Origin of the sequence: Escherichia sp. E4385 (genome assembly GCF_963883145.1) — a bacterium.
In the GTDB taxonomy this organism is placed as follows: Bacteria; Pseudomonadota; Gammaproteobacteria; order Enterobacterales; family Enterobacteriaceae; genus Escherichia.
The window spans coordinates 172,002-341,691 of the sequence record NZ_CAWOOJ010000019.1 but is presented as its reverse complement, the minus strand read 5'-3'; the positions used below and the strand labels follow the sequence as shown (position 1 = coordinate 341,691).

General features: G+C 49.4%; 163 protein-coding genes, 1 tRNA gene, 1 other RNA gene and 3 pseudogenes. 108 read left to right on the top strand and 60 right to left on the bottom strand.

From position 1 onward, the window contains the following. The 14 genes from AACS80_RS20540 to AACS80_RS20475 form a co-directional block, all read left to right on the top strand. A partial coding sequence (locus AACS80_RS20540; protein ID WP_171021450.1) for a YadA C-terminal domain-containing protein occupies positions 1 to 513 on the top strand: 513 nt, incomplete at its 5' end. A 130-nt stretch (positions 514 to 643) separates the two neighbouring features. Next, entirely contained in the window at positions 644 to 1,396 is a 753-nt protein-coding gene (locus AACS80_RS20535) for a PFL_4669 family integrating conjugative element protein (RefSeq protein ID WP_135490052.1), read from the top strand. After that, positions 1,383 to 1,946, top strand: a complete 564-nt coding sequence (locus tag AACS80_RS20530) for a hypothetical protein (RefSeq protein WP_135410426.1) — start codon at positions 1,383 to 1,385, stop codon at positions 1,944 to 1,946. Before AACS80_RS20535 ends, AACS80_RS20530 begins: the two co-directional genes overlap by 14 nt. Beyond that, positions 1,943 to 3,952, top strand: coding sequence for a DNA topoisomerase III (locus AACS80_RS20525; protein WP_138183968.1), 2,010 nt, complete (start codon positions 1,943 to 1,945; stop codon positions 3,950 to 3,952). Before AACS80_RS20530 ends, AACS80_RS20525 begins: the two co-directional genes overlap by 4 nt. 315 nt (positions 3,953 to 4,267) lie before the next feature. After that, positions 4,268 to 5,338: a PIN domain-containing protein gene (locus AACS80_RS20520; protein WP_138183966.1), complete on the top strand. Its 1,071-nt coding sequence runs from the start codon at positions 4,268 to 4,270 to the stop codon at positions 5,336 to 5,338. A gap of 513 nt (positions 5,339 to 5,851) precedes the next feature. Beyond that, entirely contained in the window at positions 5,852 to 6,235 is a 384-nt protein-coding gene (locus tag AACS80_RS20515) for an STY4534 family ICE replication protein (protein ID WP_135410422.1), read from the top strand. A gap of 161 nt (positions 6,236 to 6,396) precedes the next feature. Then, positions 6,397 to 6,993 (top strand): PFGI-1 class ICE element type IV pilus protein PilL2, encoded by a 597-nt coding sequence (gene pilL2 / locus AACS80_RS20510; RefSeq protein ID WP_135410421.1) that lies wholly within the window; start codon positions 6,397 to 6,399, stop codon positions 6,991 to 6,993. Continuing rightward, on the top strand, positions 6,990 to 7,706 hold the full coding sequence (locus AACS80_RS20505; protein ID WP_135410420.1) for a hypothetical protein: 717 nt from the start codon (positions 6,990 to 6,992) through the stop codon (positions 7,704 to 7,706). The genes pilL2 and AACS80_RS20505 overlap by 4 nt, the downstream gene beginning before the upstream one ends. 10 nt (positions 7,707 to 7,716) lie before the next feature. Next, entirely contained in the window at positions 7,717 to 8,481 is a 765-nt protein-coding gene (locus tag AACS80_RS20500) for a TIGR03759 family integrating conjugative element protein (protein ID WP_135410419.1), read from the top strand. Between the two features lie 11 nt (positions 8,482 to 8,492). Next, positions 8,493 to 9,029 carry a transglycosylase SLT domain-containing protein gene (locus AACS80_RS20495; protein ID WP_445236450.1) on the top strand — a complete coding sequence of 179 codons (537 nt, stop codon included), beginning with the start codon at positions 8,493 to 8,495 and terminating at the stop codon, positions 9,027 to 9,029. Beyond that, positions 9,026 to 9,526, top strand: a complete 501-nt coding sequence (locus AACS80_RS20490; protein WP_138183965.1) for an integrating conjugative element protein — start codon at positions 9,026 to 9,028, stop codon at positions 9,524 to 9,526. Before AACS80_RS20495 ends, AACS80_RS20490 begins: the two co-directional genes overlap by 4 nt. Positions 9,527 to 9,629: 103 nt before the next feature. Further along, entirely contained in the window at positions 9,630 to 11,714 is a 2,085-nt protein-coding gene (traD, locus tag AACS80_RS20485) for a type IV conjugative transfer system coupling protein TraD (RefSeq protein ID WP_135410415.1), read from the top strand. A 10-nt stretch (positions 11,715 to 11,724) separates the two neighbouring features. Then, complete coding sequence (locus AACS80_RS20480; protein WP_240730961.1) at positions 11,725 to 11,997, top strand: hypothetical protein; 273 nt, start codon at positions 11,725 to 11,727, stop codon at positions 11,995 to 11,997. Between the two features lie 9 nt (positions 11,998 to 12,006). Next, positions 12,007 to 12,771, top strand: a complete 765-nt coding sequence (locus AACS80_RS20475; protein ID WP_135410414.1) for a TIGR03747 family integrating conjugative element membrane protein — start codon at positions 12,007 to 12,009, stop codon at positions 12,769 to 12,771. A 143-nt stretch (positions 12,772 to 12,914) separates the two neighbouring features. On the opposite strand, the gene AACS80_RS20470 is transcribed toward AACS80_RS20475, so the two are convergent. Beyond that, complete coding sequence (locus AACS80_RS20470; protein WP_138183963.1) at positions 12,915 to 13,463, bottom strand: hypothetical protein; 549 nt, start codon at positions 13,461 to 13,463, stop codon at positions 12,915 to 12,917. Between the two features lie 287 nt (positions 13,464 to 13,750). Between AACS80_RS20470 and AACS80_RS20465 the strand changes: the two genes are divergently transcribed. The 10 genes from AACS80_RS20465 to AACS80_RS20420 are packed head-to-tail and all read left to right on the top strand — an operon-like array spanning position 13,751 to position 21,642. Next, positions 13,751 to 14,062: an integrative conjugative element protein, RAQPRD family gene (locus tag AACS80_RS20465; RefSeq protein ID WP_135410412.1), complete on the top strand. Its 312-nt coding sequence runs from the start codon at positions 13,751 to 13,753 to the stop codon at positions 14,060 to 14,062. Then, positions 14,059 to 14,295: a TIGR03758 family integrating conjugative element protein gene (locus AACS80_RS20460; RefSeq protein ID WP_135410411.1), complete on the top strand. Its 237-nt coding sequence runs from the start codon at positions 14,059 to 14,061 to the stop codon at positions 14,293 to 14,295. Before AACS80_RS20465 ends, AACS80_RS20460 begins: the two co-directional genes overlap by 4 nt. Before the next feature lie 28 nt (positions 14,296 to 14,323). Next, positions 14,324 to 14,695, top strand: a complete 372-nt coding sequence (locus AACS80_RS20455) for a TIGR03745 family integrating conjugative element membrane protein (protein WP_135410410.1) — start codon at positions 14,324 to 14,326, stop codon at positions 14,693 to 14,695. A gap of 9 nt (positions 14,696 to 14,704) precedes the next feature. Then, positions 14,705 to 15,085 carry a TIGR03750 family conjugal transfer protein gene (locus tag AACS80_RS20450; RefSeq protein WP_135410409.1) on the top strand — a complete coding sequence of 127 codons (381 nt, stop codon included), beginning with the start codon at positions 14,705 to 14,707 and terminating at the stop codon, positions 15,083 to 15,085. Next, complete coding sequence (locus AACS80_RS20445; protein ID WP_135410408.1) at positions 15,078 to 15,734, top strand: PFL_4703 family integrating conjugative element protein; 657 nt, start codon at positions 15,078 to 15,080, stop codon at positions 15,732 to 15,734. Before AACS80_RS20450 ends, AACS80_RS20445 begins: the two co-directional genes overlap by 8 nt. Continuing rightward, positions 15,734 to 16,609, top strand: a complete 876-nt coding sequence (locus AACS80_RS20440) for a TIGR03749 family integrating conjugative element protein (protein ID WP_135410407.1) — start codon at positions 15,734 to 15,736, stop codon at positions 16,607 to 16,609. Before AACS80_RS20445 ends, AACS80_RS20440 begins: the two co-directional genes overlap by 1 nt. After that, positions 16,599 to 18,065 (top strand): TIGR03752 family integrating conjugative element protein, encoded by a 1,467-nt coding sequence (locus AACS80_RS20435; RefSeq protein ID WP_135410406.1) that lies wholly within the window; start codon positions 16,599 to 16,601, stop codon positions 18,063 to 18,065. Before AACS80_RS20440 ends, AACS80_RS20435 begins: the two co-directional genes overlap by 11 nt. Positions 18,066 to 18,074: 9 nt before the next feature. Then, the gene (locus AACS80_RS20430; RefSeq protein ID WP_135410405.1) at positions 18,075 to 18,473 is read left to right on the top strand and encodes a TIGR03751 family conjugal transfer lipoprotein; all 399 of its coding nucleotides are present in this window, start codon (positions 18,075 to 18,077) and stop codon (positions 18,471 to 18,473) included. After that, entirely contained in the window at positions 18,470 to 21,244 is a 2,775-nt protein-coding gene (locus tag AACS80_RS20425) for a conjugative transfer ATPase (RefSeq protein ID WP_171021449.1), read from the top strand. The genes AACS80_RS20430 and AACS80_RS20425 overlap by 4 nt, the downstream gene beginning before the upstream one ends. Next, positions 21,241 to 21,642: a hypothetical protein gene (locus tag AACS80_RS20420; RefSeq protein WP_135410404.1), complete on the top strand. Its 402-nt coding sequence runs from the start codon at positions 21,241 to 21,243 to the stop codon at positions 21,640 to 21,642. The genes AACS80_RS20425 and AACS80_RS20420 overlap by 4 nt, the downstream gene beginning before the upstream one ends. A gap of 44 nt (positions 21,643 to 21,686) precedes the next feature. On the opposite strand, the gene AACS80_RS20415 is transcribed toward AACS80_RS20420, so the two are convergent. Continuing rightward, complete coding sequence (locus AACS80_RS20415) at positions 21,687 to 22,715, bottom strand: DUF262 domain-containing protein (RefSeq protein WP_087901625.1); 1,029 nt, start codon at positions 22,713 to 22,715, stop codon at positions 21,687 to 21,689. Further along, complete coding sequence (locus tag AACS80_RS20410) at positions 22,715 to 23,764, bottom strand: hypothetical protein (RefSeq protein WP_240730960.1); 1,050 nt, start codon at positions 23,762 to 23,764, stop codon at positions 22,715 to 22,717. The genes AACS80_RS20415 and AACS80_RS20410 overlap by 1 nt, the downstream gene beginning before the upstream one ends. 143 nt (positions 23,765 to 23,907) lie before the next feature. Here AACS80_RS20410 and AACS80_RS20405 point away from each other — a divergent pair, with 143 nt between their 5' ends. Genes AACS80_RS20405 through AACS80_RS20385 form a run of 5 tightly spaced genes read left to right on the top strand, consistent with a single transcriptional unit; the run spans position 23,908 to position 28,582 of the window. Further along, positions 23,908 to 24,306, top strand: coding sequence for a TIGR03757 family integrating conjugative element protein (locus AACS80_RS20405; protein ID WP_135410403.1), 399 nt, complete (start codon positions 23,908 to 23,910; stop codon positions 24,304 to 24,306). Further along, positions 24,303 to 25,289: a TIGR03756 family integrating conjugative element protein gene (locus AACS80_RS20400; protein WP_135410402.1), complete on the top strand. Its 987-nt coding sequence runs from the start codon at positions 24,303 to 24,305 to the stop codon at positions 25,287 to 25,289. Before AACS80_RS20405 ends, AACS80_RS20400 begins: the two co-directional genes overlap by 4 nt. A gap of 17 nt (positions 25,290 to 25,306) precedes the next feature. Continuing rightward, the gene (locus tag AACS80_RS20395; protein ID WP_138183959.1) at positions 25,307 to 26,719 is read left to right on the top strand and encodes an integrating conjugative element protein; all 1,413 of its coding nucleotides are present in this window, start codon (positions 25,307 to 25,309) and stop codon (positions 26,717 to 26,719) included. Between the two features lies 1 nt (position 26,720). Beyond that, positions 26,721 to 27,053 (top strand): hypothetical protein, encoded by a 333-nt coding sequence (locus tag AACS80_RS20390; protein ID WP_135410401.1) that lies wholly within the window; start codon positions 26,721 to 26,723, stop codon positions 27,051 to 27,053. Beyond that, complete coding sequence (locus tag AACS80_RS20385) at positions 27,053 to 28,582, top strand: conjugal transfer protein TraG N-terminal domain-containing protein (RefSeq protein WP_135410400.1); 1,530 nt, start codon at positions 27,053 to 27,055, stop codon at positions 28,580 to 28,582. The genes AACS80_RS20390 and AACS80_RS20385 overlap by 1 nt, the downstream gene beginning before the upstream one ends. Before the next feature lie 43 nt (positions 28,583 to 28,625). On the opposite strand, the gene AACS80_RS20380 is transcribed toward AACS80_RS20385, so the two are convergent. Both AACS80_RS20380 and AACS80_RS20375 read right to left on the bottom strand, forming a co-directional pair. Next, positions 28,626 to 28,871 (bottom strand): hypothetical protein, encoded by a 246-nt coding sequence (locus tag AACS80_RS20380; RefSeq protein ID WP_135410399.1) that lies wholly within the window; start codon positions 28,869 to 28,871, stop codon positions 28,626 to 28,628. Beyond that, a complete protein-coding gene (locus tag AACS80_RS20375; RefSeq protein ID WP_138183958.1) occupies positions 28,871 to 29,323 on the bottom strand; it encodes a cold shock domain-containing protein in 453 nt (150 codons plus the stop codon). Before AACS80_RS20375 ends, AACS80_RS20380 begins: the two co-directional genes overlap by 1 nt. Before the next feature lie 1,029 nt (positions 29,324 to 30,352). Between AACS80_RS20375 and AACS80_RS20370 the strand changes: the two genes are divergently transcribed. The 14 genes from AACS80_RS20370 to AACS80_RS20305 all read left to right on the top strand — a co-directional run bounded on the left by AACS80_RS20370 (position 30,353) and on the right by AACS80_RS20305 (position 42,582). Continuing rightward, positions 30,353 to 31,243 (top strand): integrase domain-containing protein, encoded by an 891-nt coding sequence (locus AACS80_RS20370; RefSeq protein WP_135410397.1) that lies wholly within the window; start codon positions 30,353 to 30,355, stop codon positions 31,241 to 31,243. A gap of 317 nt (positions 31,244 to 31,560) precedes the next feature. Beyond that, positions 31,561 to 31,842, top strand: coding sequence for a hypothetical protein (locus AACS80_RS20365; protein ID WP_079497156.1), 282 nt, complete (start codon positions 31,561 to 31,563; stop codon positions 31,840 to 31,842). Positions 31,843 to 31,845: 3 nt separating this feature from the next. After that, positions 31,846 to 32,040, top strand: coding sequence for a DUF7706 family protein (locus tag AACS80_RS20360; RefSeq protein ID WP_135410396.1), 195 nt, complete (start codon positions 31,846 to 31,848; stop codon positions 32,038 to 32,040). 75 nt (positions 32,041 to 32,115) lie between these two features. Further along, a complete protein-coding gene (locus tag AACS80_RS20355; RefSeq protein ID WP_240730959.1) occupies positions 32,116 to 32,856 on the top strand; it encodes an antirestriction protein in 741 nt (246 codons plus the stop codon). An 81-nt stretch (positions 32,857 to 32,937) separates the two neighbouring features. Then, positions 32,938 to 33,873 carry an ArdC family protein gene (locus AACS80_RS20350; RefSeq protein WP_135410393.1) on the top strand — a complete coding sequence of 312 codons (936 nt, stop codon included), beginning with the start codon at positions 32,938 to 32,940 and terminating at the stop codon, positions 33,871 to 33,873. Between the two features lie 606 nt (positions 33,874 to 34,479). Further along, positions 34,480 to 34,797, top strand: a complete 318-nt coding sequence (locus AACS80_RS20345) for a PapB/FocB family fimbrial expression transcriptional regulator (RefSeq protein WP_135487875.1) — start codon at positions 34,480 to 34,482, stop codon at positions 34,795 to 34,797. Positions 34,798 to 34,909: 112 nt separating this feature from the next. Beyond that, positions 34,910 to 35,428, top strand: coding sequence for a fimbrial protein (locus AACS80_RS20340; RefSeq protein ID WP_135410391.1), 519 nt, complete (start codon positions 34,910 to 34,912; stop codon positions 35,426 to 35,428). Positions 35,429 to 35,512: 84 nt separating this feature from the next. Continuing rightward, positions 35,513 to 37,918, top strand: coding sequence for a PefC/AfrB family outer membrane usher protein (pefC, locus tag AACS80_RS20335; protein WP_138183957.1), 2,406 nt, complete (start codon positions 35,513 to 35,515; stop codon positions 37,916 to 37,918). Then, positions 37,911 to 38,603 (top strand): fimbrial chaperone, encoded by a 693-nt coding sequence (locus AACS80_RS20330; protein ID WP_138183955.1) that lies wholly within the window; start codon positions 37,911 to 37,913, stop codon positions 38,601 to 38,603. Before pefC ends, AACS80_RS20330 begins: the two co-directional genes overlap by 8 nt. Next, positions 38,590 to 39,120 (top strand): fimbrial protein, encoded by a 531-nt coding sequence (locus AACS80_RS20325; RefSeq protein ID WP_138183954.1) that lies wholly within the window; start codon positions 38,590 to 38,592, stop codon positions 39,118 to 39,120. Before AACS80_RS20330 ends, AACS80_RS20325 begins: the two co-directional genes overlap by 14 nt. 7 nt (positions 39,121 to 39,127) lie before the next feature. Next, entirely contained in the window at positions 39,128 to 39,697 is a 570-nt protein-coding gene (locus AACS80_RS20320; RefSeq protein WP_135410524.1) for a hypothetical protein, read from the top strand. 136 nt (positions 39,698 to 39,833) lie between these two features. Beyond that, the gene (locus AACS80_RS20315) at positions 39,834 to 40,793 is read left to right on the top strand and encodes a hypothetical protein (RefSeq protein ID WP_138183953.1); all 960 of its coding nucleotides are present in this window, start codon (positions 39,834 to 39,836) and stop codon (positions 40,791 to 40,793) included. Between the two features lie 163 nt (positions 40,794 to 40,956). Next, positions 40,957 to 41,766 (top strand): EAL domain-containing protein, encoded by an 810-nt coding sequence (locus AACS80_RS20310; RefSeq protein ID WP_138183952.1) that lies wholly within the window; start codon positions 40,957 to 40,959, stop codon positions 41,764 to 41,766. A 222-nt stretch (positions 41,767 to 41,988) separates the two neighbouring features. Next, positions 41,989 to 42,582 carry a lipopolysaccharide core heptose(II)-phosphate phosphatase gene (locus tag AACS80_RS20305; protein WP_138183951.1) on the top strand — a complete coding sequence of 198 codons (594 nt, stop codon included), beginning with the start codon at positions 41,989 to 41,991 and terminating at the stop codon, positions 42,580 to 42,582. Between the two features lie 63 nt (positions 42,583 to 42,645). Here AACS80_RS20305 and AACS80_RS20300 read toward each other — a convergent pair. After that, positions 42,646 to 42,975 (bottom strand): annotated as a pseudogene (locus tag AACS80_RS20300) (hypothetical protein); the annotation flags it as partial. Positions 42,976 to 43,416: 441 nt separating this feature from the next. Between AACS80_RS20300 and asrA the strand changes: the two are divergent. The 3 genes from asrA to asrC are packed head-to-tail and all read left to right on the top strand — an operon-like array spanning position 43,417 to position 46,306. Then, positions 43,417 to 44,460, top strand: coding sequence for an anaerobic sulfite reductase subunit AsrA (gene asrA, locus AACS80_RS20295; RefSeq protein ID WP_138183949.1), 1,044 nt, complete (start codon positions 43,417 to 43,419; stop codon positions 44,458 to 44,460). A 3-nt stretch (positions 44,461 to 44,463) separates the two neighbouring features. After that, positions 44,464 to 45,282, top strand: coding sequence for an anaerobic sulfite reductase subunit AsrB (gene asrB, locus AACS80_RS20290; protein ID WP_135410390.1), 819 nt, complete (start codon positions 44,464 to 44,466; stop codon positions 45,280 to 45,282). A 10-nt stretch (positions 45,283 to 45,292) separates the two neighbouring features. Next, positions 45,293 to 46,306: a sulfite reductase subunit C gene (gene asrC / locus AACS80_RS20285; RefSeq protein WP_138183971.1), complete on the top strand. Its 1,014-nt coding sequence runs from the start codon at positions 45,293 to 45,295 to the stop codon at positions 46,304 to 46,306. Between the two features lie 159 nt (positions 46,307 to 46,465). Here asrC and AACS80_RS20280 read toward each other — a convergent pair whose 3' ends face one another. Beyond that, complete coding sequence (locus AACS80_RS20280) at positions 46,466 to 50,878, bottom strand: AIDA repeat-containing protein (protein ID WP_135410389.1); 4,413 nt, start codon at positions 50,876 to 50,878, stop codon at positions 46,466 to 46,468. After that, positions 50,862 to 52,091 carry an autotransporter strand-loop-strand O-heptosyltransferase gene (locus tag AACS80_RS20275; protein WP_138183947.1) on the bottom strand — a complete coding sequence of 410 codons (1,230 nt, stop codon included), beginning with the start codon at positions 52,089 to 52,091 and terminating at the stop codon, positions 50,862 to 50,864. The genes AACS80_RS20280 and AACS80_RS20275 overlap by 17 nt, the downstream gene beginning before the upstream one ends. Positions 52,092 to 52,652: 561 nt before the next feature. On the opposite strand from AACS80_RS20275, the gene AACS80_RS20270 reads away from it, so the two are divergent. Together AACS80_RS20270 and AACS80_RS20265 are read left to right on the top strand one after the other, a co-directional pair. Beyond that, positions 52,653 to 53,516, top strand: a complete 864-nt coding sequence (locus AACS80_RS20270) for a helix-turn-helix domain-containing protein (RefSeq protein ID WP_135410387.1) — start codon at positions 52,653 to 52,655, stop codon at positions 53,514 to 53,516. Between the two features lie 296 nt (positions 53,517 to 53,812). Further along, complete coding sequence (locus tag AACS80_RS20265; RefSeq protein WP_240727156.1) at positions 53,813 to 54,211, top strand: adhesin biosynthesis transcription regulatory family protein; 399 nt, start codon at positions 53,813 to 53,815, stop codon at positions 54,209 to 54,211. Between the two features lie 432 nt (positions 54,212 to 54,643). Here the strand turns inward: AACS80_RS20265 and AACS80_RS20260 are convergent, their stop codons facing one another. From AACS80_RS20260 to AACS80_RS20250, 3 genes are all read right to left on the bottom strand, one after another. Beyond that, positions 54,644 to 54,898 (bottom strand): PerC family transcriptional regulator, encoded by a 255-nt coding sequence (locus tag AACS80_RS20260; RefSeq protein WP_135410523.1) that lies wholly within the window; start codon positions 54,896 to 54,898, stop codon positions 54,644 to 54,646. Positions 54,899 to 54,967: 69 nt separating this feature from the next. Continuing rightward, the gene (locus AACS80_RS20255) at positions 54,968 to 55,606 is read right to left on the bottom strand and encodes an IbrB-like domain-containing protein (protein ID WP_135410386.1); all 639 of its coding nucleotides are present in this window, start codon (positions 55,604 to 55,606) and stop codon (positions 54,968 to 54,970) included. Next, on the bottom strand, positions 55,591 to 56,784 hold the full coding sequence (locus AACS80_RS20250; protein WP_135410385.1) for a phosphoadenosine phosphosulfate reductase: 1,194 nt from the start codon (positions 56,782 to 56,784) through the stop codon (positions 55,591 to 55,593). Before AACS80_RS20250 ends, AACS80_RS20255 begins: the two co-directional genes overlap by 16 nt. A gap of 400 nt (positions 56,785 to 57,184) precedes the next feature. Here AACS80_RS20250 and AACS80_RS20245 point away from each other — a divergent pair, with 400 nt between their 5' ends. The 3 genes from AACS80_RS20245 to AACS80_RS20235 all read left to right on the top strand — a co-directional run bounded on the left by AACS80_RS20245 (position 57,185) and on the right by AACS80_RS20235 (position 61,342). Then, entirely contained in the window at positions 57,185 to 58,480 is a 1,296-nt protein-coding gene (locus AACS80_RS20245) for an MASE4 domain-containing protein (RefSeq protein ID WP_138183946.1), read from the top strand. Between the two features lie 497 nt (positions 58,481 to 58,977). Beyond that, complete coding sequence (locus AACS80_RS20240) at positions 58,978 to 60,369, top strand: TraI domain-containing protein (protein WP_138183944.1); 1,392 nt, start codon at positions 58,978 to 58,980, stop codon at positions 60,367 to 60,369. Positions 60,370 to 60,379: 10 nt separating this feature from the next. After that, positions 60,380 to 61,342, top strand: coding sequence for a tyrosine-type recombinase/integrase (locus AACS80_RS20235; protein WP_135410382.1), 963 nt, complete (start codon positions 60,380 to 60,382; stop codon positions 61,340 to 61,342). A 211-nt stretch (positions 61,343 to 61,553) separates the two neighbouring features. On the opposite strand, the gene AACS80_RS20230 is transcribed toward AACS80_RS20235, so the two are convergent. After that, a tRNA-Phe gene (locus AACS80_RS20230) sits at positions 61,554 to 61,629 on the bottom strand. A 105-nt stretch (positions 61,630 to 61,734) separates the two neighbouring features. Beyond that, positions 61,735 to 62,442, bottom strand: coding sequence for a DUF554 domain-containing protein (locus tag AACS80_RS20225; RefSeq protein ID WP_130207927.1), 708 nt, complete (start codon positions 62,440 to 62,442; stop codon positions 61,735 to 61,737). 152 nt (positions 62,443 to 62,594) lie between these two features. On the opposite strand from AACS80_RS20225, the gene AACS80_RS24020 reads away from it, so the two are divergent. Next, a complete protein-coding gene (locus AACS80_RS24020; protein WP_420899808.1) occupies positions 62,595 to 62,681 on the top strand; it encodes a hypothetical protein in 87 nt (28 codons plus the stop codon). 161 nt (positions 62,682 to 62,842) lie between these two features. Beyond that, positions 62,843 to 64,978: an ornithine decarboxylase gene (speC, locus tag AACS80_RS20220; protein ID WP_135410381.1), complete on the top strand. Its 2,136-nt coding sequence runs from the start codon at positions 62,843 to 62,845 to the stop codon at positions 64,976 to 64,978. 47 nt (positions 64,979 to 65,025) lie between these two features. Here speC and nupG read toward each other — a convergent pair whose 3' ends face one another. The 4 genes from nupG to mutY all read right to left on the bottom strand — a co-directional run bounded on the left by nupG (position 65,026) and on the right by mutY (position 68,981). Then, entirely contained in the window at positions 65,026 to 66,282 is a 1,257-nt protein-coding gene (gene nupG, locus AACS80_RS20215; protein ID WP_130207923.1) for a nucleoside permease NupG, read from the bottom strand. Positions 66,283 to 66,481: 199 nt separating this feature from the next. Beyond that, positions 66,482 to 67,561 carry a membrane-bound lytic murein transglycosylase MltC gene (gene mltC / locus AACS80_RS20210; protein ID WP_130208053.1) on the bottom strand — a complete coding sequence of 360 codons (1,080 nt, stop codon included), beginning with the start codon at positions 67,559 to 67,561 and terminating at the stop codon, positions 66,482 to 66,484. Between the two features lie 64 nt (positions 67,562 to 67,625). After that, the gene (locus tag AACS80_RS20205; protein WP_000091700.1) at positions 67,626 to 67,901 is read right to left on the bottom strand and encodes an oxidative damage protection protein; all 276 of its coding nucleotides are present in this window, start codon (positions 67,899 to 67,901) and stop codon (positions 67,626 to 67,628) included. Positions 67,902 to 67,928: 27 nt separating this feature from the next. Further along, positions 67,929 to 68,981 (bottom strand): A/G-specific adenine glycosylase, encoded by a 1,053-nt coding sequence (gene mutY, locus AACS80_RS20200; protein ID WP_135410380.1) that lies wholly within the window; start codon positions 68,979 to 68,981, stop codon positions 67,929 to 67,931. Between the two features lie 160 nt (positions 68,982 to 69,141). Between mutY and trmB the strand changes: the two genes are divergently transcribed. From trmB to AACS80_RS20175, 5 genes are all read left to right on the top strand, one after another. After that, the gene (trmB, locus tag AACS80_RS20195; protein WP_000786911.1) at positions 69,142 to 69,861 is read left to right on the top strand and encodes a tRNA (guanosine(46)-N7)-methyltransferase TrmB; all 720 of its coding nucleotides are present in this window, start codon (positions 69,142 to 69,144) and stop codon (positions 69,859 to 69,861) included. Continuing rightward, entirely contained in the window at positions 69,861 to 70,187 is a 327-nt protein-coding gene (locus AACS80_RS20190; RefSeq protein WP_001107564.1) for a YggL family protein, read from the top strand. Before trmB ends, AACS80_RS20190 begins: the two co-directional genes overlap by 1 nt. A gap of 183 nt (positions 70,188 to 70,370) precedes the next feature. Then, complete coding sequence (locus tag AACS80_RS20185; protein ID WP_000984799.1) at positions 70,371 to 71,090, top strand: YggN family protein; 720 nt, start codon at positions 70,371 to 70,373, stop codon at positions 71,088 to 71,090. Between the two features lie 175 nt (positions 71,091 to 71,265). Further along, entirely contained in the window at positions 71,266 to 72,312 is a 1,047-nt protein-coding gene (gene ansB, locus AACS80_RS20180; RefSeq protein ID WP_000394125.1) for an L-asparaginase 2, read from the top strand. Between the two features lie 116 nt (positions 72,313 to 72,428). Further along, positions 72,429 to 73,436, top strand: a complete 1,008-nt coding sequence (locus AACS80_RS20175) for a DUF1202 family protein (RefSeq protein ID WP_138183942.1) — start codon at positions 72,429 to 72,431, stop codon at positions 73,434 to 73,436. Between the two features lie 64 nt (positions 73,437 to 73,500). Here AACS80_RS20175 and hemW read toward each other — a convergent pair whose 3' ends face one another. From hemW to yggS, 5 genes are read right to left on the bottom strand one after another with little or no spacing between them, the layout of a single operon-like run. Then, complete coding sequence (gene hemW, locus AACS80_RS20170) at positions 73,501 to 74,637, bottom strand: radical SAM family heme chaperone HemW (protein WP_135410379.1); 1,137 nt, start codon at positions 74,635 to 74,637, stop codon at positions 73,501 to 73,503. Next, the gene (locus tag AACS80_RS20165) at positions 74,630 to 75,223 is read right to left on the bottom strand and encodes an XTP/dITP diphosphatase (protein ID WP_130207915.1); all 594 of its coding nucleotides are present in this window, start codon (positions 75,221 to 75,223) and stop codon (positions 74,630 to 74,632) included. Before AACS80_RS20165 ends, hemW begins: the two co-directional genes overlap by 8 nt. 7 nt (positions 75,224 to 75,230) lie before the next feature. Next, positions 75,231 to 75,521: a DUF167 family protein YggU gene (yggU, locus tag AACS80_RS20160; protein WP_135410378.1), complete on the bottom strand. Its 291-nt coding sequence runs from the start codon at positions 75,519 to 75,521 to the stop codon at positions 75,231 to 75,233. Further along, positions 75,518 to 76,084, bottom strand: coding sequence for an osmotic shock tolerance protein YggT (yggT, locus tag AACS80_RS20155; protein WP_001094831.1), 567 nt, complete (start codon positions 76,082 to 76,084; stop codon positions 75,518 to 75,520). The genes yggU and yggT overlap by 4 nt, the downstream gene beginning before the upstream one ends. Positions 76,085 to 76,101: 17 nt before the next feature. Then, on the bottom strand, positions 76,102 to 76,806 hold the full coding sequence (yggS, locus tag AACS80_RS20150) for a pyridoxal phosphate homeostasis protein (protein ID WP_000997795.1): 705 nt from the start codon (positions 76,804 to 76,806) through the stop codon (positions 76,102 to 76,104). A 17-nt stretch (positions 76,807 to 76,823) separates the two neighbouring features. Here yggS and AACS80_RS20145 point away from each other — a divergent pair, with 17 nt between their 5' ends. Further along, a complete protein-coding gene (locus AACS80_RS20145) occupies positions 76,824 to 77,804 on the top strand; it encodes a PilT/PilU family type 4a pilus ATPase (protein ID WP_135410377.1) in 981 nt (326 codons plus the stop codon). 227 nt (positions 77,805 to 78,031) lie between these two features. On the opposite strand, the gene ruvX is transcribed toward AACS80_RS20145, so the two are convergent. The 8 genes from ruvX to metK form a co-directional block, all read right to left on the bottom strand. Next, positions 78,032 to 78,448 (bottom strand): Holliday junction resolvase RuvX, encoded by a 417-nt coding sequence (ruvX, locus tag AACS80_RS20140; protein WP_130221432.1) that lies wholly within the window; start codon positions 78,446 to 78,448, stop codon positions 78,032 to 78,034. After that, a complete protein-coding gene (locus AACS80_RS20135) occupies positions 78,448 to 79,011 on the bottom strand; it encodes a YqgE/AlgH family protein (RefSeq protein ID WP_135410376.1) in 564 nt (187 codons plus the stop codon). The genes ruvX and AACS80_RS20135 overlap by 1 nt, the downstream gene beginning before the upstream one ends. Before the next feature lie 108 nt (positions 79,012 to 79,119). Further along, complete coding sequence (gene gshB, locus AACS80_RS20130) at positions 79,120 to 80,070, bottom strand: glutathione synthase (RefSeq protein ID WP_130207907.1); 951 nt, start codon at positions 80,068 to 80,070, stop codon at positions 79,120 to 79,122. Between the two features lie 12 nt (positions 80,071 to 80,082). Continuing rightward, a complete protein-coding gene (gene rsmE / locus AACS80_RS20125; RefSeq protein ID WP_130207905.1) occupies positions 80,083 to 80,814 on the bottom strand; it encodes a 16S rRNA (uracil(1498)-N(3))-methyltransferase in 732 nt (243 codons plus the stop codon). Between the two features lie 78 nt (positions 80,815 to 80,892). After that, a complete protein-coding gene (gene endA, locus AACS80_RS20120; RefSeq protein ID WP_130207903.1) occupies positions 80,893 to 81,600 on the bottom strand; it encodes a deoxyribonuclease I in 708 nt (235 codons plus the stop codon). 94 nt (positions 81,601 to 81,694) lie between these two features. Then, positions 81,695 to 82,192: a SprT family zinc-dependent metalloprotease gene (locus AACS80_RS20115; RefSeq protein ID WP_130207901.1), complete on the bottom strand. Its 498-nt coding sequence runs from the start codon at positions 82,190 to 82,192 to the stop codon at positions 81,695 to 81,697. A 76-nt stretch (positions 82,193 to 82,268) separates the two neighbouring features. Further along, positions 82,269 to 83,663, bottom strand: coding sequence for a galactose/proton symporter (gene galP, locus AACS80_RS20110; RefSeq protein ID WP_135410375.1), 1,395 nt, complete (start codon positions 83,661 to 83,663; stop codon positions 82,269 to 82,271). A 616-nt stretch (positions 83,664 to 84,279) separates the two neighbouring features. Further along, positions 84,280 to 85,434 (bottom strand): methionine adenosyltransferase, encoded by a 1,155-nt coding sequence (gene metK / locus AACS80_RS20105; RefSeq protein ID WP_130207895.1) that lies wholly within the window; start codon positions 85,432 to 85,434, stop codon positions 84,280 to 84,282. 55 nt (positions 85,435 to 85,489) lie between these two features. Here metK and AACS80_RS20100 point away from each other — a divergent pair, with 55 nt between their 5' ends. The 4 genes from AACS80_RS20100 to speA all read left to right on the top strand — a co-directional run bounded on the left by AACS80_RS20100 (position 85,490) and on the right by speA (position 88,205). Next, on the top strand, positions 85,490 to 85,741 hold the full coding sequence (locus AACS80_RS20100) for a hypothetical protein (protein ID WP_130207893.1): 252 nt from the start codon (positions 85,490 to 85,492) through the stop codon (positions 85,739 to 85,741). Between the two features lie 110 nt (positions 85,742 to 85,851). Beyond that, positions 85,852 to 85,995 (top strand): protein YqgG, encoded by a 144-nt coding sequence (gene yqgG / locus AACS80_RS20095; RefSeq protein ID WP_001297404.1) that lies wholly within the window; start codon positions 85,852 to 85,854, stop codon positions 85,993 to 85,995. Positions 85,996 to 86,088: 93 nt separating this feature from the next. After that, the gene (yqgB, locus tag AACS80_RS20090) at positions 86,089 to 86,220 is read left to right on the top strand and encodes an acid stress response protein YqgB (RefSeq protein ID WP_001338822.1); all 132 of its coding nucleotides are present in this window, start codon (positions 86,089 to 86,091) and stop codon (positions 86,218 to 86,220) included. 8 nt (positions 86,221 to 86,228) lie between these two features. Continuing rightward, a complete protein-coding gene (speA, locus tag AACS80_RS20085) occupies positions 86,229 to 88,205 on the top strand; it encodes a biosynthetic arginine decarboxylase (RefSeq protein ID WP_135410374.1) in 1,977 nt (658 codons plus the stop codon). Positions 88,206 to 88,249: 44 nt separating this feature from the next. On the opposite strand, the gene AACS80_RS20080 is transcribed toward speA, so the two are convergent. The 4 genes from AACS80_RS20080 to AACS80_RS20065 form a co-directional block, all read right to left on the bottom strand. After that, complete coding sequence (locus tag AACS80_RS20080) at positions 88,250 to 89,527, bottom strand: TRAP transporter large permease subunit (RefSeq protein ID WP_135410373.1); 1,278 nt, start codon at positions 89,525 to 89,527, stop codon at positions 88,250 to 88,252. Beyond that, positions 89,527 to 90,051, bottom strand: coding sequence for a TRAP transporter small permease (locus AACS80_RS20075; protein ID WP_135492981.1), 525 nt, complete (start codon positions 90,049 to 90,051; stop codon positions 89,527 to 89,529). The genes AACS80_RS20080 and AACS80_RS20075 overlap by 1 nt, the downstream gene beginning before the upstream one ends. A gap of 58 nt (positions 90,052 to 90,109) precedes the next feature. After that, a complete protein-coding gene (locus AACS80_RS20070; RefSeq protein ID WP_130259422.1) occupies positions 90,110 to 91,132 on the bottom strand; it encodes a DctP family TRAP transporter solute-binding subunit in 1,023 nt (340 codons plus the stop codon). An 82-nt stretch (positions 91,133 to 91,214) separates the two neighbouring features. Beyond that, positions 91,215 to 91,982 carry an SDR family oxidoreductase gene (locus AACS80_RS20065; RefSeq protein WP_130259421.1) on the bottom strand — a complete coding sequence of 256 codons (768 nt, stop codon included), beginning with the start codon at positions 91,980 to 91,982 and terminating at the stop codon, positions 91,215 to 91,217. A gap of 189 nt (positions 91,983 to 92,171) precedes the next feature. Between AACS80_RS20065 and AACS80_RS20060 the strand changes: the two genes are divergently transcribed. The 6 genes and pseudogenes from AACS80_RS20060 (at position 92,172) to speB (ending at position 96,773) form a co-directional block, all read left to right on the top strand. Continuing rightward, complete coding sequence (locus AACS80_RS20060) at positions 92,172 to 92,882, top strand: FadR/GntR family transcriptional regulator (protein ID WP_130259420.1); 711 nt, start codon at positions 92,172 to 92,174, stop codon at positions 92,880 to 92,882. A gap of 94 nt (positions 92,883 to 92,976) precedes the next feature. Continuing rightward, positions 92,977 to 94,230: an enolase C-terminal domain-like protein gene (locus tag AACS80_RS20055; RefSeq protein ID WP_138183940.1), complete on the top strand. Its 1,254-nt coding sequence runs from the start codon at positions 92,977 to 92,979 to the stop codon at positions 94,228 to 94,230. Positions 94,231 to 94,575: 345 nt separating this feature from the next. Beyond that, positions 94,576 to 94,737: pseudogene (locus tag AACS80_RS24015) on the top strand (agmatinase); the annotation flags it as partial. 28 nt (positions 94,738 to 94,765) lie between these two features. Continuing rightward, positions 94,766 to 94,840: pseudogene (locus tag AACS80_RS24010) on the top strand (hypothetical protein); the annotation flags it as partial. 145 nt (positions 94,841 to 94,985) lie between these two features. After that, positions 94,986 to 95,717: a hypothetical protein gene (locus tag AACS80_RS20050; protein ID WP_000758912.1), complete on the top strand. Its 732-nt coding sequence runs from the start codon at positions 94,986 to 94,988 to the stop codon at positions 95,715 to 95,717. 135 nt (positions 95,718 to 95,852) lie between these two features. Continuing rightward, positions 95,853 to 96,773, top strand: a complete 921-nt coding sequence (gene speB, locus AACS80_RS20045) for an agmatinase (protein ID WP_000105566.1) — start codon at positions 95,853 to 95,855, stop codon at positions 96,771 to 96,773. Between the two features lie 194 nt (positions 96,774 to 96,967). Here the strand turns inward: speB and loiP are convergent, their stop codons facing one another. Continuing rightward, positions 96,968 to 97,726, bottom strand: a complete 759-nt coding sequence (gene loiP, locus AACS80_RS20040) for a metalloprotease LoiP (RefSeq protein ID WP_135410372.1) — start codon at positions 97,724 to 97,726, stop codon at positions 96,968 to 96,970. A gap of 277 nt (positions 97,727 to 98,003) precedes the next feature. Between loiP and tkt the strand changes: the two genes are divergently transcribed. Next, on the top strand, positions 98,004 to 99,995 hold the full coding sequence (gene tkt / locus AACS80_RS20035) for a transketolase (protein WP_135410371.1): 1,992 nt from the start codon (positions 98,004 to 98,006) through the stop codon (positions 99,993 to 99,995). Positions 99,996 to 100,040: 45 nt separating this feature from the next. On the opposite strand, the gene AACS80_RS20030 is transcribed toward tkt, so the two are convergent. Beyond that, positions 100,041 to 100,949, bottom strand: a complete 909-nt coding sequence (locus tag AACS80_RS20030) for a prohibitin family protein (RefSeq protein WP_000646923.1) — start codon at positions 100,947 to 100,949, stop codon at positions 100,041 to 100,043. 377 nt (positions 100,950 to 101,326) lie between these two features. Here AACS80_RS20030 and cmtB point away from each other — a divergent pair, with 377 nt between their 5' ends. The 10 genes from cmtB (at position 101,327) to mscS (ending at position 111,836) form a co-directional block, all read left to right on the top strand. Next, entirely contained in the window at positions 101,327 to 101,770 is a 444-nt protein-coding gene (gene cmtB, locus AACS80_RS20025; RefSeq protein WP_135410370.1) for a PTS mannitol transporter subunit IIA, read from the top strand. 27 nt (positions 101,771 to 101,797) lie between these two features. Next, entirely contained in the window at positions 101,798 to 103,186 is a 1,389-nt protein-coding gene (cmtA, locus tag AACS80_RS20020; protein WP_135410369.1) for a PTS mannitol transporter subunit IICB, read from the top strand. A 14-nt stretch (positions 103,187 to 103,200) separates the two neighbouring features. After that, positions 103,201 to 104,478, top strand: coding sequence for a zinc-binding dehydrogenase (locus AACS80_RS20015; RefSeq protein ID WP_138183939.1), 1,278 nt, complete (start codon positions 103,201 to 103,203; stop codon positions 104,476 to 104,478). Continuing rightward, on the top strand, positions 104,475 to 105,440 hold the full coding sequence (gene glpX / locus AACS80_RS20010; RefSeq protein WP_130259413.1) for a class II fructose-bisphosphatase: 966 nt from the start codon (positions 104,475 to 104,477) through the stop codon (positions 105,438 to 105,440). The genes AACS80_RS20015 and glpX overlap by 4 nt, the downstream gene beginning before the upstream one ends. Before the next feature lie 21 nt (positions 105,441 to 105,461). After that, positions 105,462 to 105,971, top strand: coding sequence for a fumarase E (gene fumE, locus AACS80_RS20005; RefSeq protein ID WP_130207875.1), 510 nt, complete (start codon positions 105,462 to 105,464; stop codon positions 105,969 to 105,971). After that, entirely contained in the window at positions 105,968 to 106,696 is a 729-nt protein-coding gene (locus AACS80_RS20000; RefSeq protein ID WP_135407784.1) for a nucleoside/nucleotide kinase family protein, read from the top strand. The genes fumE and AACS80_RS20000 overlap by 4 nt, the downstream gene beginning before the upstream one ends. A gap of 303 nt (positions 106,697 to 106,999) precedes the next feature. Continuing rightward, the gene (epd, locus tag AACS80_RS19995; RefSeq protein ID WP_135410368.1) at positions 107,000 to 108,019 is read left to right on the top strand and encodes an erythrose-4-phosphate dehydrogenase; all 1,020 of its coding nucleotides are present in this window, start codon (positions 107,000 to 107,002) and stop codon (positions 108,017 to 108,019) included. 49 nt (positions 108,020 to 108,068) lie between these two features. Then, the gene (gene pgk / locus AACS80_RS19990; RefSeq protein ID WP_130258045.1) at positions 108,069 to 109,232 is read left to right on the top strand and encodes a phosphoglycerate kinase; all 1,164 of its coding nucleotides are present in this window, start codon (positions 108,069 to 108,071) and stop codon (positions 109,230 to 109,232) included. Between the two features lie 141 nt (positions 109,233 to 109,373). After that, positions 109,374 to 110,453 (top strand): class II fructose-bisphosphate aldolase, encoded by a 1,080-nt coding sequence (fbaA, locus tag AACS80_RS19985; RefSeq protein ID WP_000034372.1) that lies wholly within the window; start codon positions 109,374 to 109,376, stop codon positions 110,451 to 110,453. A 525-nt stretch (positions 110,454 to 110,978) separates the two neighbouring features. Next, positions 110,979 to 111,836 carry a small-conductance mechanosensitive channel MscS gene (gene mscS, locus AACS80_RS19980; protein WP_135490316.1) on the top strand — a complete coding sequence of 286 codons (858 nt, stop codon included), beginning with the start codon at positions 110,979 to 110,981 and terminating at the stop codon, positions 111,834 to 111,836. 39 nt (positions 111,837 to 111,875) lie between these two features. On the opposite strand, the gene AACS80_RS19975 is transcribed toward mscS, so the two are convergent. Continuing rightward, on the bottom strand, positions 111,876 to 112,805 hold the full coding sequence (locus tag AACS80_RS19975) for a hypothetical protein (protein WP_135410367.1): 930 nt from the start codon (positions 112,803 to 112,805) through the stop codon (positions 111,876 to 111,878). A gap of 215 nt (positions 112,806 to 113,020) precedes the next feature. Here AACS80_RS19975 and argO point away from each other — a divergent pair, with 215 nt between their 5' ends. From argO to srsR, 3 genes are all read left to right on the top strand, one after another. Further along, positions 113,021 to 113,656, top strand: a complete 636-nt coding sequence (gene argO / locus AACS80_RS19970) for an arginine exporter ArgO (protein ID WP_135410366.1) — start codon at positions 113,021 to 113,023, stop codon at positions 113,654 to 113,656. A gap of 92 nt (positions 113,657 to 113,748) precedes the next feature. Next, on the top strand, positions 113,749 to 114,489 hold the full coding sequence (locus AACS80_RS19965; protein WP_135410365.1) for an oxidative stress defense protein: 741 nt from the start codon (positions 113,749 to 113,751) through the stop codon (positions 114,487 to 114,489). Between the two features lie 170 nt (positions 114,490 to 114,659). Beyond that, a complete protein-coding gene (srsR, locus tag AACS80_RS19960) occupies positions 114,660 to 115,556 on the top strand; it encodes a LysR family transcriptional regulator SrsR (RefSeq protein ID WP_130207863.1) in 897 nt (298 codons plus the stop codon). Here the strand turns inward: srsR and scpC are convergent. The 5 genes from scpC to argP form a co-directional block, all read right to left on the bottom strand. After that, positions 115,553 to 117,031: a propionyl-CoA:succinate CoA transferase gene (gene scpC, locus AACS80_RS19955; RefSeq protein WP_135490314.1), complete on the bottom strand. Its 1,479-nt coding sequence runs from the start codon at positions 117,029 to 117,031 to the stop codon at positions 115,553 to 115,555. The two genes, srsR and scpC, sit on opposite strands and share 4 nt — an antisense overlap. Positions 117,032 to 117,056: 25 nt before the next feature. Continuing rightward, the gene (gene scpB, locus AACS80_RS19950; protein ID WP_130258048.1) at positions 117,057 to 117,842 is read right to left on the bottom strand and encodes a methylmalonyl-CoA decarboxylase; all 786 of its coding nucleotides are present in this window, start codon (positions 117,840 to 117,842) and stop codon (positions 117,057 to 117,059) included. Positions 117,843 to 117,852: 10 nt separating this feature from the next. Next, entirely contained in the window at positions 117,853 to 118,848 is a 996-nt protein-coding gene (gene meaB / locus AACS80_RS19945) for a methylmalonyl Co-A mutase-associated GTPase MeaB (RefSeq protein ID WP_138183937.1), read from the bottom strand. Next, on the bottom strand, positions 118,841 to 120,985 hold the full coding sequence (gene scpA, locus AACS80_RS19940) for a methylmalonyl-CoA mutase (protein ID WP_130207855.1): 2,145 nt from the start codon (positions 120,983 to 120,985) through the stop codon (positions 118,841 to 118,843). The genes meaB and scpA overlap by 8 nt, the downstream gene beginning before the upstream one ends. Before the next feature lie 203 nt (positions 120,986 to 121,188). After that, a complete protein-coding gene (argP, locus tag AACS80_RS19935) occupies positions 121,189 to 122,082 on the bottom strand; it encodes a DNA-binding transcriptional regulator ArgP (protein ID WP_000828349.1) in 894 nt (297 codons plus the stop codon). A gap of 329 nt (positions 122,083 to 122,411) precedes the next feature. Here argP and rpiA point away from each other — a divergent pair, with 329 nt between their 5' ends. From rpiA to ibsC, 3 genes are all read left to right on the top strand, one after another. Continuing rightward, positions 122,412 to 123,071: a ribose-5-phosphate isomerase RpiA gene (rpiA, locus tag AACS80_RS19930; protein ID WP_130207853.1), complete on the top strand. Its 660-nt coding sequence runs from the start codon at positions 122,412 to 122,414 to the stop codon at positions 123,069 to 123,071. Positions 123,072 to 123,325: 254 nt separating this feature from the next. Then, positions 123,326 to 124,558, top strand: a complete 1,233-nt coding sequence (serA, locus tag AACS80_RS19925) for a phosphoglycerate dehydrogenase (RefSeq protein ID WP_130217979.1) — start codon at positions 123,326 to 123,328, stop codon at positions 124,556 to 124,558. A 239-nt stretch (positions 124,559 to 124,797) separates the two neighbouring features. Continuing rightward, positions 124,798 to 124,857 carry a type I toxin-antitoxin system toxin IbsC gene (ibsC, locus tag AACS80_RS19920; RefSeq protein WP_071525914.1) on the top strand — a complete coding sequence of 20 codons (60 nt, stop codon included), beginning with the start codon at positions 124,798 to 124,800 and terminating at the stop codon, positions 124,855 to 124,857. Between the two features lie 100 nt (positions 124,858 to 124,957). Here ibsC and AACS80_RS19915 read toward each other — a convergent pair whose 3' ends face one another. The 3 genes from AACS80_RS19915 to zapA form a co-directional block, all read right to left on the bottom strand. Next, positions 124,958 to 125,560 (bottom strand): 5-formyltetrahydrofolate cyclo-ligase, encoded by a 603-nt coding sequence (locus tag AACS80_RS19915; protein WP_130207850.1) that lies wholly within the window; start codon positions 125,558 to 125,560, stop codon positions 124,958 to 124,960. Positions 125,561 to 125,580: 20 nt separating this feature from the next. Beyond that, positions 125,581 to 125,764: non-coding RNA, 6S RNA (gene ssrS, locus AACS80_RS19910), on the bottom strand. Positions 125,765 to 125,805: 41 nt separating this feature from the next. Continuing rightward, positions 125,806 to 126,135: a cell division protein ZapA gene (gene zapA / locus AACS80_RS19905; RefSeq protein WP_001276008.1), complete on the bottom strand. Its 330-nt coding sequence runs from the start codon at positions 126,133 to 126,135 to the stop codon at positions 125,806 to 125,808. A gap of 167 nt (positions 126,136 to 126,302) precedes the next feature. On the opposite strand from zapA, the gene ygfB reads away from it, so the two are divergent. From ygfB to ubiI, 4 genes are read left to right on the top strand one after another with little or no spacing between them, the layout of a single operon-like run. Next, on the top strand, positions 126,303 to 126,881 hold the full coding sequence (gene ygfB, locus AACS80_RS19900) for a UPF0149 family protein YgfB (RefSeq protein ID WP_135383206.1): 579 nt from the start codon (positions 126,303 to 126,305) through the stop codon (positions 126,879 to 126,881). 25 nt (positions 126,882 to 126,906) lie between these two features. Beyond that, the gene (pepP, locus tag AACS80_RS19895; protein ID WP_135410363.1) at positions 126,907 to 128,232 is read left to right on the top strand and encodes a Xaa-Pro aminopeptidase; all 1,326 of its coding nucleotides are present in this window, start codon (positions 126,907 to 126,909) and stop codon (positions 128,230 to 128,232) included. Further along, positions 128,229 to 129,407 carry a 2-octaprenyl-6-methoxyphenyl hydroxylase gene (gene ubiH / locus AACS80_RS19890; RefSeq protein WP_130207844.1) on the top strand — a complete coding sequence of 393 codons (1,179 nt, stop codon included), beginning with the start codon at positions 128,229 to 128,231 and terminating at the stop codon, positions 129,405 to 129,407. Before pepP ends, ubiH begins: the two co-directional genes overlap by 4 nt. 22 nt (positions 129,408 to 129,429) lie before the next feature. Next, a complete protein-coding gene (gene ubiI, locus AACS80_RS19885) occupies positions 129,430 to 130,632 on the top strand; it encodes an FAD-dependent 2-octaprenylphenol hydroxylase (RefSeq protein ID WP_135410362.1) in 1,203 nt (400 codons plus the stop codon). Between the two features lie 72 nt (positions 130,633 to 130,704). Here ubiI and AACS80_RS24005 read toward each other — a convergent pair whose 3' ends face one another. Further along, complete coding sequence (locus AACS80_RS24005; protein ID WP_131162011.1) at positions 130,705 to 130,788, bottom strand: hypothetical protein; 84 nt, start codon at positions 130,786 to 130,788, stop codon at positions 130,705 to 130,707. 288 nt (positions 130,789 to 131,076) lie between these two features. Here AACS80_RS24005 and gcvT point away from each other — a divergent pair, with 288 nt between their 5' ends. The 4 genes from gcvT (at position 131,077) to AACS80_RS19865 (ending at position 136,928) form a co-directional block, all read left to right on the top strand. Further along, positions 131,077 to 132,171 (top strand): glycine cleavage system aminomethyltransferase GcvT, encoded by a 1,095-nt coding sequence (gcvT, locus tag AACS80_RS19880; RefSeq protein WP_130259402.1) that lies wholly within the window; start codon positions 131,077 to 131,079, stop codon positions 132,169 to 132,171. Positions 132,172 to 132,194: 23 nt separating this feature from the next. Continuing rightward, positions 132,195 to 132,584 carry a glycine cleavage system protein GcvH gene (gene gcvH, locus AACS80_RS19875; RefSeq protein ID WP_135410361.1) on the top strand — a complete coding sequence of 130 codons (390 nt, stop codon included), beginning with the start codon at positions 132,195 to 132,197 and terminating at the stop codon, positions 132,582 to 132,584. Positions 132,585 to 132,702: 118 nt separating this feature from the next. Continuing rightward, positions 132,703 to 135,576 (top strand): aminomethyl-transferring glycine dehydrogenase, encoded by a 2,874-nt coding sequence (gene gcvP, locus AACS80_RS19870; RefSeq protein ID WP_135410360.1) that lies wholly within the window; start codon positions 132,703 to 132,705, stop codon positions 135,574 to 135,576. A 458-nt stretch (positions 135,577 to 136,034) separates the two neighbouring features. Then, positions 136,035 to 136,928: a transporter gene (locus tag AACS80_RS19865; protein ID WP_135405620.1), complete on the top strand. Its 894-nt coding sequence runs from the start codon at positions 136,035 to 136,037 to the stop codon at positions 136,926 to 136,928. Positions 136,929 to 136,975: 47 nt separating this feature from the next. Here the strand turns inward: AACS80_RS19865 and bglA are convergent, their stop codons facing one another. Then, positions 136,976 to 138,409, bottom strand: coding sequence for a 6-phospho-beta-glucosidase BglA (gene bglA, locus AACS80_RS19860; RefSeq protein WP_138183936.1), 1,434 nt, complete (start codon positions 138,407 to 138,409; stop codon positions 136,976 to 136,978). A 44-nt stretch (positions 138,410 to 138,453) separates the two neighbouring features. Here bglA and yqfB point away from each other — a divergent pair, with 44 nt between their 5' ends. Together yqfB and trhA are read left to right on the top strand one after the other, a co-directional pair. After that, the gene (gene yqfB, locus AACS80_RS19855; RefSeq protein ID WP_135490304.1) at positions 138,454 to 138,765 is read left to right on the top strand and encodes a N(4)-acetylcytidine aminohydrolase; all 312 of its coding nucleotides are present in this window, start codon (positions 138,454 to 138,456) and stop codon (positions 138,763 to 138,765) included. A gap of 163 nt (positions 138,766 to 138,928) precedes the next feature. Continuing rightward, positions 138,929 to 139,588: a PAQR family membrane homeostasis protein TrhA gene (gene trhA, locus AACS80_RS19850; RefSeq protein WP_135410357.1), complete on the top strand. Its 660-nt coding sequence runs from the start codon at positions 138,929 to 138,931 to the stop codon at positions 139,586 to 139,588. Positions 139,589 to 139,902: 314 nt separating this feature from the next. Here the strand turns inward: trhA and ygfZ are convergent, their stop codons facing one another. After that, entirely contained in the window at positions 139,903 to 140,883 is a 981-nt protein-coding gene (gene ygfZ / locus AACS80_RS19845) for a tRNA-modifying protein YgfZ (RefSeq protein WP_130207830.1), read from the bottom strand. A gap of 251 nt (positions 140,884 to 141,134) precedes the next feature. Between ygfZ and sdhE the strand changes: the two genes are divergently transcribed. Continuing rightward, a complete protein-coding gene (gene sdhE, locus AACS80_RS19840) occupies positions 141,135 to 141,401 on the top strand; it encodes an FAD assembly factor SdhE (protein WP_000354046.1) in 267 nt (88 codons plus the stop codon). After that, a complete protein-coding gene (locus AACS80_RS19835) occupies positions 141,382 to 141,789 on the top strand; it encodes a protein YgfX (RefSeq protein WP_000244781.1) in 408 nt (135 codons plus the stop codon). The genes sdhE and AACS80_RS19835 overlap by 20 nt, the downstream gene beginning before the upstream one ends. A gap of 39 nt (positions 141,790 to 141,828) precedes the next feature. Here AACS80_RS19835 and fldB read toward each other — a convergent pair whose 3' ends face one another. After that, entirely contained in the window at positions 141,829 to 142,350 is a 522-nt protein-coding gene (gene fldB / locus AACS80_RS19830; protein ID WP_130207828.1) for a flavodoxin FldB, read from the bottom strand. 111 nt (positions 142,351 to 142,461) lie between these two features. Between fldB and xerD the strand changes: the two genes are divergently transcribed. The 5 genes from xerD (at position 142,462) to lysS (ending at position 148,549) form a co-directional block, all read left to right on the top strand. Continuing rightward, complete coding sequence (gene xerD, locus AACS80_RS19825; protein WP_064529792.1) at positions 142,462 to 143,358, top strand: site-specific tyrosine recombinase XerD; 897 nt, start codon at positions 142,462 to 142,464, stop codon at positions 143,356 to 143,358. A gap of 24 nt (positions 143,359 to 143,382) precedes the next feature. Then, the gene (gene dsbC / locus AACS80_RS19820; RefSeq protein ID WP_130207826.1) at positions 143,383 to 144,093 is read left to right on the top strand and encodes a bifunctional protein-disulfide isomerase/oxidoreductase DsbC; all 711 of its coding nucleotides are present in this window, start codon (positions 143,383 to 143,385) and stop codon (positions 144,091 to 144,093) included. 5 nt (positions 144,094 to 144,098) lie between these two features. Beyond that, a complete protein-coding gene (gene recJ, locus AACS80_RS19815) occupies positions 144,099 to 145,832 on the top strand; it encodes a single-stranded-DNA-specific exonuclease RecJ (protein ID WP_138183935.1) in 1,734 nt (577 codons plus the stop codon). 91 nt (positions 145,833 to 145,923) lie between these two features. Beyond that, positions 145,924 to 147,022, top strand: a protein-coding gene (prfB, locus tag AACS80_RS19810; protein ID WP_096179399.1) for a peptide chain release factor 2 whose coding sequence is annotated in 2 segments (ribosomal slippage) — positions 145,924 to 145,998 and positions 146,000 to 147,022 — 1,098 coding nt in all. Because the reading frame shifts where the segments join, the coding sequence is not laid out codon by codon here. Between the two features lie 9 nt (positions 147,023 to 147,031). After that, positions 147,032 to 148,549 carry a lysine--tRNA ligase gene (gene lysS, locus AACS80_RS19805; protein ID WP_021529652.1) on the top strand — a complete coding sequence of 506 codons (1,518 nt, stop codon included), beginning with the start codon at positions 147,032 to 147,034 and terminating at the stop codon, positions 148,547 to 148,549. A gap of 43 nt (positions 148,550 to 148,592) precedes the next feature. Here lysS and idi read toward each other — a convergent pair whose 3' ends face one another. Then, entirely contained in the window at positions 148,593 to 149,141 is a 549-nt protein-coding gene (idi, locus tag AACS80_RS19800; protein WP_135410356.1) for an isopentenyl-diphosphate Delta-isomerase, read from the bottom strand. A gap of 54 nt (positions 149,142 to 149,195) precedes the next feature. On the opposite strand from idi, the gene AACS80_RS19795 reads away from it, so the two are divergent. After that, on the top strand, positions 149,196 to 149,249 hold the full coding sequence (locus tag AACS80_RS19795) for a hypothetical protein (RefSeq protein WP_123057966.1): 54 nt from the start codon (positions 149,196 to 149,198) through the stop codon (positions 149,247 to 149,249). Between the two features lie 14 nt (positions 149,250 to 149,263). Here the strand turns inward: AACS80_RS19795 and AACS80_RS19790 are convergent, their stop codons facing one another. Together AACS80_RS19790 and uacT are read right to left on the bottom strand one after the other, a co-directional pair. Beyond that, positions 149,264 to 149,389 carry a hypothetical protein gene (locus AACS80_RS19790; protein WP_130207818.1) on the bottom strand — a complete coding sequence of 42 codons (126 nt, stop codon included), beginning with the start codon at positions 149,387 to 149,389 and terminating at the stop codon, positions 149,264 to 149,266. 1 nt (position 149,390) lies between these two features. Beyond that, positions 149,391 to 150,839 (bottom strand): urate/proton symporter UacT, encoded by a 1,449-nt coding sequence (gene uacT, locus AACS80_RS19785; protein ID WP_130207816.1) that lies wholly within the window; start codon positions 150,837 to 150,839, stop codon positions 149,391 to 149,393. Between the two features lie 436 nt (positions 150,840 to 151,275). Here uacT and ygfT point away from each other — a divergent pair, with 436 nt between their 5' ends. Both ygfT and AACS80_RS19775 read left to right on the top strand, forming a co-directional pair. After that, positions 151,276 to 153,195, top strand: a complete 1,920-nt coding sequence (ygfT, locus tag AACS80_RS19780; protein WP_135410355.1) for a formate-dependent uric acid utilization protein YgfT — start codon at positions 151,276 to 151,278, stop codon at positions 153,193 to 153,195. After that, positions 153,195 to 153,683 (top strand): 4Fe-4S dicluster domain-containing protein, encoded by a 489-nt coding sequence (locus tag AACS80_RS19775; protein WP_130221466.1) that lies wholly within the window; start codon positions 153,195 to 153,197, stop codon positions 153,681 to 153,683. Before ygfT ends, AACS80_RS19775 begins: the two co-directional genes overlap by 1 nt. Before the next feature lie 33 nt (positions 153,684 to 153,716). On the opposite strand, the gene ghxQ is transcribed toward AACS80_RS19775, so the two are convergent. The 8 genes from ghxQ to mocA form a co-directional block, all read right to left on the bottom strand. Continuing rightward, positions 153,717 to 155,084, bottom strand: a complete 1,368-nt coding sequence (gene ghxQ / locus AACS80_RS19770; RefSeq protein ID WP_135410354.1) for a guanine/hypoxanthine transporter GhxQ — start codon at positions 155,082 to 155,084, stop codon at positions 153,717 to 153,719. 35 nt (positions 155,085 to 155,119) lie between these two features. Continuing rightward, positions 155,120 to 156,436 (bottom strand): guanine deaminase, encoded by a 1,317-nt coding sequence (guaD, locus tag AACS80_RS19765; protein WP_131162014.1) that lies wholly within the window; start codon positions 156,434 to 156,436, stop codon positions 155,120 to 155,122. 17 nt (positions 156,437 to 156,453) lie between these two features. Further along, the gene (xanQ, locus tag AACS80_RS19760; protein ID WP_131161985.1) at positions 156,454 to 157,854 is read right to left on the bottom strand and encodes a xanthine/proton symporter XanQ; all 1,401 of its coding nucleotides are present in this window, start codon (positions 157,852 to 157,854) and stop codon (positions 156,454 to 156,456) included. 166 nt (positions 157,855 to 158,020) lie between these two features. Beyond that, positions 158,021 to 160,891, bottom strand: coding sequence for a molybdopterin-dependent oxidoreductase Mo/Fe-S-binding subunit (locus AACS80_RS19755; RefSeq protein WP_135410353.1), 2,871 nt, complete (start codon positions 160,889 to 160,891; stop codon positions 158,021 to 158,023). Next, positions 160,888 to 161,667 (bottom strand): molybdopterin-dependent oxidoreductase FAD-binding subunit, encoded by a 780-nt coding sequence (gene ygfM, locus AACS80_RS19750; RefSeq protein ID WP_130259390.1) that lies wholly within the window; start codon positions 161,665 to 161,667, stop codon positions 160,888 to 160,890. The genes AACS80_RS19755 and ygfM overlap by 4 nt, the downstream gene beginning before the upstream one ends. A gap of 50 nt (positions 161,668 to 161,717) precedes the next feature. Then, entirely contained in the window at positions 161,718 to 163,046 is a 1,329-nt protein-coding gene (gene ssnA, locus AACS80_RS19745; protein ID WP_135410352.1) for a putative aminohydrolase SsnA, read from the bottom strand. A 2-nt stretch (positions 163,047 to 163,048) separates the two neighbouring features. After that, complete coding sequence (ygfK, locus tag AACS80_RS19740) at positions 163,049 to 166,147, bottom strand: putative selenate reductase subunit YgfK (protein ID WP_138183934.1); 3,099 nt, start codon at positions 166,145 to 166,147, stop codon at positions 163,049 to 163,051. Between the two features lie 322 nt (positions 166,148 to 166,469). Further along, entirely contained in the window at positions 166,470 to 167,048 is a 579-nt protein-coding gene (mocA, locus tag AACS80_RS19735; RefSeq protein ID WP_135410351.1) for a molybdenum cofactor cytidylyltransferase, read from the bottom strand. A gap of 92 nt (positions 167,049 to 167,140) precedes the next feature. Between mocA and yqeC the strand changes: the two genes are divergently transcribed. Then, entirely contained in the window at positions 167,141 to 167,911 is a 771-nt protein-coding gene (gene yqeC / locus AACS80_RS19730) for a selenium cofactor biosynthesis protein YqeC (RefSeq protein ID WP_135410350.1), read from the top strand. Positions 167,912 to 167,958: 47 nt separating this feature from the next. Further along, positions 167,959 to 169,584: a selenium-dependent molybdenum cofactor biosynthesis protein YqeB gene (gene yqeB, locus AACS80_RS19725; protein WP_135410349.1), complete on the top strand. Its 1,626-nt coding sequence runs from the start codon at positions 167,959 to 167,961 to the stop codon at positions 169,582 to 169,584. The last annotated feature ends 106 nt before the right edge of the window (positions 169,585 to 169,690 follow it).

Here is a 169,690-nt window from a genome sequence, read left to right as displayed (position 1 = left end):
TCATCGGCGCAGACGCTTGTTGATGCCAATACATACACCGATAATTCGTCAAAGAATACATATGACAAAGCAATTGAATATACTGATTCGAGAGTTAATCAGGGTAATAGTTATGCAATTGATATCTCGAAAAGTTACACAGACACATCCACAAGAAATACGTTAAATCAAGCAACAACGTATACCGATAACCGATTCAATCAATCTATCGATTATACGAACTCGCAAATAAATAAAGTGAACGGACGAATTGAACAATTAGATAGCAAAGTTGATAAAAATCGTCAGAAAGCTGCTGCCGGGATTGCTGGTGCAATGGCAATGAGTAGTATCCCTCAGAATTTTAGCTACGATTTTCAGTTTGGTATGGGATTAGCTAATTTTGATTCTGAGCAGGCGATTTCAGCTGGCGGTTATTACCGTGTCAACGATAGAACTATTGTTTCATTAAAATCGTCCTTTGATACACAAAACAATCTTGGTGTTGCGGCGGGAGTATCTTACGGTTGGTAATTATTAAGAGGGTGGATTTTTCTACCCTCTTAGAATAAATTTTATTTTTGTACAATGATTTTATTATTGTGCTTCGTATCACCAATACACAACTATTTCCATCTTGTTGAACTTTTATAGATGGAAAATCATGTCAGACAAGACAGAAAAGAAAGCCGGTGCGCTGCATTCTGAGTTGCGCATCGAGCTGCATACCCAGTACGCCATTAACACTTGGAGCGGGCGACCAGCCTCAGATGGCAAGCCGTCGCTCATCGGAATGCCGCTGTTCTTCAAACTCATTTCCCGGATTAACCGCGATTCACTGGCGGATAATCCGTGGGCGGATGCTGCTCTGATGGAAGTTGAAACATTACTGGGGACAGCCAGCGAGCAGCTCCAGAAATGGCTCAGTGATATCGATGCTCTGATGGCGATGCTGCCAGCTAACGCTTCTGTATCCGGGGTCACCTCTACCGCACCGCTGAATATTGGCGTTCACAGCCATACTCCGCTGGGATACCGCTGCGTTTACCTCCTGGTTGGATTTGATCAGCTTATTCTGCGTGTCTTCCAGTCGCATCATTACGGTCTGATGTCGCTGAAAGAGCGCAAAGCTTGGTTGCATCGTGGTAGCCATCAAATTCGCCAAATCTTCTCGGTTGCTTTGCGTTATCGTTCTCATCCCGTTACCCGCCAGGATATAGCTTCAAATAATGATGTTGCCCGGCAGGCTATCGAACAATTTGGGGAACTGGACAGGGCGATCCTGCTGGGAACCCGCCGCTCCCGCTTTTCTCCGCCAGTAAGCGCCGAAAGTATTAAGGCGCTGAAAGCCGCTTTCAAACGCCAGTCACGCAAAGATAAAGCGACAAAGCTGGAGGTGCAGGATGATCAGCAATAAGACTGTTTTTACCGGATTGCTCATCTTGAGTACCTGCCTGAGTGGATGTGCGAGTGTTGACAGTGTCAACAGTGCGATAAACCAGATTAGCGGTGGGATCTTCTCAGTCGGTTCTGTACCGGCAGACAGTGGTCCGGTGGTGTTGTCGAAAGGCGTACCACAGGCGAACCACAAAATCGCGCAGGAATACCGTGTTCCCGTTGATGTTGATACGGCAGCTGCGCGGGTAAAACGCTACTACCGCTTTATCTCGGCGGAAGAAGTAGCGCAGCTACGTAACAACGGTACGCAAAGTGGAGGGTGGACTGCCGCTTCAGTAGCCGATGGGGCATGGGTATGGGATGGGCAACCCGGTAGCTACTACAAAATGGGGCGCGACTGGGGAAGCGAAAATACTGGTGACAGCATTCAGGTTGAGCTGGAGAGAAATGGTTCAGGTAGTCGGCTTTATATCACCTTTCGTTCCGGTCTGGCCTCTCATGTCACAGCGGCTTATACCAGCAAGCTGTTTGAGAATGTGAAGAACGTGGCGGAAGGGACGATCCGATGAAGCTCTTTCTCTGTGAAAAGCCCAGTCAGGGGCGGGATATTGCCGCTGTGCTGGGCGCAACAAAGAAAATGCCGGGTCATCAGACCGGAAACGGTGTGTGCGTCACCTGGGGTTTTGGTCACCTGCTGGAGCAGGCCAGCCCGGATGCCTACGGTGAACAGTTCGGTGTTCCCTGGCGTACCGATGTGCTACCGGTATTGCCGACAACGTGGCAAATGCAGGTTAAACCGGATGCGGCGGCTCAGTTTTCCGTCATCCAGAAACTGCTGAAACAGGCTGATACGGTAGTGATTGCCACCGATGCGGATCGGGAAGGAGAGGTGATTGCCCGTGAAATCCTTGATTATTGCCATTATCAGGGAAAAGTTGAGCGGTTGTGGCTCTCGGCACTTGATGAGGCCAGCGTCCGCGCCGCGCTGGCGGCGATAAAGCCCGGAAGTGCGACCTTACCCTACTATTTAGCCGGTCTGGGCCGTGCCCGGGCTGACTGGCAGATCGGCATGAATATGACGCGGCTATATTCGGTCAAGGCCCGGGAGAATGGTTATGGTAGCGTTTTATCCGTGGGGCGGGTGCAGACGCCAACGCTTAACCTGATTGTGGAACGCGATCGCGATATTGCGCAGTTTGTCCCGAAGCCCTACTGGAATGTTGTGGTGCAGCTGGCAGCGGGAGGGATCACATTTCAGGCGCAGTGGGTGCCAGCAGCGGCGTATTGTGATGAGGAAAAACGCTGTATTAATCCGACTGCGGCGCAGCAGGTGGTTCAGCTTTGCAAGAAAACCGGGCAGTCGATAGTGGCAGAGGTTGAGACCAAAAGGGAGACTGAATCAGCTCCGTTGGCATTTGATCTCGGTACGTTACAACAAGCCTGTTCCCGTCGTTTTGGCTATGGCGCTCAACAGGTGCTGGATATTGCGCAGGCTTTGTATGAAACACACAAAGCAACCACGTACCCTCGTACTGATTGCGGCTACCTGCCAACATCCATGCGTGGCGAGATCGGACAGGTGATGGCTTCGATACAGCAAAGCGATCCCGCTTTATCTGCGACCATCTCGCGGCTTGAGCTTGATATGCAGCATGTTTCCCGTATCTGGAATGACAAAAAGATCACTGCACACCACGGCATCATCCCTACAAAGCAGCCTTGTGATCTGGCAAAAATGAGTGAGCAGGAGCGCAACGTTTACCAACTTATCCGGTTGCATTATATGGCCCAGTTCCTGCCGAATCATGAAGTTGATGCCACGCGAGTTTCGCTGCATTGTGGTGGGCAGTTATTTAAGACCAGCGGTAAGGTTGTAGTCGTTGCTGGCTGGAAGAGCTTGTTTGGTAAGGACGTTGAAGAAGATACAGAAAGTACCGGTGACAAAACCCGGTTACCTGCAATAGCTAAAGGGAGCGTATGCCCGATCACTGGGGCAGAAGCGAAACAGCAGCAAACAAAACCACCGGAGCACTATACGGAAGGTACATTGATTGCCGCGATGAAGAACGCGGCGCAGTTTGTCACCGATCCGCGCCTTAAAAAGATCCTCAAAGAGAATGCCGGGCTGGGTACGGAAGCGACCCGGGCTAGCGTGATTGAAACACTCCTGAAGCGTGGTTTTGTCGTGAAGAAAGGCAAACATCTGCTGGCGACACTGATAGCGGGTGACCTGATGGATGTATTACCGGCGCAGCTTAAAGATCCGGGTATGACGGCGCTCTGGGAACAGTCGCTGGATGATATCGCCGAAGGTCGGATGTTGCTGGATGACTTTATGGCGAAACAGTCAGCCTGGACCAGGCAACTGGTGGAAAAGGGGCGACAGCAGACCGTCAGGATTTCGTTACCGCCATCTCCGCCGTGCCCGGTTTGTGGCGGTGCAACGCGACAGCGCACGGGGAAGTCTGGCTCATTCTGGGGATGTAGTAACTATCCGGACTGCAACGGGATTGTGAATATCGGAGCAAAGAAACCGGCTCGGCGGCGGAAAAGTCCTGCAAAGAACAATGGCTGATTAGCTTTATGTTTTTGATTGGAAGCGTAGCGTGAATTTGCTATTTTGCTCATGGCTTTGAAGTACCCCGTGACTGCGGTAATCCGATTTTTCGCTCCTGGAGACGGATGATTGGACAGTATAGCGACCCATTTTGTTACCTGGATGAGGTCGTAAGGCGTGACCCTCCGTGAAATTACACGTCGGCCAAAAAAGGCTCTGGCCCGGAGAAGTGACATTGACGATGAACCCGTGGTACAGGTTCAGAGGCTCGATACTAGGATGGGATCGGGCCTTTTTGTTAGGGATGATGTAATTTTATAGTGAGTAAATATTATGCCCCTTCAAACAAGAAATGTTTTTATTGATACAGAGTTCTTTGTTAAGGCTGGACTTGAGTTTTCATCTCGTACATTAGAATCATTCAAAAATATATGCGCAGATGGTCACTTGAGGCACATTACAACATCGATAGTTGTGAGGGAGGTCAAAGGGAAGATTAGCGATAGTATCCAAGAGTCGATAAAAAGTGTAACTAATTTTCGACGAAAAGCCAAAATACTTACAAGCTCAAATAAGCCTGAAATTAAATCTTTATTTGTGGCTTTGGATGCTGAAGAGATTGAACAACATGCGATTGAATTATATGAAAAATTTTTATCAGACTCTGATTCTACTATTCTTGAACTTGAAAGTGTATCTGTTGATAAAATAATGAATATGTATTTCAATTGCTTGCCTCCGTTTCAAGAAGGAAAGAAAAAGCATGAATTCCCTGATGCCTTCACGCTTTTGGCTATCGAGAACCATTTGCCTGAGGGAGAGTGTATTTATGTTGTTTCTGAAGATTCCGATTTAATTGAATTTTGCAAAGTTACTCCACAATTTATTGCTGTTGATAGTCTAAGTAAAATTCTTGATATTTATAACTCTCATGATCAGGAGAGAGCTAGTTTCATTAAGCAGTATGTTGCAGAACATATTGAAGAAATTAAGGATTCTATCCGAGAGGATATCGAAGACGCTGACGTGTATAACGCTTCCAGCTGGGAAGATGCGGAAGTTGATGAACTGAAAGTAGATCATATTCATGATTTTGAACCATCAATAATTCAAATTGATGATGAAAGTTGTCTGTTATCTTTCAATGTAGATGTTGATTATACAGTTTCTGTAACTGGGCCAGATTTTAATAATGGAATCTATGATAAAGAGGATGGCCGTACATATACTTTCGGGAGTACAAGCCGCGAAGATACAGGTACTATCAATGTCTTTGTGGAAGTAGAACTACAAATGGAGATTGTTGATACTCAATTTGTTGTACAGGATAGATATGTCAGTGTGAGTGGTCTTACTGGCGGCATTGAAGTGTGCGTGGAAGAGAATGGATATGAGGATTATTAATTTAACTCTTAATTAATAATCAAGGCATAACTGTAATCTTCAGTTATGCCGTTTTATATTGACGTCATTTTGCTATTGTTAAACAATCCTTACGAGCCCCCGTTGTCTCCGACAACAGCCAATGTCCTAGTAATCTGAGAGGGACGCCTTCGGGTGATTGCCAGCCAAAATCGTCATGGCCTGAGAGACGATGCCTTCGGGCGGTAACTTTGCTTAACCTTTGAAAGCAGGGATCGCATCAGCGATAAAGGTATACTTCAACCACAGACCGTCAGCGTCACTTTGATGTCTGACACCCCAGCGGGAAAACTCCCGACTGGGATGTTTCTCCGTTTATCGAATTTTCCCAGGAGAAACAACATGTCTACTATATCTAAAACCACCACCGCTAAACCTAAAAAAAGCAGTGCCAGCAAGAAAGCCCCGGCTCCAGTTCCTGTTGAATCAGCAACTCCAGCTCAATCAGTAGCTCCGGCGCCGGTACAACCAAAACCACAATCCAGCTACTTTAATTTGCATATCGATGGGCTGGGTTATCTGAGCAATATTCGCGAAATTAACACCGCTACGGGGGCATTCCTGAGCTGCACGATTAACGCGTTACATGGCTCAACCGAAAAACCTGAGTACACGCGTTTTGATGTTACGGTATCGGGTAAACAGGCTAGTTCTTTAATCAGACGCTGCCAGAATGCAGTGAATGAAGAGAAGAAGGTCCTTATCGGTTTTAAACTCAGTAACCTGACTGCCGATGTGTTTACACTGACCAAAGGCGATCATGCAGGTGAATCAAGAGCAGCACTGCGAGCGAGACTGATTAAAATCAGTTTTATCAAAGTGGGGCAAAACATGGTTTATAAAGCTGAAAAAGCTGAGTCTACCGACTCCGCATATTGATAATAGAAAGAGTGCAAATCTCCACGTCGTACACTTCTTGTTTGTTGTATTAACGCCAGATTTTTCTGGCGTTTTTTTTGCATAGCAAAAACAGTTGTTCGTTGAGGAGATGCCTCTGGTTTCGCAAAGTTGGGCCTCTTTTGTCTGACTAAGGAACCTGCATGAATCCTCATATCCCAATGATTGTCTGCCTGGCGGCCAGCATCCTTGCTGGTTGTACGCAAAAGCTCCAGCAACCTGATACTCAATCCCATCCAACGGTGCTGAATGGCAATATCCAGCCAGCCCGACCAGATGTCTATGCCGCCTCTCCCGAAGTTGTTCGTTATGACCGTTACCTGTTGGTTGATACTTCCCCGAGTGCTGCGCAACGTGCTCCGCTGGAGCAAACAATAGATATCCGTATCCCCGCGTCATTATCGCCGACCGTGGCTGATTCCATGCGCTATGCTCTGCGCCAGTCCGGGTACTCGTTGTGCAGTACGACACCAGCGAACCGGGTGCTGTACAACCAGAGGTTGCCCGCGGTGCATTATCAACTGGGGCCAATGCGCCTGAGTCAGGCATTACAAATCCTGGCCGGGGAGTCCTGGCAGCTTGAGATTGATTCTGTTCAACGGATCGTCTGCCATTCATTACGTGATGGCTATCGTTTGCCGCCGGAAGCGGTGAGAACGTCGGTCACTTCGGTCTCTGTGCCACTATCCGCTCACCCCGTCAATATCACCGCTCCGGCTCCGCAGAGGATGCTGAAATGAACGAATCCATTAGTGTCATGGAGATTCCTGAAATGAAAGAATCCACCAGACCTGTACGAAACAATTTCTGGACGATAGTCCGCTATGGTTTGGGGGGGCTGGTTTTGTTTACGTTGGGTGGAACTACATTTATTAGTCTGAAGCAGGTTCAGCTTCTTTCTGGGGAGGTTAGCCAGCTTAAAACTGCGTTGCAGGGTAGCCCGGATATCGAGCCACTCCAGGAACAGATGACAACGCTGCAACAGCAGTTTGATGTGTCACGAATGCAACTGGGGAGTAAGGCTGACAAACCGGCGCTTGCGGCTTTGCAGCAGAAGATTGATGTGCTCGATAAACAACAGCGTGAGCAGTCTGCCTCGTTTACGGCCTTTAACACAGAGTTATCCTCCCTTCAGGAACAGGTTCGAACGTTGAAACAACGTCCAGCCAATACAGCCGTTGTTCCTGCCGTAATGCCTGATGTTGTGACGGTAAAGAAGAAACTAACGCCGAAAGCGCGGCGGCCAGTTACCACCCCCTTCATCCTCACTGGTATCGAACGGCGGGGAGGAATTGCCTTTGCTGCGATAGCGCCACAATCGGCAACACAACTGACAGAAATAGCGTTAATAGAACCGGGAGAAACCCGTCAGGGCTGGACTTTGCTGGCGATTACCGGGCAGCAGGCGCAGTTTCGTGTCGCAGGGCAAACCCGGACGCTGACGGTGCGATAAGGAGGTCAGGATGAAAAAATTCAATGCCGTGCTTCTGTCAGGAGTGTTGACATTGTCAACAGTCACGTTTGCTGCTGTGAGCCCGGAAAGCGATCAGATCACTACACAACAGTCTCAAAAATCCGTAGTGACTGTATCTGATGCATTAGCTTCTGCTATCCAGATGGCGGATTCCCGTCTTCAGGAACTGGAACCTATACAAATAAAAAGAAACGCACTGGAGTGGGGACTGACAACGGAAGAATGGCAGCGTTATGAGACGCTGAAAAAAGGACGACGCGGTGTGTTGTCTCCTGGATTAGATCCACTGACGATGCTGGGTATCGAGGCGCAAAGTGATGAAGAACGCCGTCATTTTGCTGAGCTGGCGGTGAAACAGGAGTTTCAGCGGGTTGAAGCGGAGCTGGCGTTTCAGCGAGAAGTGAATAGCGCGTGGATGCGTGTCTATCCCGGCGTTCTGCCCGTTCAGGATCTACGGAGTGAAACCAGCAACGCCCGTCAGGCGCTGTTTGTGAAAGATAATTGCCCTGCTTGCGACCGTAAACTGTCGCAACTGATGAAATCGAACCAGCCGCTGGATATCTATCTGGTTGATAGCGGTGGTAAAGATGAGGCGGTTCGAAGCTGGGCGAAGAAACATAATATCCCTGCTGAAAAGGTGAAATCCCGCCAGGTAACGCTAAATCACGATAGCGGGATGTGGCTGAAATACGGCAACGGGCTGATGCCAGTGGTGTTACAGCAGGGGGCGCAGGGATGGCAGCGAGTAAACTGATCTGGCTGGTAATGTTCATTGTGCTACCAGAGTGTCTGGCTGCGCAGTCTGTTCCTGAAGGATACCATCGGGTCGCGCAGGCGGAGAATGTTCCTGCTGAGGCGTTGTATAGTCTGGCATTAACGGAATCATCCCGCAAACTGGCGCATGGTGTTCGCCCGTGGCCCTGGACAATTAATGTTGCCGGGAAGGGATATCGCTACGCCTCACGGAACGAAGCTTATCAGGCACTGCTGGACTTTATGCGGCGCTATCCGCTCAAACGTATCGATGTTGGTATCGCGCAGGTCAATCTGGGCTGGAATGGACATCATTTCGTATCTACCTGGGAAGCATTTGATCCCTATATAAATCTTCACGCTGCGGCCCGTATTTTGCGAGCCTGTTACGAACGTAGCCCCGGGAGCTGGATATCGGCTGCGGGGTGCTATCACCATCCTGCGGGCGGCAAACCTGCTCAAACCTACAAGGCCATCGTGTCGCGTCATTTGGGCACATTGCAGCCGTCTGCACAGACGCTGGCATTCAATCAGGGAGGAACACAATGATGAGACATTTTCCGCTGGTTCTCGCACTGCTGTTTTCGGGTATAAGTCAGGCAGAGCTGACCGTTGTCGCTGATCTGGGTGGTCAGTCAACGGCTGAATACTTTGCTGGTATTAACAATCAGGGAGAGGAATCATCCGCTCCACAAGTGTTGACACTGTCAACACCTGATAAAGCATCGGTATTACCCATTCGTACTCCTGAGCTTTCGCCTGGCGGGCTGGAAGCGCGTTCTCTCTCTATGCCCGGAATGCGATCAATTTTTCTGATTGGTGACGACGAGCTTTCCCGACGCTGGCTGGCATTGCGACGTGACCAACTTATCCAGCTTAATGCCGTGGGCTATGTGGTGAATGTCGCCAGTGAATCTGCCTGGAATGATTTACAGTCTCAGGCTAACGGGCTTGAGTTGCTACCGGTTTCTGGGAGCGATCTGGCCGTTCGGCTGGGTATTTCTCACTATCCGGTACTGATTAGCGAGAAGGGAGTGGAACAATGAGGGCGGGATTACCACTGGATGAAATCAGTCTTTTGATTGGCCTGGCCGCAATGAATTTTCTCATCTGGTTAATTTTTCTTGCCGGACATGACGGGAGGAAAAAATGAGTGACCGCTATGTTATTGAAGCCATGCTACGACCTGCGGTGGAGCTGAACACCGCAGTTGTTGCCGCCTGCGCCAGCTATATATGCGTGACGGCTCCGTGGGCAGTAGCACTGGCACCGTCTGTCAGCTACGTTACGGCGGCAGGATTTGCAGTGTTATCGATAAAACGCATTCAGCAGGGGGTTAAGGTTTTACGTTACCGGCGCAATATCCGCCGTCTGCCGCGTTATATTGTTACCAGCGCAGAGGTGCCAGTGAGTAACCAACGGCTATTTCTGGGTAAAGGGTTTATGTGGGAGCAAAAGCATACCCAGAGGTTGCAGGATACCCTGCGTCCGGAGGTGGCGGGTTACGTCAATCCCCCGGCGTTATACCAGGCAGCGCGTCGTTTTGAACAGCACTACGAACATCGCTTACCTGCACTGTGCAAACTGCTGGCGCGTGATTCGGCGCTGAATCCCGTTCGACCATTGCCCCCAGTTGGCGGTCATCCGGCATTGCACGGCATCGAACCAGATGAGGTCAACGTCTCTATGAGTCTTGGCGAGCGTGTCGGGCATATGCTGGTTCTGGGTACCACGCGCGTCGGCAAAACTCGCCTCGCCGAGCTGCTGATCACCCAGGATATTCGTCGCGGTAATGTCACCATTGTTTTCGACCCGAAAGGCGATGCCGATTTACTTAAGCGCATGTATGCAGAAGCGCACCGGGCAGGACGCGCCAGTGAGTTCCATGTATTTCATCTGGGATGGCCGGATATCAGTGCCCGTTATAACGCGGTGGGGCGCTTTGGTCGTATCTCTGAAGTGGCTTCGCGTGTCGCCGGACAGCTCAGTAGTGAAGGCAACAGCGCCGCATTTAAAGAGTTCGCCTGGCGCTTCGTCAATATTATTGCCCGGGCGCTGGTTGCGCTGGGGCAGCGCCCGGACTTTGGCCTCATCCAGCGTTACGTGAACAATATCGGCGATCTGTTTGAGACCTACGCGGAAACCTGGATGGTGAAGCACACTCCGACACTGTGGCAACAGATAGAGAATCTTGCGCAAATTCTGGATGAGCGCGATATCCCCCGGCACATGGAAGGTCGCTCGCTGCGTGTGGTGGCGATTGAACAGGTTCTGAACAGCGATGAAGGAAAGAAGATTTACGATCCTGTGCTAGATGGCTTGCGTTCGTCGGTACGCTACGACCAGAAGTATTACGACAAGATTGTCGCCAGCCTGTTGCCGTTGCTGGAGAAACTGACTTCCGGTAAGACGGCGCAACTGATCTCACCGAACTACACCGATATGTCCGATCCCCGTCCTATCTTTGACTGGCAGCAGGTGATCCGTAAAAAGGGCGTGGTGTATATCGGCCTTGATGCGTTGTCCGATCCGGAAGTCGCTGCAGCAGTGGGCAATTCGATGTTTGCCGATTTGGTCTCCGTGGCGGGGCATATCTACAAATTTGGCGTAAATGATGGCCTACCTAGTCACGAGGGCAACAAGACGCCAATCAGCCTGCACTGTGACGAGTTTAACGAGCTGATGGGGGATGAATTTATCCCGCTCATCAACAAAGGCGGTGGGGCGGGCATCGAGGTGACGGCCTATACCCAGACGCTGCCGGATATCGAAGCGCGGCTGGGTAATGCGGCGAAAGCGGCGCAGGTAGTGGGGAACTTCAACAGCTTGGTGATGCTGCGGGTGCGGCATACGGAAACGGCAGAACTGATGACGAAGCAACTGCCGGAAGTGGAGGTCTATACCAAAACGCTGGTTTCCGGTGTCACCGATATCTCGAATCCGGAAATGGGTAGCGATTTTACTTCGAACACCCAGGACAGGGTCAGTACGGTACGTACGCCATTGATCACTGCCGCGAACGTGATCAATCTGCCGAAAGGACAGGCATTTGCCTTGCTCGAAGGAGGGCGATTGTGGAAGATCCGGATGCCGTTACCTTCAGCCGGTGCGGATGCTCTGATGCCGGACAGTATCGGGCAGATCGCAGACTATATGCAGCGAAATTACCGGACCAGCGATGCCTGGTGGTCGGGCAGTGCGTTACCGGGAGATTACGATGCAGCCACTTTTTGAAAAGGAAATCATGATGAAACAACGTTATCGGGTTGAAGCGGTTATGGCGTCTTCAAAGCAAAATAAGCTGGAAGTCCCGCGTGATGTGATGGATGTCTTGTGCGAGCAGGATTGCTCGTCACTTCAGATCCCGGAAATTATTGAGCGTCTGACTTCTCTGGGCTATCGCCCGAGATATGAAGCCACAACTGATACGCTCACTGACATTGTCACACTGTGGATTTGGGTGGGGCAGGAAGAGATGTTACTGAACTGCCAGATGGAGTCGCTGGCTGTGCATTAAGGGGATGTTATGTCGCAGATGAACACCTCTTCTGCCCCGACACAACCATCCACGCCACCAAAGCCGCATGGTTTTTTTACCGTGCTGCTGTGGGATATGCCGTGGCGTATTATCGGGATGCTGATGGTTTCGTTGTTGTTCAGCCTGATTGTGGAGTACATAGGTATCGCGCTCTTCTGGCCGGATCAGGGAGCGGAACATAGCCGCGCTGTGATGCAGACAGAAAGTGGTTATTTTGCGGAAGGATTTACGCAAAGTTTGCTGCTGTCAGCGCCGGTGGTGACAGTACAGGGATGGATCGCACTGGGCTATCAGTGGCTGTTTGTGAATAGTGGCTTTATGGGATGGTTACAGTCCATTCAGTCACCTGCTGTGGGAAGTGGTAATGGCGTTACGGATGAACTTAATGCCTGGATAGCCTGGGCGGTACGGAATGCGTATGAATATCTGATAGCAACGATGTATGTGTCGTTGGTTTTTCTGATGCGGGTCACCATTCTGGTGCTGTCGATACCGTTGTTTGTGCTGGTCGCTATTGTTGGAATTGCTGATGGGATGGTTCGACGTGATCTACGCCGCTACGGTGCAGCGTATGAGTCGAGTTTCCTCTACCACCATGCCAAGCGCGTGGTGAAACCAGCGGCGTATATTCCATGTGTGCTGTACCTGTCTGCGCCATTTGCTGTCTATCCCAATTTGTTGCTGTTACCGGCAGCATTGTTGATGGGATTAGCGATTTCGGTGACGATGGGGAGTTTTAAGAAGTATTTATAGCGGCTCAAAAATGTTAAAAGGCAGAGAGTGGTTGGCTCCCTGCCTTTAATTACGAGTGGAAAAGTAAAAAAGCCGATGTTAAGTCGGTTTTTTTACGTCTGGTAGGTTATGTGATTTTTATCTATCAGTTACTTTGTAAATGGCTAACCCATTGTTATATATAGGGAGATGAATGAAGAAATAGCACCTGTTATAGCAAGGAAAAGACTGATACGGGCAATTCGTTTTTCTGAACGAAAACTTTTTTCTTTTGAAAGATATAATTCACTCAATGAATTTGAAAGCTGCAAAACGATCTCTTTATTTCCATCAGAAATATTTTGTAGCGTTGTAAGCTGTAGCTTTATATTTTCTGGCAATTCTGAAAAAGGATCCTGCTTTTTATGCCAGTCAATAATTTCTCTAATTTTTACTAGATTAAGGGTGTCTTGGTCTGGGGTATTGAGATAATAATCAAAAACCCGGTTAAGAGAGTGTTGTATATTTATTTTCCCAATAGGCCACCGCTCAGCGAGTATATAGATATCATTATTTTGGATTTTATTTTTCTCTATCCCATTTTTGATGCCTGTCTCAAAACGTTTTTTCCACAAATCTGTGATGACATCATTTAATATATAAGTAAAAAAAATAATAGCGACTATTGCTATTATCGCTGTTGATAGTATCAGTGCTAATGTGGTTTGTGCCATATTGTGACTCTCTTAATAATTTAAGACCGTTATCATTTTATGCATTTTATCAAGCTCTCCCCCACACTAGAATAGCAAGTTAGCGCGTCTTTCTGGTGTGGGGGAGAGCCTTGCCGGGAGCGCAAGCTTGCTTGCGCCGGGGTGGCAAAGAACCCCGATGGCGCATTATGCGCCACGCCTTACCCCTTCCGTAATTTTCAAAATTCCACTTCTGTTTTCTTACTGCCTGATATAGCGCTTTTCGCCACTCTCCCTTCGTACATGCAACCGCATTGAAGGAGGTTTACATGCGCATGACACAACCCCGGGCATGGTGCCTTTTGGGGATTCTGCTGGCATCGGGCGCTCAGGCCACTGAGTCTGACGAGCTGGCGCTGGTAATGAAACAGCTGGACCAGGTGCAGGCTGCTCTGGAACGCGCCCGTGTTGTCGCCGTTCAGGATGGGCAGAACGGACGCTTTTATTTCGATTATCTGCGAGCAACTCAGGACATCAAGTCCATTCGTCAGGGGATTAGCGTTTACCTGGAGCCTTCCCGCGCACAACCAGTGCCTTCGGCATCTCTCACTGGTCAGTACCGGATGGAGCGCCGTCCGTGAACGATGCCCAGCGCAACGCATTTAAAGTTGCCAGCGGTAACGCTGACCCCGCGATTCTGAGCAAATTGTTTATCGGTGCTCTGCTTGCGCTGTTGATTTTGTGGGTGGGGTGGGGATTTGTGCATGTTTACCGTGGTTATGCCGCTCGTCACGTCACTGAGCAAGCAATGATGCGTTTTGCCATTCGCGCAGTCCTTCTCATCATCATCAGTATTTATCTCTTCGCCAGCTAAGCCTGGCTTTTCTTATAAGGAAATAACTATGTATTGCTTTGCATTATCTTCTCTGCGTTTTTCTTTTCGCCTCTGGTGTGCGCGGGTTCTGACAGTCTCCCTGACAGGAATTTCTGTTGCCCGTGCGGCTTTACCCCCCGTTGAAGGTCCCAAAACTAGCACTGACAGCTCTTTCTACGGTCAGATTATGGGATATATCAATGATGGTGTCGTGCTGGCGGGGTTAGTTCTTGCAGCTTGTTCCATGCTGGCCGTGGGGAATGCAATTATCTCAACCTTTTCTGAAGTTCGTGATGGCAAAGCAACATGGGGCAAGTTTGGGATGCTGGTTGTTGTCGGGGTGATCCTGATTGTCATGGTTATCTGGCTGGCATCCAAAGCCGCGACAATCCTGCTTTGAGGATAGTGTATGGCGACTATCGAATTTATGCCTGACCGGCTTAATGCTGAGCCGGTGGTATTTCGTGGATTCACCACGCCGGAACTGGGATTTACTGCGCTGTTCAGCGTCTTGGGCGGCCTCGTGGTCGCCATACCGGTTCTACCCTTTCTCGGCTGGATAGCCTTTCCGACAGTGGCACTGCTGATGCCGTTGGTCACGGTTATTTTTGGTGGCCGATTAATGGCGCGCTTCAAACGGGGCAAACCGGAAAACTATCTCTATCGCAGGCTGGATCTGCTGTTTACTCAGTTTGGTCTGGGAACAAAAGGGCTGATTCTAAACAGTCAGGTACTGGCGTTACGCCGCCTGAGTCCTGTAGTTCGCCGTCAGGAGGCTACACATGAGTAAGTTTAAAAATGCCCTGAATGCTCGCGATAACCATATCCGGACGCTCCGTGCAGCATGTGGGGTTATGCTGGTACTGTTAGTGTTGTCCATGCTTGGCTGGATGATGTCTCCGCGCAATCTGACCATTCATAATCCTCCCGATCTCCGTTCCGGCAGCTCCCGTCCGTGGTGGGAAATCCCGCCCTCAACGGTGTATGCCTTCAGCTTTTATATTTTCCAGCAACTGAACAGCTGGCCGAAGGATGGTGATACCGATTATCCGTACCGCATCACCACATTATCGGCCTACCTGACACCCACCTGTGAAGAACTGCTGCGTAAGGATGCTAAGCAGCGTAAGGACCTGGGTGAATCGCGGGATCGCGTGCGCGGCGTGTCGGAGATCCCTGAACGAGGCTACCGGGATGACAGTGTCACCATTATTGACCGCGATAACTGGCAGGTTCGTCTGGATTTAGTCACCGATGAATATGTTAACTCCGAGCCGGTTAAACGCTCGCTGGTGCGCTATCCGCTGAAGGTGGTGCGCTGGGATAAAAATCCGGAAGCCAACCCGTTTGGTCTGGCGCTGGATTGTCTCTCGGAAGCGCCGCAGCGTCTGGAAGCGGCCCCAGTGGTTAAGGAAGAGAAAAAGGGAGTGTTTAACTGATGAGATTACGACGATTTTTGCTGTCACTGGTTTGCCTTGCCACATTACCAGTACAGGCGGTTGAATTGGTGAAGTGGGAACGTATTCCGCTGCCAGTGGCCCTGCATGTTGGTCAGGAGCGTATTGTGTTTGTGAACCGCAATGTGCGCGTGGGATTTCCACCTGAGCTGAAAGGAAAATTGCGCGTTCAAAGTACAGGTGGCGCGGTATACCTGCAACCGGGTGCGCACTTTGCCCGTACGCGTCTGGTGCTTCAGGATGTGGAAAACGGTGAGATGATCCTGCTGGATATCAGTGCCGAAGACGGGAAAAGCGTACTGGAGCCGGTAAGCCTGGTCTATCAGGGGGACGTCTCCAGTTCGACAGGAAACGGTGATGTTGCAGTGGCAGACAATAAAACCGCTACCACCGACGAACGACAGTCCGCATCGAAACCGAAAGAGAAAAAATCCACCACGCCGCTGCCGGTGGCCTTAACCCGCTATGCCGCGCAAAGTCTCTACGCACCATCACGGACGATTGAGCCGCTGCCCGGTGTGCATTCCATTTCGCTGGCGCTACCGGAGAAGCTGACGTCATTACTTCCATCAGAGTCCGTTGAGGTAAAACCGCTGGCTGCATGGGCATTGCAGGGCTACAGCGTGGTGGCATTGACCCTGCGTAATCAACGCCAGGAGAAAGTTGTTCTCGATCCACGTCGTCTTCAGGGAAATTTCTACAGCGCCACGTTCCAGCATCGCTGGCTGGGCGCAAGCGGAACGCCGGAAGATACCACAACGGTGTATCTGGTGACTAAAGGGCGTCCTGATGCCGCGTTTCTTCCTGAGCCAGTGAAGGCGAAAGCAGGTAAAGGAGGGAAGGGCGATGCAGATTAAATCGAATACCCTGCTGAAGGTCATCGTGCCGGTGGTGTTGCTGTCGGCAGTCATGATCGGCGTGAAGTCCTGCGGTGGTTCAAAACACTCTCAGGATTCAGCAGATAACGCCACCGTAGCCGACCTGACTCAGGAAGAGTTGCGTATCCTCGGCATCGAGGGCGATACGCCGCAGGATACGCTACGTACGCTGGTTGGACGTATTAAAACAATTCAGACGAATCAGGAAAATCTGGAGAAACAGAATGCGGCACTGGCAGAAGAAAATGCCCGATTGCAAAACAAGGGCAACAACGTGGACGGACGCATCAATGACGCAGTGAATGCCGCCAAACAGGAGAGTACCCAGGCGCAGCAAAAACTTCAGGCTGAACAGCAGCGGCTGGCTGGCCTGCTGGAATCACTGAAAAATACCGTTCCCGGCCCGGGAACGGGCAGCAACATTTCCGCAGGCAGTGACTTACCTGTCGGGCTGGGGCTGGAAGATGCAGGGCAGGCCGAAATGGTGGCGCAGGGCACGGTCTGGATTGAACCGCAGGATGGTGTACAACTGGATCGTAACGGTAAACCGATCACCGGCGCGGCTGCTGCAACCAATGGTACTGGCACATTCCAGTTTCCTACGGCGTTCGGTGGACTAAATGACAACGAGATCACTCGCCAGAAAGCCGAACTGGATCGCGTTGCTAAAAACCAGCAGGCCATTGAGGAAACCGAACAGCCGGTGTATACCCTGCCGGAAAATTCCACGCTGGTCGGCAGTCAGGCGATGACTGCCCTGCTGGGGCGAGTGCCGATTGATGGTAAAGTCACTGATCCCTATCCCTTCAAAGTACTTATCGGTAAAGAGAACCTGACCGCTAACGGCATTGAGCTGCCGGACGTAGAAGGCGCGATTGCGTCCGGTACGGCCACTGGCGACTGGGTGTTGTCCTGTGTACGTGGTGAAGTCCACTCCATAACCTTTGTCTTCACTGACGGCACGGTACGCACGGTGCCGCAGTCGGCAAAATCCAGCGACGGCAGTAACGGCAAATCGAATGGTGGCAGTATCGGCTGGCTGTCCGATGAACACGGCATTCCCTGTCTGTCCGGCGACCGTAAAAGCAACGCCTCAACCTATCTTCCCACGTTATTTGCCCTTTCGGCTGCCAGTGCCGCTTCTGATGCGATGTCGGAAAGCCAGACCACGACTACCACTGATGGGGCGTCCATCACAAGTACCCTTACCGGCAGTGCGGGACAGGCTGCGCTGGGTAAGGCGTTATCAGGTGGTACGAACGAGCTGGCGGAATGGGTGAAAGCGCGATATGGCCAGATGTTTGATGCGATTTACGTGCCTCCTGGCGCACAGGTTGCCGTGCATATCACCCGTCAGATCCCGATTGATTACGAAGATAAGGGCCGCAAGGTCAAATACGATTTTGATGTCAGCCGGTCGCACGAGCTGGATTAAGGAGACACCATGAAAGGATACTTGCTTGTGTTGGCCGCGTTATTACTGGTCGGTTGCAGCACCTCTAAAGATGAAATATTGCCACCTGGTGATGGCACGATGCTGGATTTGTGGCAGAACAAAGCCAGCAGCGCCCGGACCACGACGGAGGCCCGAAGTATATTACGTCGGGGGCTGACCGATGCGGAAATGGCGAACCGTCAGACACTGGAAGATAGCTATACCCGCGATGCGCAAAATGAAATTCAGCAACTTTTCCCGCGACTGCCCAACCCGGATATGGTGATTTATATCTACCCGCATATGGCAGGCAATGAGCCTGCGCCGGTGCCGGGCTATAGCTCGGTCTTCTCTTTCTACAGCCGGGTGCAGTATGCACTGCCGGGTGAACGGCTGGAGGCGCTTTGATGTTCAGTTTGTTTACGAAAAAAAAGCAGCCGCAGCCAGCTACTGGTGAACCATCCGGTCCGGAGCTAAAAAAGAGTGGCAGACTGACGCAGGATTGTGTGCGTTCGCTGTATCCCAATAACGCCTCGTTTATCGATTTCCTGCCGTGGGTGGAATACCTGCCGGAAACCCAGAGTGTGCTGCTCGATGACGGAGTTTCGGTGGGCGCCGTATTTGAAGTGGTACCGGTGGGAACCGAAGGGCGCACCGGCGAACGCCTGGAAGAGATCCGCGATATCGTTGAAGATGCGCTTCAGGACAGCTTTGACGAGCGGGACAGCCATCCGTGGGTCATCCAGTTCTTCTGTCAGGATGAAACCGATGTGACGGAGTACATCGATAAACTACGCGGCTATGTCAAACCGTGGGCGCAGGGAACGGCATTCACCGCCGCGTACCTGCATGAAATGGAACGCCATATGTGCGGTATCGCCGTGCCGAAAGGTTTGTTCATCGACAAAGCCGTCACTGGCGCACCGTGGCGTGGTCAGCAGCGCCGTACCCGGATGGTGATTTATCGCTATGTAAATCCAGGTGTGGCTGAGCCATATTCCCCGCAAGAGCAACTGAATCAGGTCTGCGAGCGGTTATCTTCGGCGCTGGCCGGGGCGGGGATAGTGACAGCCAGGCAGAATGGTGAACAGATCCACGCCTGGCTGTTGCGCTGGTTTAACCCCGAACCTGACTGGGTGGATAAGGAGACGCTGTACAGCACAGCAGCGCATGTTGACACCCGCAACGGCGAGTTGCCGGTGCTTAATGATTTCAGTGAAACCCTGATGTTTACGCCGCCTCGTTCTGACGTTGAGAATGGTGTGTGGTGGTTTGATGAGCGACCGCATAAAGCGGTGACAATTGACCGCATCCGCCGTGCGCCCTCGGTCGGCCACCTTACCGGCGAAACCCGCAAAGGGGAGAACATCAACGCGCTGATGGACTTGCTGCCGGAAGGAACGGTGATTTCCCTGACGCTGGTCGTTCAACCGCAGGATGTGCTGGAAGAACGCTTCAACCATCTGGCGAAAAACGCGATTGGTGAAAACACTGAGTCCGAGCGCGTCCGGGCCGATGCTGATACGGCAAAAAGTTATCTGGGTGAACGGCATAAACTGTATCGCGCCAGTATGACGTTCTTTCTCTCCGGGGAATCTCTGAAAACACTGAACAGCCGCCAGCGCGACCTGACGGCCATCCTCCTTAACGCCGGTTTGCAGCCGGTGAAACCAGAATATGACGTTGCGCCGCTGAATGGCTATCTCCGGGCGCTGCCGATGTGCTTTAACCCGACGCTAGACAAGAAGAATTGGTACACTCGCCTGACGTTTGTTCAGCATATGGCAAATATGCTGCCGGTGTTTGGTCGTGACACCGGCACCGGTCATCCGGGCTTCACCTTCTTTAACCGGGGCGGAGCGCCGCTGACCTTCGATCCGCTTAACAGTTCCGACCGTTCCAAAAATGCGCATCTGGTCTTGTTTGGCCCGACAGGTTCCGGTAAGTCCGCGACGCTTAACAGCCTCTTTGCTCAACTGATGGCGATTCACCGGCCCCGTCTGTTTATTGCTGAAGCCGGTAACTCGTTTGGTCTGTTTGCCGACTACTGCGCGGAGCTGGAGTTATCGGTGAATAAGATCAGCATCAAACCGGGCTGCGGTATCTCTCTGGCCCCGTTCGCCGATGCGTACAAGCTAATTGAAGCGCCGGTGAAAAACGTTGACGAGAGCGAGCTGAGTGAACGCATTGAGGTGGAGGAAACGGATGACGGCGATGCGGAAGAAGAGCGCGATATTCTGGGCGAGCTGGAGATTGTGGCCCGTCTGATGGTCACAGGTGGGGAGGCGAAAGAAGAGGCGCGACTGGAACGCGCCGACCGGGGCATGATGCGAGAGGCGATTCTGGCCGGTGCGCGCAAAGCCTGGAATGAAGACAGGCAGATGATCACCGCCGACCTTCAGGATGCGTTTTACGCCTTCGCGAAGGATGAATCACGTCCTGAAGTTCGCCGTGCCCGGGCGCAGAATATGGGCGAATCATTGGGTGTATTTATGCAGGGCTTCCTGGGCGAGCTATTTAACCGACCGGGACAGAACTGGCCGGAAGCGGATGTTACGTTGATTGACCTGGGTACGCTGGCGCGTGAAGGCTATGAAGCACCACTGGCGGTGGCTTATACATCCCTGGTTAACACCATCAATAACATCGCCGAACGTGACCAGTTTCTGGACAGGGAAATCGTCTTCCCTACCGATGAGGCGCATATGATCACCACGAACCCGCTGCTGGCCCCGTATGTGGTTAAGGTGGTGAAGATGTGGCGTAAGCTCGGCGCGTGGTTATGGCTGGCAACGCAGAACCTGGAAGACTTCCCGGCCACGGCCAAGAAGATGCTCAATATGATTGAGTGGTGGCTGTGTCTGGTGATGCCCCCGGAAGAGGTGGAAGAGATCGCTCGTTTTAAAAAGCTCACCGCAGAGCAAAAAGCGATGCTGCTTTCTGCAACTAAAACGCCGCGCTGCTACACTGAAGGCGTGGTACTGGCAAGCCGTATCGAGGCGCTGTTCCGGGCTGTACCGCCAAGCCTGTATCTGGCTCTGGGGATGACAGAGAAAGATGAGAAGGCGGCACGTAGGGCGCTGATGGTTGAATACGGTATCAGCGAGCTGGATGCGGCGAAGCGTATTGCACAGCAACTGGATATCGCCCGTGGTATTACCACGAAGGAGGCAGCATGATGCGATTCAGATCCACAGTGCTGGACGTGGTGGACGGTAATATTTCCACTACCAGCGTGTTGTTTGATGCGCCACCGCAGGGGAATCCGCGAATCAGCCAGTGTCATCATACGCAACTGATGGAGTTATGTGGTCAGATCCGCCTACGAGTAGGAGAGGAGGCGACATTTACTTATTTACCTCATCGCGTGGCTGGGCATAACTGCTTGGCCGTTCAGGTAGAGGGTAAAAAAGGAATGATTAACCTACTGCTGACTGTTACTGGCTGTTTGCGCTGGCCTGCAATAGACGATTATGAGCACGGGGTGCGTTGGTATATCAATGTGCCTGATGCGGTGGATGCGGTTTATCTAGTACAAACATTATTGTATATTTCAAAAAACACAAATGAAAGATAATGTGAGAAAAGCAGGAGTAACATTCACTCCTGCTTTTAATAATTTTAATCGCGAAGTAGATTCAAAAGGACTTCAATTCTACGTGAGCGCTGAGTTTTGCTTTTGGTACTCGAACTCATAGTTTTTCTATATTCTTTTCTTAACTCTTCATTTTGTTGTATATCCTTTTCCCAAAGACTTTCCAAGAAGGCAGATAATTTATTAGATGCTTCTTTTATTGGAATGTTATTGGTATTGCAATAAAGAGCATAACTGAAGAAGCCATATAAATGGCTAACACCACTTGCTTTATGGTTTTTGAAATCAATATCCATAGCAACTAGATAATCAGTAGTCCTCTCAAATAGATTAAATGCCTCATTTGTTTCACTTCCGTCTTTTGTACAATACTTCTCATAAAGACCATCAATTATATCTTGAGTTGCGCCAAATACTTCATTTTCAAGGATTGTGAATATCAACTCAGATACAAACTCTTTGTCTTCCATTCTCTTTTTATCAACATGTTCAAGCAGTTTTTGCCAGTATGTAAGCTGTGAGTATTCAACGATTTTCTTGTAAAAATCAGTGTCGTGGTATTTCGCATTCCTTAACTCTTGTCCGTTAAGTCGCTCACCATTTCTATTCAGTCTGTCAAAGATGCTATCAATTACTCTTTCGTCTTCAGTATCGATGTACTCTATTGGCATCTGATATCGCCAGAATAATTTTTTAACTTCTGCGTATTTAGATGTTGATAAGTCGGAAAAAAATACTCCTGTCAACTCATCATCTTCTTCTTCACTTGCCGATGTTATTCGGCCATTGATAAAATTGACAATAGCTGTAAGCCGTTGTTTCCCATCAACAACTTCAAACGTGATTTTTCCTGTGTCATCATCAATTTTTTGGTGAAGAAATATAGGTGGAATTGGATAATTACGTAAAATGCTATCTATAAAGAAAGATTGTTTTTCTTCATCCCACACGCTATCCCTTTGATAAGGAGGGTCGAAATTAAATTTACCTAATGAAAAACCCTCCCAAAAGGAGGCAATATTAATGCTGTTTGAATCACGCTTTAAAATTTCCATTAGGCAAGCTCCTTTAGAACTTCAGATGATGAATGATGAACATAACTATTAAATACCATTCCAAGTATAGCACTTAAGCCATCAACGTTTCCTGGGTTGATCATCCTAACATTAACATCACTATTGATTTTACGGATTATTGCATCAATCTCTGCCCGATCAACATGCCAGTATGAGATGCCACAAATAAAGAAATCATCGTTTGGGTTATATGACTCCATTGTTGATTCTATAGACTCTTTGATAGAATTTGCCCAGTTTTGGGCATATCGATGCGCTTCTCCTGCTGGCGGTATTATAGGAATGAGGGGCATGTATAAGCTCAAATCTTTATGCCGACATTCGAATTTCGATATGTCTCCATTATTTAAAGACAACTCTTTTTGAATATTGTAGTTGTCCTTTGACATATAGCCGTCATATAAAAAGCTTATGGAGCCATGTGGTTTGTATATTTTAAACTTGGCATTTCCATCTGATATATTAGGGATGTCAAACTTGATGTTAAGTAAGTCAAGCAAACGCTCGAGATAGATATCATAATTATAGGTTATGATATCTACCCTCTCTATATTGTCATTTTTATCCAATTTCATTAGGTAATCTCTCCAACCGCTTTCGAGATTACGTAGATCAGTATCAGAAACCTTTTCATTGTAATCAATGAAAAGTTCCCTCAAATATGAAACTAATTCTTGATAGGCATAAATGTAGATATTTGAAAGCGGTGTGTGACTAGCTTGGTTTTTCTTCTTTATAGTTTCAGGTGGTAGTGTTGCGTATAAATTTATTACTGTAATTAACTCTTCTATGATTTGATATGATGCAGTTCGGTTTAATCCCGGTCTTGCCCCTAGTCGCCACAAATTTGGGCAATACCGAGCTGAAAGAAAACCAGGTTCGCCAGTTGCTGGCCACTTAACCATATCCCCATATTTGAATAGATCTGATGGATCAATTGTATCAAGCTTGCCCATTTTACTAAGCAGATCAATTGTGAATCCGTTCCCAAGCATTAATCCAACTTTCTTTTTTTGTTCGCCGCTCAAAAAATTGTCCTTACAAAGTGTTAACTATCAACAAAAATAATGACTTACATAGAATAAAACTTTTTGTTTTTTATTTCTAGTTGTTTGCTGTGCTCAATATCAATTCTATACATCCTGTGACTTTCCCCTCACAGGAGTGCACCATGAGACCTTACAATTTACTGATCTTGATGCTGGCCGTTGCTGCTCAGGCATCGGCAGCAACCGTTGTCTACACCGACAGCCATCATCCCCCATCGAACGCAACCAGCGACCAGGTGGTTTACCTGGATGCGCCGGATACCGTTCAGCGCCAGGTGTTTGGTGAGTTGCTTGCTGATCCAGTGCAGGCAGAACAGATTGCAAAAACCATCATCCATTCACCAGACTGGCAGCAAAAACAACAGCAAATAACACAGGCATATCAGGGTGTTTTACAGGGGTACAGTCTGAAACTGGAGAAATACCCTGCCGTGGTATTTGACAACAGCTATGTAGTTTATGGAACGGCAGATGTGGCGGTAGCTCAGGCAAGCCTTACTAAATTCAGGGAGGCACAATGAGTTTAACTCGAATTCGTCAAAACCGGCTGGCTCTTGCACTGATTGTCGGATGGGCAACACAACCTTTTACTGTTGGAGCTGTGACTTCTGCAATCACCTCTGCGCAAATCATCGCCAGTGCACTATCACCTCAATGTATGGAGTATAAAGTCGTTGGCATTTGCTATTGGTTATTCTGTACTCCCGTAGGCTGTACGGTAAAAACATCGGTAAAAGTGCATCACTTTATTCCTAATGCGGTAGTTTCCAGCTACAACGAGGCCGGTGGAAATCCCTGGGTAGAAGTTGCATTTATGGGACCAGTGCTTCCTGGCATTGCCGACGGCGGTGGTGCGAATGAACAAAAACGCTCCAGACGCAAAGACAACTTGCATTTCAAGAATGCCGATGCGATCGGCCATCCTGCGTTAGCATCTCCAGCATTTAATAACTTCACGGGGCAAATGGGGTACACCTGCGCAAGTTCTGCCACACCGATGATGCCGTACCTCCTGAGTACTCTGGATGCTGTGGTATGGCGGTCCGGGCTTCCAGAATCATTTTTCCCGGAAGCTATTACACCGGGATTGCGTGAAATAGGCTCAACCGTTGCCGGGAGCATGTGGGGGAATGTTTATCCGCGTAGTGGGTTTGTGACACAGACAAATGACTATAAAGCTGCTGCGGTCGTAGCACAGCGGGCGGCAGATATTATTACCCGTGTTGGTCAGTTGCATGTATATCAACCAATGGTGGATATGCCTAAACCGGGTTACTGGCCTCCATTTCCGGTCCTGGAGAATACGGGGATGCGTAACCACAAATGGCAGCGTTTGACTCCGATGCCATCTATGACCTGCGCCGTATTTCCTGACATCACAGAGATTACCAATATAAATCCACTTTCACTGGACGGTAATTATGCTTGGGCGCTATGGCAACCCTACAGCTGTTGTAAGCAAATGGGGCAAACCTTTCTCTACAGCACCGGCGCAGCTATTTAATTACAAGGAAAGTTATTATGAACAAACATTTTATTTTGAGCGGTATTTTATTGGCAAATATTACCCTGAGTACTCCAGTACAGGCTGTATTTGATCTGGACAATGAATTTATTAATCAAGATAACAGTAAGGGAATAAAAGGAGCAGTTAATGATAATTTATTTTATACAATTGGTGGCGGGACGGTAATATCGCAGCCGCCCAGCAATAACAATATGGAAAAAATCAGTATGGGCATCAACTGGGACAGCGACTTTATGTGCGGTAATTTTGATGTAACGACCACAGTTAAAAATCAGCTGAATGGTGTGACGAATGGCTTCAAAGATATGATGGGAACGGTAATTACAGGTGCTACCGGAGCTGTTGCTAGTTTGCCCGCAATGGTTTTACAAAGAGCGAATCCAGGTTTATATGAATTACTGTCCAATGGTATTTTACAGGCAACCGTTGCTTTCGATAAAGCACAGTTGAATTGCCAAAACATGGCAACAAAAATGACTGACTTTGCTTACTCAAGCAAATGGACACAGGCGTCTATTGGTGAAGAATTCAAAAAAATAGTCTCTATAACTCCGGACGCGGTAGCGGCTGATAATCAATTAAAAACCACTACTGGTAAAGAAGGTGTGAAATGGATCGGGGGGCAGAAACGTGGTGGCAGTGGGCAAAAAGCGATAAGGCCGACGCATGACATGGCAAAAGCTGGATTCAATATTCTAAATAAGCAACCAGTAACCAATAGTGGGGGGGTAAGTGGATCTGCTTGTAATGGATCTCTGTGCAAAAAATATAAAACCAGTGAGGAGGCGGCAGAAGCAGTCGTGAAAGTGCTGGGTGACCGGGCTATTCGAACATGTACAGAAGCCAGTGAGTGCAGTAGTGGTGGTGTAGAAAACGAAGCGGGAGCATCAACTGCTGGCGTTGGTTTTTCTCCGATGCTGGAGGAAACCACAAAAGAAAATACGGAAACGCTAGCGAAGCTGGTAAACGGGAACTTGGCTCCAAATACCTCCAACCTGGCAAAACTTAAATCAGGCGATTTAACAGTTACCCGAGGTGTGATTCAGGCACTGAAAGATGACCCGGATAACGCTGCATTAGTACAACGACTTGCCAGCGAACTGGCTATGGCCGATACGATTTCTACTGCTCTGGGAATGCGCCGTATGTTGATGGCAGGCCAGGCTGAACCAAACGCGGCGGATCAAACAATGGCACTCACCGAGTCTGATCGTCGCCTTGAGTTTCTGGATCGCGAAGTTCAGGCGCTGAAGAATGAGATGGAGATACGAAAAGCCATCAGCAATAACACATTGCTTGTTGCCCTAAGCCGCCAGGAAAGTCGCGAGGCGGACAATGGGTTACGCCAGTCGACACATCAGAATGATGATGCAATGCAGAACCTTAATGAAAAGGTGGAGGAATGATATGGACATCATTCGTAAACCACTCTGGCTGCGAATCGTGCGGATTATGCTGCTCTGCGTTACTGCCATTCTGGCACTGAGAGGCTTAAGTTTCATCATTCTGCATTTTGTCGGCAGTGAGGCAGAACTCCGCGCGTGGCTACGCCAGATAAAAACGCCGCTCCTGCTCTGGAGGCTGGCGCTGTATACGGTTATCGCGTTTTTCTGGCTGCACCGTGTCCGGAGCTATCTGCTGAGTCACTGTACCCGGCGCTTTCAGGTATACCGGCTCGAAATCATGACAATGTGCCTGTTTGTGATGATTGAAATCACCTGCTCGCGTTGGGGGATGTAATGACAGCTGATAGCTACCTTGAAATGGTGCTGGTTCTGATGGGCTGGCTGATCAACAACGCGTTGTGGACGATTATTACCACCACAGGGATTTTTGCCATCCCGCTGGCATTCAAAATAGCGGGCGTCTGGCTGAAGGTTAGGGAAGAGGGGGACGACGAAGGTAACAAAGGGGCGCTGGCATTACCGCGTATGGAGCATGTCATTTATGTCGCCTTTGTGGTGATCATGTTTTGTGCGATGCCGATACAGGACGTTGATATCTCGACGATGAAGTTTGATCGCACCCGTTCTTCACAGTGCGGCGTGAACGTGCCTAAACCGGATGAGTCCGGCTATGGGCCATTAATTGCTGAGCTTAACGGCCAGACTGCGAAAATCCCGGCATGGTGGTATCTGGTACATTCGCTATCGAAAGGGATTACACACGCCGCGATAGCCTCTATTCCCTGTGGCAATGACTTCCGGACACTGCGTTTTGAAGTGCAGCATACGAAATTAATTGATCCTGTAATCAGGCAGGAAGTTCAGGATTTTGCCAGACAGTGTTATGCAAAAGCATATTACAAACTCAAAAACAGTAATCCAAAACTGACAGCGGTAACAGTTGATTCGGTTGGTTGGATTGGATCGAGTTATTTTCTTAATACTGGAGGATATTACGACTATTACACGTCAACAGTACCATTATCTGAATGGCCTTATAATGAAGGGCGTGACAGTGGTTACCCTGATGTTGGCCGAGGGGGGTATCCGACGTGCAAAGACTGGTGGAGCGCATCAGGGAAGGGGCTGAAAAGTCGTTTATTGGACAGTTTTGATAAACGTACAGTCAATATGATGAAGGCGAAATCTCCGAATAATTGGGAGGAAAGCCTTCTTCGCTGGTTGGTAAGTCCACAGAATACACATATGTCCGGAAGTGGTGATACTTATATGATAGGGAATCAACAAGGACATGGAACGGGTATTGACACCGGTATTAAAGAATTCCTAAGCGGCCTGGGTGCTTTTAGTGCGCAAGCGACGCAGTTACCGGCGTTTGATGCACTTCGACAGGCGTTGCCGATGGTTCATGCTATTTTACTGATGGCTATAGTGATATGCATTCCGCTGGTAATGTTGTTTGGCGCGTATGATCCAAAGGTAGTAGTCACTATTACTTTTGCGATGTTTGCGATAATTTTTGTTCCGTTCTGGTGGGAACTGGGTGGCTGGTTGGACGATAAGCTTATCCAGTTGCTGTACGCTAGCTATAAGGGGTATACCAACAACTTCAATAACTGGATTGCCAGCATCGGCTCGGATGGGTGGATTATGAATCTGGTGCTGGGAGCTATGTATGTGGTACTACCGATGTTCTGGTTTGGTGCTGTGAGTTGGAGTGGTGTGAATATAGGACAGGCGTTGTCTTCAGCAGTCGATAAAGCTAGTCAAGGATCGCAGCAAGCGGGAGCTAAGGGACCCGGTGTGGCTGGTGAGGTCGTTAAAACTGTAGCTACAAAAGGGGCTTCCAAAGCGAAAAAATAACCCCAAAAAGCAGGCAACGGAAAAGAAATCTTGTTGCCTGCTTCTATAAATCGTCATCAGAATAGATTCGTTGGTTGTTTTCACCATAGTTACCGTAGCCACTATGTCCATTTCTGTAACCTGCATGCAGTTCTTCGTCATCGGTTGAAGTAACAGCTTTGCTTCCGGCGACAGCAACAATAATCGAAAGGACCATCTTTATGGCTTCGGTTAGCCCATTGAAAAGTACAGACCAGGTATCTGATTGGTGTGATGTTTTATTATTGTATTTCATTCGTTTATTATCCATTATTTTTTCTTGTCTATAAATAAATTGAAAATCCATGCAATGACTTCAAATAACATAGCAATAGTAGAAAGGATAAAATCGAACAACTCTATGAATAAATCAAAGATGCTGCTTTTTTTAAAAACTTTTATTGTTCCCGCACAATATGGATATACTGTTTTTTGTGGTTCCCCCTGGTAAGTAATCATCCGTGGGAAAACTTTTTTATTACAACAGCGACAAAAATCTAATCTATCATCAGATGATGTATTCTTAGCCTTTTGGGTAATGATTACCTTCCTTGCTCGCTCGCCTTTTAGTGATATTTCAATATCAAAGCTAACATTATTTCCTTTTTCAGGAAGCAAGGCGCCGTTTATATCACTGACATGAAAGTAATAGTCTTTGTTATTCTTGTCAGTGATGAATCCGTACCCTTTCTCTTCACTGAACCATTTTATTACACCCTCCATTAATATGTCCCTATCAATGTCGCTATAAATCGAGATTAATAGATGCTGAAAATTAAAGCAATATATTGAAAGATCTCATCGAAAGATTTATTCTCCGGGTGTTACACCGTTGTCTCCGACAACAGCCAATGCTTCAACGCAATCGGAACTGCGCCAGCGATTTGAGAGAAGCGCCTTCGGGTGATCGCAAGCCAATATCATAGGGAGAGAAGCGCGGCCTGAGACTGATGCCTCCGGGTGGTCGCAGCCAAAATCGTCGTAATCTGAGAGACGAAGCCTTCGGGCGATAACGCCGTTTAACCTTTGAAAACGGCGATCGCAAACGTGATAAAGGTACACTTCAACGCAGGGCAACAACGTCTGCCCGACATCCTTAAAGCTGTTTTCTATGGATTTACGTCCAGCTTATCCCGGTAACATTTGCGGCACGTTGCTATGCCAATTGGAACATTTGGCATCTGCAAGGGCAGCATTTGGCGGCGGGATATGTGCAGCGTCACTTGTGTAAGAGCGGTAGCGATACCAAGTGACGCTGCGCGAAAGGGCACCGTCTTAGCAGACGGAATGCCGCCTTCCAACAATCGGTACCGTCTGACGCACACGTAGTCACGGTGTTCAGACTGGGGAAATAGCATCTTTAAGCACACTTTTTAACCATAACGCCTTATCACGGAACACATCCATTCACGGAGAAACCATGAGAGCAGGCGTATCAACTTCAGGAGAAAATTCGACTCGGTATCGATGGCAATGTCAGTGAAAGCTGACGTATGGAGGTAGTCTGACTAACGTCAGGACGGCATACGCCGCGAACAGCTCAGCGAGCTGGGGAACCTCGTAAAAACTCAACATATTGTCACCCCGATGCACAGATACCCGTCGAGATGCAGGAAGCGCAAAACCTAACCGTGCCGTCGGGGCCAGATGTATCACTCATGTTCTGTATGAAAATTCAGAATATAGATCGCGCTCGTTTCCATATTTCTGGAGAAGAGCTTGATCTGTATTTCTTTGTGAAAGGGGACAGGTATGTCGAAATTAAGTAAGCAGCTGGTTACGCTGGCAAGGCAGGGAGGTGGTGGGTTCAAGACTATCGCGGATCGTTCAAAGATCGCCTCCCGTGTAGCGGAGAGAATAGCTAAATTAAATATTCAGATCCGGGATGTGAAGCATATAAAAACCAATCATATTGAGCTGTATGTGAAGAGTCGCCAAGCCGAAGGGATATCCAAAAGAACAATGCAGAATGAGATTGCCGCAATCAGAAATATTCTGGCCGTTGCTGGCCGGACAAAACTTGCCGATCCTGGTCACGAGAAATTAAGTAATTCAGCTCTCGGATTATCTGATGCCAGTCGTGACGGTACTAAAGTCGCAATTAGTAGCGAACGCTTTCTCGCAGCGTTCGCTTATTCAGATAAGCAAGACGTTGGCGTAGCAGCTGCGATGCAGGTTGCTCGTTGTTTTGGTCTGAGGACAGAAGAAGCGGTGCAATCTGTTAAATCATTAAAAACCTGGCAACGTGCAATATTGCGTGGTGATGATCGTATCAGGATTGTATTTGGTACAAAAGGAGGGCGACCAAGAGATACGACGATTATCGATCGCGATAAAATGCTAAGCGCGGTCAATTATGCTCTGAAAGTTGCTACTGAAAATAATGGTAAGCTGGTTGATAAACCGGATCTGAAATCAGCGATTGACCGCTATCGAAATATTGTCAGAGATGCGGGATTAGTAGGGAAATATGCGCCTCATAGTTTGCGATATGCCTGGGCAGGTGAAGCGATGGAATATCATAAAAGCAAGGGGATGAGTGACGATGAGGCGAAAGCAATGGTGTCTATGGATCTGGGGCACGGTGATGGTCGGGGGCGTTATATTGAACGTGTCTATAATAAACCAGATATCGAGGATTAATTAAACCAGCTTGCCTCTGTGGAATATAAGCGATAGCATTTAAACGCTAACTCGTTGTCTCCGACAACAGCCAATGTCCCGTCCGGTAATCTGAGAGGGACGCCTTCGGGTGATTACCAGCCAAAATCGTCGTGACCTGAGAGACGATGCCTTCGGGCGGTAACGCTGTTTAGCCTTTGAAAACAGCGGTCGCTTTCGCGATGAAGGTACACTTCTGACCACAGCGGATTTTCCGCTATCAATATTTTCACTCGCCCTAAGGGAACACGCTTCCCACAGGGGATCGGTGTTCCCTTTTTTACGTAAGGAATACACCGATGACTAATCGCTTATCTCTGGCATTTACGCCTGTTTCTATCACGCTCCCGGCCTGGGAACACGCTATTGAAGTGTTTGATTTTTCCCAGTGGGAACGTCGGCAGTTTGCGCTGATTAAAGCCGCACAGGATGCCTGGAACCATCGTCCAGATCCCGACACTCAGCAGGTGACATTTTCGCTGACACTATTTGTCCGTCTGGGAGGTGAGACTGCTGAACGGACGCAAAACTTTGTCGCCAGATATGTTGACGATGTGCTGGTTGTAACCCTGGGAGAATGAGAGATGACACTTCAGCTTGAACTGACTGACGACGAAGCGCTGGCATTATCGCATCTGACTCAATGTCTGACATGGAACACGATGCGTGACTTTGCCATGACTAACAGCGAATGCGATGAAATGCTTGATGCGGTCCGGAAATTAGAAAGAACATTGACGGAACATGGCTTCAGGCACCAGTACGGCTGTCTTGCTTAAATCTTAACTTGACCCTTACGGGGATTGATTTCCCGAAAGGGAGCAATCCCCGCCCTTAACCTGCGAGGATTTTTTATGGCAACGAAACAAAACATCCGGGTAACAGAACACTGTGATTTTGATTCTGTGTTCCATGAATTTATAAAATCTCGTCAACGCGAATCATTCTTTTATGATTGGGCTGATGAACTTAGTGTTGATTACTGTAATGCCGCTCCGGTTCGCTGGGAAGGTCGCGGATTGTCAAACAATAGCTTTTATACCGTGCCTATAGGGGCTTTGACGTATCGTGTCAGCGTGCCAGGAAATGGCTATGAAGGTGCAATGACTGCAGAGGCTTTTGGTATCACGTTGTCTTTATTGGCACTGGGAGAACTTTCCATCCTTAATGAAGATGACGAAGACATTCGTCTTTGCTTCGCTCTACGCGATTATGCACTAAAGCACGCTGAATCGGTCGAAATTATGGCTGCCTTATCCGGAGCTAGTTCCTTTTTAATGCTAGAGAAACTCTTTTCTATAGACGCTTTATGTGAGCTGGCAAATCTTGAGGGGGAATTGTTGACCGTTGCCGCATACGAGCGTCTGGGTCTTAAAATGGAACCAGATGAGAGCAATATCACTGATAATCAGTGGCAGATTTCCAGGCTGGCCCGAACTTTTATAGAGGGATGTAATGGCGATTTATCACGCTATAAACATCCTTCATGTAAGGCTTTTTACGATGAAGTTATTAAACTGGCCAGGACAGTATGCCCAGGCGTTTGGGATTTTTCTTTTCAGGATGAACTGAATGAATGGTTAATAACTGATTAATTGGTTGATTTTTACTTTAACCCAACGGGGATTGTTCCCCGTCTGGGAGCCATTCCCGTTTTTTATTGACGGGAATAGCATATGACGAAGAAAACAACTCACCGTAATTCTGCCCCACGACAGGATTTGTTCCAGACCGTAACCGACAAGATTATTATGGCGTTGGAAAACGGGACGTCCCCCTGGCGTAAAGCGTGGCAAACCGGAAAGGAAGGTTTGCCTGCTAACGCTATAACTGGCCGGAACTACAGCGGTATTAACGTAATGCTGTTATGGATCGATGCTGCCGATAAGGGGTTTCATTCCAATCGCTGGCTGACGTTCAAGCAGGCGCTGGATACCGGTGGTAATGTCCGGAAAGGTGAAAAATCGACGCTGGTGACGCTGTTTAAACCGTTCCAGAAGGAGGCAACGGATAACAGTGGCCAGCCGGTGTTTGATGAGGATGGCGAGGCGGTCATACGGGATCGCTGTTTTATGACCAGCTTCCACCTCTTCAATGTTGAACAGTGTGAAAACCTGCCCGATAAGCATTATCCGAACATTCCAGTTTTACCCAAAGTGGATCGTATCGCTCGCGCTGAACAGATAGCGGCCTGTAGCGGTGTGCCAGTAATGCATAGCTATCAGGATCGCGCATATTACCGCCCGAGTGTGGACCACATTATGATGCCAGAAGCGGCCCAATTTAATTCGGTGGGCGACTACTACAGCACGTTGCTGCATGAACTGGTGCATTCTACCGGCCACGCTTCGCGACTGGCGCGTGAGGGCATTGTCTCTGGCTCGGGTAAGTTTGGTGATCCGGTTTATGGATTTGAAGAGCTGATTGCGGAGATGGGATCGGCCTTTTTGTGTGCAGAACTTGGCATTCAGGGCGATTTGCAACATGACAGCTATATCGCGTCGTGGCTGCAAACGCTAAAGGAAGATAACCGCGCTGTGTTTCGTGCCGCTCGGTTTGCCCGGGAAGCGTTTGAATACCTGGTGCTGCGGGAGCAGGCGCTGGTGGCGTAGCCCACTTTACCAACGTTGATTTAATCAACCAGTCACTTCTCAGGGGAAACATTCCCCTGAGGGATGTTTCCCCTTTATTTACGGAAACATCCTTATGGAGATACGAAGCCTTAATGCATCATAGAGGAAGGAAGATTTCTTTAATTATTAGTCTACGACTTGTATCAGATGTTTAAAGTGAAAGACTGATCTAGTAGTTATCTAACCTGATAATAATTCTTATACTTACTAATCGACTACCTAATAATAGGTAGTTTAGTGTGGAGGAGATAATTTCCCACCAAGGTTAATCGGAATTTTAGATAAGCTTTATATAAAATTTAGGTTATGTAAATGATAAAAATAGACAATTTATTGCCATATAAAAGACATTGTCAACTAATAAAACGAATAATGGTGCTATAAAATTTGAAAAAAATAGATTTTTAATCTATTTTTTTTGTTTTTTTTGGTTTTTTATTCTGTTTTGTTTTATGTCTTTGGTCTTAGTAACCAAAGTTGATTGTTTTTTCAGCCGCTTTGGTTTGTTATTATTTAAAAAGAGGTCGGGTGGTACTTATTTTTTTGTTGCTTCTTTTTTTAATGAAAAGAAAGAAAGGAGGGAGGGTGGAAGATCTTTCAGGTGGTTATTGTCGACATCGCTTCAGTTCAATTTTATCAAAGAAAAACACAGTCATACCAACAACAGAAATAAGTGAAGATAAATTCTGGTGTATTGTTGAGTTGTGTTCTATTCGTAGCGATAAAGTTATAAAGGCTTTGTATGATTATCTGGTTTTAAAACATCCAAGGAGCGTTAGTTGCAATAATAATGGAGTCAGCAATGGATATTTCGGAAGTTGTCTGGCAAGAGTGGAACATGTTATTCAGGTAGTTAATGAGTTATTCTCTCTCTGCAAAACGCCTGAAAATGAAGTAAATTAAGTGGTTTTATAAAATAAAGAAAACATACTTTCACAAATGTTTTATATATGCGTGTTTTTGTAACACACATATAAAATCACCCAAGTAATGTCAACAATGGTAGTTTTAAGTTATGAATAAATTATATCTTGGTTCTCTTATCGCTCTGGTATTCGCTACTGCTACTGTTAACGCAGCACAGCAAAGCGAAGTTCATTTTTTTGGTAACGTTACATCCGTAACCTGCGATGTTGCTGTAAATAATGGCGGTAGCATGACGGATGTTATTCAGCTGGGCACTGTGGCTCCAAATGCAGAAAGCCAGACACCGACGGAATTCTCATTTAAACCCGTTAATCCAACACAGTGTGGTAACCTGGCAGGTAAGACTGCAACCATAACATGGTATGGCAACTTTGATGCCGAAGGCTTGAAAAATAGTACCGGTAAGGCTACCGACGCTGTCGTAAAACTGACAGCAATGAATGCACAAAACACAGCAAACACTCAGGTAACATCTTCTAATACCAGTATTGAATTTGATGCAAATAATGCTAATACGGATGGTTTTAAATTCCAGGCAAAATTGAAAGGTGGAACTACCCCTGGCGATTATCAGGGCGTTGCTGCCTACGCAATAACTTATAACTAATCTCACCGATACCGCTGATGCTATTCATTAGCGGTATTAAGAATACCTTAAACAGATAACAAATATAAGCCGATGGAGGATGATATGAGCTTATCGCGACTACCAAAGATTTCTTTGTTAGCGATGAGTATTTATACGCATCTCGGATATGCTACGGACTTAAATCTGGATTTTATCCAGGGGACCAGCATAATTCCTTCGATTCTAAAATCTGATTATGCTTATCCTCAGGGACAATACAGTGTGGATGTATTTGTTAACAATGAAAAAACCGGTACGGCTGAGTTAAGCATTACACCGGCAGATGAAAAAAACAATATGCTCTGTTTCTCTCCGGAATGGATAAACAGTGCAGGTGTAATGCTGGATGCCAGTAAATATGATGATGTTTATAACAGAGAAAAAAACTGTTATGAGCTGGCTAAAAAAAATCATACACAGGTAGTTTTTGATTACAGTGCGCAGAAACTGCTGCTTGATATTCCCCAGGCTTATCTGCTCAGTAAAAGTGACCCGTCACGATGGGATTATGGTGTTACCGGAGGACGGCTGAAGTATTATGCTAACTTCAATAAAACAACAAATGACAAATTAAATGCCTTCGGAAATTTTGACCTTGGTTTCAATGTCGGGCGATGGGTATTATCCAGTAATATTAACGTATCCCGCTCAGGAGGAGAAACAGAATTCACCTCCAGTGATATGACATTGTCCACGGCAATCAGTCAAATCCAGGGAGATTTATTACTGGGAAAATCGCAAACTCAGACAGAGTTATTTTCTGATTTTAATTTTTATGGCGTATCAGTTCGCTCTAACAGTAACATGCGCCCGTGGGAGGCACGCGGATATGCACCGGATATTTCGGGGATCGCTTCAGGCCCGTCACGGGTTACCGTGACCCAGAACGGCTATACGATTTATTCCCGTATGGTTCCGGCAGGCCCTTATCGTCTTGATGACTTGCGGCCAACCGGAAATGGCGATCTGGTTGTAACGTTAGAGGATGATAACGGGCATAAGACGGTTCAGGTTTATCCGGTCACTACTCTGCCGACGTTGTTAAGGCCAGGTGATTTCCAGTACGACTTTGCCATGGGTAAGAAAAATCAAAGTAATGAACTGAATAAGGCGTTCTCGTCGGATACCGGACTCTTCTGGCTGGGCAGTGTTGACTATGGTTTTTCCAGCGCAACGCTGAATTCGGCAATACTGTTAAACAATCGCTATCAGTCGGCAGGGATTGGCGTAACGAAACCGTTTGGTGAGCTGGGGGCGTTATCCCTGAGTGCCCAGACAGCTAAAGCCCGCTATAACAATGGGGATGAAAAGAAAGGCCAGAACGTCAGTGTCAAGTATGCCAAAAACTTTACAGACAGAACAGACCTGCAGCTTCTGACATATCGTTATCAGGACAAAGGGTATGTGGATTATGCAGAATTTGATCCCCATCGCACTTTTATTCACGGTAATCAGAAATCACGGTATGAGGCGCGCCTGTCTCATCGGTTTGATACGACTTATCTGAGTGGAGCGTGGTGGCACCAGAATTACTGGGACAGAGACGGGAGTGATACCGGGGCGACCTTGTCGCTGAGCACTTCAGCTTTTGATTCGGTATCTGTGTTCCTGAACGGTTCATATAACCGTTACGCAAATACTGATAAAGCGGATTATTCAGCGTCGGTGAGTGTCAGCATACCTTTTGACTTCAGAGGGATACAGCATTACGCCAGTAACAGTGTGGGATATAACCGGAGCAATGGTTCAACGTTCAATACAAGCATTTCAGCTTCAGTGAATGATCGCGTTAACTATAACCTCAATGCGGATATCAGTTCCCGTGGTCAGCGGGGCGCATCGGCATCGGCCAGCTATGCGTTTGACGCTGTTCAGACAAATATTGGAGTATCGCAGACACATTCGCGCCAGGGTGAGGGACAGACCAGCTTCTCCGGGGGCATCTCCGGCTCTGTGTTAGGGACCCGCGAAACCGGACCTCTCTTTACAAAAGAGTCTTCCGATACTGTCGCTATTGTCAGCGTACCGGGTGTCAGTGGAATCAAGTTCAACAACTCCATGCCCACTGACCGAAATGGTAACACTGTAGTGTGGTTGTCCGGGTATGCAGAAAACAGCATTAACATTAACATGGAAAACGTCCCTGACGACATGGATTTCAGCACGACATCCTACAAAGTGGTTCCGACTGAAAAGGCGATGGTTTACCGAAAATTTGGTTTTGAGAACGTACTTCGTTACATCCTGCGTGTGAAGGATAAGCAGGGTAAATACCTTACAGGTGGTGAAGCCACCACAGAACAGGGACTGAATGCCGGGTTTATATCCACAAACGGTGTTCTGCTAATGAATATGCTGACTGAACCAGAAAAGATCCGCATTGATATGGGAAATGGAATGCAGTGTCATTTTTCCATGAAAGGTTTACAGGCTAACACCAATAAAGTTCAGGAGATTCGTTGTGAATAAAGTAGCTAAAACGGCGATTGCAGCTGTGCTCTCATTCGCATTCTGTAGCCAGGCTATGGCTGCGTTTGTACTGAATGGGACGCGCTTCATTTATGATGAAAATAAAAAAAATATTACCTTTGAAGTCACCAATAATGCCGGTCAGATGTATGGGGGGCAGGTATGGGTGGATAATACCAGTGAGGGAAACGGTATCTACATGGTTCCTCAGCCTCCTTTTTTTAAAGTCGGCGCAAAACAAAAACAGATTATCCGAATCATGAAAACAGATTCCTCATTACCCACAGACCGTGAATCGTTATTCTGGTTGAATGTACAGGAAGTACCGCCAAAACCAGATGTTAAAGAAAGCCATGGCAGTGTTCTGGCGATAGCGATGAACTCCAGAGTGAAGCTGATTTATCGTCCATCCGGTCTTAAGAACGGGAGGGAAAATGCTGAGAAGAAACTGACCATGGAGCAAAGGGGGGATATAACCTGGATTAAAAACCCCACCCCCTACTATATGGCAGTTGTCGGTGTGCAAACCAATGGCAGGGAGTTGAAACTCAGCGATAAGGTTACAAAAGAATTAACGCTACTGGCACCCTTTAGCAGTGTATCTCTGGGGGTTAGTGTCCGTGGGAGCCTTAACATTGCCGCGATAAATGACTGGGGGGGAGTACAGAATTATGAAATTCATTAATCCTGTGCTGATAGCGGCATTATCTGTGAGTGTTGTCGGCTTTTCTGCGAATGTCCGGAGTGCAGATACCAAAACGGCCACATTTACCATTAATGCAACATTCACTGCCCCCAGTTGTGATATATCCATCCCAACGCAATTTTATAGCCTGGGAACATTAACACCGGGAGCAGCGAAAAAACACTCACCGCTTGAAATAAAGTGGACATGTGCAGGGAATATACCAGTAAAGACGGCAATTAAAGGTTCTGTTTCACTGGGGCAACTGGAATCGTCAAATGATAAGCTGCAAATGTTGCTAACAAAGGATAGTCAGCCTAATGGAACATATTTATGGCTGGAGAACAATAATACGCCTGTAAAACTGACAGGGCAGGATCCTGATGCATTCTGCAGTGACAGTACTGCCACAACCGGTGAGCGCCAGTGTGTCATTACACCGGTAACGGAAGTCCATAACACAGATCAGTTTGGTCCGGTTAAGGCTGCAGTGACATTTGAAGTTATATATCCATAATGTATTTATGATACAACAACGAATCATTATAGATGGTTTCTGTGAGTATGAGATGCTGGGGTTAAGCGCACTGCTGAAAGCAGAAAATTATGATGTCAGACTCAGGAAAGAAACCGAACCGACCAAAGGAGATATTCTGATAATAGCGCTGAGTGCAGTGCCACTTTTGAACTGGTTGTCTTTATTCTCAATGTTCAGAGCATCTGATGATGTGCGCTACTGCAGGACAATATTTCTGGTTCCCGGACAGGTGAAAGAGATGCAACGATTATTTTCAACAATAAATATTGTCGACGGTTCCCTGCCGCTGGCAGTGTTGAAAGACAGTATTATAAAAACAGCAGGAGGGGGGCGGGATGAAGCGCCCACGCCCTTTTACATATATAAGAAAGAGTGTATGGACAGAATAAGTTTTCTTCAGAAACTATCCCGAAAACCATCAGCAAACAAAGACCGGAAGCATTATTACTGGCGCTCTCGCCTGTGTTCTCTTATGGGAGTTCCGAATGTTCATATATTATCCGTCATAGCACCGACCTGCACGACGTCATTTTTGATGAATATTCATGAAATGTGAGAGTTTCCGTCATGAATGATAAAAATGCATATCAGAGATATCCATGAATACGCAAGATTCGTGACTGTTGCTTTGATACAGAATAGTCAGGCATTACACCAGTCGATTGGATTGCTATTCAGAACGGGAGATTTTAATGAAACTCATTTCAGCAAAAGAGTCCATTATAATGTTAAAAAGATGCTTTGTTAATTTTGCGCAAATCGCGGTAAAAGTGCGGAACTTTAACTTTACGTTTAAGCCCTGTTTTTTGAATGTATTCACTTTCCTTTTTTTATGTGTGGGGATCATCTCTTCATCACCGGTTTTTGCGACTGTTATATACGAAAAAAATCTTATAACACAATCGTCTTACAGAAAAACCAGTAAAATATATAAGCTACAGTTTAATAACCAGGATAACAATTATGAAGTCAGTAGTGTTACTGGTGACTGTGCATTCAGCAGTGGTGTTATTACTTCAGCACAAAATAATGTCGACTGGAATGTGCAAATGGGGTTAACATCTCATTTTAATGGAAATCAGACATACCTCGAAAACGTGCCTGTGACAGATTTTAATGGGATTGCATCACAGGTTGGTAGGAAGAGTGACTGGGGGGGGAAATTTGGTCAATGGCTTCCCTCAGGACAGAGCTGGCGTAAAACAGGAATTGGGACGGGATGGTATGGTTCACAAGCCGTGAGCTTTCCTACTCCGGTGACCGTGGATGGGGGACCTGAAAGATTTGATATAACTATTCGTATGTGTCGTGGTGATGATGGTTCTTATATTAATGCAACGGGACATTACGTAACCAGTGCTGTCAATTCGATGTCAGTAACACCGACATCTGCAACGCTACAATCCCCGATGGGAACTATCGCTGTCGATCATGCCGAGCTCACACTCAATGGGTTTATGCCATCGAAAATAGAGTTCACATCAAATGTTGCGAATACCACAACGGACTATACCCTCACATTACCGGAACCTGTGAATCCGAACTATGCAGGGCAAAGTTACGATGCGACATTTCAGTTTGAATACCGAGTAAATGCGACTAAACCCGGGAATTTTGTTATACCAGTGAATATTTCTGCCACATATCCGTAATAAAATGAGCAGAGTGCCAATCAGATACAACAGGGACTCTGCCATAAAGAGATTACTGAACACAGGTCCTGAATGAGAAAAAGTAATCTCTTTATTTATGCACCGAATAACAATATGGTATACAACTACTTTAGTCTGCAGCTATCCTTTAGCAGGGGTGGACATGTACAGTAACTCTGACTGTTATAATATATTTTCCAGTAAGCTACATATGGCTGAGGAATGTTTGCCATTTTTTCAGCCCGTAGTGGATGCTGACTCTAATTTATGTGGTGTTGAAGTTCTGGCACGCTGGAATATGCCAGATGGCAGGGTGTTATCTCCCGACCTGTTTATTTCTCAGGTGGTTCATGCCGGACTATCCGGATTTATGACAAATATACTATTAAGAAAGACCGCCGATATTTTACTGTCTTTAAAACCATTTTTGCCGGTTGGTATGTTAATCACTTTTAATGCGGGGGCGCCAGACAATAATTCAGCGGAAATGATTTGTGCATGTAAACTGCTCCAGAAGCGTCTTATTCAACTCTGCCCTGTGCTGGTTTGTGAATTGACGGAGCACAGAGAATGGGGGAACTCTTCAGAAGATAATATATTTCTTGATAATCTGGATAGGGAAAATATATCTGTGGCACTGGACGATTTTGGAACAAAATATTCAAATCTTGATATGTTATCCAGGGTTAATGCAGAATTTATGAAAATAGGGAACTCATTCATTTATCGTGTGGATGAAGAACCATCTTCACACCGTCTGGCTGAATGTGTTATGTTTGCTGCAAACAAATTTTCTTTGCGAGTGATTGCAGAAGGTGTTGAAAATAAATGGCAGTATGACTGGTTAAAAAAACAGGGGGTAAAATTATTTCAGGGATACTATTTCTCCCCCCCATTATCAGCTGGTCAATTCGCTTCATTTGTAAAGGGTAGGAAATTAAGAGATGATAAATCTGGTTTGTGTTTTGAATAATTAAAATTGTATAATGTTTTCCATGAAATCTTATGGTTTTTTTTGATGTGATATTGATTTTTATAATTGTGCAGGGGGTTATTTAACGGCTTCCCTTAGGTGGACGAAGATATTTATTCCTGGTAGACAGTCTCTCCGTAATTCGGAAGAGACGCAACTTCTGCCCTGTAAAGATAACTTCGTCTATCAACTTCTATTCTGTTATTACAAAGGTTAATATAGATGTTTTCATTTGAGAGATTATCATCAGTTAAACTAAAGACAGTATTTGCAATATTGGTAACATTTTTAGTGCTTGCGTTAGTTGTTGTCTCAGTGTTAAAAAGACCAAGATATTTGGATATAAAGCAGGCATGTGAAATTAGTAAGAGATACCCTACCATTATTATAATAAGACACGGAGAAAGGTGTGATCGTTCAAAAAATCAATGTTTTTCTGAACCAGATGGAATAACTGTCAATGGCACGCAAAAAGCAATTCGGCTGGGTAAGGATTTGAGTGATATAACCGGGAGCTATAATCTCTATTCAACAAACACAACCCGAATCAGACAAACAGCTTGTTTTTTCTCAAATGGAGTCAGCCCCACCATAGTAAGTTTATCAAATAATGGTGAATCACCTGTGAGGAAAATTTTAGATTTATCGTATCAGAGTAAAAACGCTGTTGTGTTTACTCATAATCATTGCCTCTCTCGCATTGCAAAAGATATGAGATGGTGGAAGTTAAAACCAGGATATCTCGAGACATTAGTTTTGCATCGGGAGGCGAACAATCTTATTTTAGATGGTGTATTAAAGTATCAACAAAAGTAAAAATTGTGTATTTGCACCTCTCATCCATTCTGACAACCTGGAACTTAGTATCTAACCATTTTTTTAGCTTTCCCTGTCAGGGGATTTGTCCTCATTGACGTCCTCTGAATATTGGCAGTCCGTTTCTTTGCGACTGCAGGCAGCATAACAAATGTGGAAATTCGTAGTCACCACCGGCACTCCGGCTCTTCTCAACTCCGGGATATCAGCCGCAATACACTGATTGCCAAATCAGAATAGGCTGTCTGGCGCGGTCACCCGTAAACCTGCCTCCGGCATATACTTCAGCCGTTCACGGGGCGTTTTCACTTCCCGGGCAATCTGCTGATATGGCAATGATGTATTTTTTATTCCCCCCCCCCGGCGAAGACGGTGCGATTCATCTGTTCTGTAAAACAGTTTTTATCCGTCAGACAGTCAATTCGTGTACCCATACTGAAGTAAAATTCGTATAAAAAATCAGTAGGCGAAACTTTATCAATCGCTGATAAATAGGGAAAGCATAAATCGCCCGGTCAGATACTCTCGTCGGCTTCTCCACTACAATATATCTTCGTTAATCACTCACTGTTGTCATCTTGTTTTCGGCATATTTCATGCAGTCAGATCTTTCCGCCGCCGTACAGTATACGTGAACGGAAACAGCATTTGTTGTTCCGGTGGACATCGTCCCGCAGCGTTATCCAGTATGGGTAATTAAAGTGCCACTTATTCATTATAGTGATAACAAAAATCTGTTTTTTCCGTTGTTACTGTTAACGCTTTAGCGTTAGCGTAAAAAAACATCGTTATTTTCTCAAATATAACCTTCACTGACAGGTAATGGAGTATGTGATGGCTGTTAAAATCACGCCTGAAGAGTTCAGTCTGTTAATCCGGCGATTGAGCACGCAATGGCGCGTCATGGCGCCTTCTGCCGAGTTTCGCGGCGGGCGTTTTGCTGATACGGATAACATTATTTATCAGCAAATCCGGGGATGGGATGACCTGGTCTGGCAGGAGAAATCCCACATGTCACCCAATACGGTTATTTCACCGATAACAGAAACGCTCTTTTATTTTAATAAAGACACTATCCAGATTGCGGAGACAGATACCACGCCAGTACTGATATTTGCCCGCGCCTGTGACATTAATGCCATGTCGCGGCTGGATTATATGTATTTATCAAACGGAAATAATTCTGATTACAGTTATCAGCGACTGCGCGACCATATTCGTTTTGTTCTGATTGAGTGCCCGCAAAGTTTTGAAAACTGTTTCTGTGTCTCCATGGGGAGCAATAAAACCGATCATTACAGCGCGGCAATGCGATTCAGTGACGACGGCGCCAGTGTTTTTATTAAGGATGCTTTTTTTGAAGAAGCCTTACAGGGAATGGGACAGAGCACGAAATATGAGCCTGTCTTCGTCAGCGAAAACCCGGAACAGGTAACCCTCCCTGAAAAACTCTGTCAGTCCCCCCAAAGAGTTCGCGACATTATTATCAACCATCCGCTCTGGGATGAATACAACAGCCGCTGTATTGGATGCGGGCGCTGCACAACCGGGTGTCCGACCTGTACCTGCTACAGCGTTTTTGATGTGGCTTATGACGAAAATCCTCAGCGCGGTGAACGCCGTCGCCAGTGGGCCAGCTGTATGGTGCCGGGCTTCAGCGATATGGCCGGCGGACACAGTTTTCGCCAGTCTGCGGGAGAACGTTTACGTTACCGTGCACTTCATAAAATCAATGATTACAAAGCCCGCAATGGTGCTGAGCATATGTGCGTGGGCTGCGGACGCTGCGATGACCGTTGTCCTCAGTACATTAAATTCTCACGTATTATCAATAAAATGACTGCCGCTGTCCGGCAGGCACTCTCCGGGGAGGTATAACCTGTGTCAACGTGTTCCTGTCACGATAAAGAAAAGCACAGCCTGTTGCCTGCTGCATACCGCATTATTTCCATCACCCGTCATACGCCACAGGAGTGGAATTTCCGTGTGGAAGTCGATTTCCCGGCCCGCTGGGGACAGTTTGTCCAAGTCTCCCTGCCATGTGTCGGAGAGGCGCCCATTTCTGTTTCTGACTGCGGAGAGGGCTGGATAGACCTGCTTATCCGCAATGTCGGCCAAGTGACCGGCGCGCTTTTTACCCTCCGTGAAGGCGACAGGGTATGGCTGCGTGGCTGCTATGGTAACGGCTACCCTGTCGATGCCTTCCGTCACAAATCTCTGGTGGTCATTGCCGGCGGTACCGGCGTTGCGCCGGTCAAGGGACTGATGCGCTATTTCGTCGAAAATCCGCAGGAAATCAACCGGCTTGACATGATTTTCGGTTACAGAAACCGGGACTGTGTGCTGTATAAACAAGAGATGGCGAACTGGCATCGGCACCACAATCTCATTCTTACCCTGGATGAAGGCAAAGCGGATGAACGTTACCGTACCGGGCGGGTCACTGACCATCTGGCAGCGCTGACATTTGAAGATATCAGCACCATGCAGGCGATTGTTGTTGGTCCTCCCGTGATGATTAAATTCACCGTACAGATGTTGCTGGAAAAAGGGCTCCAGCCGGAACAAATCTGGGTGGATTATGAACGCCGGATGGCCTGTGCAGTGGGGAAATGCGGTCACTGCCGCATGGGGGATGTCTACGTCTGCGTCGATGGTCCGGTTTTCAACTATGCCGTGGCCCGTCACTTTACAGACTGAGGAAAAAATGATGAGTGTGGATATTGATATCATTAAGACCCGGGCAAACAATGAATATCGCCTGTCCAAAGTCCGTGGCGAAGCCATGATAAGTGTTCGTATACCAGGCGGCATTCTGCCCGCTCACCTGCTGACGGTGGCACGCGAGATTGCGGAAACATGGGGAAATGGTCAGATCCATCTGACTACCCGCCAGAAACTGGCCATGCCCGGTATTCGTTATGAAGATATCGACAAAGTGAATGCCGCACTGGAACCTTTCATTCGGGAAATTGAAATGGAGCTGTGTGATGTTCAGGTTGATGATCCGAAAGCCGGATACCTGGCGATTGGTGGACGCAACATTGTCGCCTGCCAGGGTAACCGGATTTGCCAGAAAGCCAATACCGACACCACAGGTTTATCCCGGCGACTGGAAAAGCTGATTTATCCCAGCGCCTATCATCTGAAAACCGTCATTGCCGGGTGTCCGAATGACTGTGCCAAAGCGTCTATGTCAGACTTTGGCATTATTGGTGTGGCCAGAATGCGTTTTACTGCGGAACGTTGCATTGGATGCGGCGCCTGTGTGAAAGCCTGTGCTCACCATGCCGTGGGGTGTCTGTCATTCAAGAACGGCAAAGCCACAAAGGAAGAATCGCCCTGTATCGGGTGCGGAGAATGTGTTCTGGCGTGTCCCACTCTCGCCTGGCAGCGTCAGCCACAGGAGTTCTGGCAGATCCGTCTGGGCGGAAGAACCGGTAAAAAAACGCCCCGCATGGGTAAGTTATTCCTTAACTGGGTCACTGAGGATGTCATCAAACAGGTCATCACCAATCTGTTTGAGTTTGAAAAAGAAATGCTGGGGGGTAAACCGGTTTACCTCCATATGGGCCATCTTATCGATAAAGGCGGTTATCTGCGCTTCAAAGAGCGTGTACTACGCGACGTACAGCTAAACCCCGAAGCCATGGTCGCTGAACGGATTTACTGGGCGGAAGATGAATCAGTGGCCCGTATTCATCTCAGAAGCGCCGGATATTAATTTCTGTCTGGCCACAGCACTGAGGATGTTGTGGCCCTGTTCATTTAAAATAACAAGTGTAAAGATGGTGAATGCGGGCGTTTTTCAGCGTGTTGTTTCCTTTTGCCGACAGGGGCAGTAACAAGTATAAGAGCGCCCGTTACTGCCCCTTTTTCCGTATCAGAAATTAATCCGGAAACCAACGCTACCTGTTACTGGCGATTCTGTATTCTCGCCATTCTGGTAACTCGCTTCTGCCCACACCCCGGCATTCGCTGTCAGCTGAGCACTCACCCCGGCACCGTATTTCCCTGTGGTGCCTGAGATATCGTTAGTAAAGTTATAGCTGTCATTTATCCGGACTCTGTTGTTATCCGAAAACTCATGGCTCACTGCCGTCGTCAGATACGGTCTGACAACAGTTCCGGCAACATCAAGATTCATCCCGAGGTTCACACCCACTTCACCCTGAAGTGATTTGGTTGTCCCTGCTTTCGCCTTCATACCATTATCCAGACTGATATCCTTTGATTCTGCCCGGAATGCCGTACTACGGAGATAAGGCTGAATCCAGGTGTTTTCATTCAGACTGAAGGTTCTGCCTGCTTCCAGGCTGCCACCAAAGCCATTCTGATGATAATCGCCTTTCACTGCCGTGCCGTCACTCATCCAGGTGCGCAGTTCGTTCCTGAAACGGTTAACTTTGATAACGCCATCCACATAGTAACCATCATTGTTAAACCAGGTTGCATACAGACCACCGCCGGTACTTCCGACAGTACTGCTGCCACCACGGTTATGGCTGATGCTGTTATCGGTATAGGATACAAAAGCCCCCACAGCCAGTCTGCTGTCCTTCAGTTCAAAAACGGTGTCGCCGCCGGTTTCCATTCCGCTCTGGGTCAGTGAATAACCTGAGCCGGCACCACCGCTGATACGGGTATCTGACCCGGTGTACCGTCCCCAGACACCACCCGGCGAACGGGTATTCTGCATGACATCGCCGTGACGAAAACGCAGACTCTGAAGCTCGCTGTTGAACACATAGACCGGTGCCGTTGCCATATCCAGCACAGCATCAGCCGATTTTGTTGTATGGCGTACCGGAGGTACCGGATTATCTGTTCCTGGATTATCTGTTCCTGGATTATCTGTTCCCGGGTTATCTGTTCCTGGCTGACTACTGTCAGCTTTCAGGTACCAGTCAGTATTTTCCTTGTTCAGATAGTATTCCCAGGTACCGGCATCCACTTTCCCGCCGTTCAGGCTGAACGCAGCATCGCCACTGCCGGTATGAACGACCTGAAGTGGTGTGCCTGCGGAAACAGGTTCAAGACCGGTATTTCTGATGTCCAGCACAAAATTGCCACTGGCATTCCCCGTCACATTCAGCATGTCTCCGGTATGAGATGCGATATCCGTGTTCATCCGGAATGTCCCGTTACCTGAAAGACTTTCAGACACCAGTGAAACCGGCCGGAAAGCCTGCGTCAGGCGCGTGGTGGCTGACGGACGGAAATCGACAGTCCCGTTATCCAGCGTTAATGCACCGACAGTGGAGTCACCATCGAGATGCCAGACAGAGGCTCCCTTAACCGTCATGTCACCTGCACCAGAGTTGTCTCCCGTAACGCTCCCCGTCAGGATGCTTCCGTTATCCAGCGTCAGGGTGGTGCCTGGCTGTGTCGTCACATTAGCGTTCGCCTGAAGGGTAACCATCGTCATTGCAGCGCCACTCTGAAGAGCAATCCCGCCATCCTGAGACAACAGTCCGCTGAAGCGGGTATTTCCGCCTTCCTGGGTCAGGGTACCGCTCCCCGTCAGGGTACCCGCAAAGGTCGCCGCACTGTTGTTGAGGAAATACAGGTTTCCTTCATTTGTCACCACATCACCGACGAGCGTCCCTTTATCTGTCAGGGTGGTGGTGCCACGAAGTACACCGCCGCTCTGGACATTCAGCATACCGCCACTGCCAACAGTTGTGTCGCTGGCGTCATGACCACTATTAACACTCAGGTATCCACCATTCTCCAGCAGCATATTGACGGCACTGCCACCGGCAATACTGAAGCTGCCGTTAATGTTGGTACCACTCAGAGTGACAGAGGTGTCTGTAGAAATAGCCCCGCCACTGTTCTGAGTAATGTCAACTGCACTGCCGTAGACATCCAGTCTTCCCCCGCTGTTAATAGTGGTGTTCGTTGCACTACCGTCGGGGCCGACAGCCATGCTGCCGCTATTGTTAATAATGGTGTTCGTGGCCTGATGACCACTATTAACACTCAGGTATCCACCATTCTCCAGCAGCATATTGACGGCACTGCCACCGGCAATGCTAAAGCTGCCGTTAGAGTTGGTGCCACTCAGGGTGGCAGAGGTATCTGTATAAATAGCCCCGCCGCTGTTCTGAGTAATGTCAACTGCACTGCCACCGTTGTAGACATCCAGTCTTCCCCCGCTGTTAATAGTGGTGTTCGTTGCACTACCGTCGGGGCCGACAGCCATGCTGCCGCTATTGTTAATAGTGGTGCTCGTGGCACTACCGCCCCCGACATCCAGTCTTCCTCCGCTGTTAATAGTGGTGCTCGTGGCACTACCGCCCGCGACATCCAGTCTTCCTCCACTGTTAATGGTGGTGTTCGTTGCACTACCGTCGAGTCCAACATCCATGCTGCCTCTATTGTTAATAACGGTGTTTGTGGCCTGATGGCCACTATTAACATACAGATCTCCGCCATTCTCCAGCAGCATATTGACGGCACTGCCACCGGCAATACTGAAGCTGCCGTTAATGTTGGTACCACTCAGAGTGGCAGAAGTGTTTGTAGAAATAGCCCCGCCGCTGTTCTGAGTAATGTCAACTGCACTGCCACCGTTGTAGACATTCAGTTTTCCCCCACTGTTAATAGTGGTGCTCGTGGCACTACCGCCCTGGATCTCCATCCAGCCGTTGTTAATAATGGTGTTCGTGGCCAGGTGACCACTATAAACTCTCAGAGAACCACCGTTCTCCAGCAGCATATTACTGGCACTGCCACCGGCAATACTGAAGTTACCGTTAGTGTTAGTACCACTCAGGGTGGCAGTGGTGTCTGTAGAAATAGCCCCGCCGCTGTTCTGAGTAACGTCAACTGCACTGGCGCCCCCGGAGACGGACAGGTAACCACCACTGTTAATGGTGGTACTTATAGCACTGGCACCATAGAGAAGCGCCATATTGCCGCTATTGTTAATAACGGTGTTCGTGGCCTGATGACCACTATTAACACTCAGGTATCCACCATTCTCCAGCAGCATATTGACGGCACTGCCACCGGCAATGCTAAAGCTGCCGTTAGTGTTGATGCCACTCAGGGTGGCATCTGTGTCTGTAGAAATAGCCCCACCGCTGTTCTGAGTAATGTCAACAGCACTGGCGCCCCCGTCGACAGACAGCCCACCACCACTGTTAATAGTGGTACTCGTAGTATTGCCGCCACTGGAGACATACTGGTTACCACCACTGTTAATGGTGGTGTTCGTTGCACTACCATCGGGGCCGACAGCCATGCTGCCGCTATTGTTAATAATGGTGTTCGTGGCCTGATGACCACTATTAACACTCAGGTATCCACCATTCTCCAGCAGCATATTGACGGCACTGCCACCGGCAATGCTAAAGCTGCCGTTAGTGTTGGTGCCACTCAGGGTGGCAGAAGTGTTTGTAGAAATAGACCCGCCGCTGTTCTGAGTAATGTCAACAGCACTGGCGCCCCCGTCGACAGACAGCCCACCGCCACTGTTAATGGTGGTGCTTGTGGCCTGATGACCACTATTAACCCTCAGGTATCCACCATTCTCCAGCAGCATATTACTGGCACTGCCACCGGTAATACTGAAGCTACCGTTAGTGTTAGTACCACTCAGGGTGGCAGTGGTGTCTGTAGAAATAGCCCCGCCGCTGTTCTGAGTAACGTCAACTGCACTGGCGCCTCCGAGGACAGACAGGAAACCACCACTGTTAATGGTGGTGTTCGTGGCACTACCGCCGACTTCGACAGCCATACTGCCTCTATTGTTAATAATAGTGTTTGTGGCACTAACGCCGTCCCTGACACTCATGCTGCCGTTATTGTTAATAATGGTGTTCGTAGCAGTGGCTCCGTCGTCGAGCCACTGCCTCCCGCCATCGTTAATGGTGGTATCCGTGACACTACCACCAGTGACACTCTGAATTCCGCCATTGTTAATGGTTGTATTTGTGGCGCTGCCGCCGCTGTATACCGTCTGGTACCCACTGGGGTTGATAATGGTACCCGTGGCGCTGCCGCCACTGTTTACATTCTGGATCCCATCACTGTTAATGGTGGTATCTGTCGCCGTATCACCGGCATTCAGCGACATGGTGAAGGGCGTTCCTTCGTTCCCCAGAATATTATTGTTATAATCCACCGCCAGAGCAGGAGCTGATGGCAGAAGCAGGCCAGCAATCAGCCCCGCCAGTGCGGTACGCCTGATTTGCCGGGGACGACGACCGCCTTTACGGGTCAGTTCTGAGGTAACGACCCACATCCCGGTGGATTCATTCCATACAGTGTTATAAACCTTGTTCATTATTCGTTCCTTTTGTAAGACAGGCTTTATCTCCCTGCTTCATCAGGGAGGCATGGAGTCTGCTGATAACGCCATTAACCTGTGTGCCTGTTATCAGTCGGGTGCATTCAAATTGCCGGTCCGTGTTTTTATGTCTCGGGCACCACAGAAAATCCTTATGGTCAAAATTCAGTGATGTATCGTCCCAGCATCCGTTACAACCATGGGAGTTGAACACCCGCCACGGGGTATAAAACTCACTGTTCGGCAGGCTGAAGCCACTTATCAGCACCACAGGAATACCGGTTGCCCATGCCAGCCATGACAGTCCGCTGGCCAGGCCAATGAAGAAACTGGCATGACGCAGCAGATTTACCCGCTCCTGTAGCGAAAACCTGCCGGTAAAGTCTTCAGCTCCCCAGGGAATGTGATTCCAGACAAATCCCTGACCGTAATGAGCATCCCGGTCAATACACAGCACCCGGTAGCCCAGCGATTTCAGGTGAGCAACGACCTCACTCCAGCCGGTGCCGTTATTCCAGTATTTTGCCTGGCAGGTGGATTGTGTGGCGATGCACACATAAGGCTCCCGGACAGTCCGGGAGGCGGACAGGTCAAGCCGGACCGGTGCTTCCCGTGGGTCAACACCCAGAATGTAACCGGCTGAACGATGAAAACCGACCTGACGAAAATCCACCGGCTGGTTATTTGTGTCACCACCAAAATAGAGCCCCACCCGGTATGTTGCATAAGGTTCAGTTGTGCGTGGTTTCTCCGGCGTGGAGAAACATATCTGCGGATATTGTGGTGCCAGCAGGTCAATGATGTCCTGCGCCATTGTGCACTCCAGCCGGCACTGATGCAGGGACTGAAAACGTTCGGCATAAGGGAACCAGCCCAGCAGGTCACCCAGAGTACCGGTGGGGAATGAAATCAGAACATCACGGTCCGTCAGGTTCAGCGTTTCATCCAGCAGGGGAGTCTCTTCGCCCTGACGGAATACCTGAATACGGAAGCGCACAAAATATTTCTTGCTGCTGGTCACCCAGCCATTATTGATGTCACAGCAGAAAAGAATATTTCCGGAATCTGCATCCAGCAGGCGCACATGCCATTTACCTTCAGGAAGGAGCACCCGTGCTCCATCATTAAAGTCATACAGGATGTTGTCGGGGCCGTGCTGAGTGGGTATTTCCGGAGGGGAAATAAAAAATGTTTTTAACGGTGCCTGCATGCTTTTATCACCAGAATTAATATTCACAACGAGTATAGGATAATAGTTCAGCTATGCATCATTTAATATTACATGCCACCGGGAACATAACAAAAACCGTAATAACCTGGTCTTTGTGGTAAACAGCCTGATACTGACAGAACCGGAAATAGTTGAGTGCTGTTATATTATCGCTCGGAAACATGTCTTTATCCTGTCCATATCACTTTGAGTGTCGGACAGGGAGAACAGTGAATTTATGACGCCACAACGTAACAACACATCGCCAGTATGTACCGGTGCCCGCTAACACTCCGGTCACCGTGCAGGAACCGGACAACAGTAAGACCAGAACTGTTTTATCATGAGTCTGTGTCAGTGGTTGCTGCAGGCCTGTTCAGTTACCTCCCGGAATATATAGTTATATTACTATATGAATCAGGGGGTATATATCCAGAGAAAAATCACGGCATTCATGTAATTCCAGGAATAAGTTATTTCCGGCAAACATGATTATCATGTAAAACAGAGCATACAGGATAGCAAAATTCTGTATCACACTCCCCTGACAGGAGAAAGGAAATGGCAAATCAGTTCCACAGAATGACGGCAGAAAAAATTCTTGAATATGTTGATGCAGAAGTGGAGAGTGGACGTCGTACAGATATCGCTACGCTTGCTGCTTATTCGGGGTACAGTCGACGACATCTGCAGCGCCTGTTTCATTCCGTGACGGGGATGGGGCTGGGGGAATATATCCGACGCAGACGACTGAATCGTGCTGCGTTGCTGCTGCGCTTTTCTCAACGGGGATATCAGGATATTGCGCTCAGTGTGGGGTTTGACTCCCAGCAGTCGTTTAACCGGGAATTCAGGAAAAGTACCGGAATGACCCCGACACAGTATCGTGAAAAACCAGAGTGGGTGTTTTTTCCCCTGTCAGGTTCGATACGTAAAAAGTATGAGATTTCCCGACCGGAGGAAGTATTCCTGTCGGGCGGAACGGTCGTGGGAGAGGAAGTGGTCTTTTATGGAACAGTGGATAATTATCTGGACAATGCAACAGTACGTGCGTATCTGGAGCGAATATTTGGTGAAAAATCACAACGTCAGGGAGAGCTGTGGGTTGTGACCCGGGCAACGCCTGTATCGGATAAAAAGTATCACTATCGGGTTGTTAATGGTATTGGCATTCCCGGAGGGCAGGAAGGTAAGGTGTTTCCGTACAGTGAAGGAAAATATCTGAAGGTTCGGTTTGTGACTGAACGGGAGACACATATTGAACAGATGTACTATCTGTATCTGAATATATTGCCGGAAATGCGGGCTGTCAGAAGGGCGGATCCTGAAGTGATGGTGCTTGAATATGAACAGGGTAAGGTTATGTGCACACTGTATATCCCTGTGGTTGTCGAAGAACAACAGGCTGATGGCATCCCTGCCTGAAAGGTTGGGCGACACTCGCTGAAAAAAGGTTTGTATTTTCATCTGTACCGTCATTTTCACCCAAACTCGGGTGATGACTGCGACTACTGGAGCAAAGTTGTTTATACCGCACGGCGCAGACCATGGAATAAGCGCAAACAGTACAGTGTAAAACATATGCAATGTCACAATTAGCAAATACACGAAATGCTGTATACATATACTAAAACAGTGCATGTAAGAGAATTCCGCATATTTATCTCTTAATAACCATCCTTCTGTTGTGTTTTTAAATGAGATCAGGAGCACCATTAAAAATGAATACATTATTCAGAGGCGAATCAGACAGAGGATTAACGGAGGAAAATTCAGACAGTCGCTTCCGACACAACATATATTCGGTTTTATCGAAGAAAAATACAGTTATATCAATGGAAGAAGTAAGTGAGGATGAGTTCTGGTGTATTATTGAACTAAGTTCAATACGCAGTAATAAAATCATAAAGGCCCTGTATGAATATATGGTGTTAAAACATTCAAGAGCCGTCAGTTGTAGTAATAACGGGGTCAATAATGGTTATTTTGGTAGTTGCCTGGCAAGAATTGAATACGTCATCCAGGTGGTGAGTGAGTTATTTTTTTATTATAACAATGCAACCAATAAAAAACATCAGGTAACAACACGTTCTGAACAAGAAGACAATATGGCTGTGTAAGACTAACGCTGATTAAACCTTCCCTGTATCCGGTGATGATTATATTCAGTTTCTGCAACGCCATTCCTGAGGGGGCAGTTTAAGTTGTATATCCCGTACGAAAGGTTTTCTGATGATTCAGGACATTGAAAACTGTCACTTACCACATCAACAATCATATCTCTCTGACTAAAGCAATAAACAGAGTGATTGAGTTAATTAATTCTTTCTGTGGATCATTCGCCGTGCACAGAGCAAAAATATACACATCATATAAAACAGCCAGAATATTCGGCTGCTTGGCTGTTTTTCATCAGGAATTATGCATAAAAGCAAATGCTTGCCTGAAACGTAAACATCACTAACAAAAACCGGGGTTACAGGAATATACGTATTCACTCGTCCCCGCATTTTTCTTTAATAAAACCACGGCAACAATGCAAATGTATCCACTCAGAATACGGCTCCGGGCGGGGTAATAACTCCCATTCGTTTTAGCGTTGCATCCGCAGCTTTTGATACTTCACTGATGTCCAGCTTATCTGGTGGCGGTGGGGGAAGCTGTGCCAGACAATGCTCCCGGCGCAACAACAACCACTCCCGTTGTGCTTCTGTACATTCAACATTGCCCATAACGAAAAGCCAGCGGGCAGAAGCTCTGCGCCAGCAACCAGCAGCCTCCAGTTTCTGCGCAACCGTGTCTTCCACAACTTCCGGGGTACTCTTTTTCCTGCTCAAAACATTAACTCACTGAAATAATATACATATATGACGGTCTCAGCGAACCGTCCATGCCGGACTGAAATCCTCTTCCTGAAACAGCTCCGTCAGCCCGCTAATCTGTTTCAACCTGAGAACTTCATCCTGGTCCATACCCAGCTCCGTACCAATACGTTCATCCGTCCAGCCCAGCCGCGACAGGTCCCTGACAATATCAGACATTGAAGTTATCTGGTGCTTCCCCCTGGCCCGGTTATGTCTAATGGTTGCAGCAATACGTGAGGCCTGTCCCTTTCTTTCCGGATTAATACAGGTCACTGGCAACCAGCCCTTCAGGCGTTTTCCCGTACCTGCTTCCCTGCCCAGTAATTGACGATGAAAACCATCCACGACCAGATAATGCTCCTTCTCTTCCGAGACAACCACAGGCTGCGTGAACCCATCCTGCTCCAGTGAATGTTTCAGCAGTTTCTTCTCACCCGGCGCCATGACATTGGGGTTATAATCGTTGGCCACCACCTCATCTGCTTTCACCCACAGCACACAGTCCACAGGCTCCTGTGCAAATGGACTGACCTCATGAAGCACCCTGCGCAGATGATTCAGGGCCTGTATGGCCTCTTCTTCTGGTCGTTCTTGGCTGAAGTACTGACGAATCATGTTGCTCAGTATCTCCGGTGTCACAGAATCCCCCATTCCTTCCTCCTTTCTTTCATACGCTGCAGATAACGTTCATAGTGCCGGGGTTTGTTCGGACTGAAGGAGAGGGTACGGCACCAGAAATCATTCTTTATGAGAGTCTTACAGATACGTCGCCAGGACGGAATATCCCGGCTCCCCAGGTCATTCTCCTGTTCATCCGGGATGTCATCCGGGAAGCCCCGCGTCTGATACCAGCGGAGATAAACAGCTATCTTGTTGCGGTAATGTTCTGCCGTTCTTTCCGGCATCACATCCAGCAGAAACATCGCATAGCTGCGCCAGGTATGATGGGCTGGTTTTGATATGCGCTTACGCAGGGCAAAATAAGCCCCGCTTTCATTGGCATAAAGTGCCCCGCTGGCAGCCCCTGACACCCGCTCACACATCCTGGCCCAGGTTTCCGGCTCCAGAACATGATAAAGCCACAGCCCCTTACGCTGTTCAGGACCAAAAGGCTCACAGACACGCATGTTGCGTAACGGCACACCGGCACGGTGCATCAGGTCATACAGGGGATTGTAGATAGCCCGGGTTCTGGTGTGATATATCCAGATATCACGAGTTTTCCAGTCATACAGCGGATACATGGTGTAGTAAAACCCTTCAGGCGATGCCGTTGTCCAGGGCTTATCATCGGCATATCTCAGTTTGCGCTGGGACACCAGTCCCATAAAGCGGTTGAGGGATTCATCCGCCCGGACACCGGTCAGCACTGCCACTCCACACCGGTTGCCAGCAAACCAGGAAGAAAATGCCGGAACAAATTCTTCAAACGTCATGGCATACCGGTAAAAGGGAAAATACGCCATATCCGTAATGGCCTCTTCCGGTGGCTGGCGAACCCAGGTCACACGAGGCTCCCAGCATATCCATTCCGGTTGAAACTGCGAGACACCGTTTACCGTGGTCAGGGGAAGTGCCACCCAGTAAAAGGTTTCCGTCACATCATGGTACATTTCCCGCATCTTCTGAATATGTTCAATAGTGCACTGATACTGAGCCTCCCAGTCAATGAACAATACAGAGAAACGACGTTTTTTCCTGCGGGCCACATCGGCGACAAGATGGAAGAGTACCGTGGAATCCTTTCCACCTGAAAAAGACAGGCACACCGATGGGAATGTTGAGAAAACCCATTCAATACGAGCTGTCGCTGCGCGCAGAACATCCATTCCGAGTAATATTTTATTTATTATAATAATACCTCTTTTTATTTATTACATGATGCGAGGTTAACTGTTTATCGCATATCAGAGGTATTTTCCGTTAGCGAAAAAAACAAGGCAAATCATTTATTAATATAATTTATTGATATCGGTTACCAGATTTGTTGTTCTGTGTGACATCTCATGTCTGGTCTGGCACAACCTGTTACTTATAGCGTGAATATGATTTCAAATATCATAAACAACATCAGGTGGTTGCTATTCAATCGGTTTGTGTGTCGTTTTTCTGAGGTGTCTTACCCATATTCTCAACCCTTCCTAAAAATCTGCTATACAGATTATTTATACCACTTAAAGCTATAAAGCTATTTGTTTTTATCTACTATGATAACGGCAGGTTCAGTCTGTGTATAAAAAATACACACATGGCAAAGTGACTTTGAAAAATATACTAATGACTCTGGTAAAATTAAAAAATCATAAAATAATACCCGTGATTTTTATTGTTGTAAGCATGATAATAATTTGTGAATACGTGCTTGAATATAGTTACACAGGACATTACTTCTCCGTGTCAATGATTAAATGGTTGTTATTTGCAATACCAGAAATTACTCTTGATGTTATTCTCTGTTTTATTTTGTGTTTCGCATACAAATTAGAGGAAGGGATAACCGTTATCCTCATTCTTTCTGTTGCTTTTGGAATTGATGCCTTGTTTTTATCCTCTAATATTATTAGTGTGCTTTCGTCTATACAAATAAAGGAGAATGAAGCAATAATAAAGAATGCTTGCAATATATCGTTCATATACTTTTTAAGACATTTTTCGTTTATTGTTTTGATTTATATTGCAGGTTTGAATTACACGCCAAAAATAAACAAGAAAAACAACCTTTCATTGTTTGTGATGGTGGCCGCTTTTACTTTGATTATATGTATTCTGGCATCTCATAGTGATAACGTTAATGAGTACAGGGATATTCTTTTATCTTCCCGCTCATTATTTTTCTTGTCCGCGCTTTGGTTATCTTTGTTATATATATATATTCCCAAAAATCATTCTGATGAAAAATATAGTGAAATAATTAATTTTTTTATAATTTCAAACATTACATGTAATTTTCTTCTTATCGCGACAGAGGATGCTGGCATCATCACCTGGTATATAGGCAGGGGTGTTGAGAATCTCTGCAAGTTAGTAACGCTGGTAATTATATGTATCCGCACTCAGCTGGCGCTGCACAACGTTATTGAATGTTCACGCCGGGATTATCTAACTGGTTTTTTTCAATACTCACTTTTTTCAAAAAATATGCCGCGCAGTTTTTCAGTTTATGAAAAAAGAAACACGAATATTACAATGATTAGTTGTAAAATATGTAATCTAGATGCGCTTTATGTAAATAAAGGGGTTGCAGCAGGGGATAATGCTGTAAAAAATATAGCAAATGTTTTGATCAGCAATGCAAGCCAGATGGATACTATTATTCGCATAAGGGAAAATATCTTTGTTATGTTAATGCCATTCTCATCAACAACAGCATTACAGATACAACACCGCCAGATAAAAAGCAGTATTGTTCATACCATAAAAGCGATGGATATGATTCTGGATGTTGATGTCAGTTATCAGGTCATTAATCTGTCAAAAATTACGCTGGAGCAGGCGATTTCTAATTTAATATCTAAATACCATTAATAATGCTAGTCCTCATGTCGACATAGTCTGATTTGTCTCCATGAACCGCAGTTTTCTGCATCAGTCGTCGTTCGCTGCGAGGATTGGGGCCATGATCGGCATTGCTCAGTCTGACTAGTGATATGTTTCTTTTTGGCGATTGATCAGATCGCTCAATACGGACTAAGTTTCCTATAGTGATCTACTATTCCGCGCGGATGTTTAGGTTGGCAAAGTTGATTTTATTGGTATTTGTTTTAAGTTTAGATATAACTTTTCTGGATGAGAGAAAATTATTTTTCTTATTGTTAGGTATTGATGTATGTAAGTGCTACTGAATAATTATTCAGTAGGCTATTAGGTAATGTGTCACTGGGAGTGGCGTGATGCACATTATTTTTTCTTTTGGTATGTATGGATTTTATGCTGAAATTATATGGTTTGATAAATAATTATTTATTGCATGTTTCCTATAGATATTCAATATTGCGATATTTTTTCTATCTTGGTTTCCATTTATGCTAAATCTGAATTTTTTTTCTCGCCCGGGGAGTGCTCGTTCAAATGCTCTATCAACTGTTGAGGCAATAAAACCCTCTTTACCTCCAGGTTACTTCCGGCCTGTGACCGTTAACGAGCTGCTGGAGACGACCTGCCGTCAAAAATGGTTGCAATCACTCTGGGATTATTCCTCTGTGCCAAAGGACATGTATCGCCAGTATTACCTTGCCCCGCTGAAGCATTGTGTTGCGCTCATGCAGGAATTTCCGCTAACGGAGAGTGGTCCATTTGCCCGTCTTGGGGGAATGGTTGACTACATGCTAGAAACAGTATCGTATGCAACACGATTGTCGAAAAGTTACATGTTGCCGGTTGGCGCTTCGCCTGAAGAACAGGCTGCGCAAAACGCGGCCTGGAATGCAGTGGTGGTTTATGCAGCAATGCTACCTACACTTAAATACCTTTGTCATCTCCACGTCGAGCTGGAGAGTGGCAAACGCTGGTTTCCGTTACTGGACGCACCTCCAGAACCTTATCGCTTTCGTTTTGCGTCGGAGCAGTCTCCGGAAAGGTTGCAGAGCTTTGGCGCCATGCTTGCGTGGAAGATTATCCCTCCAGAAGCGATTAACTGGTTGAGTAGTTGGCCGGAAGCCATCAAAACTCTGTCAACGTACCTGACCGGTTTTCGGGCGCAGTCGGGCGTGATCGATGCCATTGTGTCTGAGGCTATTAGCCTCACTGCCGGAGAACAGGAAAGTAAGACATTGGTTACACCGGCGGCAATGGTTCCTGTTCCGACAGAATCATTGCAGGGTGACACGTTGCTGTCTGGATTAGCTGGTGATCTGCCGGAACTGGTTGCGTCGTGTTCCGAAGACGAAATCCTTCTGGCTGCGGCCCCCTCTCCCGGGCCGGATACAGAACTGTTATTACCGGATGGGCAAGAGGAACCGGATGATACTGATACGTTGCTGGCGATGATGGGATTTGTCAGTGCTGATACCAAGGAAATCTGTGAAATCGCGCCGTCCGTTGAGCTGAACGAACTCGGAGAGGCATTCTGGCAATGGCTGGTTACTGGATGCCGTTTAGGAAGTCTGATTCCGAACAAATCCGACGGGCGGATTCATCTGGTTGCCGGTTACGTGTTTCTTCGTGCGCCAGGTATTTTTCACCAGTATATGACAGAGAAGAATGCGCCGGTGGAGGATAAGGCCCGGCTTCAGAAAGCCTTTGAACGACTCGGCCATCACCGGCAGGACAATGGCGCGATGTACACTTGTCACCTGTATCAGAACGAGCAAAGGGAAGGGCGTTTTCAGAAGCTGAGTGGCTATCTGGTGCTTGCCAGTAAAGTTTACGGCAGCGATAACAATCCTGGGGATAACCCGTTATTGATTGTTATATAAGGATATTCTTATGAATGCTTGTACGTTTGGGACGTTAACTGAACACTATTTTTACAGCAAATCATTACGTCCGGCGACTGAGTGGAGTTACCAGAAAGTGGTTCGCTCGTTTGAAGGCTTTACACCGCATAACCCTGCAAATATCGATCATCTTACGGTGCTGAAATGGCGGCATCGGGTACTGAATGACCAGAATTGTGCCACCCGGACGTGGAATAACAAAGTTGCACACATGAGGGCGCTGTTCAATTTTGGAATTAAGCAGGGATTATTACCGCAGGCCGAAAATCCATTTAATGGTGCGGTTGTGCGTCCCGGAACGAAAAAGAAGAAGACCCTGACTCAGACGCAAATGGATGCGATGTACCGTCTGATGGAGCGGCATCTGGAAACTGAGGGAATGAAAGGGAACAGCAGCATGTTCAATGGTCGCAGAAATGCACTCCGCCCGGTGTGGTTCTGGCTGACGGTAATGAATGTTTTTCGCTATACCGCAATACGGCAGAACCAGCTTCTGCATATCCGGTTGGGTGACGTCAATCTTGAGGAACGATGGATTGACCTGAACGTTGAGGGGGCAAAAAATCACCGTGAACATCGCGTTCCGATTGTTTCGGCGCTGTATCCGTCGCTGGAGCTACTGGTTCTTAGGGCAGGCGAAGTAGGCATGGAACTGGATGACCAGCTATTTAACGTGGGATGGTTTGACCTGGTCAGAAAGAAAAAATACCCTGATATGATGAACGAATATCCTCTACGCGCATTCTTTAAGCGTTTGTCCCGGGAATGCAAATTCACGATATCCCCGCATCGGTTCCGTCATACGGTGGCAACGCACATGATGAAATCCCCGGAGCGTAATTTGTACGTGGTAAAGAAATTGCTGGGTCACGTCAGCATTACATCAACGCTGGAATACATTGACGAAAGTGTTGATAGCTTGCGGGATATACTGGAAACGGAATTGATGTAGCAGCCTGATGAATATGGCGCTGACACAATTTGACATTAACAACGAAGATCTGTAAAGATCACGCACGAAAAAACAGACTTGCAGGAACAAGTCTGTTTCTCAAGAGCCTTTTCTCAACCACAAGTAACAGCGTTACATCGTGTTTTTACTGGCTCGCCTTCGTGTCCGTCAGAACTGCATCTTGCAAAACTGACCAACCGGCTTTGAATAGTGGTGCCCGGACTCGGAATCGAACCAAGGACACGGGGATTTTCAATCCCCTGCTCTACCGACTGAGCTATCCGGGCAACGGGGCGCATTAAACCTGATTCGCCTCGTCTCGTCAATCAAATTTCTTCAATTTACGGCAGACTGCACAATCTATCATCAGTTTGCCGTTATCGCTCGTAATGTCAGGCAAACCAGGTGGTCCAGGCGGCGGAAAGCGGCATTGCCAGAAGGAGGGCAGGAAGCATATTGACCACCGGGAACATTTTTATGCCGCAGATGCGTAAGCCGGTTGCCAGCAGCAATAAACCACCTACGGCGCTGAAGTCCGCCATCATCGACGGTGTGGTCAGCGGTAATATCAGCGCAGCAGCCCACGCCAGCGTTAACTGGATGATGAGCAATGGAATACTAATCACCGATACCGCAATGCCAAGTGAACAGGCGAAGATCATCGCTGTAAAGAAATCAAGAAATGACTTGGCGATTAAAATACTCGGATCGCCTGTCATCCCTTCATTCATCGCGCCGAAGATCCCGGTGCCGCTGGCACAAAACAGGACAATAATTGCGACAAAATTCTGAATAAAAGATTCATGCGCAGATTTCTTGCTCGAGTGACGAAACAGATTCTGCGCTTTAGCGACCGCAGTGTTGACGCCTTTTTCCAGCAGACAAATTTCGCCGATTAATGCCCCGAGTAGCGTAGCTAAAACCATCGCCGGAAGGTTGGCACATTTCACGACCAGTAAAATACCAATTCCCAGCGACGCCAGGCCAAAAATGGACGTCATAGAGACGCGGATGTGTTCCGGTAAGCGTTGGCTAAGCAGTGCGCCGAGGGCGCCACCCAGTAATACTGCACTTGCGTTGATAAAAGGGCCGATGACCACAAGAGTTCCTGTTAATTGTGTTGTTTGATGTTTTTATTATGAACTTTTTGCCCCGTCGATTGCTTGTCTGGTCGCAAAGTCCTGGCTTGCACGCGTTAGCGAAAAGTGCCATGATTGCGCGAATTTTCTCCTTCCTGTACGGAGCTTGCTTGATGCACGCCGCCTCCTTACATTCTTTCGCTTATCGCCGTTTCGCGCGAAATGTCTCCTGTTCTGTGACGCTGCTTTTTATGCGGTGACGTTAACGTATGCTCACTGCAGGGCAACAGTAAAATCAGAGCGTTTCTGCTTTTACTGATGTCTGGCGGTCGGAGTGGTGACCAGTTTGACCCACATCTCATGGGGCAGGGGGTTCCACCTTGCCCGGTATTTTTACTTCCCCGAAACGGGTTTTGCGCTTATGAAATCAATGAGTATTGCCGCCAGTGGTGAACTGGTTTCCCGACTTTCTACCCATCGCCGCGTGGTGGCGCTGGAAGATACTGATTTTACGGACGTCGCGGCAGTCGTCATTACCGCTGCGGATAGTCGTAGCGGCATCCTTGCGTTACTTAAGCGCACCGGTTTTCATCTGCCGGTGTTTTTGTATTCTGAAGATGCGGTTGAATTGTCCGCGGGCGTTACGGCTATCATCAACGGCAATGAGCAGCAGTGGCTGGAGCTGGAATCCGCAGCCTGTCAGTATGAAGAGAATTTGCTGCCGCCATTTTATGACACGCTGACCCAGTACGTTGAGATGGGCAATAGCACCTTTGCTTGTCCTGGGCATCAACATGGTGCGTTCTTTAAAAAGCATCCTGCCGGACGCCATTTTTACGATTTCTTTGGCGAGAACGTCTTTCGTGCCGATATGTGTAACGCTGACGTAAAACTGGGCGATTTGCTTATTCATGAAGGTTCCGCAAAGGATGCGCAGAAATTCGCTGCCAAAGTCTTTCATGCCGATAAAACCTATTTTGTGCTGAACGGCACATCGGCGGCGAATAAGGTTGTGACGAATGCACTGTTAACGCGTGGTGATCTGGTGCTCTTCGACCGTAACAACCATAAGTCGAATCATCACGGTGCGCTGATTCAGGCGGGGGCGACGCCGGTGTATCTGGAAGCCTCACGCAACCCATTCGGGTTTATCGGCGGGATTGATGCGCACTGTTTTAATGAAGAGTATCTGCGCCAGCAAATTCGCGACGTTGCGCCAGAAAAAGCCGAACTGCCGCGCCCGTTCCGCCTGGCGATTATTCAGCTGGGAACCTATGACGGCACTATCTACAACGCCCGCCAGGTGATCGATACCATTGGGCATCTGTGTGATTACATTCTGTTTGATTCCGCGTGGGTCGGGTACGAACAGTTTATCCCGATGATGGCGGATTGCTCACCGTTGCTGTTAGAGCTTAACGAAAGCGAGCCTGGGATCTTTGTGACCCAGTCGGTGCACAAACAGCAGGCGGGATTCTCGCAGACGTCGCAGATCCATAAAAAAGATAACCATATCCGCGGACAGGCGCGTTTTTGCCCGCATAAACGGTTGAACAATGCTTTTATGCTGCACGCCTCTACCAGCCCGTTTTACCCGCTGTTTGCTGCGTTGGACATTAACGCCAAAATTCATGAAGGGGAGAGTGGGCGTCGGCTGTGGGCTGAGTGTATTGAGATAGGGATTGAAGCCCGGAAAGCGATTCTTGCGCGCTGTAAGCTGTTCCGCCCGTTTATACCGCCAGTTGTTGATGGCAAATTGTGGCAGGATTATCCGACGTCAGTGTTAGCCAGCGACCGCCGTTTTTTCAGTTTTGAGCCGGGGGCGAAGTGGCACGGCTTTGAAGGATATGCTGCGGATCAGTATTTTGTTGATCCCTGCAAGCTGTTACTCACTACGCCGGGTATCGATGCTGAAACCGGCGAATATAGCGATTTTGGCGTTCCAGCGACGATTCTGGCGCACTATCTGCGTGAGAACGGCATTGTGCCGGAGAAGTGCGATCTCAACTCCATTCTGTTCTTATTAACTCCGGCGGAAAGCCACGAGAAGCTGGCACAGCTGGTGGCGATGCTGGTGCAGTTTGAACAGCATATTGAAGATGACTCGCCGCTGTCTGAAGTCTTGCCGAGCGTTTATAACAAATACCCGGTGCGCTATCGCGACTATACCCTGCGCCAGTTGTGTCAGGAGATGCACGATCTGTATGTCAGTTTCGACGTCAAAGACCTGCAAAAAGCGATGTTCCGCCAGCAGAGCTTCCCGCCAGTGGTGATGAATCCCCAGGACGCGCATAGCGCTTATATTCGTGGTGAAGTGGAGTTGGTGCGCATTCGTGATGCCGAAGGGCGAATTGCGGCGGAAGGCGCGCTGCCGTATCCACCTGGCGTGCTTTGCGTGGTGCCTGGAGAAATGTGGCGCGGAGCGGTCCAGCGTTATTTCCTTGCGCTGGAAGAAGGCGTGAATTTGCTGCCGGGATTTTCGCCGGAGCTACAAGGTGTCTATAGCGAAACCGATGCGGATGGAATGAAACGGTTATACGGTTATGTGTTGAAGTAAGAATAAAAAACGGGGCACCTTCTGGCGCCCCGTTTTTCTTTGCGTAATTAGTGGTTAACAGTTTGTGTACCGGCAGGGACACGAACGTGTTTGTATTTAAACATCGCCATGAATGCGAAGGCCAGAATCACGGAGTAACCTGCGAAAATCAGCCATACGGTCTGCCAGTCGGTAATGCCGTTTTGGGTGTACATCTCAACCACTTTACCGCTCACGATGCCACCGAGGATACAGCCGAAGCCGTTGGTCATCATCAGGAACATCCCTTGCGCACTGGCGCGAATCGCCGGGCTAACTTCTTTTTCGACAAACACCGAACCAGAGATGTTGAAGAAGTCGAACGCACAGCCGTAAACAATCATCGACAGAACCAGCAGTACGGTGCCGAACGGAGTCGGGTCGCCGTAAGCAAACAGCGCAAAACGCAGGATCCACGCCACGATACTGATCATCATTACGTTCTTAATGCCGTAGCGGCTTAAGAAGAACGGGATGGTCAGAATGAACAGGGTTTCAGAGATTTGCGAAATCGACATGATGATTGACGCATGCTGCACGATGAAGCTGCTGGCGAACATCGGATCTTTGTCGAAGCTGTGCAGGAAGGTATTACCGAACATGTTGGTAATCTGCAGTTCCGCGCCCAGCAGCATCGAGAAGATGAAGAAAATCGCCATACGCTTGTTTTTAAACAGCGCGAATGCATCGAGGCCGAGCAGCGTCGTCCAGCTCTGATTAGCTTGCTGTTTAGCAACCGGAATATACGGCAGCGTAAAGGTGAACAGCACCAGAACGGCGGAGAGTGCTGCGCCAATATATAGCTGCATGTGGCTCAATTCAAAGCCAGACAGGCTCACAACCCACATCGCCATGATAAAGCCGATAGTGCCCCAGATACGGATTGGCGGGAAATCAGTCACGATATCCATTCCGGCATTTTGCAGGCGATAGTAGGAGATGGTGTTGATTAACCCAAGCGTTGGCATATAAGCAAACGAGTTAATCAATATCACGAGGAACATCGCCTCCGGAGTGGTAACTTGTGCCGCCATGAAGAGGGTGATTGCGCCGATGGTGTGACAAATAGCATACACCCATTTCGCACTTAACCATTTGTCGGCCACAATGCCCAGCAAAGCAGGCATAAAGACCGCAGCGATACCCAGTGAGCTATAAACAGCGCCAATGGAAGCACCGTCGAACTTCAGGGTAACGAACATATATGAGCCGAGGGTCGTCAGCCAACTTCCCCACAGACAGAACTGCAGAAAAGAGAGGATTTTCAGCTGCAGCTTAAGATTCATGTTAATTTCCTCACATCGTGATGCGGATGAGTGTTTTAAAAAGCACATTTGACCGTGCAAGATGATGCGATTCTATCAACTTCACTGACTGTTTTTTTGTTATCCGTAGCAAATAATTGCAAATAAACTCAATTTGCAAGGCAAAATTGTGATGCGTATAACACTTTGTCTCGGAGTATTGTCAGAGGCAAAGATGAAATTATCGGCGGCGGTAAGATTTCTGGGCCATGTTCACTTTATAAAGATAGCGACGAGATTCCGCAGACGGATGGCGGGTTGTCAGCGTCTGATAAACATCGCCCGGCGTCATAGTATTTATAATAGCGGCAGCCTGAATTTTATCGTTCGAGAAGACGCGTAATACGCTGCCTGCACCACCGTTATAGGCGGTGATGACGGCATAACGCCGCGACGTTGGGTTATCAATTCCGCCGAGATAAACATTATTCAGCATCGCCAGATACGCGGTGCCGGTATCAATATTGCTGGCAGGATCAAACAAGAAACTGCGGCTCGGCGTGCCGGATTTCCCCTGTGAGCGGAACACATCTTTCCCGGCAGTATGTTGTACCACCTGCATTAATCCCAGCGCATCGGAACGGCTGACCGCATACGGGTTAAAGGAAGATTCGGTCTGCATAATCGCCAGAATCAGCGACTCATCAACGCCATATTTCCGTGATGCCTGGCGGACCATGCCGAGATATTTGTGCGCACGTTTATCAAGGTGGTTCGGCACCATGTTAATGGTGACGCTGTAGATGATTCGCAGCCCGTTGCTGCGGCTTTTGAGGCGGTTTTTCAGCAGATAATCCGCGAAGTTACTCGCACGGCCTTCCCAGCGAATCGGCTGCCCGGTGTTATCCACCACCTGACCGTAAAGGAAAGGTTCTTTCGAAATCGTAATATCATCAACGTCGGAATAGAGATCGACCGAACTCGGATCGTCGCCCATCAATAATGTTTTGATTATTGCCCGGCGCAAATGCGCGGCAGGTTCTGTCCCGGCGATGGTTTCGATAGTAATCGTGCCGTCATCAAAGTTGATGTGGCTGCGGGTCTGATATTGATCGGTGTATTTCACGTAGTCCTTAGGACCGGCGATCACCACCTCTTTGAATCCCCAAATGTTCTCAATATTGTGGGCAAATTGCCCCATCAGAATATCAAAACCGTTGGTATCTTTGACCCAGGCTTCATTATAGGTATCGCCTTTTTTGGTCGTCGAACAGGAGATGAGCAACGGCGCAATCAAAGCCAGCGCGAGATATTTTTTCATCATTCCGGGTGCGTGTTGTGTTTGTTTTTATGCAAGTTGCCGGAGGCGTGCTCCGGCACTGTTTTTATTTTTTATCTTCCGGCGTATAGCCCTCGATATGCACCTCTTTACCTTCGAACAGGAAGTTAACCATCTCCTGCTCCAGCAGCTTGCGGTGCTCGGCATTCATCATGTTGAGTTTCTTTTCATTAATCAGCATGGTTTGTTTGTGCTGCCACTGCGCCCAGGCTTCTTTGGAGATCTCGTTATAGATGCGTTTTCCCAGTTCGCCGGGGTACAGCTGAAAATCCTGACCTTCTGCTTCACGCTGCAGGAAAGTACAAAAAATCGTTCTGCTCATAAATCATCCTCTTTATCGACTCACGCGCTAAACCGGCGCGCCAGTGCGTAACTGCTGTAACAAACGCTCCACGGGAACCGCCAGGCCAACTGACGGCGGTTGCGCTAAGTTATACCAGAGCGCATTGCCTTCATCCATGCAGTCGGTGAATGACGACACGGGAAGCCACATAGGCACAATATCTAAGTGGAAATGGCTGAAGGTATGCCGAAACGCGGTCAGTTGCGTCAGGTTATCGGCAGCAATCTGCCGTTGTGCCAGCCATTGCCGCAAACTTTCTTCGTCGGCAAACTGTGGGAAACAGTATAAACCGCCCCACAATCCACTCGGCGGACGCTGCGCCAGCAATACTTCATCTTCGTGCTGTAACAGCAGAAAGTAGCCGGTGCGCTCCGGCAGCGTCTGTTTCGGCTTTTTGCCCGGATAAAGCGAGCAGCTATTATTGGCGGCGGCAATACAACCGTTTTGCAGCGGGCAGAGCGAGCATTTCGGCTTCGAACGCGTACAAATCATCGCACCTAAATCCATCATCGCCTGATTAAACCGCTCCACGCCGACGGCAGGCGTCACCTGCTCGCTCAAACTCCATAGTTTATTCTCGACCTCTTTTTTCCCTGGCCAGCCGCTTACAGCATAGCAGCGCGCCAGCACGCGTTTGACGTTACCGTCGAGAATCGGAAAGTGCTTACCCAGAGAAAGCGAGAGAATCGCGCCTGCGGTGGAACGCCCGACGCCCGGTAACGCCGCGACTTCTTCAAAGGTTTCCGGGAAATTACCGCCGTGTAAGGTGGCAACTTGTTGTGCCGCTTTATGCAGATTGCGCGCGCGGGCGTAATAGCCAAGCCCGGTCCACAAGTGGAGAACTTCGTCGAGCGGCGCATTGGCGAGATCGGTCACCGTCGGGAAGCGCGCCATAAAGCGTTCAAAATAGGGGATAACGGTCGCAACCTGAGTTTGTTGCAACATCACTTCTGAGAGCCATACTTTGTAGGGCGTCTTGTCAATTTGCCAGGGCAGCGTTTTCCGCCCGTATTTATCGTACCAGTCCAGAACCTGGGCTGAAAATTGCGACGCTTGCATGGTCACCGAATTCACTGTTATTGGGGGCAAGATTGCAGCACAGCCGCGGCGGGGTGTAAACCGGAACTTTCCGCAGCTACGGCCTTATCATGCTTGCATCCGGCAACTAACTTTGGATAATGCCCGTTTTCAGAACACTTTCACAAGCGACTAAATCTTTATGAAAAACGACGTCATCTCACCGGAATTTGATGAAAACGGCCGCCCACTGCGCCGTATCCGTAGTTTTGTGCGCCGCCAGGGGCGACTGACCAAAGGCCAGGAACATGCGCTGGAAAACTACTGGCCGGTGATGGGCGTTGAGTTCAGCGAAGATATGCTGGATTTCCCTGCGCTTTTTGGCCGTGAAGCGCCAGTGACGCTTGAGATTGGTTTTGGCATGGGCGCGTCGCTGGTGGCAATGGCCAAAGATCGCCCGGAGCAGGACTTCCTCGGCATTGAAGTGCATTCACCGGGCGTTGGGGCTTGCCTGGCTTCTGCGCATGAAGAGGGCTTAAGCAACCTGCGCGTGATGTGCCATGACGCAGTTGAAGTACTGCATAAAATGATTCCTGACAATTCATTGCGCATGGTGCAGCTCTTTTTCCCTGACCCGTGGCACAAAGCGCGCCATAATAAACGCCGTATCGTTCAGGTGCCGTTTGCCGAACTGGTAAAAAGCAAACTGCAGCTGGGTGGCGTATTCCATATGGCGACCGACTGGGAACCTTATGCGGAACATATGCTCGAAGTGATGTCTTCCATTGACGGTTATAAAAACCTGTCAGAGAGCAATGATTACGTACCGCGTCCGGCATCACGTCCGGTGACGAAATTTGAACAACGTGGTCATCGTCTTGGTCACGGAGTATGGGACTTAATGTTCGAGAGGGTGAAATAATGGCAAAGAACCGTAGCCGTCGTCTGCGTAAAAAAATGCACATCGACGAATTCCAGGAATTAGGATTTTCGGTGGCATGGCGATTCCCGGAAGGTACATCGGAAGAGCAGATTGATAAAACCGTTGATGACTTTATTAACGAGGTTATCGAACCGAACAAACTGGCCTTTGACGGCAGCGGTTATCTGGCCTGGGAAGGTCTGATCTGCATGCAGGAAATCGGCAAATGCACCGAAGAACATCAGGCGATTGTGCGTAAGTGGCTGGAAGAGCGCAAACTGGATGAGGTACGCACCAGCGAACTTTTCGACGTTTGGTGGGACTAATAAAGCATACGGGCGATGACAAATGCAAAACAGCCTGATGCGCTACGCTTATCAGGCCTACAAAGATGCACGATCGAGTAGGCCGGATAAAGCATTTACGCCGCATCCGGCATGGACAACGTGTACTTTGTTATCAATCTGGGGCCAGCAAATGCTGGCCTGATTTGTTCTTGAGGGAAGACTATGATGCGCAAAATGCTGCTGGCGGCAGCACTTTCAGTGACGGCAATGACCGCTCACGCCGACTACCAGTGCAGCGTCACGCCGCGTGACGATGTGATTGTCAGCCCGCAAACCGTGCAGGTGAAGGGCGAAAACGGCAATCTGGTGATCACGCCAGACGGCAATGTGATGTACAACGGCAAGCAATATTCACTGAACGCCGCCCAGCGCGAGCAGGCGAAGGATTATCAGGCCGAACTGCGCAGCACGCTGCCGTGGATTGATGAAGGTGCGAAAAGCCGCGTAGAGAAAGCACGCGTTGCGCTGGATAAAATTATCGTTCAGGAGATGGGCGAAAGCAGCAAAATGCGCAGCCGTCTGACCAAACTTGATGCGCAGCTGAAAGAGCAGATGAATCGCATTATCGAAACGCGCAGCGATGGCCTGACGTTTCACTATAAAGCCATTGATCAGGTTCGCGCCGAAGGTCAGCAGTTAGTGAATCAGGCGATGGGCGGAATTTTGCAGGACAGCATTAACGAAATGGGCGCGAAAGCGGTGCTGAAAAGCGGCGGCAACCCGTTACAGAATGTGCTGGGAAGCCTGGGGGGACTGCAATCCTCAATCCAGACCGAGTGGAAAAAACAGGAAAAAGATTTCCAGCAATTTGGCAAAGATGTTTGTAGCCGTGTTGTGACTCTGGAAGACAGCCGTAAAGCCCTGGTCGGAAATTTGAAATAATCCTCTAGTTTAAGACGGCATAATGCTTTTTTATGCCGTTTAATTCTTCATTTTGTTACCTGCCTCTAACTTTATAGATCTCCAAAATCTATTCACAAAGTAAATTGTTTAACGTCAAATTTCCTATACAAAGCTAAGGGATAATACGTAGCGTTCACGTAACTGGAGGAATGAAATGGAGTTTTTCAAAAAGACGGCACTTGCCGCACTGGTTATGGGTTTTAGTGGTGCAGCATTGGCATTACCCAATATCACCATTTTAGCGACTGGCGGGACGATTGCCGGTGGTGGTGACTCCGCAACCAAATCTAACTACACAGCGGGTAAAGTTGGCGTAGAAAATCTGGTCAATGCGGTGCCGCAACTGAAGGACATTGCGAACGTTAAAGGCGAGCAGGTCGTTAATATCGGCTCCCAGGACATGAACGATAATGTCTGGCTGACACTGGCGAAAAAAATTAACACTGACTGCGATAAGACTGACGGCTTCGTTATTACCCACGGTACCGACACGATGGAAGAGACTGCTTACTTCCTCGATCTGACGGTGAAATGCGACAAACCGGTGGTGATGGTCGGCGCAATGCGCCCATCCACCTCCATGAGCGCAGACGGTCCATTCAACCTGTATAACGCGGTAGTGACCGCCGCTGATAAAGCCTCCGCCAATCGTGGCGTGCTGGTAGTGATGAACGACACCGTACTGGACGGTCGCGATGTCACCAAAACCAACACCACCGACGTAGCGACCTTTAAGTCTGTTAACTACGGTCCGCTGGGATACATTCATAACGGTAAGATTGACTATCAGCGTACCCCGGCACGTAAGCACACCAGCGACACGCCGTTCGATGTCTCTAAGCTGAATGAACTGCCGAAAGTCGGCATTGTTTATAACTACGCTAACGCATCCGATCTTCCGGCTAAAGCCCTGGTAGATGCGGGCTATGATGGCATCGTGAGCGCTGGTGTGGGTAACGGCAACCTGTATAAATCCGTGTTTGACACTCTGGCAACCGCCGCGAAAAACGGCACTGCGGTAGTGCGTTCTTCCCGCGTACCGACGGGCGCTACCACTCAGGATGCCGAAGTGGATGATGCGAAATATGGTTTCGTTGCCTCCGGCACGCTGAACCCGCAAAAAGCACGCGTTCTGCTACAACTGGCTCTGACGCAAACCAAAGATCCGCAGCAAATCCAGCAGATTTTCAATCAGTACTAATCACTTCGCCCCGGTATCGCGCCGGGGCTTATTCACTTCAGACTCACGTCCATTGCTAATTATTATTACCCTGATGATAATCACTGAAATAAATTATTCCGCGCGAGGGTGTTCCGGTGAAAAAGCAATGGATTGTAGGCACGGCATTGTTCGTGTTGACGTCAGGTTACAGCTGGGCCGATGGCGAACCGCCAACTGAAAATATCTTAAAAGATCAATTCAAAAAGCAGTATCACGGCATTCTCAAGCTTGATGCCATCAGCTTAAAAAATCTTGATGCTAAGGGTAATCAGGCCACCTGGTCAGCGGAAGGCGATGTCTCTTCCAATGACGATCTCTATACCTGGGTCGGTCAGTTGACCGATTATGAACTGCTGGAACAGACCTGGACGAAAGATAAACCAGTAAAATTCTCGGCGATGTTAACCAGTAAAGGAACGCCCGCGTCTGGCTGGACGGTGAACTTTTACTCTTTTCAGGCGGCAGCCAGCGATAGTGGGCGGGTGGTCGACGATATTAAAACGAATAATAAATATCTGATCGTAAATAGCGAAGATTTCAATTATCGCTTTAGTCAGCTTGAATCAGCGTTGAATACCCAGAAGAACTCGATTCCTGCGCTGGAAAAGGATGCAAAAGAGCTTGATAAGCAAATGGTGGCGGCGCAGAAAGCAGCAGATGCCTATTGGGGAAAAGATGCAAACGGCAAGCAAATGACCCGCGAAGATGCCTTTAAAAAAATTCACCAACAGCGTGATGAGTTTAATAAACAGAATGATAGCGAGGCGTTCGCGGTTAAATATGACAAAGAGGTTTATCAACCGGCGATTGCGGCATGTCATAAACAGAGTGAAGAGTGTTATGAAGTGCCGATTCAGCAGAAACGAGATTTCGATATCAACGAACAACGGCGACAGACTTTTCTGCAATCACAAAAACTTAGCCGTAAATTGCAGGATGACTGGATAACGCTCGAAAAAGGGCAATATCCGTTAACGATGAAAATTTCAGAAATAAACAGTAAAAAAGTCGCGATTTTGATGAAAATTGACGATATCAACCAGGCTAATGAACGCTGGAAAAAAGATACCGAACAATTGCGGCGCAATGGGGTGATTAAGTAATTGTTGCGATGACGCATGAGTTGTAGCCGGATGTTGCGTACACGCCGCATCCGGCAATACAAATTTACTCAGCCAGAAAAAGCTCCAGCAGCGAATTTAAAAACAACTTCCCATGTTCCGTTATCTGCCAGTAATCCGCACATTCTGTGAGATAGCCCTGAGCGATAGCCTCGTCTAACTGAGGGCGAATAACCTCTTCTGAAAGGCCAGTATACTGGCTAAACTCCACGCGCGGCGCGGCCTCCAGCAGACGGAAGCGATTCATAAAGAACTCAAACGGCTTATCTGCGGCTTCGACATCACGCTGGCTTTCCAGATACCGCCCCTGCATAAAACCGCGCGGATGCCGCGTTTTGGTGGTACGCAGAATGCGCCCATCCGGGAAGGTCACTTTGCCGTGCGCGCCGCAGCCAATACCGATGTAGTCGCCAAATCGCCAGTAGTTGAGATTGTGCTGGCACTGATAACCGGGCTTAGCGTAAGCGGAAGTTTCATATTGCTGATAACCTGCCGCGGTTAACAACTGATGCCCCTGTTCGAAAATATCCCATAACGCATCATCGTCCGGCAGTACGGGAGGGCGCGAGCCAAACAGCGTATTGGGTTCAATGGTCAGTTGATACCAGGAAAGATGCGGCGGATTCAGTTCAATGGCCTGGTGCAGATCGCCTAGCGCCTCTTCCAGTGATTGATCCGGCAGCCCGTGCATCAAATCGAGGTTAAAACTACGCAGACCCAGTCCGCTTGCCAGTTTTGCTGCACGTTTCGCTTCTTGTGGGCCATGAATGCGTCCAAGTCGTTTCAGCTTTTCTTCGCTAAAACTCTGTACGCCAATAGAGATGCGGTTCACGCCAGCACGCTGATAATCGACGAAGCGATCGGCTTCAACCGTACCAGGGTTCGCTTCCATAGTAATTTCTGCATCCGCTGCCAGCGGCAAACGCGCACGTACGCCGTCCAGCAGCGTTTGCATCGCCGGGCCGGAAAGCAGGCTCGGCGTACCACCGCCAATAAAGATTGTCTTTACTTCACGGTCCTGTGCGTAAGCCACATCATTGTCCAGATCGCAAAGCAGATGCTGAACGTAATCGTCGTGCGGCACTTCCCCTTTCAACGCGTGAGAGTTGAAATCGCAGTACGGGCATTTCTGCACGCACCACGGGATGTGAATGTAGAGACTCAGCGGTGGTAATTTAACCATTACGTAAAGCGTCCAGCAGCAGTTTCAATGCCCGACCACGGTGAGAAATTGCGCTCTTTTCTTCGCGGGTCAGTTCGGCAGCGGTTTTACCTTCGGAAGGCACGAAGAAGATTGGATCATAACCAAAGCCGCCAGTACCCGCTGGTTCACGAGTAATCACGCCCGGCCAGCTGCCGTGGCACACCAGCGGAGTGGGATCTTCCGCGTGACGCAGATATACCAGCACGCAGTGGAAACGCGCCTGACGTTGGTCGTCCGGTACGTCTTTCAGTGTTTCCAGCAGTTTTTGCAGATTCTTTTGATCGGTCGCGTCTTCACCGGAATAACGCGCGGAGTAAATACCCGGCGCGCCACCCAGCGCATCTACCGCCAGACCGGAGTCGTCGGCAATTGCCGGTAAACCGGTCACTTTTGCCGCATGGCGCGCTTTCAGAATCGCGTTTTCGATAAATGTCAGGCCGGTTTCTTCAGCGGAATCTACGCCGAGGTCTGTTTGGGCCACGATATCAAGACCGAAGTCGCTAAGCAGCGACGCCAGCTCACGCACTTTACCGGCATTGCCGGTAGCGAGGACAACTTTTTGCATAGGATACCTAATTAATTAACGCCGCGATTTCTGGCGGGATTTGTTGCGGATTAATGATTTTAATTTGTTTGTGGCGGCCAAGTTCGCCTTTCTCAATCACCACCTGGCTTTTGGCAACCCGGAATTGCTTACCGAAAAACTTCACCAGATGGCTGTTGGCCTGACCGTCAACTGGCGGCGCGGTAATGGCGACTTTTACCTCGTCGCCATGTAAACCGACAATAGAATCACGGCTGGCTTTCGGCTGAATATAGAGCCGTAAAACCAGACCGTCATCATTAACTGTTACGGCACTCATAACGCCATCCACAGCCCCGGCAGCAGCATGTTTCCGGTCGCCTGCAGCACTTCTGCGACACCCATATTAATGACATACAGTAGCAGAACGAGGATCATCGGCGAGAAATCAATCCCACCCATTGCCGGTAGCAGGCGGCGAATCGGACGCAGCAGCGGATCGGCAAGCTGAATCAGCACGTATTCAATTGGGCTACGACCCTGGCTTACCCAGCTCATAATCGCCATCACCAGCAGGACCCAGAAAATCAGCAGGCCGATGGTTTTCAGCAGAATCAATAAACCGGCAATCCAGATGATCGGCAGGAAGGTCACCACTTTAAACAGCACGATGGCTTTGATGAAACTGAGAATATAGGCAACCAGCAGCGAGGCGCTATCAATTGGCCCCATTGCCGGAATAACGCGGCGCAGTGGCCCGATAATCGGTTGTGTCACCTTCACCACAAACTGTGAGAAAGGGTTATAAAAATCACAATGAGCCCACTGCATCCAGATGCGTAATAACAGCACCATGGTATACAGCTCAATGACCGTTGAAAGCAGGAAAGTCAACGTATTCATGGCGTTCTTAAGATTCCTTATTTTTTAGAGTAATCACGTGCACCAAAGATGGCAGTGCCGATACGAACCATCGTGCTACCTGCCGCAATGGCGGCTTCCATATCGTCCGACATTCCCAGAGAGAGCGTGTCGATATGCGGGTAGCGCGTTTTCAGTCCGGCAAATGCTACAGCCATTTGGCGTGCAACTTCAAACTGCCTTACATATTCTGACTCAGGCGCCGGGATTGCCATCAGCCCGCGTAGACGTAAACGCGGTAGTTCAGCGACCGCAGCTGCCAACTCGTCCAGTTCCGCCAGTTGAATCCCTGACTTGCTGTTTTCATCACTAATATTAATTTGAATCAGTACGTTAAGAGGGGGAAGTTCTGCCGGTCGCTGGTCGTTCAGGCGTGTGGCGATACGCAAACGGTCGATGGTATGACACCAGTCGAAATGCTCTGCCACCAGGCGGCTTTTATTAGACTGCAACGGGCCAATAAAATGCCATTCTAATCCTGTTACGCCCAGCTCCTGAAAGTGGCGAATTTTATCTACCCCTTCCTGAACGTAGTTTTCACCAAATTGACGCTGCCCGGCATCAATGGCTTCTGCGATGGCGCTCGCAGGTTTTGTTTTACTGACTGCAAGCAGCGTAATTTCTTCTGGAGAACGGCCGCAACGCGTTGCAGCCGCTGAGATTTTGTCCCGGACCTGTGCCAGGTTATGCGCAATATCGTTCATTTTCCGAGGATCTTAGTATGAATATGGAAGAAATTGTGGCCCTTAGTGTAAAGCATAACGTCTCTGATCTACACCTGTGCAGCGCCTGGCCCGCACGATGGCGCATTCGCGGCAGAATGGAAGCTGCGCCGTTTGATGCGCCGGACGTCGAAGAGCTACTGCGGGAGTGGCTGGATGACGATCAGCGGGCAATATTGCTGGAGAATGGTCAGCTGGGTTTTGCCGTGTCGCTGGCGGAAAACCAGCGATTGCGCGGCAGTGCGTTCGCGCAGCGGCAAGGCATATCTCTGGCGTTACGGTTGTTACCTTCGCACTGCCCGCAGCTCGAACAGCTTGGCGCACCACCGGTATTGCCGGAATTACTCAAGAGCGAGAATGGACTGATTCTGGTGACGGGGGCGACGGGGAGTGGTAAATCCACCACGCTGGCGGCAATGGTTGGCTATCTCAATCAACATGCCGATGCGCATATTCTGACGCTGGAAGATCCTGTGGAATATCTCTATACCAGTCAGCGATGTTTGATCCAGCAGCGGGAGATTGGTTTGCACTGTATGACGTTCGCATCGGGATTGCGGGCCGCATTGCGGGAGGATCCTGATGTGATTTTGCTCGGAGAGCTGCGTGACAGCGAGACAATCCGTCTGGCGCTAACGGCGGCAGAAACCGGGCACCTGGTGCTGGCGACATTACACACTCGCGGCGCAGCGCAGGCAGTTGAGCGACTGGTGGATTCGTTTCCGGCGCAGGAAAAAGATCCCGTGCGTAATCAACTGGCAGGTAGTTTACGGGCGGTGTTGTCACAAAAGCTGGAAGTGGATAAACAGGAAGGACGCGTGGCGCTGTTTGAATTACTGATTAACACACCTGCGGTGGGGAATTTGATTCGCGAAGGGAAAACCCACCAGTTACCGCATGTTATTCAAACCGGGCAGCAGGTGGGGATGTTAACGTTTCAGCAGAGTTATCAACAGCGGGTGGGGGAAGGGCGTTTGTGACGTTGCTGTGCCTGATACGAATTGTAAACATGCCCGATGCGCAAGCTTATCAGGCCTACAAACGTAGTCATTCACACCGCATCCGGCAATGAACGTCTGATGCGACGCTGATGCGTCTTATCAGACCTACGACCGCTGCCACATGTGGGCTGGATAAGGCGTTCACGCCGCATCCGGCAAGATGGCGGGATGACGGTAACGACTATCCGCCAGGCTTTTAAATCGCCTTAATATCCTTGCTCGAAATAACTTTCGAGAATAATAACCGCAGAGGCAGAGTCGACTTTGCCTTTGTTGAGCGCCCGATAGCCGCCCTGTTCAAACAGACCGGAACGTGCTTCCACGGTGCTAAGACGCTCGTCATGGAGCTTTACTTCAACACCGAAACGGCCATGAATACGGTTGGCAAATTTACGCGCTCTGGCAGTCAATGGTTGCTCGGTGCCGTCCATATTCAGCGGCAAACCGACGATGATTTCGTCTGGTTGCCACTCTTTCAGTAAACGCTCGAGGATGTTCCAGTCCGGCGTACCGTCCTGTGCTTTAATTGCGGGCAGCGGGCGAGCGGTGCCGGTAATGCGTTGGCCGACCGCTACGCCAATGCTTTTGGTGCCGAAGTCGAAGGCGAGTAATGTTCCGCTCATCAGGCATGCCCTGCCACACCAGACATGGTGAGAATATCAACACCAATCAGCCTTGCCGCATCGCGCCAGCGGTCGGCTATCGGTGTTTTGAACAGAATATTCAGATCTGCCGGGGCGGTTAACCACGCGTTATCGAGAATTTCTTGTTCCAGTTGGCCTTTATCCCAGGAGGAGTAACCAAGGGCTACCATCACGTCAGCAGGTTGTTTATCGGTGCCGAGTGTTTCCAGCACATCGCGGGAAGTGGTCATCACCGTGTTATCTGAAATGCGAATGCTGGACGCAAAATTGGATGGAGGGGTATGCAAAATAAACCCGCGATCTTCAGCCAGCGGGCCGCCAAGCATAACCGGTTTGTCCAGACGGACAGATTCATCACGCGGCTCCGGCGTGATCTTCAGCTTTTCCAGAATCCCTTCAATTTTGAGATTTTCCAGTGGCTTGTTAATGATGATCCCCATTGCTCCATTGGTATTATGTTCGCAAATGTAGACCACGGAACGACGGAAAATCGGATCCTGGAGAGCAGGCATGGCAATAAGAAAGTGATGCTGTAAATTCATTGTCAGAGGTTCTGTTTCCTGGTTCAAAAAAGCAACAGCGCCCAGTATGCGTGGAAAGTATGGCGCTGTCACTCATAGTCTCAACGAGATCCCTCTCGCTAAACAGGGTTACTGCTGCTGTAATCGTGCTTCAATAGCATCCATTAACATTCCGGTGATAGACACCGGAAACTCTGCTTCAATCTCACGAATACAGGTTGGGCTGGTGACGTTAATTTCAGTCAGGCGGTCACCGATAATATCCAGACCAACAAAAATCAGCCCTTTTTCTTTCAGCGTTGGTCCTACCTGACGGGCGATTTTCCAGTCGCTTTCCGTTAGCGGACGAGGTTCGCCACGACCACCGGCAGCCAGATTGCCACGGGTTTCGCCGCCCTGTGGAATACGCGCCAGACAGTACGGTACTGGTTCGCCATCCACCACCAGCACGCGCTTGTCACCATCTTTAATCGCTGGCAGATAATTTTGTGCCATGCAGTAGCGAGTGCCGTGCTCAGTCAAGGTTTCGGCAATCACACCAAGGTTCGGATCGCCTTCTTTCACGCGGAAAATCGACGCGCCACCCATACCGTCCAGCGGCTTAAGAATGATGTCGCTGTGTTTCTCCCAGAACGCTTTTAGCTGCGCTTTATTGCGCGTAACCAGCGTTTCTGGCGTTAAGTCAGAGAACCAGGCGGTAAACAGTTTCTCGTTACAGTCGCGCAGGCTCTGCGGCTTGTTAACGATCAGCGTTCCTTTCTCTTCGGCGCGTTCCAGAATATAGGTGGCGTAGATAAACTCGGTATCAAACGGCGGATCTTTACGCATCAGAATCACGTCGAGATCGGCCAGTTGCAGATCCTGCTCACCCGTGAACTCGTACCATTTATCGTAGTTCTGTTCGACGCTCAAAGTACGGGTACGAGCGCGAGCCTCACCATTGATCAAATAGAGATCGGCCATCTCCATATAGTGAAGTTCGTAACCACGACGCTGTGCTTCCAGCAACATAGCGAAACTGGAATCTTTCTTGATGTTGATGCTTGCGATGGGGTCCATCACGATGCCGAGCTTGATCATTATTCTTCTCCGTTAGCCCAGATCGCCAAAACGCACTTGTAGCGCGGTAATGGCGGTGAGCGCAGTTGTCTCAGTACGCAGAACGCGAGGTCCCAACAGGATATCAGTAAATTGATAGCGGGCAGTCATGGCAATTTCATCTGCCGACAAACCGCCTTCCGGGCCAATCAGCAAGCGGACGCGTTCGACTGGTAACGGCAGCGTGTTGATGCTGTTACTGGCGCGCGGGTGAAGATTGAGTTTCAAGCCTTCATCTTGCTCTGCACACCAGGCTTCCAGATCCATCGCTGGACGGATTTCTGGTACCCGATTACGACCACACTGCTCGCAGGCGGCAATTGCAATTTTCTGCCACTGCTGGAGCTTCTTGTTCAGACGTTCACTATCCAGTTTAACGCCGCAGCGTTCAGAAAAAAGTGGCGTAATGAGGCTTACGCCAAGTTCTATCGATTTCTGGATAGTGAATTCCATTTTTTCTCCGCGCGACATCACCTGACCGAGGTGAATATGCAAGGGAGATTCACGATCGTCTACCTGGCCTTCCAGCACTTTAACTTCCACGCTTTTTTTGCTGGCGCTGGTGATTTCTGCGTCAAAGACCTGGTTGCTGCCGTCAAATAACTGTAATGCCTGACCTGGCCCCATACGCAGGACGCGCCCGATATGGTTAGCGGCATCTTCACAAAGCGCGATCTGCGAATTGCTGGTGAGTGGTTCAGGATGATAAATGCGGGGGATACGCATGGTTAAATATCCGCGTCGTCTCCCCACGCGGTTGCGCGCGTGGGGTAGGGTTAACAAAAAGAATTTCGCTAGTGTAGGTTAGCTCTTTCGCGCCTGGCAAGCGCGTTGCACATACGGGTTGTGATTGCCTTGCACCTTCGCGATGCGTTCGTCACGCTCACACTCCCAGTCGGTGACCGGATACATTTTGTTCCAGGCGTTAAACAGCTGCGTTTGCTGGCGTGAGAGTGTCAGGTTGTACTGGTCACGCATGTAGAAGTAAATCCGCGCAATGGAACCACGGGCATGAGCTGGCGGTTCAGCAACTTTTTCTTTGAAATCAATCTTCATGGCGCACTGCCCATACTGGCCCTCGCCGCCATTCCACTGGCTGTACATAAAGTTGCCGCGATCGCCGTTCACTTCACCTATCGCGGGCTGCAGGTTATGCATATCGCTTTCCATTTGGCGATAAACCGGATCTTTAGCGCAGTTTTTACGACCGCCTTCCTGCCAGCACTGACGCTGGTGGCCGAACTGCCAGGCGGGAACAACATGTTCCCACTCTACGCGGCTGGCGCGGTTTTCATTTTTGCGCACCTGATACCCGCACGACTCCAGATCCACGATGCCTTTTTTACCCTGCCAGTTGATTTTACATCCGCAGTAAAATGTTCCCGGCACATCAGCGTAGACTTTTACCGCTGCTGTTTTCGCCTGGGAAAAACTATTGATGCCTTCGGCTAACGCCGTGCCGGATAATGCTGCGCTCAGTACCACCGCAGCCACAGACAAATTACGGTACATCACTTACTCCGTGTTAAAACGAGCGAGCAACGTAGCGAAAGTTGTTTTGGTATGCAATCAGCCAGATCAGTAAAATTCCTGATAGTTCTGCTGGTTATTGAGCAACCAGTTGTTCGCCGCAGTGAACACAGCGATAGACGGCTTCGCCTCGTACCACGCGGTTATGACGACGTACGGTAAGCTGATGCTCCTGGCATTTGCAACGGTAGGGGAAAGTGTTACGGCGCACGGATTGCAGTTCAAACTGATGCGTACGGCGGGCGGGAACGCCCAGCACGCTTTCCATCATCCACTTCCACTCTTTGCCATGTGGCGCTACGCGACCGAAGTGCTTCCACACCAGCAGATGCGCCAGTTCGTGTGGCACCACTTCTTCTATAAAAGCCTCGCTGTTTTCCATCAGCAACACCGGATTGAGGCGAATTTCATAGCTTTCCAGCCAGGCTGTTCCGGCGGATGTGCCACGCTGGGTATAAGAGAGTTTTGGCTCCGGATAGTTACGCCCCAGCTTCAGGTTGGCCTGGGCGAGTTTTTCCCGCAGGCGACGCATAACAGCCTGTTGGATGGCGATAGGGAGACGGGATGTTTTCATAGCGGCAGAGGATAGAGCGAAGAAAAGATGACTGCAAGAGGTGGCTTCCTCCGCGACGGGAGGAAGCCTGAGGAGATTAATCGTGAGCTCCGATTTCGCGCAGTTTACGACCTTTCATCAGATTACGTTCAATGTGTTCCAGCGAAACGTGTTTGGTTTCCGGCACCAGCCACAGTGTCAGCAGGATAAACAGCACATTCAGACCTGCGTAAACCCAGAAGGTATTGGCGTTGCCCAGCGTGTTGAGCATGGTCAGGAAGGTTGCGCCGACAATCATGTTGGCAATCCAGTTGGTAGCGGTGGAGCAGGTGATACCGAAGTCGCGGCCTTTCAGCGGCTGGATTTCAGAACACAGTACCCAAATCAACGGACCCGCGCTCATGGCAAAACCGACAATAAACATCAGCAGCATGGCGATGGCGAAATATTGCGCCGACGGTGAGTGAATACCGATATGCATCATTGTACCCAGTACACCCATGCCCACAGCCATCACCATGAAGCCCAGCGTCAACGTTGGTTTACGTCCCCAACGGTCAACAAGACCGATTGCGATAAAGGTGGCAAGTACGTTGGTCAGGCCAACAATCACGGTCCCCCACATTTGTTCCGTCGTGTTGGTATATCCCGCCAGTTCGAAGATCTTTGGCGCGTAATACATGATGACGTTCATCCCGGTGAATTGCTGCATCACCTGCAACAGTACACCCAGGAACACCGCGCGACGGAAGTTACTGTTCTCTTTAAACAGCGCCCAACCGCTCTGTTTAACCTGCAAACTTTCACGGATTTCATCCAGTTCACGTCTCGCTTCCGCGCTGGTGTCGCGCAGGCGCAGTAGCACGCGTTCGGCATCAACAAAGCGGCGTTTAGCGGCAAACCAACGTGGGCTGTCTGGCAGGAAGAAGACGCCAATCAGTAGCAGAATTGCCGGGATGATAATCACACCCAGCATCCAGCGCCATGCGCCGGTGTAGCTGAAGGCGGTATCAGAAAGATAAGCACCGAGGATCCCGATAGTGATCATCAACTGATACATCGAGATCATACTGCCGCGGATTTTCTCTGGCGCAATTTCGGAGAGGTACAGCGGCGCGGTATAGGAGGCCACACCTACCGCCAGTCCCAGCAGCACGCGGGAAAGAATCAGCACTTCAACGTTCGGTGCAGCAGCAGAGAACAGCGAACCGGCAACAAACAGGATTGCGCCGATCATCAGGCTCTTTTTGCGCCCGAGTTTAAAGGAGAGCCAGCCGCTACCCACCGCACCGACTGCCGCACCGAACATCATGGAGCTTACGACCCATTCTTGCGTGTGCGAAGTAATCTGGAATTCATCTGCAATAAACGGCAGTGCGCCAGCAATTACACCGATATCCAGGCCAAAGAGTAATCCCGCCAGAGCGGCAAGGAAGCAGACGAAAAACGTCATTGCCTTGTTTGACCGCCCCTGTTTTTTAGCGTCAGGCATGATGCCCTCCAATATGGTTATTTTTTATTGTGAATTAAGATAGGTGAGTACGACGTAAAAAGATGTGAAGCAAATCACATCAGTGTAATCGCTTACACTAACATTTATTATGGTTATAATTTAAGTGTATGAAAATAATTGAGTTATATCATCATAGGTTAAACACAGTTATCTGCAATTAAGACTTTACTGAAAAAAAATGTAACAACCGTGAAAACTGAATAATAATATGAAAATATTACAAATATTTGGCTGGTGTGGTTGGTGTAATCGGTTTCAGTGGTGATGATAATTTGCGGTAAAACGTGTTCAGGAAGAATGATGTTATTGTGCGGGCGGCTTTTTTCCGGATGCGGCGTGAACGGCTAATCCAGTCTACGAGCGCGGTGATATCTGTAGGTCGGATAAGATGCGGCAGCATCGCATCCGACACAATGCCGGATGCGGCGTGAACGCCTTATCCAGCCTACGAGCGCGGGATGTCTGTAAGTCGGATAAGATGCGGCAGCATCGAATCCGACACAAATGCCGGATGCGGCGTGAACGCCTATCCACCGCGGTGAGGTAAAAGAAAAGGCCAGCGCGAGGCTGGCCTTTGAAAGCAGGTGAAGAAAGATTACTTCAGACCGGCAGCTTCACGCAGCAGTTGCGCTTTGTCGGTTTTTTCCCACGGGAAATGTTCGCGACCAAAGTGACCGTATGCTGCGGTTTCTTTGTAGATCGGGTGCAGCAGATCCAGCATCTGAATCAGACCGTATGGACGCAGGTCGAAGAACTCACGTACCAGCAGGGTCAGCTGTTCAGAAGGCACTTTCTCGGTACCGAAAGTTTCCACCATGATGGAGGTCGGTTCAGCCACGCCAATTGCGTAGGAAACCTGAATTTCGCAACGGTCAGCCAGGCCAGCAGCAACGATGTTTTTCGCGACATAACGTGCTGCGTACGCTGCGGAACGGTCCACTTTTGATGGATCTTTACCGGAGAACGCGCCGCCACCGTGACGTGCCATGCCGCCGTAGGTATCTACGATAATTTTACGACCAGTCAGACCGCAGTCACCCATCGGGCCGCCGATAACAAAACGTCCGGTCGGGTTGATGAAGAATTTGGTTGCGGAAGTCAGCCATTCAGCCGGCAGAATCGGCTTGATGATCTCTTCCATTACCGCTTCTTGCAGCGATTTCTGGTCGATATCTTCAGAGTGCTGAGTGGAAAGCACAACAGCATCGATGCCAACAATTTTGCCGTCGTCATACTGGAAAGTCACCTGGCTTTTCGCGTCCGGGCGCAGCCACGGCAGAGTGCCGTTTTTACGCACTTCAGCCTGACGCTGTACCAGACGGTGTGCATAGGTGATAGGTGCTGGCATCAACACGTCGGTTTCGTTGGTTGCGTAGCCAAACATCAGACCCTGGTCGCCCGCGCCCTGTTCCAGCGGATCGGCACGGTCAACGCCCTGGTTGATGTCAGGAGATTGTTTGCCGATGGCGCTCAGGACCGCACAGGAGTTAGCGTCAAAGCCCATGTCGGAATGTACATAGCCAATTTCGCGAACGGTGTTACGGGTGATCTCTTCGATGTCTACCCAGGCGCTGGTGGTGATTTCACCGCCAACTAAAACCATGCCGGTTTTTACGTAGGTTTCGCAAGCAACGCGTGCTTTCGGATCCTGTTCGAGGATCGCGTCTAAAACGGCATCAGAGATTTGGTCAGCAATTTTGTCAGGATGCCCTTCAGAGACGGACTCGGACGTAAAAAGGTGTTTTGCCATATTTAATATCACCTAAAGAGAATTTGGTTAGCTCAAACTGTTGTGTGGATTTTCTGTGGTAGCGGATCCTACCACGACTCGACAGGTTAAAAACACTGGCAGTCTGAGTGTTAATCAGTATGGATGGATTAACATCTGGATGGCTATTTTAGGTCAATCCTTCACCCGATTTCCACTTTTTTTTGAATCGTGTCTCATTCTGTTAAAAACGTGGCTGGAAATTTTTCCTGACAATGCTGGCATTCTTTGTATTTATCTTTTGCAATTTTCTGCCATTGTGGGGTATAAAACGCGACGCGCGGCTTAAATAAAAAGCACACGACGTTTCTTTCGTGTTGCCACTTCCAGCCGGGTTGAAATCAGAGTTTTGGCTTGTGGGTTCGTCTTAACGGGCGACCGTGGAGGTGATACGAAATAATGAACCGTTGTCTGCTGCTTAACCTGTCTCACCGTTCTGGTGAAGATTCGTTCCCCGCACTCTGCATCTCTGCTTTGCATACCTGCCGATGTTATACCCATCTCGGCGCTTCTCAGGATTCAAGAGCTGGTTACAGTTACTGAGGACTGAACAAGGGCGCTCTTGTAAAAACAAGAGTTTTCTCGTGGTTTCGCCGAACTGTCACACTTACGTTCGGTTATGTGCTTAATAATGTTATGAAAAAGAAACCGGTTGCGCAGTCGGAGCGTCAGCATACACTGCTGGAAAATCCATGTGCTTATGGGTTGTTATCGCAGTTTCAGGCTGCGATAGTGGTTAACTGTTTTACACTTAATAAAATAATTTGAGGTTCGCTATGTCTGACGACATGTCTATGAGTTTGCCTTCGTCAGCGGGCGAACACGGTGTACTACGCTCCATGCAGGAGGTTGCAATGAGCTCCCAGGAAGCCAGCAAGATGCTGCGTACTTACAATATTGCCTGGTGGGGCAATAACTACTATGACGTTAACGAGCTGGGCCACATCAGCGTGTGCCCGGACCCGGACGTCCCGGAAGCTCGCGTCGATCTCGCGCAGTTGGTGAAAACCCGCGAAGCACAGGGCCAGCGTCTGCCTGCACTGTTCTGTTTCCCGCAGATCCTGCAGCACCGTTTGCGTTCCATAAACGCCGCGTTTAAACGTGCGCGTGAATCCTACGGTTATAACGGCGATTACTTCCTCGTTTATCCGATCAAAGTTAACCAGCATCGCCGCGTGATTGAGTCCCTGATTCATTCTGGCGAACCGTTGGGGCTGGAAGCAGGCTCGAAAGCAGAGTTGATGGCCGTTCTGGCGCATGCTGGCATGACCCGCAGCGTCATCGTCTGCAACGGTTATAAAGACCGCGAATATATCCGCCTGGCATTAATTGGCGAGAAGATGGGCCACAAGGTCTATCTGGTCATTGAGAAGATGTCAGAAATCGCCTTTGTGCTGGATGAAGCAGAACGTCTGAATGTCGTTCCTCGTCTGGGCGTACGTGCACGTCTGGCCTCACAGGGCTCGGGTAAATGGCAATCTTCCGGCGGGGAAAAATCGAAGTTCGGCCTGGCAGCGACTCAGGTACTGCAATTGGTTGAAACGCTGCGTGAAGCCGGGCGTCTCGACAGCCTGCAATTGCTGCACTTCCACCTTGGTTCGCAGATGGCGAATATTCGCGATATCGCCACGGGCGTTCGTGAATCCGCACGTTTCTATGTGGAACTGCACCAGCTGGGCGTCAATATTCAGTGCTTTGACGTCGGTGGTGGTCTGGGCGTGGACTATGAAGGTACCCGTTCGCAGTCTGACTGCTCCGTAAACTATGGCCTCAATGAATATGCCAACAATATCATCTGGGCGATTGGTGATGCGTGTGAAGAAAATGGTCTGCCGCATCCGACGGTAATCACCGAATCGGGTCGTGCGGTGACTGCGCATCACACCGTGCTGGTGTCTAATATCATCGGCGTGGAACGTAACGAATACACGGTGCCGACCGCGCCCGCAGAAGATGCGCCGCGCGCACTGCAAAGCATGTGGGAAACCTGGCAGGAAATGCACGAACCGGGAACTCGCCGTTCTCTGCGTGAATGGTTGCACGACAGCCAGATGGATCTGCACGATATTCATATCGGCTACTCTTCTGGCACCTTTAGCCTGCAAGAACGCGCATGGGCTGAGCAGCTTTATTTGAGCATGTGCCATGAAGTGCAAAAGCAACTGGATCCGCAAAACCGTGCTCATCGTCCGATTATCGACGAGCTGCAGGAACGTATGGCGGACAAAATGTACGTCAACTTCTCGCTGTTCCAGTCGATGCCGGACGCATGGGGGATCGACCAGTTGTTCCCGGTACTGCCGCTGGAAGGGCTGGATCAAGTGCCGGAACGCCGCGCTGTGCTGCTGGATATTACCTGTGACTCTGACGGTGCTATCGACCACTATATCGATGGTGACGGTATTGCCACGACAATGCCAATGCCGGAGTACGATCCGGAGAATCCGCCGATGCTCGGTTTCTTTATGGTCGGCGCATATCAGGAGATCCTCGGCAACATGCACAACCTGTTCGGTGATACCGAAGCGGTTGACGTGTTCGTCTTCCCTGACGGCAGCGTAGAAGTGGAACTGTCTGACGAAGGCGATACCGTGGCGGACATGCTGCAATATGTACAGCTCGATCCGAAAACGCTGTTAACTCAGTTCCGTGATCAAGTGAAGAAAACCGATCTTGATGCTGAACTGCAACAACAGTTCCTGGAAGAGTTCGAGGCAGGTTTATACGGTTATACCTATCTTGAAGATGAATAATTAAACCGATGGTTGGGTGTTTTTATACAACACCCAACCTTTTCTCAGGTCATAAGGGCTAAAGGAAAGAGCACTAATTGCGGGAAGAGCACCAGTAAAATAAGGATTGCCACGCATGTGAGTAAGAACGGCCATATACCTTTGACCAGCTCATCCATACTTATCTTTCCAATACCACAAATTACATTTAATACTGTGCCTACTGGTGGTGTTATCAAACCAATGGACGTATTTATTACAAAAAGAACACCGAAATATACCGGGTCTATTCCTGCCTGTTTAATCAAAGGTACAAGTACAGGTGTCATAACTAAAATAGTGGGTGTTAAATCCATTGCTGTACCGATGATAAATATCAGCAACATTAATGTTAATATTAACAAAGTTTGGCTATGCATAACCGGCGCCAGCAGCTCCGTTAATTGTGCTGGAATATCTGCTGCTGCTATAAGCCATGCAGAAACCGATGCAGCAGCAACCAGGAACATAATAACAGCTGTTGTCTTAGCGGCATTGAGCATTAATCCATAAAGCGATCCTAAGTTAATGCCACGATAAATAAATACGCCGACAAATAATGAATAAGCAGCTGCTATCACTGCCGCTTCTGTTGGGGTAAATATACCAATCCTTAATCCACCCACGATAATAACAGGTAGCAACAACGCCCAAAAACCTTCACGAGTCTTTTTCAGCCTGTCTCGCAATGTGCTCTTCGGACTTGTTTGTACATTTTCTGATTTAGCCAGTAGTCGCCAGGTCAGGAGTAATCCCATTCCCATAATTATGCCAGGTACGATACCCGCAAGAAACAATTTGGTAATGGAAATTTGGCCTGTAACACCATACAAAATCATTGCTACTGATGGTGGAATTACTGGCGCGATTATTCCTCCGGCTCCGATTAAACCGCCAGTCCGATTTAATTTATACCCAGCTTCACGCATCATCGGTAAGAGAATCGCCGCCAATGCAGCAGTATCAGCTGCAGCAGAACCAGAGAGCGAAGCCATAATAATGGCGGCAAAAACGGCGACGTATCCCATTCCTCCTCGCACATGACCAACCCAGGTCATGGCAATACCAATAATCCGTTTGGTCATACCTCCGGCATTCATAAACTCTCCCGCCAGCATGAAAAAAGGTACTGCCAGTAACGGGAAGTTATTAGCTCCATTCCACATATTTTGAGTAATAATTTGGATATCTGTCATATCCAAAAAATACATTAATGAAAGAGCGCAAATAATTAGTGAGAAGGCGATAGGTAAGCCGATGAACATCGATAACAGAAGTGAACCCGCAAATATTAATAATGCCATTACTTACCCTCCCTGGAAGATATGGAAGAAAGCGTTTTAGCCCGGAAGAGATAATTTTTTGTAAAAACAGATATAATGTTTATCAATGCACTGATAAAAATACAAATGCCGGTCAGCCATGAAATTCCGAAAATAAGCAACATATTAACATCTAAAACAGGTGAATATGTCGTTGACAGAATATCAGATTCAATCCAGGTACCGTAAATTAGCGTTATACTACATACCAACATAAGTACCTGTGAAGCTAATTGGCAAATCTGTTGACCCAATAATGGCATTTTTTTAATGAAAAGGTCTACGCGAATATGGCTCTGATCTTTGATTGCTACCACAGCACCAATAAATATCATCCATACGAATAAAAATCGAGGTAACTCTTCAGCTATGTCTATTCCACTGTTAAAGATAAAACGCATCAATACATTGATAAGCACAAGAAGAAACATAATGCTGATACATATCACCATGATGGCTTCAAGGCTACCTATGAAAAACCTTGTGGCTTTTTCATAAATTTTCATTATGGAAACCTTTATTGAGAATAGCGGGGATATAGTATTACCCGCTATCTTGATAGTATTATTCAGCGAGTTTTTTCTTTACATCATAAAAATGCTTGATGGTATCTTCACCGACGGTTTTTTTATGTTTTTCTATAACAGGTTGAACGGCTTGCTGGATTTTTGACAATTCTCCTTCTTGTAAGGAGGAGACTACCATGCCATTTTTCCTGAGTTCGTCAATGGCGCCTTTTTCCTGTTCAATTTCTTGCTGGCGTTGAAACGTTTTATTGTTGTTGGCAACTTTCTGGATCACTTCTCTTTGTTTCTCAGTCAGCGAATCAAACCACTTTTTAGACACGATCAACGCAACAGGGGTATAAACATGCCCTGTCAGTGTCATATATTTTTCAACTTCATACATTTTATTCTGTAAAATATCGACAGAAGGGTGTTCATGACCATCAAGAGCGCCAGTTTCAAGTGCTGTAAATACCTCTGAATAAGCCATAGGTGAAGGATTTATACCTAAGCTTTTAAAACTGTCTATAGCAACCTGTGTTGGCATTACACGAATTTTTAAGCCTTTAAAACCTTCAAGCGTGGTGACTTCTCGTTTTATATTTGCCACATTACGAAAAGCGCCACCTGCCCATGTCAGTCCTTTCAGGTTAATGCTATCAAGATCTGTTAATAATTTATCGCCAAATTCACTATCAAGTATTTTTGCAGCTTCGTCATTAGAGGAAAATAAAAATGGGAAGTCGAATATTTGAAATTGTTTCTGAAAACCTGCAAGCGGAGAAACGGCGCCCATATAGAGTTGCTGAACATTACTTCGTGTTGCTTGCAACATTTGCTGTTCAGATCCGAGAACAGCATTTCCGTAAACAGTAATCTTAATTTCACCATCAGTTGCATTTTCAACATCTGCCGCAAATTTTTTCATAGCAATGGCTCTTGGATGTGCATCTGAAAATGAATGACCTAGCTTTACTGCTTTGACTTCTGCATTAAGGGTTGTTGAAAAAAAGCTACAACTTACTAATAATATCCCCAAGCTTAGACTTTGAACGGCAGAAGTAAATTCCTTTGCTTTCATATAAATATCCTTTATTAAATAAAATAATATGATTTGTATTTGTCTTTTTATTTATGGTGTTAATAATCTGGCTTATAAATTGTTATAATACTGCCAACCAACCACCATCGACATAAATAACTTGTCCATTGATATAGTCAGAAGCTGTAGAGGACAGGAATATGGCAGTTCCTACTAGCTCCTCTGGTTTTCCCCATCGTTCTGCTGGATTACTATTTTTAACCCATTTATCAAATTCTGCGTTATTAATAAGCGCAGTATTCATATCCGTTAATATATAGCCAGGACCAATAGCATTTGCCTGAATATTAAATTTTGCCCATTCAGCAGCCATAGAGCGGGTAAGCATTTTCACCCCGCCTTTTGCCGCGGTATAAGGTGAAACGGTTGGGCGAGCTGCTTCACTTGTTAAAGAGGCAATATTGATAATTTTGCCACCTGTATTGCGAGCTATCATGCGAGAGGCTGCTGCCTTTGAAACCAGAAAAACACTGGTGAGATTTACATCAATAACTTTTTGCCAGTCAGCTAAAGCAAGATCCACAATCGACTGACGGTACTGGATACCAGCGTTATTAATAAGAATATCGATAGCGATATCTTGTTCATCTATTTGTTGAAATGCTTGTTCCACAGCCTTTTCATCTGCCACGTTGAATGCAATTCCTTGTGCAGACAAGCCTCTGCTCTGGAGTTGTTCAACAGCTTCTTGCAACACGGCGTCATTCAGGTCATTTAGAATGACATGCGCACCAGCGCTGGCTAATCCTTCTGCATATGCGAATCCCAGACCGCGGGCGGAGCCTGTAATCAGAGCTGTTTTACCTGTCAGATCAAATAAATGATGCATTTTGTTTCCCTTATCATGGAAAGTTTTTTGAAAGGTAGGACGTCTGACAAGTTGCGTAAAAAACGATACAGTATTAAAAAACTTGTTCAATAAAAGCGCTTTCAAAATGTGTTGATAATCACAAAAAACAGAAAATTGAACTTGTAGGACATGTTATACTCATTTTTATTTTATAAAGTCTGTAGAAAGATGAATTCAAATAAAGCCGTTAAAAATCATAATGTTGTGTCTGTTTTGTTTGAGGCTATGAAAGGCTATCTGCAAGATGGTCGCTGGAAAGCGGGTTACAAACTTCCTTCAGAAGCCCAACTCGCTGCTCAATTTGGCGTAAGCAGAGTTAGCGTTCGAAGTGCAGTTCAAAAATTGCGTGATATGGGGGCTGTGATTACGTACCAGGGTAAAGGGACATATGTAACTGATAATATAGATAAATATGGTATTGATGATTTGCTGGCGAAACCTGCTATGCATCTTAGTGAAGCTGCGTTTCGTGATATGCTGGTTTTCAGGCAAACCGTGGAATTTAAATGCATTGAACTTGCTGCACAGCACGCAGATGATGAAGATATCGCGATTCTCGAACGTCTGCTTGGACAAATGTTAATCAATAAAAACGACTATAAAAAGTACAGTAAAGCAGACTACGAATTCCATCTTGGTATTGTTAATGCGGCAAAGAACACGGTTTTTACTGCAGCCATGCATGCAATAAAAGACATATATTATCAATATCTTGAAGAGTTGAATCGGACCCTTGGCATCACTATTGAAAGCATTGATGCACACTTGAATATTTATCTGGCAATAAAAAACCGCGATCCAAAAGCTGCCGCCGAAATTCTTGATACGCATATGGCGAGCAATCTCAAAGTTATCCAGACGCTTAATGAAAAAAAATAGTTGCCTGAGAAAATAATCCAGCTCATACTGCTCCATACCACATGTAGGACAACTGACAGGTTGCGCGAATCGGCTAACTACAGTGGAAATGAATATGCAGAATCTGAAAATAACAGATGTCAGAACGATCCTTACTGCACCCGGTGGGATCGATCTGGCCGTTGTAAAAATTGAAACGAATGAACCTGGCTTATATGGGCTTGGATGCGCTACGTTTACTCAGCGGATAGTGGCAGTGGAAAAGGCTGTAAATGAGTATATGAAGCCTTTCTTGATTGGGAAAAATCCTGCTCGTATAGAAGATATCTGGCAATCAGCATGTGTAAGCGGTTACTGGCGTAGTGGCCCAATTATGAATAATGCCTTGTCAGGGATCGATATGGCTTTGTGGGATCTAAAGGGAAAAGTCGCCGGACTCCCTGTTTATGAATTGCTGGGGGGGAAATGCCGTGATGGCGTGCCATTATACCGCCATACTGACGGGGCTGATGAGATTGAAGTTGAAGATAATATCCACAGCGCTATAGCAGAGGGGTATCAGTACGTTCGCTGTCAGATGGGGATGTATGGTGGGGCTGGAACCGATGATCTGAAACTTATTGCCAGTAAATTAGCCAGAGCAAAAAACATTCAACCGAAACGCTCGCCAGCCAACAAAACTGCTGGCATCTATTTTGATCCGGAAGCGTATGCCAGAAGCGTTCCTCGTTTGTTCGATCATTTGCGTAATAAGTTTGGTTTTGGCATTGAATTTATCCACGACGTTCATGAACGCATAAGCCCCATTAACGCAATCCAATTAGCAAAATCACTTGAACCTTACTCACTTTTTTATCTTGAAGATCCTGTGGCCCCGGAAAACCTGGAGTGGTTGAAAGTACTTCGTCAACAATCGTCAACTCCTATTGCTATAGGGGAGTTATTCACGAATATTAATGAATATAAACCATTAATTATTAATCAACAGATTGACTTTATTCGCTGCCATGTCAGTTCAATTGGCGGGATCACACCAGCAAGAAAACTGGCGATTTTGAGTGAAATGTTTGGAGTTAGAACAGCATGGCATGGACCAGGAGACATTTCTCCTGTGGGGGTAGCCGCTAACATGCATTTGTCTGTAAGTTCGAGTAATTTTGGTATTCAGGAATACACGCCAGTCAATGAGGCGCTGCAAGATGTTTTTACAGGCTGCATCCAGATTAAGGACGGTTTTGCATATGTGAGTGATAAACCAGGACTGGGTATTGAAATGGATGAAAATAAAGCAAAAGCATGGCCAATTAATGGCGGTATTCCTGGCTGGACATTAGCGCGTACTCCTGACGGTACAGCGGCCCGACCATAGCCGTAAATTTATTTTTAGTGAGACCTCAAACATAGGAAGTGTAACGGCTATTGCCTTTGCTCTGATTGACCTGATTTGTGCAGACTACCAGCGATAATTCTTCTTAATTCACTCCTACCAAATCCAACCCTTCTTCGTCGGGCCTGACGAAGAAGGCTTTTATATCGACTTTGTAAAAACAGCCCATCTATGAGCACATTAGGTCATCAATATGGTAGCTCACTGTCTACAAACTACTTTGGTTGTCAGCAAAATAGCGCAGGCACACTTTGATGCCCATATCGATACCTATAGTTGTGAGTTTGGCCACTGCCGCATTGTAAGAAGATCTGAACGACTTGAACTATTCGTATTGAGTGCGATGGAGACGACAACTTTACCGTGCTGGATGTCTGCCAGGTGAACGATCACTGTGTGGATGATATTATCGTCCAGGCGAAATAGATTGTTGGTGATATGCCGAGCTATCTGACTTTGGATATCGACAGCCCGTGCCCTACTTTTGCGCTGGAGAAGCTTTTTCCCGGATGGCTGCGCTGAACTGCAACAACAGTTCCAGGAAGAATTCGAGGCAGGTTTGTACGGTTATACCTATCTTGAAGATGAATAATTAAGATTATTCCACTGGCGGGGCGATTTGTTTTGCCGAATCGGTCCGCTTTATTTTTATATATTCTTAAAAATAAATTGGCTGCTTTTATTCTTAAATAATCTCCCTACAATCGCTGCATTAATTAAATGCAGAGGGAACGGTTATGAAAAAATGGAAAGTACGTAGCGCGTTGGTGGCATTAATCGTGCTGCTGGCTGGTTGTTCCAGTAATGCGCAGTATAATAGCAGCGCATCTGGCAATGTCGGCACCGCCTGGGGTGGGGATGTGCACTCAACGGTTCAGGGCGTATCTGCTGAGCGAGCCTGGCGCGATCCGGCGGAGATGATCGTTATTAGTTATTCGACTAATGTTCCTTCCGGCTACGACCGCGTTTATAGCATTCGTATTAACGAACTGGAATATGCTATTCGCGATGGTAATTTTAATTCTCTACCTATTACGCGGGTTTATGATTCATCAAATAATGAACCACGCTATATTGTCCATGCCAGAGTAGGAATGAATTATCAATTATATGTCCGCAATTACAGTCGTAACACCAACTACGAGATCGTTGCTACGGTTGATGGCCTGGATGTTCTGAATGGTAAACAAGGTTCGCTGAATAACAACGGTTATATTGTGAATGCCGGAGATTCGTTAGCGATTAAAGGATTCCGCAAAGATAAACATACCGAAGCGGCTTTTCAGTTCGCCAACGTTGCTGATTCCTACGCAGCCAATTCGGCGCAAGGCGATGTGCGTAATACCGGTGTAATCGGCTTTGCCGCCTTTGAATTACAAGGCCCGGCGCAAAACGCGCTGCCGCCGTGCTCTGGACAAGCGTTTCCGGCAGACAACAATGGCTATGCGCCGCCGCCGTGCCGTAAATAGCAACCTCGCTTGATGCCTCGCCCGTTTAAGGCGATAATTAGCACAAACTTGTGTTTCGCAAATCCAACCCTTCCTCGTCGGGCCTAACGACGCGGAAGGGTTTTTTTATATCGACTTTGTAATAGGAGTCCATCCATGAGCACCTTAGGTCATCAATACGATAACTCACTGGTTTCCAACGCCTTTGGTTTTTTACGCCTGCCGATGAACTTCCAGCCGTATGACAGCGATGCTGACTGGGTGATTACTGGCGTGCCGTTCGATATGGCCACTTCTGGTCGTGCGGGTGGTCGCCACGGTCCGGCAGCTATCCGTCAGGTTTCGACGAATCTGGCCTGGGAACACAACCGCTTCCCGTGGAATTTCGACATGCGTGAGCGTCTGAACGTGGTGGACTGCGGTGATCTGGTATATGCCTTCGGCGATGCCCGTGAGATGAGCGAGAAACTGCAGGCACACGCCGAGAAGCTGCTGGCTGCCGGTAAGCGTATGCTCTCCTTCGGTGGTGACCATTTTGTGACGCTGCCGCTGCTGCGCGCTCATGCGAAGCATTTCGGCAAAATGGCGCTGGTACACTTTGACGCCCACACCGATACCTACGCGAACGGTTGTGAATTTGACCACGGCACCATGTTCTATACTGCGCCGAAAGAAGGTCTGATCGACCCGAATCATTCCGTGCAGATTGGTATTCGTACCGAGTTTGATAAAGACAACGGCTTTACCGTGCTGGACGCCTGCCAGGTGAACGATCGCAGCGTGGATGACGTTATCGCCCAGGTGAAACAGATTGTGGGTGATATGCCGGTTTACCTGACCTTTGATATCGACTGCCTGGATCCTGCTTTCGCGCCGGGAACCGGTACGCCGGTAATTGGCGGCCTGACCTCCGATCGCGCCATTAAACTGGTACGCGGCCTGAAAGATCTCAACATCGTTGGGATGGACGTAGTGGAAGTGGCTCCGGCATACGATCAGTCTGAAATCACCGCTCTGGCTGCGGCGACGCTGGCGCTGGAGATGCTGTATATTCAGGCGGCGAAAAAGGGCGAGTAAGCGCACGGGGTAGCAAATGTGCCATTAATGTCAGATGCGGCGTAAACGCTTTATCTGACCTACGTTCGGCACCCGTAGGCCGGATAAGATGCGCCAGCATCGCATCCGGCAATGCGCACAAGGTAGCAAATGTGCCATTCATGTCGGATGCGGCGTGAACGCCTTATCTGACCTACGTTCGGCACCCGTAGGCTTTACTTAACTCCATCCGCGCTCATACGATCGCGAATATGCTGGGCGCGTTCGGCGGATGCCGGATGGTCGTCAAACATTGAGCTTTGGCGGCCTTCTTCCAGTTTCGCCAGTTTTTCAAAGCTGGTGGCAAGACCTGCCGGGCTGATGCCGCGTTGACGCAGCAAATCGTAGGAATAATCATCCGCCTCTGCTTCCTGGCGCTGGGAGAATTGCGAATTGACTAATTTTTCGCCCAAATCACCGAGTTGTGATTGCGATAAACTGCCGACAATCCCGCCCGCAGAGGCCGCAGCTACTCGCACGGCATTTGTACCAAGTGCTACCTGCATCCCTTTCTTCACATGGCCTAACGCCACATGGCCCATTTCATGACCGATCACCGCTTCGACTTCGTTATCGGTCATCATATCCATCAGGCCGCTATAGACGCGGATACAGCCGTTTGCCATCGCAAAGGCATTCACATCCTTCGCCATATACACTTTGTAATTTACCGGCTGGCCGTTGATGTTATTTCCCAGCGCATTAGCAATAGTGGTCAGACGTTTAGCGTATTCGCTACCGTCTGGCGCAATCGTCGCCTTGCTGTCCATCTCCTGGCACGCCTGATCGCTCAGGGCTTTTACCTGCGCATCGCTCAAACTGTAAGCCTGAAAAGCTTCCGCTCCTGATGAGAGCAGTCCACTGGAGTCCATATTCTGGCAACCGGTCAGTACCGTTGCCATGCTCATTGCTACCAATAAGGCGCGAATTTTCATGTTTTCTCTTCCGCACAAGGTCAGGATTATTCTAAAAATGCGCCGTTTGCAGGTGAATCGACGCTCGTCCTAAGTATAAGAAAAAGCGCAGCGGACGGGCGAGCAGATTGCGCAACATGCGAGCATGATCCAGAGATTTCTGAAACGGCAAAAGGATGTTCCATGTACATGACGCGCGGCTTGCGGTAAATTGTTGGCAAATTTTCCGGCGTAGCCCAAAACGCGCTGTCGTCAAGTCGTTAAGGGCGTGCCCTTCATCATCCGATCTGGAGTCAAAATGTCCTCACGTAAAGAGCTTGCCAATGCTATTCGTGCGCTGAGCATGGACGCAGTACAGAAAGCCAAATCCGGTCACCCGGGCGCCCCGATGGGTATGGCTGACATTGCCGAAGTCCTGTGGCGTGATTTCCTGAAACACAACCCGCAGAATCCGTCCTGGGCTGACCGTGACCGCTTCGTGCTGTCCAACGGCCACGGCTCCATGCTGATCTACAGCTTGCTGCACCTCACCGGTTACGATCTGCCGATGGAAGAACTGAAAAACTTCCGTCAGCTGCACTCCAAAACTCCGGGTCACCCGGAAGTGGGTTACACCGCTGGTGTGGAAACCACCACCGGTCCGCTGGGTCAGGGTATTGCCAACGCAGTCGGTATGGCGATTGCAGAAAAAACGCTGGCGGCGCAGTTTAACCGTCCGGGTCACGACATTGTCGACCACTACACCTACGCCTTCATGGGTGACGGCTGCATGATGGAAGGCATCTCCCACGAAGTTTGCTCTCTGGCGGGTACGCTGAAGCTGGGTAAACTGATTGCGTTCTACGATGACAACGGTATTTCTATCGATGGTCACGTTGAAGGCTGGTTTACCGACGACACCGCAATGCGTTTCGAAGCTTACGGCTGGCACGTTATTCGCGACATCGACGGTCATGACGCGGCATCCATCAAACGCGCAGTAGAAGAAGCGCGCGCAGTGACCGACAAACCGTCCCTGCTGATGTGCAAAACCATCATCGGTTTCGGTTCCCCGAACAAAGCCGGTACGCACGACTCCCACGGTGCGCCGCTGGGCGACGCTGAAATTGCCCTGACCCGCGAACAGCTGGGCTGGAAATATGCGCCGTTCGAAATCCCGTCTGAAATCTATGCTCAGTGGGATGCGAAAGAAGCAGGCCAGGCGAAAGAATCCGCATGGAACGAGAAATTCGCTGCTTACGCCAAAGCTTATCCGCAGGAAGCCGCTGAATTTACCCGTCGTATGAAAGGCGAGATGCCGTCTGACTTCGACGCGAAAGCGAAAGAGTTCATTGCTAAACTGCAAGCTAATCCGGCGAAAATCGCCAGCCGTAAAGCGTCTCAGAATGCTATCGAAGCGTTCGGTCCGCTATTGCCGGAATTCCTCGGCGGCTCCGCTGACCTGGCACCGTCTAACCTGACCCTGTGGTCTGGTTCTAAAGCAATCAACGAAGATGCTGCGGGTAACTACATCCACTACGGTGTTCGCGAGTTCGGTATGACCGCGATTGCTAACGGTATCTCCCTGCACGGTGGTTTCCTGCCGTACACCTCCACCTTCCTGATGTTCGTGGAATACGCACGTAATGCCGTACGTATGGCTGCGCTGATGAAACAGCGCCAGGTGATGGTTTACACCCACGACTCTATCGGTCTGGGCGAAGATGGCCCGACTCACCAGCCGGTAGAGCAGGTCGCTTCTCTGCGCGTGACCCCGAACATGTCTACATGGCGTCCGTGTGACCAGGTTGAATCCGCGGTCGCGTGGAAATACGGCGTTGAGCGTCAGGACGGCCCGACCGCGCTGATCCTCTCCCGTCAGAACCTGGCGCAGCAGGAACGTACTGAAGAGCAGCTGGCAAACATCGCGCGCGGTGGTTATGTGCTGAAAGACTGTGCCGGTCAGCCGGAACTGATCTTCATCGCCACCGGTTCTGAAGTTGAACTGGCGGTTGCTGCCTACGAAAAACTGACTGCCGAAGGCGTGAAAGCGCGCGTGGTCTCCATGCCGTCTACCGACGCATTCGACAAACAGGATGCGGCTTACCGTGAATCCGTACTGCCGAAAGCGGTTTCCGCACGCGTTGCAGTGGAAGCGGGTATTGCAGACTACTGGTACAAGTATGTTGGCCTGAACGGCGCTATCGTCGGTATGACCACCTTCGGTGAATCTGCTCCGGCTGAGCTGCTGTTTGAAGAGTTCGGCTTCACCGTTGACAACGTTGTTGCGAAAGCAAAAGCGTTGCTGTAATCGGTAAGATGCTTTGTGAGAAGGGCCGCGAAAGCGGCCCTTTTTTTACTTAGTAGAGATAAACGGAACGGTGCTGCCGGGGATCATGGTATCGGGCAGCTTACCGTCCCAACGTTCGGCAGTGGTGAGGGCTACAAGTCCGGGATTATCCCGCAGAGCTTCCCCGCGCAGGCGGATAGCTTCTGCTTCAGCCGCACTTTTTAAACGAATAGTTTCGGCTTCGGCCGCGCCTCTTACGCGAATAGTCTCCGCTTCTGCTTTGGCTGCCGCCAGTTTACTGTCTGCTTCTGCCTGGGCTTGAGTTACCGCAATTTGCGCCTGGATTTTCTCTGTTTCCAGATTTTGCTTACGCGTGGCAATGGCGACTTCTGCTTTCATTCGGTCCTCAATCGACTTTTCATAAGCGTCAGAAAAATCGATGTTTTCAATCTGGACCCCGTCAATTACCACTGGCCCAACAACGGCTTTGCGCATGGCATTTTGCAGATCCTGAACCAGTTTTGTACGATCCTGTACGGCGCTGATGGCGGTATATTGGCCGAAAACGTTCTCCAGTTGAGTTGGCAACTGACGGACAATCAGACGATCTTTTAATGCTTCAATGGTGTTGTAGGTGGTATAAACCGCGCCTGCTTCTGAAGGTTTTATGTGGAAGCTGACTGATACTGTCATTTGTGCCGGTTGCTGGTCGCGGCTGTAGGCCTGTAATCCCTGATAGACCACAGCCTGATTACGCGTGGAAATTTTCTCCACGCTTTCCATAAAAGGGATCTTAAAACCCAGACCCGGCTCGGCAACTTTTACGATTTTTCCGTAGCGCAGCAAAATGCCGCGTTCACCTTCATTAACGGTGTAATACGAGAGAAATGGCAGCACAACCACGGCAAGCACGCCAATGGCGATAGCAATAGATTTTTGTGGGCGAAATGAGGTTATAGAAACAGGTGCTTTCATGACAATCTTCCTTGAGTAAAGTGTGGGAATATGTCACATGAGGGGAGGAGAAAACAGCCGACAGGTGAGAATTCAGAATCTATAAAGGGGTATAGCGAAAAAACATTGCATTAGAAAAGTATGTTTTCGAACATTCAATAAATAAAAAGAGATATGCATCACAAATACAATAACAAATAAAATGTTGATTTTGTGATAAACATAGCAAATACAAAATTGACTTTAAAAATATCAATTTCATATTGTTGTTATTTAAGGTTTTATTATTTTGGTTTATGGGGTTTTTCTTCTCGCGTACCCAATTGCTTTCATTAAACCGCACGAGTATTTTATTTTTACCGCCGGACGGTACCCTAAAAATAAAATAAGGATAATTTATGCGGCTTAGTGATTATTTTCCAGAATCATCAATCTCAGTTATACATTCAGCAAAAGACTGGCAGGAAGCTATCGATTTCTCGATGGTATCATTGCTGGATAAAAACTATATCAGCGATAATTACATTCAGGCAATTAAAGATTCCACCATTAACAATGGCCCTTATTATATTCTCGCAACAGGCGTGACAATGCCTCATGCGCGACCGGAATGTGGGGCGCTTAAAACCGGGATGTCTTTGACGTTACTTAAACAAGGCGTTTATTTTCCGGGGAATGACGAACCGATTAAATTACTCATCGGACTCTCTGCTGCCGATGCTGATTCGCACATTGGCGCTATTCAGGCGTTAAGTGAATTACTGTGCGAAGAAGAAATACTCGAACAACTATTAACAGCAACATCAGAAAAACAATTAGCGGACATAATCAACTGCGGATAATTACTCTCTCCTCTACAGGATAATATTATGGAAAACAAGTCTGCTCGTGCAAAGGTCCAGGCTTTTGGGGGATTTTTGACAGCAATGGTCATCCCCAATATTGGTGCTTTTATTGCCTGGGGTTTTATTACTGCATTATTTATTCCTACTGGTTGGCTGCCTAACGAACATTTCGCCAAAATTGTCGGCCCGATGATTACCTATTTATTGCCCGTGATGATTGGTTCTACAGGTGGTCATCTGGTCGGAGGTAAACGCGGTGCGGTCATGGGCGGAATAGGGACGATTGGCGTTATTGTCGGTGCTGAAATTCCGATGTTCCTTGGCTCAATGATCATGGGACCGTTAGGTGGGCTGGTCATAAAATATATCGATAAAGCACTGGAAAAACGCATACCTGCTGGTTTTGAGATGGTTATCAATAACTTCTCATTAGGTATCGCGGGGATGCTCCTTTGTCTGCTGGGTTTTGAAGTTATCGGCCCGGCGGTGTTAATTGCCAATACTTTCGTCAAAGAGTGTATTGAGGCGCTGGTACATGCGGGTTATCTGCCCCTGCTGTCAGTCATCAATGAACCGGCGAAAGTGCTTTTCCTCAATAACGCGATAGATCAGGGCGTCTATTACCCGTTGGGGATGCAACAGGCATCAGTTAATGGCAAATCCATCTTCTTTATGGTGGCATCCAACCCTGGGCCAGGCTTAGGGCTGCTGCTGGCATTCACTCTGTTTGGTAAAGGGATGAGTAAGCGCTCTGCACCTGGTGCGATGATTATTCACTTCCTCGGTGGGATCCACGAACTGTATTTCCCGTATGTGCTGATGAAGCCGTTGACCATTATCGCCATGATTGCGGGCGGTATGTCTGGCACCTGGATGTTTAATTTGCTGGACGGTGGTCTGGTTGCAAGCCCAAGCCCAGGTTCTATCTTTGCTTACCTGGCGCTGACGCCGAAAGGCTCGTTCCTGGCGACAATTGCCGGAGTTACGGTAGGCACGCTGGTGTCCTTTGTCATCACTTCCCTGATACTGAAGATGGAAAAAACAGTGGAGACTGAGAGCGAAGATGAATTTACCGAGTCAGCCAATGCGGTTAAAGCAATGAAGCAGGAAGGCGCATTCTCGTTAAGCCGTGTTAAGCGTATTGCCTTTGTTTGCGATGCAGGGATGGGCTCCAGCGCGATGGGCGCAACCACCTTCCGTAAACGCCTGGAAAAAGCAGGGCTGACAATTGAAGTAAAACATTACGCCATAGAAAACGTGCCTGCGGATGCGGATATCGTCGTTACTCATGCCAGTCTGGAAGGGCGCGTGAAACGTGTGACGGATAAACCACTGATATTGATTAATAACTATATTGGCGATCCAAAACTCGACACTTTATTTAATCAATTAACCGCCGAACATAAAAACTGATTGCAGAGGTAAAAATGAAAACCAAAGTTGCTGCTATTTATGGCAAGCGGGATGTCCGTCTGCGCGAATTTGAATTGCCAGAAATTACTGAAAACGAACTTTTGGTGAGTGTAATTTCTGACAGCGTCTGTTTATCGACCTGGAAAGCGGCGTTACTCGGTAGTGAACATAAACGCGTACCCGACGATTTAGAAAATCATCCGGTCATTACCGGGCATGAATGTGCCGGGGTTATTGTCGAAGTGGGTAAAAATCTCACCGACAAATATAAAAAAGGTCAGCGTTTTGTATTGCAACCGGCGATGGGGTTACCAAGCGGATATTCAGCGGGCTACAGCTACGAATATTTTGGCGGTAACGCCACCTATATGATTATTCCAGAGGTAGCCATTAATTTGGGCTGCGTATTACCGTATCACGGCTCTTATTTTGCAGCGGCGTCGCTGGCAGAGCCTATGTGCTGCATTATTGGCGCTTATCATGCCAATTATCACACCACGCAATATGTTTATAAGCATCGCATGGGCGTCAAACCTGGCGGCAATATTGCACTGCTGGCGTGTGCAGGTCCGATGGGAATTGGCGCTATCGATTATGCCATTAACGGCGGCATACAACCGTCGCGGGTGGTGGTGGTCGATATCGACGACAAACGTCTGGCGCAGGTGCAGAAGTTGCTGCCAGTGGAGCTGGCGGCCAGTAAAGGCATTGAGCTGGTGTATGTGAATACCAAAGGGATGAGCGATCCTGTCCAGATGCTACGGGCGCTGACGGATGATGCCGGGTTCGATGACATTTTTGTTTATGCGGCGGTGCCTGCTGTTGTTGAAATGGCGGATGAATTACTGGCGGAAGATGGCTGCCTGAACTTCTTTGCCGGTCCGACGGATAAAAACTTCAAAGTGCCGTTTAATTTCTACAACGTCCATTACAACAGCACTCACGTCGTCGGTACATCCGGTGGTTCAACGGATGACATGAAAGAGGCGATTGCCCTTAGCGCCACGGGGCAGTTGCAGCCGTCGTTTATGGTGACCCATATCGGTGGCCTGGATGCGGTGCCAGAAACCGTGCTCAATCTGCCGGATATCCCCGGCGGCAAAAAACTCATTTATAACGGCGTGACCATGCCGCTCACTGCCATTGCCGATTTTGCCGAAAAAGGCAAAACCGATCGGCTGTTTAAAGAGCTGGCGCGGCTGGTTGAGGAAACGCACGGCATCTGGAATGAACAGGCCGAGAAATATCTGCTGGCGCAATTTGGCGTTGATATTGGGGAGGCCGCGCAATGATGTCCCTGGCGTGGCCATTATTTCGCGTTACGGAACAGGCAGCGTTGGCTGCCTGGCCGCAAACCGGCTGTGGCGACAAAAATAAAATTGATGGCCTGGCGGTCACCGCGATGCGCCAGGCGTTGAACGACGTCGCTTTTCGTGGGCGAGTGGTTATCGGCGAGGGAGAAATTGACCATGCGCCGATGCTGTGGATTGGTGAAGAGGTGGGCAAAGGTGATGGGCCAGAAGTCGATATCGCGGTTGATCCCATTGAAGGCACGCGGATGGTGGCGATGGGGCAGAGCAATGCGCTGGCGGTCATGGCTTTCGCCCCTCGAGATAGCCTGTTACATGCGCCCGATATGTATATGAAAAAGCTGGTTGTTAATCGACTGGCTGCCGGGGTGATTGATCTGTCTTTGCCCCTGGCGGACAACCTGCGCAACGTGGCGAAAGCGTTAGGCAAACCGCTGGACAAGCTGCGCATGGTTACGCTGGATAAACCGCGCCTGAGAGCCGCAATTGAGGAAGCAACACAGCTGGGCGTGAAGGTTTTTGCCCTGCCGGATGGCGATGTCGCCGCCAGCGTGCTGACCTGCTGGCAGGATAATCCTTACGATGTGATGTACACCATCGGTGGCGCACCGGAAGGCGTTATTTCTGCCTGTGCTGTTAAAGCGTTGGGTGGGGATATGCAGGCGGAATTAATCGATTTTTGCCAGGCCAAAGGTGACTACACCGAAAATCGGCAAATCGCAGAACAGGAGCGTAAGCGTTGTAAGGAGATGGGTGTTGAAGTCAACCGTGTGTACTCGCTCGACGAACTGGTGAGGGGGAACGATATCCTCTTTAGCGCTACGGGCGTGACGGGCGGCGAGCTGGTGAACGGTATCCAACAGACGGCGAATGGGGTGCGGACGCAGACATTACTGATCGGCGGCGCGGACCAAACGTGTAATATAATAGACTCCCTGCATTGATGGTGATCTATCGGAAGACGAATGGCGACGCTGACAGAAGATGATGTGCTTGAGCAACTGGACGCACAGGACAATTTATTGTCATTTATGAAAACTGCGCATTCTATTTTGCTCCTGGGGATACGCCAGTTTCTGCCGTCGCTGTTTGTCGATAACGATGAAGAGATCGTGGAATATGCAGTGAAGCCGTTACTCGCCCAAAGCGGCCCGCTTGACGATATTGATGTTGCGCTGCGTTTGATTTATGCGCTGGGGAAAATGGATAAATGGCTGTATGCCGATATCACGCACTTTTCCCAGTTCTGGCATTACCTGAACGAACAGGATGAAACGCCCGGATTTACCGATGATATAACCTGGGATTTTATCAGCAATGTCAATAGCATAACCCGAAATGCGACGCTCTATGATGCGTTAAAAGCGATGAAGTTCGCCGATTTCGCCGTCTGGTCAGAGGCGCGTTTTAGCGGGATGGTCAAAACGGCGCTGACGCTGGCAGTAACGACAACTTTAAAGGAATTAACGCCGTGAAAATCGAACTGACGGTGAATGGACTAAAGGTACAGGCGCAGTACTCTGATGATGAAATTGAGAATGTACATAAACCGCTACTGCGTATGCTGGCGGCCTTACAGGCGGTAAATCCGCAGCGACGTACGGTGGTTTTTCTTTGCGCTCCGCCGGGGACGGGTAAATCTACATTAACTACCTTCTGGGAATATCTCGCGCAACAAGACCCGGAACTGCCCGCTATTCAGACGCTGCCGATGGATGGTTTTCACCATTACAATAGCTGGCTGGATGCGCATCAATTGCGCCCCTTCAAAGGCGCACCAGAGACGTTCGATGTGGCGAAACTGGCGGAAAATCTGCGCCAGGTCGTGGAAGGGGATTGTACGTGGCCGCAGTACGATCGACAAAAACATGATCCGGTAGAAGATGCGTTGCACGTTACCGCACCAATAATCATCGTCGAAGGAAACTGGTTGTTGCTGGATGATGAGAAGTGGCGCCAGCTTGCGCAATTTTGTGATTTTTCGATCTTTATCAACGCGCCCGCAGCTGCATTGCGTGAACGGCTGGTGGGGCGCAAGCTGGCGGGGGGGTTATCGCTGGCAGACGCAGAAGCCTTTTATGAACGTACCGACGGTCCGAATGTTCGCCGGGTGCTTGAAGAGAGTCTGCCTGCAAATTTGACCTTAATGATGACAGCTACGGGTGAATATCGACGCTGCATCAGTCATATTCTGATATAAGTCAGGGTTTATGACGGCACAACGAAAAGATTTTGCTACGCTTATTCGTGATTCTGCAAAGTGGAATAAATTCCAACGCATCAGGCCGGAAAACGTGACGCAAGTCAGATAATTGTCTTCTTTGACTGGACAATCATTCCTTTTATTCCATGTTTCGCTTATCCTAGCTGAAGCGTTTCAGTCGATTAAATGTTCGACAATTAACCAATCAGTCGCAGTTTGCGACAGGTAAGGTTTCCCCGAACGATTTGCTGGATTACTCTGTCTGGCAAATTTGCTCAGGGAAAGCCTTGCAGGAGATCTATGACCGTACGCGTAGCGATAAATGGCTTCGGTCGCATCGGGCGTAATGTGGTTCGTGCTTTGTATGAATCAGGACGCCGTGCGGAAATTACCGTGGTGGCAATCAACGAACTGGCGGATGCTGCGGGCATGGCGCATTTGTTGAAATATGACACCAGTCATGGCCGTTTTGCATGGGAAGTCCGTGAGGAACGTGATCAACTTTTTGTTGGGGATGATGCCATCCGCGTATTGCATGAACGTTCACTGCAATCGCTTCCCTGGCGTGAACTAGGCGTTGATGTGGTTCTCGACTGCACCGGCGTATATGGCACCCGCGAGCATGGCGAAGCGCACCTTGCCGCCGGGGCCAAAAAAGTGCTCTTTTCACATCCTGGCAGTAACGATCTCGACGCGACCGTTGTTTACGGCGTCAATCAGGATCAACTTCGTGCGGAACACCGCATCGTTTCTAACGCTTCCTGTACCACGAATTGCATAATTCCTGTCATCAAATTGTTGGATGATGCGTACGGTATTGAGTCCGGCACTGTGACTACAATTCACTCCGCCATGCACGATCAACAGGTTATTGATGCATACCATCCTGACCTGCGCCGCACCCGGGCAGCCAGCCAGTCGATCATTCCGGTCGATACCAAACTGGCCGCCGGTATCACACGATTTTTTCCGCAATTTAACGATCGCTTTGAAGCGATTGCGGTACGTGTGCCAACCATAAATGTGACGGCAATCGATTTAAGCGTGACGGTGAAGAAACCTGTAAAAGCCAATGAAGTCAACCTGTTGCTGCAAAAAGCAGCACAAGATGCATTTCATGGTATAGTTGACTATACGGAATTACCGTTGGTCTCTGTAGATTTTAACCACGATCCGCACAGTGCCATTGTCGATGGCACCCAAACCCGGGTCAGTGGCGCACACCTGATCAAAACGTTGGTCTGGTGCGATAACGAATGGGGCTTTGCTAACCGAATGCTCGACACGACGTTAGCTATGGCTACTGTTGCTTTCAGGTAAGACGCAAGCAGCGTCTGCAAAACTTTTAGAATCAACGAGAGGATTCACCATGTCTGTAATTAAGATGACCGATCTGGATCTTGCTGGGAAACGTGTATTTATCCGTGCGGATCTGAACGTACCAGTAAAAGACGGGAAAGTAACCAGCGATGCGCGTATCCGTGCTTCTCTGCCGACCATCGAACTGGCCCTGAAACAAGGCGCAAAAGTGATGGTAACTTCCCACCTGGGTCGTCCTACCGAAGGCGAGTACAACGAAGAATTCTCTCTGCTGCCGGTTGTTAACTACCTGAAAGACAAACTGTCTAACCCGGTTCGTCTGGTTAAAGATTACCTCGACGGCGTTGACGTTGCTGAAGGTGAACTGGTTGTTCTGGAAAACGTTCGCTTCAACAAAGGTGAGAAGAAAGACGACGAAACCCTGTCCAAAAAATACGCTGCACTGTGTGACGTGTTCGTAATGGACGCATTCGGTACTGCTCACCGCGCGCAGGCTTCTACTCACGGTATCGCCAAATTCGCTGACGTTGCGTGCGCAGGCCCGCTGCTGGCAGCTGAACTGGACGCGCTGGGTAAAGCACTGAAAGAACCTGCTCGCCCGATGGTGGCTATCGTTGGTGGTTCTAAAGTATCTACCAAACTGACCGTTCTGGACTCCTTGTCTAAAATCGCTGACCAGCTGATTGTTGGTGGTGGTATCGCTAACACCTTTATCGCGGCACAAGGCCACGATGTGGGTAAATCCCTGTACGAAGCTGACCTGGTTGACGAAGCAAAACGTCTGCTGACCACCTGCAACATCCCGGTTCCGTCTGATGTTCGCGTAGCAACCGAGTTCTCTGAAACTGCACCGGCTACCCTGAAATCTGTTAACGATGTGAAAGCTGACGAGCAGATCCTGGATATCGGTGATGCTTCCGCTCAGGAACTGGCTGAAATCCTGAAGAATGCGAAAACCATTCTGTGGAACGGTCCGGTTGGCGTGTTCGAATTCCCGAACTTCCGCAAAGGTACTGAAATCGTGGCTAACGCTATCGCAGACAGCGAAGCGTTCTCCATCGCTGGCGGCGGCGATACTCTGGCAGCAATCGACCTGTTCGGCATTGCTGACAAAATCTCCTACATCTCCACTGGCGGCGGCGCATTCCTCGAATTCGTGGAAGGTAAAGTACTGCCTGCAGTAGCGATGCTCGAAGAGCGCGCTAAGAAGTAAAAAATCACAGGGCAGGGAAACCTGCCCTTGTTGCAGCGCGCTTTTAAAGCACGCACTTTTTCATACTCTAAATAATTCGAGTTGCAGCACAGCAACTTGAGGTATGGCGAGTATAAGGCCCGACGATACAGGACAAGAGACATGTCTAAGATTTTTGATTTCGTAAAACCTGGCGTAATCACTGGTGATGACGTACAGAAAGTTTTCCAGGTAGCAAAAGAAAACAACTTCGCACTGCCAGCAGTAAACTGCGTCGGTACTGACTCCATCAACGCCGTACTGGAAACCGCTGCTAAAGTTAAAGCGCCGGTTATCGTTCAGTTCTCCAACGGTGGTGCTTCCTTTATCGCTGGTAAAGGCGTGAAATCTGACGTTCCGCAGGGCGCTGCTATCCTGGGTGCGATCTCTGGTGCGCATCACGTTCACCAGATGGCTGAACACTATGGTGTTCCGGTTATCCTGCATACCGACCACTGCGCGAAGAAACTGCTGCCGTGGATCGACGGTCTGCTGGACGCGGGTGAAAAACACTTCGCTGCTACCGGTAAGCCGCTGTTCTCTTCTCACATGATCGACCTGTCTGAAGAATCTCTGCAAGAGAACATCGAAATCTGCTCTAAATACCTGGAGCGCATGTCCAAAATCGGCATGACTCTGGAAATCGAACTGGGTTGCACCGGTGGTGAAGAAGACGGCGTGGACAACAGCCACATGGACGCTTCTGCACTGTACACCCAGCCGGAAGACGTTGATTACGCATACACCGAGCTGAGCAAAATCAGCCCGCGCTTCACCATCGCAGCTTCCTTCGGTAACGTACACGGTGTTTACAAGCCGGGTAACGTTGTTCTGACTCCGACCATCCTGCGCGACTCTCAGGAATATGTTTCTAAGAAACACAACCTGCCGCACAACAGCCTGAACTTCGTATTCCACGGCGGTTCCGGTTCTACTGCTCAGGAAATCAAAGACTCCGTAAGCTATGGTGTAGTTAAAATGAACATCGATACCGACACCCAATGGGCGACCTGGGAAGGTGTTCTGAACTACTACAAAGCGAACGAAGCTTACCTGCAGGGCCAGCTGGGCAACCCGAAAGGCGAAGATCAGCCGAACAAGAAATACTACGATCCGCGCGTATGGCTGCGTGCCGGTCAGACTTCGATGATCGCTCGTCTGGAAAAAGCATTCCAGGAACTGAACGCGATCGACGTTCTGTAAGATATTCCTTTCTGCTTATCTCAAGGCCCGCTCTGCGGGTCTTTTTTTCGCCAAAAGCAAAATTGCCTGATGCGCTACGCTTATCAGGCCTACAAGTGTCCTGCAATATATTGAATTTGCAGGTTTTTGTAGGTCGGATAAGGCGTTCACGCCGCATCCGGCATGACAAAGCGCACGTTGTCATCTGTCTGAGGCCCGCTCTGCGGGTCTTTTTTTCGCCAAAAGCAAAATTGCCTGATGCGCTACGCTTATCAGGCCTACACGTATCCTGCAATATATTGAATTTTCAGGTTTTGTAGGCCGGATAAGGCGTTCACGCCGCATCCGGCATGACAAAGTGCACATTGTCATCTGTCTGAGGCCCGCTCTGCGGACCTTTTTTTCGCCAAAAGCAAGGTGATGTACTTAAGAAATCTGTGATCTATTTGGCAAAATTATGCTTTATTGTTTACCCTTGTCAGACTGCCCGTCGTGAGGCGGCGGAGTATGTTTCTCCAATTTAAGTCAGTTGAAAAGGAATATTGAATGGAAGATTTGAAAGTTGTCGATAGCATAAACGGCACAGGATCCTGGTTGGTAAATAACCAGGCGCTGTTGCTGAGTTATGCTGTAAACATCGTGGCGGCACTCGCGATCATCATCGTTGGTTTGATTATCGCGCGGATGATTTCCAACGCGGTGAATCGCCTGATGATCTCCCGTAAAATCGATGCCACCGTTGCTGATTTTCTTTCTGCATTAATCCGTTACGCAATTATCGCCTTTACGTTAATTGCAGCACTGGGCCGCGTGGGCGTACAAACCGCATCGGTCATTGCCGTACTCGGTGCCGCAGGTTTAGCTGTAGGCCTGGCCTTGCAGGGGTCACTATCTAACCTGGCTGCTGGCGTTTTGCTGGTTATGTTCCGCCCGTTCCGTGCAGGAGAATATGTTGACCTCGGCGGCGTTGCCGGTACTGTGCAGAGTGTGCAGATTTTCTCCACCACCATGCGTACCGCAGACGGTAAAATTATTGTTATTCCGAACGGTAAAATTATTGCCGGTAATATTATTAACTTCTCTCGTGAGCCGGCGCGCCGTAACGAATTTATTATTGGCGTAGCGTATGATTCTGATATCGATCAGGTTAAGCAGATCCTGACCGATATTATTCAGTCCGAAGATCGTATTTTAAAAGATCGTGAAATTACAGTACGCCTGAACGAACTTGGCGCATCGTCGATTAATTTCGTCGTGCGTGCCTGGAGCAACAGTGGCGATCTGCAAAACGTGTACTGGGATGTGCTGGAACGTATTAAACGTGAATTTGATGCTGCTGGCATCAGCTTCCCGTATCCGCAAATGGATGTGAACTTCAAGCGGGTGAAAGAGAGCAATAGCTAATTATGTACGAGGGCTTATCAAGGTGATAAGCCCTCATTTTTAACAACTAAAATCAAACTTCATATTTTTAAAGTCCAGCCAGGCATTACCTGCACCGAAATTATACCCACCGAAATACTCTTCAAACTCAATATAATAAGGCGACATTCCGTTTGGTATAGACTGCACGAGCGCCATTGAACCACCGAGATGATTGGGCAGATGTGCACTATGCCACTGGTGAGTTTCACATTTACTTTTTCCCTCTGCATCTTTAGAAAAATATCGAATGGACTGATATTCCGTATTATTTCTTTCTGTGGGGCTAATTCCCGCATTAGGATCAAAAGCGCGCGGCTCGCATGAAATCGCCAGATTGAAAGCCAGCGACTGCTCAGGAATGGTGCCCATTTTACGGTATACAAAATTGCTTTCAGGCGTATCTTTTGGCCTGACGTTAGCCTGAAAATAACTAAAAGCACTGCCGATAGTCAGCCATTCTGGCGTATCTTGCTGGTCGTGATAGTGGTTAGGTATAAGTTCAGGCGGCTCACAAAATGGGCCGTTGAACTCGTGCTGGGTGAGTAAAATCACCGCATAAGAACAGCCTAATATATCTTCCATCCGAAATAGCCGTGGATGTCGTTGCTTTTCTGCCTGCCAGAAAACATAAAGCTCTGGATCTTCAGGTGGGGGGCAGGATTCAAAATTCTCAAACACATCCAATATTTCTTCTGTACATGGTGTTCCGCCATCGTTGTGCTCGGGCGCAACAGCAAAGAAAGATAACGCGACAATCTCTGGCCCATAAATCCGATAATCTTCCGGCAACAGCAGGGTAAATCCATGATTCAATGGGAAACCATTATTTGGATCCAGCGGCCACTGTTCGGGCGTTATGCCTGGCGGTAGGCCAAAGCACCAACCTTGTTGGCGCGGTATATTTTCGTGGATAGGGTAGGGGAGAAGAGTGAGATCATAGGCTTGCATAGTGTTAGTCCTTTACAATGCTAGCAGGAAAGAGAGCCATAACGCCGTTTATGTTATGGGGTATGATGAGATCTTTATCCTAAAATCAGTTACCGAATAGAATTATTTATTTTTTTTATTAAAATTATTTATATGCTATTAGCATTATAAATTTTATCTAATAACAATCCCGCGCTATAGTCTCTTTATCAGATAATTAGTTCGGAATGTTCAACGTGTTTTCTTATTATTTTCAAGGGCTTGCTCTTGGTGCTGCTATGATTCTGCCGCTTGGTCCGCAAAATGCTTTTGTGATGAATCAGGGCATTCGTCGTCAGTACCACATTATGATTGCTTTGCTCTGCGCGATAAGCGATTTGGTCCTGATTTGTGCCGGGATTTTTGGTGGTAGCGCGTTATTGATGCAGTCACCGTGGTTGCTGGCGCTGGTGACCTGGGGCGGTGTGGCCTTCTTGCTGTGGTATGGCTTTGGTGCTTTTAAAACGGCGATGAGCAGCAATATTGAGCTGGTTAGTGCTGAAGTGATGAAGCAGGGACGTTGGAAAATTATTGCCACTATGCTGGCAGTAACCTGGCTGAATCCACATGTTTACCTGGATACCTTTGTGGTATTAGGCAGCCTGGGCGGACAGCTTGATGCCGAACCAAAACGCTGGTTTGCGCTCGGGACGATCAGTGCCTCTTTCCTGTGGTTTTTTGGTCTGGCGTTATTAGCCGCCTGGCTGGCGCCGCGTTTGCGTACCGCCAAAGCGCAGCGCATTATCAATCTCGTGGTGGGCTGCGTTATGTGGATTATCGCCCTACAACTGGCGAAAGAGGGGGTTGCTCATGCACAAGCCTTGTTCAGTTAGGCGCTATCTGATGGAAAAATAAAACAGAGACGCTAAGCTTGCCTCCAGAGGTCCTGAGTTTTGGGCAAGTCAATTAACACGGAGAGACTAACGTGAAGTTCAAAGTTATCGCCCTGGCGGCATTGATGGGTTTCAGCGGGATGGCTGTGCAGGCCAATGAACTACCGGATGGTCCGCACATTGTCACTTCAGGAACGGCAAGCGTTGATGCGGTGCCAGATATCGCTATTCTTGCTATTGAAGTTAACGTGACGGCGAAGGATGCCGCTTCTGCCAAGAAGCAGGCGGATGAGCGTGTCGCGCAATATATCTCTTTCCTTGAACTCAATCAGATCGCGAAAAAAGATATCAGTTCCGCGAATTTGCGTACCCAGCCAGACTATGATTACCAGGATGGTAAAAGTATCCTGAAAGGCTATCGTGCCGTGAGAACGGTGGAAGTCACGCTTCGTCAGTTAGACAAACTGAATTCCTTGCTGGATGGCGCGCTGAAGGCCGGACTCAACGAAATTCGTTCTGTGTCGTTGGGCGTGGCACAGCCAGATGCCTATAAAGACAAAGCGCGTAAGGCAGCGATTGATAACGCGATTCATCAGGCTCAGGAGCTGGCGAACGGCTTTAATCGCAAACTGGGGCCGGTATATAGCGTGCGCTACCATGTTTCCAATTATCAGCCCAGCCCAATGGCACGCATGATGAAAGCCGATGCCGCGCCGGTTTCCGCCCAAGAAACATACGAGCAGGCCGCTATTCAGTTTGATGATCAGGTCGATGTGGTCTTTCAGTTAGAACCAGTGGATCAACAACCCGCTAAAACACCTGCCGCACAATAATACCTGTAGCCCGACTCATTTGTCGGGCTAATGTCTTTATCTGATATCGCCTCTTTTTTCTGTAATTTTCTGTAAAACCATGACGTAAACACCTATCTTTGCTTGCGATTTCATTAAGGATTAACTTACTGAAACGGTTAAGCGGACAGGGATGTTTGGAGGAAGCGGCGATGGATATTTTTATTTCGAAAAAGATGCGCAATTTTATTTTATTAGCGCAAACCAATAATATTGCCCGAGCGGCAGAAAAGTTACATATGACTGCTTCACCGTTCGGCAAAAGTATTGCCGCGCTAGAGGAGCAAATTGGTTATACATTATTTACCCGTAAAGATAATAACATCAGCCTTAATAAAGCCGGGCAGGAGCTTTATCAAAAGCTTTTCCCGGTTTACCAACGGCTTTCTGCGATCGATAATGAAATTCATAATTCTGGACGTCGTTCTCGTGAAATTGTGATAGGTATCGATAATACCTATCCGACGATTATTTTTGATCAGTTAATTAGCCTGGGTGATAAGTATGAAGGCGTGACGGCCCAGCCGGTTGAATTCAGCGAAAATGAGGTTATCGACAATCTCTTCTATCGTCAGCTTGATTTTATTATCTCTCCGCAGCATGTTTCCGCTCGTGTACACGGGTTGGATAATCTAACAATGAGTGAACTGCCGCCGCTGCGACTGGGGTTTCTCGTTTCTCGCCGTTATGAAGAGCGTCAGGAGCAGGAGTTGTTACAGGAGTTGCCCTGGTTACAGATGCGCTTTCAAAACCGTGCTAATTATGAAGCGATGATTGATGCGAACATGCGCCCTTGTGGGATCAATCCAACAATTATTTATCGCCCATACAGTTTTATGGCCAAAATCAGCGCCGTTGAGCACGGACATTTTCTTACGGTGATCCCACATTTTGCATGGCGGCTGGTGAACCCAGCTACGTTGAAATATTTTGATGCACCGCATACGCCAATGTATATGCAGGAATACCTTTATTCACTGAAAAATCATCGCTATACCGCCACGCTGCTACAGCAAATTGCTGAAGATCGTGACGGTACGAGCGATTAACCCAGCATTGAGCCCGTTTCGATCAAATTGCGATGCAGATCGAAAACGTGGCTAAGATCGTGGTGAATATGCCCGCCGGGTGCATTCTCCAGATAGCGATGCAGATAGTCACGGTACATCGGATGTGCGCAGTTATCGATGATAGTGCGCGCGCGCTGAAGTGGAGAGAGGCCACGTAAGTCGGCGATCCCTTGTTCTGTGATGATCACTTTCACGCTGTGTTCGCTGTGATCAACATGGCTGCACATAGGCACGATGGTTGAGATCTTGCCTTCTTTAGCAATCGACGGTGCCATAAAGATCGACAGATACGCGTTGCGTTCAAAATCACCGCTACCGCCGATACCATTCATTAAATTAACGCCGACTACGTGCGTGGAGTTGGCGTGTCCGTAAATATCAAACTCGAGGCCGACATTCAGAGCGATAACACCAAGGCGGCGGATAATTTCTGGGTTATTGGAAATCTCTTGCGGACGTAACACAATGCGACTGGCGAAGTAATCCATATTGGCGTAAATCTTGCGCAGTGAATCGGCAGAAATTGTCAGACTGGAGGCGCTGGCCCCGGTAATTTTGCCGGTTTCCAGAAGATGAACCACAGACTCCTGTAACACTTCCGAATACATCATAAACGGAGGAATTTCCGGGTTTTCCCCCAGACGCGCCATTACCGCATTATTGATGTTGCCTACCCCGCTTTGCAGTGGCAGAAATTCCCGTGGAATACGCCCCTGCGCCATTTCACGCAACAAGAAGGTGACCACATTGTCGGCGATTTGCTGGCACATAGGATTTTGTTTATCCAGCGAGTTGCCTGCATCAGGTAAGTTGGTTTCCACGACGGCGACAATTTTTTTCGGATCGATTTGTACATAGCGGGTACCGACGCGATCCATCGCATGGAAGATCGACACGCTATTGCGCCGCGGTGGTGCGCCAGGAGTCACAATATCCGCCAGTTCGGCGACGCGCGGATCGTGATAATGATTGAGTTCAATGATCACTTTCTTTGCGCGCAGCAACCAAGTCGGGGCATTACCGATCCCACTGGTTAACCAGACACGACCATCCGGAGCGAGGGCTGAGGCTTCAATTACCGCAACATCGATGTCGCCGAAAAAGCCGTAGTTGACCATTTGCGCAACTTCGCTCAAATGCAGATCAACAAAACTAACCGATCCCTGATTGATCTTTTTACGCAATCCCGATGATGTCTGGTATGGTGCGCGCCATGAAACGGCGTCAGCTTCAGAGAGTATGTCATCGGCGGCGGCGCTAATCGACGCTCCGGTCAGCAGGCGAATTTGATACGGTTTTTTCGCCTCATGTTGTTCATTGGCGCGACGGGCAATGGCAACAGGAAGAGCCTTGGGCGAACCCGCAGGGGTAAAACCACTGAATGCCACCATATCGTTGTGCTGGATAATTTCCGCCGCTTCATCGGCGGTCATCCTTGTCCGGGTAATATTCATCCTTTGCTCCTTAGTTCGTGGATCATTAATGACCGACGAAATTAGGTTTACGTTTTTCCAGGAAGGCGTTCATACCTTCCTGATAATCTTCGCTGTCATAAACCGCCCGGCGCATCCCTTGAATACGCTCAAATTCATCTGAATTCATAGTGTGCGCTTCACCCAACACGCGCAGCTCTTCCTTGATTACTGCAATGGCTAACGGTGCTTTTTCGGAAATGTGGTGAGCCATTTGTAAGGTGAAATCTTCCAGTTCATCGGCCTCAACAACGTGGTTAAGAATGCCAACAGCCAGCGCGCGTTGGGCGGTGATTGGCGAAGCGGTAAAAATCAGCTCTTTGACAATGTGGAAGCCCGCGTCGCGAGTCAGGTTGTGGATCCCCACCAGGTTATACGGTACGCCCAGGTTGACTGGCGTCATTGAGAAGGTAGAGGTACTGGCGGCGATGATCAGATCAGAACTCATGATCATTTCAAATGCGCCACCCCAGACGCTACCTTCGACCATCGAAATTACTGGTTTGGGGCATTTTTGGATCACGCGGGTAATTTGACGTAGCGGATCATCGTAAGAGAGCGGATCGCGACCTCCTGACGGTAACTCATGAATGTCGTGACCTGCGGAAAAGACTTTGGAACCACTTGGGGCGCGCAGAATGATGCAGCGGATTTCTGGACGATTGAGATCATTTAATGCCTGAATCAGGTCATCAATAAAGACTTTACTTAACGCATTGAGTTTGCGGGCATAGTTAAACTCAATGACCGCCACTTTGTTGATGATGGCTACATTAACATACTGATAAGACATAAAAATTCCCTTAATTAAAATATTGAGTCTGGATAAAATCACTGAGCTGCCGCAAACCTGTGCGCGGCGAGAGCATATTATTTTTGACCGCTAATAGCGTTTGGCTGTAATAGCGATCGAAATCTTTATTAGTGAACAGGTGGTGCAGTACCTCTTCTTCGGTCTGTTTACGCAGCCATTCCACCGACTGTTGTTGCCGCACCTGTTGTAAACGACCGCTGGTAGTCAGTGCGGTTTTGAAATCGATAATTGCGCGCCAAATTTCATCGATGCCGCATTTTTCCAGTGCACTACAGGTGAGGACCTGGGGCTGCCATTCGTCATATTTGCGACGCAAAATATGCAGAGCGCTTTCGTACATATGGCGGGTAATGGCGACATTGGTGTGGTTATCACCATCATCTTTGTTGATGACAATCAGATCCGCCATCTCCATCAAACCCTTTTTAATGCCCTGGAGATCATCGCCACCACCGGCAATTTGCAGCGAGATAAAGCAGTCCACCATGCGGGCGACTTCCGTTTCTGACTGCCCGACGCCGACGGTTTCAACGATCACCACGTCATAACCCGCCGCTTCACATAACAGCATTAACTCCCGCGCTCGCTGGCTGGCGCCGCCAAGGTGACCAGAGGACGGAACCGGGCGAATAAACGCTGCATCGGCACGCGCCAGTTCGGTCATGCGAGTCTTATCCCCAAGGATGCTGCCACCGGTTACTGGACTGCTGGGATCGACCGCGATAACCGCGACCTTAAGCCCCTGGCAAATCAGTAACATGCCAAAGGCTTCAAGAAAGGTACTTTTTCCTGCTCCTGGCGTGCCGGTAACGCCCAGTCGCAGGGCGTTACCACAAAACGGCATGATGGCATCAAGCAGTTGAGTGCTGAGTGCCTGATGGCGAGGGTGACGGCTCTCAACCAGCGTCATGGCCTGGGCGAGCGTGGCTCGCTCACCCAGACGTAGGCGTCGAATGCTGTCTGCCAGCGTGGCTTCGTTAATCATGATGTTGGCTAATCCGGTTCAGCACATCACGCACGCTGTCGAGCATGGGAGTACCAGGACCGTAAATCGCCGCCACGCCACGCTCTTGCAGGAAGGCATAATCTTGCGGCGGAATAACGCCACCGGCGACCACGCAAATATCTTCGCGCCCCCATTTTTTCAGGGCTTCAACCAGTTCCGGGATCAGCGTTTTATGTCCTGCTGCAAGCGAGGATGCGCCCACCACATGAACGTCGTTTTCCACTGCCAGGCGGGCGATCTCTTCCGGCGTGGAGAACATGGGACTCAAATCAACGTCGAAACCAAGATCGGAATAGGCGCTGGCAATGACTTTCGCTCCGCGATCGTGTCCATCTTGTCCCATTTTGGCGATCAGAATGCGCGGGCGACGACCATTGTCGGCAAGGAACAGCTCCGTTTGCGCAACAATGGCATCAAACTCGAAGGCTGATTTTTCCGACTGATGATAGCTTTGCGCAATGACGCCGGTAACACACTGGCTCGGTACCAGATAACGGTCAAAAGCGGCTTCCAGCGCATCGGATATTTCACCCAGCGTCGCGCGAACGCGAGCCGCATTAACAGCGGCAGCCAGCAGATTTTCGTTATGCTGTGCAGCGTGAGTCAGAGCGTTCAACGCGGCGGTTACGGCGGCATCATCACGGGTGGCGCGAATGCGTTCCAGCGAAGCAATTTGCTCGTTACGCACCATCACGTTGTCGATTTCAAGGACATCAGTTTCATCTTCGTGATCCAGTTTGTACTTGTTGACGCCGACGATCACGCGTTTGCCCTGGTCGATCAACGACTGTTCACGAGCAGACGCTTCTTCGATCATCCTTTTTGGCAGACCTGCTTCGATCGCCTTCGCCATGCCTCCGGCTTCGTCGATCTGATCAATGATGGCTCTGGCCTGTTTCACGATCTGATCGGTTAGTGACTCAACGTAATAAGAACCGGCCAGCGGATCGACGGTGCGACAGAGTTCTGACTCTTCCTGAATAATGATCTGGGTGTTACGGGCAATACGTGCCGAAAAATCGGTCGGCAAACCAAGCGCTTCATCAAAGGCATTTGTATGCAGCGACTGGGTTCCGCCAAGGGTAGCTGCCAACGCTTCAATGGTGGTGCGGATAACGTTGTTATACGGATCCTGTTCGGTGAGACTCCAGCCGGAGGTTTGACAGTGGGTGCGTAGCGCCAGCGATTTCGGATCTTTAGCACCAAACCCGCTTACTGCTTCGCTCCAGAGATAGCGTGCGGCGCGCAGCATGGCGACGTTCATAAACAGGTCCATCCCGATACCAAAGAAGAACGACAGGCGCGGGGCGAAGTCATCAATTTTTAAGCCAGCAGAGAGAGCTGCTTTGATGTACTCAATCCCATCGGCGAGAGTAAACGCCACCTGTTGCACACAGTTCGCACCGGCTTCGCCCATGTGGTAGCCGCTGATGCTAATGGTATTGAAGCGCGGCATATTGCCGGAACACCAGGCGATAATGTCAGCGATAATGCGCATAGAAGGTTTCGGTGGGTAAATATAGGTATTGCGGCAGAGGTACTCTTTGAGGATATCGTTCTGAATTGTACCCGTCAGTTTATCGGGGGGAACGCCTTGCTCTTCTGCCGCCACGATATAAAAGGCCAGCACTGGCAGGACTGCGCCGTTCATGGTCATCGAAACCGACATTTTATCCAGCGGGATTTGGTCGAAGAGCACTTTCATATCTTCTACGGTGTCGATAGCGACGCCCGCTTTGCCAACATCGCCCGCCACGCGCGGGTTATCGGAGTCGTAGCCACGGTGGGTGGCAAGGTCAAACGCCACGGAAAGACCTTTTTGCCCAGCAGCCAGGTTACGGCGATAAAAAGCGTTGGACTCTTTGGCTGTCGAGAAACCGGCATACTGACGGATGGTCCACGGTTGGGCGGTATACATGGTGGCGCGGGGACCACGAACGTACGGCGGCAAGCCAGGAAGGGTACCGGTCACTTCCAGATTGTCGAGATCGGCTTCGGTATACAGTGGCTTGATGGCGATCCCTTCCGCCGTTTGCTGAACCAGTGAGTCGACGGTTTTCTCCCGACGGCTCAACTCCTTGTTGGCAAGCTGTTGCCACTCTTGCACGTTTGACATTATTTGCTCCATAAAACGCAATAAAAATGAGGGTGTTTGCGCTTACGGTGAGCTTTTTATACGGGTTTGTCGCCAGCAAAAAAAATGGAATGGGGCGTCGTTTTTTGCCGTGTGAGATTTGTCTGTTTTGTGACGCTATTCAAAGAATAAAAAAGAAAAAAAGAAAAACGCCTGATATGTGCTATCAGGCGTTAACTGATTGATTAATCCTGACGAAGCACTTTGTGACCATAGTCGAGCAAAGCATCAGTGACTTTACGCATCATGCGGCTTTCAGGGGCAAAGCGATGCCAGTAGAGCATTCGCCGTTGGAATAGCCCGGGCGTCAGATCAATCAACTCTCCGCTGGCCAATTCTTTTTCAATTTGCAGGTGTGGGATCATACAGCAGGTTGTACCCTGGCGAGCGAGCTGCACGAAGGCTTCGGACGAGTTAACGATATGGCACGGTACGCTACCAGGCGGCAGATCGAAGTTTTGCTGCAAAAATGCCTGGTGCATATCGTCAAGATGGTCAAACGCGACTACTGGTGCTTTGAGCAGCGCAGAACGACTTACTCCGTTGGGGAAGTATTTCTCGGCAAACGGTTTGGAGCTGACGAACAGATAGTCGAGCGCGCCAAGTTTATCGACCAGGCAACTGGGCAGCGCCTGATGTTGAATACTCACCGCGCCGACCACTTCACCTCGACGCAGACGCTCCTGGGTGCGAGTTTCATCTTCCACCTGTAAGTTCAGGCGAATAGGCGAATCAGCCAGTACAGGAGCCAGTGCCGGAAGCAACCAGGTTGCCAGACTGTCGGCGTTGACTGCCAGCGAGAGCAGTAGTGGGGTGGAACCGGTTTGTTCATCGCCCAGCCACTCTTCTTCCAGCAGCTCGACCTGGCGAAGCAGTGCCAGTAATTTTTGCCCTTGTTCTGTCGGGCGCGGGGGAACCGTTCGCACCAACAGCGGCTGCCCGAACATATTTTCCAGCTGCTTAATGCGCTGTGAGACGGCTGATTGCGTAATGCACAATTTCTGTGCCGCGCGCTCAAATCCTCGTTCACGTATCACCGCATCCAGTGCCTGTAATGTCCTGTAGTCCGGGCGTTTCATTGCTTTAACCTGCTCCTCAAATTTTCTTATGCCGAACTATGACATAATTTTGCTTTGGGTACAGAGCATTTAACGTATGCAAAAGCAGTCATAATGGAAATTTTGGTTGGCTTTATCGTGCTTTTTTAGTCTTTGTGAGGCGCGAAACCCGCAATGGATATTATTCATATTCGTCATATTATCAAGCCCCTGGCTTACCAGGGCAAAAGAGGATGTCCGGTGTTACCTGTTATTTCATGGATAAATGCGTTGCCGACTTGCTGACGGGGTCCGGGGCGCTTTTTTTGTATATAATGCGTGTGAAATTTCATACCACAGGCGAAACGATCATGACGCAGGATGAATTGAAAAAAGCAGTAGGATGGGCGGCACTTCAGTATGTTCAGCCCGGTACCATTGTTGGCGTAGGTACAGGTTCCACCGCCGCACACTTTATTGATGCGCTCGGCACGATGAAAGATCAGATTGAAGGGGCAGTTTCCAGCTCGGATGCATCCACTGAAAAACTGAAGAGCCTCGGCATTCACGTTTTTGATCTCAATGAAGTAGACAGCCTCGGCATCTACGTTGATGGCGCAGATGAAATCAACGGCCACATGCAAATGATCAAAGGCGGCGGCGCGGCGCTGACCCGTGAAAAAATCATTGCTTCGGTTGCGGAAAAATTTATCTGTATTGCAGACGCTTCCAAGCAGGTTGATATTCTGGGCAAATTCCCGCTGCCAGTAGAAGTTATTCCGATGGCACGTAGTGCAGTGGCGCGCCAGCTGGTGAAACTGGGCGGTCGTCCGGAATACCGTCAGGGTGTGGTGACCGATAATGGCAACGTGATCCTCGACGTCCATGGCATGGAAATCCTTGACCCGATCGCGATGGAAAACGCTATAAATGCGATTCCTGGCGTGGTGACCGTTGGCTTGTTTGCTAACCGTGGCGCGGACGTTGCGCTGATTGGCACACCTGACGGTGTCAAAACTATTGTGAAATGATCTGACGGGGGAACCTCCCCCGTTAAAAAAATTCTCTTCGTTAAATTTGGTGACATGTATCACGCTTTTACTTGGCTATTGCTGATTACTCTAAATAAATCCTCTAATCCAGCATATTCATCCAAGAAATACCTTTGCGTGATATTTCCTCAACATCGCGACGCAAACGTTCATATTGCCGCAATATTATTTTTTGATATGTTGAAAGGCGGACGCAAATCCGCACACAACATTTCAAAGACAGGATTGGGTAAATGGCAAAGGTATCGCTGGAGAAAGACAAGATTAAGTTTCTGCTGGTAGAAGGCGTGCATCAAAAGGCGCTCGAAAGCCTTCGTGCGGCAGGTTACACCAACATCGAATTTCACAAAGGCGCGCTGGATGATGAACAATTAAAAGAATCCATCCGCGATGCCCACTTCATCGGCTTGCGATCCCGTACCCATCTGACCGAAGACGTGATCAACGCTGCTGAAAAACTGGTCGCTATTGGCTGTTTCTGCATTGGGACCAACCAGGTTGATTTGAATGCTGCGGCAAAACGCGGGATCCCGGTATTTAATGCCCCGTTTTCAAATACGCGTTCCGTTGCTGAGCTGGTGATTGGCGAACTTCTGCTGCTATTACGCGGAGTGCCGGAAGCCAACGCCAAAGCGCACCGTGGCGTATGGAACAAGCTGGCCGCAGGTTCTTTTGAAGCGCGCGGCAAAAAGCTGGGCATTATTGGTTATGGTCATATTGGTACACAACTGGGCATTCTGGCAGAATCGCTGGGGATGTATGTTTACTTCTATGATATTGAAAACAAACTGCCGTTGGGCAACGCCACTCAGGTGCAACATCTTTCCGACCTGCTGAATATGAGCGATGTAGTGAGTCTGCATGTGCCAGAGAATGCGTCTACCAAAAATATGATGGGCGCGAAAGAGATCTCGCTGATGAAGCCGGGCTCGCTACTGATTAACGCTTCGCGCGGAACGGTGGTTGATATTCCGGCGCTGTGTGACGCTCTGGCGAGCAAACATCTGGCAGGGGCCGCAATCGACGTGTTCCCGACGGAACCGGCGACTAACAGCGATCCATTTACCTCTCCGCTGTGCGAATTCGACAATGTTCTGCTGACGCCACACATTGGCGGTTCGACTCAGGAAGCACAGGAGAATATCGGCCTGGAAGTTGCGGGCAAATTAATCAAGTACTCTGACAATGGCTCAACGCTCTCTGCGGTGAACTTCCCGGAAGTCTCTCTGCCACTGCACGGTGGGCGTCGTCTGATGCACATCCACGAAAACCGTCCGGGCGTGCTGACTGCGCTGAACAAAATATTTGCCGAGCAGGGCGTTAACATCGCTGCCCAGTATCTGCAAACCTCTGCGCAAATGGGTTACGTCGTTATTGATATTGAAGCTGACGAAGACGTTGCTGAAAAAGCGTTACAGGCCATGAAAGCTATTCCGGGTACTGTTCGCGCCCGTCTGCTGTACTAATCCCCCTTCTCTGATAATCAACGGGCAGGTCACTGACTTGCCCGTTTTTTTATCTCTTTTACCGAGCTAATTACGGCATTTGCATCGCTGTGTAATCGCCTTTGCGAGCCTGCTCGAAGAAATAAATTAAAGCCAGATCAATGCGTTGTGTTTATTCAAAGAGGATTTACGATGGCGGGGCAGCACAGGGCTGTAACGGTAAAGCCCTCACCGAAGCGAGGGCTTAAAGGAGAAGGGTTATGATGCGACTTGTCATCATACTGATTGTACTGTTACTCATAAGTTTCCCAGCTTATTAACAGTCAGTCTCAGGGGAGGAGCAATCCTCCCTTACCCTTACTCACTAAATTAGGTTAAAGAATCAACTATGTCAATCAGGGCGATGCAGGTGTGTCGCTCTCACCACTCCCAGATTTTCGATGGCGTAACCACTGCAGGCAGCGGGACGTCCCATTCTTCTACGGGGAGTTTTTCCACCAACTGGCAATCATGGGCATAACCTACTGGCTGCATGTTGTAGTGCTGCCAGTTTTGCAATGTCCGATCATAAAATCCACCGCCCATTCCCAGCCGTTGACCGAACTCATCAAAGGCGACCAGCGGCGTTATCAGGACGTCTAATCGGGAAAGGGGTAGCACGTCACGCACGTCCAGTTTTGGCTCGTGGATCTTCAACCTGTTCATCACCAGTTCACTCTTAGGATGGTAATTCAGGAACAGTAAATTACCGGCACTAAAGGGATGCAAAACGGGAAGATACACGCGCTTACCTGCGCGCCAGAGTTGCTCTATGAGCGGCTGGGTGTCGAGTTCGCCATCAAAAGAGAGGAAGACAGCGACCGTATGCGCCATCACAACAGGGGGATAACTCATCATCCGCATGGCAGCCTGTTGGCCCATTTCACGTTGTTGTTCCGGCGTTAACGCACGACGACGTTGCCGAATCATTTTGCGGATTTCTTGTCGGGATAATGTCAGTGGGAGTTCTGGTAGTTGCGTCATGGCTGGTGCCAGATAAGAAGGGAATCTCCGAGATGCCGCCGCAGGCTGTAACCCTTGAACCCTCGGTTCAAGGTGAATGTGTCGTCGCAGTTTTAAGGCTTCTCGGACGGACCGAGCATGCTCACCAACCACGGAGCGCCACATTCTTGTGGTATGAAATATCGGCTCAGGGGACTGGCCCGCTTGCGAACATCTCAGAGAAATTTTGTCTTCACGGTTACTCTACCACAGTAAACCGGAAAGTGTCATTCAAAGTTTTGGTTCGTTTTTTCGGTGATGCGACCTTGTTCAAGTAACGCTTGTTCTATGGTCTGTTGCAGCATCCGAATACGCTGTTCCATACTTGCCGCGTAGTCACGAGTCTTCGCTTTTTCTTGCGCTAACTCGTAGCTGATATTCAATGCGGCAATGAAAACCAACTGTTCAGTATTTGTGACTCTAGTGCGTTCTTTCAGATCTTGCAACCGTTGGTTCAGATCGTCCGCAGCCTGATTCAACGCATCCCTTTGGTCAGGCGGGCAGTTCACACGCAGTGAACGGCCAAAAATTTGGATATCGACGGGTTGTGCAGACATGCCACCTTCCTGCTGATTGACTGCGCTGCCTTCGTCTTTAGACCCATGGTCTGCGAAGGGGCGACACTATAGCTACCCTGATGAGAAGAGACAAGCCCTTTTCTGGTCCACCAGGGCCCAAAGTGGTAGCATATCATGAATATTCCTCCCTTTGACGACGAATGCTTATGTCTATACAGAACGAAATGCCTGGTTACAACGAAATGAACCAGTATCTGAACCAACAAGGGACGGGTCTGACCCCTGCTGAGATGCATGGTTTAATCAGTGGGATGATATGTGGCGGTAACGATGACAGCTCATGGCTGCCGCTACTTCACGACCTGACGAACGAAGGCATGGCTTTCGGTCATGAGCTGGCACAGGCTCTGCGTAAAATGCACTCTGCCACCAGTGATGCCTTGCAAGATGACGGCTTCCTTTTTCAGCTTTATCTGCCTGATGGCGATGGCGTTAGCGTTTTCGATCGCGCTGATGCGTTGGCAGGCTGGGTAAATCACTTCCTGCTCGGTCTTGGCGTCACTCAGCCGAAGCTGGATAAAGTGACTGGCGAAACCGGCGAAGCCATTGACGATCTGCGTAACATCGCGCAACTGGGCTACGACGAAGACGAAGATCAAGAAGAGCTGGAAATGTCGCTTGAAGAGATCATCGAGTACGTCCGTGTTGCTGCGCTGTTATGCCATGACACCTTTACTCATCCGCAACCGACCGCACCAGAAGTACAAAAACCGACTCTACACTAAAAACAAAAAACGTAAGGAGAGTGTTATGAGTGAGATATCTCAGCAGGAATTTCAGCGCCGCCGTCAGGCCCTGGTGGAGCAAATGCAACCCGGCAGCGCCGCGCTGATTTTTGCGGCACCAGAAGTGACCCGAAGCGCCGACAGCGAATACCCCTATCGTCAGAACAGCGACTTCTGGTACTTCACCGGCTTTAATGAACCGGAAGCGGTACTGGTGCTGATTAAAAGCGATGACACTCATAACCACAGCGTTTTGTTTAACCGCGTGCGCGACCTGACGGCGGAGATCTGGTTTGGCCGTCGTTTAGGTCAGGATGCCGCGCCAGAGAAACTGGGCGTTGATCGCGCTCTGGCGTTCAGCGAAATTAATCAGCAACTTTATCAACTGCTTAACGGTCTGGATGTGGTTTACCACGCCCAGGGCGAATATGCATATGCTGATGAAATCGTGAATAATGCGCTGGAAAAACTGCGTAAAGGCTCGCGGCAAAATCTCACCGCGCCAGCAACGATGATCGACTGGCGTCCCATTGTTCATGAAATGCGCCTGTTCAAATCGCCGGAAGAGATTGCCGTACTTCGCCGCGCGGGCGAAATCACCGCACTGGCGCATACCCGGGCGATGGAAAAATGCCGTCCGGGGATGTTCGAGTACCATCTGGAAGGCGAAATTCACCACGAATTTAACCGCCACGGTGCACGCTATCCTTCCTATAACACCATTGTCGGCAGCGGTGAAAACGGCTGCATTCTGCATTATACCGAAAACGAATGTGAACTGCGCGATGGTGACCTGGTGTTGATTGACGCGGGTTGTGAATACAAAGGTTACGCGGGCGATATCACCCGCACCTTCCCGGTCAATGGCAAATTCACCCAGGCCCAGCGCGAAATCTACGACATTGTGCTGGAATCTCTCGAAACCAGCTTGCGCCTGTATCGTCCGGGAACATCCATTCAGGAAGTCACCGGTGAAGTGGTGCGCATCATGATTAGCGGCCTGGTAAAACTCGGCATCCTGAAAGGTGATGTTGATGAACTGATCGCTCAGAACGCACATCGTCCTTTCTTTATGCATGGCCTTAGCCACTGGTTAGGACTGGATGTCCATGACGTTGGCGTTTATGGCCAGGAGCGCTCGCGCATTCTTGAACCAGGTATGGTACTGACCGTAGAGCCAGGTCTGTATATTGCGCCGGATGCGGATGTTCCAGAACAATATCGTGGGATCGGCATTCGTATTGAAGACGACATTGTGATTACCGAAAACGGCAACGAAAACCTCACCGCCAGCGTGGTGAAAAAACCGGAAGAAATCGAAGCATTGATGGCAGCTGCGAGAAAGCAATGAGCGTAATCATCGTCGGTGGCGGCATGGCTGGCGCGACGCTGGCGCTGGCTATTTCCCGGTTAAGTCACGGGACGCTGCCGGTACATTTGATTGAAGCGACCGCGCCAGAGTCTCATGCTCATCCGGGCTTTGATGGACGGGCTATTGCGCTGGCGGCGGGCACCTGTCAGCAACTGGCGCGCATCGGCGTCTGGCAATCTCTGGCTGATTGCGCAACCGCCATCACCACCGTGCATGTCAGCGATCGTGGTCATGCCGGATTTGTCACCCTCGCCGCAGAAGATTACCAACTGGCGGCGCTGGGGCAGGTTGTCGAATTACACAATGTCGGGCAACGGCTGTTTGCGCTGTTGCGCAAAGCGCCTGGCGTAACGCTGCATTGCCCGGATCGCATTGCTAATGTTGTTCGTACCCCAGCTAACGTTGAAGTGACGCTGGAGAGTGGCGAGACGCTGACGGGCCGCGTGCTGGTGGCGGCTGACGGTACGCATTCCTCGTTAGCTACTACCTGTGGCGTTGACTGGCAGCAGGAGCCCTACGAACAACTGGCTGTGATTGCGAACGTTGCAACTTCCATTGCGCATGAAGGGCGCGCTTTTGAACGCTTTACGCAACATGGCCCGCTGGCGATGTTGCCGATGTCTGAAGGACGCTGTTCGCTGGTCTGGTGTCATCCACTGGAACGGCGCGAAGAAGTGTTGGCGTGGAGCGACGAGAAGTTTTGCCGTGAACTCCAGTCGGCCTTTGGCTGGCGACTGGGGCAAATTACCCACGCCGGTAAACGCAGTGCTTATCCGCTGGCGTTAACCCGCGCCGCCAGACCGATTACCCATCGCACCGTGCTGGTGGGCAATGCGGCGCAAACCCTGCACCCGATTGCCGGGCAAGGATTTAACCTCGGTATGCGTGATGTGATGAGCCTTGCGGAAACCCTGACCCAGGCGCAGGAGCGCGCAGAAGACATTGGTGATTACGGCGTATTGTGCCGTTATCAGCAGCGTCGACAGAGCGATCGCGAAGCAACCATCGGCGTCACGGACAGTCTGGTACATCTTTTTGCCAACCGTTGGGCGCCGTTGGTTGTCGGGCGCAACATCGGGCTGATGACGATGGAATTATTCACCCCGGCACGCGATGTGCTGGCGCAGCGCACCCTCGGTTGGGTGGCGCGTTGAAGGCGGTTTTAAGGAATAAACAATGCAAAGTGTTGATGTAGCCATTGTTGGCGGCGGCATGGTGGGGCTGGCGGTTGCCTGCGGCTTACAGGGGAGCGGCTTACGCGTTGCCGTACTGGAGCAGCGCGTACCGGAACCTCTGGCGGCGGATGCACCACCACAACTGCGCGTTTCGGCTATCAATGCCGCCAGCGAAAAATTACTCACCCGTCTTGGCGTCTGGCAGGACATCCTCTCTCGCAGAGCCAGCTGTTATCACGGTATGGAAGTGTGGGATAAAGACAGTTTTGGTCACATCTCGTTTGACGATCAAAGCATGGGTTATAGCCATCTTGGGCATATCGTTGAAAACTCAGTGATTCACTACGCGCTGTGGAACAAAGCGCTGCAGTCGTCAGATATCACCCTGCTGGCCCCCGCAGAATTACAGCAGGTCGCCTGGGGAGAAAATGAAACCTTCCTGACGCTGAAAGATGGCAGTATGTTAACGGCGCGTCTGGTAATTGGCGCGGACGGCGCTAATTCCTGGTTGCGCAACAAAGCCGATATTCCGCTGACTTTCTGGGATTATCAGCATCACGCGCTGGTGGCGACCATTCGCACGGAAGAACCGCATGATGCGGTGGCGCGCCAGGTTTTCCATGGCGAAGGCATTCTGGCCTTTTTACCGCTTAGCGATCCGCATCTTTGCTCGATTGTCTGGTCACTGTCGCCAGAGGAAGCGCAGCGGATGCAGCAGGCAGGGGAAGACGAATTTAATCGCGCGTTAAATATCGCTTTTGATAATCGACTGGGTTTATGCAAGGTTGAGAGCGAGCGTCAGGTGTTCCCGCTGACGGGGCGTTATGCGCGCCAGTTTGCCGCGCACCGTCTGGCGCTGGTGGGCGACGCCGCGCATACCATCCACCCGCTGGCGGGGCAGGGGGTAAATCTCGGCTTTATGGATGCTGCAGAGCTGATTGCTGAACTGAAACGACTGCATCGTCAGGGTAAAGACATCGGGCAGTACATTTACCTGCGTCGCTATGAGCGTAGCCGCAAGCACAGCGCGGCGCTGATGCTGGCAGGTATGCAGGGATTCCGCGATCTGTTTTCTGGAGCTAATCCAGCGAAAAAACTGCTGCGTGATATTGGTCTGAAACTGGCCGACACGCTTCCTGGCGTTAAACCGCAACTTATTCGTCAGGCAATGGGATTAAACGATTTGCCTGAATGGCTGCGTTAAAAATTTCTCCTCTTTTGTTTATTTGATACCCATCACACTTTCATCTCCCGGTTTTTCGCCGGGAGATTTTCCTCATTTGAAATAAACTAATTTCACCCGTAATTTCGCATTATATTTTCTAATGCCGTGAATTTTTGATTTAGCGATTTTTGACAATTTTTTAGTTCTTAATATCGCTTTATTCAAAACTGTTTTATTAACTCGTTATGTTTGTTTGCGTGTATCGCATTATTTGGTTTTTTGTCCTGTTGTCATTTTTGAGATTTTTAACCATAAGCTAATGTGATGATCAATTTTTCCTTATGGTTAACTGTCTGTTTCGGTGGTAAGTTCAGGGAAAAGAGAACGATTGCGTTGGGGACCGGGAGTGGCTCCAGTGCTGGGTTTCGTGGTGACAATTTCACCACGAAAAGTTGTCAGCCCCGCTTATTCAATGAGGACAAGATGGCACAACAGACTCCTTTGTACGAACAACACACGCTTTGCGGCGCTCGCATGGTGGATTTCCACGGCTGGATGATGCCGCTGCATTACGGTTCGCAAATCGACGAACATCATGCGGTACGTACCGATGCCGGAATGTTTGATGTGTCGCATATGACCATCGTCGATCTCCGCGGCAGCCGCACCCGGGAGTTTCTGCGTTATCTGCTGGCGAACGATGTGGCGAAGCTCACCAAAAGCGGCAAAGCCCTTTACTCGGGGATGTTGAATGCCTCTGGCGGTGTGATAGATGACCTCATCGTCTACTACTTTACTGAAGATTTCTTCCGCCTCGTTGTTAACTCCGCCACCCGCGAAAAAGACCTCTCCTGGATTACCCAACACGCTGAACCTTTCGGCATCGAAATTACCGTTCGTGATGACCTTTCCATGATTGCCGTACAAGGGCCGAATGCTCAGGCAAAAGCTGCCACACTGTTTAATGACGCCCAGCGTCAGGCGGTGGAAGGGATGAAACCGTTCTTTGGCGTGCAGGCGGGCGATCTGTTTATTGCCACCACCGGTTACACCGGTGAAGCGGGCTACGAAATTGCGCTGCCCAATGAAAAAGCGGCCGATTTCTGGCGCGCGCTGGTGGAAGCGGGCGTTAAGCCATGTGGCCTGGGCGCGCGTGACACGCTGCGTCTGGAAGCGGGTATGAATCTTTATAGTCAGGAGATGGACGAAACCATCTCTCCTTTAGCCGCCAACATGGGCTGGACTATCGCCTGGGAACCGGCAGATCGTGACTTTATCGGTCGTGAAGCCCTGGAAGTGCAGCGTGAACATGGCACAGAAAAATTAGTTGGCCTGGTGATGACCGAAAAAGGCGTGCTGCGTAATGAACTGCCGGTACGTTTTACCGACGCACAGGGCAACCAGCAAGAAGGCATTATCACCAGCGGTACTTTTTCCCCGACGCTGGGCTACAGCATTGCGCTGGCGCGTGTGCCGGAAGGCATTGGCGAAACAGCGATTGTGCAAATTCGCAACCGTGAAATGCCGGTAAAAGTGACGAAACCTGTTTTTGTGCGTAACGGCAAAGCCGTCGCGTGATTTACTTTTTTGGAGATTGATTGATGAGCAACGTACCAGCAGAACTGAAATACAGCAAAGAACACGAATGGCTGCGTAAAGAAGCCGACGGCACTTACTCCGTTGGCATCACCGAACACGCTCAGGAGCTGTTAGGCGATATGGTGTTTGTTGACCTGCCGGAAGTCGGCGCAACGGTTAGCGCGGGTGATGACTGCGCGGTTGCCGAATCAGTAAAAGCGGCGTCAGACATTTATGCGCCAGTAAGCGGTGAAATTGTGGCGGTAAACGACGCACTGAGCGATTCCCCGGAACTGGTGAACAGCGAACCGTATGCAGGCGGCTGGATCTTTAAAATCAAAGCCAGTGATGAAAGCGAACTGGAATCACTGCTGGATGCGACCGCATACGAAGCATTGTTAGAAGACGAGTAACGGCTTTAATCCTCTTCTGCGGGAGAGGATCAGGGTGAGGAAAATTTACGCCTCACCCTCACTCTCTTCGCAAGGAGAGAGGTTCACAATTCACTGCACGTTTCAGGAACCATCGCTCATGACACAGACGTTAAGCCAGCTTGAAAACAGCGGCGCTTTTATTGAACGCCATATCGGACCGGACGCCGCGCAACAGCAAGAAATGCTGAATGCCGTTGGCGCACAATCGTTAAACGCGCTGACCGGCCAGATTGTGCCGAAAGATATTCAGCTTGCGACACCACCGCAGGTTGGCGCACCGGCGACCGAATACGCCGCACTGGCAGAACTCAAGGCTATTGCCAGTCGCAATAAACGCTTCACGTCTTACATTGGCATGGGTTACACCGCCGTGCAGTTGCCGCCGGTTATTCTGCGTAACATGCTGGAAAATCCGGGCTGGTATACCGCGTATACTCCGTATCAACCTGAAGTCTCCCAGGGCCGCCTCGAAGCACTACTCAACTTCCAGCAGGTAACGCTGGATTTAACCGGGCTGGATATGGCTTCGGCTTCTCTTCTGGACGAGGCCACCGCTGCCGCCGAAGCAATGGCGATGGCTAAACGCGTCAGCAAACTGAAAAATGCCAACCGCTTCTTTGTTGCTTCTGACGTTCATCCGCAAACGCTGGATGTGGTACGTACTCGTGCCGAAACCTTTGGTTTTGAAGTGATTGTCGATGACGCGCAAAAAGTGCTCGAGCATCAGGATGTGTTCGGCGTGCTGTTACAGCAGGTCGGCACTACTGGTGAAATTCACGACTACACTGCGCTTATCAGCGAACTGAAATCACGCAAAATTGTGGTCAGCGTCGCCGCCGATATTATGGCGCTGGTGCTGTTAACCGCGCCGGGTAAACAGGGCGCGGATATTGTTTTTGGTTCGGCGCAACGCTTTGGCGTACCGATGGGCTACGGTGGCCCGCACGCAGCATTCTTTGCGGCGAAAGATGAATACAAACGCTCAATGCCGGGCCGTATTATTGGCGTATCGAAAGATGCCGCGGGTAATACTGCGCTACGCATGGCGATGCAGACTCGCGAGCAACATATTCGCCGTGAGAAAGCGAACTCCAACATTTGTACTTCCCAGGTACTGCTGGCAAACATCGCCAGCCTGTACGCCGTTTATCACGGTCCGGTTGGCCTGAAACGTATCGCTAACCGCATCCACCGCCTGACCGATATTTTGGCGGCGGGCCTGCAACAAAAAGGTCTGAAGCTGCGCCATGCGCACTATTTCGACACTTTGTGTGTGGAAGTGGCAGACAAAGCGGGCGTACTGGCGCGTGCCGAAGCGGCTGAAATTAACCTGCGTAGCGATATTCTGAACGCGGTTGGGATCACCCTTGATGAAACAACCACGCGCGAAAACGTGATGCAGCTTTTCAGCGTGCTGTTGGGCGATAACCACGGGCTGGAGATCGACACGCTGGATAAAGACGTGGCTCACGACAGTCGCTCTATTCAACCTGCGATGCTGCGTGATGACGAAATCCTCACCCATCCGGTGTTTAATCGCTACCACAGCGAAACCGAAATGATGCGCTATATGCACTCGCTGGAGCGTAAAGATCTGGCGCTGAATCAGGCGATGATTCCGCTGGGTTCCTGTACCATGAAACTGAACGCCGCCGCCGAGATGATCCCGATCACCTGGCCGGAATTTGCCGAACTGCACCCGTTCTGCCCGCCGGAACAGGCCGAAGGTTATCAGCAGATGATCGCGCAGCTGGCTGACTGGCTGGTGAAATTGACCGGTTACGACACCGTTTGTATGCAGCCGAACTCTGGTGCACAGGGCGAATACGCGGGCCTGCTGGCGATTCGTCATTATCATGAAAGCCGCAACGAAGGGCATCGCGATATCTGCCTGATCCCGGCTTCTGCGCACGGAACTAACCCTGCTTCTGCACATATGGCAGGAATGCAGGTGGTAGTTGTGGCGTGTGATAAAAACGGCAACATCGATCTGACTGATCTGCGCGCGAAAGCGGAACAGGCGGGCGATAACCTCTCCTGTATCATGGTGACCTATCCTTCCACCCACGGCGTGTACGAAGAAACGATCCGTGAGGTGTGTGAAGTCGTGCATCAGTTCGGCGGTCAGGTTTACCTTGATGGCGCGAACATGAACGCCCAGGTTGGCATCACCTCGCCGGGCTTTATTGGCGCGGACGTTTCGCACCTTAACCTACATAAAACTTTCTGCATCCCGCACGGCGGTGGTGGTCCGGGTATGGGACCGATCGGCGTGAAAGCGCATCTGGCGCCGTTTGTGCCGGGCCATAGCGTGGTGCAAATCGAAGGCATGTTAACCCGTCAGGGCGCGGTTTCTGCGGCACCGTTCGGTAGCGCATCCATTCTGCCAATCAGCTGGATGTACATCCGCATGATGGGCGCAGAAGGGCTGAAAAAAGCAAGCCAGGTGGCAATCCTCAACGCCAACTATATTGCCAGCCGCCTGCAGGATGCTTTCCCGGTGCTGTATACCGGTCGCGACGGTCGCGTGGCGCACGAATGTATTCTCGATATTCGCCCGCTGAAAGAAGAAACCGGCATCAGCGAGCTGGATATTGCCAAGCGCCTGATCGACTACGGTTTCCACGCGCCGACGATGTCGTTCCCGGTGGCGGGTACGCTGATGGTTGAACCGACTGAATCTGAAAGCAAAGTTGAACTGGATCGCTTTATCGACGCGATGCTGGCAATTCGTGCGGAAATTGACCAGGTGAAAGCCGGTGTCTGGCCGCTGGAAGATAACCCGCTGGTGAACGCGCCGCACATTCAGAGCGAACTGGTCGCCGAGTGGGCGCATCCGTACAGCCGTGAAGTTGCAGTATTCCCGGCAGGCGTGGCAGACAAATACTGGCCGACGGTGAAACGTCTGGATGATGTTTACGGCGACCGTAACCTGTTCTGCTCCTGCGTACCGATTAGCGAATACCAGTAATTCACTGATTCGACTATCTTCTAAAGGCGCTTCGGCGCCTTTTCGTGCTTTGTTTATGCCGGATGCGACGTGAGTGTCTTACCCTCCCCACAGCATTTTAAAATTAAATATATTGCAGTAAAAACAAGCCTGGTAATCGCAACGCATTAGGCAACTTTTCGTTTCTCATTAGTCTGTTAGCCTAAATTTAATTTTCCTGTTTTTATTGCGCTTCTTACTAATTATTTATCGAGAATTATTTTTATCGTGTCGTTATTTAATAAAAACAACACACTATGTTTACATGTAATTACAAATAGTTTCTCTCCGAAATCGTTGTTTGGATCTCAATATAATTGAAAAACTTTCCGTATATTAACTCCATTAAGTTATTTGCCTAAATAATAAAAGCAAAACAAATATAAATAACAAGAATGATTCTTAATTTAACGCTTTGTTTTTCATACCTGGAGGGAATGATGAAACGATTTATATTTCTACCATTAATATCATGCTTTTTATCAATGAATGCAGTGGCAGTTGAAGGAGAAAACAGGCCCAGCAATCTGTTAGGTGCGCCAGTTAATACCGCTATTTCTGGAGGTTCAGTATTGCCAGAAGGAATGCTTTTAACCGCCGTGAATAGCTCATTTCGTGATAAAGACCATCAAATCGAGGGACACGGGAGTCCGGATGTTTACTCCCAGATATGGTTATTGAAGATTCGTTATGGTCTGACCGACAGACTGGAATTATCAACTGTGGGCTCTTATATCAATAACAAACGAGACAATCTGTCTCCTGAACATATAGAGGGAATGGGCGACCAATCGGTGGGGGCAACTTATGCTTTAATGAGCCAGCGAAGAGGGGATCCGTTTTGGGTTACGGTAGGTGGGGCGCTATTACTACCCACCGGGCAAGATGGAGATAATCATTTGCCTGGGAACAGCGCCTGGGGAGGGCGGGTATCACTCTCTTTAACGAAATCATTCACGCCCAATATTAAAGGAGATATGGATTTTGTTTATCAAGGGCCATTTGAGCGTGGAAACCAGGATGTGAAGCGCGGCAGTGAATTTCAATGGAATACCCAGGTGCGTTATATGTTCAGTGATTTGCCGCTGGATATTGGCCTGGAAAGTGCCTACAGCAATAACGCTTCAGGTACAAAAAAATTGCCTAATGGCAGCACCATTAATAACCACTCTGGTACTACCGAATGGGTTGTTGGCCCGTCATTTAACGTTGCCGTTGATTCACTGAAGTTATGGTTTGGTGCCGGGGCTTTCTTTCCGGTAATGCAGGAAGCGAAGTCGCCGGCTAAGATGGAAGATGTTCGCTGGGAATTTAAAATCGGTAAGACCTGGTAAATCAGGTGCAGAATGTTACCCGCCTGCTGGCGGGTAACATGCGGGAATTACAGTTTCTCGCCGTTGCTGGCAATCACTTCTTTGTACCAGTCAAAGCTCTTCTTACGTGAACGCGACATATCGCCAGTACCGTCGTCATGTTTATTCACATAGATAAAGCCGTAGCGTTTGCTGTACTGTCCGGTAGTGAATGACACGCAGTCGATGCAGCCCCACGGTGTGTAGCCCATCAGATCCACGCCATCGTAAGTCACCGCTTTTTTCATCTCTTCGATATGGGCGCGCAGGTAATCAATACGGTAGTCGTCGTTGATGCTGCCATCTTCTTCCACTTTGTCGTAAGCGCCAAAACCGTTTTCGACAATAAACAGCGGCTTCTGATAACGCTCATACAATTCGCATAGTGCATAGCGCAGACCCACCGGATCAATCTGCCATCCCCAGTCCGACGCTTTAACAAATGGGTTCGGTACACTGCCTTCAAAACCAGAGATCGCATCGCCGGTGCCGCCTTCGGCCTTCACCGCGTTGGTCATGTAATAACTGAAGCCAAGATAATCGCAGGTGCCTTCGCGTAGCACTTCAAAATCGCCATCTTCCATTTTGATGTTAAATCCGCGACGCTCCCACTCGTTCAACACATAGGACGGGTAATAGCCACGCAGCTGCACATCGGTAAAGACGTAGCGCTCGCGCATCGACTCCTGAGCGAACATCACATCGTCCGGGTTACAGGAGTAAGGATAGAGCGGCACCATCGCCAGCATACAACCGACTTTCATCTCCGGGTTGATGCGATGCGCGGCTTTCACCGCCAGGGCGCTGGCGACAAACTGATGATGCAGCACCTGATACATCGTCTCTTCCGGGTTTTCATGCTCGGTATACACCACGCCGGAGCAGCAGTAACCGAACAGCGGCGCACGCCAGTTTCGCTGGTTGTTAATTTCGTTGAAGGTCATCCAGTATTTGACTTTGTGCTTATAGCGTTCAAATACCACTTCCGCGAAACGCACAAAGAAGTCAACCACTTTACGGTTGGTCCAGCTGCCGTATTGCTGCACCAGATGCAGCGGCATTTCAAAGTGGGAGAGGGTAATCACCGGTTCGATGTTGTATTTCAGCAGTTCATCGAACATATCATCGTAGAACTTCAGCCCTTCTTCGTTTGGCTGAGCTTCATCACCTTTTGGAAAAATGCGCGTCCAGGCGATGGATGTACGAAAACATTTGAAGCCCATTTCGGCAAACAGCTTGATGTCTTCTTTGTAGCGGCCATAAAAATCAACGGCTTCATGGTTCGGATAGTATTTGCCGGGCAAAACTTCTTTGGTGATTTCGCGCGGCACGCCGTGTGCGCCACCGGTTAGCACGTCACAAATACTCGGCCCTTTGCCGCCTTTGTTCCAGCCGCCTTCGACCTGATGAGCGGCAACTGCGCCACCCCATAAGAAATCTTTCGGTAAGGTGAGTTTTTTCACTATCATAGGCTCCAAATGAGTCAATTCTTACAGGAAATAGTACCATGCAGCCAAACGACATCACTTTTTTTCAACGTTTCCAGGATGACATTCTGGCTGGGCGTAAAACCATCACTATTCGCGACGAGTCTGAATCGCACTATAAACCGGGCGATGTGCTCCGCGTCGGGCGCTTTGAAGATGACGGCTATTTTTGCACCATTGAAGTTACCGCAACTTCAACCGTAACGCTGGATACTCTCACAGAAAAACATGCACAACAGGAAAATATGACCCTGCCTGAACTGAAAAAAGTCATTGCCGACATCTATCCTGGTCAGACACAGTTTTATGTAATTGAATTTAAATGCCTTTAAGTTGAACTCACGCCTGTTAGTTGAAATTTAACATTTATTTTCATGATTTTTCGGAGATTACTCTCAAATCAGAATTTATTTTAGCTAACAGGTGTTCACTGGAACTATTCTCAGTTACGCTGGAGAAGTGTTCACGTGCGTGTACGTTTCTCCGGAGTAAGTTATGGTTCAGAAGCCTCTCATTAAGCAGGGATATTCGCTGGCAGAGGAAATTGCCAACAGCATCAGTCACGGTATTGGGCTGGTGTTTGGTATCGTCGGGTTGGTATTGCTACTGGTTCAGGCGGTGGATCTTAATGCCAGCGCCACGGCGATAACCAGTTACAGCCTTTATGGCGGCAGTATGATCCTGCTGTTCCTCGCTTCGACGCTTTATCACGCCATTCCCCATCAACGGGCAAAAATGTGGCTGAAGAAATTTGACCATTGCGCCATTTACCTGTTGATTGCCGGAACCTACACGCCGTTTTTGCTGGTGGGGCTGGATTCTCCGTTAGCGCGCGGGTTGATGATTGTTATCTGGAGCCTGGCATTGCTGGGGATTCTGTTCAAACTGACCATCGCGCACCGATTCAAAATTTTATCTCTGGTGACTTATCTGGCGATGGGGTGGCTGTCACTGGTGGTGATTTATGAAATGGTAGTTAAGCTCGCGGCGGGCAGCGTTACCTTACTGGCAGTAGGCGGTGTGGTTTACTCGCTTGGGGTGATTTTCTACGTCTGCAAACGCATCCCTTACAACCACGCCATCTGGCACGGCTTTGTGCTCGGCGGCAGTGTGTGCCATTTCCTGGCGATCTATTTGTATATTGGACAGCCGTAATGGCTGTGTCTTTGTTGGCATGAAAAGACGCACCAGCGTCGCATCAGGCATCGGAGCGCAACTGCCGGATGCGGCGTGAACGCCTTATCCGGCCTACGGGCCGCTTCCCACTTGTGAAAAAGGCACCAAATCCCAGGCCTGATAAGAGGCGCCAGCGTCGCATCAGGCATCGGAGCGCAACTGCCGGATGTGGTGTGAACGCCTTATCCGGCCTACGGGCCGCTTCCCATTTGTGAAAAAGGCACCAAATCCCATGCCTGATAAGACGCGCCAGCGTCGCATCAGGCAATAGATGCCCGAAGCGATACAGCGATTTACTCTTCCAGCGAATACGGCAGCGGCTCGATACGCAATGTATTCGCATCATCACGAACGCGGAAGATGCTGTCCGGTTCCATATCGTTATTCATGACGACCTGAACCACTACCTGACCATCTTCCAGTTTTACCGCAGCCAGCACCGTACCGGTACGACGCCAGTTTTCGCCCATTTTCAGCTCTAAGTCTTCACCAGCTGCCGGCAAACGGCTGGCGCTACCCGCCAGCAACCAGAGCGCGCGTTTGTTGGCTCCGCGGAACTTAGCTCGTGCCACCATCTCTTGCCCGGTATAGCAGCCTTTCTTAAAGCTGATACCGCCCAGCGCCTGAAGGTTAGTCGCCTGCGGGATAAACTGCCCACTGTTAGCAGCGTCAATAACAGGGAAACCCGCTTCAATGTTTAATGCCAGCCACTGTTGGCTATTGTTCAGTTCCGCTTCACCGCGCAGTTTATCGGTCAAAGTATTAGCGGTAGCTTCATCGGTTACGATCAGAAAACGTTCTGCCGGATGTTCAAACCATAGCAGTGTGGTCGCACCTTCTCTAACTACCTGTTTTTCCTTCGAAGGCATTTCGCTGAAGAGATTTTCCAGCGCGGCGCGTGCCTGAAAACCGGCAACACCGAGCAGCACACGTTCATCGTCCGGCACGATGGTCACTTTAGAAAACACCGCATATTTTTTCAGTTCAGTCAGCTGCGAATCACGCACGCTGCGGCGTTCAATCCACGCAAAGCCATCGCCGTCGCGGAACAGACGTAAATTGCTCCACATTTTACCTTTGGCGTCGCAATGCGCGGCGAGCAAATGCTGGTCTTCTGACATCTGGCTGACGTCTGCTGTCACCTGACCCTGCATATATTTTTCGCTGTCCGCGCCAGTAATGGTGGCAAGCGCCCAGTCATCAAGCGTCATCAGCGTCAGTGGTAAACGGGCAGAAGCCGTAGGCTGACGGGGAGGAAAAGGTGTAAAAGCCATAATGGAGTCCTGTGTAACAAACGGCGTATTAATGACTAATGGTAAAAGAGCTATGAGGCAATGCAAGTGCTTTCACTACGCGATCTGTGCCTTCTGATATGCTTTGCGAGGCGACATCCAAAAAAATGAAGCCATTGAATTGTTGCGGATTAATTTCGCGATCGCGATTGAGTTTACCGATATTCCCGCAAAAGAAGTCGAAAAACACGTTACAATAGCCTGGTACTGGATTTTCGTGAGACAGGAAGAAGATGGACATTAACAACAAAGCCCGCATTCATTGGGCATGCCGCCGTGGTATGCGCGAACTCGATATTTCAATCATGCCGTTTTTCGAACATGAGTACGACAGCTTAAGTGATGACGAAAAACGCATCTTTATTCGTCTGCTGGAATGCGACGACCCGGACCTGTTCAACTGGCTGATGAATCACGGTAAACCGGCCGATGCAGAACTGGAAATGATGGTCCGACTTATCCAGACACGGAACCGGGAACGTGGTCCTGTGGCAATCTGATTTGCGCGTCTCCTGGCGCGCACAGTGGCTTTCCTTGCTGATTCATGGGCTGGTTGCCGCTGTTATTTTACTCATGCCCTGGCCGCTCAGTTACACCCCGTTATGGATGGTGTTGCTTTCGCTGGTGGTGTTTGATTGCGTTCGCAGCCAGCGGCGCATTAATGCTCGTCAGGGGGAGATTCGCCTGTTGATGGACGGGCGTTTGCGTTGGCAAGGGCAGGAGTGGAGCATCGTCAAAGCGCCGTGGATGATTAAAAGCGGCATGATGCTGCGTTTACGTTCTGATAGTGGCAAACGGCAACATTTATGGCTGGCAGCAGACAGCATGGACGAAGCCGAATGGCGGGATTTACGGCGAATTTTGTTGCAACAAGAGACGCAAAGGTAAACATGACGGCAACGCTAATGCGCAAAGCCGTCAGTCACATCAGGCGTAATACTCTGCCATTTCGTTAAGGATTTGCTCACACCAGCTCTGAATACGCTCGTCGCTAAGGTCATACTGGTTAGTTTCATCCAGCGCCAGACCCACGAACAGCTGTCCGTCAGCAATCACCGGTTTCGGGCTGGTAAACTCATATCCTTCCGTTGGCCAGTAGCCGACGAACTTCACGCCTTTGGTCGAGAGTTTGTCATGCAGCATGCCGAGCGCATCAAGGAACCACTCGCCGTATCCCAGCTGATCGCCAAGCCCATATAACGCAACAATTTTACCTTCGAGGTTCAGGTCGTCGAGCTGATCCCAGACGGCTTCCCAGTCTTCCTGGATTTCGCCAAAATCCCAGGTCGGGATACCCAGAATGAGCACATCGTACTGCTCCATTAATTTCGGGGAGTCGTCCTTGAGGTTATGTAAGGTCACCAGTTCTGGGCCGATAATATCGCGGATTTTTTCCGCCGCCATTTCGGTGTAACAGGTGCTGGAACCGTAAAAAAGACCCATATTCATAACGTAAGCTTCTCGATTCTGCTGTGGCTTTTGCGGCTAGTGTATCAGAATCGCTTTAGTCACGGCACAATAAGGCATAATGGATCAAACGAGTAACGATAAGGGGCGCAAGTGAAACAAGATCTGGCACGCATCGAGCAGTTTCTGGATGCCCTGTGGCTGGAAAAAAATCTCGCCGAAAATACGTTGAACGCATACCGTCGCGATCTGTCAATGATGGTGGAGTGGTTGCATCATCGTGGGCTGACGCTGGCAACGGCACAAAGTGACGATTTGCAGGCATTACTGGCAGAACGGCTGGAGGGCGGGTATAAAGCCACCAGTTCAGCACGTTTGCTGAGTGCGGTGCGCCGATTGTTCCAGTATCTTTATCGCGAAAAGTTTCGTGAAGACGATCCCAGTGCGCATCTGGCTTCGCCGAAATTGCCCCAGCGTTTGCCGAAAGATTTAAGCGAAGCGCAGGTTGAAAGATTATTACAGGCACCTTTAGTCGATCAGCCTCTGGAGCTTCGCGACAAAGCCATGCTTGAAGTGTTGTATGCTACCGGGCTGCGTGTCTCGGAACTGGTCGGGCTGACAATGAGTGATATCAGCCTGCGCCAGGGCGTGGTACGGGTCATTGGTAAAGGCAACAAAGAACGCCTGGTGCCATTAGGTGAAGAGGCGGTCTACTGGCTGGAAAATTATCTGGAACACGGGCGGCCATGGCTATTGAACGGTGTGTCGATTGATGTGCTGTTTCCCAGCCAGCGCGCGCAGCAGATGACGCGCCAGACCTTTTGGCACCGCATTAAACATTATGCCGTGCTGGCGGGTATCGATAGCGAAAAGCTGTCACCGCATGTGTTGCGTCATGCCTTTGCCACTCATTTGTTAAATCATGGTGCGGACTTACGCGTGGTGCAGATGTTGTTGGGCCATAGCGATCTCTCCACCACGCAAATTTATACGCATGTCGCTACCGAGCGTCTGCGGCAACTTCATCAACAGCATCACCCACGGGCGTGATGTCTGAAAAGAACGGGAAGATTTATGAAGAAAGGTTTTATGTTATTTACTTTGTTGGCGGCGTTTTCAGGCTTTGTTCAAGCGGATGACGCGGCAATTCAACAAACGTTAGCCAAAATGGGCATCAAAAGCAGCGATATCCAGCCCGCGCCCGTGGCTGGCATGAAGACAGTTCTGACTAACAGCGGTGTGTTGTACATCACCGATGATGGTAAACATATCATTCAGGGGCCAATGTATGACGTTAGCGGCACGGCTCCGGTCAATGTCACCAATAAGATGCTGTTAAAGCAACTGAACGCGCTTGAAAAAGATATGATTGTTTATAAAGCGCCGCAGGAAAAACACGTCATCACCGTGTTCACCGATATTACTTGTGGCTACTGCCACAAGCTGCATGAGCAGATGGCAGACTACAACGCGCTGGGGATCACCGTGCGTTATCTCGCTTTCCCGCGCCAGGGGTTGGAGAGCCAGGCTGAGCAACAAATGAAAGCCATCTGGTGTGCGAAAGATAAAAACAAAGCGTTTGATGATGTGATGGCGGGTAAAAGCGTCGCGCCAGCCAGTTGCGACGTGGATATTGCCAACCATTACGCGCTTGGCGTCCAGCTTGGCGTCAGCGGTACTCCGGCGATTGTGCTGAGCAACGGTACTCTGGTGCCAGGCTACCAGCCGCCGAAAGACATGAAAGAATTCCTCGACGAACACCAAAAAATGACCAGCGGTAAATAATTCGCGTGAAACAACAGATAAAACTTCGTCGCCGTGAAATCGATGAAACGGCAGACCTGCCTGCTGATCTGCCGCCCTTGCTGCGTCGTTTATACGCCAGCCGGGGCGTGCGTAGCGCGCAGGAACTGGAACGCGGTGTTAAAGGGATGCTGCCCTGGCAGCAACTGAGCGGCGTCGAAAAGGCCGTTGAGATCCTTTACAACGCTTTTCGCGAAGGAACGCGGATAATTGTGGTCGGAGATTTCGACGCCGACGGCGCCACCAGTACCGCCCTTAGCGTGCTGGCGATGCGTTCGCTTGGCTGCGCCAACATCGACTTCCTGGTGCCGAACCGTTTTGAAGACGGTTACGGCTTAAGCCCGGAAGTGGTTGAGCAGGCGCATGCCCGTGGCGCGCAGTTGATTGTGACGGTGGATAACGGCATTTCCTCTCACGCGGGCGTTGAACACGCTCGCACGCTGGGCATTCCGGTTATTGTTACCGATCACCATTTGCCGGGCGATACGTTACCCGCGGCGGAAGCCATTATTAACCCTAACTTGCGTGACTGTGACTTTCCATCGAAGTCACTGGCAGGCGTAGGCGTCGCATTTTATCTGATGCTGGCGCTGCGCACCTTTTTGCGCGATCAGGGCTGGTTTGATGACCGTGGCATTGCAATCCCTAATCTGGCGGAGTTGCTGGATCTGGTGGCGCTTGGGACGGTGGCGGACGTGGTGCCGCTGGATGCGAATAACCGTATCCTGACCTGGCAGGGCATGAGCCGAATCCGCGCCGGGAAGTGCCGCCCAGGGATTAAAGCGCTGCTGGAAGTGGCAAACCGCGATCCGCAAAAACTCGCCGCCAGCGATTTAGGTTTTGCGCTGGGGCCACGTCTCAATGCTGCCGGGCGACTGGATGATATGTCCGTCGGAGTGGCGCTGTTACTGTGCGACAACATCGGCGAAGCGCGTGTGCTGGCAAATGAACTCGACGCCCTAAACCAGACGCGCAAAGAGATTGAACAGGGAATGCAGGTTGAGGCGCTGACTCTGTGCGAGAAACTGGAGCGAAGTCGCGACACGCTGCCCGGCGGGCTGGCAATGTATCATCCTGAATGGCATCAGGGGGTTGTCGGTATTCTGGCTTCGCGTATTAAAGAGCGTTTTCACCGTCCGGTTATTGCGTTTGCGCCAGCGGGAGACGGTACGTTAAAAGGTTCTGGACGCTCCATTCAGGGGCTGCATATGCGCGATGCGCTGGAGCGCTTAGACACGCTCTATCCGGGCATGATGCTCAAGTTTGGCGGCCATGCGATGGCGGCAGGCCTGTCGCTGGAAGAGGGTAAATTCGAACTTTTTCAGCAACGCTTTGGCGAACTGGTTACCGAGTGGCTGGACCCCGCATTATTACAGGGTGAAGTCGTCTCCGACGGCCCGTTAAGCGCTGAAGAGATGACCATGGAAGTGGCGCAGCTGCTACGTGATGCTGGCCCGTGGGGGCAGATGTTCCCGGAACCACTGTTTGATGGCCATTTCCGCCTGCTGCAACAGCGGTTGGTAGGCGAGCGTCATCTGAAAGTGATGGTCGAACCGGTCGGTGGTGGCCCGTTGCTGGATGGTATTGCGTTTAACGTTGATACGGCCCTCTGGCCGGATAACGGTGTGCGTGAAGTGCAACTAGCCTATAAACTGGATATCAACGAGTTTCGCGGCAACCGCAGCCTGCAAATTATCATCGACAATATCTGGCCTGTCTGACGAATTTAGTATGTATAAAATTGAGCCGGGATCCGGTACAATCCCGCTCTTATCACCGCATTTTGACTAGCTCAATAAAAGAAATCAGACCATGTTTGAAATTAATCCGGTAAATAATCGCATTCAGGACCTCACGGAACGCTCCGACGTTCTTAGGGGGTATCTTTGACTACGACGCCAAGAAAGAGCGTCTGGAAGAAGTAAACGCCGAGCTGGAACAGCCGGATGTCTGGAACGAACCCGAACGCGCACAGGCGCTGGGTAAAGAGCGTTCCTCCCTCGAAGCCGTTGTCGACACCCTCGACCAAATGAAACAGGGGCTGGAAGATGTTTCTGGTCTGCTGGAACTGGCTGTAGAAGCTGACGACGAAGAAACCTTTAACGAAGCCGTTGCTGAACTCGACGCCCTGGAAGAAAAACTGGCGCAGCTTGAATTCCGCCGTATGTTCTCTGGCGAATATGACAGCGCCGACTGCTACCTCGATATTCAGGCGGGGTCTGGCGGTACGGAAGCACAGGACTGGGCGAGCATGCTTGAGCGTATGTATCTGCGCTGGGCAGAATCGCGTGGTTTCAAAACTGAAATCATCGAAGAGTCGGAAGGTGAAGTGGCGGGTATTAAATCCGTGACGATCAAAATCTCCGGCGATTACGCTTACGGCTGGCTGCGTACAGAAACAGGTGTTCACCGCCTGGTGCGTAAGAGTCCGTTTGACTCCGGCGGTCGTCGCCACACGTCGTTCAGCTCCGCGTTTGTTTACCCGGAAGTTGATGATGATATTGATATCGAAATCAATCCGGCGGATCTGCGCATTGACGTTTATCGCGCGTCCGGCGCGGGTGGTCAGCACGTTAACCGTACCGAATCTGCGGTGCGTATTACTCACATCCCAACCGGGATCGTGACCCAGTGCCAGAACGACCGTTCCCAGCACAAGAACAAAGACCAGGCCATGAAGCAGATGAAAGCGAAGCTTTATGAACTGGAGATGCAGAAGAAGAATGCCGAGAAACAGGCGATGGAAGACACCAAGTCCGACATCGGCTGGGGCAGCCAGATTCGTTCTTATGTCCTTGATGACTCCCGCATTAAAGATCTGCGTACCGGGGTAGAAACCCGCAACACGCAGGCCGTGCTGGACGGCAGCCTGGATCAATTTATCGAAGCAAGTTTGAAAGCAGGGTTATGAGGAACCAACATGTCTGAACAACACGCACAGGGCGCTGACGCGGTAGTCGATCTTAACAATGAACTGAAAACGCGTCGTGAGAAGCTGGCGAACCTGCGCGAGCAGGGGATTGCCTTCCCGAACGATTTCCGTCGCGATCATACCTCTGACCAATTGCACGCAGAATTCGACGGTAAAGAGAACGAAGAACTGGAAGCGCTGAACATCGAAGTTGCCGTTGCTGGCCGCATGATGACCCGCCGTATTATGGGTAAAGCGTCTTTCGTTACCCTGCAGGATGTGGGTGGCCGCATTCAGCTGTACGTTGCCCGTGACGATCTGCCGGAAGGCGTTTACAACGAGCAGTTCAAAAAATGGGACCTCGGCGATATCCTCGGCGCGAAAGGTAAACTGTTCAAAACCAAAACCGGCGAACTGTCTATCCACTGTACCGAGCTGCGTCTGCTGACCAAAGCTCTGCGTCCGCTGCCGGACAAATTCCACGGCTTGCAGGATCAGGAAGCGCGCTATCGTCAGCGTTATTTGGATCTCATCTCTAACGATGAATCCCGCAACACCTTTAAAGTGCGTTCGCAAATTCTGTCCGGTATTCGCCAGTTCATGGTGAATCGCGGCTTTATGGAAGTTGAAACCCCGATGATGCAGGTGATCCCTGGCGGTGCGGCTGCGCGTCCGTTCATCACCCATCACAACGCGCTGGATCTCGACATGTACCTGCGTATTGCGCCGGAACTGTACCTCAAGCGTCTGGTGGTTGGCGGCTTTGAACGTGTGTTCGAAATCAACCGTAACTTCCGTAACGAAGGTATTTCCGTACGTCATAACCCAGAGTTCACCATGATGGAACTCTACATGGCTTACGCAGATTACAAAGATCTGATCGAACTGACTGAATCGCTGTTCCGTACTCTGGCACAGAATATTCTCGGTAAGACGGAAGTGACCTACGGCGACGTAACGCTGGACTTCGGTAAACCGTTCGAAAAACTGACCATGCGTGAAGCGATCAAGAAATATCGCCCGGAAACCGACATGGCAGATCTGGACAACTTCGACTCTGCGAAAGCGATTGCTGAATCTATCGGCATCCACGTTGAGAAGAGCTGGGGTCTGGGCCGTATCGTTACCGAGATCTTCGAAGAAGTGGCAGAAGCACATCTGATTCAGCCGACCTTCATTACTGAATATCCGGCAGAAGTTTCCCCGCTGGCGCGTCGTAACGACGTTAACCCGGAAATCACTGACCGCTTTGAGTTCTTCATTGGCGGTCGTGAAATCGGTAACGGCTTTAGCGAGCTGAACGATGCCGAAGATCAGGCGCAGCGCTTCCTGGATCAGGTTGCAGCGAAAGATGCAGGCGACGACGAAGCAATGTTCTACGACGAAGATTACGTCACCGCACTGGAACATGGTTTGCCGCCGACAGCTGGTCTGGGTATTGGTATCGACCGTATGGTAATGCTGTTCACCAACAGCCATACCATCCGCGACGTTATTCTGTTCCCGGCAATGCGTCCGGTAAAATAAGCGTTACGCGTATGCACTTAACCCCGGCATTTGTCGGGGTTTTTTATTCTCTCTTTGCGAAAACAGATAATACATTTCTGGCTTTGCTATTGGCTGCCTGCATCACCATCCACGGACTAAACGCCCACGGCGTAGCATCAATAGCGCGCAAAACATCTGATAAATCACACAATTGATAATCCATCACTTCATCACCGTTGGGCTGTAACGCGCTGGTAATTCGTGCGGCAAAGACTGGACACATTTCATTTTCGACAATGCCATTCGGGTCAGTGGCGCGATAGTGGAAGTCTGGATAAACCGATTCGGGTGACGTTATTTCCACGCCCAGTTCATAGCGGCAACGGCGGATTACCGCCTCTTCATTGCTTTCGCCCAGTTGTGGATGACCGCACACCGAGTTAGTCCACACGCCTGGCCACGCTTTTTTGCTAAGTGCGCGGCGGGTAACCAGCAGTTGTCCCTTAGCATTAAACAGCCAGCAGGAGAACGCGAGATGTAAGGGGGTGTCTGCCGTGTGTGCGGCATATTTTTCCAGCGTACCCGAGGGGACTCCCTGTGCATTCAGTAAAATGACGTGTTCCGTTTGCATAATTTCTCACATGTAATTCTAATCACTCGTCATTATAGATAACTGAAGAGTCAAATGATTAACCAAGTGAGTGTTTATCGGCATCCGCCCGTTTTGAGCGGATGCTGACAGAGAAAGGTCATTTAAAAAAGCAGCATCATATAGTTGAAGCGACTTTCAATAGCCATTGCCACGCAGTCAGAAATGACAGGAATGGAGATCATTAAGAGTAATAACAGACTGAATATAGTGCGTATTAATAGGTTCATATCATTCACCATGCTCATTTTTCTTTAGCTTGCGCATCAAAAGCCACATACGCACTGTTCTGACTTTTAAATCTTTATCAGAAACAGATTCCTTCACCAGATCGGCATGATGCTGATAACCATTGAAAAAGACGTTCAGCACCACCGCACTGATAGTCGCCAACATAATGCCGCTATGTAACAACGGTTGCAGTACAGCCGGTAACTTAGAAAAGAAATCATGAGAAAGCGTCGGGGTCATACCCACGCCAAGGCTAATAGCCACGATATAAAGGTTGTAGCGGTTGGTGGTGTAGTTACAGCGCGACAGAATGCGGATCCCCGTCGCCAGCACCATACCGAACATTACTAATCCTGCACCGCCTAGTACAAATTGCGGAATGGAAGCCACCAGCACCGCCATTTTGGGTACCATCCCGAACATGATTAATATAATCCCGGAAGAGATACACACCCAGCGACTGTGAACGCGCGTCACGCTGACCAGGCCAACGTTTTGCGAAAAGGAAGTATGCGGGAAGCTGTTAAACGTGCCGCCAATCATTGTCCCTATGCCATCTACGCGTAGCCCGCGAATAATGTCTTGTGAAGAAAGTTTTCTACCGACAATTTCCCCCAAGGCCAGGAACATCCCCATCGACTCAATAAATACGATGATTAACACTGCGGTCATGGTCAGAATGGAAACCGGATCGAAAACTGGCGTACCAAACGACATTGGCGTGACAATGGCGAACCACGAAGCATCATTCAGCCCAGACAGATTCACTTCATTCATCATCCACGACAACAAGAAGCCAAATACAATCCCCAGTAATACGGCGACATTGGACATAAATCCTTTGGCGTAACGGGTGATAAGCAAGATGAAAATTAAGACGGCGAAGGAAATGGTTAAATAAACCGGATTGCCATATTGTGGATTTCCTTTACCGCCAGCAGCCCAGTCAATGCCTACCTGAATAATACTCAGGCCGATAGAGGTAATAACCACACCGGTAACTAACGGTGGGAATAAAGGCATTAAGCGACCAATAAGTGGTGCTAATAGCGTGGTGATAAAACCGGCCGCAATGGTCGCGCCAAAAATCCCCAGCAGACCGATATCCGGGTTCATCCCAATGGCAATCATTGGTGTTACAGCCGCAAAGGTCACCGACATAATCACCGGCAGGCGAATTCCCATAAAGCGACCAATGCCGATACATTGCAATAATGTGACGATACCGCAGCAAAAGAGATCGGAGCTAATCAGCATTGCGATAGCTTCTTTCGAGAGTCCGAGTCTGTCACCAATCATAAGTGGGACGGCGACTGCGCCTGCGTACATAACAAGGACGTGTTGCAGACCGAGTATGATCAGCTTTCCTGGTGATAATATGCGGTCCACCTCATCCGTTGGGCGGTCTTGCCCTGAAGATGAGGGAATTTGAGAATCTATGGCGCTCATCAGTCTTTCTCCTTTCGCTCGCCAGAGTAAAAAGCAACCGTTTACGTTCACTAAAACTCTTTAATGACATGCTCGTGGGATGCCAGTTTTCACAAGGAGGGGACGTTACAAGATGGAAATGCGGGGGCAATCACATAATCGGGGTTAAACCGAGAAAATGAGAATAAAAATAGACAATGAAATTATCTTTAATTTTCTCATATTGATATTTCATTAATCATTCTGGCATGTCGCACTCTCGTATTTAATACTTTTTATCCGGATGGCATTTTTTTGAACGGCGATGTTTAAATATTGAAAACGGCACAGATTGAGGGGCGATAATTTGATATCTCTCACAAAATTATAATTAAAACTGACTCGTTTCCTCATATATGCCCGTTTATTGCATTGCGACATTTGAGAAGACATAACTCATCAAATGAAAGGGATGCAAATGAACAAGTTTATCGCAGCTGATGCTGCGGAATGTATAGGCTGTCATGCCTGTGAAATTGCCTGTGCGGTGGCTCATAATCAAGAAAACTGGCCGCAGAGTCATGGTGATTTTCGCCCCCGTATCCACGTTGTTGGGAAAGGTCTGGCTGCAAATCCAGTGGCTTGCCATCATTGCAACAATGCCCCCTGCGTTACGGCTTGCCCGGTAAATGCCCTGACTTTCCAGCCCGATAGCGTACAACTGGACGAACAAAAATGCATTGGTTGTAAAAGATGCGCAATCGCTTGCCCCTTTGGGGTAATTGAGATGGTCGATGCTATTGCGCAGAAATGTGACCTTTGTAACCAGCGCAATTCCGGCGCGCAAGCCTGTATTGAAGTTTGCCCAACCCAGGCGTTGCGGCTGATGGATGAGAGCGGCTTGCAGCAGATGAAAACGCTGCGACAGCGCAGGACGGCGGAGGGAAAAGCATCGGAAAAACCACAATCATCGCGTCGCGAGGCATTGCTCCCTGTCACTCCACGCAAAGGGGCGGATAAAGTTACAGCAAGCGAGCGGAAGACCCACTTTGGCGAAATTTATTGCGGCCTTGATCAAAAACAAGCGGCGTATGAAAGCGACCGTTGTGTCTATTGCGCCGAAAAAGCCAACTGTAACTGGCATTGCCCGCTGCATAACGCTATCCCTGATTACGTCCGCCTGGTGCAGGAAGGGAAGATTATTGAAGCGGCAGAACTCTGCCACCAGACCAGTTCATTACCGGAAATTTGCGGTAGGGTGTGTCCGCAGGACCGGCTTTGTGAAGGCGCATGTACTTTAAAAGATCACTCTGGCGCAGTCTCTATCGGTAATCTGGAACGCTATATTACTGATACTGCGCTGGCGATGGGCTGGCGTCCTGATGTCAGCCAGGTTGTTCCCCGCATAGAAAAAGTGGCGGTGATTGGCGCAGGACCCGCGGGGCTGGGATGTGCCGACATTCTGGCGAGGGCGGGTGTTCATGTTGATGTCTTTGATCGCCATCCAGAAATTGGCGGTATGCTGACTTTTGGCATTCCTCCGTTCAAGCTCGATAAAATGGTATTAAGCCAGCGGCGGGAGATATTCACCGCAATGGGAATCGACTTTCATCTCAATTGTGAAATTGGCCGCGATATCTCTTTCAACGAATTAACGGCGGAATATGATGCTATTTTCCTCGGCGTGGGGACTTACGGCATGATGCGTGCAGATCTGCCGCATGAAGATGCGCCGGGCGTCATTCAGGCGCTCCCGTTCCTGACTGCCCATACCCGCCAGCTTATGGGACTGCCGGAGTCTGAAGAGTATCCGCTGACGGATGTTGAAGGTAAACGCGTCGTGGTTTTGGGTGGCGGCGATACGACAATGGATTGTTTGCGTACTTCCATCCGCCTCAATGCTGCCAGTGTGACCTGCGCGTATCGCCGTGATGAAGTCAGTATGCCCGGTTCGCGTAAAGAGGTAGTCAACGCGCGCGAGGAAGGCGTTGAGTTTCAGTTCAATGTTCAGCCGCAATATATTGCTTGTGACGATGATGGGCGTTTAACTGCGGTGGGCCTGATTCGTACCGCAATGGGCGAGCCGGGACCAGATGGGCGCCGTCGTCCACGTCCGGTGGCGGGCTCTGAGTTTGAACTGCCCGCCGATGTTCTGATTATGGCGTTTGGTTTTCAGGCACATGCAATGCCGTGGTTACAGGGGAGTGGAATAAAACTCGATAAATGGGGACTGATTAAAACCGGTGACGCGGGATATTTCGCTACTCAGACGCATCTGAAAAAGGTCTTTGCCGGGGGGGACGCGGTTCATGGTGCGGATCTCGTTGTCACTGCAATGGCGGCAGGACGGCAGGCGGCGCGCGATATGTTAACTATGTTTGATACGAAGGCATCGTGATGAAATCGTTAATTATCGTTAATCCGGCTGACTGTATTGGCTGTCGCACTTGTGAAGTAGCCTGTGTTGTCGCCCATCCGTCAGAGCAGACTTTAAATGCCAGCTTCTTTTTGCCTCGCTTAAAGGTGCAGCGTTTGGATCGAATTAGTGCTCCGGTGATGTGTCACCAGTGCGAAAATGCGCCTTGCGTTGGGGCCTGCCCCGTGCAGGCGCTGACGATGGGTGAGCAGGTGGTGCAGGCAAATTCTGCCCGTTGTATCGGCTGCCAGAGTTGCGTCAGCGCGTGTCCGTTTGGGATGATCACAATTCAAATGTGGCCGGGAAATGTTCGGCCAGAAATCGTGAAATGTGACCTTTGCGAACAGCGGGAAGAGGGACCGGCTTGCGTTGCATCTTGCCCGACGCAGGCGTTGCAGTTGTTAACCGAAGGAGAACTCAGGCGAGTCCGCCAGCAGCGTATTGCTGCCAGCGGCAAGAATCCACTCTGACAAAACTCCGCGCTGTATGGCGCGGAGGTTCTTCTAGATAGCCCAACCACCCGCGTAAAACGCGACCAGGGCGACAGTTATGATGACAGTACCAATATTGAGTTTGTTCCATTCGCGAGCAAAAACACGACCCACTACGAGAGTTACAAAGCCCAGCATAATGCCGGTGACGATATTACAGGTCAGGACGATAAAGACAGCGCAAACCAGGCCCGCCATCGCATCAATAAAGTCATTGAAGTCCAGTTTTGAGACGTTACTTAGCATCAGCAGACCCACGTACATCAGTGCGGGCGCTGTGGCATAACCGGGGATCAGAAACGATAACGGTGATAAAAACAGAATCAACAGGAACAGTAAGCCAACAATCGTCGCTGTCAGACCTGTTTTGCCACCCGCAGCTGTTCCTGCAGCAGATTCGATATAGACCGCCGCAGGCGCAGCACCTACCAGCCCAGAAAATATCGAGCTGACGGAATCGCTGGTCAGGGCTTTACCACCGTTGATTATCTGGTTGTCTTTATCCAGGAGATTCGCCTGACCGGCTACTGCGCGGATGGTGCCGGTGGCATCAAATACGGCGGTCATCACCAGTGCCAGTACACTCGGGAGAACGGTTGGCTGGAGTGCACCCATAATGTCGAGGCTGAAAATTAGCGACTTACCATCTTCTCCTGTCAGGCTCGGCATCGCCACCAGACCGTGGTATTCCACCGCGGGGTCAAAGATTAAGCCGATTATCGAGATGGCGATAATTACCAGTAAGATCCCTCCTGGTACGCGGCACTTCTCCAGACCAAAAATTACCGCTAATCCCAGCAAGCTCATCATCACAGGGAAAGAGGTAAATGCCCCGAGCGCTACCGGTAAACCTTCAATCGGGTTTTTGATAACCATACCAACGCCGTTAGCTGCAATCAGCAGCAGGAACAGGCCGATACCAATGCCTGTTCCGTGGGCGATACCCATCGGTAAATTGCGTAAGATCCAGGTTCGTATACCGGTTACCGAGATGGCGGTGAAGATGAGGCCCATCAGGAAGACCGCGCCCAGCGCGACGGGAACGCTAATTTGTTGCCCGAGTACCAGACTGAATGCGGTAAATGCCGTCAAGGAGATGGCGCAGCCGATCGCCATTGGCAAATTGGCCCACAGCCCCATTAGCAGCGAACCGAAGCCCGCGACCAGACAAGTAGCAACAAAGACTGCAGCAGGGGGAAAACCAGCTTTGCCCAACATGCCGGGAACCACGATTACAGAATAAACCATGGCCAGAAAGGTGGTTAAGCCTGCCAGTACTTCCTGGCGAACGGTACTGCCACGAGCGGTTATTTTAAAATAATTATCCAGCGCGCCCTGTGGCTTTGGTGCGACCGGTGTTTGTAGGATGTCTCCAGACATAATGATGTCCTCACGAGGATGTTAAGGTTTTATTATTAGTTGCGTTCGTACACCAGACGACCATCAACGTAGGTGCGGTAGATCGAACGGTCATCGCCCAACGTCATCATCACGAACAATTTGTCGACTAAAGAAACAGAGTTGTCATAGCGCAGCTGCTGTAGTGGTGTGGCCGTGGGTTCCATCACCACAAAATCAGCCTCTTTGCCGGGTAAAAAGTTGCCGATAAGGTCATCAAGGCCCAGAGATTTCGCGCCACCAAGGGTGGCAAGGTAAAACGCTTCATACGCGGAGAGGCGGTATCCCTGTAACTGCAATACTTTGTAGGCTTCATTCAACGTTTGCAGCATGTTGAAGGTGGTTCCGGCACCAATGTCAGTTCCCATGCCCACTTTGACTTTTTTCTTCCAGGCTTTTTGTAGGTTGAATAGACCACTGCCCAGGTAGAGGTTTGAAGTTGGGCAGAAAGCGATGCTGGATTTGGTTTCGCTGAGACGATCCCACTCTTTTTCTTCGAGATGGACGCAGTGAGCAAAGACGCAGTTTTTCCCTGTCAGCCCGTACTGGTGGTAAACATCCAGATAACCATCATGTTCAGGATAGAGTGATTTCACCCAGGCAATTTCATCTTTGTTTTCACAGAGATGGGTATGTACCCACGTATCTGGATACTCTTCTTTCAGGCGTTGCGCCATCGCCATCTGTTCAGGTGAAGATGTTGGGGCGAAGCGTGGTGTAATGGCATATAACAGACGACCATTTTTGTGCCAGCGTTCGATCAGTTCTTTGCTTTGGTGATAGCTGCTTTCGGCAGTATCGAGCAGATAATCCGGTGCGTTGCGGTCCATCATCACCTTACCGGCAATCATGCGCATATTGATATGACTGGCGGCTTCAAACAGCGCATCAACGGATTGCGGATGGACGGTACCAAACACCAGCGCCGTGGTGGTTCCGTTACGTAAAAGCTGCTTGATGAAGAACGCCGACATTTCGCGGGCGTACTCTAAATCCTCATAACGGCGCTCAGTAGGGAAGGTGTGTTTATTCAGCCATTCCAGTAACTGCTCGCCATAGGCACCGACCATTTCACTCTGCGGATAATGGATATGCGTATCGACAAAGCCCGGTACAATCAATTTGCCGCGATAATCACGGACGCGAATGGTGTCCGGGATTTGATGCTTGCCCTGTTCCCATTCACCAAACCATTCCACTTTCCCCTGTTTAATGAGTAATAAACCATCCTCAATAAATCGCAGCGCAGAAGCGATCTCTTCTGGATTATCGACAGTACGGGTGACATCAATAAAACTGCCTCGTACTGCTTTTAACGTGTGTTCCCCTGACATCATTGACTCCTTTACTGTTAATCCATCTCTTCCGCAGAGGTAATACCCGGCAGAACGTTTTCCTGTCGGTAGCCACCAGGGAGGATAATATTTAATAAAATCGCAGTTAGGCCTCCGGCACAAATAGGATTTTCAACTAATACATATATTGAGGCGGGCAATATTTTAAAAATTTCGGGGTCATAAGAAACACCAAGTCCTAAACCTAAAGAAGTGGCGACAATAAGTGTTTCACGGCGCTTTAATCCGTTGGTAATAATGATGCGGATACCCGCAATGGCAATCATGGAAAACATCAACGTCATTGCACCACCCAGAACTGCCGAGGGAATAGTGGTGAAGAAGCCGCCGATCATCGGAAATAATCCAAGGATAACCAGCATTACCGCAATGGTGCGCCCGATATAACGTGAAGCGACGCCAGTCATCTGTATTACGCCATTATTTTGTGCAAAAGTGGTTAATGGTAATGAACCGACGGCGGAGGCGATAACCGAAACCAGACCATCTGCCAGCACGCCGCCTTTCAGGCGTGACTGATATTCTTCTCCCTGGATAGGGCGGCGGGAAACCATTGCTGTGGCGGTGATATCCCCTACCGCTTCCAGCACACTAAGCAGATAAATGGTGCCGACCACCAGGAACTGATGGAGGTTGAAATTAAATCCGTATTTGAAAGGATGGGGAATAGTAATGAGGGGGAGATTGCGTAAACTGCTGAAGTCCACCATGCCAAGGCATAATGAAACCGCATAACCCACGCACAGACCAATGGCGATTCCGCCCATACGTAGTAGCGGACTGCGACAACAGTTAAAGCCAATAACCACAATCAGCACCAGTAAACCAACGCCAAGGTGCTCGTAGTTGCCGAACGTGCCACTGCTCTTGGCGGCAAAACCACCGCCAAAATCAATAATGCCAACTTTAATCAGGCTTAAGCCGATCATCAGTACAACAATACCACTGACAGTGGGAGTAATTACTCTGCGTAAATAAGGAAGAATAAAAGAGGCTCCGACCACCAGAAAGGCACCAACGAAGGAGACGCCGAGGAGTGACGACATGATTAATTCTTCATGGAAACCGTCGCTTTTCATGCTGCTACCCAGCGCAATCATGACTGTCACAAATGAAAAATTGACTGACTGAATTGAGAGTAGACCAGAACCGACGATGCCATAACGATTTACCTGCAACCAGGTACCAATACCAGAAGCGATCATCGCCATGGAAACCAGGTAGGCTGTGGTTTCTGCGGAAAGTTGTAAGGCCGCCCCCACAATTAGCGCGGGTGTTACCATTGGGACGAAAATTGCCAATAGATGGGTAATGGCACCAACGATAGCCTGATGAAAAGGAGGGCGATCCTCCAGTTCAAATATAAGGTCAGAACCTGCATGGTTTATATCAGACATCCCTTCACTCCTTTATAAAGTAAATTTGATCATCTGAATCAGTAAAATAAATTCCCACGAATTTGGGGCGCAGGACGCCTTGAGAACGGCTTATCTCATTTTCGCAGTTACTAATTAGTTATCTTTAATACAAGGGAAACTGGCCGCCGAAGCGGCCATTTATTATTTATATTTTTTTCAGTGCGGTGAGTATTTTCTCCGGTGTGAAATGCCATTCGCGTAACCAAATGCCGCAAGCATCGTGAATTGCGGTAGCAATTGCCGGTGCTGCACCGTTCACGCCGATCTCCGAGATTGATTTCGCCCCGAATGGGCCGACTTTATCGTCACTCGGCACCAGCACAGCGCGGAAATCACGCGGAATGTCGCCAATTTTCGGCGCGCCATAGCTGCGTAAATCACGCGTTAATGGGTGTCCTTTGGCGTCATAAATGATCTCTTCGCTCATGCTGTGGCCGATAGCTCGGAGGGTAGCGCCGTAGATCTGCCCCAACGCTAACTCCGGGTTGACCGGAGTACCGCAATCCAGCAAGGCGTAGAATTTATCCAGGCGGATTTCACCGGTACGTGTATTGACGGCCACTTCAGCGAAGTTTGCCCCATACGGGAAGGCGAAATCAGGCGTGATGTAACTGGCTGTTCCCACCAGTGAACCAAAGCCAGTACCAGTTTCGCCTTTATGGGCAATATCCCCGAAACTGACTTCGCCTTTCTTGCCGCGAACGACACCCGGCGTTGCCAGTTGAACATCTTCCAGTGGCTCACCCAACATTTGCGCGCCGTGGAAAAGGATTTTGTCGCGTAAATTTTCCGCTGCCATACGTGCGGCGTTGCCTGAGAAGCAAGTGCCGGACGAGGCATACGCGCCTTTATCAAACAACGCATGATCGGTATCACCGGAGATAACATGCACGTCCTGCGGTGGACAATGCAGCACTTCGGCCGCCAGTTTAGTGACTACAGTATCCAGACCCGTACCGATGTCAGCACCACCAGAATGGACGATAAATGTACCGTCTGATTCCAGTTTGATCATGCAGTTAGCCTGATCGATATCAGGGATACCTGATTTCTGCATAATAATGGCGACGCCACGACCCACGCACCAGTCACCTTCCTGCGCTTTAGGTGAAGACCATTGGATCATCTCACGCCCCTGACGCAGGATCTCTTCCAGTGCGCAGCTGGCAGCAGAAGGAACGGAGGTCGGCGCTTTACCTTCGCCAATTGCGCCGAGAATCTTCAGCTCTTGCCCTTCGTGTACCCGGTTACGTTCGATAATTTCCAGCTGGTCGATCTGCAACTGTTCAGCCAGTTCTGCTAATGCCATAGTGATAGCGAAGTTACCTTTCGGTGCGCCATAACCCTGATAAGCACCATTTGGGCAGATGTTGCTGTAGTAGGTGGTGACCTGGAAATCGACGTTATCGCACGGATATAACGGCAGTGATAGCGCCGGTCCGTTACACGGTACGGTGAGTGAGTGGTTGCCGTAAGGGCCTGTGTTGGCGCGGAAATCCATCTTCACTGCCGTCAGGCGACCATCTTTTTTGGCCCCCAGTTTTACGGTAACTTTCGCGACGTGACGAGAAGTATTAGCAATAAACTCTTCTTCACGGGTGTAGCGGAACAGTACCGGACGCCCGGTCACGCAGGTTGCCCAGGCGCACACTTCTTCCAGCAGGATGTCCTGTTTAGACCCAAAACCGCCGCCTACGCGTTCTTTAATGACATGAACTTTATGCTGTTTCATGCCCACGAGACGCGCAACCTGGCGACGCAGGTGCCACGGTACTTGAGTGGACGCGTGGATAACCAGACGATCGCCGTCCATGCGGGTAAAGCAGATGTGTGTTTCAGTCGGGCACTGTTGTGCCTGAGTTGAATTATAGGTTCGTTCAATGATCACATCGGCGTCGGCAAAGCCTTTGTCCATATCACCAATATGACCATGAATACTGGCGGCGATATTTTTGCGAGGGCGAGAACCGATAGGGAAGTTGATGATCATATGCTCGCCGCGCTGGGCTGCATGGCTGTTATCGTCTTCCAGAGTATCTGGCGCACCAGCAACATACACCACCGGTTCATCGTGTACGACAGGCGCATCTTCCGCCATTGCCTCGTCAATCGACATTACTGGCTTAAGCACCTCATATTCAACGTCGATGAGCTTCAGTGCTTCGAGCGCAATTTCTTCATTTTCAGCTACGACCGCAGCCACGCGATCGCCGACGTGGCGCATTTTCTTGCCGAACATACGGCGGTCAAGCGGTGACGGTTCCGGTGCGCTCTGACCACCAGGTGTGTAGTAGATATCCGGGCAATTCAGGTGAGTAATAACGTGAACAACGCCCGGTAAAGCCTCGGCTTTACTGACATCCAGATGGGTAATCAGTGCGTGAGCGTGTGGGCTACGTAACATTTTAATGACGCAGGCGTCAGCGGTTACGCGGTCTTCAACATAGCAGGGTTTTGCCTGCACCATTTTGGCAGCGTCGGTTTTCGGGTAATGTTTACCAATAACTTCAAGGTCATCGCGGAAAGTTGGGGCGATATCAATCGTAGCCTGTGGGTTATTTTTACGTGCAACCGCCAGTTCAATGACCTGGTAGTATTGCTGCCAGCCAGCATCGCGGCTGAACAGACCAGAAAGCGCGTCGTCGATCTCTTCGCGGGTTGGTGTGGCGATGCGATCGAGAAGATCGGTGATAATCAGAGCCGCAGCCGGATCGTTATAACCGGACTGCACCACGCCGACATCAACCATTGCCTGTTGAACCAGACTTAATTCATTCCATTTGCCTAAGGATTCAGTGGTGAGAATGTCTGCGTTTTCTAACTGTGCTGCTATCAACAGGGAGGCGTTAAGGATATTACCGTTAAAAAGAATCGCGTCAGAACCGGCAAAACCGAAGCCATCATCACTGTTGCGCACAGAGTGCATACCCATGCCAAACAACAGCTTTTGCACGTTCTCACCAGGATTGGCCTTTAGCTCCTGGGGCGCGCCATTTAAAGTAAAGTGGATATTCATACGGCTTCCTCCCCAGCCTGTTGGCAGTCGGCATACAGGTCGGCTACCAGAACTCCCGTGATATAGCGTTTATAGGCCACGCTGCCCCGCAAATCTTCCTGCGGGAAAATGGCGTTGGCGACAGCCTGTTCAAGTGCATAGCCTTCCAAATTTTGTTTTTCGACATCGTGAAGACGCAGTGCTTTACTGGTGACGCCATCCAGCGCAATTCGCATACCGTCGTGGTCGGTTAACGCTACGGCTGCTGTCACTACCGTTAATCCAGCCTGGGAACGGCTAATTTTGCGAGTCGCACAGGTGCGGTACGGATCTTTAATGATGATTTCGGTTAGCAGGCGATCGCATGGGCAGGCCAGGTACTCTTCGATTGACAGTGTTTCACCATTGCCAAAAACCAGTTCAGCATCCAGAGCCAGCAGAACGGGAAGCAACACCGATTCTTCCTGCTGGGCGGCGATTTCGCCACCAATAGTCGACTGATTACGAACATGGCGAGAGTAAACAAAACCGAGTGCTTCGCGCAGTGCCGCAGGAATAAAGCGCGCATCACGCAGTGGCTGTAAGCGAGACATTGCACCAATACGCAGTGCGCCGTTATCCCAGTCAACCCAGTCCAGTTCCAGATCTTGTAAGGAAATGGCAATCTTTTTATCGGTGCGGGTTGGCGTGGCGTTGAGTTTGCTGCCGCCGGCAAACCAGACGGCTTCATCCTGGTAGCGGCGCTTCAGTTCCAGCGCCTGTTCGACAGAGTCGGGCCTGAAAAATTGTTCAATCATCTTCTTTCCTTATTTAACCCTCTTCCCTGAAGGAAGAGGGTTTTTGTCATTTATGCCAATGCATCCATACGACGCCACATACTGGCAGCGGCTTTTCTGGCTTGCGCATAAATGGAATCGCAATCGAAGTTAAACTGACGATCTTCATAGACCATCACGCCGTTGACCATCACGCTGTGAACGCTGCCTGACCCCATACCAAAGGCGATATGTCCGGCGATATTTTCTGCCAGCAGCGGCGTCGGCGAGTTGTAATCGCAAATGGTTAAATCTGCTTTATAACCGGCTTCCAGGAGGCCAAATTTCGCGCCAAAGTTGCGGCTTATCAGTTCGTTGCCGTTAGTCAGGGCTTTGGCAAAACTGTCAGGCCATAGCGGACCACCCGCATCGCGATGTTTAAAGAAGGCGAATTTCATCTCTTCAAACATATCTGAACCAATGCCGTCGGTTCCCAACGCCAGATTGCGAATATCGCTAAGGTGGTGGTTGTAGCCGACGTGGTTGTTCATGTTGGAACGAGCGTTATGCACCAGGAACGCATCGCGCTGATTGAGCAGAGCAATATCTTCTTTTGACAAATACAGACCGTGAGCAACCAGCGTTTTGCTGTCGATGAGATCGTATTCTGCCAGCCGTACCAGCAGGTCTTTGCCGTACCTGTGGTGACTGTGAGAAACGTCGTAAAGGTCTTCAGCGGCGTGAATGTGTAAACCACGCCCGGTAGCTTTCACTGCTTCGCGCAGCATTTCCAGTCCAGCATCCGGCACGGTAAACGGGGCGTGAGCGCCGATATGCGCTTCTACCAGATACGGCTCGGTTGCCGCTTTCTTCGCATCATCAATCTGACGGGCGAAGCGGATATTTTCTTCTACCCCTTCCTGTAACTCTTTAATGCCGTTGTTACGGTCAGTGGTTTCAAAACAGGTCATCGCGCGCAGGCCAACTTTTAAAAATGCGTTGCGCAGCGTTGAGAGCGACCCGCCGATATACGCCGGAGAAGCATGGTGATCGATAACCGATGTACATCCGCTCTTGATTGCTTCCAGTGAACAAATCAGTCCGCTGTAGTAGAGAGATTCTTCATCAAGGGCGCGATCGAGCCGCCACCACAGATTTTTCAGCGTCGAGATGAAGTCTGGGCAGGGGGCGATGTTTGCCATAATTCCGCGGGAAAGCCCCGAGTAAAAATGGTTGTGCGAGCAGACAATCCCCGGCATTACAATCCGACCATGCATCTCTTTGTAGTTGGCTTCAGGGTAGCGGTGTGTCAGGGCGTTGCCGATAGCGATAATCACATCATTTTCGATGGCGATATCGACGCCTTCCTGCACTTTCGCCGGGTGTAGCTGTACTGCGGTGACATTCTTCAGAATCAACATGATTACACCTCCACGCGGCCCAGCAGATAATGATGATGCTGGTGGACATGGCTAATGATGCGGCACATATCGTTCAGCTCTGGCGGTACGTTGTTGAACTGGCCTTCGCTGTCGATGTTTAACAACCAGCTTTGGTTATTCAGACGCACGCGTACTCGGCAATCTTCCACCAGGAAGCCAGGGTTGCTGCTGTTATCAAAATCTTGCGACAGGCTAAAGACGGTGATTTTGTCTTTGTACGGTTTACCGTTCCACGGGCAGAACTGGGCGCAGTTGCCGCATTCGTTGCAGTAGGCGTCCAGGTGCAGTGTCTGGAAACGGTTCTGGAATCCAGGGACCGCAATTGACACGTTGGCGCGGTTCGGGCAGACATCCACACACTTGCTGCAAACGTAGTTACATTCAAGGCAACGTGCGGCTTCCTGAGCGACAAACGCGTCACGATCATCGCTGTTCACCAGGGTGACAGAGATATCGCCTTTGCGTTGGTAGATTTCCGTCGGGTTGACGTTGTTCCAGTATTTATCGCTTTGGTGTGAACGGATATTTTCCCGGCTAAGAATGGCATCCGATGCCCGACGAGCTGTGCCGACAGCCGCGACAATGGAGGACGGTCCGCGCTGTACGTCACCGATCATAAAGACATTAGTCAGGCGGGTTTCACCGTTATGGTCGACGTCTGGCCAGCCGTTGTTGTCCAGCGGCACGCCCATCGTATTCAGGGCTTCAGTATCCTGTTGTTCGCCAATGGCGGTAATCAAACTGTCTACGTGCAGTGTTACCGTTTCGTTGGTTTCTACCGGGCGGCGGCGACCTTTCTCATCAGGTTCGCCAAGTGACATGACGCGCAACGTTAAGGTGCCATCAGCATCGAAACGTTCAGGATTGTTCAGGAAACGGAACTCCACGCCATCGTGCAGTGCTTCTTCATACTCTTCGCGCCATGCTGGCATCTCTTGCAGTGAACGACGGTAAACCACAGTCGCTTTTTCAACGCCAGGCACGCGTAATGCCGCACGGGCGCAGTCCATTGCAGTGTTACCCGCCCCGACAACCACCACATGTTTGCCCAGCTTGAGCGCAGTACCCTTGTTGTACTCGCGCAGGAAGGGGAGAGATTTCCAGACATTCTGGTTGTCGCCCGCCAGTTTCACACCGCTATTTTTATCAGTACCTGTGGCAATCAGAACGTAGTGGAAGCCCTGATTTTTTAACTGTTCGACGGTCAGGTCCGGCGAGCAACCGTACTCAAATTTCACGCCGTGATCGGCAACAAAATCGATATCGTGCTGAATTAACTCAGCCGGGATACGGAACTGAGGAATGATATTTTTCACCACGCCGCCCGCGTTAGCTTCGCGTTCAAACAGCGTGACCGGATGACCTGCTCTGGCAAGGAAGTAACCTGCAGCTAGGCCCGCCGGACCGGCGCCAATTACAGCAACCGGATGACGAGAACCAGAACCGGCTGGTTTGTGCCAGCGTTGCTTATATTCATCCCAGCCTTTTTCCAGGGCGACTTTTTTCAGTTCGCGGATATTCAACGCACTGTCGTAATCCAGACGAGTACAGTTGTACTGGCACTGGTGATCGCAAATATGGCCGGTAATCGCGGGCAGGGCGTTGCGTTGGTAGATAAGTTCCAGCGCGTCGGCATAGCGATGTTCCCCCAGCAGGCGAATATATTCCGGAATATCCTGTTTGATGGCACAAGCAGTAACACAGGGGGCAACGTAGCAGTCGGTCAGTGGCAGGTCTTCTGCCACTTCAATACGCTCTTCTGGCTTCCAGTGTTTCTGGGTGTATTCCATAGTTAGCGCATCTGCTGCCAGCCTGTTTAGCCGTTCGACGTCAACACGGTTAAGCTCCCAGGCGTCTGACCCTTCCAGTTCGCGCATGCAAGCGCTTAAGCGCAGATAGCCACCAGGTTTCAGCAGGTCAGTTGCCATGGTTATCGGGCGAATGCCCGTATCGAAAATATCGCGGATAGTTAACTGGCTGGCGCCACCGGAATAAGAGATAGGCAGTTTGCCGTCAAAGGCGCGGGAAAGAACTGCAGCGACATTGATGGAGAGCGGGAACAGCGCACGCCCGGACATATACATCTCTTCGCCAGGCAGTGCGCCTTTATTGTTGATGGTGCCGAGGGTATTAGTCAGTTTGACGCCAAAGCCGAGCGATTTTTCTTTCGCCAGCGCCATCAGGCGTTCCAGCATTTCCAGCGCCTGGGTTAGCTTGAGATCGTGATCAAATGACTCTTCTTTTAAGCCAATGTAATCGAAACCACAGCTATCGAGAATCTCGCGCACTCGCGCGTAACCCAATAAAGTCGGGTTGAGTTTCACGAAGGTATTGAGCTCTTTTTCTTCCAGCATGTAACGGCAAATGGCTTCGATTTCATGTGGAGGGCAGCCGTGCATCGTGGAGAGGGTAACGCCTTGTACCATGCTGGTGGGGATACGTGCCGATAAGGCCTGCAAGCTTTCACGTTTTTCCTGCAAACCGTGGCGGGCTAAAAATGCGTTATCCTGGAGTAGTTTATGAAGCGTATCGCGGTATTGTGCAAACTTCGGATGTGCAGACGCGTCCATCATATTATCGATGAATTGCTGCATAGGTGGTTGTTTAATGCCTTCGAGGTTGTAACCGACGCTCATATTAAAGATGAATGATTTACCGGACTCGGACGGCTGGAACATAGCTTCGAGAAGATGCAGGGCGAACCAGGCTTTGAGGTATTCATCCCACGCTTTAAGCAGGGTAAATTCGGTGGACCATTCGGTGTTAAAACACTCGTCTTCGGCGTCGATACAGGGCTTTTCCAGCTCCAGACGATCGAGGATTTGTACTGTTTTAAGTTCGATGAAGCGTCCGCCAGTCAGCCAGGAAGTGACGATGTTTTGTGCGAGTTGCGTGTGCGGACCTGCGGCGGGGCCGACTGGTGTCGCACAGGTTTCACCGAAAACACTGACAGATTTACCTTTTGCGGGTGAGTAAAACTGTTGCTCGGGAATACCAAAGATTGAGCGTTGTTGTTGGTATTCATCAAATATGCGCGTCAAAAGTTCCTCAAACGGAATGGGACGCATAATATCCCCCATAACCCTCTCCTTAGCTTACACAGATATCATTGAGTGACCGGTATTGAGAAATCCGGTGGTTTAGGGGGATAGAGCAACAATCACACCACTCTTGCCATGTTCGCCAGGAAATATAAAAAAATGTGAAGCGCCTCGAAACTTAAGGGGCTTTTGTGAATGATCTCACAGGAGTTAAATGAGAATTAAAATCACTCCTGGGTATTATTGTTGTCATGCGTTTTATCACTTTTTCTCATTTCTCAAAATCAGTGATTCTGTATCATTATGATAAAGATGTACTGAGTGGATTTAATATTTGAACGCAATCGTTTAACTGGCTTTTCTAAATTTTAGTATACTTTTTTTGCGCATCAATAAAGTCATTTGGAGTATCAATATCTAAAATTATTTCTTCATTTTCCATTTCGACGAAATAATGTTCGCCCATGAGTAATGCCTGGCGCATATGGGTAACATTAGGTTGTTTGACCGCCTGCATCAGGCAGGATTTTGACACTAAAATCGGATGGCCAGGCGTACCATTATGGAGCGGGAGTATGGCTCCGTTGTTTCTTAACTTCCAGATTTTTAGGAAGATATCTCTATTAATGGTTGGCATATCACCATGAGTGAGAAAACAATGTTCTGTTTGTACCGCTGGCGCTGCGGCTTTTACCGAAGTCAGTAACCCCTCCGCATAATCTGGATTGTAGATAATAGTAATGTTGCTATGGCTAGCGTAGCGATTATGCAGTTCATTGCCGCGATAACCAGTGACCAAAATAATTCGGCTACAAAACTGCAACGCATTTTTGATACTCGCGTCAAGAATTGTTCCCTGTTGCCAGGGTAACATCATTTTCCATTGCCCCATTCTTGATGATAATCCGGCCGCGGTAATTATACAGTCGATGGCTGACATAGTGGTTCCATTATTATATGGGCTAATAACGCCTGAAAATGTGTTACTCCCTGATTAATACGTACTTACCCCAGAGAGGTCCATGAAGACTCGTGAAAAGTATAATTGACCCATCGGCGTTATTCATTGATTTAGGCGCGCAGAAACACCCCACTGTGATTTCTGTTGTTGGCGCCGGGGGGAAAACCAGTCTGCTTTTTGGGCTGGCGCAGTTATTTCAGTCCATAGGCAGGCGCGTGTTAATTACTACGACCACACATATGTTTATGCCAGATTCTCACTGGCCCGTGGTTTTCTGTCGTGATCCCGCAATGCTTCCTCACTCGTCTCTCAAATTCCCCATTTCATTTTGTTTTCACCGCTGGAAAGCGAACCAGGGAAAAGTGCAGGGATTTACGCCAGAAGTGATTGATGCACTGGTGCAACGACCAGAGTGTGACGTAATTCTCATTGAGGCAGATGGCTCGCGTGGAATGCCGTTAAAAGCGCCTGATGAGCACGAACCTTGCATACCCAAAAGCAGTTGCTGCGTGATTGCTGTGATGGGAGGGCATATTTTGGGCGCGCAAGTTGGCACGGAAAATGTCCATCGCTGGTCGCAGTTTGCTGATATTACCGGGTTAACACCTGATGCAACCTTGCAACTGAGCGATCTCGTTGCGCTGGTTCGTCACCCTCAGGGCGCGTTTAAAAACGTACCACAAGGCTGTCGACGAATCTGGTTCATTAACCGTTTTTCTCAATGTGAGAATGCGATTGCGCAAAGCGAGCTACTTCAGCCGCTGCAACAACATGACGTAGAGGCAATCTGGCTGGGCGATATACAAGAACATCCTGCAATCGCGCGCAGATTTGTGAATTAGCGGCCCGGGCCTTCCGGGTTACTGAATGGATATCGATTGAGGTTGGTATGAATATTTTCACAGAGGCTGCAAAACTCGAAGAGCAAAATTGTCCTTTTGCAATAGCGCAAATTGTAGATAGCCGAGGCTCTACTCCCCGCCATTCTGCACAAATGTTAGTGCGCGCCGATGGTTCTATCGTCGGTACAATTGGCGGGGGAATGGTTGAGCGAAAGGTGATTGAAGAGTCGCTTCAGGCATTGCAGGAACGTAAGCCACGATTATTCCATGGACGCATGGCGCGTAACGGCACGGATGCCGTCGGCTCAGATTGCGGAGGCGCAATGTCAGTGTTTATCAGCGTACATGGTATGCGACCCCGGCTGGTGTTGATCGGCGCGGGGCATGTTAACCGGGCGATAGCCCAAAGCGCAGCACTGCTGGGGTTTGATATTGCTGTTGCCGATATTTATCGCGAAAGCCTGAATCCTGAACTTTTCCCGCCATCAACTGCGCTTGTTCATGCTGAGTCGTTTGGCGCGGCCGTGGATGCACTGGATATTCGCCCTGATAATTTTGTCCTGATTGCCACGAATAATCAGGATCGTGAAGCCCTCGATAAACTCATTGAACAGCCCATTGCATGGTTGGGGTTGCTGGCCAGTCGCCGCAAGGTTCAGCTTTTCCTGCGTCAATTGCGTGAGAAAGGCGTGGCTGAAGAACATATTGCCCGTTTGCACGCACCGGTGGGCTACAACATAGGTGCGGAAACGCCGCAGGAGATCGCTATCAGCGTTCTGGCAGAAATATTACAGGTGAAAAATAACGCGCCGGGTGGGCTGATGATGAAACCTTCTCATCCTTCCGGACACCAGCTGGTGGTGATTCGCGGTGCGGGGGATATCGCCAGTGGTGTGGCGCTACGTCTGTATCATGCGGGTTTTAAAGTGATCATGCTGGAAGTGGAAAAACCGACGGTGATTCGTTGTACCGTGGCGTTTGCCCAGGCCGTGTTCGATGACGAAATGACGGTTGAAGGCGTCACCGCCCGACTGGCAACCAGCGCTGTAGAGGCGATGAAACTGACTGAGCGTGGGTTTATTCCCGTGATAGTTGACCCCGACTGTTTACTGCTTGATGAGCTGAAACCACTTTGTGTGGTGGACGCTATTCTGGCGAAACAGAATTTGGGTACGCGTGCAGACATGGCTCCAGTGACGATCGCGCTTGGGCCGGGCTTTACCGCAGGTAAAGATTGTCATGCGGTGATTGAAACAAATCGTGGGCATTGGTTGGGACAGGTTATTTACTCTGGTTGCGCACAGGAGAACACTGGCGTTCCTGGAAATATTATGGGGCATACCACCCGGCGAGTTATTCGCGCTCCGGCGGCAGGTATCATGCGGTCCAACGTGAAGTTAGGCGATCTGGTACAAGAGGGCGATGTTATTGCCTGGATTGGCGAGCATGAAATAAAAGCGCCGCTGACGGGAATGGTGCGTGGTTTACTTAATGACGGGCTGGCGGTGGTCGGTGGCTTTAAAATCGGTGATATCGATCCTCGTGGTGAAACGGCTGATTTCACCAGCGTTTCTGACAAAGCCCGAGCGATTGGTGGTGGCGTACTTGAGGCGTTAATGATGTTGATGCATCAGGGCGTTAAAGCGACGAAAGAAGTACTGGAAGTGGCTTAAATGCAAATGGCCGGATGGTATTACCCACCCGGCCTGAGACTGATGACAAACGCCAAATTGCCTGATGCGCTGCGCTTATCAGGCCTACAAATTCTTTGCAAACCAT

Bases quoted from the DNA above. Each gene is read 5' to 3' on its own strand.
- AACS80_RS20535 (WP_135490052.1), top strand. From the start codon at position 644: ATGTCAGACAAGACAGAAAAGAAAGCCGGTGCGCTGCATTCTGAGTTG.
- AACS80_RS20530 (WP_135410426.1), top strand. From the start codon at position 1,383: ATGATCAGCAATAAGACTGTTTTTACCGGATTGCTCATCTTGAGTACC.
- AACS80_RS20525 (WP_138183968.1), top strand. From the start codon at position 1,943: ATGAAGCTCTTTCTCTGTGAAAAGCCCAGTCAGGGGCGGGATATTGCC.
- AACS80_RS20520 (WP_138183966.1), top strand. From the start codon at position 4,268: ATGCCCCTTCAAACAAGAAATGTTTTTATTGATACAGAGTTCTTTGTT.
- pilL2 (WP_135410421.1), top strand. From the start codon at position 6,397: ATGAATCCTCATATCCCAATGATTGTCTGCCTGGCGGCCAGCATCCTT.
- AACS80_RS20505 (WP_135410420.1), top strand. From the start codon at position 6,990: ATGAACGAATCCATTAGTGTCATGGAGATTCCTGAAATGAAAGAATCC.
- AACS80_RS20500 (WP_135410419.1), top strand. From the start codon at position 7,717: ATGAAAAAATTCAATGCCGTGCTTCTGTCAGGAGTGTTGACATTGTCA.
- AACS80_RS20495 (WP_445236450.1), top strand. From the start codon at position 8,493: ATGTTCATTGTGCTACCAGAGTGTCTGGCTGCGCAGTCTGTTCCTGAA.
- AACS80_RS20490 (WP_138183965.1), top strand. From the start codon at position 9,026: ATGATGAGACATTTTCCGCTGGTTCTCGCACTGCTGTTTTCGGGTATA.
- traD (WP_135410415.1), top strand. From the start codon at position 9,630: ATGAGTGACCGCTATGTTATTGAAGCCATGCTACGACCTGCGGTGGAG.
- AACS80_RS20480 (WP_240730961.1), top strand. From the start codon at position 11,725: ATGATGAAACAACGTTATCGGGTTGAAGCGGTTATGGCGTCTTCAAAG.
- AACS80_RS20475 (WP_135410414.1), top strand. From the start codon at position 12,007: ATGTCGCAGATGAACACCTCTTCTGCCCCGACACAACCATCCACGCCA.
- AACS80_RS20470 (WP_138183963.1), bottom strand. From the start codon at position 13,463: ATGGCACAAACCACATTAGCACTGATACTATCAACAGCGATAATAGCA.
- AACS80_RS20465 (WP_135410412.1), top strand. From the start codon at position 13,751: ATGCGCATGACACAACCCCGGGCATGGTGCCTTTTGGGGATTCTGCTG.
- AACS80_RS20455 (WP_135410410.1), top strand. From the start codon at position 14,324: ATGTATTGCTTTGCATTATCTTCTCTGCGTTTTTCTTTTCGCCTCTGG.
- AACS80_RS20450 (WP_135410409.1), top strand. From the start codon at position 14,705: ATGGCGACTATCGAATTTATGCCTGACCGGCTTAATGCTGAGCCGGTG.
- AACS80_RS20445 (WP_135410408.1), top strand. From the start codon at position 15,078: ATGAGTAAGTTTAAAAATGCCCTGAATGCTCGCGATAACCATATCCGG.
- AACS80_RS20440 (WP_135410407.1), top strand. From the start codon at position 15,734: ATGAGATTACGACGATTTTTGCTGTCACTGGTTTGCCTTGCCACATTA.
- AACS80_RS20435 (WP_135410406.1), top strand. From the start codon at position 16,599: ATGCAGATTAAATCGAATACCCTGCTGAAGGTCATCGTGCCGGTGGTG.
- AACS80_RS20430 (WP_135410405.1), top strand. From the start codon at position 18,075: ATGAAAGGATACTTGCTTGTGTTGGCCGCGTTATTACTGGTCGGTTGC.
- AACS80_RS20420 (WP_135410404.1), top strand. From the start codon at position 21,241: ATGATGCGATTCAGATCCACAGTGCTGGACGTGGTGGACGGTAATATT.
- AACS80_RS20415 (WP_087901625.1), bottom strand. From the start codon at position 22,715: ATGGAAATTTTAAAGCGTGATTCAAACAGCATTAATATTGCCTCCTTT.
- AACS80_RS20405 (WP_135410403.1), top strand. From the start codon at position 23,908: ATGAGACCTTACAATTTACTGATCTTGATGCTGGCCGTTGCTGCTCAG.
- AACS80_RS20400 (WP_135410402.1), top strand. From the start codon at position 24,303: ATGAGTTTAACTCGAATTCGTCAAAACCGGCTGGCTCTTGCACTGATT.
- AACS80_RS20395 (WP_138183959.1), top strand. From the start codon at position 25,307: ATGAACAAACATTTTATTTTGAGCGGTATTTTATTGGCAAATATTACC.
- AACS80_RS20390 (WP_135410401.1), top strand. From the start codon at position 26,721: ATGGACATCATTCGTAAACCACTCTGGCTGCGAATCGTGCGGATTATG.
- AACS80_RS20385 (WP_135410400.1), top strand. From the start codon at position 27,053: ATGACAGCTGATAGCTACCTTGAAATGGTGCTGGTTCTGATGGGCTGG.
- AACS80_RS20380 (WP_135410399.1), bottom strand. From the start codon at position 28,871: ATGGATAATAAACGAATGAAATACAATAATAAAACATCACACCAATCA.
- AACS80_RS20375 (WP_138183958.1), bottom strand. From the start codon at position 29,323: ATGGAGGGTGTAATAAAATGGTTCAGTGAAGAGAAAGGGTACGGATTC.
- AACS80_RS20370 (WP_135410397.1), top strand. From the start codon at position 30,353: ATGTCGAAATTAAGTAAGCAGCTGGTTACGCTGGCAAGGCAGGGAGGT.
- AACS80_RS20365 (WP_079497156.1), top strand. From the start codon at position 31,561: ATGACTAATCGCTTATCTCTGGCATTTACGCCTGTTTCTATCACGCTC.
- AACS80_RS20360 (WP_135410396.1), top strand. From the start codon at position 31,846: ATGACACTTCAGCTTGAACTGACTGACGACGAAGCGCTGGCATTATCG.
- AACS80_RS20355 (WP_240730959.1), top strand. From the start codon at position 32,116: ATGGCAACGAAACAAAACATCCGGGTAACAGAACACTGTGATTTTGAT.
- AACS80_RS20350 (WP_135410393.1), top strand. From the start codon at position 32,938: ATGACGAAGAAAACAACTCACCGTAATTCTGCCCCACGACAGGATTTG.
- AACS80_RS20340 (WP_135410391.1), top strand. From the start codon at position 34,910: ATGAATAAATTATATCTTGGTTCTCTTATCGCTCTGGTATTCGCTACT.
- pefC (WP_138183957.1), top strand. From the start codon at position 35,513: ATGAGCTTATCGCGACTACCAAAGATTTCTTTGTTAGCGATGAGTATT.
- AACS80_RS20325 (WP_138183954.1), top strand. From the start codon at position 38,590: ATGAAATTCATTAATCCTGTGCTGATAGCGGCATTATCTGTGAGTGTT.
- AACS80_RS20320 (WP_135410524.1), top strand. From the start codon at position 39,128: ATGATACAACAACGAATCATTATAGATGGTTTCTGTGAGTATGAGATG.
- AACS80_RS20315 (WP_138183953.1), top strand. From the start codon at position 39,834: ATGAAACTCATTTCAGCAAAAGAGTCCATTATAATGTTAAAAAGATGC.
- AACS80_RS20310 (WP_138183952.1), top strand. From the start codon at position 40,957: ATGTACAGTAACTCTGACTGTTATAATATATTTTCCAGTAAGCTACAT.
- AACS80_RS20305 (WP_138183951.1), top strand. From the start codon at position 41,989: ATGTTTTCATTTGAGAGATTATCATCAGTTAAACTAAAGACAGTATTT.
- asrA (WP_138183949.1), top strand. From the start codon at position 43,417: ATGGCTGTTAAAATCACGCCTGAAGAGTTCAGTCTGTTAATCCGGCGA.
- asrC (WP_138183971.1), top strand. From the start codon at position 45,293: ATGAGTGTGGATATTGATATCATTAAGACCCGGGCAAACAATGAATAT.
- AACS80_RS20280 (WP_135410389.1), bottom strand. From the start codon at position 50,878: ATGAACAAGGTTTATAACACTGTATGGAATGAATCCACCGGGATGTGG.
- AACS80_RS20275 (WP_138183947.1), bottom strand. From the start codon at position 52,091: ATGCAGGCACCGTTAAAAACATTTTTTATTTCCCCTCCGGAAATACCC.
- AACS80_RS20270 (WP_135410387.1), top strand. From the start codon at position 52,653: ATGGCAAATCAGTTCCACAGAATGACGGCAGAAAAAATTCTTGAATAT.
- AACS80_RS20265 (WP_240727156.1), top strand. From the start codon at position 53,813: ATGAATACATTATTCAGAGGCGAATCAGACAGAGGATTAACGGAGGAA.
- AACS80_RS20255 (WP_135410386.1), bottom strand. From the start codon at position 55,606: ATGGGGGATTCTGTGACACCGGAGATACTGAGCAACATGATTCGTCAG.
- AACS80_RS20250 (WP_135410385.1), bottom strand. From the start codon at position 56,784: ATGGATGTTCTGCGCGCAGCGACAGCTCGTATTGAATGGGTTTTCTCA.
- AACS80_RS20240 (WP_138183944.1), top strand. From the start codon at position 58,978: ATGCTAAATCTGAATTTTTTTTCTCGCCCGGGGAGTGCTCGTTCAAAT.
- AACS80_RS20235 (WP_135410382.1), top strand. From the start codon at position 60,380: ATGAATGCTTGTACGTTTGGGACGTTAACTGAACACTATTTTTACAGC.
- AACS80_RS24020 (WP_420899808.1), top strand. From the start codon at position 62,595: ATGCACGCCGCCTCCTTACATTCTTTCGCTTATCGCCGTTTCGCGCGA.
- speC (WP_135410381.1), top strand. From the start codon at position 62,843: ATGAAATCAATGAGTATTGCCGCCAGTGGTGAACTGGTTTCCCGACTT.
- nupG (WP_130207923.1), bottom strand. From the start codon at position 66,282: ATGAATCTTAAGCTGCAGCTGAAAATCCTCTCTTTTCTGCAGTTCTGT.
- mltC (WP_130208053.1), bottom strand. From the start codon at position 67,561: ATGAAAAAATATCTCGCGCTGGCTTTGATTGCGCCGTTGCTCATCTCC.
- AACS80_RS20205 (WP_000091700.1), bottom strand. From the start codon at position 67,901: ATGAGCAGAACGATTTTTTGTACTTTCCTGCAGCGTGAAGCAGAAGGT.
- mutY (WP_135410380.1), bottom strand. From the start codon at position 68,981: ATGCAAGCGTCGCAATTTTCAGCCCAGGTTCTGGACTGGTACGATAAA.
- trmB (WP_000786911.1), top strand. From the start codon at position 69,142: ATGAAAAACGACGTCATCTCACCGGAATTTGATGAAAACGGCCGCCCA.
- AACS80_RS20190 (WP_001107564.1), top strand. From the start codon at position 69,861: ATGGCAAAGAACCGTAGCCGTCGTCTGCGTAAAAAAATGCACATCGAC.
- AACS80_RS20185 (WP_000984799.1), top strand. From the start codon at position 70,371: ATGATGCGCAAAATGCTGCTGGCGGCAGCACTTTCAGTGACGGCAATG.
- ansB (WP_000394125.1), top strand. From the start codon at position 71,266: ATGGAGTTTTTCAAAAAGACGGCACTTGCCGCACTGGTTATGGGTTTT.
- hemW (WP_135410379.1), bottom strand. From the start codon at position 74,637: ATGGTTAAATTACCACCGCTGAGTCTCTACATTCACATCCCGTGGTGC.
- AACS80_RS20165 (WP_130207915.1), bottom strand. From the start codon at position 75,223: ATGCAAAAAGTTGTCCTCGCTACCGGCAATGCCGGTAAAGTGCGTGAG.
- yggU (WP_135410378.1), bottom strand. From the start codon at position 75,521: ATGAGTGCCGTAACAGTTAATGATGACGGTCTGGTTTTACGGCTCTAT.
- yggT (WP_001094831.1), bottom strand. From the start codon at position 76,084: ATGAATACGTTGACTTTCCTGCTTTCAACGGTCATTGAGCTGTATACC.
- yggS (WP_000997795.1), bottom strand. From the start codon at position 76,806: ATGAACGATATTGCGCATAACCTGGCACAGGTCCGGGACAAAATCTCA.
- AACS80_RS20145 (WP_135410377.1), top strand. From the start codon at position 76,824: ATGAATATGGAAGAAATTGTGGCCCTTAGTGTAAAGCATAACGTCTCT.
- ruvX (WP_130221432.1), bottom strand. From the start codon at position 78,448: ATGAGCGGAACATTACTCGCCTTCGACTTCGGCACCAAAAGCATTGGC.
- AACS80_RS20135 (WP_135410376.1), bottom strand. From the start codon at position 79,011: ATGAATTTACAGCATCACTTTCTTATTGCCATGCCTGCTCTCCAGGAT.
- gshB (WP_130207907.1), bottom strand. From the start codon at position 80,070: ATGATCAAGCTCGGCATCGTGATGGACCCCATCGCAAGCATCAACATC.
- rsmE (WP_130207905.1), bottom strand. From the start codon at position 80,814: ATGCGTATCCCCCGCATTTATCATCCTGAACCACTCACCAGCAATTCG.
- endA (WP_130207903.1), bottom strand. From the start codon at position 81,600: ATGTACCGTAATTTGTCTGTGGCTGCGGTGGTACTGAGCGCAGCATTA.
- AACS80_RS20115 (WP_130207901.1), bottom strand. From the start codon at position 82,192: ATGAAAACATCCCGTCTCCCTATCGCCATCCAACAGGCTGTTATGCGT.
- galP (WP_135410375.1), bottom strand. From the start codon at position 83,663: ATGCCTGACGCTAAAAAACAGGGGCGGTCAAACAAGGCAATGACGTTT.
- metK (WP_130207895.1), bottom strand. From the start codon at position 85,434: ATGGCAAAACACCTTTTTACGTCCGAGTCCGTCTCTGAAGGGCATCCT.
- yqgG (WP_001297404.1), top strand. From the start codon at position 85,852: ATGAACCGTTGTCTGCTGCTTAACCTGTCTCACCGTTCTGGTGAAGAT.
- yqgB (WP_001338822.1), top strand. From the start codon at position 86,089: ATGAAAAAGAAACCGGTTGCGCAGTCGGAGCGTCAGCATACACTGCTG.
- speA (WP_135410374.1), top strand. From the start codon at position 86,229: ATGTCTGACGACATGTCTATGAGTTTGCCTTCGTCAGCGGGCGAACAC.
- AACS80_RS20080 (WP_135410373.1), bottom strand. From the start codon at position 89,527: ATGGCATTATTAATATTTGCGGGTTCACTTCTGTTATCGATGTTCATC.
- AACS80_RS20075 (WP_135492981.1), bottom strand. From the start codon at position 90,051: ATGAAAATTTATGAAAAAGCCACAAGGTTTTTCATAGGTAGCCTTGAA.
- AACS80_RS20070 (WP_130259422.1), bottom strand. From the start codon at position 91,132: ATGAAAGCAAAGGAATTTACTTCTGCCGTTCAAAGTCTAAGCTTGGGG.
- AACS80_RS20065 (WP_130259421.1), bottom strand. From the start codon at position 91,982: ATGCATCATTTATTTGATCTGACAGGTAAAACAGCTCTGATTACAGGC.
- AACS80_RS20060 (WP_130259420.1), top strand. From the start codon at position 92,172: ATGAATTCAAATAAAGCCGTTAAAAATCATAATGTTGTGTCTGTTTTG.
- AACS80_RS20055 (WP_138183940.1), top strand. From the start codon at position 92,977: ATGCAGAATCTGAAAATAACAGATGTCAGAACGATCCTTACTGCACCC.
- AACS80_RS20050 (WP_000758912.1), top strand. From the start codon at position 94,986: ATGAAAAAATGGAAAGTACGTAGCGCGTTGGTGGCATTAATCGTGCTG.
- speB (WP_000105566.1), top strand. From the start codon at position 95,853: ATGAGCACCTTAGGTCATCAATACGATAACTCACTGGTTTCCAACGCC.
- loiP (WP_135410372.1), bottom strand. From the start codon at position 97,726: ATGAAAATTCGCGCCTTATTGGTAGCAATGAGCATGGCAACGGTACTG.
- tkt (WP_135410371.1), top strand. From the start codon at position 98,004: ATGTCCTCACGTAAAGAGCTTGCCAATGCTATTCGTGCGCTGAGCATG.
- AACS80_RS20030 (WP_000646923.1), bottom strand. From the start codon at position 100,949: ATGAAAGCACCTGTTTCTATAACCTCATTTCGCCCACAAAAATCTATT.
- cmtB (WP_135410370.1), top strand. From the start codon at position 101,327: ATGCGGCTTAGTGATTATTTTCCAGAATCATCAATCTCAGTTATACAT.
- cmtA (WP_135410369.1), top strand. From the start codon at position 101,798: ATGGAAAACAAGTCTGCTCGTGCAAAGGTCCAGGCTTTTGGGGGATTT.
- AACS80_RS20015 (WP_138183939.1), top strand. From the start codon at position 103,201: ATGAAAACCAAAGTTGCTGCTATTTATGGCAAGCGGGATGTCCGTCTG.
- glpX (WP_130259413.1), top strand. From the start codon at position 104,475: ATGATGTCCCTGGCGTGGCCATTATTTCGCGTTACGGAACAGGCAGCG.
- fumE (WP_130207875.1), top strand. From the start codon at position 105,462: ATGGCGACGCTGACAGAAGATGATGTGCTTGAGCAACTGGACGCACAG.
- epd (WP_135410368.1), top strand. From the start codon at position 107,000: ATGACCGTACGCGTAGCGATAAATGGCTTCGGTCGCATCGGGCGTAAT.
- pgk (WP_130258045.1), top strand. From the start codon at position 108,069: ATGTCTGTAATTAAGATGACCGATCTGGATCTTGCTGGGAAACGTGTA.
- fbaA (WP_000034372.1), top strand. From the start codon at position 109,374: ATGTCTAAGATTTTTGATTTCGTAAAACCTGGCGTAATCACTGGTGAT.
- mscS (WP_135490316.1), top strand. From the start codon at position 110,979: ATGGAAGATTTGAAAGTTGTCGATAGCATAAACGGCACAGGATCCTGG.
- AACS80_RS19975 (WP_135410367.1), bottom strand. From the start codon at position 112,805: ATGCAAGCCTATGATCTCACTCTTCTCCCCTACCCTATCCACGAAAAT.
- srsR (WP_130207863.1), top strand. From the start codon at position 114,660: ATGGATATTTTTATTTCGAAAAAGATGCGCAATTTTATTTTATTAGCG.
- scpC (WP_135490314.1), bottom strand. From the start codon at position 117,031: ATGAATATTACCCGGACAAGGATGACCGCCGATGAAGCGGCGGAAATT.
- scpB (WP_130258048.1), bottom strand. From the start codon at position 117,842: ATGTCTTATCAGTATGTTAATGTAGCCATCATCAACAAAGTGGCGGTC.
- meaB (WP_138183937.1), bottom strand. From the start codon at position 118,848: ATGATTAACGAAGCCACGCTGGCAGACAGCATTCGACGCCTACGTCTG.
- scpA (WP_130207855.1), bottom strand. From the start codon at position 120,985: ATGTCAAACGTGCAAGAGTGGCAACAGCTTGCCAACAAGGAGTTGAGC.
- argP (WP_000828349.1), bottom strand. From the start codon at position 122,082: ATGAAACGCCCGGACTACAGGACATTACAGGCACTGGATGCGGTGATA.
- rpiA (WP_130207853.1), top strand. From the start codon at position 122,412: ATGACGCAGGATGAATTGAAAAAAGCAGTAGGATGGGCGGCACTTCAG.
- serA (WP_130217979.1), top strand. From the start codon at position 123,326: ATGGCAAAGGTATCGCTGGAGAAAGACAAGATTAAGTTTCTGCTGGTA.
- AACS80_RS19915 (WP_130207850.1), bottom strand. From the start codon at position 125,560: ATGACGCAACTACCAGAACTCCCACTGACATTATCCCGACAAGAAATC.
- zapA (WP_001276008.1), bottom strand. From the start codon at position 126,135: ATGTCTGCACAACCCGTCGATATCCAAATTTTTGGCCGTTCACTGCGT.
- ygfB (WP_135383206.1), top strand. From the start codon at position 126,303: ATGTCTATACAGAACGAAATGCCTGGTTACAACGAAATGAACCAGTAT.
- pepP (WP_135410363.1), top strand. From the start codon at position 126,907: ATGAGTGAGATATCTCAGCAGGAATTTCAGCGCCGCCGTCAGGCCCTG.
- ubiH (WP_130207844.1), top strand. From the start codon at position 128,229: ATGAGCGTAATCATCGTCGGTGGCGGCATGGCTGGCGCGACGCTGGCG.
- ubiI (WP_135410362.1), top strand. From the start codon at position 129,430: ATGCAAAGTGTTGATGTAGCCATTGTTGGCGGCGGCATGGTGGGGCTG.
- gcvT (WP_130259402.1), top strand. From the start codon at position 131,077: ATGGCACAACAGACTCCTTTGTACGAACAACACACGCTTTGCGGCGCT.
- gcvH (WP_135410361.1), top strand. From the start codon at position 132,195: ATGAGCAACGTACCAGCAGAACTGAAATACAGCAAAGAACACGAATGG.
- gcvP (WP_135410360.1), top strand. From the start codon at position 132,703: ATGACACAGACGTTAAGCCAGCTTGAAAACAGCGGCGCTTTTATTGAA.
- AACS80_RS19865 (WP_135405620.1), top strand. From the start codon at position 136,035: ATGAAACGATTTATATTTCTACCATTAATATCATGCTTTTTATCAATG.
- yqfB (WP_135490304.1), top strand. From the start codon at position 138,454: ATGCAGCCAAACGACATCACTTTTTTTCAACGTTTCCAGGATGACATT.
- trhA (WP_135410357.1), top strand. From the start codon at position 138,929: ATGGTTCAGAAGCCTCTCATTAAGCAGGGATATTCGCTGGCAGAGGAA.
- ygfZ (WP_130207830.1), bottom strand. From the start codon at position 140,883: ATGGCTTTTACACCTTTTCCTCCCCGTCAGCCTACGGCTTCTGCCCGT.
- sdhE (WP_000354046.1), top strand. From the start codon at position 141,135: ATGGACATTAACAACAAAGCCCGCATTCATTGGGCATGCCGCCGTGGT.
- fldB (WP_130207828.1), bottom strand. From the start codon at position 142,350: ATGAATATGGGTCTTTTTTACGGTTCCAGCACCTGTTACACCGAAATG.
- dsbC (WP_130207826.1), top strand. From the start codon at position 143,383: ATGAAGAAAGGTTTTATGTTATTTACTTTGTTGGCGGCGTTTTCAGGC.
- lysS (WP_021529652.1), top strand. From the start codon at position 147,032: ATGTCTGAACAACACGCACAGGGCGCTGACGCGGTAGTCGATCTTAAC.
- idi (WP_135410356.1), bottom strand. From the start codon at position 149,141: ATGCAAACGGAACACGTCATTTTACTGAATGCACAGGGAGTCCCCTCG.
- AACS80_RS19790 (WP_130207818.1), bottom strand. From the start codon at position 149,389: ATGAACCTATTAATACGCACTATATTCAGTCTGTTATTACTCTTAATG.
- uacT (WP_130207816.1), bottom strand. From the start codon at position 150,839: ATGAGCGCCATAGATTCTCAAATTCCCTCATCTTCAGGGCAAGACCGC.
- ygfT (WP_135410355.1), top strand. From the start codon at position 151,276: ATGAACAAGTTTATCGCAGCTGATGCTGCGGAATGTATAGGCTGTCAT.
- AACS80_RS19775 (WP_130221466.1), top strand. From the start codon at position 153,195: ATGAAATCGTTAATTATCGTTAATCCGGCTGACTGTATTGGCTGTCGC.
- ghxQ (WP_135410354.1), bottom strand. From the start codon at position 155,084: ATGTCTGGAGACATCCTACAAACACCGGTCGCACCAAAGCCACAGGGC.
- guaD (WP_131162014.1), bottom strand. From the start codon at position 156,436: ATGTCAGGGGAACACACGTTAAAAGCAGTACGAGGCAGTTTTATTGAT.
- xanQ (WP_131161985.1), bottom strand. From the start codon at position 157,854: ATGTCTGATATAAACCATGCAGGTTCTGACCTTATATTTGAACTGGAG.
- AACS80_RS19755 (WP_135410353.1), bottom strand. From the start codon at position 160,891: ATGAATATCCACTTTACTTTAAATGGCGCGCCCCAGGAGCTAAAGGCC.
- ygfM (WP_130259390.1), bottom strand. From the start codon at position 161,667: ATGATTGAACAATTTTTCAGGCCCGACTCTGTCGAACAGGCGCTGGAA.
- ssnA (WP_135410352.1), bottom strand. From the start codon at position 163,046: ATGTTGATTCTGAAGAATGTCACCGCAGTACAGCTACACCCGGCGAAA.
- ygfK (WP_138183934.1), bottom strand. From the start codon at position 166,147: ATGGGGGATATTATGCGTCCCATTCCGTTTGAGGAACTTTTGACGCGC.
- mocA (WP_135410351.1), bottom strand. From the start codon at position 167,048: ATGTCAGCCATCGACTGTATAATTACCGCGGCCGGATTATCATCAAGA.
- yqeB (WP_135410349.1), top strand. From the start codon at position 167,959: ATGAATATTTTCACAGAGGCTGCAAAACTCGAAGAGCAAAATTGTCCT.